This window comes from Sphingomonas sp. LR60, from assembly GCF_036855935.1.
In the GTDB taxonomy this organism is placed as follows: Bacteria; Pseudomonadota; Alphaproteobacteria; order Sphingomonadales; family Sphingomonadaceae; genus Sphingomonas.
Map to the genome: position 1 here is coordinate 2,501 of NZ_JASPFK010000001.1, position 230,686 is coordinate 233,186.

Annotated in this window: 202 protein-coding genes, 5 tRNA genes, 2 rRNA genes, 9 pseudogenes and 1 riboswitch (1 of these 219 only partly in view); of the genes and pseudogenes, 107 read left to right on the plus strand and 111 right to left on the minus strand. The window is 67.0% G+C overall.

All coding sequences use genetic code 11. The annotated features are described in order from the left end of the window. Positions 1-121 precede the first annotated feature (121 nt). The 3 genes from QP166_RS00020 to QP166_RS00030 all read left to right on the plus strand — a co-directional run bounded on the left by QP166_RS00020 (position 122) and on the right by QP166_RS00030 (position 3,280). A 23S ribosomal RNA gene (locus QP166_RS00020) occupies positions 122-2,913 on the plus strand. Positions 2,914-3,039: 126 nt separating this feature from the next. Next, a 5S ribosomal RNA gene (gene rrf, locus QP166_RS00025) occupies positions 3,040-3,154 on the plus strand. 49 nt (positions 3,155-3,203) lie between these two features. Then, positions 3,204-3,280 (plus strand) — tRNA-Met (locus QP166_RS00030). On the opposite strand, the gene QP166_RS00035 is transcribed toward QP166_RS00030, so the two are convergent. Continuing rightward, positions 3,237-4,208, minus strand: coding sequence for an alpha/beta fold hydrolase (locus QP166_RS00035; protein ID WP_333917209.1), 972 nt, complete (start codon positions 4,206-4,208; stop codon positions 3,237-3,239). The two genes, QP166_RS00030 and QP166_RS00035, sit on opposite strands and share 44 nt — an antisense overlap. A 158-nt stretch (positions 4,209-4,366) precedes the next feature. On the opposite strand from QP166_RS00035, the gene QP166_RS00040 reads away from it, so the two are divergent. After that, positions 4,367-5,326: an IS481 family transposase gene (locus tag QP166_RS00040; RefSeq protein ID WP_333914047.1), complete on the plus strand. Its 960-nt coding sequence runs from the start codon at positions 4,367-4,369 to the stop codon at positions 5,324-5,326. A gap of 22 nt (positions 5,327-5,348) precedes the next feature. After that, positions 5,349-6,338: a FecR family protein gene (locus tag QP166_RS00045; protein ID WP_333914048.1), complete on the plus strand. Its 990-nt coding sequence runs from the start codon at positions 5,349-5,351 to the stop codon at positions 6,336-6,338. Positions 6,339-6,525: 187 nt separating this feature from the next. Here QP166_RS00045 and QP166_RS00050 read toward each other — a convergent pair whose 3' ends face one another. The 4 genes from QP166_RS00050 to QP166_RS00065 all read right to left on the minus strand — a co-directional run bounded on the left by QP166_RS00050 (position 6,526) and on the right by QP166_RS00065 (position 13,206). Then, a complete protein-coding gene (locus QP166_RS00050; RefSeq protein ID WP_333914049.1) occupies positions 6,526-8,247 on the minus strand; it encodes a hypothetical protein in 1,722 nt (573 codons plus the stop codon). 29 nt (positions 8,248-8,276) lie between these two features. After that, positions 8,277-9,419: a PEPxxWA-CTERM sorting domain-containing protein gene (locus QP166_RS00055; RefSeq protein ID WP_333914050.1), complete on the minus strand. Its 1,143-nt coding sequence runs from the start codon at positions 9,417-9,419 to the stop codon at positions 8,277-8,279. Between the two features lie 99 nt (positions 9,420-9,518). Continuing rightward, a complete protein-coding gene (locus QP166_RS00060; protein WP_333914051.1) occupies positions 9,519-11,369 on the minus strand; it encodes a toll/interleukin-1 receptor domain-containing protein in 1,851 nt (616 codons plus the stop codon). Positions 11,370-11,598: 229 nt separating this feature from the next. Beyond that, a complete protein-coding gene (locus tag QP166_RS00065; RefSeq protein WP_443027171.1) occupies positions 11,599-13,206 on the minus strand; it encodes a DUF5597 domain-containing protein in 1,608 nt (535 codons plus the stop codon). Positions 13,207-13,308: 102 nt separating this feature from the next. Here QP166_RS00065 and QP166_RS00070 point away from each other — a divergent pair. Next, positions 13,309-15,653, plus strand: a pseudogene (locus QP166_RS00070) (glycoside hydrolase family 31 protein). Between the two features lie 67 nt (positions 15,654-15,720). Here QP166_RS00070 and QP166_RS00075 read toward each other — a convergent pair. The 3 genes from QP166_RS00075 to QP166_RS00085 all read right to left on the minus strand — a co-directional run bounded on the left by QP166_RS00075 (position 15,721) and on the right by QP166_RS00085 (position 20,898). Further along, positions 15,721-17,094 (minus strand): family 43 glycosylhydrolase, encoded by a 1,374-nt coding sequence (locus tag QP166_RS00075; RefSeq protein ID WP_333914052.1) that lies wholly within the window; start codon positions 17,092-17,094, stop codon positions 15,721-15,723. Further along, positions 17,082-18,542 (minus strand): glycoside hydrolase, encoded by a 1,461-nt coding sequence (locus tag QP166_RS00080; protein ID WP_333914053.1) that lies wholly within the window; start codon positions 18,540-18,542, stop codon positions 17,082-17,084. The genes QP166_RS00075 and QP166_RS00080 overlap by 13 nt, the downstream gene beginning before the upstream one ends. Positions 18,543-18,741: 199 nt before the next feature. Continuing rightward, positions 18,742-20,898, minus strand: a complete 2,157-nt coding sequence (locus QP166_RS00085) for a transglycosylase domain-containing protein (protein ID WP_333914054.1) — start codon at positions 20,896-20,898, stop codon at positions 18,742-18,744. A 69-nt stretch (positions 20,899-20,967) separates the two neighbouring features. On the opposite strand from QP166_RS00085, the gene QP166_RS00090 reads away from it, so the two are divergent. Together QP166_RS00090 and QP166_RS00095 are read left to right on the plus strand one after the other, a co-directional pair. Next, complete coding sequence (locus tag QP166_RS00090) at positions 20,968-21,567, plus strand: NADPH-dependent FMN reductase (RefSeq protein ID WP_333914055.1); 600 nt, start codon at positions 20,968-20,970, stop codon at positions 21,565-21,567. After that, positions 21,564-22,421 carry an HpcH/HpaI aldolase/citrate lyase family protein gene (locus QP166_RS00095; RefSeq protein WP_333914056.1) on the plus strand — a complete coding sequence of 286 codons (858 nt, stop codon included), beginning with the start codon at positions 21,564-21,566 and terminating at the stop codon, positions 22,419-22,421. Before QP166_RS00090 ends, QP166_RS00095 begins: the two co-directional genes overlap by 4 nt. Before the next feature lie 139 nt (positions 22,422-22,560). On the opposite strand, the gene QP166_RS00100 is transcribed toward QP166_RS00095, so the two are convergent. Continuing rightward, on the minus strand, positions 22,561-23,022 hold the full coding sequence (locus tag QP166_RS00100) for a hypothetical protein (RefSeq protein ID WP_333914057.1): 462 nt from the start codon (positions 23,020-23,022) through the stop codon (positions 22,561-22,563). A gap of 97 nt (positions 23,023-23,119) precedes the next feature. Between QP166_RS00100 and rpiB the strand changes: the two genes are divergently transcribed. From rpiB to QP166_RS00125, 5 genes are all read left to right on the plus strand, one after another. Next, on the plus strand, positions 23,120-23,554 hold the full coding sequence (rpiB, locus tag QP166_RS00105) for a ribose 5-phosphate isomerase B (RefSeq protein ID WP_333914058.1): 435 nt from the start codon (positions 23,120-23,122) through the stop codon (positions 23,552-23,554). Continuing rightward, positions 23,551-24,858 (plus strand): serine hydroxymethyltransferase, encoded by a 1,308-nt coding sequence (gene glyA, locus QP166_RS00110; protein WP_333914059.1) that lies wholly within the window; start codon positions 23,551-23,553, stop codon positions 24,856-24,858. The genes rpiB and glyA overlap by 4 nt, the downstream gene beginning before the upstream one ends. Before the next feature lie 12 nt (positions 24,859-24,870). Then, complete coding sequence (locus tag QP166_RS00115) at positions 24,871-25,062, plus strand: hypothetical protein (protein ID WP_333914060.1); 192 nt, start codon at positions 24,871-24,873, stop codon at positions 25,060-25,062. A 4-nt stretch (positions 25,063-25,066) separates the two neighbouring features. After that, on the plus strand, positions 25,067-25,531 hold the full coding sequence (nrdR, locus tag QP166_RS00120; RefSeq protein WP_443027233.1) for a transcriptional regulator NrdR: 465 nt from the start codon (positions 25,067-25,069) through the stop codon (positions 25,529-25,531). A gap of 73 nt (positions 25,532-25,604) precedes the next feature. Beyond that, positions 25,605-26,864: a TrmH family RNA methyltransferase gene (locus QP166_RS00125; protein WP_333914061.1), complete on the plus strand. Its 1,260-nt coding sequence runs from the start codon at positions 25,605-25,607 to the stop codon at positions 26,862-26,864. A 2-nt stretch (positions 26,865-26,866) separates the two neighbouring features. On the opposite strand, the gene QP166_RS00130 is transcribed toward QP166_RS00125, so the two are convergent. The 8 genes from QP166_RS00130 to gnd form a co-directional block, all read right to left on the minus strand. Beyond that, a complete protein-coding gene (locus QP166_RS00130) occupies positions 26,867-27,706 on the minus strand; it encodes a hypothetical protein (protein ID WP_333914062.1) in 840 nt (279 codons plus the stop codon). A 490-nt stretch (positions 27,707-28,196) separates the two neighbouring features. Further along, complete coding sequence (locus QP166_RS00135) at positions 28,197-29,519, minus strand: dicarboxylate/amino acid:cation symporter (RefSeq protein ID WP_333914063.1); 1,323 nt, start codon at positions 29,517-29,519, stop codon at positions 28,197-28,199. A 327-nt stretch (positions 29,520-29,846) separates the two neighbouring features. Next, positions 29,847-31,001, minus strand: a complete 1,155-nt coding sequence (locus tag QP166_RS00140) for a GDSL-type esterase/lipase family protein (RefSeq protein ID WP_333914064.1) — start codon at positions 30,999-31,001, stop codon at positions 29,847-29,849. Between the two features lies 1 nt (position 31,002). Further along, a complete protein-coding gene (locus QP166_RS00145; RefSeq protein WP_333914065.1) occupies positions 31,003-31,269 on the minus strand; it encodes a spike base protein, RCAP_Rcc01079 family in 267 nt (88 codons plus the stop codon). Positions 31,270-31,605: 336 nt separating this feature from the next. Continuing rightward, entirely contained in the window at positions 31,606-31,929 is a 324-nt protein-coding gene (locus tag QP166_RS00150; protein WP_333914066.1) for a hypothetical protein, read from the minus strand. A 3-nt stretch (positions 31,930-31,932) separates the two neighbouring features. After that, on the minus strand, positions 31,933-32,679 hold the full coding sequence (locus QP166_RS00155) for an HAD-IIB family hydrolase (RefSeq protein WP_333914067.1): 747 nt from the start codon (positions 32,677-32,679) through the stop codon (positions 31,933-31,935). Further along, positions 32,676-33,482, minus strand: coding sequence for an HAD family hydrolase (locus QP166_RS00160; protein ID WP_333914068.1), 807 nt, complete (start codon positions 33,480-33,482; stop codon positions 32,676-32,678). The genes QP166_RS00155 and QP166_RS00160 overlap by 4 nt, the downstream gene beginning before the upstream one ends. Next, on the minus strand, positions 33,482-34,462 hold the full coding sequence (gene gnd / locus QP166_RS00165; protein ID WP_333914069.1) for a phosphogluconate dehydrogenase (NAD(+)-dependent, decarboxylating): 981 nt from the start codon (positions 34,460-34,462) through the stop codon (positions 33,482-33,484). The genes QP166_RS00160 and gnd overlap by 1 nt, the downstream gene beginning before the upstream one ends. A gap of 98 nt (positions 34,463-34,560) precedes the next feature. Between gnd and wecB the strand changes: the two genes are divergently transcribed. Both wecB and QP166_RS00175 read left to right on the plus strand, forming a co-directional pair. After that, the gene (wecB, locus tag QP166_RS00170; RefSeq protein ID WP_333914070.1) at positions 34,561-35,490 is read left to right on the plus strand and encodes a non-hydrolyzing UDP-N-acetylglucosamine 2-epimerase; all 930 of its coding nucleotides are present in this window, start codon (positions 34,561-34,563) and stop codon (positions 35,488-35,490) included. Between the two features lie 193 nt (positions 35,491-35,683). Then, complete coding sequence (locus tag QP166_RS00175) at positions 35,684-36,463, plus strand: sulfite exporter TauE/SafE family protein (RefSeq protein WP_333914071.1); 780 nt, start codon at positions 35,684-35,686, stop codon at positions 36,461-36,463. A 118-nt stretch (positions 36,464-36,581) separates the two neighbouring features. Here the strand turns inward: QP166_RS00175 and QP166_RS00180 are convergent, their stop codons facing one another. The 4 genes from QP166_RS00180 to lgt all read right to left on the minus strand — a co-directional run bounded on the left by QP166_RS00180 (position 36,582) and on the right by lgt (position 40,529). Continuing rightward, the gene (locus QP166_RS00180) at positions 36,582-37,388 is read right to left on the minus strand and encodes a 3'(2'),5'-bisphosphate nucleotidase CysQ (protein ID WP_333914072.1); all 807 of its coding nucleotides are present in this window, start codon (positions 37,386-37,388) and stop codon (positions 36,582-36,584) included. Next, complete coding sequence (locus QP166_RS00185; RefSeq protein ID WP_333914073.1) at positions 37,381-38,727, minus strand: TldD/PmbA family protein; 1,347 nt, start codon at positions 38,725-38,727, stop codon at positions 37,381-37,383. Before QP166_RS00185 ends, QP166_RS00180 begins: the two co-directional genes overlap by 8 nt. 63 nt (positions 38,728-38,790) lie before the next feature. Continuing rightward, positions 38,791-39,699, minus strand: coding sequence for a 4-hydroxybenzoate octaprenyltransferase (ubiA, locus tag QP166_RS00190; RefSeq protein ID WP_333914074.1), 909 nt, complete (start codon positions 39,697-39,699; stop codon positions 38,791-38,793). Beyond that, on the minus strand, positions 39,696-40,529 hold the full coding sequence (gene lgt / locus QP166_RS00195; RefSeq protein WP_333914075.1) for a prolipoprotein diacylglyceryl transferase: 834 nt from the start codon (positions 40,527-40,529) through the stop codon (positions 39,696-39,698). The genes ubiA and lgt overlap by 4 nt, the downstream gene beginning before the upstream one ends. A gap of 149 nt (positions 40,530-40,678) precedes the next feature. Here lgt and QP166_RS00200 point away from each other — a divergent pair, with 149 nt between their 5' ends. The 4 genes from QP166_RS00200 to QP166_RS00215 all read left to right on the plus strand — a co-directional run bounded on the left by QP166_RS00200 (position 40,679) and on the right by QP166_RS00215 (position 43,407). Continuing rightward, positions 40,679-41,065, plus strand: coding sequence for a DUF2147 domain-containing protein (locus QP166_RS00200; RefSeq protein WP_333914076.1), 387 nt, complete (start codon positions 40,679-40,681; stop codon positions 41,063-41,065). Then, positions 41,062-41,226 (plus strand): hypothetical protein, encoded by a 165-nt coding sequence (locus tag QP166_RS00205; RefSeq protein ID WP_333914077.1) that lies wholly within the window; start codon positions 41,062-41,064, stop codon positions 41,224-41,226. Before QP166_RS00200 ends, QP166_RS00205 begins: the two co-directional genes overlap by 4 nt. Continuing rightward, entirely contained in the window at positions 41,226-41,966 is a 741-nt protein-coding gene (locus tag QP166_RS00210; RefSeq protein WP_333914078.1) for a 16S rRNA (uracil(1498)-N(3))-methyltransferase, read from the plus strand. The genes QP166_RS00205 and QP166_RS00210 overlap by 1 nt, the downstream gene beginning before the upstream one ends. Before the next feature lie 67 nt (positions 41,967-42,033). Then, positions 42,034-43,407, plus strand: coding sequence for a glutamate--cysteine ligase (locus QP166_RS00215; RefSeq protein ID WP_333914079.1), 1,374 nt, complete (start codon positions 42,034-42,036; stop codon positions 43,405-43,407). A gap of 31 nt (positions 43,408-43,438) precedes the next feature. On the opposite strand, the gene QP166_RS00220 is transcribed toward QP166_RS00215, so the two are convergent. The 3 genes and pseudogenes from QP166_RS00220 to QP166_RS00230 all read right to left on the minus strand — a co-directional run bounded on the left by QP166_RS00220 (position 43,439) and on the right by QP166_RS00230 (position 47,272). Continuing rightward, on the minus strand, positions 43,439-44,428 hold the full coding sequence (locus QP166_RS00220) for an arabinan endo-1,5-alpha-L-arabinosidase (protein ID WP_333914080.1): 990 nt from the start codon (positions 44,426-44,428) through the stop codon (positions 43,439-43,441). A 220-nt stretch (positions 44,429-44,648) separates the two neighbouring features. Continuing rightward, a pseudogene (locus QP166_RS00225) lies at positions 44,649-45,701 on the minus strand (glycoside hydrolase family 43 protein); the annotation flags it as partial. Further along, the gene (locus tag QP166_RS00230; RefSeq protein ID WP_333914081.1) at positions 45,701-47,272 is read right to left on the minus strand and encodes an alpha-N-arabinofuranosidase; all 1,572 of its coding nucleotides are present in this window, start codon (positions 47,270-47,272) and stop codon (positions 45,701-45,703) included. The pseudogene QP166_RS00225 and the gene QP166_RS00230, both read right to left, overlap by 1 nt. Positions 47,273-47,430: 158 nt before the next feature. Between QP166_RS00230 and QP166_RS00235 the strand changes: the two genes are divergently transcribed. Genes QP166_RS00235 through QP166_RS00250 form a run of 4 tightly spaced genes read left to right on the plus strand, consistent with a single transcriptional unit; the run spans position 47,431 to position 50,143 of the window. After that, the gene (locus QP166_RS00235) at positions 47,431-48,198 is read left to right on the plus strand and encodes a FadR/GntR family transcriptional regulator (protein ID WP_333914082.1); all 768 of its coding nucleotides are present in this window, start codon (positions 47,431-47,433) and stop codon (positions 48,196-48,198) included. A 58-nt stretch (positions 48,199-48,256) separates the two neighbouring features. Next, the gene (locus QP166_RS00240) at positions 48,257-48,805 is read left to right on the plus strand and encodes an EF-hand domain-containing protein (RefSeq protein WP_333914083.1); all 549 of its coding nucleotides are present in this window, start codon (positions 48,257-48,259) and stop codon (positions 48,803-48,805) included. Next, positions 48,802-49,935: a tRNA guanosine(34) transglycosylase Tgt gene (tgt, locus tag QP166_RS00245; RefSeq protein ID WP_333914084.1), complete on the plus strand. Its 1,134-nt coding sequence runs from the start codon at positions 48,802-48,804 to the stop codon at positions 49,933-49,935. The genes QP166_RS00240 and tgt overlap by 4 nt, the downstream gene beginning before the upstream one ends. A gap of 1 nt (position 49,936) precedes the next feature. Continuing rightward, positions 49,937-50,143: a hypothetical protein gene (locus QP166_RS00250; protein WP_333914085.1), complete on the plus strand. Its 207-nt coding sequence runs from the start codon at positions 49,937-49,939 to the stop codon at positions 50,141-50,143. Positions 50,144-50,656: 513 nt separating this feature from the next. Here QP166_RS00250 and katG read toward each other — a convergent pair. The 6 genes from katG to QP166_RS00280 all read right to left on the minus strand — a co-directional run bounded on the left by katG (position 50,657) and on the right by QP166_RS00280 (position 58,444). After that, positions 50,657-52,876 carry a catalase/peroxidase HPI gene (gene katG / locus QP166_RS00255; protein WP_333914086.1) on the minus strand — a complete coding sequence of 740 codons (2,220 nt, stop codon included), beginning with the start codon at positions 52,874-52,876 and terminating at the stop codon, positions 50,657-50,659. Positions 52,877-53,029: 153 nt separating this feature from the next. After that, complete coding sequence (locus QP166_RS00260) at positions 53,030-54,232, minus strand: glycosyltransferase family 4 protein (RefSeq protein WP_333914087.1); 1,203 nt, start codon at positions 54,230-54,232, stop codon at positions 53,030-53,032. Then, entirely contained in the window at positions 54,229-55,311 is a 1,083-nt protein-coding gene (locus QP166_RS00265; RefSeq protein ID WP_333914088.1) for a glycosyltransferase family 4 protein, read from the minus strand. The genes QP166_RS00260 and QP166_RS00265 overlap by 4 nt, the downstream gene beginning before the upstream one ends. After that, positions 55,311-56,501 carry a glycosyltransferase family 4 protein gene (locus QP166_RS00270; RefSeq protein ID WP_333914089.1) on the minus strand — a complete coding sequence of 397 codons (1,191 nt, stop codon included), beginning with the start codon at positions 56,499-56,501 and terminating at the stop codon, positions 55,311-55,313. The genes QP166_RS00265 and QP166_RS00270 overlap by 1 nt, the downstream gene beginning before the upstream one ends. A gap of 147 nt (positions 56,502-56,648) precedes the next feature. Next, positions 56,649-57,731 (minus strand): right-handed parallel beta-helix repeat-containing protein, encoded by a 1,083-nt coding sequence (locus QP166_RS00275; protein ID WP_333914090.1) that lies wholly within the window; start codon positions 57,729-57,731, stop codon positions 56,649-56,651. After that, entirely contained in the window at positions 57,728-58,444 is a 717-nt protein-coding gene (locus QP166_RS00280) for a hypothetical protein (RefSeq protein ID WP_333914091.1), read from the minus strand. Before QP166_RS00280 ends, QP166_RS00275 begins: the two co-directional genes overlap by 4 nt. Positions 58,445-58,637: 193 nt before the next feature. Here QP166_RS00280 and QP166_RS00285 point away from each other — a divergent pair, with 193 nt between their 5' ends. Both QP166_RS00285 and QP166_RS00290 read left to right on the plus strand, forming a co-directional pair. Beyond that, entirely contained in the window at positions 58,638-60,128 is a 1,491-nt protein-coding gene (locus QP166_RS00285; protein WP_333914092.1) for a DUF6418 domain-containing protein, read from the plus strand. Positions 60,129-60,199: 71 nt separating this feature from the next. After that, a complete protein-coding gene (locus QP166_RS00290) occupies positions 60,200-61,021 on the plus strand; it encodes an NAD(P)-dependent oxidoreductase (RefSeq protein WP_333914093.1) in 822 nt (273 codons plus the stop codon). Here the strand turns inward: QP166_RS00290 and QP166_RS00295 are convergent. The 5 genes from QP166_RS00295 to QP166_RS00315 are packed head-to-tail and all read right to left on the minus strand — an operon-like array spanning position 60,931 to position 65,495. Further along, positions 60,931-61,872 (minus strand): DMT family transporter, encoded by a 942-nt coding sequence (locus QP166_RS00295; protein WP_333914094.1) that lies wholly within the window; start codon positions 61,870-61,872, stop codon positions 60,931-60,933. The genes QP166_RS00290 and QP166_RS00295 overlap by 91 nt on opposite strands. Beyond that, complete coding sequence (locus QP166_RS00300) at positions 61,869-62,873, minus strand: threonine aldolase family protein (protein ID WP_333914095.1); 1,005 nt, start codon at positions 62,871-62,873, stop codon at positions 61,869-61,871. The genes QP166_RS00295 and QP166_RS00300 overlap by 4 nt, the downstream gene beginning before the upstream one ends. A 56-nt stretch (positions 62,874-62,929) precedes the next feature. Further along, positions 62,930-63,535 carry a hypothetical protein gene (locus QP166_RS00305; protein ID WP_333914096.1) on the minus strand — a complete coding sequence of 202 codons (606 nt, stop codon included), beginning with the start codon at positions 63,533-63,535 and terminating at the stop codon, positions 62,930-62,932. Next, positions 63,532-64,734, minus strand: coding sequence for a M48 family metallopeptidase (locus QP166_RS00310; protein WP_333914097.1), 1,203 nt, complete (start codon positions 64,732-64,734; stop codon positions 63,532-63,534). Before QP166_RS00310 ends, QP166_RS00305 begins: the two co-directional genes overlap by 4 nt. After that, positions 64,731-65,495, minus strand: a complete 765-nt coding sequence (locus QP166_RS00315) for a hypothetical protein (protein ID WP_443027172.1) — start codon at positions 65,493-65,495, stop codon at positions 64,731-64,733. The genes QP166_RS00310 and QP166_RS00315 overlap by 4 nt, the downstream gene beginning before the upstream one ends. 424 nt (positions 65,496-65,919) lie before the next feature. Beyond that, a riboswitch (cobalamin riboswitch) is annotated at positions 65,920-66,141 on the plus strand. A gap of 120 nt (positions 66,142-66,261) precedes the next feature. Here QP166_RS00315 and QP166_RS00320 point away from each other — a divergent pair. Together QP166_RS00320 and QP166_RS00325 are read left to right on the plus strand one after the other, a co-directional pair. Next, the gene (locus tag QP166_RS00320; protein ID WP_333914098.1) at positions 66,262-67,245 is read left to right on the plus strand and encodes a putative oxygenase MesX; all 984 of its coding nucleotides are present in this window, start codon (positions 66,262-66,264) and stop codon (positions 67,243-67,245) included. A gap of 32 nt (positions 67,246-67,277) precedes the next feature. Continuing rightward, positions 67,278-68,303, plus strand: coding sequence for a methionine synthase (locus tag QP166_RS00325; protein ID WP_333914099.1), 1,026 nt, complete (start codon positions 67,278-67,280; stop codon positions 68,301-68,303). Between the two features lie 300 nt (positions 68,304-68,603). On the opposite strand, the gene QP166_RS00330 is transcribed toward QP166_RS00325, so the two are convergent. The 4 genes from QP166_RS00330 to cpdR all read right to left on the minus strand — a co-directional run bounded on the left by QP166_RS00330 (position 68,604) and on the right by cpdR (position 71,589). Beyond that, a complete protein-coding gene (locus QP166_RS00330; RefSeq protein ID WP_333914100.1) occupies positions 68,604-69,731 on the minus strand; it encodes a hypothetical protein in 1,128 nt (375 codons plus the stop codon). 207 nt (positions 69,732-69,938) lie between these two features. Continuing rightward, positions 69,939-70,940: an integrase gene (locus tag QP166_RS00335; protein ID WP_333914101.1), complete on the minus strand. Its 1,002-nt coding sequence runs from the start codon at positions 70,938-70,940 to the stop codon at positions 69,939-69,941. 122 nt (positions 70,941-71,062) lie between these two features. Beyond that, positions 71,063-71,137, minus strand: a tRNA-Val gene (locus QP166_RS00340). Between the two features lie 74 nt (positions 71,138-71,211). Continuing rightward, on the minus strand, positions 71,212-71,589 hold the full coding sequence (gene cpdR / locus QP166_RS00345) for a cell cycle two-component system response regulator CpdR (protein ID WP_333914102.1): 378 nt from the start codon (positions 71,587-71,589) through the stop codon (positions 71,212-71,214). A 131-nt stretch (positions 71,590-71,720) separates the two neighbouring features. Between cpdR and QP166_RS00350 the strand changes: the two genes are divergently transcribed. Further along, the gene (locus tag QP166_RS00350) at positions 71,721-72,572 is read left to right on the plus strand and encodes an N-formylglutamate amidohydrolase (protein ID WP_333914103.1); all 852 of its coding nucleotides are present in this window, start codon (positions 71,721-71,723) and stop codon (positions 72,570-72,572) included. 288 nt (positions 72,573-72,860) lie between these two features. On the opposite strand, the gene QP166_RS00355 is transcribed toward QP166_RS00350, so the two are convergent. From QP166_RS00355 to QP166_RS00365, 3 genes are all read right to left on the minus strand, one after another. Then, positions 72,861-73,409 (minus strand): cytochrome b, encoded by a 549-nt coding sequence (locus QP166_RS00355; RefSeq protein ID WP_333914105.1) that lies wholly within the window; start codon positions 73,407-73,409, stop codon positions 72,861-72,863. 14 nt (positions 73,410-73,423) lie between these two features. Beyond that, positions 73,424-74,191 (minus strand): SapC family protein, encoded by a 768-nt coding sequence (locus QP166_RS00360; RefSeq protein WP_333914106.1) that lies wholly within the window; start codon positions 74,189-74,191, stop codon positions 73,424-73,426. Between the two features lie 80 nt (positions 74,192-74,271). Next, positions 74,272-75,735: an FAD-binding oxidoreductase gene (locus QP166_RS00365; RefSeq protein ID WP_333914107.1), complete on the minus strand. Its 1,464-nt coding sequence runs from the start codon at positions 75,733-75,735 to the stop codon at positions 74,272-74,274. A gap of 105 nt (positions 75,736-75,840) precedes the next feature. Here QP166_RS00365 and QP166_RS00370 point away from each other — a divergent pair, with 105 nt between their 5' ends. The 6 genes from QP166_RS00370 (at position 75,841) to QP166_RS00395 (ending at position 79,069) form a co-directional block, all read left to right on the plus strand. Continuing rightward, on the plus strand, positions 75,841-76,044 hold the full coding sequence (locus tag QP166_RS00370; RefSeq protein ID WP_333914108.1) for a hypothetical protein: 204 nt from the start codon (positions 75,841-75,843) through the stop codon (positions 76,042-76,044). After that, the gene (locus tag QP166_RS00375) at positions 76,041-76,289 is read left to right on the plus strand and encodes a hypothetical protein (protein ID WP_333914109.1); all 249 of its coding nucleotides are present in this window, start codon (positions 76,041-76,043) and stop codon (positions 76,287-76,289) included. The genes QP166_RS00370 and QP166_RS00375 overlap by 4 nt, the downstream gene beginning before the upstream one ends. A 112-nt stretch (positions 76,290-76,401) precedes the next feature. Continuing rightward, entirely contained in the window at positions 76,402-77,832 is a 1,431-nt protein-coding gene (locus QP166_RS00380) for a DEAD/DEAH box helicase (RefSeq protein ID WP_333917213.1), read from the plus strand. A 58-nt stretch (positions 77,833-77,890) separates the two neighbouring features. Further along, positions 77,891-77,964: transfer RNA gene (locus tag QP166_RS00385), tRNA-Gly, on the plus strand. A gap of 82 nt (positions 77,965-78,046) precedes the next feature. Then, positions 78,047-78,445 (plus strand): hypothetical protein, encoded by a 399-nt coding sequence (locus tag QP166_RS00390; RefSeq protein ID WP_333914110.1) that lies wholly within the window; start codon positions 78,047-78,049, stop codon positions 78,443-78,445. A 150-nt stretch (positions 78,446-78,595) separates the two neighbouring features. Continuing rightward, entirely contained in the window at positions 78,596-79,069 is a 474-nt protein-coding gene (locus QP166_RS00395; protein ID WP_333914111.1) for a hypothetical protein, read from the plus strand. Positions 79,070-79,079: 10 nt separating this feature from the next. Here the strand turns inward: QP166_RS00395 and QP166_RS00400 are convergent, their stop codons facing one another. Further along, complete coding sequence (locus QP166_RS00400; protein ID WP_333914112.1) at positions 79,080-79,481, minus strand: hypothetical protein; 402 nt, start codon at positions 79,479-79,481, stop codon at positions 79,080-79,082. Further along, on the minus strand, positions 79,478-80,155 hold the full coding sequence (locus tag QP166_RS00405) for a DUF2163 domain-containing protein (RefSeq protein ID WP_333914113.1): 678 nt from the start codon (positions 80,153-80,155) through the stop codon (positions 79,478-79,480). The genes QP166_RS00400 and QP166_RS00405 overlap by 4 nt, the downstream gene beginning before the upstream one ends. Positions 80,156-80,194: 39 nt before the next feature. Here QP166_RS00405 and QP166_RS00410 point away from each other — a divergent pair, with 39 nt between their 5' ends. The 3 genes from QP166_RS00410 to QP166_RS00420 all read left to right on the plus strand — a co-directional run bounded on the left by QP166_RS00410 (position 80,195) and on the right by QP166_RS00420 (position 82,379). Continuing rightward, entirely contained in the window at positions 80,195-80,620 is a 426-nt protein-coding gene (locus tag QP166_RS00410; RefSeq protein WP_333914114.1) for a hypothetical protein, read from the plus strand. Between the two features lie 2 nt (positions 80,621-80,622). After that, on the plus strand, positions 80,623-81,126 hold the full coding sequence (locus QP166_RS00415) for a DUF2793 domain-containing protein (RefSeq protein WP_333914115.1): 504 nt from the start codon (positions 80,623-80,625) through the stop codon (positions 81,124-81,126). Between the two features lie 128 nt (positions 81,127-81,254). Further along, entirely contained in the window at positions 81,255-82,379 is a 1,125-nt protein-coding gene (locus QP166_RS00420) for an OmpA family protein (protein WP_333914116.1), read from the plus strand. 120 nt (positions 82,380-82,499) lie between these two features. Here the strand turns inward: QP166_RS00420 and ygfZ are convergent, their stop codons facing one another. Then, positions 82,500-83,240 carry a CAF17-like 4Fe-4S cluster assembly/insertion protein YgfZ gene (gene ygfZ / locus QP166_RS00425; protein WP_333914117.1) on the minus strand — a complete coding sequence of 247 codons (741 nt, stop codon included), beginning with the start codon at positions 83,238-83,240 and terminating at the stop codon, positions 82,500-82,502. A gap of 54 nt (positions 83,241-83,294) precedes the next feature. Between ygfZ and QP166_RS00430 the strand changes: the two genes are divergently transcribed. Then, a complete protein-coding gene (locus QP166_RS00430; protein WP_333914118.1) occupies positions 83,295-84,629 on the plus strand; it encodes a dihydroorotase in 1,335 nt (444 codons plus the stop codon). A 21-nt stretch (positions 84,630-84,650) separates the two neighbouring features. Here the strand turns inward: QP166_RS00430 and QP166_RS00435 are convergent, their stop codons facing one another. Beyond that, positions 84,651-85,421, minus strand: coding sequence for a DUF1134 domain-containing protein (locus tag QP166_RS00435; protein WP_333914119.1), 771 nt, complete (start codon positions 85,419-85,421; stop codon positions 84,651-84,653). Positions 85,422-85,579: 158 nt separating this feature from the next. Between QP166_RS00435 and QP166_RS00440 the strand changes: the two genes are divergently transcribed. From QP166_RS00440 to QP166_RS00450, 3 genes are all read left to right on the plus strand, one after another. Further along, positions 85,580-85,669: transfer RNA gene (locus QP166_RS00440), tRNA-Ser, on the plus strand. Between the two features lie 43 nt (positions 85,670-85,712). Further along, entirely contained in the window at positions 85,713-86,261 is a 549-nt protein-coding gene (locus QP166_RS00445) for a hypothetical protein (RefSeq protein ID WP_333914120.1), read from the plus strand. Further along, positions 86,251-87,501, plus strand: a complete 1,251-nt coding sequence (locus QP166_RS00450; RefSeq protein ID WP_333914121.1) for a winged helix-turn-helix domain-containing protein — start codon at positions 86,251-86,253, stop codon at positions 87,499-87,501. The genes QP166_RS00445 and QP166_RS00450 overlap by 11 nt, the downstream gene beginning before the upstream one ends. Positions 87,502-87,503: 2 nt before the next feature. On the opposite strand, the gene QP166_RS00455 is transcribed toward QP166_RS00450, so the two are convergent. Both QP166_RS00455 and QP166_RS00460 read right to left on the minus strand, forming a co-directional pair. Beyond that, positions 87,504-88,556 (minus strand): serine hydrolase domain-containing protein, encoded by a 1,053-nt coding sequence (locus QP166_RS00455; protein WP_333914122.1) that lies wholly within the window; start codon positions 88,554-88,556, stop codon positions 87,504-87,506. Beyond that, a complete protein-coding gene (locus QP166_RS00460; protein ID WP_333914123.1) occupies positions 88,553-89,554 on the minus strand; it encodes an alpha/beta fold hydrolase in 1,002 nt (333 codons plus the stop codon). Before QP166_RS00460 ends, QP166_RS00455 begins: the two co-directional genes overlap by 4 nt. Positions 89,555-89,910: 356 nt before the next feature. On the opposite strand from QP166_RS00460, the gene QP166_RS00465 reads away from it, so the two are divergent. Next, positions 89,911-91,392 carry an MFS transporter gene (locus QP166_RS00465; RefSeq protein WP_333914124.1) on the plus strand — a complete coding sequence of 494 codons (1,482 nt, stop codon included), beginning with the start codon at positions 89,911-89,913 and terminating at the stop codon, positions 91,390-91,392. Positions 91,393-91,418: 26 nt separating this feature from the next. On the opposite strand, the gene QP166_RS00470 is transcribed toward QP166_RS00465, so the two are convergent. After that, positions 91,419-92,369, minus strand: a complete 951-nt coding sequence (locus QP166_RS00470) for a glycosidase (protein WP_333914125.1) — start codon at positions 92,367-92,369, stop codon at positions 91,419-91,421. After that, positions 92,366-93,132: pseudogene (locus QP166_RS00475) on the minus strand (SDR family oxidoreductase). Before QP166_RS00475 ends, QP166_RS00470 begins: the two are co-directional and overlap by 4 nt. 156 nt (positions 93,133-93,288) lie before the next feature. Here QP166_RS00475 and QP166_RS00480 point away from each other — a divergent pair. The 4 genes from QP166_RS00480 to QP166_RS00495 are packed head-to-tail and all read left to right on the plus strand — an operon-like array spanning position 93,289 to position 96,431. Continuing rightward, complete coding sequence (locus tag QP166_RS00480) at positions 93,289-94,026, plus strand: 3-keto-disaccharide hydrolase (RefSeq protein WP_333917214.1); 738 nt, start codon at positions 93,289-93,291, stop codon at positions 94,024-94,026. 43 nt (positions 94,027-94,069) lie between these two features. After that, positions 94,070-94,552, plus strand: a complete 483-nt coding sequence (locus QP166_RS00485; RefSeq protein ID WP_333917215.1) for an NAD(P)-binding protein — start codon at positions 94,070-94,072, stop codon at positions 94,550-94,552. Further along, positions 94,552-95,727: a GMC family oxidoreductase gene (locus QP166_RS00490; RefSeq protein ID WP_333914126.1), complete on the plus strand. Its 1,176-nt coding sequence runs from the start codon at positions 94,552-94,554 to the stop codon at positions 95,725-95,727. The genes QP166_RS00485 and QP166_RS00490 overlap by 1 nt, the downstream gene beginning before the upstream one ends. After that, positions 95,724-96,431, plus strand: coding sequence for a gluconate 2-dehydrogenase subunit 3 family protein (locus QP166_RS00495; RefSeq protein ID WP_333914127.1), 708 nt, complete (start codon positions 95,724-95,726; stop codon positions 96,429-96,431). The genes QP166_RS00490 and QP166_RS00495 overlap by 4 nt, the downstream gene beginning before the upstream one ends. A gap of 106 nt (positions 96,432-96,537) precedes the next feature. On the opposite strand, the gene QP166_RS00500 is transcribed toward QP166_RS00495, so the two are convergent. The 5 genes from QP166_RS00500 to QP166_RS00520 all read right to left on the minus strand — a co-directional run bounded on the left by QP166_RS00500 (position 96,538) and on the right by QP166_RS00520 (position 102,574). Continuing rightward, positions 96,538-97,446, minus strand: a complete 909-nt coding sequence (locus tag QP166_RS00500; RefSeq protein ID WP_333914128.1) for a dioxygenase family protein — start codon at positions 97,444-97,446, stop codon at positions 96,538-96,540. A gap of 148 nt (positions 97,447-97,594) precedes the next feature. Then, entirely contained in the window at positions 97,595-98,089 is a 495-nt protein-coding gene (locus QP166_RS00505; protein WP_333914129.1) for a sensor histidine kinase, read from the minus strand. After that, entirely contained in the window at positions 98,077-98,931 is an 855-nt protein-coding gene (locus QP166_RS00510) for a hypothetical protein (protein ID WP_333914130.1), read from the minus strand. Before QP166_RS00510 ends, QP166_RS00505 begins: the two co-directional genes overlap by 13 nt. Continuing rightward, the gene (locus QP166_RS00515; protein ID WP_333917216.1) at positions 98,915-99,685 is read right to left on the minus strand and encodes a response regulator transcription factor; all 771 of its coding nucleotides are present in this window, start codon (positions 99,683-99,685) and stop codon (positions 98,915-98,917) included. Before QP166_RS00515 ends, QP166_RS00510 begins: the two co-directional genes overlap by 17 nt. Before the next feature lie 90 nt (positions 99,686-99,775). Then, entirely contained in the window at positions 99,776-102,574 is a 2,799-nt protein-coding gene (locus tag QP166_RS00520) for a TonB-dependent receptor (protein WP_333914131.1), read from the minus strand. Between the two features lie 169 nt (positions 102,575-102,743). On the opposite strand from QP166_RS00520, the gene QP166_RS00525 reads away from it, so the two are divergent. The 5 genes from QP166_RS00525 (at position 102,744) to QP166_RS00545 (ending at position 107,266) form a co-directional block, all read left to right on the plus strand. Further along, positions 102,744-104,303, plus strand: a complete 1,560-nt coding sequence (locus QP166_RS00525) for a tryptophan halogenase family protein (RefSeq protein ID WP_333914132.1) — start codon at positions 102,744-102,746, stop codon at positions 104,301-104,303. Then, complete coding sequence (locus QP166_RS00530; RefSeq protein WP_333914133.1) at positions 104,230-104,709, plus strand: SapC family protein; 480 nt, start codon at positions 104,230-104,232, stop codon at positions 104,707-104,709. The genes QP166_RS00525 and QP166_RS00530 overlap by 74 nt, the downstream gene beginning before the upstream one ends. Continuing rightward, positions 104,634-105,005 (plus strand): SapC family protein, encoded by a 372-nt coding sequence (locus QP166_RS00535; RefSeq protein ID WP_443027234.1) that lies wholly within the window; start codon positions 104,634-104,636, stop codon positions 105,003-105,005. The genes QP166_RS00530 and QP166_RS00535 overlap by 76 nt, the downstream gene beginning before the upstream one ends. An 85-nt stretch (positions 105,006-105,090) precedes the next feature. Then, complete coding sequence (locus tag QP166_RS00540) at positions 105,091-106,602, plus strand: tryptophan halogenase family protein (RefSeq protein WP_333914134.1); 1,512 nt, start codon at positions 105,091-105,093, stop codon at positions 106,600-106,602. Continuing rightward, positions 106,580-107,266 carry a DUF6445 family protein gene (locus tag QP166_RS00545; protein ID WP_333914135.1) on the plus strand — a complete coding sequence of 229 codons (687 nt, stop codon included), beginning with the start codon at positions 106,580-106,582 and terminating at the stop codon, positions 107,264-107,266. Before QP166_RS00540 ends, QP166_RS00545 begins: the two co-directional genes overlap by 23 nt. A 150-nt stretch (positions 107,267-107,416) precedes the next feature. Here QP166_RS00545 and QP166_RS00550 read toward each other — a convergent pair whose 3' ends face one another. From QP166_RS00550 to QP166_RS00565, 4 genes are all read right to left on the minus strand, one after another. Further along, positions 107,417-109,438: a hypothetical protein gene (locus QP166_RS00550; protein ID WP_333914136.1), complete on the minus strand. Its 2,022-nt coding sequence runs from the start codon at positions 109,436-109,438 to the stop codon at positions 107,417-107,419. Between the two features lie 76 nt (positions 109,439-109,514). After that, complete coding sequence (locus QP166_RS00555; RefSeq protein ID WP_333914137.1) at positions 109,515-109,712, minus strand: hypothetical protein; 198 nt, start codon at positions 109,710-109,712, stop codon at positions 109,515-109,517. After that, positions 109,709-111,364 carry a TonB-dependent receptor domain-containing protein gene (locus QP166_RS00560; RefSeq protein WP_333917218.1) on the minus strand — a complete coding sequence of 552 codons (1,656 nt, stop codon included), beginning with the start codon at positions 111,362-111,364 and terminating at the stop codon, positions 109,709-109,711. The genes QP166_RS00555 and QP166_RS00560 overlap by 4 nt, the downstream gene beginning before the upstream one ends. 5 nt (positions 111,365-111,369) lie before the next feature. Beyond that, positions 111,370-112,083: a Plug domain-containing protein gene (locus tag QP166_RS00565; RefSeq protein WP_333914138.1), complete on the minus strand. Its 714-nt coding sequence runs from the start codon at positions 112,081-112,083 to the stop codon at positions 111,370-111,372. A gap of 793 nt (positions 112,084-112,876) precedes the next feature. On the opposite strand from QP166_RS00565, the gene QP166_RS00570 reads away from it, so the two are divergent. Next, positions 112,877-113,185, plus strand: coding sequence for a hypothetical protein (locus tag QP166_RS00570; RefSeq protein WP_333914139.1), 309 nt, complete (start codon positions 112,877-112,879; stop codon positions 113,183-113,185). A 24-nt stretch (positions 113,186-113,209) separates the two neighbouring features. Here QP166_RS00570 and QP166_RS00575 read toward each other — a convergent pair whose 3' ends face one another. From QP166_RS00575 to QP166_RS00585, 3 genes are read right to left on the minus strand one after another with little or no spacing between them, the layout of a single operon-like run. Continuing rightward, a complete protein-coding gene (locus tag QP166_RS00575; protein WP_333914140.1) occupies positions 113,210-113,860 on the minus strand; it encodes a hypothetical protein in 651 nt (216 codons plus the stop codon). Further along, positions 113,857-114,636: a metallophosphoesterase family protein gene (locus QP166_RS00580; protein WP_333914141.1), complete on the minus strand. Its 780-nt coding sequence runs from the start codon at positions 114,634-114,636 to the stop codon at positions 113,857-113,859. The genes QP166_RS00575 and QP166_RS00580 overlap by 4 nt, the downstream gene beginning before the upstream one ends. A gap of 34 nt (positions 114,637-114,670) precedes the next feature. Further along, positions 114,671-115,606 (minus strand): hypothetical protein, encoded by a 936-nt coding sequence (locus QP166_RS00585; RefSeq protein WP_333914142.1) that lies wholly within the window; start codon positions 115,604-115,606, stop codon positions 114,671-114,673. 188 nt (positions 115,607-115,794) lie between these two features. On the opposite strand from QP166_RS00585, the gene QP166_RS00590 reads away from it, so the two are divergent. From QP166_RS00590 to galE, 3 genes are all read left to right on the plus strand, one after another. Next, complete coding sequence (locus QP166_RS00590; protein ID WP_333914143.1) at positions 115,795-118,524, plus strand: glycosyl hydrolase; 2,730 nt, start codon at positions 115,795-115,797, stop codon at positions 118,522-118,524. Between the two features lie 285 nt (positions 118,525-118,809). Beyond that, entirely contained in the window at positions 118,810-119,811 is a 1,002-nt protein-coding gene (locus QP166_RS00595) for a glycosyltransferase family 2 protein (protein ID WP_333914144.1), read from the plus strand. Continuing rightward, positions 119,808-120,875, plus strand: a complete 1,068-nt coding sequence (gene galE / locus QP166_RS00600) for a UDP-glucose 4-epimerase GalE (protein ID WP_333914145.1) — start codon at positions 119,808-119,810, stop codon at positions 120,873-120,875. The genes QP166_RS00595 and galE overlap by 4 nt, the downstream gene beginning before the upstream one ends. On the opposite strand, the gene QP166_RS00605 is transcribed toward galE, so the two are convergent. Genes QP166_RS00605 through QP166_RS00625 form a run of 5 tightly spaced genes read right to left on the minus strand, consistent with a single transcriptional unit; the run spans position 120,802 to position 127,564 of the window. After that, positions 120,802-122,511, minus strand: a complete 1,710-nt coding sequence (locus tag QP166_RS00605) for an ABC transporter ATP-binding protein (protein WP_333914146.1) — start codon at positions 122,509-122,511, stop codon at positions 120,802-120,804. The two genes, galE and QP166_RS00605, sit on opposite strands and share 74 nt — an antisense overlap. Then, positions 122,495-123,463, minus strand: coding sequence for a glycosyltransferase family 2 protein (locus QP166_RS00610; RefSeq protein ID WP_333914147.1), 969 nt, complete (start codon positions 123,461-123,463; stop codon positions 122,495-122,497). Before QP166_RS00610 ends, QP166_RS00605 begins: the two co-directional genes overlap by 17 nt. Then, the gene (locus tag QP166_RS00615; RefSeq protein ID WP_333914148.1) at positions 123,460-124,152 is read right to left on the minus strand and encodes a polysaccharide deacetylase family protein; all 693 of its coding nucleotides are present in this window, start codon (positions 124,150-124,152) and stop codon (positions 123,460-123,462) included. Before QP166_RS00615 ends, QP166_RS00610 begins: the two co-directional genes overlap by 4 nt. Next, positions 124,115-126,415 (minus strand): glycosyltransferase, encoded by a 2,301-nt coding sequence (locus QP166_RS00620; protein ID WP_333914149.1) that lies wholly within the window; start codon positions 126,413-126,415, stop codon positions 124,115-124,117. Before QP166_RS00620 ends, QP166_RS00615 begins: the two co-directional genes overlap by 38 nt. Continuing rightward, the gene (locus tag QP166_RS00625; RefSeq protein WP_333914150.1) at positions 126,416-127,564 is read right to left on the minus strand and encodes a glycosyltransferase family 2 protein; all 1,149 of its coding nucleotides are present in this window, start codon (positions 127,562-127,564) and stop codon (positions 126,416-126,418) included. Positions 127,565-128,049: 485 nt separating this feature from the next. Here QP166_RS00625 and QP166_RS00630 point away from each other — a divergent pair, with 485 nt between their 5' ends. Continuing rightward, on the plus strand, positions 128,050-128,172 hold the full coding sequence (locus QP166_RS00630; protein WP_333914151.1) for a hypothetical protein: 123 nt from the start codon (positions 128,050-128,052) through the stop codon (positions 128,170-128,172). Between the two features lie 4 nt (positions 128,173-128,176). On the opposite strand, the gene QP166_RS00635 is transcribed toward QP166_RS00630, so the two are convergent. Further along, entirely contained in the window at positions 128,177-129,280 is a 1,104-nt protein-coding gene (locus QP166_RS00635) for a family 16 glycosylhydrolase (protein ID WP_333914152.1), read from the minus strand. Between the two features lie 225 nt (positions 129,281-129,505). Beyond that, positions 129,506-129,580: transfer RNA gene (locus QP166_RS00640), tRNA-Thr, on the minus strand. A gap of 88 nt (positions 129,581-129,668) precedes the next feature. Here QP166_RS00640 and QP166_RS00645 point away from each other — a divergent pair. After that, a complete protein-coding gene (locus QP166_RS00645; RefSeq protein WP_333914153.1) occupies positions 129,669-129,803 on the plus strand; it encodes a hypothetical protein in 135 nt (44 codons plus the stop codon). Here QP166_RS00645 and QP166_RS00650 read toward each other — a convergent pair whose 3' ends face one another. Further along, on the minus strand, positions 129,804-131,603 hold the full coding sequence (locus QP166_RS00650) for an aminopeptidase P family protein (protein WP_333917219.1): 1,800 nt from the start codon (positions 131,601-131,603) through the stop codon (positions 129,804-129,806). Positions 131,604-132,025: 422 nt separating this feature from the next. On the opposite strand from QP166_RS00650, the gene QP166_RS00655 reads away from it, so the two are divergent. The 8 genes from QP166_RS00655 (at position 132,026) to QP166_RS00690 (ending at position 137,801) form a co-directional block, all read left to right on the plus strand. Beyond that, a complete protein-coding gene (locus QP166_RS00655) occupies positions 132,026-132,595 on the plus strand; it encodes an HNH endonuclease (protein WP_333914154.1) in 570 nt (189 codons plus the stop codon). 16 nt (positions 132,596-132,611) lie between these two features. Further along, complete coding sequence (locus QP166_RS00660) at positions 132,612-133,040, plus strand: hypothetical protein (RefSeq protein WP_333914155.1); 429 nt, start codon at positions 132,612-132,614, stop codon at positions 133,038-133,040. Positions 133,041-133,112: 72 nt separating this feature from the next. Continuing rightward, on the plus strand, positions 133,113-135,785 hold the full coding sequence (gene ppc / locus QP166_RS00665) for a phosphoenolpyruvate carboxylase (protein ID WP_333914156.1): 2,673 nt from the start codon (positions 133,113-133,115) through the stop codon (positions 135,783-135,785). Between the two features lie 12 nt (positions 135,786-135,797). Then, the gene (locus tag QP166_RS00670) at positions 135,798-136,427 is read left to right on the plus strand and encodes a LysE family translocator (RefSeq protein WP_333914157.1); all 630 of its coding nucleotides are present in this window, start codon (positions 135,798-135,800) and stop codon (positions 136,425-136,427) included. A gap of 156 nt (positions 136,428-136,583) precedes the next feature. Then, the gene (locus QP166_RS00675) at positions 136,584-136,754 is read left to right on the plus strand and encodes a hypothetical protein (RefSeq protein ID WP_333914158.1); all 171 of its coding nucleotides are present in this window, start codon (positions 136,584-136,586) and stop codon (positions 136,752-136,754) included. Then, positions 136,751-137,011, plus strand: a complete 261-nt coding sequence (locus tag QP166_RS00680) for a hypothetical protein (RefSeq protein WP_333914159.1) — start codon at positions 136,751-136,753, stop codon at positions 137,009-137,011. Before QP166_RS00675 ends, QP166_RS00680 begins: the two co-directional genes overlap by 4 nt. Further along, positions 137,004-137,528, plus strand: coding sequence for a hypothetical protein (locus QP166_RS00685; protein WP_333914160.1), 525 nt, complete (start codon positions 137,004-137,006; stop codon positions 137,526-137,528). Before QP166_RS00680 ends, QP166_RS00685 begins: the two co-directional genes overlap by 8 nt. A gap of 45 nt (positions 137,529-137,573) precedes the next feature. Beyond that, on the plus strand, positions 137,574-137,801 hold the full coding sequence (locus QP166_RS00690; protein ID WP_333914161.1) for a hypothetical protein: 228 nt from the start codon (positions 137,574-137,576) through the stop codon (positions 137,799-137,801). A 190-nt stretch (positions 137,802-137,991) separates the two neighbouring features. Here the strand turns inward: QP166_RS00690 and pepN are convergent, their stop codons facing one another. Next, on the minus strand, positions 137,992-140,589 hold the full coding sequence (gene pepN / locus QP166_RS00695; RefSeq protein WP_333914162.1) for an aminopeptidase N: 2,598 nt from the start codon (positions 140,587-140,589) through the stop codon (positions 137,992-137,994). Between the two features lie 132 nt (positions 140,590-140,721). Here pepN and QP166_RS00700 point away from each other — a divergent pair, with 132 nt between their 5' ends. The 3 genes from QP166_RS00700 (at position 140,722) to QP166_RS00710 (ending at position 143,004) form a co-directional block, all read left to right on the plus strand. Then, positions 140,722-141,183 (plus strand): hypothetical protein, encoded by a 462-nt coding sequence (locus QP166_RS00700; RefSeq protein WP_333914163.1) that lies wholly within the window; start codon positions 140,722-140,724, stop codon positions 141,181-141,183. After that, positions 141,141-142,361, plus strand: coding sequence for a M28 family peptidase (locus tag QP166_RS00705; protein ID WP_333914164.1), 1,221 nt, complete (start codon positions 141,141-141,143; stop codon positions 142,359-142,361). Before QP166_RS00700 ends, QP166_RS00705 begins: the two co-directional genes overlap by 43 nt. 61 nt (positions 142,362-142,422) lie before the next feature. Next, the gene (locus tag QP166_RS00710) at positions 142,423-143,004 is read left to right on the plus strand and encodes a hypothetical protein (RefSeq protein ID WP_333914165.1); all 582 of its coding nucleotides are present in this window, start codon (positions 142,423-142,425) and stop codon (positions 143,002-143,004) included. A 369-nt stretch (positions 143,005-143,373) separates the two neighbouring features. On the opposite strand, the gene QP166_RS00715 is transcribed toward QP166_RS00710, so the two are convergent. Together QP166_RS00715 and QP166_RS00720 are read right to left on the minus strand one after the other, a co-directional pair. After that, positions 143,374-144,675, minus strand: a complete 1,302-nt coding sequence (locus QP166_RS00715; RefSeq protein WP_333914166.1) for a UDP-glucose dehydrogenase family protein — start codon at positions 144,673-144,675, stop codon at positions 143,374-143,376. A gap of 84 nt (positions 144,676-144,759) precedes the next feature. Beyond that, positions 144,760-145,146, minus strand: coding sequence for a hypothetical protein (locus tag QP166_RS00720; RefSeq protein WP_333914167.1), 387 nt, complete (start codon positions 145,144-145,146; stop codon positions 144,760-144,762). A gap of 97 nt (positions 145,147-145,243) precedes the next feature. On the opposite strand from QP166_RS00720, the gene QP166_RS00725 reads away from it, so the two are divergent. After that, complete coding sequence (locus tag QP166_RS00725) at positions 145,244-146,314, plus strand: polysaccharide pyruvyl transferase family protein (RefSeq protein ID WP_333914168.1); 1,071 nt, start codon at positions 145,244-145,246, stop codon at positions 146,312-146,314. Next, a complete protein-coding gene (locus tag QP166_RS00730; RefSeq protein WP_333914169.1) occupies positions 146,307-147,668 on the plus strand; it encodes a Coenzyme F420 hydrogenase/dehydrogenase, beta subunit C-terminal domain in 1,362 nt (453 codons plus the stop codon). Before QP166_RS00725 ends, QP166_RS00730 begins: the two co-directional genes overlap by 8 nt. A 163-nt stretch (positions 147,669-147,831) precedes the next feature. Here the strand turns inward: QP166_RS00730 and QP166_RS18890 are convergent. From QP166_RS18890 to QP166_RS00755, 6 genes and pseudogenes are all read right to left on the minus strand, one after another. Beyond that, positions 147,832-147,966: pseudogene (locus tag QP166_RS18890) on the minus strand (PEPxxWA-CTERM sorting domain-containing protein); the annotation flags it as partial. Positions 147,967-148,113: 147 nt separating this feature from the next. After that, a pseudogene (locus QP166_RS00735) lies at positions 148,114-149,310 on the minus strand (esterase-like activity of phytase family protein); the annotation flags it as partial. A gap of 154 nt (positions 149,311-149,464) precedes the next feature. Next, positions 149,465-150,277: an aldo/keto reductase gene (locus QP166_RS00740; RefSeq protein ID WP_333914171.1), complete on the minus strand. Its 813-nt coding sequence runs from the start codon at positions 150,275-150,277 to the stop codon at positions 149,465-149,467. A gap of 222 nt (positions 150,278-150,499) precedes the next feature. Continuing rightward, positions 150,500-152,623, minus strand: a complete 2,124-nt coding sequence (locus QP166_RS00745) for a GumC family protein (RefSeq protein ID WP_333914172.1) — start codon at positions 152,621-152,623, stop codon at positions 150,500-150,502. 32 nt (positions 152,624-152,655) lie between these two features. Then, positions 152,656-153,894, minus strand: coding sequence for an outer membrane beta-barrel protein (locus QP166_RS00750; RefSeq protein ID WP_333914173.1), 1,239 nt, complete (start codon positions 153,892-153,894; stop codon positions 152,656-152,658). A 76-nt stretch (positions 153,895-153,970) separates the two neighbouring features. Continuing rightward, positions 153,971-154,549 (minus strand): polysaccharide biosynthesis/export family protein, encoded by a 579-nt coding sequence (locus tag QP166_RS00755; protein ID WP_333914174.1) that lies wholly within the window; start codon positions 154,547-154,549, stop codon positions 153,971-153,973. Positions 154,550-154,907: 358 nt separating this feature from the next. Here QP166_RS00755 and QP166_RS00760 point away from each other — a divergent pair, with 358 nt between their 5' ends. Continuing rightward, positions 154,908-155,900 (plus strand): NAD-dependent epimerase/dehydratase family protein, encoded by a 993-nt coding sequence (locus QP166_RS00760; RefSeq protein ID WP_333914175.1) that lies wholly within the window; start codon positions 154,908-154,910, stop codon positions 155,898-155,900. Positions 155,901-156,050: 150 nt separating this feature from the next. On the opposite strand, the gene QP166_RS00765 is transcribed toward QP166_RS00760, so the two are convergent. Both QP166_RS00765 and QP166_RS00770 read right to left on the minus strand, forming a co-directional pair. Further along, positions 156,051-157,442 (minus strand): oligosaccharide flippase family protein, encoded by a 1,392-nt coding sequence (locus tag QP166_RS00765; RefSeq protein WP_333914176.1) that lies wholly within the window; start codon positions 157,440-157,442, stop codon positions 156,051-156,053. An 88-nt stretch (positions 157,443-157,530) separates the two neighbouring features. After that, the gene (locus tag QP166_RS00770; protein ID WP_333914177.1) at positions 157,531-158,481 is read right to left on the minus strand and encodes a DUF1996 domain-containing protein; all 951 of its coding nucleotides are present in this window, start codon (positions 158,479-158,481) and stop codon (positions 157,531-157,533) included. 804 nt (positions 158,482-159,285) lie between these two features. On the opposite strand from QP166_RS00770, the gene QP166_RS00775 reads away from it, so the two are divergent. Continuing rightward, positions 159,286-159,936 carry a hypothetical protein gene (locus tag QP166_RS00775; protein WP_333914178.1) on the plus strand — a complete coding sequence of 217 codons (651 nt, stop codon included), beginning with the start codon at positions 159,286-159,288 and terminating at the stop codon, positions 159,934-159,936. A 36-nt stretch (positions 159,937-159,972) separates the two neighbouring features. On the opposite strand, the gene QP166_RS00780 is transcribed toward QP166_RS00775, so the two are convergent. Together QP166_RS00780 and QP166_RS00785 are read right to left on the minus strand one after the other, a co-directional pair. Next, positions 159,973-160,665 carry a sugar transferase gene (locus QP166_RS00780; protein ID WP_333914179.1) on the minus strand — a complete coding sequence of 231 codons (693 nt, stop codon included), beginning with the start codon at positions 160,663-160,665 and terminating at the stop codon, positions 159,973-159,975. 600 nt (positions 160,666-161,265) lie between these two features. Continuing rightward, positions 161,266-161,736 (minus strand): PilZ domain-containing protein, encoded by a 471-nt coding sequence (locus QP166_RS00785; RefSeq protein WP_333914180.1) that lies wholly within the window; start codon positions 161,734-161,736, stop codon positions 161,266-161,268. Positions 161,737-161,899: 163 nt separating this feature from the next. Here QP166_RS00785 and QP166_RS00790 point away from each other — a divergent pair, with 163 nt between their 5' ends. Then, a complete protein-coding gene (locus tag QP166_RS00790) occupies positions 161,900-162,094 on the plus strand; it encodes a hypothetical protein (RefSeq protein ID WP_333914181.1) in 195 nt (64 codons plus the stop codon). Between the two features lie 40 nt (positions 162,095-162,134). On the opposite strand, the gene QP166_RS00795 is transcribed toward QP166_RS00790, so the two are convergent. The 5 genes and pseudogenes from QP166_RS00795 to QP166_RS00815 form a co-directional block, all read right to left on the minus strand. Then, the gene (locus QP166_RS00795) at positions 162,135-163,421 is read right to left on the minus strand and encodes a DUF1996 domain-containing protein (RefSeq protein WP_333914182.1); all 1,287 of its coding nucleotides are present in this window, start codon (positions 163,419-163,421) and stop codon (positions 162,135-162,137) included. A 143-nt stretch (positions 163,422-163,564) separates the two neighbouring features. Continuing rightward, a complete protein-coding gene (locus tag QP166_RS00800; RefSeq protein WP_333914183.1) occupies positions 163,565-164,230 on the minus strand; it encodes a hypothetical protein in 666 nt (221 codons plus the stop codon). A 4-nt stretch (positions 164,231-164,234) separates the two neighbouring features. Continuing rightward, positions 164,235-165,428 (minus strand): glycosyltransferase, encoded by a 1,194-nt coding sequence (locus QP166_RS00805; protein ID WP_333914184.1) that lies wholly within the window; start codon positions 165,426-165,428, stop codon positions 164,235-164,237. Beyond that, on the minus strand, positions 165,425-165,961 hold the full coding sequence (locus QP166_RS00810; RefSeq protein ID WP_333914185.1) for a glycosyltransferase: 537 nt from the start codon (positions 165,959-165,961) through the stop codon (positions 165,425-165,427). Before QP166_RS00810 ends, QP166_RS00805 begins: the two co-directional genes overlap by 4 nt. 130 nt (positions 165,962-166,091) lie before the next feature. Continuing rightward, positions 166,092-166,406, minus strand: a pseudogene (locus QP166_RS00815) (glycosyltransferase family 2 protein); the annotation flags it as partial. Positions 166,407-166,535: 129 nt separating this feature from the next. Here QP166_RS00815 and QP166_RS00820 point away from each other — a divergent pair. Continuing rightward, the gene (locus tag QP166_RS00820) at positions 166,536-167,642 is read left to right on the plus strand and encodes a glycosyltransferase family 4 protein (protein ID WP_333914186.1); all 1,107 of its coding nucleotides are present in this window, start codon (positions 166,536-166,538) and stop codon (positions 167,640-167,642) included. A 31-nt stretch (positions 167,643-167,673) separates the two neighbouring features. Here QP166_RS00820 and QP166_RS00825 read toward each other — a convergent pair whose 3' ends face one another. After that, positions 167,674-168,630 (minus strand): UDP-glucuronic acid decarboxylase family protein, encoded by a 957-nt coding sequence (locus QP166_RS00825; RefSeq protein ID WP_333914187.1) that lies wholly within the window; start codon positions 168,628-168,630, stop codon positions 167,674-167,676. 123 nt (positions 168,631-168,753) lie between these two features. Here QP166_RS00825 and QP166_RS00830 point away from each other — a divergent pair, with 123 nt between their 5' ends. After that, positions 168,754-169,728 (plus strand): acyltransferase family protein, encoded by a 975-nt coding sequence (locus tag QP166_RS00830; RefSeq protein WP_333914188.1) that lies wholly within the window; start codon positions 168,754-168,756, stop codon positions 169,726-169,728. Here QP166_RS00830 and QP166_RS00835 read toward each other — a convergent pair. Next, entirely contained in the window at positions 169,725-170,897 is a 1,173-nt protein-coding gene (locus QP166_RS00835; protein ID WP_333914189.1) for a glycosyltransferase family 2 protein, read from the minus strand. The genes QP166_RS00830 and QP166_RS00835 overlap by 4 nt on opposite strands. Positions 170,898-171,153: 256 nt before the next feature. Here QP166_RS00835 and xrtV point away from each other — a divergent pair, with 256 nt between their 5' ends. Beyond that, positions 171,154-172,080 (plus strand): exosortase V, encoded by a 927-nt coding sequence (gene xrtV / locus QP166_RS00840; RefSeq protein WP_333914190.1) that lies wholly within the window; start codon positions 171,154-171,156, stop codon positions 172,078-172,080. Beyond that, the gene (epsI, locus tag QP166_RS00845) at positions 172,067-172,768 is read left to right on the plus strand and encodes an exosortase-associated protein EpsI, V-type (protein ID WP_333914191.1); all 702 of its coding nucleotides are present in this window, start codon (positions 172,067-172,069) and stop codon (positions 172,766-172,768) included. Before xrtV ends, epsI begins: the two co-directional genes overlap by 14 nt. An 18-nt stretch (positions 172,769-172,786) precedes the next feature. On the opposite strand, the gene QP166_RS00850 is transcribed toward epsI, so the two are convergent. Next, the gene (locus QP166_RS00850) at positions 172,787-173,035 is read right to left on the minus strand and encodes an XrtV sorting system accessory protein (RefSeq protein WP_333914192.1); all 249 of its coding nucleotides are present in this window, start codon (positions 173,033-173,035) and stop codon (positions 172,787-172,789) included. A 93-nt stretch (positions 173,036-173,128) separates the two neighbouring features. On the opposite strand from QP166_RS00850, the gene QP166_RS00855 reads away from it, so the two are divergent. Both QP166_RS00855 and QP166_RS00860 read left to right on the plus strand, forming a co-directional pair. Next, positions 173,129-173,980 (plus strand): SurA N-terminal domain-containing protein, encoded by an 852-nt coding sequence (locus tag QP166_RS00855; protein ID WP_333914193.1) that lies wholly within the window; start codon positions 173,129-173,131, stop codon positions 173,978-173,980. Positions 173,981-174,085: 105 nt separating this feature from the next. Continuing rightward, complete coding sequence (locus QP166_RS00860) at positions 174,086-175,180, plus strand: DUF5694 domain-containing protein (RefSeq protein ID WP_333917220.1); 1,095 nt, start codon at positions 174,086-174,088, stop codon at positions 175,178-175,180. 36 nt (positions 175,181-175,216) lie between these two features. On the opposite strand, the gene QP166_RS00865 is transcribed toward QP166_RS00860, so the two are convergent. The 4 genes from QP166_RS00865 to QP166_RS00880 are packed head-to-tail and all read right to left on the minus strand — an operon-like array spanning position 175,217 to position 179,381. Beyond that, positions 175,217-176,017 carry a CpsD/CapB family tyrosine-protein kinase gene (locus QP166_RS00865; RefSeq protein ID WP_333914194.1) on the minus strand — a complete coding sequence of 267 codons (801 nt, stop codon included), beginning with the start codon at positions 176,015-176,017 and terminating at the stop codon, positions 175,217-175,219. Next, entirely contained in the window at positions 176,017-177,474 is a 1,458-nt protein-coding gene (locus QP166_RS00870; RefSeq protein WP_333914195.1) for a GumC family protein, read from the minus strand. The genes QP166_RS00865 and QP166_RS00870 overlap by 1 nt, the downstream gene beginning before the upstream one ends. Before the next feature lie 15 nt (positions 177,475-177,489). Then, positions 177,490-178,716 carry a hypothetical protein gene (locus QP166_RS00875; protein ID WP_333914196.1) on the minus strand — a complete coding sequence of 409 codons (1,227 nt, stop codon included), beginning with the start codon at positions 178,714-178,716 and terminating at the stop codon, positions 177,490-177,492. Further along, a complete protein-coding gene (locus tag QP166_RS00880; protein WP_333914197.1) occupies positions 178,716-179,381 on the minus strand; it encodes a polysaccharide biosynthesis/export family protein in 666 nt (221 codons plus the stop codon). The genes QP166_RS00875 and QP166_RS00880 overlap by 1 nt, the downstream gene beginning before the upstream one ends. Before the next feature lie 190 nt (positions 179,382-179,571). On the opposite strand from QP166_RS00880, the gene QP166_RS00885 reads away from it, so the two are divergent. The 12 genes from QP166_RS00885 (at position 179,572) to QP166_RS00940 (ending at position 191,378) form a co-directional block, all read left to right on the plus strand. Beyond that, positions 179,572-180,954, plus strand: a complete 1,383-nt coding sequence (locus QP166_RS00885; protein ID WP_333914198.1) for a tetratricopeptide repeat protein — start codon at positions 179,572-179,574, stop codon at positions 180,952-180,954. A 104-nt stretch (positions 180,955-181,058) separates the two neighbouring features. Beyond that, the gene (locus QP166_RS00890; protein ID WP_333914199.1) at positions 181,059-182,435 is read left to right on the plus strand and encodes an undecaprenyl-phosphate glucose phosphotransferase; all 1,377 of its coding nucleotides are present in this window, start codon (positions 181,059-181,061) and stop codon (positions 182,433-182,435) included. Beyond that, positions 182,425-183,204, plus strand: coding sequence for a WecB/TagA/CpsF family glycosyltransferase (locus QP166_RS00895; RefSeq protein WP_333914200.1), 780 nt, complete (start codon positions 182,425-182,427; stop codon positions 183,202-183,204). Before QP166_RS00890 ends, QP166_RS00895 begins: the two co-directional genes overlap by 11 nt. Next, the gene (locus QP166_RS00900; protein ID WP_333914201.1) at positions 183,201-183,758 is read left to right on the plus strand and encodes a hypothetical protein; all 558 of its coding nucleotides are present in this window, start codon (positions 183,201-183,203) and stop codon (positions 183,756-183,758) included. The genes QP166_RS00895 and QP166_RS00900 overlap by 4 nt, the downstream gene beginning before the upstream one ends. Positions 183,759-184,107: 349 nt before the next feature. Then, positions 184,108-184,644 carry an FxDxF family PEP-CTERM protein gene (locus QP166_RS00905; protein ID WP_333914202.1) on the plus strand — a complete coding sequence of 179 codons (537 nt, stop codon included), beginning with the start codon at positions 184,108-184,110 and terminating at the stop codon, positions 184,642-184,644. A 13-nt stretch (positions 184,645-184,657) separates the two neighbouring features. Next, the gene (locus tag QP166_RS00910; protein ID WP_333914203.1) at positions 184,658-185,218 is read left to right on the plus strand and encodes a hypothetical protein; all 561 of its coding nucleotides are present in this window, start codon (positions 184,658-184,660) and stop codon (positions 185,216-185,218) included. A 15-nt stretch (positions 185,219-185,233) separates the two neighbouring features. Beyond that, positions 185,234-186,004, plus strand: a complete 771-nt coding sequence (locus tag QP166_RS00915; protein ID WP_333914204.1) for a metallophosphoesterase — start codon at positions 185,234-185,236, stop codon at positions 186,002-186,004. 43 nt (positions 186,005-186,047) lie between these two features. Continuing rightward, the gene (locus QP166_RS00920) at positions 186,048-186,521 is read left to right on the plus strand and encodes a dihydrofolate reductase (protein ID WP_333914205.1); all 474 of its coding nucleotides are present in this window, start codon (positions 186,048-186,050) and stop codon (positions 186,519-186,521) included. 24 nt (positions 186,522-186,545) lie between these two features. Further along, positions 186,546-187,472: a bifunctional riboflavin kinase/FAD synthetase gene (locus QP166_RS00925; protein ID WP_333914207.1), complete on the plus strand. Its 927-nt coding sequence runs from the start codon at positions 186,546-186,548 to the stop codon at positions 187,470-187,472. 24 nt (positions 187,473-187,496) lie between these two features. After that, complete coding sequence (gene ileS / locus QP166_RS00930; RefSeq protein WP_333914208.1) at positions 187,497-190,385, plus strand: isoleucine--tRNA ligase; 2,889 nt, start codon at positions 187,497-187,499, stop codon at positions 190,383-190,385. Beyond that, positions 190,340-190,885, plus strand: coding sequence for a signal peptidase II (gene lspA / locus QP166_RS00935; protein WP_333914209.1), 546 nt, complete (start codon positions 190,340-190,342; stop codon positions 190,883-190,885). Before ileS ends, lspA begins: the two co-directional genes overlap by 46 nt. Further along, positions 190,878-191,378, plus strand: a complete 501-nt coding sequence (locus QP166_RS00940; protein ID WP_333914210.1) for a DUF3035 domain-containing protein — start codon at positions 190,878-190,880, stop codon at positions 191,376-191,378. Before lspA ends, QP166_RS00940 begins: the two co-directional genes overlap by 8 nt. Before the next feature lie 178 nt (positions 191,379-191,556). Here the strand turns inward: QP166_RS00940 and QP166_RS00945 are convergent, their stop codons facing one another. From QP166_RS00945 to QP166_RS00955, 3 genes and pseudogenes are all read right to left on the minus strand, one after another. Beyond that, on the minus strand, positions 191,557-192,843 hold the full coding sequence (locus QP166_RS00945) for a mechanosensitive ion channel family protein (RefSeq protein WP_333914211.1): 1,287 nt from the start codon (positions 192,841-192,843) through the stop codon (positions 191,557-191,559). Beyond that, positions 192,840-194,032: pseudogene (gene metC, locus QP166_RS00950) on the minus strand (cystathionine beta-lyase). Before metC ends, QP166_RS00945 begins: the two are co-directional and overlap by 4 nt. After that, positions 194,029-194,877 (minus strand): sulfurtransferase, encoded by an 849-nt coding sequence (locus QP166_RS00955; protein WP_333914212.1) that lies wholly within the window; start codon positions 194,875-194,877, stop codon positions 194,029-194,031. Before QP166_RS00955 ends, metC begins: the two are co-directional and overlap by 4 nt. 75 nt (positions 194,878-194,952) lie before the next feature. Here QP166_RS00955 and queF point away from each other — a divergent pair, with 75 nt between their 5' ends. The 3 genes from queF to QP166_RS00970 all read left to right on the plus strand — a co-directional run bounded on the left by queF (position 194,953) and on the right by QP166_RS00970 (position 199,124). After that, a complete protein-coding gene (gene queF / locus QP166_RS00960; protein ID WP_333914213.1) occupies positions 194,953-195,399 on the plus strand; it encodes a preQ(1) synthase in 447 nt (148 codons plus the stop codon). Between the two features lie 124 nt (positions 195,400-195,523). Next, complete coding sequence (locus QP166_RS00965; RefSeq protein ID WP_333914214.1) at positions 195,524-197,797, plus strand: glycosyltransferase family 4 protein; 2,274 nt, start codon at positions 195,524-195,526, stop codon at positions 197,795-197,797. A 46-nt stretch (positions 197,798-197,843) separates the two neighbouring features. Continuing rightward, positions 197,844-199,124: a glycoside hydrolase family 130 protein gene (locus QP166_RS00970; RefSeq protein WP_333914215.1), complete on the plus strand. Its 1,281-nt coding sequence runs from the start codon at positions 197,844-197,846 to the stop codon at positions 199,122-199,124. A gap of 211 nt (positions 199,125-199,335) precedes the next feature. Here QP166_RS00970 and topA read toward each other — a convergent pair whose 3' ends face one another. The 3 genes and pseudogenes from topA to plsY all read right to left on the minus strand — a co-directional run bounded on the left by topA (position 199,336) and on the right by plsY (position 203,946). Then, positions 199,336-201,903, minus strand: coding sequence for a type I DNA topoisomerase (topA, locus tag QP166_RS00975; protein WP_333914216.1), 2,568 nt, complete (start codon positions 201,901-201,903; stop codon positions 199,336-199,338). Between the two features lie 291 nt (positions 201,904-202,194). Further along, a pseudogene (gene dprA, locus QP166_RS00980) lies at positions 202,195-203,270 on the minus strand (DNA-processing protein DprA). Next, a complete protein-coding gene (gene plsY / locus QP166_RS00985) occupies positions 203,263-203,946 on the minus strand; it encodes a glycerol-3-phosphate 1-O-acyltransferase PlsY (RefSeq protein WP_333914217.1) in 684 nt (227 codons plus the stop codon). Before plsY ends, dprA begins: the two are co-directional and overlap by 8 nt. 57 nt (positions 203,947-204,003) lie before the next feature. Between plsY and murI the strand changes: the two genes are divergently transcribed. Beyond that, positions 204,004-204,789 (plus strand): glutamate racemase, encoded by a 786-nt coding sequence (gene murI, locus QP166_RS00990; protein ID WP_333914218.1) that lies wholly within the window; start codon positions 204,004-204,006, stop codon positions 204,787-204,789. Between the two features lie 104 nt (positions 204,790-204,893). Further along, on the plus strand, positions 204,894-206,138 hold the full coding sequence (hemA, locus tag QP166_RS00995) for a 5-aminolevulinate synthase (protein WP_333914219.1): 1,245 nt from the start codon (positions 204,894-204,896) through the stop codon (positions 206,136-206,138). A 17-nt stretch (positions 206,139-206,155) separates the two neighbouring features. On the opposite strand, the gene QP166_RS01000 is transcribed toward hemA, so the two are convergent. From QP166_RS01000 to QP166_RS01015, 4 genes are read right to left on the minus strand one after another with little or no spacing between them, the layout of a single operon-like run. Then, positions 206,156-207,100: a M48 family metallopeptidase gene (locus QP166_RS01000; RefSeq protein ID WP_333914220.1), complete on the minus strand. Its 945-nt coding sequence runs from the start codon at positions 207,098-207,100 to the stop codon at positions 206,156-206,158. Between the two features lie 5 nt (positions 207,101-207,105). Next, positions 207,106-207,969, minus strand: a complete 864-nt coding sequence (locus QP166_RS01005) for a sigma 54-interacting transcriptional regulator (RefSeq protein ID WP_333914221.1) — start codon at positions 207,967-207,969, stop codon at positions 207,106-207,108. Positions 207,970-207,986: 17 nt separating this feature from the next. Next, positions 207,987-208,436 (minus strand): response regulator, encoded by a 450-nt coding sequence (locus tag QP166_RS01010; RefSeq protein WP_333914222.1) that lies wholly within the window; start codon positions 208,434-208,436, stop codon positions 207,987-207,989. Next, the gene (locus tag QP166_RS01015; RefSeq protein WP_333914223.1) at positions 208,433-210,163 is read right to left on the minus strand and encodes a sensor histidine kinase; all 1,731 of its coding nucleotides are present in this window, start codon (positions 210,161-210,163) and stop codon (positions 208,433-208,435) included. Before QP166_RS01015 ends, QP166_RS01010 begins: the two co-directional genes overlap by 4 nt. Before the next feature lie 192 nt (positions 210,164-210,355). On the opposite strand from QP166_RS01015, the gene QP166_RS01020 reads away from it, so the two are divergent. From QP166_RS01020 to pal, 10 genes are all read left to right on the plus strand, one after another. Further along, a complete protein-coding gene (locus tag QP166_RS01020) occupies positions 210,356-211,888 on the plus strand; it encodes an alginate export family protein (RefSeq protein ID WP_333914224.1) in 1,533 nt (510 codons plus the stop codon). A gap of 16 nt (positions 211,889-211,904) precedes the next feature. Next, positions 211,905-213,191 (plus strand): MFS transporter, encoded by a 1,287-nt coding sequence (locus tag QP166_RS01025; protein ID WP_333914225.1) that lies wholly within the window; start codon positions 211,905-211,907, stop codon positions 213,189-213,191. 205 nt (positions 213,192-213,396) lie between these two features. Continuing rightward, a complete protein-coding gene (locus QP166_RS01030) occupies positions 213,397-215,433 on the plus strand; it encodes a M3 family metallopeptidase (protein ID WP_333914226.1) in 2,037 nt (678 codons plus the stop codon). Continuing rightward, positions 215,430-215,912 carry an asparaginase domain-containing protein gene (locus QP166_RS01035; RefSeq protein WP_333914227.1) on the plus strand — a complete coding sequence of 161 codons (483 nt, stop codon included), beginning with the start codon at positions 215,430-215,432 and terminating at the stop codon, positions 215,910-215,912. Before QP166_RS01030 ends, QP166_RS01035 begins: the two co-directional genes overlap by 4 nt. Then, positions 215,912-216,958 carry a PLP-dependent cysteine synthase family protein gene (locus QP166_RS01040; RefSeq protein WP_333914228.1) on the plus strand — a complete coding sequence of 349 codons (1,047 nt, stop codon included), beginning with the start codon at positions 215,912-215,914 and terminating at the stop codon, positions 216,956-216,958. Before QP166_RS01035 ends, QP166_RS01040 begins: the two co-directional genes overlap by 1 nt. 207 nt (positions 216,959-217,165) lie before the next feature. Then, on the plus strand, positions 217,166-217,627 hold the full coding sequence (locus QP166_RS01045) for a YbgC/FadM family acyl-CoA thioesterase (RefSeq protein ID WP_333914229.1): 462 nt from the start codon (positions 217,166-217,168) through the stop codon (positions 217,625-217,627). After that, positions 217,624-218,316 (plus strand): protein TolQ, encoded by a 693-nt coding sequence (gene tolQ, locus QP166_RS01050; RefSeq protein WP_333914230.1) that lies wholly within the window; start codon positions 217,624-217,626, stop codon positions 218,314-218,316. Before QP166_RS01045 ends, tolQ begins: the two co-directional genes overlap by 4 nt. 46 nt (positions 218,317-218,362) lie before the next feature. Continuing rightward, the gene (gene tolR, locus QP166_RS01055) at positions 218,363-218,746 is read left to right on the plus strand and encodes a protein TolR (protein WP_333914231.1); all 384 of its coding nucleotides are present in this window, start codon (positions 218,363-218,365) and stop codon (positions 218,744-218,746) included. A gap of 970 nt (positions 218,747-219,716) precedes the next feature. Continuing rightward, positions 219,717-221,096, plus strand: a complete 1,380-nt coding sequence (gene tolB / locus QP166_RS01060) for a Tol-Pal system beta propeller repeat protein TolB (RefSeq protein WP_333917221.1) — start codon at positions 219,717-219,719, stop codon at positions 221,094-221,096. A gap of 33 nt (positions 221,097-221,129) precedes the next feature. Continuing rightward, complete coding sequence (gene pal, locus QP166_RS01065) at positions 221,130-221,651, plus strand: peptidoglycan-associated lipoprotein Pal (protein ID WP_333914232.1); 522 nt, start codon at positions 221,130-221,132, stop codon at positions 221,649-221,651. Between the two features lie 179 nt (positions 221,652-221,830). Here the strand turns inward: pal and QP166_RS01070 are convergent, their stop codons facing one another. The 5 genes from QP166_RS01070 to QP166_RS01090 form a co-directional block, all read right to left on the minus strand. Beyond that, the gene (locus QP166_RS01070) at positions 221,831-223,540 is read right to left on the minus strand and encodes a long-chain-fatty-acid--CoA ligase (RefSeq protein ID WP_333914233.1); all 1,710 of its coding nucleotides are present in this window, start codon (positions 223,538-223,540) and stop codon (positions 221,831-221,833) included. Positions 223,541-223,579: 39 nt separating this feature from the next. Next, the gene (locus tag QP166_RS01075) at positions 223,580-223,807 is read right to left on the minus strand and encodes a hypothetical protein (protein ID WP_333914234.1); all 228 of its coding nucleotides are present in this window, start codon (positions 223,805-223,807) and stop codon (positions 223,580-223,582) included. Between the two features lie 82 nt (positions 223,808-223,889). Then, positions 223,890-225,458, minus strand: coding sequence for a GGDEF domain-containing protein (locus QP166_RS01080; RefSeq protein ID WP_333914235.1), 1,569 nt, complete (start codon positions 225,456-225,458; stop codon positions 223,890-223,892). A 297-nt stretch (positions 225,459-225,755) separates the two neighbouring features. After that, positions 225,756-228,077, minus strand: coding sequence for an ATP-dependent Clp protease ATP-binding subunit ClpA (gene clpA / locus QP166_RS01085; RefSeq protein WP_333914236.1), 2,322 nt, complete (start codon positions 228,075-228,077; stop codon positions 225,756-225,758). A 142-nt stretch (positions 228,078-228,219) separates the two neighbouring features. After that, a complete protein-coding gene (locus tag QP166_RS01090) occupies positions 228,220-228,417 on the minus strand; it encodes a DUF1192 domain-containing protein (protein ID WP_333914237.1) in 198 nt (65 codons plus the stop codon). A gap of 73 nt (positions 228,418-228,490) precedes the next feature. On the opposite strand from QP166_RS01090, the pseudogene QP166_RS01095 reads away from it, so the two are divergent. After that, positions 228,491-229,491: pseudogene (locus QP166_RS01095) on the plus strand (NAD(P)H-quinone oxidoreductase). Between the two features lie 145 nt (positions 229,492-229,636). Here the strand turns inward: QP166_RS01095 and QP166_RS01100 are convergent. Beyond that, on the minus strand, positions 229,637-230,686 hold the 3' portion of the coding sequence (locus tag QP166_RS01100) for an amidohydrolase family protein (protein WP_333914238.1). The gene runs 246 nt beyond the window's last position; the window shows 1,050 of its 1,296 coding nt (coding positions 247-1,296); its start codon lies off the right edge, out of view — the gene reads right to left on this strand; the stop codon is at positions 229,637-229,639.

Here is a 230,686-nt window from a genome sequence, read left to right on the forward strand (position 1 = left end):
TAATATCTGGCTGAGATTAATCACCCGCACCGATTGACCGTAGCGGCGCTATGCCGAGTGGTTGGGTGGGCCGTGCAAGCGGCTCAGCTGATCCAGCGCTGTTGTTGGTGGTGTGGGCTCTCAAGCGTGAGGTAAGGGCAATTCGTGGATGCCTTGGCGCATACAGGCGATGAAGGACGTGGCACGCTGCGATAAGCTGCGGTGAGGTGTGAGCAACCTTTGACCCGCAGATTTCCGAATGGGGAAACCCACTCATCCTGATTATCTGACTTTGGTCAGGTAATTGGGAATTTGAGTATCTCGATACTGAATACATAGGTTTCGAGAAGCGAACCCGGGGAACTGAAACATCTCAGTACCTGGAGGAAAAGACATCAACCGAGATTCCGTTAGTAGTGGCGAGCGAACGCGGACCAGGCCAGTGCCTTGATTTCAACTAGCAGAACGAACTGGAAAGTTCGGCCGTAGCGGGTGACAGCCCCGTATGCGAAAGTGATGATCAAGGACTCGAGTAAGGCGGGACACGTGTAATCCTGTCTGAACATGGGGGGACCACCCTCCAAGCCTAAATACTCGTATGCGACCGATAGCGAACTAGTACCGTGAGGGAAAGGTGAAAAGCACCCCGATGAGGGGAGTGAAACAGTACCTGAAACGGATTGCCTACAAGCAGTTGGAGGGTCCTTGAGGCCTGACAGCGTACCTCTTGCATAATGGGTCTGTGACTTAATGTTTCAAGCGAGCTTAAGCCGATAGGTGTAGGCGCAGCGAAAGCGAGTCTGAATAGGGCGACATAGTTTGAAGTATTAGACCCGAAACCCGGCGATCTATGCATGACCAGGATGAAGGTGTGGTAACACACACTGGAGGTCCGAACCGATTAACGTTGAAAAGTTACCGGATGAGTTGTGCTTAGGGGTGAAAGGCCAATCAAGCCGGGAAATAGCTGGTTCTCCGCGAAAACTATTGAGGTAGTGCCTCGGATGGACACCCTAGGGGGTAGAGCACTGGATGGATGCGGGGGTCGCGAGATCTACCAACTCTAACCAAACTCCGAATACCTAGGAGTGATATCCGGGAGACAGACGGCGGGTGCTAAGGTCCGTCGTCAAAAGGGAAACAGCCCTGACCTACAGCTAAGGTCCCCAAGTCACGTCTAAGTGGGAAAGCATGTGGGAATCCCAAAACAACCAGGAGGTTGGCTTAGAAGCAGCCATCCTTTAAAGAAAGCGTAACAGCTCACTGGTCTAGCTAAGGGTTCCTGCGGCGAAGATGTAACGGGGCTCAAGACGTGCACCGAAGCTTAGGGTGTGTCCCAGACTTGATCTGAGGATACGCGGTAGCGGAGCGTTCCGTAAGCCTGCGAAGCGATCTGGTAATGGGTCGTGGAGGTATCGGAAGTGCGAATGCAGACATGAGTAGCGATAAAGAGGGTGAGATGCCCTCTCGCCGAAAGACCAAGGGTTCCTGCGCAAGGCTAATCCGCGCAGGGTGAGCCGGCCCCTAAGACGAGCCCGAAGGGGGTAGTCGATGGGAACCACGTTAATATTCGTGGGCCTGGTGGTGTGTGACGGATGGCGTGTGTTGTCAGCTCTTAACGGATTGAGCTGGCTTCGAAGCTGTCCCGGGAAATAGCCCCACCGTATAGACCGTACCCGAAACCGACACAGGTGGTCAGGTAGAGTATACCAAGGCGCTTGAGAGAAGTGTCCTGAAGGAACTCGGCAAATTGCCTCCGTACCTTCGGAAGAAGGAGGCCCCATGTAGGCGCAAGCCATCATGGGGGGCACAGGCCAGGGGGTAGCGACTGTTTAGCAAAAACACAGGGCTCTGCTAAGTCGGCTTCAAGACGACGTATAGGGCCTGACGCCTGCCCGGTGCCTGAAGGTTAAGTGGAGGGGTGCAAGCTCTGAAATGAAGCCCAGGTAAACGGCGGCCGTAACTATAACGGTCCTAAGGTAGCGAAATTCCTTGTCGGGTAAGTTCCGACCTGCACGAATGGCGTAACGACTTCCCCACTGTCTCCAGGACATGCTCAGCGAAATTGAATTCTCCGTGAAGATGCGGAGTACCCGCGGTTAGACGGAAAGACCCCGTGCACCTTTACTGCAGCTTCAGAGTGGCAGTGGACAAGAACTGTGTAGCATAGGTGGGAGGCTTTGAAGCATTGGCGCCAGCCGGTGTGGAGCTACAGGTGAAATACCACCCTGTTGTTGTCTATTGTCTAACCTCGTACCGTGAAACCGGTACAGGGACCCTCTGTGGCGGGTAGTTTGACTGGGGCGGTCGCCTCCTAAAGAGTAACGGAGGCGCGCGAAGGTGGGCTCAGGCCGGTTGGAAACCGGCTGTTAGAGTGCAATGGCATAAGCCCGCCTGACTGCGAGACTGACAAGTCGAGCAGAGACGAAAGTCGGTCATAGTGATCCGGTGGTCCCTCGTGGAAGGGCCATCGCTCAACGGATAAAAGGTACGCCGGGGATAACAGGCTGATAACCCCCAAGAGCTCATATCGACGGGGTTGTTTGGCACCTCGATGTCGGCTCATCACATCCTGGGGCTGGAGCAGGTCCCAAGGGTTTGGCTGTTCGCCAATTAAAGTGGTACGTGAGCTGGGTTCAGAACGTCGCGAGACAGTTTGGTCCCTATCTGCCGTGGGCGTCGAAATTTGAGAGGAGTTGACCCTAGTACGAGAGGACCGGGTTGAACGTACCTCTGGTGTACCTGTCGTCGTGCCAACGGCGCAGCAGGGTAGCTATGTACGGACGGGATAACCGCTGAAAGCATCTAAGCGGGAAGCCTCCCTCGAGATAAGATTTCACAGGACGGTCGGAGACCACGACCTTGATAGATCGGATGTGGAAGCGCGGTAACGCGTGAAGCTAACCGATACTAATCGTCCTATTCGCGCTTGAGAGCACACACCCCCAACAACAGCGTTGGATGCGGGTGATGACATCCAGCCAGTAAATCAGTGCATCGATTTTGAACCAGATCCTCCCGGCCGCAAAACCGGGAAGAACTTATGTGCAGGCTCCATTGCCTGGTGGCCATAGCGTCGGTGAACCACCCGATCCCATCCCGAACTCGGCCGTGAAACCCCTCTGCGCCAATGGTACTATCGCTCAAGCGATGGAAGAGTAGGTCGCCGCCAGGCATTGCAGCTCGCACATAAAAAGAACCCATTCACTCTCCCTACACCTCGGCGCGGGGTGGAGCAGCCCGGTAGCTCGTCAGGCTCATAACCTGAAGGTCACAGGTTCAAATCCTGTCCCCGCAACCATCCATACCACAACAGCCCCGCCTCGATAGAGACGGGCCTGTTGTGCGTTTGGCGCGCACGCTTCCTCCGCGAACGCCAGCATCCGGTACAGGTCACCGTACAGCTGGATGGGGCGGCGCTTGCCACCACGCGCGCTGCCTGGCTGCACCACGATCTTCTCGATGAGCGGGCGGATGGTCTGCCGGGCGCTCGCACCGTCGGTGGAGGCGAGGTGCGTGTCGAGCTCGGCAATAGCGCGCGTGTACAGGCTCTCGTAGTTCGCCGGCAGGCGCACGACCGGCGACGCTGGCGTTGCAGCAATGATCTTCTCCAGTCGCCGTTCCTCGGCTTCCAGATCCTTTACCCGTGTCGTCAGTGCGCGGGGGGCCGTGGCAAGGTCATCGACAAGGCTATCGAACGTTGCCGTATCCGTGATGCCGGTCAATTCAGTGCACACCAGCTCAGGTGGCAACGCAGCAGGCTTTGCGGAGAGCTGAGCCAATAGCGCTGCGCGCGCCGCGGCACTGCGGCTGATCACCGGCAGACGCGATCGCAGGACGCGGAGCAGCTTCGCAGAGAGGCCAATCGTGGTGCGGAAGAAGGAACGCTCCCAACCCCGCCAAAAACCACCCGGATCAAGCGAGACGACGTTGCCGGCCTTCCCCCGGCGAGCCAGTTCCAGCACGATCCGGGCGCCCATCGAGCTGCCCACGACATCGATACCGACAAGATCGTTCGCCACGAGGTAGCGCTCGACGCTGCCGACCAACCCTTCGAACGTACCGCTGTCCTGCTCGGCCGCTGTTGCACCGTGGCCGGGGAGATCGATGGCGATCACCGATCGTTCTGCTGCCAGGTCGTCCAGGATCAACTGCCAAGCACGCCAGCTGCTACCCAAACCATGGATGAGCAGAAGCGGCTTGCCGACGCCGCGAGTGATGTGATGCATGAACCATGATCCCTTCAGGGATCTTCAACGTTCGAACGGCCGTAATGGCTCGCGCATGCAGGAACGCTGCCACGCACGCGTCGGCATGCTTGCTTTGCTAGGTGTTTGATCCCACGGTTTGATGGTGCGATCCTTTCGTTGGAATGGAAGGAAGCCGTATGGGACAGGTACGTCATGGGTGCGCCACGACCACGCACGCCGTCCGAGCAGCAATACAGCGATCGCAAGCTTCGCTCGCGACGCTGAGCCGGGAACTCGGGATCAACCCGAAGACGGTCGCGAAGTGGCGTAAGAGGGCGACGGTCGAGGACCTGAAGACCGGGCCGAAGGCCCCTCGTTCAACGACCCTGACTGAAGCCGAGGAGGCAATGGTTGTGGCGTTCCGGCGCCACACGTTGCTGCCGCTCGACGACTGCCTCTACGCTCTGCAGCCGTCGATCCCGCACCTGACCCGGTCAGCGCTGCACCGATGCCTACAGCGGCATGGCATCTCCCGCCTGCCGGACATCGAAGGCGACAAGCCGAAGCGGCAGCGCTTCAAGCGCTACCCGATCGGCTTCTTCCACATCGATATTGCCGAGGTGCAGACCGCCGAAGGCAAACTGTACCTTTTCGTCGGCATCGACCGCACCAGCAAGTTCGCGGTCACCCAACTGGTTGAGAAGGCTGACAGGCGGACAGCCTGGGAGTTCCTGGAACACCTGCTGAAAGCCGTGCCTTACCGCGTTCACACGATCCTCACCGATAATGGCATCCAGTTCGCCGAGCAGCCGCGTAATCGCAACACCGCCTGGTCGCGCCAGATGCGCTTCGACATGATCTGCGACGCAAATGGCATCGAGCACCGACTCACGAAACCGAACCATCCATGGACCAACGGTCAGGTCGAGCGAATGAACCGCACCATCAAAGAGGCGACCGTCAAACGCTTCCACTACGAAAGCCACGACCAGTTGCGCACGCACCTCGCCGACTTCATGGCCGCCTACAACTTCGCCCGCCGGCTCAAGACGCTCAGCGGTCTCACGCCCTACGAATACATCGCCAAGATCTGGACGTCAGAGCCAGACCGGTTCATCGTCGACCCGATCCACCAAATGCCAGGACTAAACACCTAACGGCGGTCAAGGTGCGTCGACCATGAGCCGCGCAGCACAGATCGAGGAAACCGCGGCACGCTGGGTCGCCCGCCGGGAAGGCGGCGACTGGTCGGCCGAGGATGAGGCCGAACTCGCCGCCTGGCTCGACGAGCAGCTGGCGCACAAGGCGGCCTTCTGGCGATTGCAGCACGGCTGGGCCGCCGCCGATCGCGTCGGCGCACTGGGCTTCCAGACCAGAGAACCGCGCATTCGCCGCATCAGGATTTGGCCTGCCCTCAGGACGATCGGTCCCCGCGCGGGCAGCGCCATCGCCGCATCATTGGCCGTGGCGATCGGCGTCGGCACCTATGCTTTGCGATCGCCCGACGAGCGCCTCGTGGCTGTCCCGCAGATCGCGGTTCAGACGCCGGTCGGCGTCCAGCGGACCATCGCGCTGCACGACGGCAGCCGGATCGAGCTGAACACCGCGACGGTCGTGCGAACCGCATCGGCCGGCGACGCGCGCGAGGTCTGGCTCGACAAGGGCGAGGCCTATTTCGACATCGCGCACCGGCCCGACCGTCCGTTCGTGGTCCATGCCGGGCCGCGCACCGTCACCGTGTTGGGCACGCGCTTCACCGTCCGTCGCGAGGGCGAGAAGTTGACCGTCGCCGTGCTGTCCGGCCGCGTCCGCGTCGAGGACGCGACTGCCGGCACCGACGCGCGCGCCGCCGTCATCGGCCAAGGCGACATCGCCTACGCACAATCGCACGGCACCTTGGTCGCCCTCGCCGCGCCCGCACGCGTCAGCGCGATGACCGGTTGGCGTGATGGCTTGCTGGTGTTCGACAACCAGCGGCTGGGCGATGCCGTCGCCGACTTCAATCGCTACACCGACCGCCCGATCCGCATCGCCGATTCCAAGGTGGCGGACATCCGCATCGGCGGCACGTTCCAGATCGGCAACAGCGCCGGCTTCCTGGATCTGCTTCACTCCGCCTACGGCTTGAATGTGCGACCGCAAGGCGATGAGATCGTCGTCCAACCGTAAACCGCCGCCCGATTCGGCCAGTTTTCAAGGCTTGGTAACGCGCGCAAATACGGCCAACGAAGGCGGTGTTGGTGAGAACTTCCTCGCCCACGTTGCCGATCACGAGGGAACCAAGGCGGTTCGCATCAAACTCGATCGATTGGTGGCCGCTTAGCGCTGACCCGAAGCCGAGCGCACCCAGATGAGTCTAGCCGGGGAGGCTCAGCGGTCGTGCCCGTATCGCTCGGCTCCACTGCGACACGTCGGCGGTCAGCAGTTCGGCAGTCCGTCGGATCAGCCGGCGCAGTGAGTCGAATTCCGGCACTTCATCCTGCGCGATCCGGCGCAACGCGATCAGATGCGTCGCCAGCGCGGCGTTGCGCTCCGCGGCACCAGCGAAATCGCCTTGCATGCGGATGCCGTACACCGCCGCGCCGATCGCAGGCAGCGATGCGCTGACGACTGTCACGCCAAGTGGCAGGGCATGTTCGACTCCTGGCTCATGCAGGAGGAACGTCCAGACCAGTTCGATGCCCAGCACGCAAACGCATACCAGGGCGGTAATCGTGAACAGCAGGCCACCGAACCGGTGCAGGCGATGTTCCAGCAGATGCATTCGCCCAGCTTCGCGTTCGACATAGCCGATCTGGTCGTCGAGCAGTGCGATAAGGCTCGCATGCGCCTCGACCAGGTAGCGAGCGTCGATCTTGCCCGAAGGTAAGGCGATCCGGCGCGCGATGTCGCGCCGCTGCCGCCCGGCGCCGGCGCCTTCCTCGGCGCGGACGCCGCGCAAGAAAAGATCGCCGAGCGGAGCGGACACCGCGAGGCAGCGAAGCTCTTCTGCCAGCGTCCGCGCCTCAAGCCAGCGCCCGTGCCAGCCAGCGCGCGAGCCCCAGCGTGTGATGATGAGGATAAGCGCGATCGAGGTGAATTCGCCTGCGGCAAGCAGCGGCTTTATCGCCGTCGGGACGACCAGTCCGAGCAACGCGAGCGTCACCGAGAAGGCGGCGAGCGCAAAGCTGCTGACGAAGGCGCTACGGAACAGCTGGGCGGCGAGACTTGCCTTGCAGTCGGCGGTGTCGAAGCGGGGCCAGAGCTGTTCGTCGATGCGGGTCTGCAACGTCTTGGCTGGGTGGGCGGCGACGATGCGGGTCGGCGGGCAGGGGCGCCGCAGGTCGGCGAAGCGGATCCGCCGCACACCCGTGACGGCCAGCAGCAGCGGATAGGCGATCGCCAGTAGCGGCGGCGCATCTCTGCTAACCCGCTGAGTTGTAGCATCTATTGGAACCGAAGAGAGCCGCGTCATGAGGCGTGGAAGGTCGGCGAGCGTCCCGCGCGCAACGGTATCCACGGCCTCCAGCCCCGACTCATGATCGTTCAGCCCGCTCCACAGCAACAGTGGCGCGCGCGAGCCGTCGGGGCGCAGGACGATCACCGGGACTGCCTGCGCGACCGCCTCTGCGACGATTTGCGCTGCGCCCCCGCGACCGCGTGGCGGACCGCCGTCCCAAATGGCGATCAGGATGTCGCTTTGCGTCAGCATCACGCGACCGGCGCGCTCGTAAGCGGCGGCTTCGCCGCCGGGCTCGTCGCGTTTCCCCGGCAATTCGAGGATGTTGGCGGAGAGATCCAGACGGCGGTGGAATTCCCGCGCGGCGGCTTCGTCGAAGTCCGTCGCATAGTCTTCCCGCGCGAACGGTAGGATCGTATCGAGCTGCCATCCTGTCGCGAGTGCGGCGTCGGCGGCGAGCATGTCGGCGCCCTCGGCGAGGCTGCCGACAAGACGGAAGCTATTGTTCGGCCCCGACTTTTCGAGCGCGCACATCAGCTCGGCAAGCTGTTCGCGCAGCTTTGCGAGGTCGACATCGATCAGTCGGTCGGGGCGATGACCGGTGATCCCGACCGCAACCGGAGCTATTTCGGAGGACATGCCGGTCAAGTCACTGACGTGCAATGCTTTCAAGCCGTAATCCGCCGACCGCCGCGCCGCCGCAACGCGCCGCCGATGACGCCGAAGCCGAGGATCATGGTCATCCATGTCGTGGGTTCGGGAACACCGGATGTGCCCGCGGTGTCGATCAGACTGGGAATATAGTTGCCGACATAGGTGATCGGGGCATTGGGCGGCGGCGTTTCGATGGTCCGATCGCTGCCCGAGGCCATGAACGCGAAGGGAATGAGGCTCGCCTCATAGTCGCGCGTGATCACCGCATGGACACCGCCATCGATCGTAGGATCGTTGGCGAACAGCATGCGGGCGGCGTTCTCGGTGCCACCACCCGTATTTCGTGGATCGCCGAAGATAACTTGCGCCGCATTGCAATTCAGGATGTCGACGCACGTGTTGAAGGACTTGACCGTATATGACGCGGTGTAATCCACGAAGAAGGTCTGGCCCGTGAAAATGCCTCCGAGCTCCACCCCCAGCGGCGTGGCGCTCCAGTCATAATATTGACCGGCACCACCGTTATCGCCCTTGCGGGTGTCAGTGAAGGGGTCGGTGACCCCGTCAGCCGTGACGCGCAAGCCGAACACGTCGGAATTGCCGGTCGCGGAATACAGCTCGGTCGGTCTACCGATGGTTCCGTCAGCCGAAACGTTGGTTCTGCTCACCGTGAAGTCGAACGATGCCGCCGTGTTCTCGTAGCTTCCGATGCCGACGAGTGCGAGATGTCCCGGCGTGATCAACGAGTCGAAGCGAAGACCTTCCAGATTTCCAGCGTCGTCGACTGAAACCTCGAAGCGGATGTTGGTGCTGGACGTGATCTGACACTGGCCGACGCAATAATCGTTGTGGAGAAAGTAGAAGCTGTCCTTCGTCACCTGACCCGTATAGTCCACGCCAAGTTGCGATGAAGGATCGGGGCGCCGGTCCGATTGCAGGATGCGCCCCTGGCTCCCACCCGTGGTGGAGGATGGTGGCTGACCATCAAAGGTATAAGAATACAAATTGGTGACGCTGACGCTGCGGATCGAAATGCCCGGGACGAAGTCGGCCGCGGACGCCGGAGTCGCAATAGCGGCTGCGAGCGCGGCGGCCGTTATCGAGCACAGGGATCGAGATACCAGCTTTTCCATAAAACCCCCCAGTTTTCCGATCATTAACCCTTTTTAATAACGGAGAAAAGCCCCAGTACCGGCTCATTTTCGTGGGTCATCTTCACCACGCCTGTATCGCGCAGCAGCTATTCGACGGCAGCTTCAGATGCCGGTTTGACACAGTCTTCGCAGTGTCCCGAGTGCCGGATCTGCTGAATTGAGGCGAAGGCGAAGCGCGAGTGCCGCGTGACAATCCTTCGAGGCATCGGCGGCCCGCCCAGCGGCAGTAAGTATTCTTGCGCGCAAGGTCAGAAGTTCGGCCTGATCGGGATCGTCGGGACCATATTCGCGATCATAAATGGGCTTTACGATCGCCACCCGATCAAGGGCCTTTTCAGGGTGATTGGCGGCGAGCTCGGCTTCCGCGGCGTAAAATTGTACGTCCGCGACTCGCGTGCTGTTGGCGCCGTAGACTTTGCTGTAGAGTTCGATTGCCCGCGCGAAGCTGCGAATGGCCGCGTCTGGCTCACCTGCTCTCGTGAGCACGCGTCCATCCAGGATGAGTGCCGTGCCGATAAGCGGATGAAGCGGATCGAGGATGCGCTGATAAATTGCCAGAGCTTCATCAATCCGCGTCTTTGCAGACGTCACTCGACCGGCTTCGAGATCCGCACGTGCCTGATTACGAATAGCATCGGCGGTGCGGACATGATTGCGGCCGTATTTTTCAAGATACAGGCGAGCCGCTCGCGAGAAGACGACTTCCGCCTGCCTGCCGTTTTCGGCTTGCAGCAGGTTTTCACCCTGATTCAGTAGCGCTCGAGCAGTATCGTCGCGATGATCGCCAGGAAGGGCGGCATATAATTGCGCGGCCTTGCCCAAACGCCCTGCGGCTTCCTGATAGCGTGCTTTAAGCGTCGCTACGCGTCCTCGGCTTTCAGTTGTTTCGGCATCGAGTTCCTCGGCGTTCGGCGACCTGCTGTCGTAACTCTTGCTTGCAGCGTCGATCGCCTGTGTGCTCGCGCCGGCATCACCCCGTTGTCGATAGATTCGAGCCATCATGAGCAGCGTCCGCGCGCGCTCCTCGCCCTTGGCCGGCAATCGCGCCAAGGCAAGGTTGAGGTCGCGCTCCGCCTCCTCAGCGACGCCGAGGTTCGTGTAGATCTCCCCGGTCGCGCGCAGCAAGCGCGCGCTGACGCCCGGTTCGTCGGCCAGCTCGTTGGCCGCACGGTGACTGGCGCGATCGAGGATGGTCAGCGCAGTGATCGTGCGGGGATTCTCCGTCGCCGGGTTGGCGATCTGGAAGGTGCCGATCAGGAAATCGAGGCTCTTGTCGGCGAGTTCGCGCTGGCGGACGGCGACGCGGCGCTGTCCCTCGGCGTAGATGGCGAGGCCGACCGTCACCGCCGCCACGACGAGCGATGCGGCGGTGATCCACATCAGCCGGCGTTGGCGGCGCGCGGCGTCGCGGCGGGCCAGCGCGTCGAGCGGCACCCCCGCAACACCGGCGATCAGCTTGAGCGCCGCCAGCCGCCGACCATCCTTGCCGGGCCGGATGTCGGCAGCGATCGGCTCGGCGGGGGTAGCGGACAGGTTCTGGTCGGCGCCGAGTTGAAAGCGCAACGCGGGCGGGAAGCATTCGCGCTCGTCGCCGGCATAGGGCTCGCCCGATACGATCAGGGCCAGCGTGCGATGTTCGCCGTGGAGCCGCTTGAAGCTGAGGATCTCTTCGTTGACCCAGCGCGACTGCGCCGCTTTGGGGCTGCACAGCACGATCTGGAAGCGCGAGGCGGCCAGCGCGGCGCGCAATTCCGTGCCGAGATCGCCGCTTGCCGCCAGTTCGTCCCGGTCACGGAACGAGGGCAGGAGTTTGCGCTGCACCGGCCCGAAGCTGCTTGCCGTGCCGACGAGCGCACGCGGCATCCGGAACGTTTCGAGACGACGATGCAGCCAGCGCGCGGCGGATGCGTCGGCGTGGCTGTAGCTGATGAAAGCGGCGTATCGTTCAGTCATGAGGCCGCACCGCCGGGGCAGAGCCTTGGCAAGCCATGACGACTCGTCACCTGCTGATCCCCCCGATCATCAGTGGCGGTTCAAGAGTGGCAGATTTGGATTAGACGTCAATATCCGGGGGATAGCGGGCGCTGGCGCAACGCTTTGGCGCGCCCAGCCATCACGATCTCAGCCGAGAAGGATGCGGGCGCGCCAGGTGCCGGTCCGGGATGACGAAAGCGCGTCGCCGTCAGCGATAGCGCCCCATCGTCACCTTCAACACCTGCGGCCGGTCGATCAGATTGATGCCATAGTCGGTCTGGTCGCCGTTCAGGACCCGTGACGTCACCCACCGCCCCTTTTCGAAGGCGCCTTCCTCGACCCGTAGCATCATCGCACCGGGGGCCTTGTCCGCCGCCTCGATCTGGACGCGGACATGGTCGCCGACGATCAGGAATTCGTCGGGGGAGAGTTGCGCCACGGCCATCCCGCCGATCGGCTCGTTCGCCCATGGGGCGGGATCGGCCTTGAGCCACGTCCAGTCGCGCATCCCGAACTGCCATTCGCCCCACGACGCCTTGATCGTCCATGCTCCCATCCGCGTCGACTGCGCGGTGTTGTCGTCGGGCTTGGCGACGCCCCACGTCGGGCGTTCGTAGGCGATCCGCGCCCAGTCGCGCATGATCGTCCCGAACATTCCATAGGCGAGCGCCAGCGGCGCCAGCGTCGCGTCGCTCAGATCGCGGGCGCCGAGCGGGAAATTGAAATAGCCGCTGTCATCCATTCCGAACGGCGCATAGCCGATCCCACCTCGACCGAGCGTGGCGTAGACATAGCGGTGGAAGTCGCGCGCGTTGCCGACCTCGGGCACCATCAAAGCGTTGTCGGGGCGCGCATATTTATCGAGATACGCGGTCGCGTTGGCGCTCTTGCGATCATAGATGTCGGGCGCGGCGAAATCGACGTGCGGGGCGGCGGCCTTCCAGATGTCGAGCACGTCCTGCTGCGGGCCACCGCTCGCCACGCCGTCCGGATCGGGAACGTTCGAGGGTCCAGCGAGCGCGGCATTGACGTACATCGGCAGCGGCTTGATCGCCTTGCCCGCCGCGGCGATCGCATCGACGTAGGAGGCGACGTACCATGTGTTGAAGGCGCGATCGGCCTGCGCGCCGAATACCTGCGTCCAGGTGCCGTTGCGGCCGACCCGCTTGGCGAGCGGCGCGGGAATCGCCTTGGCGAACAAGGCGTTCGCGGCGGCGGAATAATCGCGCGGGTTGCGGTAGCTGCCGGTTTCGTTTTCTGGCTGGACCATGATGACGGTGTGCTGAGGATCATGGTCGCGCAGATATTCCATGACCTTGACGAAGGCGGCGCGATCCGCCGCCAGCGTCGCCGCGCCATGCGCGCTGAGCACACCGTGATCGCTACCATCGCGCTTCTTCATTCGCGGGAAACGGCGATTGTCGAGCTTGACCCAATCGGGGGTGTAGCCGGGCGAAGTGTTCTTCCACGTCCCGAACCACAACAGCACGACGCGCTTGTCGTGCGCGCGCGCCTGATCGAGCAGTTGCTGGAGGAAGGAGAGGTCGAAGCGACCTTCCTGCGGCTCCACCTGTTGCCAGGCGATCGGCACCTCGACGGTGTTGGCGTGAATGCGATCGAGCACCGACCAGGTGGTCTTCAGTGCCTCCGCATAGTTGCTCGAATTGTTGACCTGCCCGCCGAGGATCGTGAACGGCGCGCCATCGACGATCAGCGCATGGCGACCGTTGCGGCTCTCCAATCGCGGAAGCTGCGCCGTCGCGGCGGTCGTGGTCGCGAGCATTAGCCCCGCGGTAAAGATGGTTCGTCCGATCATGTCCTCTCCCGTCACCTCGGTCGAGGCTGACTTGTGCGGCGGATCATCCTGCCGCAAAGGAATGGTAGCGCTACGAACGCTGAGCGCAACGGGGAGTGGGTGATGATCGAGCAGGCGGATCGGATCGGGACGACGCGCGCGTGGCGTGCCGCACTGTTGGGGGCCGCGGCGCTCACCGCCATTCCCGCGACCGCTGCGCCGCTCGCCACGCTCGATCGCAATGGCGCATTGGTCGCCGTCGAGCCCTACGCACCGAACATCGTGCGCGTGACGATCGCGCTGGATCGCGCGCTCGCCGATGCACCGCCGGGCGATGGCCCGAACGCCAGCGCCGACGCCGCCGGCTGGCAGCATCGCAGCGACGCGAGCGGCGACGTATTCGCCTCCTCCGCGATGACCGTCACCGTCAAGGCGCAGCCGTGGCCGGGCGCACCGTCGCAGATGCAGCGCTATTTCGCGCCATCGCTGCCGCCGGTGTCGATCAGCTTCGCGGACGGCGGCGGCCGCGCTTTGACCGAGATGAAGGGGTGGGAGCGTGCGCCGCACACCGTGACCGGCGAACAGACCTTCAAGGTCGGCGCGAGCTTCTCGGTCCAGCCGGACGAGCATTTTTATGGCCTTGGCCAGAACCAGGAGGGGACGCTCGACCTCAAGGGTCGAACGATCGATTGCCGGCACAATTACGACGCGCCGGCCGGCGAGACGGTGTGCGTACCGTTCATGGTGACGAACAAGGGCTATGGGATCGTCTGGGACAATCCCTCGGCGCTTACGGTGTCGGCGGGGCTCAACAACGCCACGCATTTCCAGTCGAACGTCGGCGAGCGCGTGTCGTTCTTCGTCATTTCCGGCGCGACCACCGACCAGCTCTATGCGGGTTATGCCAAGCTGACCGGCACCACGCCGCTGCCGCCCAAGGCGGCGTTCGGGCTGATCCAGTCCAAGGCGCGCTACGAGACGCAGAAGGAGCTGCTCGACGTTGCCGACGGCTATCGGCGGCGTGGCTATCCGCTCGACGTGATGGTGCTCGACTGGTTCTATTGGACGCGGATGGGGCAGCTCGACATTGATCGGAACTTCTTCCCCGATCCCAAGGGGATGAACGACGCGCTCAACGCCAAGGGAATGCGCTCGATCATCAGCGTGTGGCCGCGGTTCGAGAAGGAGTCGCGCTATTACGACATGCTGGCGGCGAAGGGATGGCTGCTCCACCACAAGGACGGCACGCCGGTCGACGGATTGGCGGTGCGCTCCGATCGTGCCGGGGCGCTGATCGATTCGACCAACCCGGAGGCGCGCGCGTGGTTCTGGGAGAAGCTGCGCGACAATATCGGGTCGCAGGGCTTCGACTGGTTCTGGCTCGACGAAACCGAGCCGGACCTCGTGCCCGATGGCTATCATTATTCGATCGGCACCGGCGACCGCTTTCACAACCTGTTCCCGCTGGTCCACACCGGGGTGTGGCGCAGGGGACCGCGCGCGATCGGCCGGATCTGCGCAACCTGATCCTGTCGCGCGCTGCCTATCTGGGCGTGCAGCGGACCGGTGCGCTGTTCTGGTCGTCGGACGTGCAGTCGACCTGGGAAGTGCTCAAGCGGCAGGTGCCGGCCGGTCTGGGCTTCACCGCCAGCGGCATGGCCTATTGGAGCAGCGATACCGGCGGGTGGCAGTGGCCGAACGGTCCGGCCGCGCAACGCCCGGTGCTGCTCGATCCCGCCGGGGCGACGGCGATGGGCGCGAGCTACACCGATTATCCCGAGCTGTTCGCGCGCTGGTTCGCGTATAACAGCTTCACCCCGACGTTGCGCATCCACGGCCAGCGCCCCGCGACCGCGATCTGGGAATATGGCGCGGCGGCCGAGCCGGTGCTCGCGAAGTTCCTGAAGCTGCGCTACGCCTTGATGCCGTACCTCTATTCGCTGGGCTACGGCACCTACAAGACCGGCGCGCCGTTCATGCGCGCGCTGTTCATGGATTTCCCGAACGATCCGAACGTGGTGACGATCGGCGACCAATATATGTTCGGTCCGGCGTTCCTCGTCGCGCCGGTGACCGATCAGGGGATGACCGAGCGCAAGGTGTATCTGCCGGCGGGGGCGGACTGGTATGATTACTGGACGAACCGGCGCTATCCCGGCGGGCAGACGATCACTGCCGCGGCACCGATCGATCAAATCCCGCTGTTCGTGCGGGCCGGATCGATCGTGCCGTTCGGCGCGGCGGTGCCGAGTACCGCGACCAACCAGCCGCTGGAGCAGATCCGCGTCTATCCGGGGCGCAGCACCAGCTTCACGCTGTATGACGACGATGGCACGACCAATGATTACCGCACCAAGGGCGGGCGTAGCGCGACGCTGACATGGGACGATGCCGCCGGACGGCTGAGTGCGTCGGGACGGTTGCCGACCGGGCAGGATGCGGCGCGATTGGTGCAGGTGGTGAAGTAAGGCGACGCCCCGGCCTCCGCCGGGGCGCGCCAGTGCGAGCGTCGCCACGCTCGCACTGGCGGAGACGTTAGCGGCGTTGCGCCTTTTCGCCGTCGATCGACCATTCCCAGAGCGCAGCGCCCGGCGTCGCGACGGTCAGCCGCAGGTAGCGTGCAACGGTGGGGTGACGGAGCATGAGCGGTGACCCCTGCTGCTCGGCGGGGGCGAGCAGCGGAGTCCAGCTCTTGCCGTCGCGCGATGCCTCGACGCCGTAGCTGTAGCTGCGGGTAGCGAACTCGGGGCGCACGCGGCTGCCCTGCACGCGCCGGACGCTGCCAAGATCGGCGACGATCGCGCCGGGCCCGCGCCACAGCGTCGCGTAATTGTCGTCACCGGCCTTTGCCGCCGCTCGATCACCGGCCGGCGTCCAGGACAGGCCGCGGTCGCGCGCGGCGGCGAAATCTGCCACCTGGCTGCCGTGCGTCGGACGGACCCGCGTCAGCGTACCGTCGGCGGCGATCGTCAGCGGATCGACCGCGACCTGCCGCAGCACCGAGTCACCCGGTTGAGGCCACGGCAGCGCCTGCCGGTGGTAGAGGATGTAGCTCCGTCCCTGCGAGCGGAACACCGCGTGGTGGCCGGGGCTGATGATGTCGCGCGCGGCGTCGGTCTGGAGAAGCGGACTGTTCGGCGCCTCGTGGAACGGCCCGAACGGCGTCGCACCGATCGCATAGCGGACCTTGTACGTGTCCTTGGTGGTGTTGCCGTCGCTATAGGTCAGCAAATAGCGGCCGTTCGCCTTCACCATGAACGGGCCCTCGAAGTAATTCTCGGGGGTCACGTCGCGCGGGGCATCGTCGAAGGTGACCATGTCGGGCTTCAGCTTGACGACGAAGCAATGGCCGTTGGTCCAGTTCAGCCCCGATCCCCAATAGAGATAGCCCTGACCATCGTCGTCGACGAACGCTTCCGCGTCGATCATGTGATAGGCGGGCGCAAAGTCGCGGGCGATCAGCGGCTTGCCGCCATTGGCGTCCCGCCACGGCCCGGCCGGGGAGGCGGCGCTGCCGACCCATACTTCGCTGCCGACCGACACGTACATATACCAGCGGCCATTCGCGGCGCGGACCACCGATGGCGCCCAGACCTTCGAGTTTCCCGAGGTCGGGCTGGTCGCCGCGGCCTTGGTCGGCCAGTTCGGGGTTGAGAAGCGCCAATCCCGGCCGTTCTCCGACGTCCACAATCCGAGACGATCGTCGCCCCACGGGTCGATCGTCGCGAAGATATACCAGCGGTTGCCGTCGCGCACGATCGAGGGATCGGCGAAATAGCCGGGCAGCAGCGGATTGCCCGCACCCGGTGTATCCCAGCGCGCGGGTTCGTCGGCGGCGAGCATCAGCGGCGCGGCGAGCAGTAGCAGCGCAGGCGCCCAGCGGCGGAGGTAGAGGTTCAGGCGGGACATGGCAGATCCTTCGCGCCGTCGCGGCGCAAAATGAGCGTGACGATCGCGCGCGCGGGGGCGAGCGTCCCGGCCACACAAGCGGCGCGGTGTGTCGCATCGGTGACCACCATCTGCGTCGTCCAGCCGGCGGGGACCGTCAGTTGGCGCGGCGTGATACCCGGATTGACGTGGACCAACGTCAGCCGCCGCCTGTCCGGCGACAGCGCGCCAATCGTGTCGAGGTCGTCGACGGGCACCAGCCGGTCACCCGGGCGGATGTAGCGGCTGAACTGCGCCATCGCCCAATATTTCTGCGTGACGTGGATCGCATGGGGCCCGGTCGCCGGGCCGCGCAGATCGGCCTTCACCAGCCCCCAGTTGCTTCCTTTCGCGCCGTCGACGGTGCTGAGCGTCTCGACCGCTTGCCAGAAGACCCAGGCGGCGGGTTCCAGCCGCTTGATGTCGAGCACGATATGCTCGCCCATTGCCAGCGGCGAGTCCATGCCCGTGAAATTCTCAGGGTCCTTGTCGAGTGGCGCGTCATTCTCGCTCATCCACAGCCGGATGCTGGCGGCACGCGCTGCATCGCGAACGCCAGTCTGGTGCATGGCACCATAGCTGTGAACGTTGACCTGGCCGATCCGGGCGCGCGTCGCGGCAGGGTAGGCTGCCCAATCGGCGAGGAAGAGCACCGAATTCGTCTCGTCAGGCGCGGCCACGACCGTCTTCAGACCGGCAGCCTTGAGCGCGGCGTCGGTCGCGTCGATCATCGCGGCCTGTCGCGTCGGGCTCCAATGTGCACCCTCCTGCTTGTTGGCGGCGAACCAGAAGTTCGTGTTGGGCTCGTTGACGGGCGAGAGCGTGCGGAAGGTGATGTGATGGCGCTTCTGCAACTCGAAGACGCTGCTCGCGAGATAGGTGGCGAACGGCTGCTCGAAGCCGGGACGCAGATTGTCGTCGGCCGCGTTTTCGGCTCCCGAGACGCGACCGGAGACGGTCATGAACCACGGAGGCGAATTGGAGAAAGCCTCGAAGATCGGCGTCTTCACGCGGTCGCGGATCGCGTCGAGCCACCAGCGCTGGCGCTGATCCTGCGACCAATCCCACATTGCCGGATCGTCGGCACGCCACCAGTCGCGTCCCTGCGCACCCGCCAGCTGCCGCCAGAAGCCCGGCACCGCACCACCAGGACGCAGATACGGCTTGGTGTCGGCGGGATTGCCGCCGCCGATATTGTAGCGCGCGATCGTCCAGCCAAGGCCGTCCTTGCCGTAGAAGAGGTCGGCCAGCCGTTCACGCTCCGCATCGGGCCAGCCGCCGGTGACATCGGCGAACCAGGCGAGCGCGGTGCCCCAGCCCTCGAAGGTGGTCGACGGTCGATCGACCGCCGGGTGCAACATCACGGTGACGGGGCGCTCCTGTGCGAAAACAGGAGCAGCGAGCGCGGCAAGCGGCATGGCGGCGGCCATCAACAATCGACGTGGAACAGCTCTTCTCCCGCTTTTTGTAGGACAATAAGCGCGAGGGTCGCTCGGTCAAGGCCGCCCCTTACCCGATCCGACTGGGTCAACCCGGACTCGAGCCGGGATCCCGCTTCTTCTCGCCTCGGGTGCCAAGAAGAAGCGGGTCCGGGCTCAAGTTAGGGGCGGCGACGAAGGAGAGGTGAGCTTAATATCGATAATCATCGTCTTCGTCGGGTCCGCCGTCGTCCCCGCGAGGCGGTCCGCGATCCTCGGGATACCGCTCGACCGGGACGCGCTGGCGCGGCTCGGGCGGCTGCGGCATTTCGATGCCCAGCTCGCGCAGCCGGTCGACCGCGTCCTCGATCGATGGTTGCGCGCCGTCGATCACGCGGCCGAAACGGTCGACCGCTTCCTCCATATTGTCGAGCGGCGCGCCCATCTCGTCGGCTTCGGGTGCGACGACGACCGGGATGTGCAGCGCCGACATCATGAATTGCCGCCAGATCTGTGCGGGAATACCGCCGCCATGCAGGCCCGGATTGGGCGAACTGTCATCCTTGCCGACCCACACCCCGACGACGAGATTGCCCGCGAAGCCGATGAACCAGCCGTCGCGCCCGCCTTGGCTGGTGCCGGTCTTGCCGAAGGCGTCGACGGGCAGGTTGGCGTCGCGCCCGGTGCCGCGGATCGACGAGCCGAGCAGCGAGCGCATCTCGTCACGGACCTTGCCCGGCATCTCGCTGTCGCGGCCGGCGATCTTCTCATACCAGCTTGCGTTGCGATTGCCCTCGACCCCGCGCGGCGTGACCGGATAGCGGCCGTTGGCGATCGCGGCATAGGCGCCGGTCAGCTCGAGCAACGACACTTCGGCGGTGCCGAGCCCGATCGTCGCCTCGTTGGGGATTGGCGTGGTGATGCCCAGGTCGCGTGCGGTCTTGATGACGTTGCGTACGCCGACCTCCTGCGTCAGCCGTGCGGCGACGACGTTCGAGGAGCGCGCAAAGGCGCGGCGCAGCGTGATCGGTCCGAGATAGCGGCCGTCGTCGTTGCGTGGTTTCCAGCCGGCGATCTCGACTGGCGAGTCATCGCGGACGTCGTCGGGGGTCAGCCCGGCGCGCAATGCGGCGAGATAGACGAACAGCTTGAAGGTCGAGCCCGGCTGGCGCTTGGCCTGTGCCGCGCGGTTGAAGGCACTGGTCTTGTAATCGCGGCCGCCGACCATCGCGACGACTTCGCCGTCGGGGCGCATCGCCACCACCGCCGCCTGCAGCCCGCGCAGGCTCGCCTGCCGCACGACGCGCTCGGCGGTCGATTGCAGCCCGCGATCGAGCGTCGTCTTGACGGTCGCCTCGGTGCCGGAATCGCCTGCGACCGCGCGCGCGGTAGGGAGGACCCAATCGGCGAAATAGGTGCCGGTCGGGAGCGTGTCGGCGCGTGCGGCGAGGACGCGCTGCGGCTGAACCGTCGCGGCTTCGGCTTTGGTGAGGAAGCCGGCGTCGACCATCGCGCCGACCACCACCGCCTGGCGTGCCCGCGCGCCCTTGAGGTTGCCGGTGGGGGCGAGGCGTGACGGCGCCTTGACCAGGCCGGCGAGCATCGCCGCCTGTCCGACGTTCAGCTTCTGCGGGGTGCGCCCGAAATAATGTTTCGACGCGGCGGTGATGCCGTAGACGTTGTCGCCGAAATAGACGTTCGACAAATAGCGCGAGAGAATCTCGTCCTTGCTGAGCCACGCCTCCAGCCAGAAGGCGATCATCGCCTCGCGCAGCTTGCGCGCGGCGGTACGGTCCGAGTCGAGGAAGGCGTTCTTCGCCAGCTGTTGCGTGATCGTCGAGCCGCCTTGCCGGACCCCGCCCGAGCCGAGGTTCGCCCAGGCGGCGCGCGCGATGCCGCGCGGGTCGATCCCCCAATGCGAGTAGAAGCGCCGGTCCTCGATCGCGAGGAATGCCTCACGGACATGCGGGGGTAACGTCTTGGCGTCGACCGGCGTGCCGATGATCGCGCCGCGGCGCGCGATCGGCGTGCCGTCGGCGGCGGTCAGCGTGATCGACGGCGGCGTCGGTGGCTTGAGCGAGCGCGACAGCGGCGCGGTGACGGCCAGCCAGATGACCGCAAGCACGAACAGCACGATCGACGCCGCAAGCCCGCGGACGATCCACTTGCCCCACGCGATCCGCCGGCGGCGCGGCGGCGGCAGGTCGCCGCCGTCGTCGAAGTGCGGCGCTCGATGAGCAGCGTCGGCGTCGCGGGCGTCCTCATGCCACGCACCGAACGACGGCAGCGGCTCCGGCGGAGCGCCGGGCGTATCGCCGCGTGCGTGGTTGTAGCGGACGCGGCCGGTGTCGTAGGGGTCGGGGCGCATGGCTGTTGGTGTCTTACGCTGATATAACAGTTGTCGCAAGCCTCGCCCGCGTGAACCAAGGATAGCCAAATGCAGGATGATGCGAAAGGCGCACCCGCGCCGCTGGTGGTGGGGATCGGCGGGACGATCGGCGGCGTGTCGTCGACCGAGCGCGCGTTGAAGATCGCGCTGGGCGAGGCCGCGGCGCAGGGTTTCCGCACGCAGATGTTCGGCGGTACCGACATGGCGCGGTTGCCGCTGTACGATCCGCGTGCGACGTCGCGCACACCGGAGGAGCAGGCGTTCGTCGAGGCGGTGCGGCAGGCGTCGGCGGTGATCATCTCCAGCCCCGGCTATCACGGCAGCATCTCGGGCGTGGTCAAGAACGCGCTCGATCTGCTGGAGGAAACCGCGCGCGACTCGCGACCATATCTCGCCGACATGCCGGTCGGGCTGATCGCGACGGCTTATGGCTGGCAGGCGACGGGGTCGACGATCGCGGCGCTGCGCTCGATCGTCCACGCGCTGCGCGGCTGGCCGACGCCGTTCGCCGCCGCGATCAACACGCAGGTGACGCGCTTCGACGACGAGGGCGGCGCGAGCGACCCGGCGGTGGTCGAGCAATTGCGGATGATCGGGCGTCAGGTCGCGCGGTTCGCGCCGCTGTCCGCGGGCGGTGCGGCGGCATGAACGACGCGGTGCGGCCGCGGCGCAGCGCGCTGTTCCTGCCCGCATCGAATGCGCGCGCCCTCGAGAAGGCGCGGACGCTACCGTGCGATGTGGTGATCCTCGATTTGGAGGACGCGGTCGCTCCCGCGCAGAAGGAAGCGGCGCGGGCGGCGGCGGTCGCGGCGGTGCGGGGTGGCGGGTTCGGCGCGCGCGAGCTGGTGGTGCGCACCAATGCGCCCGACACGACGTGGGGCGCGGACGATCTGGCGGCGCTCGCCCGGTCGGGCGTGGCGGCGGTGTTGCTGCCCAAGGTCGGTTCGCCCGAGACCTTGCGGGTGGCGCGCGGGATGGTCGGTGACGGCCCGGCGCTCTGGGCGATGATCGAATCGTGCGACGGCGTGCTGGCGCTGCGCGAGATCGTCGCGGCGGCGCCCGTAGTTGGGCTGGCGGCGCTGGTGGTCGGCCCCAACGATCTCGCGCGCGAGCTGCGCTGCCGCCCCGGTGTGGACCGCGCGCCCTTGTGGCCGATCCTCGGCCAAGTGGTGCTGGCGGCGCGGTCGGCGGGGCTGGTGGCGCTCGATGGCGTCATCAACACGCTCGACGATATCGACGCGATCGCGGCGGAATGCCGGCAGGGACGAGACTGGGGGTTCGACGGCAAGACGCTGATCCACCCCGCGCAGATCGCGCCCGCCAATGCGGCATTTGGACCGTCGGTGGCGGAGGTGGAAGCGGCGCGGGTGCTGGCTGAGGCTTTCACCGGCCGTGAGGTTGAAGGTGCGATCCGGATCGATGGCCGGATGGTCGAGCGGCTGCATCTGGAGGAGGCGCGCCGCACGCTGGCGCTGGCAGCGGCGATTGCGGAGCGGGGGTGAACGCGCTCGGCCCGCTACGTCATTGCGGCCTAGGCGGAAATCCAGACGCGCAAGTCCAGCGACGGAGGCGAAACGTCAGAGGTTCTGGATTCCCGCCTGCGCGGGAATGACGTTGGTGGAGCGCGCGCGGGGAGGACGATCAAGCCCGGCAATATCCCTCGCCGGGCTTTACGATCAGGCAGTCCTTCTTCCCCGCCAGCCATTTGAGCTCGGTCTGCTCGCCGTTGCCGAGCACCGCAGTCTCCGCGACGCCGTTGCGCAGGAAGCGCAGTCCTTCCGCCGTCACCGACCCCTCGAACGTCCCGCGATGGTCGAGGTCCCACTGTATGTCGAGCGTCACGCCGCCCTCCTCGCGCCGTGTGACGTTGAGGTACATCCCCTCGACCCCGATCCAGCGGCCTAAATAACGCTCCTCCAGTGCGGCGGTGGCGGCGGGTTCGACCGCATTGTCGCGCATCTGCCCGCCGCCAAGTTCGTCACGCGGGGCCGCAACCGGACCAACGCGCTCAGATGGGGTCGCGCTTGGCGCGGGATCGGGCGCCGGCTGCGCGCAGGCGGCGAGCGTGAGCGGGAAGGCGAGGAGGATCAGGCGCTTCGTCATTGTGCGTCAACCTGCGGCGGGGGTGCCGCGTTCCGGGTAGCTTTGGCGCGCGCGGATCGCTAGAGCGCGGCCATCCTTTCAGTGAGGGAGTCGATCCTTGCGTATCGCCATCGCCTGCGACCATGCCGCCGTCCCGCTCAAGGACGAATTGCGCGACTGGATGACGGGCGAGGGGCATGAGGTGATCGATCTCGGCACGCACGGCGACGCCAGCGTCGATTATCCTGCTTACGGCCGCAAGCTCGCCGATACGTTGGCGGCAGGCGAGGCGGAGCGCGGGATCGCGCTTTGCGGATCGGGGATCGGGATCATGATCGCGGTCAATCGCAACCCGGCGGTACGCTGCGCCCTCGTCAACGAGCCGCTCTCCGCCGAACTGGCGCGCAGCCACAATGACGCCAACGCGATCGCGATGGGCGCACGGCTGATCGGCAGCGAGATGGCGCGTGCCTGTGTACGTGCCTTTCTTTCCACGGATTTCCTCGGCGGGCGCCATGCCGCGCGCGTCGACATGCTCAAGGAGCCCGCATGAGCACCAACCCGACCTCGCTTTCCGACATCCAGCCGGATGGTTTCTTCACCCGCGGCCTGGCCGAGGCCGATGCGGCGGTGTTCGCCGGCATCGAGCACGAGCTGACCCGCGAGCAGACGCAGATCGAGCTGATCGCATCGGAAAATATCGTCAGTCGCGCCGTGCTGGAGGCGCAAGGCTCCGTCTTCACGAACAAATATGCCGAGGGTTATCCCGGCAAGCGCTATTATCAGGGCTGCCATCCGTCGGACGAGGTCGAGCAACTCGCGATCGACCGCGCCAAGCAGTTGTTCAACTGCGGCTTCGTCAACGTCCAGCCGCATTCGGGCGCGCAGGCGAACGGGGCGGTGATGCTGGCGTTGGTGAAGCCCGGCGACACGATCATGGGGCTCAGCCTTGATGCGGGCGGGCACCTGACGCACGGCGCGCGTGCCGCGATGAGTGGTAAATGGTTCAACGCGGTGCAATATGGTGTCGCGCCGGACACACATCTGATCGATTATGATGCGGTCGAAAAGCAGGCAGCCGAAACCCAGCCCAAGATCATCATCGCCGGCGGCTCAGCGTACCCGCGCCACATCGATTTCGCGCGCTTCCGTGCAATCGCGGACAAGGTCGGGGCGTATTTCATGGTCGACATGGCGCACTTCGCCGGGCTGGTCGCGGGCGGCGTCCATCCGACGCCGTTCGGCCATGCGCATGTCGTCACCACCACTACGCACAAGACGCTGCGCGGCCCGCGTGGCGGGATGGTGATGACCGATGACGAGGCGATCGCGAAGAAGATCAACTCGGCGGTGTTCCCGGGCCTGCAGGGCGGACCGCTGATGCACGTCGTCGCTGCCAAGGCGGTGGCGTTCGGCGAGGCGCTGCGGCCGGACTTCAAGAGCTATGCCGCCGCGGTCGTGGAGAATGCCAAGGTGCTGGCCGCGACGCTGAAGGAGCGTGGCGCGGACCTCGTGTCGGGCGGCACCGACACGCATCTCGCGCTGGTCGATCTCACCCCGCTTGGCATCACCGGCCGCGATGCGGACGAGGCGCTGGAGCGCGCCGGCATCACCTGCAACAAGAACGGCATCCCCAACGATCCGCTTCCGCCGGTCAAGACCAGCGGCATCCGCGTCGGCTCGCCCGCGGGCACGACGCGCGGGTTCGGCACCGCCGAGTTCCGCGAGATCGGCAACATGGTCGCCGACGTGCTCGATGGCCTGCGCGAGAAGGGCGAGGGCGGCGACGCCACGGTCGAGGCGAACGTGCGGGAACGTGTTCGCGCGCTGTGCGCTCGGTTCCCGATCTATCAATAAGGAGAATGATCGGTGGCTGATTTCGACAGCAAGGTGAACGAAGTGCGTGGCACGGTGAAGGACACGCCGGGGCTGGGCAAGAGCATGGCGAAGTGGAGCGCGCTGGGCGCGGTCGTCGCGATCCCGCTGCCGGTGGTCGGGCCGATCTTCGGCGCGATCGCGGGCGCGGCCTACGCCTATCACAAGGGCACCAAGAACAAGTGACGCGCTGAATGCGCTGCCCTTTTGTGGTCATGACGCCAGTCAGGTGAAGGATAGCCGCCCCACGGACGATGGGGCGGCGATCCGACGGCGGCGCCAGTGCGAGGGCTGCGCGGCGCGTTTCACCACCTTCGAGCGTATCCAGTTGCGCGAATTGACGGTGGTGAAAAGCGAACTCCGCCGCGAACCGTTCGACCGCGAGAAGTTGCTTCGCTCCATTTCGATCGCGGCGCGCAAGCGGCCGGTCGAGCCAGTGCGGCTGGAGAAGCTGGTCAGCGGAATCCAGCGGCAGCTGGAGACCAGCGGTGAGGCCGAGGTGTCGGCCAAGCGGATCGGCGAGATGGTGATGGACGGGCTCAAGGGGCTCGACTCGGTCGCCTATATCCGGTTCGCGAGCGTTTATCGCGACTTCAGCGAAGCGCGTGACTTCGAAGAATTCGCGGGGAGCGTGGAGGAAGCCGGGCGGGGGTGATTTTGCTTTGCTCCGTTCGTTTCGAGCAGCATCGAGCTTGCCGAGATGCGCCCGTCGAGAACATAGCGCTTCGATGAGCTTCTACGTTTACATCCTGCGCTGCGCCGATGGCAGTTATTACACTGGCCACACCGACGATCTCGAACGCAGGATCGCCCAGCATCAATCGGGAGCGATCCCAGGCTACACGCATGACCGTCGACCGGTGGATCTGATGTGGGTGCAGGACTTTCCAACGCGGATCGAGGCGCTAGAGCGTGAGCGGCAGGTGAAGGACTGGTCGCGCGCCAAGAAGGAGGCGCTGTTCGCAGGAGATTGGCAGGCGATAACTGCGGCGGCGCGTTCTCGACTGCGCGTCTCGGCTGCGCTCGACGCTGGCTCGAACCGAACGGAGGAAGGTGAGGGCGCGCCGACGTCTGACGCTGTTTCAATCTCTCCTCAGGACGAACGGATTGAGGGTGAGGGCGAGGGGGTTCTAGCTACGGCGTCTGACGCTGTTTCAGTCTCTTCTCAGGACGGAATGATCGAGGGCGAGAGTGATAGCACTCTAGCCACGGCGGCTGACGGCGATTCGACATCTCCTCACGACGAGCGTAGCGCGGATAGGCCCTCTGCCCTGCCCCCGGTCATCGTCCTCGTCCGCCCGCAATTGGGCGAGAATATCGGCAAGGCGGCGCGGGCGATGCTCAATTTCGGGCTAGTCGAGCTGCGGCTGGTCGCGCCTCGCGATGGCTGGCCCAATCCGCAGGCCGCCCCGGCGGCGTCGGGGGCGGATATCGTGCTGGAGCGCGCGGCGGTGTTCGAAACGGTCGCCGATGCGGTTGCCGATTGCACCTATGTCTATGCGACGACCGTGCGCAAGCGCGGCGTGACCAAGCCGGTTGTCACTCCGTCAGCGGCGGCGCAGGCGATCCACGCGGCGCCAGGGCGCTCGGCGATCCTGTTCGGGCCCGAGCGCGCCGGTCTGGAAACCGACGATGTCGCGGTGGCGCGGACGATCATCACCGTCCCGATCAACCCCGAGTTCGGCAGCCTCAACCTGGCGCAGGCGGTGATCCTCGTCGCGTATGAATGGTCGAAGGGGCAGGCGCTGGCGAGCCCACCGAGCGTCGATGCCGAGCCACCGGCGCCGCAGGTCGAACTGAACGGAATGATCGCGCAGCTCGACCTGCTGCTCGACGAGGGCGGCTATTATTTCCCGCCCGATCGCACGCCCACGACGCGGCGGATGCTGCGCACCTTGCTGACCAAGCCCGGCTGGTCGAGTCAAGAAGTGCGAACGGTGCGCGGCATCCTGTCGTCGCTGGTCCCGAAACGGCCACGCGGCGGCTGATGTCAGTCGATGCGCGGCGTGGGCGGGCGTCCGTCCGAATAGGACCTTACCGGATCGCGTAGCGAGAGGCCTGCGGCGACCGCGCGCTGGACGATGAGGCGAATCGATCCGTGCTTGGCGCTGTTGCTGTTGCTCGGCTGATCGCGCTGGCGGAGATAGTCGGGCGACACGAGCAAGCCGCCGGTGGTGCGTCGATAGGGGCCGCCCTCGACGCTGAGCGGTGCGACGCGGCGGCGTACCGTGGTGTCTGGGGTCGACAGCACTCGCGCAATTTGTGCGACGCGAACGCCATGACGTGGCAGCAGGATCGCAGGACCGCTGAAGCCGCCGAGCGCGCGATCGGCCTGGAGCGCCTGATAATTGCTGTGCAGCACGACCGAGAAGATCGCGAGGTCCAGCGATTCCGAGCAGAGCGTGCGATTGGCCTCGGCAAGCGCCAGATACAGGTCGATCGCGGCGCAGATCCCGTCGGTCAGCGGGAGCCGCGTCGACGTGGTCGCCGGCACCGCCCCGACGGAGAACAAGCCATGCGGCACGCCATCGGCGATCAGGCGGACGAAGCAGTCATGCGCATAGCGTAATTGCTGCCAATTGTCGTGGCGCGCCCAGAACGCTTCCGAGAGCGTGACGCCGCTGCGCGTGCGTTCGCACACCCGATCTTCCAGCAAGGCGCAAATGTGCCGTTGCACGGTTTCGAACGGGCGCCCCAGCGACATCGCGGCGGAATGAACCGAGATGGTGCCGCTATGCTCGGGCTGCGAAAGGCTGGTGCGTAGCAACAGGCAGAATACCATGAAACGGTCGATGTTGCCGCTGAAGTAACGGAGCCCTCGAATGCTCATGCTGCGGTGAAATTCGGCCAACAATGCAGCAAGTATCGATATATGGCTGAATTGTTGCGTCGACGGGCGAATGTTAGCTGGATTAACAACGTGTTGCAGCGCGGCCGCATAATTCGGCACGGTACCCATCCCCTCTCAGGCGCATTGTTGATGCGCCTATGCATGCCCGACGACGATAGCGATCCTTGCCGGAAAGCCATCGCCCTCACCATAGGCTTTTACAAGCAGGAAGAGGCAGTGCAACAACAGAAGATGAAATTCGTTGTAAGTTCTTCTCGATCGCCAATGCTTCAGCCAAACTCTTGATTCCATGGTCGAAGTTGACTGTGTGTCTCCGGATACAGCCGCTCGCCCTGGAAAGACCAAATAAGCCTGTCCTTTTATCTACAAAGCTAAATAGCGGAAAAATAGTGGAAAGTATACGTTAGATTGATTTATGCATGTTGCTTAATGCCGCCGGTCACCAACGACCGGCGGCAACCCGTCTGGCTTAGTCGATCAATTCCGGCGCCGCCGTAAGGGCAATCGGACGTCCGGCGAGTGCGGCGTCGAGCGCCGGCCGGTCGAGCTTGCCTTCCCAGCGTGCAACCACGATCGCGGCGACCGCATTGCCGACGAAGTTGGTCAGGCTGCGACATTCGCTCATGAAGCGATCGACGCCGAGGATCAGCGCCATGCCCGCGACGGGCACGGTCGGGACGATCGACAGCGTCGCCGCCAGCGTGATGAACCCCGCCCCGGTAACGCCCGCCGCGCCCTTTGACGAGAGCATCGCGACGCCGAGCAGCAGCAATTGCTGGCCGATCGTCAGGTCGACGTTGCACGCCTGCGCGATGAACAGCGCCGCGAGCGTCATGTAGATGTTGGTGCCGTCGAGGTTGAACGAATAGCCGGTCGGAACGACCAGCCCGACCACGCCGCGGTCGCACCCGGCGGCCTCGAGCTTGGTCAGCAATCCGGGCAGCGCCGGCTCCGACGAGGAGGTGCCGAGCACCAGCAGCAGCTCGCCCTTCAGATACCCGATCAGCCGCAGGATCGAGAAGCCGTGCAGCCGCGCGACGATGCCGAGGATCCCGAAGACGAACAGCGCCGAGGTCAGATAGAAGGTCGCGACCAGTCCGCCGAGGTTGACGAGGCTGCCGACGCCGTACTTGCCGACGGTAAAGGCGATCGCGCCGAATGCGCCGAGCGGGGCGACGCGCATCAGGATCGCGACGACGCGGAACACGACGATGTTGAGCCGCTCGATCATGTCGAGGATCGGCGCGGCGGGCTTGCCGACCAGGCTGATCGCGACACCGAACAGGATCGCGACCAGCAGCACCTGCAGGATGTTGCCCTGCGTGAGTGCGGAGACGAGCGTGTCGGGGATGATGTTGAGCAGGAAGCCGGTGAGCGTCGTGTCGTGCGCCTTGGCGGCGTAATCGGCGACCGCGCCGGTATCGAGCGTCGCGGGATTGATGTTCATCCCCGCGCCGGGTCGAACGACATTGGCGACGATCAACCCGACGATCAGCGCGAGCGTCGAGAAGAAGAGGAAGTATCCGAACGCCTTGCCGGCGACGCGACCGACCGCGCGCAGCTCGCTCAGTCCGGCGATCCCACTGACCAGCGTCAGGAAGATGACCGGCGCGATCACCATCTTGACCAATTTGATGAAGCCATCGCCGAGCGGCTTCAGTGCCGCGCCCATGTCGGGATAGAAATGCCCGACGATCGCGCCGACGACGATCGCGACCAGCACCTGGACGTAAAGATGGTGGTGAAGGCGGCGCGGGCCTTCGGCTTCAGGCGGAATGATGGTGCTGTGCATAACCTCTCCTCGCGTCCGCATCGAAGGACGTCTTGGCAGCGAGGCTATCGCGGATCGTGGCCGCAGCGAAGTGCTTGGCTGAAATCACTTAAGCAGCTGTAAGATAACGACTAATTCTAAGTAATGGATGGTCGCTGCCCGGAAGCGTGCGGATACCCGCCCGTCACCGCGCGCGCGCGTGCCGATATTCGCACGTCAGGATCGGCTGTCGGGCTCACGGGCCGCAACATCGGCGACGCCTGCGCGACGGCGGCACGCGGGCTGTAGCTGGTCGCAAGCATCCGAGGCCCCGCCGCAGCAGCGGCGAGGCCGTGTCAGGTGCGGGTGCTAGAGGATCGCCCGCGCGATCGCCGCTGCCTCCACGTCATAGGCCCATGATGTTTCATGGAGACTGTCGGCGAAGGCACCGCTCGACAGCGCGGCGGCGCGGCCGCCGAGCAGCGCCTCGTCGTCGATGAACAGGCAGCCGTTGTCGAACGCGAACGCGCGCAAGGCCGCACGCCACAGGCTGCGTGTCGCGTCGGCGCCTCCGGCCGGGGTGCTTCCGCCGACCGCCGGCCACGTTAGGATGACGCTGCCGATCGAGCGCACCTGCTGGACGATCGTGCGAATGTTCGCGAGCCACGTCGCCATCGGCACGGCCTGCGCGCAGTCGTTCGTACCGAAATTGATGATCGTCAGGTGGGGCGCATAGCTCGCCAGCGCCGTACCCGGCGAATAGCCGAGGGTCATGTCCGTGTAGAAGCCCGTCACCGTGCCGAAGACGCCGAAATTGGCGATCTCGATGCCCGGCCGCGAACTGTCCCATGCCACCAGGCCGGCGAGCTGCAGATTGCCGGTGGTGCCGCTGCGCACGATCACGATCGGCGCGGTATCGCGGGTCGCGAAGCTCACCTCCAGTCTCGCGAAGCCGCCGGTCGATCCCGAAGGGGTCAGCGTGACGCTCTCGCTGCCCTTGATAACCGTGAACGCCGGGCGGTCGCTGTCGTTACGGATGAAGACCGAGCAGCGATCGACGACGCCAGCGGACTGGAACTGCGCCGGGTTGGTGTTGCCGGTGCTCATCGTCGCGCCGCCCAGCGAATTGACGCCGCCACTCCAGCTCGAAAAGCCACTGCGGCGCGGATCGTAGGCGAGCAGATCGGCGATACTGGTCATCCCTGCGCAGCCGAAGAACGTGTCGGCGCGCACCGGCAAGCCACCCGCCGCCAGCAACGCCGCGACCCGCGCCGGGCGCGAGCGCGCGAAGGCACCGGCGGTGAAGTTGGTGCCGCTTCCCGCGCCGGCGCCGACCGTCTTGCTGTCGCCGACGAAGGCGATACGCGCGACGTCGGCCGATCCGGTGCGCACGCGCCCACGCGCCGCCGCCCAGCTTAGCAGCGCGGTGGCCGAGGCGGTCTCCACCGCCGGTACGGGTGCGCCGACGCGCGCGAGAGCGGCAGCGGTCACCGCGCCGCCGATTGATCCCGAAGTCCGCGTCATGTCAGGCCTCCGCGATCAGATTGGTGGCCGTGGTGCCGGTCGCGCGGACATATAAAGCGCGCACCGCGACATAGCTGGCGTCGGGGAGGTTGCGGTAGGTGACATCTTCAGTCCCCTCGACACCGCGAAGCACGATCGTGCCGCCGGTGCCGACATAGATGCCGCGCGGGACGCTGGGAAGCGGGGCGGTGTCATCGGGTTGGATGGCGTAGGGTGCGCTTGAGGGGGCGCTGGCGCTGTCGGCGTTGTTCTGGAACTTGTCGGGCATGTATCGTCCTCCATCGTCGAGAACGTTCCCTTTATGTTCGCGATGGTGATGTAGGACAGCCCCATTGTGGGCCGCTAACAGATTGGGGTGGCGGAGCGATGCTTGCGCGATGTGGCAGTGGCGGACCATGTCGTGCTCTAAAGCCACGTCGGCAATGGAGGTTGAGCGGTACAATGGCGCTGGCGCTGATGGCGTCCACAACTCAGCTGTTTCTTCTGTCATCCCGGATCAAGTCCGAGGCAACGAAAGAGGGTAGGTGCGGGTGAACGACGAACGTTCGCCAGCCAAAATCTAGATGGCGAACGTCCTAACGCGATTTCGATGGACGGGTTGGCGTCAGCGCCGCCGGACTGGACGCATCGGGCGAAGCCTCACCGCGAGGCAGATCACAGTCGGCCAGAACAAAGTGTTGATGACATCCGGAATCGTGTCCCACCACCGCCAGCTATGATAATGGAGCCGGTCGAGGACCTCGTTCGCCAACTCGGCCACCACCACCAACGATAGCGGGATGAACGTGCCGAGCGAGCGGCGCGTGACGATCCGCGCGATCATCAGCACCGCCATGCCGGCATGGATGTGCAGGACCGTGTCGGTGGTACCGGTGCCATCGCCGATCCAGTTGATGAAGCGGGCGTACAGCCCCGGTACGTCGATCACGGGTTACTTCTGGCAGGCGACGATCGCGGTGACGACGCTGATGGTTTCCTGCGGATCGCGGACCCGCACGCAATCGACCCCGGCCTCGTGCGCGGGATAGTCGTTGCCGCCCGGGAAGATCGCGTCGCCGATGAAGAGCATCTCGGACAACTCGAACCCGCTCTCCTTGGCGAGCTTGCGCAGGCCATAACCCTTGTCGACGCCTTCACGAGTAATGTCGATCGAGGTCGCGCCGCCCATGTTGATCGCGAGCCCCGGCAGCCGCTGGCGCAGATCGGCCTGGATCACCTTGCGCTTGGCGAAATCGGGATCCCAATGTTCCTTGGCCTCGATCGGTGCTTCCTGACCGAGCGCGGAGAAGGTGATCTGGCTGCCGCGATCCTCGATCCGCTCACCCCAAGTCTGTTCGGGGACGAAGCCGGTCGCCTCGAGCGATTCACCGAAGGCGGTGATGATCTTCTGCTTCTCGGCGTCGTCGAACAGCTCGGCATAGACCGTCTGCCACGCGCCATCCTTGTGGACGTACAGCTTGGTGCCGGTGGTCGGCATCAGCCACAGCCGCGAACGATCGGCGCGTTCGGGCAGGCGGCTGGCGACCTGCTTCTCGAACTGCGGCCAGTCGCCGCCCGAGATCACCGCGACATCGGCGACCGTCAGCAGATCGGCCAGCGTCTCGCCCATATCGTCCTTCAGCGGTTGCTTGCTGAGCGCGAGCGTGCCGTCGAGGTCGAAGGCGACGAGCTTCTTCATTCGGTATCTCCGGTGCGCAGAATAAGTGTGTCGATGGCGTGCGCTACGCCATCTTCATCGTTCGCGCGAGTGGTGGCGTGCGCCTTCGCCTTCACCGCGTCGGGCGCGTTGCCCATCGCGATCGACAGGCCGGCGCGCGCCAGCATCGGCAGGTCGTTGGCCTGATCGCCGATCGCCGCGGTGTCGGCGAGATCGACGTCCAGCGCCTTGGCGAGCGCGGCGATGCCGTCGCCCTTGTTCGCGGTAAGCGCCGTGACGTCGAGGTAATAGGTCTGCGACTGCGCGACGGTCGCGTCGGTGCCGTAGCGAGCATGGACGCGTTCGTAGAGCGCGTGGAGGGCTTGCTCCTCGTCGCTGACGAAGGTGATCTTGTCGGCATGATCGAGCAAATCGTCGAATGACGCGACGACCAAGGGCTCCTGCGCGCTGCTGCGCCGCTCGCTTTGCGTATGCGGACCGTCGCCGTTGCTGGCATACCATTGGTCCTCGGCGAAGACCCAGGTGTCGACGCCATCGGCCATGTCCATGACACCGCGTGCAATTTCCGGAGGAATGGTGACATGGCTGACGATCGTGCCGTCGCGACGGAACACGATCCCGCCGTTGAACGCCGCGACGTCGCCGTCCAGCCCAAGCGGTTTGAGCAGCGGACGGATCCCCGACATCGGGCGTGCGCTGATCACCGTGAAGCCGACCCCCGCCGCACGCAGCCGGTCGACGGCGGCGATCGTGGCGGCGGTGAGGTTCTTGTCCTTGTCGACCAATGTGCCGTCGAGATCCGACACGAGCAGGCGGATCGCCATTATTGCGGCATCTCGACATGGCCGCCGAAGCCGAAGCGCATCGCCGACAAGACCTTTTCGCCAAAGGTATGTTCGACGCGGCTGCGATAGCGTGCGAACAGCGCGGTGGTCAGGACGTTGGCAGGCACCGCCTCCTCCATCGCAGCCTCGATCGTCCATTGGCCCTCGCCCGAATCGGCGACGTTGCCGCTGAACTTCTCCAGCTTGCCATCGGCGGTGAGCGCGTCGGCGGTCAGGTCGAGCAGCCACGACGAGATCACGCTGCCGCGCCGCCACACTTCGGCGACGTCGGCGAGGTCGATGTCATAGCGTTGATCCTCGGGCAGTTTTTCCGACGCCTTGCCCTTCAGAATGTCGAAGCCCTCGGCATAGGCCTGCATCAGCCCGTACTCGATGCCGTTGTGGACCATCTTCACGAAATGGCCCGCACCGGCCGGGCCGGCGTGGATGTAGCCGTTCTCGGCGCGCGGGTCGGTGCCGTCCTTTCGGCCGACGGTGCGAGGAATGGTACCCATTCCGGGGGCGAGGGCAGCGAAAATTGGGTCAAGATCTTGGACGACGTCCTTCGGTCCGCCGATCATCATGCAATAGCCTCGTTCCAGCCCCCAGACGCCGCCCGACGTGCCGACATCGACATAGTGGATGCCCTTTTCGGCGAGCGCCTTCGCCCGACGAATATCGTCCTTGTAGAAGCTGTTACCGCCATCGATCACCACGTCGCCCGCGCTGCCGCCGGCGGCGATCTGGTCGACCATGCCGTCGGTGATTTCGCCGTGCGGGAGCATCACCCACCAGATCGCCGGACTGCCCGCCTTGGCACGCGCATCGTCGACCGAAGTCGCCGCAATCGCACCATGTTCGACAAGCTTTTCAACAGCTTGGGCATCGCGATCGAAGGCGACAACCTCGTGTCCAGCCTTCATCAGGCGGCGTGCCATGTTGCCGCCCATCCGGCCGAGGCCGATCATCACCAGTCGCATTGCAAACTCCCTTGATGGCCGCTTAATCACCCGACCATGCGTCAGGTTCCGCTGGCGCAACAACCCTTGGGAGCGTTCGCGCGTTGCATCGGCCCCGCTTGCTCATCGTCTTCGGGACACGTCCGGAAGCGATCAAGATGGCGCCGGTGATCGAAGGGCTGCGAAAATACCCCCGTCTCCACACGCGGGTGCTGGTGACGGGACAGCATCGCGAGCTGCTCGATCAGGCGCTGGGCACATTCGGGATCATCGCCGACGTAAAGCTGTCGCTGATGAACGTGGGAGCGACGCTCGACGCGGCGTTGGCGGCGATGCTGGCCGCGATCGGCACCGCGTTGGAGCGTGAGCGACCCGCGCGGGTGGTGGTGCACGGCGATACGCTGACGACGCTCGCCACCACGCTGGCGGCGTACCTGCGCGGGATCCCGGTCGCGCATGTCGAGGCGGGGCTGCGGAGCGGCGACCTGTCCGCGCCATGGCCGGAGGAGGGCAGCCGGCGCGTCGCGGGCGCGCTCGCCGACCTCCACTTCGCGCCGACCGAAGCGGCGGTGGCGGCGTTGCGGGCGGAGAACGTGCCGGCGGCGGCGATCCACCTGACCGGCAACACGGCCGCCGATGCGCTGCGGATCGTGCGCAAGCGGATCGCCGCCGAGCCGACGGTGGCGGACGCGGTCGCGCCGGTGCTGGCGCGGTTTGCGGGACGGCGGATCGTGACCGTCACGGTGCATCGACGCGAGAGCCACGGCAAGGCGCTGGCGGAAATCGCCGAGGCGCTGACGCAATTGGCCGGACGCGAGGATGTCGGCGTCGTCGTGCCGCTTCACCCCAATCCGGAGGTGGCGGGGCCGTTGGCGGCGCGGTTCTCGGGTTGTGAGCGGATCGCGCTGGTGCCGGCGCTCGCTTATCCGGCGTTCGTGCGGTTGATGGCGGCGAGCACGCTGGTCCTCACCAATTCGGGCGGGATTTGGCGATGCCGGGGCGTCCTTCTGCGGAAGAAGGCGGGCGGGTCGGTGCGCGCTGATGATTGACGTTGCGCTCTGTTTCGTTGGCTTTCCCGACTGGGCCCCGGCCTTCGCCGCGGTGACGGAGGGGGTGGCGCCAGGGCGGCGTGGGAGTTCAGGCATGTGACTGCGGTTCCAGCTTCGCAGCCCCAAGCTTTTCTGCGCTTGCCGCGGTGGGCGGCGCGTCGCAGGTAACGGCGATGAACGGGGGCAGACCGCTTTGGACCTACTGAGCACGCTGGCAGGATTTCTGGTCGGCACGATCGTCGGGCTGACCGGGGTCGGCGGCGGCTCGCTGATGTCGCCGCTGCTGATCCTGCTGTTCGGGGTCGCACCGACGACGGCGGTCGGGACCGATCTATGGTTCGCCGCGATCACCAAGATCGTCGGTGGAACGATGCATCACCGGCAGAACAACGCCGACTGGGCGATCGTCAAACGGCTGTGCTGGGGAAGCCTGCCCGCGGTAGCGCTCACCTTGTGGTGGCTGTCGAGCCATGGCCACAAGGCCGAGAGCAACGGGCTGATCGTACGCGTCCTGGGGGTGACATTGGTCATTTCCGCGCTGCTGACGCCGTTCCGGGCCAAGCTGGCGCGGCGCTTCGCACGCGCGGAGGGCGCGCGGACCGAGGCGATGCTGCGCTGGCAACCGCTGCTGACCGCGGCGGCGGGGGCGTTGCTGGGGACGCTCATCACGTTGACCTCGGTGGGCGCGGGCGCGCTGGGGGCAACGTTGCTGCTGATGCTCTACCCGTTCCGGTTGAACGCCAAGCGGCTGGTGGGGACGGATATCCTTCATGCGGTGCCGGTCGCGCTGATCGGCGGAATCGGTCATGCGGTGATCGGGAACATCAATCTGCCGCTGTTGGGGTCGCTGCTGCTCGGGTCGGTGCCGGGGGTGATCCTCGGCGCGAAGCTGACCGATCGCTTGCCGGAGCGGGTGGTGACGCCGGCGCTGGCGGTGGTGTTGCTGATCGTCGGGGTGCGGTTGTTGATGTAGGATGCTGGCTCGCCACCCTCCGTTGACCCGCTCCATCTAACTGCCCCGGCGTTCGCCGGGGTGGCGGCTGGGGGAGAAGCGGGATTCTGGATCACGTCCGGGATGACGGGAGGAGGCTTTAACCCAGCGCCGCCTTCACGCGGTCGGCGAGGCGGAGGATGGCGGCGTCGTGGATGCCGGCGGTGCTGACGAGCACGCCGTACGCGCGCGGATCGGGCTTGTTGAAGACCAAGGGCGCGCCGATCGCGTCGCTGACCGACGCGCCCGCGGCGCTTGCCACCAGCACCGCGGCGGCAATGTCCCATTCGTTGCCCCAGCGTAGCGTGGCGACCAGATCGGCGTGGTCGGCGGCGACCATCGCGACGCGCAAGGCGATCGAATTGGGCTTCTCGACCGCGGTCAGGTCGCGGTCGACCTTGGGGAGCGCATCGACGGGGACGCGCGCGCCGGGCAGGGTATCGCGTCCGCCGGCAGTGACGCGCGCGCCGTTGCGAGTCGCGTGGCCGGGCGCGGTGGCGCACCACACTTCCTCGCGCGCCGGTGCGTCGAGCACGCCGATCACCGGGCGGCCGTCCTCGACCAGGGCGATCGACACGCACCAGCCGGTGCGCCCGCGGATATAGTCGCGCGTGCCGTCGATCGGATCGACCACCCAGACGCGGCGGCACGCGAGCCGGTCGGCATTGTCGGCGGTTTCCTCCGACAGCCAGCCGGCATCGGGGAGCAAGGCGCCAAGCCGCGCGCGGAGCATCCGGTCGACGTCGAGATCGACCTCGCAGACCGGGCTGCCTTCCGATTTTTCCCAGCGGGCGAAGTCGGTGCGCCAACGCGCGAGCGCCATCTGCCCGGCGTCGCGCGCGACCGCGGTGACCGCCTCGACCAGGCCGGGATCGGGCGCGCGCGATGGGGTGGCCGGCTCAGCCACCGGCGACTGTCATCCCGTCGATCCGCAGCGTCGGAACGTTGACCCCCTGCCGGAAGACGAGGTCGTTGGCAGGGGTGAGCGCGCGGTACATGGCAAGCAGATTGCCCGCGATCGTGAAGCCCGCGACCGGCGCGACGATCTCGCCACCGCGGATCGCGAAGCCGGCCGCGCCGCGGCTGTAGTCGCCGGTGACGGGGTTGACGCCCTGACCGATCAGTTCGGTGACGTAGATGCCGTCCTCGATATCCTCGATCAGCGTCGCGACCGGCACCTTGCCGGCCTCCATATAGAGGTTGCTGGTCGACACGCCCGGTGCGCCGGCGATCCCGCGCGCGGCATGGCCGGTCGGCTCCAATCCCAACTGCCGGGCCGAGGCGCTGTCGAGCAGCCAGCTTTCGAGGATGCCGTTCTCGATGATCGCGAGCGGCGACACGGGCAGCCCCTCGCCGTCGAATGGGCGCGAGCGCAGGCCGTGCGGGCGGTGCGGATCGTCGCGGATCGTGACGCCCGGCGCGAAGACTTCGGTGCCGAGCGAGTCGAGCAGGAAGCTGGTGCGGCGGGTGATGGCGCCGCCGGTGATCGCGCCGCTCAGATGCCCGAGCAGGCTGGCGCCGACGCGCGGATCGAAGACGATCGGCATCGTGCCGCTGCGCGCCACGCCCGGATCGAGCCGCGCGACCGCCCGCTCGCCCGCGAGTTGGCCGATCGCCTCGGGCGTGTCGACGTGCGCAAGGTGGCGCGCGGCGTGGAAGGCATAGTCGCGCTGCATCGCGCTGCCCTCGCCCGCGATCACGCTGGCCGAGACGCTGAAGCCCGTGGTGGCATAGCTGCCCGCGAAGCCGTGGCTGGTGGCGAGCGCCCAGACGCTCTCCGAGGCCGAGGCGCCGCCGCCCTCGCTGTTGGTGACGCCTTCTACCGCGCGCGCGGCTTCTTCCGCGCGCTGCGCGGCGGTGCGGAGTTGCTCGGGGGTGCTGGCGTGGCGATCGGCGAGGTCGAGCGCGGGCGGCGCGCCGTGGAGCAATCGCTCCTGGGGGGCGAGCCCGGCCCAGCGGTCCTCGGGGGCTTCGCGCGCCATCGCCACCGCGCGTTCGACCAGTGCGTCCATCGCGGCGGTGGACAGGTCGGAGGTCGAAACGCTGGCCGAACGCTGCCCGACGAAGACGCGCAGGCCGAGATCCTCGCCCTCCGACCGACCGACATCCTCGAGCTTGCCGAGCCGTACCGACACCTCGGTCGAGGCGCTGGCGGCGAAGACCGCGTCGGCCGCGTCGGCTCCGGCGGCGGTGGCGCGGAGGACGATGTCGTGGGCGCGGTCCTGCGCTTGGGAAGGGGTGAGCATAAGGGGGACTTAGGGGCGAAAGGTTGCGGATGCCATATCGCGGGGGAAAACGCCGCGGCAGCGTTATTGGATGCGCGTGCCCACCACGACGCAGGCGAGAAACATCAGCAGCCCGGCGGTGCGATTGCTGCGGAAGCGATCGAGCGCGCCGCTGCCGTCATCGTCGCGCAATGTCGCGACCTGCCAGAACAGGTGGAGCGCGAGCGGCGCGAGCGCGGCGAGGATCAGCGGATCGGCGCGCACCTGCCACAATGCCGCCGCCCAGAGCGCGAGCGCGAGCGCATAGCAGGCGACGACCCCGGCGCGGACGTGGCGGCCGAGCGCGAGCGCGGAGGAGCGGATGCCGACCAGTGCATCGTCCTCGCGATCCTGCAGCGCGTAGATCGTGTCATAGCCGATGACCCAGAAGATCGTGCCGGCATAGAGCGTCAGGCCAGGCGGGGTGAGCGCCCCCCAAGTCTCGGTCCAGCCGACCAGCGCCGCCCAGGAGAAGACCAGCCCCAGCCACGCCTGCGGCCACCAGGTGATCCGCTTCATGAACGGGTAGGCGGCGACCGGCGCGATCGCGGCGAGCGAAACGAGCGCGGCGGGTACATGGAGCTGGAGCAGCACGACCAACCCGATCAGGCAGAGCGCGAGCAGGAACACCCACGCCGCCTTCGCCGAGACCGCGCCGCTGGCGAGCGGGCGCGAGCGGGTGCGCGCGACGCTGGCGTCGAGATCGCGGTCGACGATGTCGTTGTAGACGCACCCCGCGCCGCGCATCGCGATGCTGCCGACCAGCAGCCACAGCAGCAGCGGCCAGCGCTCGACCACGCCTCCGGCGAGCGCGACGCCCCATGCGCCGGGCCAGAACAGCAGCCACCAGCCGATCGGCCGATCGAAGCGCGCCAGCGACGCGAACAACCGCGCGCGGGGCGGCAGGAGCGAAAGGAGGCCGCGGTGCTGGGTGTCGGGAACGATGTCGGTCATGAGATCGCCGTTCGTGGCGGCTCGCGATGCGCCGATCCGGAGCGCGGAACGAGAAGGAAGATGCCGCCGATCAGGATCGGAATGCTCAGCGTCTGTCCCATCGTCAGCCCCCACCAGAGATGTTCAAGGCCATGATCGGGCTGGCGCACACGCTCCAGCATGAATCGACCGACCGCATACCAGACCAGCCCCGCGCCCGCGAGCCGGCCCGGCTGATGACGCAGGCCGGTTCGCCAGAAAAGGAACGACAGCAATACCATCGTGCCGATCCCTTCCCATCCTGCCTCGTACAACTGGCTTGGATGGCGCGGCACGTCATCTCCCGCGCCGGGAAAGATCATGCCCCATGGCAAAGTGGTGGGGCGGCCCCAAAGCTCGCCGTTGATGAAGTTGGCGATGCGGACGAGGATCATGCCGAAGGGCGTGGCACAGCCGACGTAATCGAGCAACGATAGCAACGGAACCCGCGTCCGCCGCGCGAACAGCGTCAATGCCACAAGCAGGCCGATCAGCCCGCCGTGAAATGACATACCGCCATGCCAAAGGCTTAACAGTTCGAGCGGATGCGCCCAAAGCTCCGGTTGGTAGAAGGTGGCGTACCCGAGCCTTCCGCCGCCGATGACACCAATCACCACGCAGGAAAGCAGATCGTCGACCTGCTCCAAGCGCAACGGCGCACCGTCCACCCGCAGCAATCGTCTCAGGTACCAGCGACCCAGTGCGAAGGTGGCGATGAAGGCGAGTGCGTACCAGCGGATCGGTAGCGGGCCGAGATGAAAGGCAATCGGCGAAAGGCCGAGGTCGCTCCAGCGGAGGGCAGGCGAGGTCATCACGAGCGGATAAACTATCGTGCGGATATCGTCGCCTAAGAGTTGGCAGTTTCGCCGATCCGGGTTGTTCGTTGAGTGCGATCAGCCGGTTCATTCCGGCGCAACGCGTCACTAGATAGAGGCTTCGGTTTTCCACGAGGTTTGCGCGTATGTTGACCCTTCTCGCCTTGCTCGCCGCCGCTGCCACCGATCCGCTCGCGGGGACGTGGCGCAATGCCGGCGATAGCGTCCGGATCCGCGTTGCGCCGTGCCGTGGCGAGCCGGGGATGTGCGGCACGGTGGTGTCGGCGAGCGACAAGGCCAAGGACGATGCCGCGGCGGGCGGGACCGATCGACTGGTCGGCACGCCCTTGTTCCGTGGCTTCGAGCGCGATGGCGACGGGACGTGGGCGGGGACGGTGTTCGTGCCCGACATCGGACGTGAGGTCGACGGGACGTTGCAGCTCGACGGGCGCAACACGTTGGTCGCGCAGGGCTGCCTGTTCGCGGGCTTCGGGTGCAAGGAGCAGCGCTGGACACGCGTTTCGGCGAAGTGATCCATCTGTCGGTCGCGATCGGCCGGTTTTTCGAGGCGCTGTTCTATGCCATCCTGCGCGTCGCCGGGGTGGTGACGGGCGTGGTGCTGGTCGTCGCGCTGGTGGGGGCGTTGCTGTTCCTGATCGCGCGCCTGCTGATCGGACGGGGAAGGAAGAAATGATGGGGGCGGTGCCCGCCTGGCCGCCGCGCTCGACGCCGCGGCTGTTCGTCGAAACGGCGCTTGCGCCCGGGCCGCTGACGCTGGCGGGGCCGCAGGCGCATTATCTGATCTCGGTGATGCGGACCAAGCCGGGCGATCCGGTCAAATTGTTCGACGATGCCAGCGGCGAATGGCTGGCGGTGGCGAGCGCGATCGGCAAGCGCGACCTGACGCTCGACGTCCAGGAGCGGCTGCGCGCGCGCGAGGCGGTGCCGGACCTGTGGCTGGTCGCCGCGCCGCTGAAGAAGGGGCGCGTCGACTGGATGGCGGAGAAGGCGTGCGAGCTGGGGGTCGCGCGGCTGGTGCCGGTGGTGACGCGGCGGACGGTGGTCGACAAGCCCAACACCGAGCGGTTGCGCGCGCATATGGTCGAGGCCGCGGAGCAGTGCGGGCGCACCGCGGTTCCGGACGTGGCGGAGATGGTGAAGCTGCCGGCGCTGCTGCGCGACTGGCCGAGCGAGCGGGCGCTGTTCTTCGCGGACGAACTGGGCGGCGAACCGGCGGCGGCGGCGATGCGCGCGCGGCGCGGGCCGGCGGCGATCCTGATCGGGCCGGAGGGCGGGTTCGACGACGAGGAACGCGCCGCGATCCGCGCGCATCCGGCGACGGTGGGCATCGCGCTGGGGCCGCGGATCCTGCGCGCGGATACCGCGGCGGCGGCGGCGGTCGCGGTGTGGATGGCGGTGGCGGGCGATTGGTGACGAGGCTTTACCCATCGCAAGCCGATCCACCCTAGCGCGGTGATAAATCGCGGCGTAAGGCGCGGCCATGACGACCAGGACGGTTTCGGAAACGCGCGCGAGCGCCATCCAATCGCGCGACGAATTGATCGCGCGCTTCGCCAGTGGCGAGAAGCCGGCGGAGCGCTGGCGGATCGGCACCGAGCACGAGAAATTCGTCTATGCCACCAGCGATCATCACGCGCCGTCCTATGACGAGGCCGGCGGTATCCGCGCGTTGCTGGGCGAGCTGGAACAGCATGGCTGGCGGCCGATCGAGGAAGGCGGCAACGTCATCGCGCTGAGCGGTGCGGACGGTTCGGTCAGCCTCGAGCCCGCCGGGCAGTTCGAACTGTCGGGCGCGCCGCTGGAGAACCTGCACCAGACCTGCGCCGAGACCGGGCGGCACCTGGCACAGGTGAAAGCGGCGGGCGAGAAGCTGGGGATCGGGTTCCTCGGGATGGGCATGTGGCCCGACAAGACGCGCGCCGAGCTGCCGATCATGCCCAAGGGCCGCTACGCCATCATGCTGCGCCACATGCCGCGCGTCGGCACGATGGGGCTGGACATGATGCTGCGCACCTGCACGATCCAGGTGAACCTGGATTATGCCAGCGAAGCCGACATGGTGAAGAAGTTCCGCGTCGGGCTGGCGCTGCAACCGCTCGCCACCGCGCTGTTCGCGAGTTCGCCGTTCACGGAAGGAAAGCCAAACGGCTTCCTTAGCTATCGCAGCCACATCTGGTCGGACACCGACCCGGCGCGGACCGGGATGCTGCCGTTCGTGTTCGAGGACGGGTTCGGGTACGAGCGGTACGCCGACTATATGCTCGATGTGCCGATGTACTTCGTCTACCGGGACGGGCGCTACATCGACGCGGCGGGCTTGAGCTTCCGTGACTTCCTGCGCGGCGAGCTTTCGGTGCTGCCCGGCGAGAAACCGACGATCACCGATTGGGACGACCATCTGTCGACCGCCTTCCCCGAGGTGCGGCTAAAGACCTTCCTCGAGATGCGCGGCGCGGATGGCGGGCCGTGGAACCGCATCTGCGCGCTGCCGGCGTTCTGGGTCGGGTTACTGTACGACGGTGCGGCGCTGGACGCGGCCTGGGATTTGGTCAAGCACTGGACGCTCGATGAGCGGCAGGCGCTGCGCGACGCGGTGCCGAAGCTGGGCCTGTCGGCGCCGATCCCCGGCGGCGGGCAGTTGCGCGACATTGCGGGCGCGGTGCTCGACATCGCGCATGGCGGGTTGAAGGCGCGCGCGCGGGTCAGCGCGGCGGGCGAGGACGAGACCGGGTTCCTGGAGCCGCTGCGCGAGATCGTGCGCGCCGGGAAGGTGCCGGCGGAGCGGTTGCTCGACCTGTACCATGGCGCATGGGGCGGGGATCTGTCGCGCGTTTACGGCGAGGCGAGTTTCTGAGCTTTTCACCCCTCCCTTGAAGGGGAGGGGCTTATTGCGCGTGCGGCCAGCCCTCGGCATCCCAAATCAGCCGCTGAATGCGGAGCGTCGGGGTGCCGTTCCGTTGCGTGTCATAGGCGTGGTAGACGATGCGGTCGCCGTCCCGGCCTTGCAGGATCGCATTGTGGCCGCGGCCGACATAACGGTTGCCGGTGCCCTGACCCGAGGCGAGTACCGGGGTGCCGCCGCCCTTGAGCATCGGCGTGCCGGCGCGATCGAGGTACGGGCCGGTCGGCGCGGTCGCGCGGCCGACGACGGTGTTGTAGCTGCTCTTCGCGCCGCGACAGCAGAAGTCGAACGAGGCGAACAGGTAATAATAACGGCCGTGGCGGATGACGAACGGCGCCTCGATCGCGCCCGGCGAGGGGCGCGCGGCGAGGCTGTGCATCGGCGTGGCCGGAAGGCGCAGCCCGGTCGACGCATCCAGTTCGATCAACTTGATCCCGCTCCAGAAGCTGCCGAACGCCAGCCACTGCCGGCCGTCGGCGTCGGTGAAGGCGGCGGGGTCGATCGCGTTGAAGTCGCCGCCGGCGCTGGACTCGACGACCGGTCCCTTGTCGACCCAATGGGCGGCGGGCGCGCCGGGATCGAGCCGACGCGCGGTGGAGATGCCGATCGCGGAGCGGTTCTTCCCGAAGGTCGATAGCGAGTAATAGAGGCGGTATTCGCCGCCGGTCTTCGAGATATCGGGCGCCCACATGCCGGCAGTGCCGGGGACGTGCTTGCCGGCCCACGCCGGGAGTGCGGGGAAGGATGCGCCGCGCAGTGTCCAATGGTGGAGATCGGTCGAGGTGCGGAGCGGGATCAGCCCGTCGCGGCTGCGCACATGGCCGGTGACGAAGAGGTAGTAGGTGCCGTTATCCGCGATGATCGCCGGATCGTGGACGGGGGTGAGGTTGCCGGTCAGCGCGGGCGGCGCGGTTGCGGCTGGGGCGGTGGCGAGCAGGAGAGCCGCGCTGGTGCTGCGGAGGAAGGTGCGCATGGTGAGGCTCCTGCCGGGGTGCAGACATGATCTGCAATACTCATACAATTAGGCGAAGCGCAGTGTGGGTGAGGGGGTCAAGCGAGCCAAATGGCTCGCGCGCTCGCGTTCGCAAGCGCCCACCCTCACCCAGCTCCGACTAAGCCTTCGCTTCGCAAAGACTAAGTCTGCGCATCCCTCTCCCCTCAAGGGGAGAGGGAAGGGATGGCTAAGCCCCGCGCGGTAGCGGGCCGTTGGCGACCGGCGGATCGAATTGCGGAACGCCCGCCGCATCGTAGCGGATCGGCTGGACGCGGGTGTGGCGGTTGGGATCGAACAGCGGGTCGCCGACGATCTTCTCGTAATCGCGCGCATGGAAGACCAGCATGTCGCGCCCGCGCTCATCGACGGTGAAGCTGTTGTGGCCGGGGCCGAAGATCTTGTGCTCGCGCGAGGTCTTCATCACCGGCTGTGGCGATTTGGTCCACACCGCGGGGTCCATGATGTCGGCATCGTCGCGTGCGGTGAGCATCCCCAGACAGTAACGCGCGTCGGTGGCGCTCGCCGAATAGGTCATGAACAAGCGACCGTTGCGCGCCAGCAGCGCGGGGGCCTCGGCGACCTTATAGCCCTGAATCTCCCACGGCAGCTCGGGGATCGTCAGCCGCGCGGGCTTTGCCGCGAAGGTCAGCGGCGTTGCGAGCGGGGCGAGATAGAGGTTGGAATTGGTGTCTATCCCCTCCTCGCGCTGCGCCCATGCCAGATAGCGCTGGCCGCGATGGACGAAGCTGGTCGAATCGAGGTTGAAGCTGTCCCACGGCGTTTGGAGCTGCCCGAGCACCGTCCACTTGCCGGTCATCGGGTCGGCGCCGTCGCAGACCACCGCATGGGTGCGGATGCGGAACACGTCCGCGCCGCCGCCGCTGGGGCCGGCGGCGAAATACATGATCCACTTGCCCCCAATCAGGTGCAGCTCGGGCGCCCAGAGGAAGCCGGAGAGCGGGCCGGTCTTTTCGTGCCGCCACAGCACCTTTTCGGTCGCGGTCGTCAGGCCCGCGATCGTCTTCGAGCGGCGCAGCACCAGCCGGTCGTATTCGGGCACCGAGCCGGTCATGTAATACCAGCTGTCGGTGTGGCGGAACACCTGCGCGTCGGCGCGCTGCCGGACCAGCGGGTTGACGATGGTGCCGGCGCCCACGCCGACGCGGGTGCGGGCCAGCGCGGGGGCGGCGGCAAGCGCCGCGCCCCCGGCCACGAACAGGCGGCGTGACAGCCGCGCCTGATCGTTGTTCATCAGTTCAGGTCCAGCATCACCACCGACTTGGCCGGCAGCGTGACGGTGAGCTGTCCGCCGGTCAGTTGCGCGCCGTTGAAGGCGACCGGAACGACGGTGTTGGGCTGTTCGAAGGTGTTGAGCGAATTCACCTTCGGCCCGGTCAGGATCATGCCGCCGACGCGCGACGCATTGATCCCGGTCAGCGTGGTGGTGACGGTGATCGTGCGGTTCGGATCGGCGTTGGCGAGCGCGACGTGCGCCACGCCGGCCTTGTCGCGGACCGCCGAGGCGCTGACCGCCGGGATCGTCCACTGGTCCTTGTTGTACCACGGCGACTTGATGTCGATCGGCAGCACCGTGCCGTCCATGTACGGCTTGTACATCTTGAAGACGTGATAGGTCGGCGTCAGCACCATCTTGTTGCCGTCGGTCAGGATCATTGCCTGGAGGACGTTCACCATCTGCGCGATCGCGGTCATCTTCACGCGGTCGGCATGCTTGGCGAAGATGTTGAGGTTGATCGCGGCGACCAATGCGTCACGAAGCGAGTTCTGCTGGCGCAGGAAGCCCGGATGCGTGCCCGGATCCTGATCGTACCAGGTGCCCCATTCGTCGACCGCCAGATACACTTTCTTCTGCGGATCGTATTTGTCCATGATCGCGCTGTGCTTGGTGACCAGCTCTTCCATCTTCCACGTCTTGGCGAGCGTTTCCGCCCAGCCGAGTTCGTCGAAGTCGATCGCGGAGCCCTTCTTCTCCCAGACGCCGGGCACGGTGTAATAATGGAGCGAGAGCCCGTTGAGCATCCCGCCCGTCTCGCGCATCATCACCTCGGTCCAGTTATAGTCGTCGCCGTTCGCGCCCGAGGCGATCCTGTCGATCTTGGTGCCGGCCGGCGCCTTGATGAAGGTGGCGTAGCGACGCGTGACGTCGGCGGCATATTCCGGCTTCATGTTGCCGCCGCAGCCCCACAATTCGTTACCGATGCCGAAATAGGGCAGCTTCCACGGTTGCTTGCGGCCGTTCTCCGCCCGCTCGTCCGCGAGCGAGCCGGCGGGCGAGGTGATGTATTCGACCCACTCGGCCATTTCCTGCGGCGTGCCGTTGCCGACGTTGCCCGAGATATAGGCGTCGGCGCCGATCTGCTCGGTCACGTCCATGAATTCGTGCGTGCCGACGGTGTTGGGCTCGGTGACGCCGCCCCAATGGGTGTTGATCTTGACCGGGCGCTTGTTCTTCGGCCCGATCCCTTCGCGCCAGTGATATTCGTCGGCGAAGCAGCCGCCCGGCCAGCGGATGACGGGCGTGCCGAGATCGCGCAGCGCACCGACCACATCGTTGCGGAAGCCGCGCGTGTTCGGGATCTTGCGATCGTTGCCGACCCACAGGCCGCCGTAGATGCCGTTGCCGAGATGTTCGGCGAACTGGGTGAAGATCCGCTTGTCGTAGACCGGGCCCGGCGCGTCGCCGCGCACCGCGAGCGTCGCCGACTCCGCCGTGACCGCGGGAGCGTCCTGCGCGGTGGCCGGGGCGAGCGAAGCGCAGCCGATGGCCAGCGCTCCGGCATAAGCGAACAAACGTGCCTTCATCCTATCCTCCCGAAAGAAGCGAGACGGGGGCATTGCCCGCCCCGCTGTTTTTCCTCATTACTCGGACATTAGGTTTGGGTATCGAGCATTGCAACGACCATTTGCCGGGCGGCGCGCGCTTGCCACGGTGCAATAAAGCAGGTCACAAAGGAGCGGTGATGGCGGATCGGGAGAGCGGCGTGCCGCAGGAGGAGGGCGATGCCAAGGAGGCAGCGCGCGCATCGGTGCGGGGCACCGGACGGCGGCTGCACGGCGCGATCGCGCACAAACTGGGCACCGCGATCGTCTCGGGCGAGTATCAGCCGGGCGATACCTTGTCGGGCGAGGTCGCGTTCTCCGAGGCGCTCGACGTGTCGCGCAGCGCCTATCGCGAGGCGATGCAGGTGCTTGCGGCCAAGGGGCTGGTCGAGAGCCGACCCAAGGCGGGGACGCGCGTGCTGCCGCGCGAGCGCTGGAACCTGCTCGACCCCGACGTGCTCGCCTGGGCGTTCGCTGGGGCACCCGACGTGCAATTCGTCCGCGCCTTGTTCGAGCTGCGCGCGATCGTCGAGCCCGCGGCGGCGGGGCTGGCGGCGCAGCGGCGCGACCGCAACGACCTGAAGGCGATGAAGGACGCGTTGGCGGCGATGCGGCGGCATACGCTCGCGACCGAGGCGGGGCGTGCGGCCGACAAGGACTTCCACAATGCGGTGCTGCGCGCGACGCGCAACGACGCGCTGATGGTGCTGAGCGCGAGCATCGGTGCGGCGATCCACTGGACGACGCAGTTCAAGCAACGTGCGCGGGCGCTGCCGCGCAACCCGATCCCCGACCATGTCCGCGTGCACGACATGATCGCGGCCGGGGATGTGACCGGCGCGACCGCGGCGATGCGGACCCTGGTCGACCTCGCGCTGGAGGATACCAAGTCCGCGATGGAGGGCTGACCGCCGGGTCGGCCCAACGGCGCTGGCGATCCGCGCGGACTTCTGCCACGGAGCGGGGATGATTCCGTTTGCGTTGCTCCTGCTCGCCGCGGCCCCGGTACAAGATACGCCGCAGCAAGGCGACATCACCGTCCGCGCGCCACTGCCCGCCACCCCGCAGACCCCGGCGACGATGGTGGTCGAGCCGGTGGCGATGATGATCGCCGCCTGCGACCGCGACGGCGATGCCAAGGTCGAGCGCTACGAGCTGGAGGAATGCGTCACCGCCTCGCTGGCGGCGTTCGATCCGAACAAGACCGGCAAGCTGCGCTATATCGCGTTCGGGGACTGGGCGTTGCGCTACCTGGGCGACCGCGCCGCGTTGCCGAGCCCGTATGAGGTCGACCGCGACAATGACGGCGAGGTGACGCTGGCCGAATTGCAGGACCATTTCTCGCGGCTGTTCGCGCGCTACGATCAGGACGGCGATCATGCGATCAGCCGGGCCGAGCTGCTGACCTATCGCACGATGCCGGTCGACGCGCGCGGGCCGACCGCGGGGCGGCGGCCCGAGAAGAAGGACGACGCCCCCGACGCCGACAAGAAGCGGCGCGGAGGACGGCGATGACGCGCTTCGCCTTCGCGGTCGCCGCGACCGATGGCGCGGCGCGCACCGGCACGATCACGATGCAGCGCGGCGTGATCCGCACACCGGCGTTCATGCCGGTCGGCACCGCCGCGACCGTCAAGGCGATGAAGCCCGCCGACGTCGAGCGCGCGGGCGCGGACATCATCCTGGGCAATACCTATCACCTGATGCTGCGTCCCGGCGCGGAGCGGGTCGCGCGGCTGGGCGGGCTGCATCGCTTCATGGGCTGGAACAAACCGATCTTGACCGACTCGGGTGGGTATCAGGTGATGAGCCTGTCGGCGCTGACCAAACGGTCCGAGGAAGGCGTGGCGTTCGCGTCGCACCTCGACGGGACGCGGCACATGATCAGCCCGGAGCGCTCGATCGAGATCCAGCGCCTGTTGGGCAGCAACATCGTGATGGCGTTCGACGAACTGGTGCCGACCACCTCGACGCGCGAGGTACAGGCGGCGGCGATGGAACGCTCGATGCGCTGGGCGAAGCGCAGCCGCGACGCCTTCGACAGCGGCGGCGACCATGCCGCGAACAACGCGATCTTCGGTATCCAGCAGGGTGCGCTCGACGAAGGATTGCGCAAGGCGAGCGCCGACGCGCTGATCGACATAGCGTTCGACGGCTATGCGATCGGCGGGCTGGCGGTGGGCGAGGGGCAGGAGGCGATGTTCGGCTGCCTCGACTTCGCTACCGGACAATTGCCGGCCGAACGCCCGCGTTACCTGATGGGGGTCGGCAAGCCGACCGATATCGTCGGCGCGGTCGAGCGCGGGGTCGATATGTTCGACTGCGTGATGCCGACACGGTCCGGGCGGACCGGTCAGGCGTTCACGCGGACCGGGCCGATCAACATCCGCAACGCGCGGTTCGCCGAGGATCAGGGGCCGCTCGACGCGGAATGCGCGTGCGCGGTGTGCACGACGTGGACGCGCGCCTATGTCCACCATCTGGTGCGGGCGGGCGAGATGCTGGGCGCGATGTTGATGACCGAACACAACATCGCCTTTTACGAAGCATTGATGGCCGATCTGCGCGCCGCGATCGTTGACGGACGATTGGCGGCGTTCGCCAATGACTTCCGTGCGCGCTATGACGCGCCAAAAGGAGAGTGACGTGAGCGACGAGCAACCCAACGAAATCCTGGAAGCCGCCGCGGCCGCCAAGGCGCATCAGGAAGCCGGCGCGTCGAGTGCCGCCGCGCACCAGCGCAAGGGGCGTTGGCAGCCGGGGAAGACGTGGCTGGGCGTCGGGATCGGTTCGGCGGCGGTGGCCGCGGCGGTGCTGTTCGCGAACTCGCGTAAGGATGAGGGGAAGAAGTAACGTTGCTGGCGCGGGGGAGAGGTTGGGGCACGCCCCTTCGACCGGCTCAGGGCGAACGGTGGTGAGGGTCGATCCTCGCGCCACAAGCCCCACCTAGGCTAAAGCCGGGGCCGCTTTGAGGGACGCTGGTGACGTGCGTCTCGCTTCGTTTCTTCGACCTTCCCAACTGGGCCCCGGCCTTCGCCGGGGTGACGACTGAGAATTTATCGTTGCGCTCAGCGGCCTTCGCCGGGGTGGGCGATAGAAGACGTCATTGCGAGCGCAGCGAAGCAATCCAGGGCGTCCTGATCCGGCCCTGGATTGCTTCGCTGCGCTCGCAATGACGATTTAGAATGCGCCGTGCTCGGCGAGTTCGGCCGCCGGCGTGGGGGGCACGCCGGCGGCCCCGACTGTCGCAGCCACGGGGCGACCCGAAGGGCTGTTCGGCCGGTACAAGGAGGAAGGGACCGAGACGCAGCCAAACGGCCACATTCCGGTCCCTCCCAATTCTTCAATGGCTTGCTAGCCGATCAATCAGTGCGTGACCAGATCAAAACGGTCCGCATCCATCACCTTGGTCCACGCCTTGACGAAGTCGGCGACGAACTTGTCCTTCGCATCGTCGCAGGCATAGATCTCTGACAGTGCGCGCAGTTGCGAGTTGGAGCCGAACACCAGATCGGTGCGCGACGCGGTCCACTTCTGCTCGTGCGTGGTGCGATCGGTGCCGACGAATTCCTCGTCGCTTTCGTCGCTGACCTGCTTCCATGCGGTGTTCATGTCGAGCAGGTTCACGAAGAAGTCGTTGGTCAACTGACCGACGCGCTTGGTGAACACGCCGTGCTCGCTGCCCTGCGCGTTCGCACCGAGCACGCGCAGCCCGCCGACCAGCACCGCCATTTCCGGCGCGGTGAGGCCGAGCAACTGCGCACGATCGACCAGCAGCTCCTCGGTGGGCACGTTGAACTTGACCTGGAGATAGTTGCGGAAGCCGTCCGCCTTGGGCTCGAGCACGTCGAAGCTCTCGGCGTCGGTCTGCTCCTCGAGCGCATCGGCACGGCCCGGCGTGAACGGCACGGTCACGTCATGCCCGGCGTCCTTCGCCGCCTTCTCGACCGCGGCGGTGCCGCCGAGCACGATCAGGTCGGCGATCGACACCTGCTTGCCGCCGGTCGCCGCGCCGTCGAAGTCGGCCTTCACCTGTTCGATCACGCCGAGCACGCGCGCGAGGTTCTGGGGATCGTTGACCTCCCAGTCGCGCTGCGGCGCGAAGCGGATGCGCGCGCCGTTCGCACCGCCGCGCTTGTCCGATCCGCGATAGGTCGAGGCCGAGGCCCAGGCCGTCTTGACCAGATCCTGCACCGATAACCGATCGAGCAGCGTGGCCTTGAGCGACGCGACGTCGGCAGCGTCGATCAGCGGGTGATCGACGGCCGGGATCGGGTCCTGCCAGATCAGGTCTTCCTGCGGCACCTCGCTGCCGAGGTAACGGAGCTTCGGCCCCATGTCGCGGTGGGTCAGCTTGAACCACGCGCGCGCCCACGCGTCCGCGAAATAAGCGGGGTCGGCGCGGAATTTCTCCATGACCGCGCGGTACTTCGGATCGACCTTCAGCGCCATGTCGGCAGAGGTCATCATCGTCGGCACCTTCTTGCCCGGCGTGTGCGCGGCGGGGGCGAGCGTGTCCTCGGGATTGCCGACCGGCTGGAACTGGTGCGCGCCGGCCGGGCTCTTCGTCAGCTCGTACTCATGATCGAGCAGCATGTCGAAGTAGGTCATGTCCCAAGTCGTCGGCGTCGGCGTCCACGCACCCTCGATCCCCGAGGTGATCGTGTGATCGCCCATGCCGCTTTCATGGGTCGACGCCCAGCCGAGCCCCTGCGACGCGATGTCCGCACCCTCCGGCTCCCGGCCGACCAGCTTGGGGTCACCCGCGCCGTGCGCCTTGCCGAAGGTGTGACCACCGGCGGTGAGCGCGGCGGTTTCCTCGTCGTTCATGCCCATGCGCGCGAACGTCTCGCGCATGTCGCGCGCCGAGCCCATCGGGTTCGGGCAGCCGCCCGGGCCTTCCGGGTTCACGTAGATCAGGCCGTGCTGGATCGCGGCGAGCGGGCTTTCGAGCGCCAGGCCGGCTTCTTCGTCGATACGGGTCTGGCCGAGCCATTCCTCCTCGGTGCCCCAATAGACGTCCTTCTCGGGCTCGAACACGTCCTTACGTCCGCCACCGAAGCCGAAGGTCGGGCCGCCCATCGACTCGATCGCGACGTTGCCGGCGAGGATGAACAGATCGGCCCAGCTCAGCGCGCGGCCGTACTTCTGCTTGATCGGCCAGAGCAAGCGACGCGCCTTGTCGAGATTGCCGTTGTCCGGCCACGAATTAAGCGGGGCGAAGCGCTGCTGCCCCGCCGACGAGCCGCCGCGGCCGTCGCCGGTGCGGTAGGTGCCCGCCGAGTGCCACGCCATGCGGATGAAGAACGGACCGTAATGCCCGTAATCGGCCGGCCACCAAGGCTGGCTGTCGGTCATCAGCGCGGTCAGGTCGGCCTTCACCGCCTTCAGGTCGAGCTTCAGGAATTCTGCAGCATAGTCGAAGTCGTCGCCGAACGGATTGCCGCTCTTGCCCTGCTGGTGAAGGATGTCGATCGAGAGCGATTCCGGCCACCAATCCCTCGCCGTATGCCCGAGCAGCTTGCGCATTGCGGCAGGCTGCTTCTTGGGATCGTTGATCGAGCTACCTTCGGTGATGGCGTCCATGTCTCGTCTCCTCTCGCGACCGCTGTACGGGTCTGCCGCTGCCCGAACGCACGGGCGCGCATCACCATTCCGGCAATCTGTGACAACGTTACTAGAGGAGCGAGGTTGATCGGGAAAATGCGAAAACCTTGATGGTATGATCGAGTTTGTCGATCAGGGGCGGGCCGCGGCGATCGCGTCGGCGTAAGCGGCGCGATATTCGGTGACGATCCGGTCCTCCCCGAAACGGCCGAGCGCGTTCGGGTCGCTGAGCCCGCCCGCGCGCCATCTTGCGGCGTCGGCGAGCGCGGTTTCCATCGCCGTGGCGAGGGCGTCGATATCGGTCGGCTGGTAGGTGATCGCATGGGCGGCGAGGTCGGCAATCTCGGGGATGCCGCCCGCCTCGGCACAGATCGCCGACAGGCCGTAGGACAGCGCCTCGATCAGCGTGCGCGGCAGTGGCTCGGGCCAGACCGAGGCGATCAGCACGGTGTCGATCGCACGGTAGAAGTCGCCGGCCGGCAAGAAGCCGAGCCATTCGATGCGGGGATCGGGATAGCGCGCCTTCAATGCGGCGACATAATCGGGAGCGCCGACCCCGGCGATGCGCAGCCGCCAGCCGTCGCGCCAGACGCGGGTGGCCGCTTCCAGCACCACATCGATGCCTTTCTCGGCCTCGATGCGGCCGATGAAGCCGAACACGAACGGCGCGTCCGGCGGTCTCGGGTCGCGCGGCTGCTCGTCGAGCGGGACGATGTTGAAGATGCGCCGCGCGGGAACGTCGGGGAAATAGCCTTCGGCGTGATGTCGGCGGATGACGTAATCGCTGTTCGACACCAGCTGATCGACCGTGGCGGACAACAGTTTGGCGGGCGCGGTGAGCAGGCGGCATTCGCGGCAGCGCGTCGTGCAGGTCGCGCCGTTCCTGAACAAGGCCGAGCGCGTGCACATCGCGCCGTAATCGCGCAGCGTCTGGACGAGCGGCAGCTTCCGCCGCTTGATCGCGCGCCAGATCGCGGGGCCGAAGCCGGTGATGACGTTGCAATGGACGACGTCGGGGCGGACCGCGTCGAGCAGCGTGCCGAGACGGTGCGCGGCGGCGCGGTTCCAGCGGTTGCGGGCGTGCCAGTGCAGGCGCTTCAGCTTCGGCCGCGCGGGTGCGTCCGGGTCGTAGGGCCAGTAGATGTTGTCGATCGGCAGGCGATGGACGGTGACGCCGTTCCGCATCTCGATGATCGGAGCGGCGATGTCGTCGAGCGTTGCGACCGTCACCTCGTCGCCGGCGCGGACCAGCGCCTCGGCGAGCAGCGCCACCGACTTTTCCGCGCCGCCGATCCGGTGCGGCGGGTAGAGGGTGTTGACGATCAGGACCTTCATCGCGCCGCCGCCGTCACACAGGCATCGGCGAGGATCTGCGCCGACCCGCGCCATGAAAAGAGGGCGACGCGGCGCCTGCCCTTGGCGACCCGGTTGCGGCGGAGCGCGCCGTCGTGGTCGTCGAGAAACCGCTGCATCAGTCGCGCGAGCGTGGCGTCGTCGTGCCAGTCGAAATAATCGGCGGCGTCGCCGCAGACTTCCACGACGGCCCGAGCGGTGCTGGCAAGGACCGGGCAGCCGTTGGCGAATGCCTCGAGCGGGGGGATGCCGAAGCCTTCGTAGATGCTGGGGAAGATCAGTGCGTGCGCGGCTTGCATCAGCGCGGCGACCTCGGCGTCGTCGAGCCGGCCGGGGAGTAGAAGGTCCGGTCCCGGGTCGGGCAGCCCCGCCGAGCCGAACACCGCTGGGTCGATCCGCCCGACCGCGACCAGCTTCGCACGGCCGGGCCCTAGCCGCGCAAGCGCCCGGAGCGCGACCGCGAGGTTCTTGTTGCGGGTGAGATTGCCGAGCGTGAGGAAATAGCCGCCCTTGGTCAGCCCGAGCCGTGCGACCACGCCGGTGTCGGGGGCGATCGAAAGATGCTCGGCGCCATTGGGGGCGACGACGATATCGGTCGCGGCGACCGGCAGCACGTCGGCGAGTTCGCGGCGCGAGAAGTCGGAGACGGTCGCCACCATTGCGCGGCGTGCCAGCAGCCGGTCGAGCCCGCGATGCGCGAGGACGTAGGGCGTGCTGAAATGTTCGGGATGACGCTGGACCGCCGCGTCGTGGATCACCACGACCTGTCGGCGCAGCGCGACCGGACCGGTCATCGCGAGGCACAGCGCGACGCCGGCGCTGGCGGCGCGGGCGTAATCGACCTGGTCCCAATAGTGACCCGCGCGCGTGCCGATCGTGCGCGTCTCGATATGCCGCAGCGGCAATTTGCGTGCGCCGGGTGGCGCGAGCAGAACGTAGCGGGCGGGGAGCGCACCCTCGCCGGCCAGCGCGTCGAGGGCGGTGACGATCTCCTGCGCGTACCGCTGCACCCCGCTGACCGGCTGGGTGAGGAAGCGACCGTTGATGAAGACCGGCGGCATCAGCGCGCGTCGCGCAATCGCCGGTATAGCATCTCGGTCTGGTAGATCATCCGCATCCCGTTCATTTCGCGGCTGCGCCCCGCGGTGGCCGCGGCCATGGCGGCGCGCGCCTTGCGGTCGGTGCCGATCAGGATCGCGGCTTCGGCCAGGCGATCGATCACCGTGGCATCGTTGGGCACGATCAGGCCGCAGCGGCTGCCGCCGATCACGTCGCGCGCGCCCGCGACGTCGGTCGTGACGATCGGCACATACGCGGCGAGGCTTTCGAGCAGCACGTAGGACAGCCCCTCGTAGCGGCTGGTCATCATCACCGCGTCGAAGGCGGGCATCAGCTCCTGCGCCTTGGCGGTACGCCTCCAGATGAAGCGGTCCGCGAAGCCGGAGGCGGCGAGGTCGCGCGCGACCGCGTCTGCGTGTTCGCCGTCGCCGACGAGCACCGCGCGCAAGTCGGGCACCTGCGGCATCGCGCGGCGCATCGCCGCGACGAAGCGTTCGGGCGCCTTTTGGTAGGAGAGCCGGCCGACGAAGCCGATCACCGGCGCGTCGTCGGGCAGGCCGAGCGCCGCACGGGCCTGTGCGCGCGCCACGGCGGGAATGTCGATGACGCCGTTGCGGATCAGGTGGCAGCGGCCCGTGGCGATCCGAAGCTTGCGCGCGAACGCCAGCTCCCCGCTCGACACCGCGATCAGCGCGTCGGTGCGCGCCGCACCCAGCACGATTTCCGCGCCGTTGAACGCCAGCCGTGCGGGGAGCGACGCGCTGCGGTCGAGACCGCGGAAGGCATGTGGCGTGTAGACGCGCTTCGCCGGGCCGACATCGGCGAGGCGGACCAGCGCGCCGGCCTTCGAACTGTGGCCGTGGACGATGTCGAACGGACCCGCGCGACGCAGCGTGGCCGCGAGCGCGCGGGCGGCGGCCACATCGTGCAGTCCGGGTGCGCGACGCATCGCCAGTGGCTCGCTGGTGATCGGCAGCGCCGCGATCTCGGCAAGATGCCGCGGTTCGGCGCGACGGGGCGAGTAAATCAGGTGAACGTCGTGCCCGCGCATGTGCAGTGTTTTTGCCAAATCAAGCACATGCCGCCCCGCGCCACCGCCTACTGCCTCGATAACGAGGCAAATCCTTAAGTCAGAATGGATTGATAGTGAGTCTTCGTAATCGGCAAGCCTAACAAAAGGCGAATCAAGCACGGCTTCTCACTTTTCAGAGCAAGTAGTTGAACACGACGCTATTTCTTTGAGAACTATTATCAAGCCGATAGATGTTGGTGATAAATGGTGTGTGCTTTCTAGGCACAGGAGGTCATTGTACGCAAGCGCCCGGCGCCGGGGCGTTGTCTAGCGGTCTACGTCAGCGGTAACCCGCGCGGTGGTGGAGGCTTCGATCCACAGGCCGCTCGCTGCGGACAGCAGGGCGGGTGCGCTTGGCGGGTCGGCGCGACCCGTCAGCTTTTGCATCATCACCGGCGGCTGGCCGAAGCGCGTGCAACGATTGTGGCGCAGCGTGACGTCGGTGGCGTTGGATATGGCGATACAGCCCTGCCCGACACCGTCGATCTGGTTGTCGCGGATCAGCAGTCCGGCGTTGAGCGGTTCTGCGGCGAGCGGTGGCGGGGCACGGGGCACGGCACTGTCCAACTCGCCGAATACGGTGATCGCCGCCCAGACGCGGTCCGGGCGCGTGTCCTGCCCGGTGTCGGCGATGCGATTGTCGGCGACGACGACGTTGTAGACTCCGGTGCCTTCCTTCCAGGCGGCGCTGGTGAGCAGCCGGATCGCATTGAAGCGCAGGCCGGTGAAAAGATTGTCCTGAACGAGCCCGTTCGGTGCCTGCGCCAGCACTCCGTGGCAGAGGCAGTCGGTGATGCGGTTGCCCACGATCGCATAGCGCGCGGATAGCAGGTCCAGATTACGCGCGTAGCGGACGGTACCCGCCGGCACCGGCGCGGCGAAGATGGCGCGTATCCGCCCGGCGGGATCGCGTGGGCTCCGCGCTGCGACCGTCGCCGTGCCGAGCAAGCGCAGCCCGGCGTCGAACAAGGCGAGCCGCGTGCCCGACGAAACGCGAGACGCGACCCCCGAGAGCGTCATGCTGCGCCGGTCGGGATCGAGGCGGGCGTCGAGGATCGGCGTGGCGATGTTGATCGCGTCGTCACCCATGCCGGTGAAATCGCTGTTCTCGATGAGCAGGTCGCCACCGGCCGCGGTGACGTGGACGCCGTCATAGGCGATCGCGCTGCCACCCGTGCCGCCGAGCGTCGCTGCGACGATCGCGAGCCCGCGGTCCATGAACTCGACCGTGATCCCGGTTCCCGCGGAATCGCGCACCGTGACATGATCGAGCGTGATGTCGTGCGATACCGGGGTATCGCCGGGATCGCCGATGCGGATCGCGCCGCCGCGGTACCAGCTGAGCTTCACCTGTACCGGGTGCCGGGCGCGAAGTCGGACAGACCGCCGGGCAACGCGCCCCCCGTGCCGAGTGGTCGACCCTGCTTTCCGAGCAGCCGTCGCGCGCCCGCGAGGCCGCGTGCCGACACCTGATAGATCGGCGTGCCGGGCGCGGGAGCGGGGCCGGTGAAGTGGAGCCGTCCGCCCGAAACGCGCGCCGCGACGACCGGTGGCTGCGCATAGCCAAGCGACAGGCCCCGCAGCATTACGCGCGCCGCGTTCGAGATCAGGATACCGTCACCCCAGCGTGCAAACACGAGCTTCGCGCCCGGCCCGTCGATCAGCACGTCGCTGAGCCCGTCGAGCAGCAGCCCCGGCGGGCCACCGGCAATCGGCCAAGTGTCGGGCGCGAGCCGCAGCGTTCCGCCGCCGGCGGCGCGCAGCCGCGCCAGCGCCGTGGCGATCGCAGGGCCATTGTCGCCGCGGACGGGATCGAGCGCGATCACCGGGCGGCCGTCGAGATGCGGCGCGAGCACCGCCACGGTCACCGGGCGGCCATCCGCCCCGATCCAGCTTCGCCGCAATCCGTTGCCGCTGACGGGCGATTGCCGCGCGTCGGTGGCGAGGGCTGCCCAGTCGGTGGACGTGCCTTGCGACGGGGTGGTCGCCGGGCAGGTCGCGAGCAGCGCGGCGAGTGCAGCACGCGCGGATGACGCGAGGACATGGGGCAGCGGCGTCTCCATGGCGGCGGCACGATCTGCATAGAGCAAGAGGCGGGCGCGCGTGGCGGCACACTGCCCCGGATTGGCGATCTGTGGCGTGGATCCTGCACATTTCGCGATGCGGTCGCGTGCGCGCCAGCCTCGTGGCGTTGCGCAGATGGTGGCGCGGATCTTATCGAAAGCGCGCAGCAGGCCACCACGCAAGGACCCGGATATGGCGCTCGTAGGCGGAAAGCGGTTGCCGTCCGCGCGACGCGGGCACCGGTCGCGTGGACGCTTCGTTCCATATGGCCCGCGCGCCCGCGCGTTCGGCGGGATGTTCGCGATCCATTTCGTGCTCGGCGCGCTGGTCGCGTTCGGGGCGGCGACCGCGCCATCGGCGGCGTGGGCGTATCTGGCGCTGGCACTGTTCGGGTCGCTGTCCTTCGGGCTGTTGCGGACCGCGCCTGCGACGTTCCTGCTGTTCGTGCCGCTGATCGCGCTGCGGCTGACCGAGTTCATTTCCGGCGCGGCGATCGAGGGTGGGGCCTATATGGTCGAGACCGAGATCACCGGGCACGCGACAGGGGCGTTCGCCCGGTTGCTGCTGATCTACCTGCTGTTCTTCCTGACCGCGACGATCGTGGTCGAGGCGTCGTGGCCGCGGCTGAAGATGCTGATCCGCGACGCGCCGCATCGCTGGCAGCCGCACGGACGCGTCATCTGGATCGGGCTGCTGATCGTGATGAGTGCGGCGACCGCCTATCTGATGCCGCTGGGGGTCAACAACGGTTTCCCGCTGCTCGATCACCTCGATCGCTTCGCCTATCTGCGCACAGTCGATTCGCCGATCTATTCGGCGTGGATGACCAATCGCCCGGTGCTGGTGCCGTTCATCGGCGTGCTGTGCTGCGTGCCCCGTTACCGGCTGCACGGTGCGTCGGTGCTCGTCTGGCTGCTGGCGCTGTCGGTGCTGTTCGGCGAGAAGTTCACCTCGCTGGTGATGATCGTCAGCATCTTCTCGATCCCCGTTGGGCTGGCGCATATCGCCAACGACCGGGCGATCCCGATCCGGGCGATCGGCGCCATCGCGGTGGCGATCGTCGTCGTCACGCTGCCGGCGGTGCTGATCGCTTATGGCGCGCTGACCGATCTCGACGCGGCGGTGCGGAAATACGGGCAGCGCGCCGCGCTGCAGGGGCAGCTCTGGTATGTCGCGGACGACCGGTATCTGACCAATATGCGGTTCGACGATCGCGCGATCGGGGCGGATGTCGCATCGTGGATGACGCCCGGCGCGCAGAAGGCCGAAGACGCCGGAACGCGGTTCGGCCTCTATTACGTCATGCAGCGCTTCACGCCGTCGCGGCTGCTCGGCCGGGCGATGGACGGTGGCAACGGCTTCGTCTTCTCGCTCTATCCCTATCTGTTGATGACGATGGGGATCGTCGGATTGCTGGCCGTTTCGTCGCTGCTCGCGGCGTTTCACGCGTTGGTGATGCGGATGGTCGCGCAGTCGATCGCGGAGGGCAATTGGATCGCGTCGATCCTGTTCGGGCGCGCGATGGGGTCGCTATATGGCGGCTATACGACCGGGTTCCTGTGGAATTTCTTCGGCATCAAGAATCTGGCGACGATCGCGGTCGCGTTGTTCCTGATCTGGGACGGGCGGCGGCGTGGCAGTCGGGTGCGCCGGATGATGCAGGCGCTGGGGTCACGGAGTTGATGTTCGGCGCACCCGTGGACGGTCCGGGGGCGTTTGCCCAAGACAAAGGGTGGTTTCGGGAAGGATCGTCGGTGCGGTTGTTCGTCTTCGGATTAGGCTATGCGGCGCGTGCGGTGGCGGCGGCGGCGGGTGCGCCGTTGCTGGCGACGACGCGCGACGGGCGCGACGGAACGATCCGCTTCGACGACGAGGCCGCGGTGCGGGCGGGGCTGGCGGCGAGCACGCATGTGCTGTCGTCGGTGCCGCCCGACGAGGCAGGCGATCCGGTGCTAGACCGCTATGAGGAGGCGCTGGCCGGGCGGTGGCTGGGTTATCTCTCGTCGACCGGGGTCTATGGCGACGTCGGCGGGGCGTGGGTGGATGAAAATGCCGCCGCCGATTGCGGACGACGGCCGTTACGCAATCGTGCGGATGCGGCGTGGATGGCGCTGGGCGCGCGGGTCTTCCGGCTGCCGGGCATCTATGGGCCGGGCCGCTCGCCGTTGACGCGGGTGGCGAGCGGCGCGGCGCATCGGACCGGCGTCGCGGGGCAGGTGTTCAGCCGCGTGCATGTCGCGGATCTGGCACGCGGTGTCGTCGCCGGGTTCGATGCGCCGGCGGGGGCATACAACCTCGCCGACGACCTGCCGGCGGCGCAGGACGATGTAGTCGCCTATGCCGCGCGATTGCTGGGGATCGCGCCGCCGCCGATCGTGCCGCTGGAGCAGCTTTCGCTGGCTGCGCGCGGCTTCCATGCCGAGAATCGCCGCGTGGCGAATGGCAAGGCGAAGCGCGTGCTGAACTGGCAGCCGCAGTTTCCCGATTATCGCGCCGGCCTGCGCGCGCTGAGCGCCACCACCAGCCCGACCGCGGCGAGCCCTGCGCCGGCCGCCGCCAGCAGCGTCCAGCGATAACCCTCGAAGACGGTCGACAGCAGCATCGCGATCACCGGCACGATCACGCCGTTATAAGCGGCCTTGGCGGGGCCGATCGTACGGATGATGCGGAAGTATAACGTAAAGGCGAGCGCCGAGGCGATGATGCCGAGGTATAGCACGCCCGCGATATAGCCGGGGCGGAGGTCGAACACCGGTGCGCCGGTGGTGATCCACGCCCAGCCTGCGTCGATCGTCGCACCGGTCAGCATCGCGGTGGCGAGCGTCGGGATCATCGGATAGCGCGTCGCGGTCTTCGTCGCCTGCATGACATTGGCGGTCGACGCCGACAGGATCGCGCACAGCGTGAAGGCGATGCCGATCAGCGACTCGGTCGGGCCGCCGGGATCGCCGCGCGCTTCCTTGATGAACAGCAGCGCCACCCCGCTCATCGCGATTGCCGAGCCGATCAGCAATTGCCGCCCGAGCCGCTGACCGAGGAAAATGCGCGCGAACAGCGCGTTGGGGACGAGCAGCAGCGCGAAGATCACTGCGACCAGCCCGGAGGTGATATGCTCCTCCGCGCGGTAGACGAAGTTGAAGTTGAGCACGAACTGGAACACGCCGAGCAGGCCGGCGAAGCGCCAGAAGCCCGGCTGACCGAACAGCGCGCGCGTGCCGGGCGCACGCTGCCACGCCGCGACCGCCGCCAGCGTGACGCCGGCGACGAGGAAGCGATAGCTGACCGACCAGCTCGCGGGCACCGCGACCGCGCCGCCGTGAAGCTGGTCGCGGATCACGATCCAGGTCGAGCCCCAGATCAACACGACCAGCGCGAACGGCACCAGCACCGTGGCGCGCGTGCTGTTGGAGGGATCGGCGGGGCTCATCCGAGCGCGGCGATCGCGTCGGCGAGCGGGCGAATGTCCTCGGCGCGTTGGTTCCAGCTCACCACCAGCCGCGCCTCGCCGACGCCCCAATCGTAGAAGTCGAACCCGGCGGCGCGGAGCGCGGCGGCTTCGTCGGCAGTGACGCGCAGGAACACCTCGTTCGCTTCGACCGGGTGGAGCAGCCGAGCGCCCGCCGCCTGGGCGAGCAAGGCGGCACCGGCGTTGGCGCCGCGTGCACAGTCGAGCCACACGTCGTCGTCGAGCATCGCGAGCAGTTGCGCGGCGAGATAGCGCCCCTTCGACAGCAGATGCCCCGCGCGCTTGCGGCGATAGAGCGTAGCCTCGGCGAGATCGTGGTCGAAGAAGACGAGCGCCTCGGCGTTCATCCCGCCGTTCTTCACGAACCCGAAGCTGAGCGCATCCGCGCCGCCGCGCCACGTCAGGTCGGCAGGCGAGGCGCCGGTCGACACCACCGCATTGGCGAAGCGCGCGCCGTCGATGTGGAAGCCGAGCTTGCGCTCATTCGCGAGGGTGCCGAGCGCCGCGACCTCCGCGGGCGTGTAGACGCGGCCATATTCGGTGGCGTTGGTGATCGACAAGGCGTGCGGACGCTGTTGGTGGACGTCGTAGCGCTGGCGATCGAGCACCGCCGCGGCGCTGGCGGGGGTCAGCTTCGCGCCGTCGCCCTCGGCCAGCAACAGCTTGGCGCCGTGCGTGTAGAATTCGGGCGCGCCGCATTCGTCGTTCTGGATGTGCGCCTCGCGGTGGCAGACGACCGAGCCGTGCGGCGGGCACAAAGCGGCGAGCGCGAGGCAATTGGCGGCGGTGCCGCTCGGCACCCACAGCACGCGCACCGCGGTCTCGAACAACGCCGAGAAGCGTTCGTCGAGCGCCTTCGACCAGCGATCGCCGTCATAGGCGGTGTCGAGCGTGTCGGCCGCGGCGATCGCGCGCAGCACGGCGGGATGGACGGGGGCGGCATTGTCGGAAAAGAAGCGCATGGCGCTGCCTTCGGGCAGCGACGCGGGCGGGTCAACATCCCATGAAGGCCGTCCGATCAGCGCAAGGTCGCGCTTTCGACGAGGGCGCGATAGGCCGGGGCGACCTGATCGAAATAGTGCAGCCGCGGCGCGTCGAGGGTCGCCATGTAGAGCAGGCCCTTCACGAGCGCGGCATGTGCCTCCCCACGACGCGGCAGCTCGTCGCCATCGACATATTCATAGGCGAAGCGGATGCCGTCGGTGCCGAGGAAGCGTTCGGGCCGGGCGTCGAGCAGCGTGAAGCTGGCGATCGCGCGGTCGGTGCGATAGGTCGCCTCCAGAAGCTCCGGCACCTCGGCAAGCAGCATTTCGCGGGTGAGTTTCGGCAGCGGCTTGCCCTTCTTGTCGTGCTCGCGCAGCAGCGGCTCGCCCGGCGCGATCCCGCCGTAGAAGGTGACCTGGTCGAGCTGTTCGCCGTCGAGCGTCCATGCCTCGGCCTTCTTGCCGGGCTTGCCCGACAATTGGTTCCAATCGCGGTTCGGGGTGACGGTGAGCGGCGATGCGGCGACCGCGACCGCCTTGCCCTGTTCGCGATAGCCGTGCGCGATCGCCGGCACGCTGCCCAGCAGCGCTGCGGTGGCCACCAGCGCGAGTGTGGCGTTCCTGATCGTCGTCATGGTCATTGGCCGGGTCCTGCGGTGGCAATCAGCATCCCGATCATCGCGGCATCGGGAGCGGTGGGTTCGAGCTGGAGGTAGCGGCGGAGCGCCTCGATGCCTTCGGTGCGCCGTCCGGTCTTGAGCAGTGACAGGCCCAGCCCGCGCTGCGCCCCCGGCAACGTCGCGTCGAGCGCGATGGCGTTGGCGTAGAATTCGGCCGCGGACACCAGATCGCGCGGATAGCCGCGCGCACGGTACAGGTCGCCGCGCGCCACCCACAGCGACGCGGTCGCGCCATGCTCGCCGAGCATCCCGATCAGATAGTCGCTGGCGCCAAAGTTGTTGAGCTTGATCTGATCGTCGAGGAATTGCGGCAGCCACGGCGCGAGCGCCGCAGCATAGCGCGCCGCGCCATCGTCGCGCCCCACGCCGTCGGGGATGGCGAGCGCGGCCATCGTTTCGGCGCGCTCGGCATCGCAGGGGTGCGAGGCGAGGTACGGCACGCGATCGAAGCGCGGGTGCGCTTGCCCGCGCGCGGCGGCGGCACGCTCCGCCTCGGTCATGACGTTCCGCCATGCCATCGCCGCCGACTGCGGGCGCAGCGTACTGCCGTTCAGATAGCCGATGCCGTGCAGATCGGCGTCGCGTTCCTGATCGCGGCTGAAGCGCGCAAGCCGGCCGTAGACCGAAATCTGCATCGTCTGGAAGTTATAGGCACCTTGCGCATAGGGCAGCATCCCGGCGAGCACCGCGCCCCAGCTGAGGATATCGGTGCCGCTTCGGCGCGCCTTGAAGGCGGCGAGCGAATGGCGTTGTTCGAAATGGCCGAATTCATGGCCCAGTACCGCACCGAGCTCGGCCTCGCTGCGGACGCGGAGCAACAGCCCGCTGAAGACGCGCATCGTGCCATTGGGCGCCATGCTCGCGTTGAAGAGCGGGGTGCGCAGGATGTAGATGCGCGCCGCCTTGCACCGCGCCGCGCCGACGGTCGCGCAGAGCACGCCGCGGACATAAGCGTTGAGCGCTTCGTCGCGGATCAGGATTGGTGAACTGGCGAGGACGCGTTCGTCCTCGTCCATCTCCTTCCACAGGCCGATCTCGTCGACCCCCTGCGGCTGATAGGCGGCGGTATAGGGCGGGGGCAGCGGAGCGGGCGCCGTCGTCGACGCCAGCGCGGGCGTGGTGGCCAGTGCCGCCAATAGCGCAGCGAGACGGCGGATCACTTCGCCAGCCCGGCCGGTGGCGGCGTGGCGGCGGTACTGCCCGGGAAATCCTCGAGCAATTGTCCGATGCGCTTGTGCGCGCCCTCGGTGGTGCGGACGTCGCCGCCCATCGCCATGTCGGCGTTGAGCCACACGATGTCGCCGGTCTTCAGATCGACCAGCCCCGCATAGCCGGCATGTTCGCCGGACTTGACCGCGATCCCGGGACCGAGCGCGGCGAAGACCTGCAGGATCTTGCGGCCGGTCGAACCATAGGCGTCCTTGTCGTAGATGAAGAGCCCATAGTCCGCGTCCCTGGCACCGGGCAGTCGGGCCACGCCGCTGCCCATCGACCAATCGAACACCCCGGCCTTGTTCTCCCGCTTCTTGGTGGGCAGCCGATTGCCGCGGAAGAACTGGTATTCGATGACCGCGCGGGACAGCGCGCCGAACAGCGCCTGATATTCCTCGACCAGCCGGGCTTCTTCGCCGAACGCTGCGGGCGCGGGCTGCACGATGTTGCCGAGGGCGGCCTGTCGTGCGGCGAGCGCGGTTTCGAGATTGGCGCGCGCGCGATCGGTCCAGTCGCCGTTCGGTTCGAAGATGCCGCCAGTCGACTGCGCGCCGACCCGCACCGTCGGGCGGAAGACGAGGATCGTCTTCCCGCTGTTCGCCGGGAGCGTGAAGCCCGCCTTCACCGCGGTATGTTCCTGCGCAGCGGCGGGTTGATGACAAAGCGCGGCCATGCCGATGGCCGCCGCGATCACGCGAGCCCGTTTCATTATCCAGCTATTCCCCCGTCCGCCCCCGCGGACTCGCAATTGCTATCGCGCGGGTAAGTGGGCGGCAAGCAACCAGATTTGCTAGTGACCCAATTTGGCGAAGGTCGCGATATGCGCGACCTTCCAAGCCGGCGGCGATCCGGAAAAACCGGATCTATCCGGTGCGGCACGAGGTGAAGCCTCGGAGCAAGATCGGGCGACGAGGGCGTGACGACGCGGACATCGCTTCGGGCCGTCATTGCGAGCGGAGCGAGGTAATCCACAGCGTCCTGGCTGTGGTCCTGGATTGCTTCGCTGCGCTCGCAATGACGATGCTGGGTAGATGTGACGTCATCACAATCTGACGAACATGCTGCCGTGCAACAAAGGCTTAAAGACATAAAGATATCTTTATGTCTATCTTGACGCGCGATCTGCTTTGGTGTTCAACCGCTGTGTCGAGGTTCCTCGTTCCAGGCATGGCGACGAGGCTAAGACGGGAAGCCGGTGCTGTCCTTCGGGGCAAATTCCGGCGCTGCCCCCGCAACTGTAAGCGGCGAGCGGCGGCTCCATTTCGTGTCACTGGATGCTCGCGAGGCGTCCGGGAAGGCCGGAGCCACCGCGTTGACCCGTGAGCCAGGAGACCTGCCTGCGACGCGATAACGTTCCTCGGACGGGGTTCCTCCGGTGGATCGCGCTCGACGCGTGGCGCGTGGCGTAAGCCGTTCGCGCCGGTCCTCGCCTGGCGCGCTCTTCCAAGACCCCTGCCCGCAACAGCAGGTGTGTCATGACGAGCAACGCATTCAGCTTCACGATCAGCAGCATCCCGTTCGACGAGGACTATCGTCCCGCCGACGACACGCGCATCACCACCAACTTCGCCAATCTGGCGCGTGGCGAAAGTCGGCGCGAGAATCTGCGCAGAACGCTGGCGATGATCGACCGCCGCTTCAACGCGCTGATGCACTGGGACAATCCGGCGGGGGATCGCTACGCGCTGACGCTCGGGATCGTCTCGGCGGCGTTGCAGATCGGCGATGACGCGCGTGACCACGCCTTTCCGCTGATCGAGATCCTGCACACCATCGTCACCGACCGGCGCAGCGGCGTCCGCACCAATGGCATGGTCGGCAACAATTTCTCCTCCTACCTCCGCGACTATGATTTCAGCGTCGTAATGCCCGCGCATGTCGAGCGGAACGGCGACGGCGTGCCCGAGCAATTCGGCGATCTGCACGGCAATCTGTTCAAGCATTTCCTCCGATCGGAGGCCTACCGCGCACGGTTCGGCAAGCCGCCGGTGATCTGCCTGAGCGTCTCCAGCCGGGAGATCTATCACCGCACCGCGAACACGCACCCGATCCTCGGGGTCGAATATCGCAACGACACCTGCTCTGCGACGGACAGCTATTTCGCGAAGATGGGGATGAAGGCGCGGTACTTCATGCCGCCGCACAGCGTCGCGCCGCTGGCCTTCTATCATGTCGGCGATCTGGTCGCGGATTATACCGCGCTCGAACTCGCCAGCACGATCAGCACGATGGAAAGCTTCCAGAAGATCTATCGTCCCGAGATCTACAACGCCAATTCGGTCGCCGCCGAACATTACCAGCCGAGCCTGTCGTACCAGGACTATTCGCTGACCCGCATCGTCTACGATCGCGAGGAGCGCAGCCGGCTGGCGGTCGAACAGGGGCGGTTCGCCGAAGAACATCTCATCAAGCCGCACGGCGCAGCGCTGGCGCGCTGGTCCGCGACCTGCGGGCTTTGATCCGTACCGACGATAAAAGGGATCGCATCACCATGACATTGTTGCCGACGACGACTGCGGGCAGCCTGCCCAAACCCTCATGGCTGGCGCAGCCAGAAACCTTGTGGTCGCCATGGCGGCTGGACGGAGAGGACCTGCGCACCGGCAAGCAGGACGCGTTGCGGCTGGCGCTCGACGATCAGCGGCGGGCCGGGATCGATATCGTCGGCGACGGCGAGCAGACGCGCCAGCATTTCGTCACCACCTTTATCGAGCATCTGAGCGGAGTGGATTTCGAGAAACGCGCCACCGTCCGCATCCGCGACCGCTACGATGCCAGCGTCCCGACGGTGGTCGGCGCGGTCGCACGGCCGGCGCCGGTGTTCGTGGAGGATGCGCGGTTCCTGCGCACGCAGACCGACCGCCCGATCAAATGGACGCTGCCCGGGCCGATGACGATGATCGATACGCTCTACGACGACCATTATCGCAGCCGCGAAAAGCTGGCATGGGCGTTCGCCTGTATCCTGAACGAGGAGGCACGCGCGCTGGAAGCGGTCGGCGTCGAAATCGTTCAGTTCGACGAACCGGCGTTCAACGTCTTCTTCGACGAGGCCAACGACTGGGGGATCGCGACGCTGGAACGTGCCGCCCAAGGGCTGAAGGCCGAGACGGCGGTGCACATCTGTTACGGCTATGGCATCAAGGCGAATACCGAGTGGAAGAAGACGCTCGGTTCGGAATGGCGGCAGTATGAGGAGACCTTTCCCAAGCTGCAAAGGTCGACGATCGATATCATCTCGCTGGAGTGCCAGAATTCGCGCGTGCCGATGGAGTTGATTGAGCTGGTCCGCGGCAAGAAGGTGATGGTCGGCGCGATCGACGTCGCGACCGATGTGATCGAGACGCCCGAGGAGGTCGCGGCGACCTTGCGACAGGCGCTGCGCTTCGTGGAGGCCGACAAGCTGCTGCCGGCGACCAATTGCGGCATGGCGCCGCTGTCGCGCGCGGTGGGACGGGGCAAGCTGGAAGCGCTGGCGGAAGGGGCGGCGATCGTCCGCGCCGAACTGGGCGGCTGAGGCGGGGATGTAAAAAAGCCCCGGAGGTCCGAGGACTTCCGAGGCTTTTTAAGTGGTGGGCGTGGCAAGGATTGAACTTGCGACCCCTGCGATGTCAACACGAGTAAGCTAGAACTCGCGCTGACGCACACCTCGAAAAGCCAGTCAAATCAGCATATTAGCCGACGCCGACTATTGGCTTAGGAGCGAAGCTCCCGCAGAACAAGCCATTCCTGAGCTTGCGCTGTGACAAATCTGTGATAGCACGATGGGACCAGCCTCCGGGCCTAAAGCGCAGGATCGTTGAAACGATCCGCGATCTCACCGCTTCGCCTCACTCCTCTTTTTGTTTAACTGACCGGCCGCCTCATAGCAGTACGCCACGCATTGATCTTTGACCGCTCGATCGAGCCAGCAGTCGGCTTCTGCTAGTACCCGTCCAAGATGAAGCATTCTGCCTGCCGCCCTGGGAGCCTCCGTGGGGCGGGTCACCTCAACCGACGAGGCTGCTACTTCGCGAATTGGGCCGAGAAGCGGGTCGAGCTTTGCTCCCGGTAGACGGGTAAGATCAGCTAAATAGCCTATCAGATCATCAAGCTTACCAGCCTTCATCAAAAGGTTCTTCAGTAGGAAAGTTGAGTTAGTAAAATGCCGCTGAAAAAGATAGGCCTGCTTGGTATCGTCCCGATAAGTTGCCTGAAATCCCAAAGCGTGAAGGCGTATAGACTCGTATAGGCGCGATAAGGCTTTCTCTGGCTCAGACCAGACACTACCGCTCGCCAGATTATACAGGGTAACTGCCCGGCGAGACATGAACTCGAGACGCACCGCGTCATCATATTCTCGTGTTTTGCTCACAAGTTCATTTATCAACGCGGTGTGGTAATCTGCGCCATCAAGTCGTTGCTCCGCTACAAACCAATCCCTGACGTACTTTAGCTCGGGTCCATGTCGCATTTTAAAGCTATTCTGGAAATACTCCCTTGCATCTGCCATGTTCGGTGGCGAGAGATGAAGCGCAACGTAGCCACAGGCTGCCATAAAGCGAGGATCTTCGCTTATAACGCTGTCGCTTTTAGCCTGCTGAAGCGACGTCCATGTCGTTCGTAAGGCACTTTCATCCCCCTTCTTGGCGGCTTCGACGGCCCGTTCAACCTGCCGAACAATCGCGCTAAGTTCCGCGGAGTCGGCGTAAACGTTTGTAACAAACTTTTGTACGCGAGCTTTCAGCGAATCATGGCGATCAAGCTCCTTCGCGGCATCAAGAACGAAGGCTCGTGTCAGATCGTTCAATCGATAGAGCGGCTTGTCGCCAGCTCGCTCTACTTGAATGAACATTTCCTGCACCTCCGCAAGAGCATCAGGTACAATCGCAGCGTTATCGTACATCAGTGAAACGAGATCGTCGTAGGTTATTTTGGCTTTGTAGAGAGCGAGAATCGCAAGCAACTCTCGACCGTGAGATGAAGGCTTGATGGAGTCCCACTCTCGCCGAAAAACATATCGTCTAACATCGTCGCCGCCCCGCTCTTAAACAAAGCCAAAGCTCGTTCATAATTATCGGTATGGCGACGAAGGGCGATCACTGATTCGATGACTAGGCCGAGCCAGCGGGGTTTAATGGGGTGCTTGATATCAAGCACCCCGCGGCCGGGATCATGACGGTGTCCATTCCAGCCCCTTCAGTTTGCTGGCGAGGGCTAGGGGGCGAAGGTGAGTGTAGCGAAATAGCATGCGCGGATCGCGATGCCCCGAGATTAGCGCCACTTCTGGCATGCTAAGACCCAGCTCAAAGAAGCGTGAAACTGCCTCATGGCGCAAATCGTGAAAATGCAGGTTTGGCAAGCTCGCCCTTTTCACAGCTCGTTGCCACGCCAGTTTTAGCGCGTTGGCGGTGATATCGAACACCGCGCCTACGATTGACCAGCGAGCGACGAGGATTTCCACCGCTCCGTCGCTCAAGGGGATTGATCGAGGATGGCCAGTCTTCGTGTGGGGTATGTGGATGATGCGGCGCGTAAGATCGACATGCTCCCAGCGCATGCTGACGATCTCACCCCGACGCATCCCAGTCTGGATCGCGAACTGCACGATCGGTTTTAGCAATGGGTTCCTGCAGGCGGAAACGGCTTCCATTAGCCTGTGGTACTCGCCCGGTTCGAGGCGACGGCTGCGGGCGTTGTTCAGCCTTGGCTGCCTAACATCTTTGACCGGGTTCGATGGTAACCGGTAACCCCACTCCTTTTGGCCGACATCAAGAGCATGCTGAATCAACCCCAGCTCTCTCCGCACCGTGCCAGGCTTCACCTGTTGAAGCCGTCGATCGCGGTATGAAGCCACATCGGCAGACGATAAGTTAGCCAAGCTTATGCTGCCGATCTGATCGCCTTGGAGCTTCGTGAGGCGCTGTCGCTCGCTCGCGGCGCTGAGCTTGGTGCAGGTCACCTCGTCCAGGTAGCGATCGATGAGCATCGACAGAGTTATGTGTTCCAGTTGGCGTCGCGCCGTCGGAGCCTCGTTGCGTTCGACCCGCGCCTCCTCGCTTATAGCCCAAGCTTTGGCGTCGGCCTTTGTCGCGAATGTACGGCTTTGTGCAGGATGACCCTTCCTGCGAATCTGGACAGACCAGCGCTGCCCTCGCTTTGTGATCGTCGCCACTTTCAACCTCGTGCTTCAAAATTGCTTCACGAGCGACGGCCAAGGCTGATTTGAAGGCGGGTCTCACCGACTGGAGAGACAAAAAATGCCAGCTTCCCCAAGGGGATGCTGGCATTTTTAGATGGTGGGCGTGGCAAGGATTGAACTTGCGACCCCTGCGATGTCAACACAGTGCTCTACCACTGAGCTACACGCCCTCCGTAGGGGTGCGCCTGTAACGGGTGGGTTGGAGGGGCGCAAGCGGCTTTTTACGCTTTTGTTGCCGTGATCGTCAGATCAGCTCGTTCGCAGTGCCGGTGTCGAAGAGCCGGTCGACCTCCATCACGAGGTCGCGCAGGTGGAACGGCTTCGACAGCACGCGCGCCTGCGGCATCGCGTTGCCGGCCTTCAGCGTCACCGCCGCGAAGCCGGTGATGAACATCACGCGCATCCCCGGCGCCAGCTCCTGCGCCTTTTGCGCAAGCTCGATCCCGTCCATTTCCGGCATCACGATATCGGTGAGCAACAGATCAAACCGCTCGCTTTCGAGCAGCGGCAGCGCGGCGGTGCCGCGATCGACCGACGTGACGTGATACCCCGAACGCTCCAGCGCGCGCCCGAGATACTCGCGCATCACCGCGTCGTCTTCGGCGAGAAGAATCCGTATCATCGCAACCACAACTCCCGTTCGGCGCTTTATATGCGCCGGGGACGTTGATTTTTCCACCATCGGACATGGTGAACGCCTGCTCCACGACGACACGTTGCAGCGGCGCGGCAGCTTCCATAGGGTAGCGCGGAATGACGCGTTCCTTCCGCATGTTCGGCGAGATGCTACCCGAAAGCCCGGTGGTGCTGTCGGTGCCGCATGCGGGTCGCGACTATCCGCCGACGCTAAGAATGGCGCTGCGCGCACCATTGGCGAGTCTGGCCGCATTGGAGGATCGCTACGTCGACGCGATCGCGCTGGCGGCGCGCGGTGCGGAGACGTTGCTGCTCCAGACGCGGCCGCGCGCATGGATCGACCTGAACCGCGCCGAGCACGAACGCGACCCGTTGATCGACGAGGGTGCCTGTCGGGCGGCGTCGGGGTCGGCCAAGGTGCGCGCGGGGATCGGGCTGGTGCCGCGGCGCACCGCGGCGGCGGGCGAATTGTGGCGGTGCCGGCTGAGCGCGACCGAGGTGGAGGCGCGGATCGCCGCCGACCATCGGCCGTATCACGAGACGCTGTCGCAAGTGCTGGCGGCGGCGCGCGCGCGGTTCGGCTGCGCGGTGTTGCTCGACGTCCATTCGATGCCGCCGATCGCGGGCGGCCGGGCGCGGGTGGTGATCGGCGATCGGTTCGGGCGGGCGGCGGGCGCGCGATTCGTCTCGCGGGTCGAGGAAGCGCTCGGGCGCGAGGGGCTGCACCATATGCTCAACACGCCCTATGCGGGCGGGCATATTCTGGAGCGCCATGCCGCGCCGCAGATCGGCATCCATGCGATCCAGTTGGAGATCGACCGCGCGCTGTATCTCGACCGGCGGCTTGATCAGCCGGGGGCGGGCGCGGCGGCGACGACGCGGATGTTGCGCGCCGTGATCGACGCGCTGACCGAGCAGGCATTGAGCGACGGTGCGATGGCGCCACCGATCGCCGACGCCGCCGAATAGACTCCGCAACAAAAAAACCACCGGATGCACGCACCCGGTGGCCTAGGTTCAGGGAGGAGACACGCCGAAGCGTGTCATACGGGCCCGCGAAAGGGGGACACGAGCGCCGTACATGCTTAACTTAGGGCGTCCGCTTTTGGTTGCAAGAGCCTGGCTATAAAAGGTTGAAAGCGTGCGGCGAATTGCTGGTCGGTGGCGGTTTCCGGCTCACCAGCGGCGGCGAAGCCGGGACGGCGGTACGCGATATCGGGCAGGCATGGGCCTCCGCCTGCGCACCAGCGACGTTATTCAGCGCGCGCCGTGGGGCAACATGCGGAGCAGGACCGAGTCGCGCAGGATCAGGTGATGGCGCAGCGCCGCAGCGATGTGGAGCACCACCAGCACGAGCATCGTCCAGCCGAGGATCTCATGCACTTCATGGCCGGCACTCGCGCCGCTGGCATCGACGGGCAGATACGGAAGGTCGGTAATGCCGAACCAGCTCAGCGGGCGGCGTCCCTCGGGACCCGACACCATCGCCCATCCGGAAAGCGGCATCAGCAACAACAGCGCATAGAGCGCCCAATGCGTCGCATGAGCGACCCCGCGCTCCCACGCCGGCGTTAAGGCCGGCAGCGGCGGCGGGCGGTGCAGTAGCCGCCACGCGACCCGCAGGACGGTGAGCGCCAGGACGGTGATGCCGATCGCCTTGTGCCCCGGCATCCACGCCCTGAGCGCCGGCACCGCATCATGTCCGATGCCGACGATCAGGTTGACGATCACGAGCAGGGCGATCGTCCAGTGGAAGGCGATGGCCACCGCGGAGTAACGCTCGTTCGCTGGAATCCGGGTGGCCATCGTTGGTCCTTCGATCAGGCGTTGAGTTGCGGCTGCGGCATCTTGCCGAGCTTGACCTGGCGCGCGAAGATGTCGCGCATCAGCGCCAGCGAGAAGAGGTGCGCGTAGAGCAGCGGGAGCATCCCCGACTGCGAGATCTTGCGCAACTGATCGCCACGCAGCTCCGACAGCTTCTTCTCGTCGATCATCTGGAAACCGCGATAGACGAACGGCTGATCGATGCCGTCCTGCTGGATGGTGACTTCACCTTCCATCAAGAGGTCCAGTTCCTTGATTTCCTTCATGAACTGACCGGTGCGCGCAGCGGCCTGCTCGAAGTTCTCGTTGAACTGGAGAATGTTCTTCGTCAGCTCCGACGGCTGGCCATCGGTGAAGAGCGCATCGCCTTCCTCGAACGCGCCGATCGTCGGCGACGACGGGTCGAAGCACAGCGACAGCTCGTCGGTGTCCGGGCGCAGACGCGCCAGCATGTACGGATAGCGGCGGATGTAGGCAGGGACGTAGATCGTCTCGTCGATCAGCCGGCCTTCCGCCGAAACGAACACGTTCACGCCCTCGTTCAGGCCCATCAGCGCGATCGGAATGGCATCCTCACCCGAGGAGAAGACGATCGGCATGTCCCGCTGGATCAACGGAAATTCCTCGACCGTGACCGGAATCGCGTGCTGGTCGACCAGGAACGTCGCGGTGTCGGACGGCTTCACCTTGTAATTGGCGTGAACCTCGCTCGAAAGCGGTTCGAGGCCGTTGTAGAAAAGCGGAAGTTGCGGCGCGCTGGCCATGAGTGTCTCCAGAACGGACGGTATCGTGTGTACTTGCGCAAGGGGACGTCACGTCCTGCCGCCCCCGGACGACGTAGGTGCTATTGAATGGGCGCGCCCGGCGCAAGCGTGACGAGCTTGCCGGGATTGAGGAGTTCGTCCGGATCGAAGGCGCGTTTGATCGCGCGCAACGCCGCCAGCCGTGCGGGCGGACCGAGCCGTTCCAGCTCGTGACGCTTCATCTGGCCGATGCCATGTTCGGCCGAGATCGACCCGCCCGCCGCGACGACTAGGTCGTGGACGAACGCCGATACCACAGGAACCTGTTCGGTATACCAAAGGCTTGGATCGGTGCCCGGCGCAGCGCGAACGTGGAAGTGGACGTTGCCGTCGCCGAGGTGCCCGAACCCCGAGGCGTGCGTGCCGGGGAAGCGCGCGTCGCATGCTGCGGCGGCCTCGACCATGAAGCGCGGCATCGCCTCGACCGGCACCGAAATATCGTGCTGCGCGGCGGGCCCGGTGGCGCGTTCGGCGTCCGAGATCGATTCGCGGATCCGCCAGAACGCCTCGGCCTGCACCTCGCTGGCCGCGAGGGTCGCATCGGCGGCGAGGCCATAGGCGAGCGCGGCGGCGAGGACATGCTCGACCAGTGCGGCGGGATCGCCGTCGGGGGTGTCGGCGGTGACCTCGAGCAGGACGTGCCACGGATGCGCGCCGGTCAGCGGGGCGCGGGTGCCGGGAATATGGGCGAGGACCGCGGCGAGCGATTCGGCGGGGAGCAGCTCGAAACTTTCCAGCGCCGGGGTAGTGCGCTGGAACCGGCGCAACAGCGTCAGCGCCGCCGCGGGCGAGGCGAGGCCGACCCACGCCACGCAACGCGCCGCAACCGCGGGCACCAGCCGCAACGTCGCGGCGGTGACGATGCCGAGCGTGCCCTCGGCGCCGATCAGGAGCTGGTCGATATCGTAGCCGCGATTGTCTTTCTTGAGCGCGGACAGGCCATCGTACAGCGAGCCGTCGGGCAGCACCGCCTCGACCCCGGCGACCAGTGCGCGCATCGTGCCGAAGCGCAGCACCTGCGTGCCGCCGGCATTGGTCGACACCAATCCGCCGATCGTCGCGACGCCTTTGGCGCCGAGCGACAGCGGGAAGCGCCGGCCATGCTCCAGCGCGGCGGCGTGGAGGTCGGACAGGATCACGCCGGCCTCGGCGATCGCGAGGCCAGCCTCGGCATCCAGGGTGCGGAGGCGGTCGAGGCGGCGCAGCGACAGGATCGCGGCGCGGCCATCGTCGGGCGGGGTGGCGCCGCCGACCATCGAGCTGTTGCCGCCCTGCGGCACCAACGGCACCCGCTCCGCTCGCGCGGCGGCGACGATCGCCTGCACCTCCGCGACCGAGCCGGGGGCGAGCAGCAACGTGGCCTTGCCATGGAAGCGTTGCCGCCAGTCGACGAGCAGCGGCGCGATCACCTCGGGGTCGGTGACGATCGTGCGCGGCGCGACGTGCGGGGCGAGCCGCGCGGCGAGGCGGTGGAGCGCGGCGGAGGGGTAAGAAGCGTCGGTCATGCGATTTCTCTTGGCTGCCGTGCGATGTGCGTTCAATTCATCACGCGTTCAACCGTCGATGGTCAGTGCTGCTGCCCCAAGATGACCTTGCGTAATCCGTCCGTTTTGCTGCTCGTGTCGGCGGCGCCCTTCGTGCTGTCGGCGAGTCCGCCGCAGCTGGACGGCGTCGAATATGCGCAGCTCACGATTCACGAGCGCCTGATCATCCGCGTGCCGCGCGTGTCGTCCGCCCCGATGCGCGGTCGCGCCGGGATCGCGCCGCCGCAGGTGCGCTGGGACGAGAAAAAGGGCCGGAATGTGTGGCGATGAATGCGCTTACCGGGGCGGCGGTCGATCGCGAGGGCGAGGTCGATCTGGTCGTGGGCGGTGCACGAAGGATCCGCGCCAAGCTGGACGACGACTGTCCGACGCTTGATTTCTATCGCGGATTCTATCTGAAGCCGACCGCGGACGGGCAATTGTGCGCGCGTCGCGACGGCATCCGCTCCCGATCGGGCGCCTATTGCGCGGTCACCCGCTTTCGCGCGCTGGTGCCGCGCAAGGTCAATAAATAGCCCGCTGCGGGACGGTCAGGGCGCAAATTCCTTGACTTTGGGCGGCGGATCGGGAAGCGCGGAGAGCGATGGGAACCGCCACGCCGCGCCACCCGACAGCCCGGACATCCGCATGAGCTTTGCCGACCTCGGCCTTTCTGACGAACTCCTCCGCGCCGTCGGCGACACCGGCTATACCGAGCCGACGCCGATCCAGGCGAGCGCGATCCCGCCGGTGTTGATGATGCGCGACATCATCGGCATCGCACAAACCGGCACCGGCAAGACCGCCAGCTTCGTGCTGCCGATGATCGACATCCTGGCGCACGGGCGCAGCCGCGCGCGGATGCCGCGCAGCCTGATCCTGGAGCCGACGCGCGAACTGGCCGCGCAGGTCGCCGAGAATTTCGAGACCTATGGCAAGTATCACAAGCTGAGCATGGCGCTGCTGATCGGCGGCGTGCAGATGGGCGACCAGGTCAAGGCGCTGGAAAAGGGCGTCGACGTGCTGATCGCCACCCCCGGGCGGTTGATGGACCTGTTCGGGCGCGGCAAGATCCTGCTGACCGGCTGTTCGATGCTGGTGATCGACGAGGCCGACCGGATGCTCGACATGGGGTTCATCCCCGATATCGAGGAAATCTGCACCAAGCTGCCCGCGCAGCGCCAGACCTTGCTGTTCAGCGCGACGATGCCCGTGCCGATCAAGAAGCTGGCCGACCGGTTCCTCAACAATCCCAAGACGATCGAGGTCGCACGCCCGGCGTCGACCAACATCAACATCACCCAGTGGGTGGTGCCGGTGAAGGGGCCGTCGTTCGAGAAGCGCAAGGCGCTGCGCTCGTTGCTGGGGCAGGAGGAGGTGCGCACAGCGATCGTCTTCTGCAATCGCAAGACGACGGTGCGCGAGCTGAACAAGAGCCTGCGCGAACACGGTTTCTCCAGCGGCGAGATCCATGGCGACATGGACCAGCCGGCGCGCGTCGCCGAGCTGGAGCGCTTCAAGAAGGGCGACGTCAACATCCTGGTCGCCAGCGACGTCGCGGCACGCGGGCTGGACGTGAAGGGCGTGAGCCACGTCTTCAACTATGACGCGCCGTGGCATCCCGACGATTACGTCCACCGCATCGGACGCACCGGGCGCGGCGGGGCGACGGGCATCGCGTACACCTTCGTCGGGCCGGACGACGTCGAGAATATCGAGAATATCGAGAAGCTGACCGGGCAGAAGATCGCGCGGGTCGCCGATTTGCCCGAGGCGACGGCGCCGGTGGAGGCGACCCCGCGGCGCGAACGCGGGCGACGGCGCGAGCGGGTGGCGGACGCAGCGCCCCGCACCGAGCTGCGCGCCGAGGTGCCGCAGGTCGAGGCACGTGAAGAGACAGTCCGCGAAGAGGCACCGCGACGCGAGCGGACGCGGCGCGATCGCGACGAGCGTCCGCGCGACGAACGTTCGCGTGGGGCGCGCGAGCGCGACCGTGCGCCGGCGGTGACCGAGGCAGTTGACGATGGCGGCTGGAACGGACCGGTGCCGGACTTCCTGAACGTCGGGCTGCGCTACTGATGAGTACCGCTCGTCGGGTTGACCGGCGGCGGTGGTTCGTGGCAGTGACGGCGACGTCGCGGGTATAGTACAATGGTAGTACAGCAGCCTTCCAAGCTGAATACACGGGTTCGATTCCCGTTACCCGCTCCACTTTCCTACATCCTCGTTGACGTCGGTGTATGACCGGACCGTGCTGCGCGCGGTGTCGGCACGCGTGTAGGGGAGTGGAGCGATGGACAAGGAGCGCAGTGAGGATCTGCTAGCGTTGCTGCAGATCGAGGCGCAGCATCGTCAGCGGATCGATAGCATCTGGACCCAGTACAAGGATGCGATGCTGGTGATCCACGCGCTGATCTTCGCGGTCCTGGGCGGGTTGATCGCTGGCCCGGAACTCGATGGGGTGCAACGCAGGATCGTTGTGGTGGCGACCGTCATCACCGAATTTTTCATTCTGCTTCTCTCCCGCATGGACGTCGAGAAATCGGCGGCGGAGGTGCAGTCCGACTTTGCCGCCGATTTCCGGGCCGTGACCGGGTTCGATCCTCCGCGGCCATTGTACAGCCGCGCGTTGAAGATGCGGAAGGTGCCGCGACGATTGGATGGCGATACGCTGCTCCCACCACGGGGATGAACGAAGGCGCTTGACAGCGTCACGCTGTTTGTGTACAAAAGAAGAACATCGAGATGGTGTGAACGGGCCGGGCGGCTCGGGGTCGTAGGCCCCGGTCGCGCCGGCCCGTTTGCGTTTCGATGCGGGTGGCAGCGGGGCGGGAGGGCGCAGATGGTTAAGGAAGCGGGAGCCGAGGGCACGTCGGTGGCCGGCGCAGCGATCACGGGGGTGGGCGGGCCGTCGCAGCGCTGGTCGCGCGAGGATCGCCTGACGTTCTTCGACCATTTCGCGATCAGCGGCGATGTCGCGAAGGCGGCGGCGGCGGCGGGGAAGACGGCGCGATCTGCCTATGCGCTGCGCCGCCGGAGCACGAGCTTCGGCGAGCAGTGGCGGCTCGCTCTGGACGACGCCTATGAGCGGATGGAGGCCGCGCTGGTGCGGCAGGTGCTGGGCGACACCGACACGAAGCTGGACGTGTCGGCCGCGCTGCTGCTGCTGGGGCGTCGCCCACCGGCGGTGATCGACGTGGCGACGACGCCGCGCAAGGTTGCCGATCGCAACAGCCCGCGAGCGAAGGCGGAGCGCGAATTGTTGCAGCGGTTGCAGGCGATGTCGAAGCGATCGCGTGCGAAGGCCGCGGAGTGAGCGGCGCGGATCATGGCGGTATCCGCGGGATACGATGGCTGCTGGAACTTGGCGCGGCCGAGCAACAGCAGGTGCTGTCGACGCTGAGCCCCGAGGCGATGCTGGAACTGAAACAGCATTGGCCGTTGTGGGCGCATGAGGGACAATTGCCGCCGCCGGGCGACTGGCGCGTGTGGTTGATGCAGGCCGGGCGCGGGTTCGGGAAGACGCGGGCCGGCTCCACACCGGTCGGCAGGCGTCCGCGCGCCACCGCATAGTCGCGCGGCACCGTCACCGCGGCGCCCGCACGCCACAGCGCGACCGCGACCAGTCCGACGCAATCGAGCCCCAGGGCCGGATCGCGCCCCTGCACGCGAAACCGCACCCCCACCAGTTGCTGCGCGGCGGCGAGCACCCGCTCGCCCGCCGTCATCCCCCGGGGTAGCGCGTCAGCAGGTCGACGCCCGCCAAATGCGGCTCGCCACGAAAGTTCGCGACATTCCCGAACCGCATGCCGCAGGTCGCCAGCCGACGGTCGCACCCTTCGACCACCTCGACCAGCACCCCCGCCGCGACCGCAAACACCGGCGCGGCGCGCAGCGTCAGCACCGTCCCCGCCGAGCGCTCGATTGCACTCGCCAGTCCGGCGTTCGCGCCGCCGAACCAGCGCAGCACGCCCTCGCCATAGGCATTGTCGACCGGTTCGACCGCATCCAGGGTCACGTCCGTCCCCGCGCACGCCACGACGCGCGCGAACCGCCGCCGCGCCGCCATCGCCACCCGGCACCGCGCATCGCCCAGCGTCGCGCGACACGCCGGCGAGGTGACCTCGCTCACCGGCCGCTCCAGCTGCGCCTGCACGCCGCGCAATTCGGCGGTGAAGCCCTGTTCGGCCAGCTCGACCTCGCCGATCCGCCCCTCGCCCAACGGCACCGCCGCCGCGGCGGGATCGCTCCAGTCGATCGCGACGATCACCACCCGCGCGCCGTCCCAGCGTCCCGCGAGCAGGTCGTCGCGCCGGAACGCGCCGGTGCCCAGCGCACCGCTCACCTCCATCGTATCCGCGTCCAGCCCCTCGCCGCGCACGATCGCGGACGGCAGCCGCACGCGGCGGGTGCGGGGTTCGCGCTGATCGAGCGCGGGTGCGTGGCGACGATCGCGCTGCCGCGGGCACGGGTCGGCGATACGATCAGAATGCTCGCGAGTGGAGTCGGCGATCCGCAACCGGTGGCGGTTTCGGCGGTGACGAGCGGCCGCTCGCTCGCGCCGCCCGCGCCGGTGCGGCTGCGTGCCACGCGGCGCGGGGATGGTGGGCTCGATGTCCGCTGGGTGCGGCGTAGTCGGCTAGGCTGGCGATGGGGCGACGATGGCGATGCGCCATTGGGCGAGGAGCGCGAACGCTATCGCGTGACGATCGGCGACGGCACCGGCGCGCTGGTGATCGAGAGCGATGCGGCAACGCTGACGGTGCCCGCCGCGACGCTGCCCTCGCTCGCCAGGCATGTGGCGGTGTGTCAGCTCGGCACGTTCGCCGCCTCGGCCACGACCATCAGCCTGATCGAAGGAGAGTGACGATGACCGATGAGGATAGCGCGCGGCTCGGATTGCCGCTGCTCCCAGCGGGGCAGGCGCAGAAGGAAGTGTGGCACAATGAAGCGCTCGCGCTGCTCGACCTCGCCGTGCAGGCGACCGTCGAGGAAATCGACCGCAACGCGCCGCCTTCGGCGCCGGAACCGGGACAATGCTGGATCGTCGGCTCGGCTCCCTCGGGGGCATGGAGCGGACATGCAGGAGCGATCGCAGGGTGGACAGCGGGAGGCTGGCGGTTCGTCGCGCCACGTAAAGGATTGAGCGCACGACACCTTTCGAGCGGGCAGGCCGCCATCTGCGATGGGTTCGGATGGAAGCTCGGCGAAGTGCGCGCGGCGCAGGTCTTGGTGGACGGCGTGCAGATTATCGGTGCGCGAGGTGCGGCGATTACCGTGCCGACCGGTGGTTCCACGATTGATGCGGAACTTCGTGCCTGTGTCGAAACGATCTTGATTATGCTGCGAAAACATGGGCTTATCTCTAGTTGACGGCCTTTGGTGCCCCGGGCTCGGTGTGGCAATTGCGCAACAGGGGGCGGATTTGTCAGCTTGTTCGGAAACCAACCTTTCGATAGGGGTTTGGCTGTCCGTAGTGACACCATGGAAAGGGGATTATGATGCGTAAGCTAGCCATGATCATGGCGCTTGCCTCCACCGCCCTCGCCACGCCCGCGCTCGCGCGCGACAAGGCGTGGTATGTAGGGGTTGAAGGCGGCGCGATGATCGTTGAGGACATCGACTGGAGCGTCGTTGGTACCGCAGCGAGCCGCAGTGGCACCGCCACTGTCGACCACGATTACGGTTGGGATGTCGACGGCGTCGTCGGTTACGATTTCGGTGCGTTCCGCCTCGAAACCGAAGCCGGTTATCGTCGCGCGAGCATCGACAGCCTCCGCACCACCGCGGGCGTTCCGACCAGCGGCGCGACCCAGGCGAACCCGGGCACCTATGATGGCGTCGGCGGCCGTACCTCGGCGCTGAGCTTCATGGTCAACGGCTTGCTCGACTTCGGTGAAGACGATGGCCTGCAGGGCTTCGTCGGCGGCGGTGCGGGTGTTGCCCGCGTCCAGGCCCGCATGTCGGCGCCGAACGCCTATCGCTTCCTCGATGACTCGGACACCGTCTTCGCCTGGCAGGCGCTGGCCGGTATCCGCGCACCGCTGAGCGAGAACGTCGACGTTTCGCTGAAGTATCGCTTCTTCAACGCCGACAACGTCAACCTGTTCGACGCGCGCGGCAGCTCGTACGACGGTCGTTTCCGTTCGCACAGCCTGCTGGGTGGCGTGACGTACAACTTCGGCGCACCGGAAGAAGCGGCACCGCCGCCTCCGCCGCCGCCGCCGCCGCCTCCTCCGCCCCCGCCGCCGCCGCCTCCGCCGCCGGAAGTGGTCTGCTCGCCGGGTCCGTTCATCGTGTTCTTCGAGTGGAACAAGTCGGACGTCACCCCGGAAGCAGCGTCGATCCTCGACAACGCGGTTACCCAGTACCAGAGCTGCAACAACGCGCAGGTTATGCTGGCTGGTTACACCGACACCTCGGGTTCGGCGAAGTACAACGTGGGCCTTTCGCAGCGTCGTGCAGACGGCGTGAAGGCGTACCTCGCGTCGAAGGGTATTCCCGACGGCGTGATGACGACCGAAGCGTTCGGCGAGACCAAGCTGCGCGTCGAGACTGCCGATGGCGTCCGCGAAGTGCAGAACCGTCGCGTCGAGATCACCTACGGTCCGGGTTCGGGCCAGTAAGGTCGATCACTTCGGTGACCGAAAAGAGGGAGGTCGGCGCAAGCCGGCCTCCTTTTTGTTTGAGGGTGGTGGGTCGTGCTCATCCTTGTCGGACCCTCGGCTTTGTCTCGGAATACGGACTTAGCTCGGAGTCTTCCCGTCGTTGCCGCCGATCGTCTCGGCGAGCCAGCGGGGCACACGCGCCTCGCCCAACGCGTCGACCCGACGTAGAGTCACCATCGAATCCAGGTCCGGATAGAGCGAACGCTTGCGCGCGTCGCTTTCGTCGATCGGAGCCACGACAAGCCGGCGGCGGACCTTGTCGCGGTGGTGCATCCGTGCGGTATTCTCCTGGCCGACGTAGCAGCCCTTGGTGAAGCTGACGCCGCGTAGCTCGCGCGCGTTCGCCTCCAGCCACAGCGTTTCGCCCGATCCGAGGTCTGCGACGCCCTCGGCCACCCCGAGCGACAGACGATGAGCATCCCAGCCGGTTGCGGTCGCCGAGGGTGGGGCGATCCAGCGCGTGCCGAGCGCCGCCAGCCGCGGGTCGGAAGGTCGGTCCGACGCGTCGGGCGCCCAATGGACCGCCAGCGTATCTTCGGGCGCGATCGTGATCGCACGCCGCAGCCGATACATCGTGAGCCGGCGTGCGATCGCCTCGCGCTGGTCGCGCTCGACGTCGAGCAGGATGTCGTCGCCATCCGCCCAGACGATCATGTCGAACAGCGCCTTGCCCTGCGGGGTCAGCAATCCCGCCCAGACCGGGAGCGCTCCCGCGACATCGTTGGTCAGCAGGCCCTGAAGGAAGCCGCGCACATCCTCGCCGGACAGCCGCAGCAGTGCGCGGTCGGCCAGCATCGTCGCCGGGGTGGTATCGTCCATGGCACCAAGGTAGGGAGAGCGGCGACCCCGCGAAAGAGCCGGAAAGGGCTGACAATGGCGACTTACGATCTCCTGCTGACCGGTGGCACGGTGCACACGCCGGGCGGACCCGTCGCCGCCGACGTCGGTGTGCGTGAAGGTCGGATCGTCGCGATCGGCGCGCGCGGCGATGCGGAACGCACGATCGACTGCACCGGGCTCGACATCCTGCCGGGCGTCATCGACACGCAGGTGCATTTCCGCGAGCCGGGGCTGGTCCACAAGGAAGACCTCGCCACCGGCAGCGAGGCTGCGGTGATGGGCGGCGTGGTCGCGGTGTTCGAGATGCCGAACACCAAGCCCAATACTGATTCGGCCGAGGCGATCGAGGACAAGCTGACCCGCGCGAAGCGGCGGATGTGGTGCGACCATGCCTTCTACGTCGGCGCGACCAACCACAATGCGCGCGATCTGGTCGAGCTGGAGCGACTGCCGGGCACCGCGGGGGTCAAGATCTTCATGGGCGCATCGACCGGCGATTTGCTGGTCAGCGAGGACGCGCGGCTCGCCGAGGTGCTGGCGAGCGGGCATCGTCGCGTCGCGATCCACGCCGAGGACGAGGACCGGATGAACGCGCGCGCCGGCGAGCGGGTCGAGGGTGATCCTTCATCGCATCCGGTGTGGCGCGACGACGAGAGCGCGCTGCTCGCGACGACGCGCATCCTGCGGCTGGCGCGCGCGGCGCGGCGGCGGATCCACGTGCTGCACGTGACGACGCCGGCCGAACTGGAATTGCTCGGGCAGAACAAGGATATCGCGACCTGCGAGGTCACGCCGCAGCATCTGACGCTGGCGGGTGAAGACGCCTATCCGCGCATCGGCACGCTGGCGCAGATGAACCCGCCGATCCGTTCCGGCGCACATCGTGACGGGCTGTGGTACTGGCTCAACCAGGGCGTTCCCGACGTGATCGGATCGGATCACGCGCCGCACACGCTGGAAGAGAAGAACAAGCCCTATCCGGCGAGCCCGAGCGGGATGCCGGGGGTGCAGACGCTGCTCCCGCTGCTGCTCGACCATGCCGCGAACGGGCGGCTGACGCTGCAGCGCGTGATCGAGTTGACCAGCGCGGGCGCGCAGCGGATCTTCGGGCTGACCGGCAAGGGGCGGATCGCGGCGGGGTACGACGCCGACTTCACGATCGTCGACCTCAAGAAGCGTTGGACGATCGAGGAGCGCTGGCTGCGCTCGCGCGCGGGCTGGTCGCCGTTTACGGGGATGGAGCTGACCGGCAAGCCGATCGGGACGATCGTGCGCGGGCAGGTGGCGATGTGGGAGGATCAGCTCGGCGACGTGCCGCAGGGCGCGCCGATGCGGTTCGAGACGACGGGATTTCCGGGCGGGCGCTGACGCCCGCCGCTCAGGTGCGCGTCAGAAGGGCAGCCACTTCGACGTCTCGGTGAACTTCATGTATCCGACGTTGACTCCGGCGCGCCAACCCACGCCGAGCCGCACCGGGATCAGCACGACATTGCCCTTGCGGAGGTAGGTCGCGGCGAACCCGCCGACGAAATACAGTCGCCCTTCCGCGCCGGGGAAGCGCGTGAACAATTCGTGCGAATCGTACAGGTTGTAGACGAGCACGAACACCTTGTTCGCGTCGCCGCCGACGTCGAAGCCGACCGACGGCCCGGTCCAATAGACCGGCCGCTGTCCCTCGACCTTATGCGTCATGATCCCCGAGCCATAGCGAACGCCGAGGATGAACGCCCCCGACGCCTCGCGTCCGGCGATATAGGCGTTGGGTTCACCCTGATCCTTGAGGATCTTCTCGATGATCTGCCCGAACCCCTCGGCCCCCTTGCCGAACACGCCCTCACCCGCGCCGATCAGATCGTCACGCTTGTAGGTCGAGGCGGCAGTGGTGGCGGCGTCCGCACGGACCTCTGCCCCGGTCGTAGGTGCCGAGGTTTGCGGCAGCGGCGCCGGGTCGGTTTCCTGTACCGGCGCGGCGGGAAGCGGGCGCGCCGGGGCGGGGGCGGTCGGGGTCCGCACGTTGCGCGGGGGTGCGGTGGAAACATCGCCATCGATCGCGGCATTCGGGTCGATCGTGCGCACCTGTGCCGCGGCGCCGAGCGGCGCGCCGATGAGGGAGGCGATCAGCATCGCTACCCCGATGCTGCGTTGTGCGATCCGCTTCATGCCTGCCCCCTCGATCATCGCGCGGTTATAGGCGTTTAGGTGCTGTCCCCGCAATGAACGGCACGACGACCGGAGTCGCAGGCGCGATGTGCGGAAATCGTCCACACCCAGTTGATCGCCGCGATCCCTCTCGCTATAGCCGCGCCTCACGCCGACCCGGAGACGTGGGTGAGTGGCTGAAACCAACGCTTTGCTAAAGCGTCGTACGGGAAACCGTACCGAGGGTTCGAATCCCTCCGTCTCCGCCAATCTTCTGCTACAGTTAAGGTTTCGCCGCCGGCGGGTGCGCGCATGAGTGTGCCGCGCGAGGTGACGGGGCTTGGTCGCGCGCATCCGATGGCCCGAAGCATATCGGCCATCACCGCGTATTCGCGGGTTGCTCGCGATCTGATCGTTCGGCCGGACCGCGCAGTTCAACTCATGAATGGCAGAGGCGATGACATTCGCCTTGGTCATGGGCAGGCATTCGCGCAGAAGAGGGGCCGCATGAGCTTATATCTTCGCCTGCGCCGCTTCGTGGATCGTGACCTGAGCCGCCGGTCTGTTTATGGCCGGTCGACGACATTCTCTCCCCTTGGCGTCATTGTTCCACTCGCTCCATGCGCATTCCTGGACAAACCATATGGCTTCGCAGAGCTGGTCATTGCGGCTGTTTCGGCAGCCGTGGCCGTCATATGGATCGCGTTCTTGCTATGGAGAGCTTCGCGTCTACTTCGCGCGGTGGGGGCGCGGGGAGATCGCGACTTCGATCGTCACTCCAAGTACATACTCGGTCCTGAGTATCGGTCGACGGAAAGCTACACCGCAGCGCGCTTGAGAAAGCGCAGGAATGGCAACTAACCACATCGGCCTGCCTCCCGAAGCGTTCCTCTCAAACCCAGGTTCGCCGGATCGTCGAAGCCGGGCCGAGAGCATTTCGCTGCGCGACGCAAAGCGGATCGTCCTGGCGGCGCAAGGCTTTGGTCGAACCCGGCCGGAGCGAGTTTCCGCCCGCCACCTGCGCAGCACCGTCGACAGGCTCAATCTCTTCCAGATCGACAGCGTCAACGTGCTCGCGCGTGCGCACTACCTGCCTGCGTTCTCCCGCCTTGGCGGCTATGACCGTACCTTGCTGGAGGGGGATGCATGGGGCGCTGGGCGGCAACGGCGGCTGTTCGAATATTGGGCGCATGAGGCGTCGTTGCTGCCGCTCGACCTTCACCCGTTGTTGCGCTGGCGAATGGCGCGCGCCGAACGTGGCGAAGTGGGGTATCAGGCGCTGCGCCGGTTCTCCGTCGAGCGCCGGGCCGAGGCGGACGCAGTGCTCGAGCGCATCACCGCCGAAGGGCCGCTGGCGGCTGCCGATCTCGAGAATGGATCGAGCAGGAGCGGCTGGTGGGAGTGGAGCCACGTCAAGCATGCGCTCGAATGGCTGTTCTGGTCCGGGCGGATCACGACGGCGACCCGGCGAGGCAGCTTCGCCCGCGTCTATGACCTGACCGATCGCGTCATCCCGCCAGCGGTACGCGCATTGCCCACGCCCTCGGCCGAGGCGGCGCAGCGCGCGTTGATCGAGCGCAGCGCGCGTGCACTGGGCATCGCGACCGCCAGCGATCTGCGCGACTACTTCCGGTTGACGCCTGCCGAAGCGGATCACGCCATCGCCGATCTGGCGGAGGATGGCGTGCTGGTGCCGGTGCGGGTCGACGGCTGGAGCCAGAAGGCATGGATGCACCGCGACGCAGCCTTGCCCCGCCGGGTACGCGGCGCGGCGTTGCTGGCGCCGTTCGATCCATTGATCTGGGAGCGAGCCCGCACAGAACGCATGTTCGGCTTCCGCTACCGCATCGAAATCTATGTCCCGCAGGAGCGGCGCACCCACGGCTATTACGTGCTGCCCTTCCTGCTGGACGAAGCACTGGTCGCACGGGTCGACCTGAAAGCCGATCGGCAGGCGGGACTGCTGCTCGCACACCACATCACGCTGGAGCCGGCAGCGCCCGCCGATACGTTGGATCGGCTACGGATCGAGCTGGATAGGATGGCGGCCTGGCTTGGCCTGGGGGCGGTTCGGATCGGCGTCGTGGTGAGTGAAGCGTAAGGTTACCTCGCTCCACCCCGCTCGGCCGCGGGAACGATGCCGTCATCGAGCAACTTGCGGAGCGCAGCTATATGGCCAGTGTCTCGCGCGCCGCCGGAATCGGAAGTCATGACGACCGTCAGCTTCAGGTCCGGCACGATGAACAGCATCTGCCCGCCATAGCCCCAGGCGAAGCGCAGCGGATGCCCGCGGCTGGTTCCGACGAACCAGCCATAGCCATATTGCCCGCCGCTCCACGGCGATACCGTCCGCGAGGTCCAGCTCTCCTCGATCCAGCGCGCGGGCACGATCCGCCGCCCGTCGATCACGCCGCCCCGGCGATAGAGTTCGCCGAACCGCGCCAGGCTGCGCGGCGACATGAGCATGTCGTTGCCGCCGAAGTAGATACCTTGCGGATCACGCGACCATGGCCGGATCGCGATGCCGAGCGGGCTCGCCAGCCAGTCGCGCATCAGTTCATGGGTGTCGCGTCCGGATGCGCGGGTCAGCATCGCCGACAGCAGATGCGTGTTGCCGGTCGAATAGTGCATCGCGCCGCCCGGTTCGTCGACGAACGGGCAGGCAAGGGCGAAGCGGACCCAGTTGCGGCTGGAGACCCAGCGCCCGTAATTCTCGCCCGACGTCCGTTCCAGTCCCGCGCGCATGGTCAGCAGGTCGGAAACGGTCAGGCGGGCGAGGCGCGGATCGGCGTTCGGAGGAGCGTCGCTGTCGAGTACCGACAGGACACGCTGGTCGACTCCGGTCAGCACGCCCTTGGCGATCGCGATGCCGACCAGCGCGGATAGCACCGACTTGGATGCGGACTTGATGTTGACGGGGCTGTCGAGCGGCGGGCCGCCGTTGAAGCGCTGCTCCGCCAGCACCTCTCCATCGCGCAGGATCAGCAGCGAGCGGATCCGCGGAAGGCGCCGGGCTTGCGCCATTGTGTCGGCGAGGACGGCGCCGTTCAGGCCACGCGTCTCAACGGGGCGGGACGGGGCCGATTGCGGCGGCGCGGGGGCCGCATCGCAACTGCTGGTCAGCAGCAACGCCAGAGCGATGGCCGCCCGCCTCACGGCGTCATCGCGGAGCGGAGGGCGCGCAGGAAGGTGGCGGGCGCCTCGACCTGTGGCGAATGGCCGAGATCGTCGAGACGTATCAGGCGGACGCCGGGGATGCGCTTCACCGCGTCCTCGGCCGCTTGCGGGACCGTCCGGACCTGCGCACGCCGGTCTTCCGGCGCGCTGCTCGCGCGAAAGGCGGTGAGGTCCCGCTGGCCGATGATGAGCGTTGTGGGCATGGTCAGCCGCGGTAGTTCGGCGGCGACCGGTTGGGTCTGGATCATGTCCGACAGGCGCGCCTGTGCGTCTCGCACCGCATCCCCGTCGGCGCTGGCATATTGCCCGGCCAGCATCGCGACCCATCGGTCATAAGCGGGGCGCCACTCGCCATGGTAATAGTTGCGGAGCTGATAGGCCTTGATCGAGGCGGCGTCGGTCTTCGCTTCCTCCGCGCGCAGCTTGCCGAGGTCGGTGTAGGGCACGCCCTCGCTCAGCGTGTCGTTCAGGCCAAGCGGATTGACCAGCACCAGTCGCGCGACGCGCTCCGGATAGAGCAGCGCAAAGCGGGTAGCGAGGATACCGCCTGTCGAATGGCCGACCAGCACGACCTTGCCGGTGCCTGCCCGATCCAGAAGCGCGGCGGTCAGCGCGGCCATGGCATGGAAGCTATATTGATAGCCGCGCGGCTTGGACGACTTGCAGAAGCCGATCTGGTCGGGTGCGATGACGCGGTATCCGGCCGCCGCCAGCCCGCGCGCGGTGTCGCCCCAGGTCGCGGCGCAGAAGTTCTTGCCGTGCAGAAGAACGACGGTCGTGCCGTTCGGCGTAGCGGTCGCTGGCCAGTCGAGATAGGCCATCCGGACCGGATGGCCTTGCGACATGGTCTCGAACCGGTGCACCGGGGCCGGATAGTCGAACTTCTCCAGATCGGCGCCAAGCGGCACGGTTTGCGCGACTGCGGTGCTGGAAAGCAGCGCCGAGCAGGCGATGGCGGCGAGGAAGTGGTGGAGCATCAAAGGGTAACACGGTCGGCTGCGTCGATATCCCAGGCGGCGGTATCGTCTCGTCATTTGGGGCGCAGCGCATACTGTCGGTTGGAGCCCCTTCTCCGATCAGGTGTGCGAACGACATGAAGGCTTGTTCTTCGACAATGCGTGTCGCCGTCGCGCCGCACTTGAATCAAGCTGGTTTCAAGCAAGTGCGGCCATGTGCCATTGCATGGGGCCGATTGGATGGTAGCCAGCCGACAGTCGCGGCGATCGACGAGGATCGTGCGCATCGATCGCGCCGAAGGGCGCACGCGACGTTCTGCCGGGACTATGACGACGATTGGAAACGCATGCGGTGGAGACGACGTAATCTGGCCTCGATGAGCGCGGATGTCGGCGATGGGCTGGCACCAGCGGTCGAGGCGGTTGCCAGCCGCAACACCGAAGCGACGACGGCGGTGTCGGGTGTCACGCGGCCGGGTGGGTATCGCGTGATCGCGCTCGTCGTCGCCTCCGCGTTGTTCATGCAGCAGCTCGACGGGACGGTGCTGACGATCGCCTTGCCGACGATGGCGCGCGATCTCGGCGCGCCGGCCGCCAGCCTCAGCGTTGCGCTCACCAGCTATCTGCTCGCGCTGGCGCTCTTCATCCCGGCAAGCGGTACGCTCGCGGATCGGTTCGGATCGCGAACGATCTTTTGCGCGGCGATCGGCGTGTTCCTGCTCGGCTCGATCGCCTGTGCGCAGGCCGGATCGTTGCCCGTGCTGGTCGCCGCGCGCTTCCTGCAGGGAATCGGCGGCGCGATGATGGTGCCGGTCGGGCGGCTCGTCCTGCTGCGCAGCGTCGCGAAGGAGGACATGGTGCAGGCGCTGTCGTGGCTGGTGATGCCGGCGCTGATCGGGCCGATCCTCGGGCCGCCGCTCGGCGGATTCATCGTCACATGGCTGGACTGGCGCTGGATCTTCTACCTCAACATCCCGATCGGCGTCGCGGGCGCGATCGGCGCGCTGGTGCTGGTGCCCGAGGTGCGCGGCGACGCCCGCGCGCGCTTCGACGTCCCCGGCTTCCTGCTGTCGGGGTTGTCGCTCGGCTGCCTGTTGTTCGGGTTCGAACTGGCGAGCCGTCCGGGCACGGGCAAGGTCGCACTCGTGCTGTTGGCAGCGGGCGTCATCCTCGGGCTCGGTTATGTCCGCCACGCGCGAACCGCGGCCGATCCGATCCTCGACCCGACGCTGATGCGTGTGCCGACCTTCAAGCTGTCGGTGCTGGGTGGCTCGCTGACGCGCATCACGCAGGGGGCGCAGCCGTTCCTGTTGCCGCTGATGTTCCAGCTCGGCTTCGGGCTGTCGGCCGCCAAGACCGGGTCGCTCACGATGGCGGGCGCAGTGGGTGCGCTGGCGATGAAGGCGCTCGCGCCGCGTGTACTGCGTCGGTGGGGATTCCGCCGCAGCCTGATCGTCTCAGGACTGGCGAGCAGCGCGGGCTATGCGACCTGTGCGTTGTTTCGTCCCGAATGGCCGACTGCCGCGATCGTCGCGGTGCTGGGCATATCGGGGTTCTTCACCTCGTTCCAGTTCACCGGCTTCAACGCGATCGCCTATGCCGATGTCGACAAGACGCGGATGAGCGCGGCGACCAGCTTCTACGCCACCTTCCAGCAGCTGACGCTCTCGCTCGGCATCTGCACAGCGGCGACGGTGCTGGAGGTCGGCAGCATGCTAAATGGTACGGAACAGCCGACGCTGGCGACCTTCTCGATCGCCTTCGTGGTCGTCGCGACGATCTCCGCGTCCGCGATCGTCTTCAATCGGCGGTTCGCGCCAGACGCTGGGGCCGAGATGAGCGGACACCGCGAACGATAGTGGGTTCGGTGCGAAATTGCCGGGCTTCAGCTTCGGCGGATCAGCGCGCGTGCCAGGCGGCGGTCTTCGAGCGAATAGTAAAGCCAGATCGCGCCATCCGCGACGACGACCGAGGCGGCGAAGGCGATGTCGGTGGCCGTGCGGTCGTCGACCGGCGGCGGCGTGATCAGCGGCTGGATGCCGCGCGCGACGACCTTCGTATATTCGCTGTCGAACGCGATCCAGCCGATCCGCCAACGCGCGTCGCGGGTCGCACCGTTGTAGAACATCACCGGCGTGGCGGGGTCGTCGGTCAGCAGCGGGCCGGTGGAGAGATGCCAGTCGTCCCAGCTTTCCTCACGCGGCATGAACGGGGTCGGCTGCTCCTGCCATGGACCGGCCGGACCGGCACCGATCGCCAAGCCGATCCGCGATGCCTCGTCGGCGGCATATTCATAGAACAACCGCCAGCGGCCATCGGCGGTGCGGTCGATCGTCGCTTCCTTGGTGTTGCCCTCCGACTTGGTCGAGTCGAGCGCGACGCCGCTCTTGGTGAGGCGGTCGATCGACGGACCGGTCGCGTAGGACAATTCGCTATGCGCGTGGTCGGCGCGAACGCCTGAGAAATACACGATGTAGCCGTCATCGCCGCGGATCACGGTCGGGTCTTCGACACCGCCCGCGTCATTGTCGTCGGGTCCGGGCATCAGCGAGCGCGTGGGAAGCATCGTGAAGTGCACGCCATCGTCGCTCCATCCGCCCCAGATCTGGCCGGTGTCGGTGAGCGGGGCGTCGGCCTTCACGACCGCGCGGACCATGATCCCCCAGCGACCGTCCGGCTCGCGCCAGATGTAGGGGCTCATCAGATCGCGGGACATCAGCTCGTGAGGGCCGTCGAGCGACACCGTTTCGATCCGCTTGACGTTGAAGTCGAGCGCGACATCGGCGTTCGCAACGGCGTCCTTGCGGTGCGGGTCGCTGATCGCGTCGTCAGTCATGCGCCGAGCGCCTGCATCAGCGACAGGCCCCCGTCAATTACGATCCGTGCACCGGTGATGTAGCGCGCCTGGTCGGAGGCGAGGAAGACCGCGAGATCCGCCACCTCTTCCGGCTTGCCGGCGCGGCCGAGCGGGATGTTCTTCTCCAATGTCTGGCGATAGGTGTCGTCCTGCTGCGCGCGCGCGTTCATCGGCGTCAGGATCATCCCCGGCTCGATCGCATTGACGCGGATGCGGTTGGGCGCTTCCTCGATCGCCAGCGTCTCTACGAGATTGGAAAGCCCGCCTTTCGCGGCACAATAATCCGCACCCCGGCGCGCACCGCATAGGCATGGATCGAGGAGATGTGGATGATCGCGGCATCGCTGGTGGCGGTCCCGCGCCCGGTCAGGAAGCGGCGCGAGGTGAGGAACGCGCCGGTCAGGTCGGTGTCGAGCAGACGTCGCCATTGATCGAGCGCCATCGCGCGCACCGTGACCCCGCTCATGTTAAGTCCCGCCGAGTTGACGAGCACATCGGCCGGTCCCCACTCGGATTCCACCGTGGCGAAGGCGGCTGCGACCGACGCTTCGTCGTCGACATGGGCCTGTATGGTCAGCGCCTTACCGCCGCCTGCGCGGACGGCGGCGGCCGTGGCTTCGGCAGCGTCGCCATCTGCATAGTAGAGGATCGCGACGCGGTCGCCGAGCTTGCCGAACGCCGCTGCGCACGCCGCGCCGATTCCCGATTCCGCTCCCGTTACGATGATCGTTCGCTCGGCCACGTGCTGCGCCTTCTCTCAATGGACGCAGCGCCTAACGCGCATCAGCGCAAAACGTCCCCCGGCAAGGCGCGGACCTTTCTTGTAAACAAAAACGAATTCTTTAAGCCTCTCTGACGACGGCGGCTTCGGCCGAACGACGATGGTGGGAGAGTGAAGATGCGTTGGGCACTGAGCATCGCGGCGGCGCTGGTGATGACGACCTCGAGCGTTGCTTTGGCCAAGGACAACAGCCTGACCGCCGCCGAGCGCGCGCAAGGCTGGAAGCTGCTGTTTAACGGGCGGGATCTGTCGGGCTGGGGCGCATTCGGCGGCGGCCCGGCGCCCTCGACCTGGACGGTGCGCGACGGGACGCTGCTGCTGACAAAGGCCGACGGCAAGATGAGCGGAACCGACCTCGTCACCGCCGATCCGTATGGCGCGTTCGAGCTGACGCTCGACTGGAAGGTGCAGAAGGGCGGGAACAGCGGGGTGCTGTACCTGGCGCGCAACGTCGAGGGCGCGCCGCTGCTCTACGAGACCGGGCTGGAGATGCAGGTGCTTGACGATGCCGGACATTCCGACGGCAAGATCCCCACGCACCGTGCCGGATCGCTGTACGACATGACGGTGCCGCCGGCCGGGATCGCCAAGCCGGCGGGAAGCTGGAACCATGCGCGGCTGCTCGTCCAGAACGGCCATATCCGTCAGTGGCTTAACGGCACGCCGACCGCCGACGTCTCTTATGGCGACGACGCGTGGCGAAAGCGGGTGTCGGGATCGAAGTTTGCGAAGATGCCGCACTTCGGCACCTTCGACAGCGGGGTGATCGGGCTGCAGGATCACGGCGAGCCGGTGGCGTTCCGCAACATCAAGCTGCGCCGGATCGGCGCCTCGGCGACCGGAGCCGGCCGGTGACCGCAGCAGCGGCAAGGTTGCCGAAAGCCCCGTCGATGTCGTCATCGTCGGCTCCGGAGCGGCAGGCGGAATGGCGGCGTATACGCTAACCAAGGCCGGCGTCCGCTGCCTGATCCTGGAGGCCGGGCGCGATTACGATCCGCAGGCCGAGGTCAACATGTTCGCGCCCGAGAGCGACGCGCCGCTGCGGGGGACCGGAACCCCCGACAAGCCGTTCGGCTATTTCGACGCGACCGTCGATGGCGGCTGGCAGATCGAGGGCGAGCCGTACACGATGACCGAGGGCAGCGACTTCCGCTGGTGGCGCCCCCGGATGCTGGGCGGGCGCACCAACCATTGGGGACGGCACGTCCCACGGTTCGGCGCCTATGACTTCAAGCCGTTTTCGCGCGACGGGCTCGGGGTCGACTGGCCGATCGGCTATGACGATGTCGCGCCCTTCTACGACCGGGTCGAGCGGATGATCGGCGTCAACGGCGGGCCGATCGGGTTGGAGAACCACCCGGACTCGCCCCCGGCTGCCTGATGCCGCCGCCCAAGCCGCGCGTGCCGGAAATGCTCATCACCGCCGCGGCGGAGAGCCTCGGCATCCCGGTCCGCGCTGCGCATACCGCGGTGCTGACGCGCGACATGCCCGACAAGGTCGCACCGCGCAGCGCCTGCTTCAACGCGACGCCGTGCACGCGCGGTTGCACGATCGGCGCGATGTTCCAGACCACCACCTCGCTGCTGCCGATGGCCAAGGCGACCGGCAAGTTGCGCGTCGTCACCGACGCGATGGTGTCGCGGGTCGTGATGGGCGGCCGCGGCCGCGCGGCGGGGGTCGAATATATCGATCGCAAGACCGGGCAGCGCCACCAGGTGAAGGCGCGCGCGGTGGTGCTGGCGGCGGGGACCGGCGAGACGACGCGGCTGCTGCTCAACTCGGCCGAACAGGGGCGCGGGCTCGCCAATTCGTCGGGCCAGCTGGGGCGCAACCTGACCGATTCGACCGGTGCGTCGTTCCGCGCCTTCATCCCCGGCCTTGCCGGCCGTCCACGCTACAATGAGGACGGGATCGGTGGGCAGCACATCTACATCCCGTTCTGGCAGTACGAGCAGCAGAAGCGCGGCGAGCTGGACTTCGCACGCGGCTATCACTTCGAGATCGGCGGACGGTTCGGCGTTCCGGCCGAGGCAGCGCTGCCGCGCGTCTGGGGCAAGGACCTCAAGCAGGCGGTGCGCAACGCGTCTGGCGCGACGATCGGCCTGACGCTACGCGGCGAGATGATCCCCAACAAGGACACGTTCTGCGAGATCGATCCGACCGTGAAGGACCGGTTCGGTATCCCCGTGCTGCGTTTCGCGTTCCGCTGGTCCAAGCATGAGGTCAATCAGGTCGCGCATGGCCGCCGCGCCGCGCATTCGGTGTTCAAGCGGCTGAACGGCACGATCCTCGACCCCGACCTGCCGCCCGAGCAGATCATGACCGCGGGCGGGGAGATCATCCACGAACTCGGCACCGCGCGGATGGGGGCCGATCCGAAGTCGTCGGTGGTCGATAGCTATGGTCAGACCTGGGACGTCGACAATGTCGTGCTGATGGACGGCGCGACCTTCGCATCGGGACCGCACAAGAACCCGACGCTCACCATCCTCGCCCTGGCGCTGCGCGCGTCGGAGCGGCTTGCCACCCGTCTGTCGTCAGGAGCGCTGGCATGACCTTCACCCGCCGTACGACGCTGCAATGGCTCGCCACCGCCACCGCGCTGTCGCTCGCCAACCGCGGCGCCGTCGCCGCCACGGTGCCGCAGGCAAGCGGTGCGCCGCCGCCGTTCAAGGTGGTCGACTGGCCGGCGAGCGTCGCGCCGATGCCGGCGACCAAGGGATATGGCCGCGATCCCGATCTGACCGCGCCCAAGGTGCCGTGGCCGCTGACGCTGACCAAGCCGCAGCGCGCGACCGTCGACATGCTGGGCGACATGATCCTGCCCGCCGATGGCGCTTCGCCGGCGGCCGGTACGCTCGGCGTCGGCGCGTTCATCGACGAATGGATCAGCGCGCCCTATCCGCAGCAGCAGGCGGATCGCGCGAAGGTGATGGCGGGTCTCACGTGGCTCGATGCGCAGAGCCGCGTGCTGCATGGCGGTGCGTTCACGGCGGGGACGGCGGCACAGCGCGCGACCTTGCTCGACGCGCTGACGGCCGAGACGCCGAGCGCGGCAATGGCGCAACCGGTCGCGTTCATGGACCGGCTGCGCAACCTGTTCGTGCTGGGCTTCTACAGCCTGCCCGAGGGCAAGGCGGACATGGGCTATATCGGCGACCAGCCGACCGAAGGACCGTATCCGGGGCCGACACCGGAGGCGCAGGCGCATTTCGCGGCGCTGCTGGCGTCGTTGAAGCTGTCAGCGGTCAAGGTTTGACGCCAACTTGCCCCTTCCCGTCGAGGGATGGGGCGGCGGTGTCTCACCGAGGGCCGACCTCGCGGACAGGCCCCACCCCAACCCCTCCCTGAAGGGGAGGGGCTTGTCACAACGTTACCGCGCGACGCCGATCACTGCCGTCGCGGTGAGGCCGGTCGATGGGCTTCCGGTGATCGTCGGCGTCATCTGCGCCAGCTGAGCGCTGGTGTTGTCGCCGAAGACATTGTCGCTCGACAAGGCGACACGCGCGAAGTTCGACTGGCTCGCGGGATAGATGCTCGTGTCGGCATAGACGGTGCTGCACGTGCCGGCGGGCATCGCGAACTGGCTGGTGAGGATCGCATAGCGCCCACCGAGCGTTCGACAGGGTCGAGAATATCTCGAAATGCATATGCGGCCAGCGGCCGTCATAACAGCCGGGAAAGATCGTGGTGAAGGTGACCTGTCCATTGGCGTCGGTGACCTGCACGCCACGCAGATAGCTTTCGCCCGCCGCGCTGCCGTACAGCGAGTAATTGCCGGTACGGTCACAATGCCACAGATACACCGCATAACCGGCGAGCGGCGCACAGGTGGCGTTCACGTTCACGACGGTGATCGTGAACGTCATCGCGATCCCGGTCGCCACGGTAGTGGTCGTCAGGAAGCTGGCGCGGAGATCGGAGCGGACGATACCGCTGCTGGTCAGCACGTTGCTGGTCGATCCCGACGAGCTGTTGGTGCCGTCCGCGGGATAGGGGCCGCCGGTTTCCTGCGGATCGGCGATGCAGGTGCCGGTCGCGGTGGTGCTGGTCGGCGTGGGGGTGGGCGTCGGTGTCGGGGTCGGTGTTGCGGTAGTGGTGATGGTCGTCGCGGTGTCGATGCTGGCGGCGTCGCTGCCGCCACAACCGGTGAGGAACGCGACCGTGCCGGCCCCCGCGAACCATTTGAGCGCGCGGCGTCGCGCCATCAGCGCGTCGATCCGTTGCAGGTCTTCGGCCAGGCTGTGGCCGTGCGAATGGTCGTGATCGGTCATGGTAGAATGGCTCCCGCTTTGCTGCGGAGCCGTTTGCCGGCGCTTGTTCACGTCGATGTGTCGGGGCGCTGCAACCTTATTGCAGTGTGTTGCAGCGGCGGGGTTTCGGCAGACGTCGCGGTTTTCTGCGTCGCGGGCGACGTGGGAGTTACGCCGACAGCGGGAGCACCACGCGTGCCTGCGCGCCGGTCGGGCCATTGCCGAGCGTTACCGCGCCACCGTGCGCGGTGGCGATCGTGCGGACGATCGCGAGCCCCAGCCCGGTTCCACCGGTCATGCGGTTGCGCGAGGGATCGCCGCGCACAAACGGCTGGAACAGGTGCTCGGCGAGCGCCGGATCGATGCCCGGCCCGATATCGTCGATCGTGACCGTGACCCGCCCGTCGTCGACGGTCCAGCCGACTGTCGCGCGCTCGCCATAGCGCATCGCATTCTCGACCAGATTGGCGAACAGCCGGCGCAACGCCCCGCTGTCGCCGCGGACGATCGCGCGCGGACCGCCGGACGATTCGACCGCGGCGCCGGTGTCCTTGAGATCGTAGACGAGACTGTCGATCAGGCTGGCGAGATCGAGCCGCACCATCATCGTGGCAGCGGCATCGTCGCGGGCGAAGACGAGCGTCGCGCCGATCATCGCGCGCATCTCCTCGATGTCGGCAGCGGCCCTGGCGCGCGCCGCGTCGGGTAGCGCTTCGACGCGGAAGGCGAGGCGGGCGAGCGGCGTGCCGAGGTCGTGGGCGATGCCGGCGAGCATCGCGGTGCGCGCCTCGGCATGGCTGGCAAGCCGCCCGTGCATCGTCGACACCGCGCGCGCGAGGTCGCGGATCTCACGCGATCCGCCGGGAAGGTGGGGAGCGGGGCACCGGTGCCGGCGCGATCCGCCGCCGCGGCGAGCAGGCGCAGCGGGCGGGTGATCGCGCGCGCCAGCCACCAGCCGGGGATCGACAGCAGCAGGATCGCCGCGAGCAACGCCAGCAAGGTGCGGACATGCCAGCGCGTCAGCCACGGCCGTTGCTGGCTGCGGACCACCCACCAGCCGCCGTCCTGCCGCCAACCGAACGTCCAGTCGCCCGAGAACGCCTCGCCCTCACTGCGTCCCGGCTGGGTGAAGGCGCGCACATCGGTGGCAGGGACGCGCAGCATGGCGGCGAGCCGGGCGGCGGCCTCGACATTGGGGCGTTCGTCGGGGCGGGGGCCGGGTGGCGTGGCGAGCCGGTCGCGGTGCAACGGCACCGGCCTGTGACGGAAGCCGCCGGGTGGCAGAGCGCGATCGCCGCTCCCCGGCGGAAGGCCGCCGAAGCCGAACGGCGGCCGTTCGCCCTTCAGCGCGCGTGCGATCCCGGTGAGACTGCGCGGCGGCTCGAACGGCGGCGGCCCCGAGAAGGTGACCGTGAACGAGATGACGGCGGTGACCAGCACCGACACCACCACCAGCAAGAAGATCGGCCGGGCAAGCGGCCGGCTCCGCTCAGCGCTGCGCGACATCGGCCGCAAACATATAGCCTTCGTTGCGGACGGTGCGGATCAGTTCGTCGCCGCCGCGCCCGTCGCTGCGCGCCAGCTTGCGCCGCAGCCGGCTGACCTGCACATCGATCGCGCGGTCGAAATGCTCGGCGGTCGGTCCGCGGGCGTGGTCGAGGAGGAAGTCGCGCGTCAGCACGCGGCGCGGATGGTCGACGAAGGTCATCAGCAGCCGGAACTCGCCGTCCGACAGGTTGATGACCACCTCTTCGGGATCGAGCAATTGCCGCCCGATCGGGTCGAGCCGCCAGCCCTGGAAATGCTGCCATGGGCGCACCACCGCGCTCTGGCGGATGCCTGGCTCTGGCGCGGTTCCAGCGGCGCGGCGCAGGACCGATCGGATGCGGGCGAGCAATTCGCGCGGGCTGGCCGGCTTGGCGATATAATCGTCGGCGCCCATCTCCAGCCCGACGATCCGGTCGACCTCCTCGCCGATCACCGACATGATGATGACCGCGGGCGGCCCCGAGCGATCGAGCCCGCGCAACAGCGTCAGCCCGTCCTCGCCGGGCATCATGACGTCGAGCACCAGCAGGGCATATTCGTTCGCCGCCATCGCGCGACGCATCGCCGCGCCATCCTGGGCGACGTCGACGGTATAGCCGTGGCGGGTGAGGAACTCGGCGGTCAGCTCGCGGATGTCGGGATCGTCGTCGACGATCAACAGGCGCGCGCTGCGGTCCGTCACGTCACCGGCGTCGAGGCAGGAGAGAAGCATGAGCCGCACATCGCCCGCCGACGTATCGTGCGCGTTTCATGGTTGCAACAAAACGGGGCGGCGACAGAAATCGCCGCCCCGCCCCAGGGATCAGAACGAGAAGCGGACGCCCGCGTCGTAGCGGGGGCCGAAGTTCTGGTACGTCAACAGCTGGTTGTCGAAGCGGCCGGTGGTGAAATACTTCGCGTTGAACAGGTTGGTGCCTTCGACGAACACCTGCACGGCCGGCGTGACATTGACCGCGACGCTGCCGTCGAACTGGCCGTAATCGCGCACGAAGATCGGCTCATTGCCCGAACCGCCCGCCAGCTGGCGCAGGAAGCGCTCGCGACGGTTGTAGGCGATACGCGCCGAGATGCCGTACTTTTCGTAGAAGACGGTGCCGTTCTGCGAATTGCCGATCCCTTCCGCCGCGAACGCCTGGTCGGTCTGGTTGACGTCGAAATCGCGGTTGGTGCTGACGAAGGTCGCGTTGGCCTGCACGCCGAAGCCGCTCAGGACGCCGGGCAACCAGTCGAAGGTATGCACCAGGTTGAGTTCGAGGCCCTTGATCTTCAGCGACTGCGCGTTGCGCGGACGCCGCACGCTGAACTCGCCGAAGAACTGCCCGCCGACCTGCGAGATCAGGCCGCCGGCCGGCAGCCGGACACCCTGCGCGTTGCCCGCGTTCAGGATCGGAAGTTGTTCGATCGCGAAGCTCTGGACGATGAAGTCGCTGATCTTCTTGTAGAAGACCGCCGCCGACAACGTCGTCGTGCGGGTGGGATACCATTCGACCGAGAGGTCGGCGTTGTTGGCGCGATACGGCTTCAGCTCGGTGTTGCCGCCGCTGGCGCTGAGGGTCGCCGGGCGCAGCGTCTCCGTGTTGAAGGTCGGCGCCAGATCGCCGATCGCGGGGCGCGTCAGCGTCTGATACGCGGCCACGCGTGCCTGCAGCTTCGGCGTCAGGTTCAGGCGGACGTTCGCGTTGGGCAGGAAGTTGCTGTACGACGACTGGCGCGACACCGCGAGGCCGGACGTGCTGTCGAACACACCGACATAGATGGTCGGATCGGTCGGCGGATTGCCGCCGGTCGGGGTCAGATCGACGAGCTGCCGCTGCTGCCCGAAGGAGCTGAGTTCGGTATATTCGTAGCGCGCGCCGACGTTGACGAACAACGGCATGTTGCCGATGGTCGACTCGAAATCCATGTCGGCATAGCTGGCATAGACCGTTTCCTTGACGCGTGCCGACGGCTGCGGGCTGACGGCATAGCCGTTGGCCCGTGCATAACGCGCCGCCGTCGTGCCGGGCGCCAGCTTCTGCGCCGCGTCGAGCGCCGAAGTGGCGGCCGCGCTGGTCAGGAAGTTGAGATAGGCGCGCGGATCGAAGGTCAGGAAGGTGAGCGGCACCGACCCGCTCTTCGCGCCGAGCGAGTTCATCGTGTACGACGACAGCAGCGACGGATCGGCGAGCGTCGGATAACCGCAATAGATGCAGCCGACGTCGTCCGCCGACGTGATCGGAACGTTGTTCTTGTCACGCGTGGTGCGCGCCAGGCCGAAGCGGAACGCCTTGAGGACGCCGTCCACCGGCTTGAATTCGTTGTTCCAGCGGTACTCGGTCACCTTCTCGGTGATGTCGTTGCCGTTGACGCCGGCGATGTGGGTGCGACCCAAAGCCGGGTTGCTCAGCACGCCCGCGCCATAGCCGGAGGTCGAGCCGATCCCGCCGTCTTCCGCCTGCTGGAAGCTGTAGGACGAGGGCGAGCCGATCACTGCGAAATAGGACTTGCCGCCGCCGGCGTTCTTCGCGCGCGACCAGGTGGCGTCGAGCGTCATCTTGAACTGGTCGCTCGGCTTCCACTCCACGTTGCCGCCGGCTTCCCACGTCGTCGTCTCGCGGACCGCGCCCGACGAGATGAAGTCGGCATTGCCGTTGGTGGTCAGCGAGGTGATCGTGCGGTTCGAGTCGATCGTTGCCGCGGTGTAGCTCGACGGCTCGAACCAGCTGCCCAGCGCGCGCGTCGTCGAGTCACTCTTGAACTTGTTGTACAGGCCGTCGACCGTGAAGGTCAGCGTGTCGCTGGCCTCATATTGCGCGACCAGGGTCGCGCCGAGACGGGTGCGGACGTCGCGCGCGTTGCCGACGTCCTGGTTACGCGGCGCGTAGACGTTGGTGAACAGCGGGTTGCTGTTCGGGCCGACCGTCGTGTTGGGCAGGTAGCCACCGTTGCTGACCGAATCGACCGAGGCGATACGCTTCTGGTACGAGATCGAGCCGAGCAGGCCGAGGCGGCCGTCGGCGAACGTGTCGCTCAACAGGCCGAACAGCTGCGGCGTGAACTTCTCGCTGTTCTTCTCGTACAGCGCCTTGGCGGTGAAGATGCCCTTGAAGCCCTTCAGGTCGAGCGGGCGCGGCGTTTGAATGTTGATGGTCGCGCCGATCCCGCCGCTCTGCAACGGCGCCTGCGCGCTCTTGTAGACCTGTGCACCGCTGATCAGCTCGGCCGGGATGAGGTCGAACGAGAAGGAGCGGTTGAAATTGTCCGAGGCGAAGCTGCGGCCGTTGAACAGCACGGTGTTGAACTGCGGGCCCAGGCCGCGGACGGTGACCGACTGACCTTCGCCGTTGTTGCGGTCGATCGCGACGCCGGGAATGCGTTGCAGCGACTCGGCGACGTTGGCGTCCGGGAACTTGCCGAGGTCTTCGGAGGAGATGGCGTCGAGGATGCCGGAGGAGTCACGCTTCTGGGCAGCCGAAGAGGCGATGCTGGCGCGGATACCGGTGACGACGATGTCGTCGGCGGCGGGGTCGCCCGACGTCGCGATGCCGGTGCCCTGCGGAGGTACGCTTTCCTGCGCCAATGCCGGGGTGGCGACGATCAGCGCACCGATGGCACAACCCATACCTGCCGTGATATGCCGCAAGCCACGCACATGCTGGTGCCGTAACGTCATCCTCATCCTCCCATGCCCCGCCTTGAATCTGCGGGTTCGTGTTGAACTCTAGTAATATTATCAGACACCGGCAATATAGATGTTAAACGTTTACACGCTTGACGGCGGGGAGAGGGAAATGGGCAACACTGCCGATGGCGCAGACCATCCGGTGCGGCGGATCGTCGTTGTCGGGGGCGGCTCGGCGGGATGGATCTCGGCCTGTCGAGTGGCCGCGGCGACGCGTCGGAGCGGCAGCGACGTGACCGTGACGCTGGTGGAGTCAGCGCATGTGCCGACCGTCGGGGTCGGCGAGGGCACCTGGCCGACGATGCGCAACACGCTCGCCAAGATCGGCCTGTCGGAAACCGCCTTCGTGCGTGGCTGCGATGCCGCATTCAAACAGGGTGCGCGTTTCGTCGGCTGGGCGGACGGCGGCGCGGGCGACGCTTACTATCATCCGCTCAACCCGCCGGCGGGCGCGACCGAGGTCGATCTCGCTCCGTATTGGCAGCAGCAGCCGGGCGGCGCGGACTTCGCCGAATGGGCCGACTTCCAGGCGACGCTGTGCGACGCGGGGCGCGCGCCCAAGGCAATCACCATGCCCGAATATGCCGGGCAGGCGAATTACGCCTACCACCTCGACGCCGGCAAGTTCGCCACCCTGTTGCACGATCATGCCACCGCCGCGCTCGGGGTCACGCATGTCGTCGGCGACATCGTGCGCGCCGAGATGGCGGCCAATGGCGACATTGCGGGCGTGGTACTGGCGGATGGAAGGACGATCGCGGGTGACCTGTTCGTCGACTGTTCGGGCTTCGCCGCGCTGCTGATCGGTGGCGTCTACGACGTGCCCTTCCGCTCGTGCCGCGACGTGATGTTCGCCGATCGAGCGGTGGCGATGCAGGTGCCGTATGACGATCCCGACGACCCCGTTACCTGCCATACGATCGCCACCGCGCAGTCCGCGGGCTGGATCTGGGACATCGGGCTGTGGACGCGTCGCGGGATCGGCCATGTCTATAGCAGCGCGCACCAGAGCGACGATGCCGCGGAGGCGGCGTTGCGCCGCTACATCGGGCCGGCGGCGGAGAAACTGTCGGCACGGGTGCTGCGCATCGACGCCGGGCATCGCGAACGCTTCTGGCAGAACAATTGCGTTGCCGTCGGGCTGTCGGCGGGGTTCGTCGAGCCGCTGGAGGCGTCGGCGCTGATGCTGATCGAGGCGTCGATGGACGCGATCGCCGACCGGTTGCCGCGCACGCGCAGCGCGATCGACATCGCCGCACGTCAGTTCAACGCCGCCTTCACGCATCATTGGGCGCGGATCGTCGAGTTCCTCAAGCTGCATTATGCGATCACGCGGCGCACCGACAGCGCGTTCTGGCGCGACCATGCCGATCCGGCGACCTGGCCCGACGGGCTTGCGGAGCGGCTGGCGCTCTGGCGCGACCATTCGCCCGCACCGCAGGATTTCGACCATGCGCGTGAGGTGTTCGGCTGGCCGAGCTATCAATATGTGCTGCACGGCATGAACTATCCGACCCGCTATTCGCACGCCGGTGCGGCCCCCGAGGCGGCACTCGTGCAACGCTGGATCACGCGCAACGAGCGGATGCGCGCCGATGCGATGCAGCGACTGCCGAAGCATCGCGACCTGCTGCGCGCGGTGCGCGAACACGGGATGCAGGCGATATGACGCGGTTGCGTGCGCTCGACCCCCGCGCCACGGCGCGCTGCGTCTCGATCGGACGCGCGGCGCGGCGCAGCGGCGGCTGGTGCCGGTCGGTCGCGGCGAGATCGCGGCGCTGGCGGCGGACATGCCGCTGCTGTTCGCCAAGGACGCGCAGACCGGGGCGTTCGAGCTGGTCGCGCTGGTCGGGCTGATCGAGCCCGCCAACCTTTTCGTCTCGGTGGCCGGGTATCACGCCACGAGCCAGCCGCGTGCCGCCGGGCTTACCGCGCTGCGGCTCGATGCGGCGGGCGCGGGGGGCTGGCGGTCGATGAGGCCGACGGGTCGCTGGGCGACATCGGAGAGCCGCTGTTCGCAGACGATGGTGTCGGGCCGTGGCGCGAGGCGCTGGAGACGACGCTCGCCGATGTGACCGCGGGGCGGGCGCTGGCGGAAAGCTATGCGCGCCGTGGGCTGCTGCGGCCCTTGTCGGTGACGCTGTCGATGGCCGACGGGCAGGATCATGCGCTGGACGGCCTATACGCGATCGCGGAGGAAGCGCTGGCCGCGCTGGCGGACGCCGAGGTGGTGGCGATGCACCGCGCCGATGAGCTTGCGCCCGCCGCGGTGGTGACCGCGTCGCTCGCGCAGACGGAGCGGTTGCGACAATTGCATAACGCGCGCTTCGCGCAGCAGATCGCGGCGATCCGGCTGGCGATCGGCGACTGAGCGGCTGGCGTGCGCGGATCGCGACCTCCAGCGCGGGCCAGATGCGAAGTCCCGATGCCGCTGCTCTTGTGGTAGAGCGACGGCGATGACGCAGGGCGATCCGAGCACAGCGCCGCGGCGCGTTCGACATGTCGTGATCCTGGGCGGCGGCACGGCCGGCTGGATGACCGCCGCCGGGCTGAATGCGGCGTTCGGCGACACGGTGTCGATCCGCCTGCTCGAGTCCGATGCGATCGGGACGGTGGGGGTCGGTGAGGCGACGATCCCGACGATCCACTGGTTCAACCAGTTGATCGGGCTGGACGAAGCGGCGTTCGTTGCCGCGACGCAGGCAAGCTACAAATTGGGGATCGAGTTCGTCGACTGGGCGCGGCCCGGGTCGCGCTATTTCCATCCGTTCGGGCGGTTCGGTGTCGATCTCGGGCCAGTGCCGTTTCATCAGCACTGGCTGCGCGCGCGCGCCGATGGGCTGGAGGCGCCCTTGTCGGCCTATTCGCTCGCGGCGCAACTCGCGGCGGCGGGGCGGTTCGCCAAGCCCGTCGACGATCCGCGCTCGATCCTTTCGACGCTCGGCTATGCCTATCATTTCGACGCGTCGTTGTACGCGCGGCATCTGCGGACGATCGCGGAAGCGCGCGGGGTGGTGCGGTACGAAGGCGTCGCGCGCGACGTCGAGCGCGACCCGACGAGCGGCTTCGTGACCGCGATCACCACCGACCGTGGAGAGCGGCTGGAGGGGGAGCTGTTCGTCGATTGCTCGGGCTTTCGCGCGCTCCTGATCGGCGGCGCGATGGGCGCGGCGTTCGAGGATTGGTCGCACTGGCTGCCGTGCGACCGGGCGGTGGCGGTGCCGTGCGCGCGCGTGGCGGCGACGACGCCGTTCACACGCTCGACGGTGCGTGCCGCAGGGTGGCAATGGCGGATCCCGCTCCAGCATCGCACTGGCAATGGCTATGTCTACGCCGGCGCGCATCTGAGCGACGACGGGGCGGCGGCGACGTTGCTCGACAATCTCGATGGCGAGGCGCTCGGCGATCCGCGCTTCCTGCGCTTTACCGCGGGGTTCCGGCGCGAGGCGTGGCGCGGCAACGTGGTCGGCATCGGGCTGGCCGCGGGGTTTCTGGAGCCGCTGGAATCCACCAGCATCCACTTGATCCAAAGCGGGATCGCCAAGCTGATCACGCTGTTTCCCGATGCGGATTGCGATCCGGCGCTGGCCCGGCGGTTCAACACGCTGTTCGGTCGCGACATGGATGGGATCCGCGACTTCCTGATCCTGCATTACCATGCCACCGCCGGGCACGATGCGCCGCTGTGGCGCGCCGCGCGGGCGATGCCGCTGCCCGAGACGCTGGTCGAGAAAGAAGCGCAATATCGGCGCAGCGGCCGGTTGATGCTCGACGCGGACGAGCTGTTCCGCGAGGCGAGCTGGCTTGCCGAGCTGGAGGGGCAGGGGGTGCACGCGACCACATATGCCCCGCTGGCCGGCACGCTGGACGCCACGACGAACCGCCGCCAGCTCGATCAGATCGCGGGCGTGATCGCGCGCGCGGTGCCGACGCTGCCGCTCCACGATGCCGTGCTGGCTGCGCGATGACGCGCCGCGTCAGCGTGCGTCGCGTTGGATCGGAGGGGAGCCGGTCGCGATCATCGACGGCTTCGCCGACGATCCGGGCGCGTGGCGTAGCGTCGCGGCGCAACAGGCGTTCGCACCCGCCGGTCGGCACTATCCGGGCATCGCCGCCGCCGTGCCCGACGATTACCTGCGGCAGCACGGCGCGTTGATCGCGCGGGTCGCGCGCGAGGTGTTCGGTGCCACGCGCCTGTCGGTGCTGGAGGCGCGGTTTTCGATCGTGAACACCGCGCCGGCCGCGCTGACCATCGAGCAGCGGCTGCCGCATGTCGACGCGTTCGAGGCGGGGCGGCTCGCGTTGATCCACTATCTGGTTCCCGCCGGCACCGACGGAACCGCCTTCTACCGACATCGCACGACCGGATTCGAGACGGTCGGCACGACCCGCCGCGAGGGGTATTTCACCGCGCTGCGCCGCGAGATCGCCGACGCCCCGCCGCCGGGGGCGTATGTCGCTGGCGATACCCCGTTGTTCGAGCAGCTCGCCAGCCTTCCCGGCAGCTATAATCGCGCCTTGCTCTATCGCAGCCGGCTGCTCCACTCCGGGGCGATCCCGCCGGGGGCGGTGTTGCCGTCCGATCCGGTGACCGGGCGGCTGACGGTCACCGGCTTCTTCGCGGCGGAATAGAGATCGTCGCGGCAACGTGATCCGTCAACGCCGACCCAGATGGGGGACGCTAACGATGTGCGTCGCGCTTCATCTCCCCAGCCTTCGCACCTGGGCCCCGGTCTTCGCCGGGGTACAGATAGCGGTGCATAAACCCGGCTGGATCAAACCCTAATGGTCCTTCGGCGGCTGGACCGCGAGGTAGACGGTGCTCCACAATTGCGCGGCGTTCGATTCGTCGACGTCGGACTTGCCGGCGCCGAACGCGACGATGCGGTAGCCGTTGTCGCGATACGCCCATGACCAGAGTTCCGAGCCGCGGATCGCCTTGCCCGCGCCGATCGCGCGCCACAGCGCCGCCTGCGCCGTCCGCAGCCGCGCGCGCGTCGATGCCGGCAGGTCGCTGCGCGCCAGTTGCCGCGCCAGTCCAGCGGCCAGCAGCGCCTGCTGCCACGACCAGACCACCGTGCCGTGATAGGCAGCGGGGGTGAAGCGCGCCTGCACCGCGGCATCGGCGTAAGCCGGATTGGCGACGAGCAGCCCGATGTCGGTCATCAACCCGGCCGGGAACGGGCGCATGATCGCGCCGACATAGGTGTCGAGGTCGCCGGCATCCGGGCGCCCGAACAGCAAGGCGAACCCTTCGTCGGAATTGACGATCTTCACCGGCGTGCCGCCTCGGTCGAGCGACAGCGCGTGGAAGACGACCGGCGCGCGCCCGATCGCCGCCAGCGCCGGGGCAGCGGGGACGCCCAGCGTCGCGGCATAGCGGCGCACGTCGTCGATCGCGGTGGCGGCGGGAATGGCGACGCGGAACAGCGGCGGCGCGCGGGTCTGCCACACCTGTGCGATCGTGCCGGCCGTGCCGAACGCCCGCCGGTCTGCGGCGGTCAGATACGGATCGAGCAGGCCGGCCCGTAGCAGGCGATCGGCGGCGGCGACCGCGGCCGGGACCAGCGCGGCGTTGACGTCATAGGCGTAGATGCCGCGACCGAGCCCTTCCTCGCTGTCGCGCCACTCGCCGGTCATCCGCCCGGGCTTGATCGCGACGAGATTGCGGGGTGACGGCGCATCCGCGAACGGCCTGGCTTGCGCGAGCACGAACCGCAGGTTGCGGACCAGCGCCGCGCCGGTCGCTTCGCGCTGTCCCGGAACGCGCTCGCTGGCGATCGGTGTCGCGAGATAGGCGGCAGCGCGCGAGGCACCAGCGCCGAGCAGGTAATCGGCGGCGACCGGCGCGAGCATATAGTCGTCGTCGACCATGCCATAGTCCAGCTCGGCGGCGTCGCCGTCGCGCCCGGCCTTGCGATTGGCGACGATCGCATATTCGCCGATCCCTTCCTCATGCGCCACCTCGCCCTCGGGCGAGAGGCGCGCGATGACGGCGTTGAGACCGGACTCGATCGCGACCGACCGTAGCGCCGGCATCAGTAGCCGCACCGACATCAGCGTGTCGCGCCCGAAATAGGTATCGAAGCGCCACGAGCCGGCGAGGAACTTCTCGCGGTAGCTGAGGAAGGCGAGCGCCTGTCGCGCGGCGGGATCCGCGGCGGCGCGATCGTTGAGCAATTGCCCGACCGGGATCGGGGTCAGCGGCCGTTCGCCGGTCAGCGCCGTGATCGCGAGCCGGATGCGACCGGTGCGATCCGCGACGATCGCGCCGCGGTCGATCCGCCCGGCGAGGACGCGCAACGACAATTCGTAACCGGGCGCTCCGTCGAGGCGCGGGCGTCGCCACGTCATTGTATCGCCGCTGACGATCGGATCGGTCGCTACCTCGCGGGGGAATGTGCCGACCGCCTGATAGTCGCGCAGGAAGCGGATGTTCGACAGCACCGCCGGTTGTGGTTCGAGCCGCGGCGCGGTGACGCTCGCGATTGCGGTGACGCCGTGGAACGTTCCGCGCGTCAGCGGCTGCGGCGGTTGATCGAGCCGCCACGTCACCGAGGGGGCCGTCTTCCCGAACCACAAGCCGACGCCGCTGTTGCCAGCGGGGAAGCCGATCAGAATGCGCGGCTGCGTGCCGTTGCGCAGCAGCAGGTGCGCGGCGACCGGCCCCTCACGCACGAAGGCGTTGAGGTTCTCGCCTTCGGTTAGTTGATAGGCGAGTTCCGGTCGCTTGCTCGCCGGGCCTGCCGCGCCGACCAGAAGCGCCGATGCCACGATCATTGCCGTACGCGCGTGCATGTTCATCCTGTCTCTCCGTCACGCAAAAGGGGCGGACGGGCATCGCCGCGCCCGTCGCCCCTCGACACCCGGTTAGCGGCGGTCAGAACCGGACCGTCAACGATCCCCCATAGGTCGTGCCGGGGATCCCGCGGGCGTAGAAATAGCCGTTGGTGATCGCCTGCGTCTGGCCCTGCCGCGGATTGCCCTCGGTCAGGCCGATGACGTTGAAGATGTTGTCGGCGTTGAAATTGGCCTGGATATGGTCGTTGACGTTCACGGTGATGCCCGCGCTGGTCACGCCATAGCTGGGCAGCGCGACGCCGTTGCCCGCATCGGCGAAGATGCGGCCGACATATTTGTAGCGACCGTAGATCTCGCCGAGCCCGTTGGGCAGCTTGATCGCCGGGGTGACTGTGAACAGCCGCGCGGGGTGCGCTCTGGACGGTTGCCCTCGTAGCCCGCGCCCTGGCTGACGCCGTCGAGCTGGAGGTCGAGCAGCTTGGGCTGCTGCAACACACCCTGCAGATCGACCGAGAACCAGGTGATCGGCCGGATCGCGAGATCCAGCTCGATCCCGCGCGTGCGCAGGTCGGCGTTGATGTTCTGCTGCTGCGACGGGTTCTCGGGATTGGCGAAATTGTAGTTCTGGTTGCGGAAGTTGGTCTGGAAGACCGTCGCCGAACCGCTGATGATGTTGCCGCGTTGATAGCGGATGCCCGCCTCGTACAGCTCGATCGTCGTGATCGGATCGATGTTGTTGGTCTGGAAGCCGTCGGCGTAGCGCGCATAGACCGCGAAGTTCGGAGTGAATTGATAGTTTGCGCCGACCGAATAGGCCGCCTTCGACTGCGTACGCCGCCCGAAACGGTCGGTCCGGCTGGGGTTGGCGGGCGCATAGAGGCCGTTGAACGACGAGCCGACGTCACGCACGACCCCGGCCACGCCCGGCTGCACCGCCTGGTTGACGGCGAGCGATTGCCCGTCGAGCGCGGTCGCGGTGTCGCTTTCCCAGCGAATGCCGCCGTCGATACGCAGGTCGCCGATCGCCAGCTCATCGTTGAGGTAGAGCGAGAAGGCCGAATCCTTGCGCTTGCGGATCCCCGCGCCCCAATCGCCATAAGAGACGAGGCCGTTGTCCGTCAGCGTACCGATCACGCCATTGGCACTATCGAGCGCGACGATGTCATAGATGTCGCTGTTGCTGCGAACGTCGTTGACGACGCTGGCGGTCGCCGACTGGTCCTGATTGCGCGTGACGTCGTAGTACATCGCACCGACGGTCAGCGAGTTCTTGAACCCGCCGCCCTCATAGTCCCAGGTGCCACCGGCGTTGATGCCGTAATCCTTGCCGTCGACGCGGTCGTGGTTCAGCGTCGTGCGTTGCAGGAAGCCGTTGCCGTTGAGCGCGTTCAGCGCGGCGGTCTGGTTGGAGCCCAGCACCGCGCCCGTACGCAGGTTGCGGATGCCGAAGCGCGCCGCGGTCGGGAAGGCCGCACTGCCGAGCGTCAGCAGGCCGTTGATCGGTGAATTGCTGCCCGGCGTGAGATAATTGACCGCGCTGGTCAGCCCGGCGTTGCCTGTCCCCGATCCGGGGAACAGGCCGTTGAAGTCGTACGAATATTTGATGTAGCGGCTGTGCAGGAATAGGCGCAGGCTGTCGCTGACCGGCGCCTCCATGTCGATGCGCGCCTCGGCGTTCTTCGAGGTGATGCCATCCTCGTACCGGAACGGGCGGAAGCCGCTGGGATGGGCGAAGGTCGATACCGGCACCTGGATGTTGCGGAACGCGTCGCCGCCGACGTTGCCGAACTGCGTGTCGAGGCTCGGTATGCCGCCGGGCTTGCCGTTCGAATAAAGATACGGCTGGTCGGCATAATAAGCGTTTTCGAGATTGCCGTATTTGGCCGACAGACGAATGTAACCGCCTGCCTCCGGACGATATTCCAGCATCCCCTTCACACGCCCGCCCTTATAGTCGAACGGATTGTCGCGGATGCCGGGGCTCGACTGATAATAGCCGCCGACGCTGAAGGCGAGCTTGTCGGTGAGCGGGCGGACAGATAGAGGTCGCCGCGCTTCATGCCGTAATTATAATAGGTCGCCCGGCCGATCGCCTCGATCCGATCGAAGTTCGGCGTCTTGGACACGAAGTTGATCGTCGCACCGGCGCCGTTGACGGTCAGCACGCCCGACGAACCGCCCTTTACCGCCTCAAGGCGGTCGATGGTCAGGTCTTGGTCGAAGAAGAAGTCCGCACCGCCACCGCCGTAGAGGATCGGCATGCCGTCTTCCTGCAACTGTACGAAGCGCTGACCGCCGCCCTGCAAGCCGCGCACCGAGTAATTGTTCGAGACCGCACCGGCGGTGCCTTCGACGAAGATGCCGGGCACGAGTTCGAGCATTTCGGCGGTCGAACGCGGCGCCTTGCGATCGATCAGGTCGCGCGAGGCGAGCGTGATGTCGGCCGATGCGGTGATCAGCGGACGGTTGCGGGTGGTCTGACCGGTGACGATGATGTCGGGGCCGGGTTCGTCGGCGGTGACGCCATTGCCTTGCTGCGGATCGCTTTGCTGCTGCTCCGGTGTGGTGGCGGTCTGCGCATAGGCGGGCAGCGACAGGGTTGCACAGCCAGCCAACAGCAAAGCGCGGAGCGCGCGGCGATCAGACATAATACTCTCCCCAATCACGTCGGCCGTTGCAAGGACGACTGGGGGCGCTTGATAAAGGTAATGTGCATCAAGGCCAATGGCGACGGCGGCATCATTGGCCTACTTGGGAAGGAGAGTGATAAATTGGCAACTGCCGTTGTGGTCCAAAAGAAAGGCCGGAATGACGCTCGAAAGGTATGCCAATGAATTCAAAGCTGTTTACTGGTTACTGCTGCACTTGCGAAGTGAAACGGGTGTGCTGATCGTAACGACCCGTGGCCTCCGGCCGGGGCTGGCGCGGCTAACACTCCACACTCGTGCCTCGCGCTGCGCTTTTTCTGCCGAGCCGCGCCGTGCGGGTGTTTTCGGAAGTGCATACAAGAGTTTGCGCTTATGCGGTCGAGGCGGGGTGGCACCCGGCGGGGCGATCGGCTCCCCATGAACAAAGCGCCTGCGCCCGACGTTTCGGTGCCGTCCCAATGGAGGGACGATATTCGAGTGAAAGGATGTCGCTGGTCAGGTCGTACGTTGAAGGAACACCGTCCGAGGTACGCCGATCGATGATGTCGGCGGATGATCCGTGGCGGCGCACCCAGACGGACGATGCGCGTAGGGCAGGCCGAGAGGTGGTGGGGCAGTCGGTGATCAGCAGTGCCGCCGGGCGCGGCGCTCCTGCGGGCAACCACTCTGCTCTTGACTCGGCGCCGGCAGCGCACGACCCAAGCGGCGGCTGAGCGCTCGCACAGGAAAGTCGCCGATGGGCTTGTTACGAATATTCTGTCTGATTTCGGTGGCCGTAGCAATAATCGTCGGCGTGTCGGCGTATATCAACGACTTGCCGATCGTCGCGCTTGTCCCGATGTGCTTCGGCGTGCTGGCCATGATCGTCGTCCTGCCGTTTCCGGCGCTGGAGCGTGTCAGGCGAAGCCGGGTGAAGGTGGCCTGCATCTTCTATACTGCGGCGACAGCGCTTTCGTGTGTGATCGCCAACGTCATGCAGCTGACCGTCGCCAATTTGCTGCTGACGATCGTACCCTTGAGCGGGGTCATCCTGTCGATCTGGGCGCTCAAGACGTGGAACCGGCGGAGAAAGGTCGGCTTTTCCGATTATTACGATAGTTGAGCGGGCGACTGTGCCGGTTCGGGACTACCACTCGCGCCGCAAGGCACGGATCGCCGCCACGCTTTCGCGCCTCGCCTGCGCCGCCTGACGGTCCGGTCCGACGTCTTCGCGTGTTGTCGGTGCGGCGATGGTGTCGGCACGCGCCGATTGCACCGGCGGAGCGATGTTCTGCGCAAGGTCGACCGGCTGGCTGATGTCAGGTTCTCTCTGCGCTTTCACAACGGCCGGCGGTGTGATCGTCTCGACGGACGCGACTTTTCGCGGTTGCGATCGAGCCTTGTGATATTTGCCGGTGCGGCTCGCATAAGCAGTGGCCCGGCGCGGCCTCGGGAGCGCTTCACGCGCGACCTCAGGCTCCGCGGTGGCGACGGCGGTCATGGTTTCGGAGGAAGCCGGCGCTGCTTCTTGCGCCGCAATCGCCGGCGCAGGCGCAGGCGCGGCTTCGACCATTGCGGGGGTGCGCGGCTGGTACATCAGAAAGGCGGTGGTCCCCAGCATCGCGAGGAATAACGACACGCCGATCGTCGCCGATGCCGCCGGTGATCTGAGTGCCTTCGCCAAGCCGGCGCGTCGACGACCGGACGAGAAGGCGTCGATGCCGTCGGGCCCGCGCAATATCGCCGCCAGATCGGCGTTCAGCCGTTCATCGTCGAAGGCGCGGAGACGAGCCATCATCGTTCGCCCGGGAAGATCGTCGTCGGCAGCGGCATGGCATCCTCGTGTTCGGCTGTATCCATAAACCAGACATCGCCGTTCTCGATCCCTACCGCGGTCAACCGGCCGGTGCGAAAGGCGCCGGTGTCGATGCCGATGCGGTTCGAGCGCACCTCCGGACCGGCTTCGCTGATCGAATGTCCGTGCACCACCGTCATGCCATGATCGATATCGGACGCGAGGAAATCGTCGGTGATCCACAGCAGGTCGGCGGGTTGCTGGTGCGCGAGCGCGACATCGGGGCGAATGCCGGCGTGGACGAAGAGGAAATCGTCGTGGCGATGATGGAGCGGCAATTGGTCGAGCCACGCCAGCACGTCCGGGCCGACGATCTGGGCGGCAAGGCGCAGGTCGGACCGGGTCGCGTCGGCGGTGACGGCGGCGGGATCGACACCCCAGCCGAGCAGCGTCTCGCGCCCGCCGAATTCCAGCCACGCGCGATAAGTTTTTAAATCGCCGTCCAGCGCCTGTACCATCATCTCTTCGTGATTGCCCTTCAGGACCATGAAGCGGTCGCTTGCGGCGGTGAGCTTCATGCACCCGTGCACCATGCCGGCGCCATCGGGTCCGCGATCGATGATATCGCCCAGCAGGATGATCTTGGTCGGGACCGCCGCCCTGCATTCCTGATCGCGGCCGATGCGCGCGATCAGTTCGCCGAACAGATCGAGGCGGCCATGGACGTCGCCGATGGCGTAGATCCGCTCGCGCGCCTCTTCATGGTGGTCGGGTTGCATGGCCGTCAGTCGCTCTTGCCGGTTCCGGCGTACACTACATGCCGGAACGCGGGCCGAGCCCGATCGACAGTGACGCTCCGCCCGAGATTGCCGCCGCCCCGCGCGACAGCCCGGTGGTGACGAAGCCGGTCAGGCGCAGCGGCGTTCCCGCGAGCCGTTGCGACGCGCCCGCGAACAGCTCGTGCGCCGCGGAGACCTGACGCGTGGCGGCGCTCGAATAATGATAGGAGGCGACGAGGAATGCCTCGCGTCCCAGGGCGACCGACGCGCCTGTCGAGGCGGCCGGGCCATTGCGCAGCACATAGGCGTTCGTGTCGCCCAGGAAGCGGTACGTGAACGAGGCGAAGGGCGTCACAGTGCCGAGCGGCAAGGAGACGTCGGCGCCTACGGCATAATCGTTTGCGCCGCTGGACAGGCCGCTGCTGCGGCTCGCGGTGTTGATCTTCGCGCGCCCGGACAGCTCGACTTCCACCGGCGAACCCGCGGGTGCGATCGTATAGGCCGCCCCGAGCGTCAGGTCGCCGAACCCGTCGACCGTCCGCTTCGTCGCGGACGTATTGGCCGCGACCAGCACCGGCGTGGCGTCGATGCCGGTGACGATCGTCGATCGGCTGCGAATCTGCATCCACGGCAACGAGGCGGAAAGCGTCAGGTTGTTGAAGTGCGCCCGCGCGCTGACCGCGGAACTCCAGATGGTCGTGGTGGAGTTGGTGCCGAACTTGCCAGCGCCGTACAGCGTGCCCAGCGACAGATCGAGGCGCGTATCGTCGCCGCTGAGCCGCTCCATCGCTTGCGGGACGCTGCTCGCCGATACGGTCGCCGTCGCGCTCGAGGGAGAGATCGCCGGGCCGCCGTCGAAACTGGCGCGTTGCAGCGAGGGGCGATCGTCGGATGCGCGATCCTGCGCGAACGCCGGAAGCGCGAAGAGGCTGGTCAGTGCGACTGCCCCGCATAACGTCGTGTTCCTCATGCCACCTCCTCGTTGCTACGGCAGCATGACCATCGCGACAGCCTGCGTGCCTCGTGCAGCAGGATACACCTAAACGTCCGTTTTCGCTTGGGTATCCGTCTGCGACGTTGCCGGGTCGGGGTGGCAAAATTCAAGGGATTTCAACGATTGCGCCCTAGCCGCGGTGATCCTGTTTTTGAGGATCCTCCATGCTGCGTGCCGACATCATCGACCACCCCGAGAAGATCGGCATCGGTACCTACCCTATCTATGGTCTCGACGCGATGATCGGCGGTGTCGATGCGTTGCATGCCGCCTGGTTCTACACCTGGGCCGCGTTCCTGCCGCGCGAGGCGGTGTCGGGCTGGTCGATTGGGGCAGCCGCGGCGCTGGCGGGTGATGGTGGCGACCGGGAACTGCGGCTGGACGGCGGCGCCGACGGCTGGGCGATACAGGACATCGGGATCGCGGGCGACCAATCGCTGACGCTGCGCTTCGCCGCGACGGGGGCGAGCGGCAGCGGCGGGATCGTCCTCGACTATCTCGACGCCAGCGGGCGGGTCGTCGGCGGGTCGTACGTGCCGATCGACAGCGCAGGCGGCAGCTTCACCCTCGACGCGATCACCCCGGCTGGCACGACCAGCGCCAGGTTGATCGCTTATGCCGACGCGGGTGGCGGCTTTGCGCTCGACGACGTCTCGGTCCGTGTCGGTGCCGTAGAATTGCTCAAGAACGGCGATTTCGATCGGCAGGCGCCGACGACGGCGACGACCGCGGACTTCGTGCCGATGGTCTGGGGCGCCGCGGATATGATGCGGCTCGCCGAGGTTGCCGCGACCGCTTCGCCCGTGCTGCTGACGTTCAACGAGCCCGACGATCGGCATCAGGCCAATATGTCGGTCGAGCAGGCGCTGAAATTCTGGCCGGCGCTGATGGAGACCGGCAAGCGGCTCGGCTCGCCTGCGACCACGATCAACGGTGCGCTGGGCGAGAAGAGCTGGCTCGGGCGGTTCATGGCCGGGGCGGAAGACGCCGGCTACCGCGTCGACTTCGTCGCGGTGCATTATTATTCGGCGGACCCGAGCGTGACGGCGTTTCGCACCTTCCTGGAAAACGTCCATGCCGCTTATGGCAAGCCGGTGTGGGTGACCGAATGGTCGCTGGCGGACTGGACCAACGAGGGGCGTTTCAGCGCCGAGCAGCAACAGGCGTTCTTTGTCGCGGCGACCCGAATGATGGACGATCTGTCGTTCGTCGAGCGCCAGTCGTGGTTCGCGGCCTATGAAGGGCTGGACCAATGGGATCTCAACACCGGCCTGCTCAATGCCGACGGATCGCTGACCGCATTGGGCGAACAGTTCGTCGGCCTTGCCGCCGCAGCGCCAGCTGCGGCGATCCCGCAGACATTGATCGGCACCGCCGCGAACGACTCGCTGACCGGAGGCGACGGTGACGACTGGCTGGATGGCGGCGCGGGCAACAATAGGCTGATCGGCGGCCTCGGCGACGACGTCTATGTCGTCGACCAGAGCGGCGATGTGGTGATCGAGCTTCCGGGTGAAGGCCATGACACGATCCGTACGTCGCTGCGGCAATTCAGCCTCGCGGCGCGCGGCGAAGCGGTCGAGGACCTGATCTACACCGGCGCCGGCAGCTTCATCGGGACGGGCAATGCGCTCGACAACACGATCACGGGCGGCGCAGGCGCGGACATTCTCGATGGCGGGGCGGGTAACGACGTGTTGCGCGGCGGTGCCGGCAACGACGTCTATTATGTCGACAGCACCGCCGATCAGGTGATCGAGAACGAGGACGAGGGTGCCGACAAGGTGATTTCGACCGTCAGCTTCGCGCTGGATGCGCATATCGAGAAGCTGACGCTCGTGACGGCGGCGGGCTTCGTGCGCGGCGACGGCAACGCGCTTTCCAACATTATCACCGGGAGCGCCACGGCAGCCAACGAGTTGCACGGCGGCGGTGGCAACGATCGGCTCGACGGCGGATCGCTGGCCGACTGGCTGTATGGCGACGCGGGCAACGATGATCTGCGCGGCGGCGATGGCGACGACATGCTGTTCGGCGGCGACGGTAACGACAAATTGTACGGCGATGACGGCATGGACCTGCTGTTCGGCGAGGACAGTGCCGATCTCCTTTATGGCGGGGCGGGTGACGATCGGCTCGACGGCGGGAAGGGTAGCGACAAGCTGTATGGCGGCGAGGGCAACGACCTGCTCGATGGCGGCGATGACAATGATCTGCTCGACGGCGGCGCGGGCTCAGACGTGATGATCGGCGGCGCGGGCAACGACACCTATATCGTCGACGACAGCCGCGATCAGGTCGTCGAATTTGCAGGCGGCGGAACGGACACCGTCAAGGCATCGGGCAGCTTCACGCTTGCCGACGAGGTCGAGAACCTGCTGTTCGACAGTGCGACAGGCGTCATCGGCATCGGAAACGCGCTTGCCAACCGGATCGTCGGATCGGACGGCGGTGACCAGCTCTTCGGGATGGCGGGCAACGACACGATCTACGGCGGAGCCGGTGACGACACGCTCGACGGGGGCGAGGGTGCGGACGTGTTGTCGGGCGGGCTGGGCGCGAACACGCTGATCGGCGGCGCCGGCGCGGACAAGTTCGTCTTCGCGAGCCTCGCCGAAACGATCGGCGACCGGATCGTCGACTTCAGCCATGCGGAGCGTGATCGTATCGACCTGTCGCAGATCGACGCGATCGCCGGCACCGCCAGGAACGATGCGTTCCGTTTCATCGGCAGCGCTGAGTTCGGCCATATCGCGGGTGAACTCCGCGCCGCGGCGCTGGGCGATGGCTGGATCGTGCAGGGTGACGTCGACGGAGATGGCACCGCCGACCTGACGATCGCACTTGTCACCATCGGTTCGGCGGCGCTGGTCGGGTCGGACTTCATACTCTGAACCCCGCGCTTTGACTGAAAATGGGACACTTCGCGCCGCCGATCTCTTCGAAACGAAGAGACTCGGTTCAGCTAACATGCTCTAAATCTGTCATAATTCAGGGGCTGGCGGATGTGGGCTAACGCGCTTGCATTGGCCGCCGAGGTCCATCGGCGTGTCAATCCCGACACACTTGCGGCGCCGACTTCGCGCGATGGACGGATGCAGATCGCCGACGCGAACAGCGCGGCTGCGTCGATTGGGGGAGGCGCGAACATTGATGATATCCGACACGGAGCGCCGGGGGTGAAGGCGCACGAAAACGAGCTGGTGTCGGTGATTGTCCCGGCGTTCAACGCCGCACGTTATCTGGACGAGACGTTGCGCAGCATTCGCGCACAAAGCCATGAGGCGCTCGAGATCATCGTCGTCGACGACGGTTCGAGCGATGCGACGGCCGACATCGCCGCAGCACATGCACATGAGGATGCGCGCGTGAGGGTCGTCACCCAGCCCAACGGCGGGGTCGCGCGTGCGCGCAACACCGGCCTCTCGCACGCGCGCGGGCGCTATGTCGCGCCGATCGATGCGGACGATCTGTGGTCGCGCGACAAGATCGAGTGGCAGCTCGACGTTGCGCTGGCGGGCGCGGCGCCGGCGGCGCTGGTCTATAGCTGGTACGTCACCATCGACGAGAACGATGGCGTGCGACACTGGCGGCGGAACCTGCCCGAGGGCGACAATCTCGTCCGGCACATGTGCTACAACAATCTGGTCGGCAGCGGCAGCGCGCCGCTGATGCTGCGCGAGGCGGTGCTCGATCTCGGGGGCTATGACGCCACGCTCCGCGACCGCGCAGCGCAGGGGTGCGAAGACTATAAGCTCTATTTCGGGCTGATCGAGCGCCACCCGGCGCGGCTCGTGCCGGCCTATCTTACCGCCTATCGGGTCTACGGCGGCAATATGTCGTCCGATATCGAACAGATGCTGCGGTCGCGCGCCATCGTTGCGGACGAGATCGCGCAGCGGCGACCGGACCTGCGTAATGCGCTCGAACGCGGCCACGTCAGGATGTTGCGGCTGTTGCTGGAACGCCAGCTCAAGAGCGGCGACCGTGCCGGCGGGGTCGCGACGGTGCGTGCGATGATGACGCTGGGCGCAAGCGCCACGGCGAAGCAGGCAGCGCTTCTCGCCGGTCGGGCGGTGCGCCGGCTGGTCGCGCCGCGACGGATCGCGGATGGAGCGGCTGCGTGGATTTTCGACCCGGTACAGGGCGCGCGGCGACGTCGACGAGGAGAAGGCAGATGAGCGATAATCGACGCGGCACGGTGCTCGTCACCGGTGGCGCGGGCTATGTCGGCTCGCATTGCTGCAAAAGCTTCGCCGCGGCGGGCTGGCGTGTCGTCGTGCTCGACGATCTCTCGCGCGGGTTTGCCGAGGCGGTGAAATGGGGGCCGCTGGTCCGCGCACGCATCGACGACCGTCGTGCCGTGGAGGCGGCCTTGCGCGAATACCAACCCGATCTGGTCGCGCACTTCGCCGCGTTCGCCTACGTCGGGGAGTCGGTCGAGCGGCCCGAACTCTATTATGACAACAACAGCGCCGGTACGCTGGCACTGCTGGAGGCGATGCGTGCGACCGATGTGCGCCGGCTGCTGTTCTCCAGCACCTGCGCCACCTACGGCCATCCCACTTACCTCCCGATCGACGAGGGCCATCCGCAGCGGCCGATCAATCCCTATGGCTGGTCGAAGTTCATCATCGAGCGGATGCTGGAGGATTATGCCGTCGCGCATGGTTTCACCTCCACCGCGCTGCGTTACTTCAACGCCGCCGGGTGCGATCCCGCGGGCGAGATCGGTGAGAACCACGATCCCGAAACCCATGTCATCCCGCTTGCGCTCGACGCCGCGCTGGGGCGCGGGCCGGCCTTCCGGGTCAACGGCTTCGATTTCGACACGCGCGACGGCAGCGCGATCCGCGACTATATCCACGTCACCGACCTCGCCGACGCGCATGTCCGCGCCGCGGCGCGGCTGCTCGATACGGCGGGCGCGGACATCATCAATCTCGGCACCGGAACCGGCACGTCGGTCCTCGAACTGGTCGCCGCGGTGGAACGCGCGACCGGCACGCCGATGCAGGTCGAGCGGGGCCACGACGGCCGGGCGATCCGGCGGTGCTTGTCGCGTCGGCGACGCGCGCGCGGGGAGTGCTGGGCTGGCAGCCGGCGCATTCGGACATCGACACGATCGTCCGCACCGCCCTTGCCTGGCGGGAGCCGCGGACCGGGCGACCCTAACCGATCGCCGGGGGCGGACCGAGCCGAACGACGTGATCGGCGGGCGGCAGGCCGGCGGCGCGGTGCGTGATCAGCACGATGATGCGATCGGCGAAGCGGGCGCGCAGTCGATCGTAGACGTCGCGCTCCAGCCGGTCCTCGAGCGCGTTGGTCGCCTCGTCCAGGACGAGCACGTCGGGGTCGCGCAGCAGCGCGCGCGCCAGCCCCATGCGCTGACGCTGCCCGCCCGACATGTTGAGCCCGCGATCGCCGACTTCGGTGTCAAAGCCCTGCGGCAAGGAATCGATGAAGCTGTCCAGACCGGCGAGCGTCACCGCCTCCCGCATCGCCGCCTCGTTGGCGTCGGCGCGCCCGACGCGAAGATTGTCCGCGATCGAGCCGCCGATCAGGTCGGCGTCCTGCCCGGCGAGCGCGACGCGCGCCAGCCAATCGGCGCGCGCGATCTCGTCGAGCGGCACGTCGTCGACCAGGATGCGCCCGGTGTCGGGCCGATAAAGCCGCAGCAGCAGGCCGATTAGGGTCGTCTTGCCGACGCCGCTCGGGCCGGTGATCGCGGTCACGCCACCGACCGGCAGCTCGAAGCTGAGGTCGCGCATCACGGGCGCATCCGTTTCGCCATAAGCGAACGTCACCCGATCGAACCGGATCGCACGACGCACGCTGGTGAGCGTTCGCTCCCCGTCGGGCGGCACGCCGCGGTCGCGCAGCGCCAGCAGCCGGGCGACCTGTTGCAGCGACGCGCGATGCCCGATCAGCGCCATGCGATTACTTTCGAGTTCGCGGACGTGCGGCTGCATCCGGTACAGCAGCAGCACCGCGGTCATGGTCGCCGGGATCGTCACGCCCAGCGGGCCCGATACCAGCACCAGCCCGGTCAGCAGGGCGAGATAACTGATCTCGGTGATCGGCGACAGCAGCGCCTGCAGCCGGTCGATCGCCACGAACCCGTCGCGGGCGTGCTGCGACGTCGCGCGGAACCGGCGCTTTTCGTCGTTCTCGGCGCCGAAGGCGCGCAGCGTGCGCATCCCCTGCAACCCTGAGAGGATGCGATCGGTGAGTGCGATATTGTCGGCGACCGCGCGCTCGCCCATTGCGGCGGCCCGCCGGCCGAGACGCTCCACCACGGCGAAGATCGCTACCGACCCGGCGACCGCGATAAGCGCGATGCTGGGAGAGATCGCCGCGACGAACGCGCCGAAGATCACGATCGAGCAGATGTTGGTGCCGACGCGCGAGAGCGCATAGATCGCATCGGCGATCGCCCAGCTATCGGCGGACAGGACCGTCATCCACTCGCCCATGTCGCGTTCGCGCACCCAGCCATATGGCAGGTCGAACAGCTCCGCATGAAGGTGTCCACGGACATCGTCGCTAAGCGAATGGCGCAGCCACGAACTGATGAAGGCATAGATGACGTTGGTGATCGAGCGGGCGGTGATCAGCAGTAGCACCAGCCCGGCGAGCAGCGCCGCGCGCCCGTCGACCAGCGCGTACGCCTGTTGGTAGATCCGGCCGAGCGTGCCCGTCATCGGCACCGACGAGAAGCCGGTGTTCCCCAGCAATGCGTTGAGCAGGAGCACGATCAGGCTCAGCCCAAGGCTTTCGGCGACCGATCCGACAACACCCAGCAGCACCAGCACCGGCACATAGGGGCGATAGCGTGCGAGGATCGGCTCCAGGCGCCGGCGATCAAACTTCCAGCGCATCGCCGACCTCGATATCCTCGAACCGCGTCTGCGGTCGTCGCTCGCCGCGCGAAAGCAGGCGGCGCGCGACGATCTTCGGGACGCGCACTGCGGTGCGCAGCGCCGCCAGCCGATCCTGCCGGTACAGTTCGTCATACATCGCACCCGCCTCTGCGGCCTTGCCGTAGCGCAGCGCGCGCTCCAGCAGCCAGTCCAACAGGTAGATCCGCCCGCGTGCGAAGGTGCGTCGATGCTGCGGGTGGCGCAGCGCATTCGGTTCCATCACCAGATCGTACGAGCGCAACATGCGGCGCCCGTCGCTCGACATATTGGCGGGGGACCAGCGATAGCCCAGCAGCGTTTGCGGGACGAGCGCGAAGCGCGACCGCTCGGCAAGCGCGAAATACAGTTTGAGATCCTCGCACCCCTGCGCATCATTGTCGCGCAGCATCGGGTCGTAGCCGCCGCACGCCAAGACGTCGGCACGTCGCATCAGCGGGGCACTGCCATTGCCGATGAGATTGCCGAGGCACATCCGCTCCAGCACGTCGCCTTCGTCGCGCGGATGGCTTCCCCAATGGATGATGCGATCGTCGTCGTCGATCACCGCGAACCAGCAATAGACCAGCCCGACGTTATCGCCGCCGGCGCGCAGCGCGGCGACCTGCAACTCGATCTTGCGGGGGTGCCAGAGGTCGTCGGCGTCGACGGGCGCGACCAGCGCACCGCGTGCCTGGTCGATCCCGGAATTGCGCGCGCGCGCCACGCCGCCGTTCGGCTGCACCGACAGTCGTATGCGGTCATCCTCCGCGACGTGGCGCAGGACGCGCGCAGCGGTATCGTCGCTCGACCCATCGTCGACGACGATGATCTCGAGGTCGCGCCACGTCTGCGCGCGCACGCTGTCCAGCGTGCGGTCGATCGTCGTGGCCGCGTTATAGGCCGGGATGATGACGCTGACCGTGTCGCTCATGCGAGCCCCACCGCCTCGGCGAATTGCGCGATCGTCATGTCGCCATGAATCTCTATGCGGGGAAGCCGGAGCGAATGGTCGTCAAGCGACGCCATCCCGTTCTCCGTGGTGAAGCCGAGATGATAGCCGGCGGCATCGAAGAGGCGCACCGCGCGCTCGTCGCTGCCGCCATAAGGCGGGGCCAGCGCGCGCACCTCTCCACTCAGCCGCCGCGCGATCGTCTCACGCGATGCGACCGCCTCGTTGAGCAGTTCGCGCGTCGTGAGCGAGTCGACGTGGCGGTGCGAGGCGAGGTGGCTGTGCACGCCGAGCCCCTGCGCGTGCAGTGTGGCGAGGCCGCTCCAATCAAGCAGTAGTTGGGGTTCTCCCAGCCGTCGATCCCAGTCCGATTGCGCACCGACGCGGTCGGTGACGACGAAGACGTCAGCGATCATCGCATTGCGGTACAGGATCGGCCACGCTGTCTCGACAAGGTCGCGAAAGCCGTCGTCGAAGGTGATGACCACCGGGCGGCCGGGCACCGCTTCACCGCGCGCGTGATACCATCCGAGTGCCTCGACACTGAGCGCGTAGCAGCCGTGGCGGCGGAGCAGGCGCAACTGCTCCTCGAACGCGTCGGGGGCGACGCGCCAACGCGCCAGCGCCCCCGCATCACCGGCGGCGACGCTGTGATACATCAGTACCGGCACCGCGCGGGTCGCCTGCGTGCGGCACAGTTCCTCGGCGCGCGCCTCGATCCCGCCCCAGCGGATCGTGCGATGTACATCGGGGTGGAAGCGCGGCGTCGATCCACTCGACCGCTGGCGCCGATGTCGCCGGGGTATCGTCGCGCCGCCACAGGTCGATGCGGTAGAGATCGGAGCGCAGCGAGCGCTCGAGCACCAATCCGCCCGCCTCGCCAAAGGCCGCGGCGATCCGGTCCGCGCCAAAGGCGAAGCCCCAGTCGAACCCGGTCGATGCGGGATCGTCCTGCACCGCCAGCGAGTGCGCGGAGAGCAGATGCCCGCCGGGACGCAGCGTGTCGCGCAGCGCCTTCGCGGCACGAAGAAGGCTGTCCGCGTCCTGCACGTAATAGAGGACTTCGGAGCAGACGGTCAGATCGAACCCACCGGGCAGCGGACCCTGAAGGTCGAGCTGGCGATAGCTGACGTTGGTGTGAGCGCCGCACCGCTGCGCGGCGCGATCCAGCGCGACCTGTGCGATATCCGCAGCGACCAGCCGGCCGACATGCGGTGCCAGCAGCGCGGAGAAATGACCTTCGGCGCAACCCACTTCGAGCGCCTGTTCGACGTTCAGGTCGGCGATCAGCGCCAGGGTCTGCTCGTACTTGCGACGTTCGTAGGTGTCGTCATAGCTCCATGGATCGTCGCTGGCGGTGAAGAAACTTTCCCAATAGTCGCGCGAATAATCGCCCGCAGGAAGGTGTCGCTGCGCGATCTCCGGCGCCGGGCACGGCGGCACCGCGGCGCAGCGCTCCGTGGCGTCGCGGATGACATCGGCCTCGACCGCGCTCGCGCGCGGGCCATGCACGACGTCCGGGTGGCCGGTCAGCCATGCCTCGGTCGTGAGCGCGCGCCACGCTGCGCGTCCTTCGTGGCGACGCGAGACGCGCTTGACCACGCCGGGGAGCCGCCGTGCCAGAATGCGTGCGGAGGTGCCGCGTCGCTGCATCCAGCGCACGCGTGGTGCGAGATCGTCCCAGCCGCAGGTCGCGAGCACATGCTGCGCAACATCGCGTGCGCTGAGTCCGCCGAGCAGCGGCAGCTCGTGCGTGAACAGCGGGGCACCTGCGCTGTCGACGCGGAGATGGAGCAGGTCGGCGCTGCCCGGCTCGATCTTGTCCAATGCGGCCACGTCGTATCGCACGCCGCAGACGGTGGTGAGGAACAGCGGCCGGTCGAGCGGGTCGTTGCGCACCATGTCGCGCTCAAGCACGTAGGCGATACGGCGTGCGACCCCGGCGCGGCTTGCGTGGCGCTCGATCGCAGCCAGCAGCGGGGCCAGCGCGGGCGCCGCGCCCTCCCACAGACGGCCGAGCGCATCGGAGCTTTCGCCGCCGATCGCGAGCGCATCCCGCAGCGTGGCGACGACGTCGGTCTCGGCGTCTGCGAAATCGGTGGAGGGTAGCATCGCGACGAGCGGCGCCACCGGCTGTCCCGCCGTTGCTGCGGCAGTCGCGGCCCAGATGACGAAATGCCCCGCCGCGATGGCGACGTCATAGGCCGACCCGTCCTGGTGTGCAGGCGTCGCCGCGACGCGATCGTCGCTCGTCCGCGCGCGCGCCAATACGACGAGGGCATCCGCGGTGAGGCGTGTGAAGTCGCGTGACAAGGAGCGCGGCTGCATCCGGTAAAAAGCGAGCGGCGTCGCGACCCCGACGAAGCGCGCACCGGTGCGCGCGATACGGAGCCACAGGTCCCAATCCTCGCACGTGACCAGCCCGGGATCGAACCCGCCGACCGCACGGACGAGGGCGCGTGGCACGAGTACCGAATGGATCGCCACTTTGTTGGCGTGCGCGAACGCCTCGAACGGCGCGTCGGCGATCCCCTCTTCGAACACCGGCGCGAGCGCGGATCCGGTACTGCCGATCCGCTGATAGCCGCAGTAAGCGACCTCTGCGTCGTGCGCGTCGAGCGCGTTGGTGAGTAGTGCGAGATGCTCCGGCGCAATCGTGTCGTCGGCGTCGAGGAACAGCAGCAGCTCGCCGCCGGCGCTATCGATGCCGTGATTGCGTGCCGAGGACACGCCCTGATTGTGCTGCGAGATCAGTTGAATGCGCGTGTCGCCGGCCGCGATCCGGCTGGCCGACGCGATCGTATGGTCGGTCGATCCGTCGTCGACGACGAGGACTTCCCAGTCGGCGAAGCTTTGCGCCATGACGCTCGCGAGCGTCGCCGCGATCGTATCGGCGGCGTTGAACGCTGGCAGGATGACGGAGACCCGCGGCATCTATTTGGACGGGCGGGGGGCGCGCAGGTAGAAGAAGATGCCCGCGATCGCGCCGCCGACCTGTTGCGCCAGCATCCGGTCGCGCGCGCTAGAGCCTTTCAGCACGCGGCGCGCCGCAAGCCGCGCGTAATAAGCGGGCATACTGATGAAGGCGCGGCGCAGGTTGCCACGATCACCGGTCCGCTCGTGCTGCACCATCAACGCCGCGGTATGGCCGCGCATGTAATGGTAGATCTGGCTCTTCAATCCGTCGAGCGACAGGCGATGGTGGTGCCACACCACCGCCGCGGGTTCGTAGCGACAGGTGAACCCCGCCGCCAGGACGCGATACCAATATTCCGAATCGCCCGAACAGCCGGCCGCGCCGACGTCGAGCCGCTCGTCGAACAGCCCGATCCGACCGAAGATCTCGCGCCGGAACGCCATGTTCGCCCCGGCGCCGACGTCCCATGCCGGACAGCCGTGCGAACGGCTGGCACGATAGAATGCTTGGTCGAAATCAATCCGTGCGAAGCCTCGACCGAACCCCCATTCCGTCTCGAACAGCCATTGCGCCTCGGTGTCGAGCCGCGCGGGCAGCACGAGCCCGGTCACCGCCATCACGTCGGCGCGATCGAACGCCGCGACCGTCCGCTCCAGCCAGCGCGGATGCAGTTCGGTGTCATCGTCGGTATAGGCGACGATCTCTCCCGTGGCCGCGAGCGCGCCGGTGTTGCGTGCGAAATCCAGTCCGGGGCGATCCTCGCGCACATAGGTCACGCCGGCCGCCAGCGCCGCCTGCCGCGTCCGGTCGTCGCGTGAGGCATTGTCGACCACCACCACCTGACCGGGCGGCATGGTCTGTTGGGGCAGGCTGGCGAGGCAGCGTGCAAGCTCGTCGGGGCGGTCGCGCGTACAGATGACCACGCTGGTCGATCGCGGCGCCACGGCCGCTTGCGGTGCCGCCTCGGGCGCGGTTGCAATCGCTTCCGCCAGCAGCGCATCGCGTCGGTCCGTGGCCGGGAGCCAGACCGTCGCGACCGGCACGTCGCCGCGCCATAGACAGAGCAGGACCGGCGCGTCGTCGGGCAGCCCGGTCGCGGTGGCAGGGCCCGTCGCGATGTCGTGATCGATGACATGGGCGAACGGTGGCGCAGTCCGCTCGGTCAAGTCGGTTGGCCTCGTGCCATTCACGTTGCGGCCTCCTCGTGCAGCAGGCAGGTTTCAGAACCCGGCGTAGGAAATTAGCACGATCTTCCCGGCGCTTGGTCGAAGGAGCGCTGTGTGCATCCACGCTATTGGCTAGTACGATGCGACAGCGAGCGAACGCAATCCGCTAGTGCCCGGCCGGGTGGCTGGCGCTGATCCGGTGCGAATGCCTTCGCGCTTTCCGTCAAACCGGACGGCATTTGCGTGGCTCTTCCCGAGGGGAAGGCCGTGGCGCGGGGTAGGCAGGATTATTGCGCAGGCGGTGTGGAGGAACGGCTTAGATGCGGCGTTTCCGGGCCACCTTGCCCCAATATTGGACAGCCACGGAGTGGCCACGCAAAATGCTGCGAAATCAGCATGGTAAACGCTGTTCTACGAAAAACCCCTTCATCTACCCAGGAGCGATGAAGGTGACATACTGCCAGGATTGGCCAAAAAGTTCCTGTGTGAACGCGACGAACATCAGGTGCCGACCGAGGGGGTATGTCGAGTTGCAGGGCGTCCGATATCTCGTTCGCCGGATCGAGCGCATCGCGCAGGAGGCGCTCGCCTTCGTCAGCCCGGACTGACGTCCTACCCGCGCGGTTTCCATGCGGTGACATGGTCGATCCAGAGCGCTTGCGGATAGTCGACGACCCCGGTCTTCGGCGTGGCAGTGGCGAGGTTGACCAGATAATAGAAGGGCGTGGTGAAGTAATCGGCGGTGGTCACCAGCCGGTCGATCTCCTTGCCGTCCATGTAAATCACGATCGCGGGCTTGCCGTCGATCTTCGCGATGCCGCGCAGGTCGATGCCATAGGTATGCCAGTCGCCGTTGCCGATTTCGTCCGACAGGCTGTAGCCGTTGTTGCCGGTCGACCTGCCGCCGGACCAGCGATGGGTGGCGTGGTGGTGGCCGCGCTTGTTGCCGAGGCTGTAATATTCGATGCCGTCGACTTCGAGGTGCCCGCGGTTCTTGGGATCGTCCGGGCTGAGCAGCCAGAAGCCTGCCCAGGTTCCATAAGCGACGGGCATCTTCATCCGCGCTTCCCAATAACAGCCGGCGCAGGTGTAGCCGGCCTGATTGGGCTGGATGGCGACGCCGTTATAGGCCTGCCCGGGACTGACCGACTGGATCAGCCCGCTGTGTGCGCCGGCCGCGTCCTTATAGGCCTTCAGCACCAGATTGCCGTTGTAGAATTTATAGGCGGCGCCACCGGCGGCATCGAAGCTCGCGAGGCCGAAACTCTCGCGGCCCTTCGCGTAAAGCATTGGCCCGACGAGGCTAGTTGTCCCGTCGAAGGTCTGGCAATGATCGACGGCGGCGTTGAGCAGGCTGAGCGGACGTCCCTTGTAGCGCTCATCCCAGCCATTGATCCCGCCGCTTTTGACGGTGATTTCGGGAAGCGCGGCGGTGTTGGCCTGCGCGTAGGTGCTGGCGCAGGGCGAAGGCGGGCTGGCGACGGTCGTCGCGGCGAGCGTGAGGTTGCTGGCAAGCAGGCTGGTGCTGCTCTTCGGTGCGGCAACGGATGACGCCGTCGACGGCTGGGTCAAGGTTTTTGCATTGTTCGTCAGCGGGCTGGCGACGACGGTCACCGGCGTGACGGTCGTGACGGGAGCATCGCCCGACCGGCTCGCGGCGAAGGCGGCCAGACTGGTGAGCATCAGCGAGGAAAGCGCAGCATGACGATAGTTCATGCCCCGGCTTCTCGCACCGGGCGCTTAGCCGCGGATTAATAGACAAGGTTCGTGCCGGTTAACCCGATTGATTTCTCAGGCGAATTGCCGAGGGCGGGCTGCGAGGCGCGAAAATGCGTGCGTGCAGGAACATGCAACGCCCGTCCCCGAGCATCCTGGGTCGCATATGACGTTGAAAAGCTGGAGCGATCGTCAGCCCCGAGGGGCGAGATCGTCAGAAGAAAATGGTGCTGCCGGTGAGGATTGAACTCACGACCTCAGCCTTACCAAGGATGCGCTCTACCACTGAGCTACGGCAGCACTTCCCACGTTGTCCGCGGGAGCGGGCCTAAGAGCCGAGACGGACGTCGTTGTCAAGGTCGATCGGTGCCGTTAGCGGATATTTCCGATGAGCGATCAGGACGAACGTGCCGCGCGGCTCGCCGCGCAACTCCGGGCCAATCTGCGGCGGCGCAAGGAGCAGGCGCGGGGGCAGGCTGAGCCGCTTCCGGACGCGAACGACATGGAAAAGGAGCGGCCCTGATCACGCCGGGAGCGGTGAACAGCGCGATTCGACCCACTTGCGATCCGCTTCGTCGAGCAACGGGGACAGTTCGCGCGCCACAATAGCATGGTAATCGTCGACCCAGTGCCGCTCCGACGCCGATAATAGCCACGTGTCGATCAGGTCGGGATCGAGCGGTGCCAGAGTCAGCGTCTCGAACGCCAGCATCTCCGCCTCGCCACCCGCGACCGTGCGCGGCACGACCAGCAGCAGGTTCTCGATCCGGATGCCATAGGCGCCGGCCTTGTAATAGCCGGGCTCGTTGGAAAGGATCATGCCGGGGCGCAGCGGCTCGGACGGGCCGGCGCCGGGGTAGCTCGGCTTGGCGATCCGCGCCGGCCCTTCATGGACCGACAGGAAGCTGCCGACGCCGTGGCCGGTGCCATGCGCATAATCGAGCCCGGCCTGCCACAAGGGGCCGCGCGCGAGCCCGTCGAGCTGCGCGCCCGTCGTGCCGTGCGGGAAGACCGCGGTGGCGAGCGCGATATGCCCCTTGAGGACGCGCGTGTAGCGATCGCGCATCTCCGGCGTCGGGGTGCCGATCGGCACGACGCGGGTCAGGTCGGTAGTGCCGTCGTCATACTGGCCGCCGGAATCGACCAGGTAGAGCTGGCCGGGCTCGATCGCGCGGTTCGATTCCTCGGTGACGTGATAATGCGGGAGCGCGCCGTTCGGGCCGGTGGCGCTGATCGTGTCGAACGACAGGTCGCGCAGGACGCCGCCCTGTTCGCGGAAGTGCAGCAATTGCGCGGCGGCGGACAATTCGGTCTGCCCACCGCGCGGGGCGGCATCCGCGATCCAGCGCAGGAAGCGCGTCACCGCCGCGCCGTCGCGCAGCGAGGCGGCGCGGTGGCCGGCGACCTCGACCGGGTTCTTGCAGGCCCGCGGCACGACGGTCGGGTCGCGCCGCGCCAGCGTCGTCCCGCCGCTCGCCTCGACCGCGTCGAAGATCGCCGCGACGGTCAATGCCGGATCGATCGCAACCGTCTTGCCGGTGAAGTGCCGGAGGGCACCGGCGAAATCCTTGCGGTCGTGCAGCCGCACCGCATTGCCGAGATGCTCGCGCACCGCCGCGCCGACCTTCTCGGGCGCCACGAACAGATCGGCGGTGCCGTCGGCGTGGACGATCGCAAAGGAGAGCGCGACGGGCGTGTGATCGACGTCGCCGCCGCGGACGTTGAACAGCCATGCGATCGAATCGAGCGCGGCGACGACGAACGCGTCGGCGCGCTCCTCGCCCAGCCAGTCGGCGACCGCGGCGCGCTTCGTGGCGGAGGAGACGCCCGCCAGCGCCTCAGGCTGGACGATGAGCGGTGCCGGCGAAGGGGCGGGGCGGTCGTGCCAGACCGCGTCGATCGGATTGGCGTCGACCGCGACCAGCGTCACGTCCCGGGTTTCGAGCGCGCCGCGCCATTCGTCGATCGCGCCGCGCGGGTGGAGCCATGGGTCGTAGCCGATCCGCGCGCCGGCGGGGGCGTGGTCGGCGAGCCAGCCGGCGATGCTTTCCTCGGGGACGCCGACATACGCCCAGTCGGCGGGGTCGACCTGTTCGCGGACCTGGATCGTGTAGCGCCCGTCGGTGAAGATCGCGGCGCGATCCGCCAGCACCACCGCGCTGCCCGCCGAGCCGCCGAAGCCGGTCAGCCATGCGAGGCGCTGCGCATAGCTGCCGACATATTCGCTCATATGCTCGTCGGTCAGCGGGACGATGAAGCCGTCGAGGGCAGCGGCGGAAAGCTGCGCGCGGAGCGCGGCGAGGCGGTCGGTGTGGGACGTCATGCGGGAACAGGTGGCATAGCCTTGGGGTGTAGTCACGCCTGCGGCTCCTTTCGGTCGTTCCCGCGGGTCCTTTCGGTCACTCCCGCGGGTCCTTTCGGTCACTCCCGCGGGTCCTTTCGGTCATTCCCGCGGCTCCTTTCCGTCATTCCTGCGGCTCCTTTCCGTCATTCCCGCGGGTCCCTTCCGTCATTCCCGCGAAGGCGGGAATCCAGACGCGCAGGTTTTCGCAAGAGGCGAAACGTCAGAGGTTCTGGATTCCCGCCTTCGCGGGAATGACGGTGGGGGGACATGGAAGGGGAAGGAAGCGCGAACGGTAGATCCTGCTGACTCTTGAAGCGGCCGGCGCGTGCTGTCATCATGGCGTCACGCCGGGGAGCGAAAGCACGCGGCACGACCTAGCGAGGTAAGGGGGACGTTCTGACGTGTTCCATCCCGACCTGATGCGGCACCCGGACTCCTGTCCGACCCTGGTGCTCAATGCCGATTACACGCCGCTCTCTTATTATCCGCTCAGCATCTGGCCGTGGCAGACCGCGGTGAAGGCGGTGTTTCTCGAGCGCGTCGATATCGTCGCGCATTACGAGCGCGAGGTGCGCAGCCCCAACCTGACGATGCGCTTGCCGTCGGTGATCGCGCTGCGACAGTTCGTGAAGCCGTCGCAATTCCCGGCCTTCACGCGCTTCAACCTGTTCCTGCGCGATACCTTCGCCTGCCAATATTGCGGCAGCCACGTCCGCGACCTGACGTTCGATCACGTCGTGCCGCGTGCGCAGGGCGGGCGGACGACGTGGGAAAACGTCGTCACCGCCTGCGCGCCGTGCAACCTGAAGAAGGGCGGGCGGACGCCGAAACAGGCGGCGATGCCGCTGCCGATCGAGCCGATCCGCCCGACGAGCTGGCAGTTGCAGGAACATGGGCGTCGCTTTCCGCCGAATTATCTGCATGAGACGTGGCACGACTGGCTCTACTGGGATGTTGAGCTGGACGCTTGAGGGAGTTTCGACGGACATGCGGGTGATGGTGGTGGTTGCGGGCGCGCTTGCGCTTGCCGCATGTTCGAAGCCCAAGGAGCCCTCTCCCGAGGAACAGGCGGCGCTGTCCAATTACGTCCCGCCGTTCGTCATGTCGCGGCTCGACTTCGGCGGCGTGGTGGAGCGGCGGTTCCGCCGGCTCGACGTCAACAACGACGACAAGCTGACGCGGAACGAAGTTTCCAAGCGGCTGCTGCCGCGCTTCGACGAAATCGACCTCAACAAGGATGGCGCGATCTCGAACGAGGAATGGAGCGCGTGGATGATGAAGCGGTTCGACGCGCAGGACATCAACCACGACGGCACCGTGACCAGCGACGAGCGGGAGCGCGCGCGTGAGATGAAGGAACTCGACCTGCCGACCCCGGCGGAAGAGCCCGCGAACACGACCGCACCGCGCAACTAAATATCGCCGATCAGGGTGGCCGGGCAGCAAACAATCGTTGACCCGGCCCGTGCGGCAGCGCAGCAAGCCTTCATGAGCACGCTGCCACCGATCACGAACAATCCCGATGTCCGCTATCTCGGCCGTGTGCTGGGCGATGTGATCCGCGCTTACGGCGGGGAGACATTGTACGAGCGGACCGAGGCGATCCGTTCCGCCTCGGTTGAGCGGCATCGCGGCAACCAGCAGGCGTCGGCGGATGCCGAGCTGGGCGCGCTCGACCTGGACGAGACGCTCGACTTCGTGCGCGGCTTCATGCTGTTCTCGATGCTCGCCAATCTTGCCGAGGACCGGCAGGGGATCGCCGCGGAAGAGGGCGCGGACGTCGCGGCGGCGCTGGCGCGGCTGAAGGATGCCGGGGTCGGCGTGGATCGCGTCCGTGCCTTGCTCGAAGAGGCGCTGGTCGCGCCGGTGCTGACCGCGCACCCGACCGAGGTGCGGCGCAAGAGCATGATCGACCACCGCAACCGCATCGCGCAATTGATGGCGCTGCGCGATCGTGGGGTGGAGACGACTCCGGACGGCGATCTGGTCGACGAGGCGATCGTACGACAGGTGGCGCTGTTGTGGCAGACGCGCGTGCTGCGACGCGAGCGGCTGTACGTGGTCGACGAGGTCGAGACCGCGCTGAGTTACCTGCGCGACGTGTTCCTGCCGGTGCTGCCGGCGCTCTACCAGCGCTGGGACCGGGCGCTGGGCGGACGGGTGCCGTCGTTCCTGCGGCCTGGAAGCTGGATCGGCGGCGACCGCGACGGCAATCCGTTCGTCACCGCCGATTCGCTGCGCACCGCGTTCGCCAAGGCGGCGCAGGCGGTGCTGGGCTTCTATCTCGAACAGCTTCACGCAATGGGTGCGGAACTGTCGATCTCGGCGCATCACGCGACGGTCGATGCGGGCGTGCGGGCGCTGGCGGATGCGAGCGGCGATACCTCAGAGACGCGCAGCGACGAGCCGTATCGGCGCGCACTGTCTGGCATCTATGCGCGCACCGCCGCGACCTATGCGAAGCTGACCGGGCAGCCCGCGCCGCGGCCGGGGCCGCTGAAGGGCGAGCCCTATCCCGATCCCAAGGCGTTGCGCGCCGATCTGATCGCGATCGCCCGGCCGTTGTCGGCGGGCGGCGACGGACTTTTGGGCAGTGGCGGGGCGATCGGGCGGTTGATCCGCGCGGTCGACGTGTTCGGCTTCCACCTCGCGACGCTCGACTTGCGGCAGAACAGCGCGGTGCATGAGCGCGTCGTCGCGGAAATGCTCAAGGTGGCGGGGGTGTGCGCCGATTATGCCGCGCTGGACGAGGACGCGCGCGTCATGCTGCTGCGGCAGGAACTGGCGACGCCGCGCCCGCTGACGACGCGCTTCGCGGAATATTCGGAGGAGACCGCGGGCGAGCTGGCGATCGTGCGGGCCGCCGCCGACGCGCATGCGACCTACGGTGCGGGGGCGATCCGGCAATATATCGTGTCGATGACCAAGTCGGTGTCCGACCTGCTCGAAGTGCATTTGTTGCTCAAGGAGGTCGGCCTGTATCGTCCCGGTCCGCCGGCGAGCGCGGCGGTGATGGCGGTGCCGCTGTTCGAGACGATCGAGGATCTCGAGGCCGCGCCGGCGATCATGAGCGAGTGGTTCGCGATCCCCGAGGTGCGCGCGATCGCGACAGCGCGCGGGCATCAGGAAGTGATGATCGGCTATTCGGACAGCAACAAGGACGGCGGGTATCTGACCTCGACCTGGCAATTGTCGAAGGCGTCGACCGCGTTGAAGCCGGTGTTCGACAAGGTCGGGGTGGGGATGCAGCTGTTCCACGGGCGCGGCGGCGCGGTCGGGCGCGGCGGCGGCAGCAGCTTCGCGGCGATCCGCGCGCAGCCGCCGGGGACGGTGCAGGGGCGCATCCGCATCACCGAACAGGGCGAGGTGATCGCGGGCAAATACGGCACGCGCGAGAGTGCGGCGACCAATCTTGAGGCGATGGCGTCGGCGACGCTGATCGCCAGCCTCGAGCCCGAGGCGCTGTCGAACGGCGACAACGAGACGTTCGCCGGCGCGATGGACCGGCTGTCGGGCGATGCGTTCCGGGCGTATCGCGGGCTGGTATACGAGACCGAGGGGTTCCGCACCTTCTTCCGCCAGATGACGCCGATCGCCGAGATCGCCGGGCTCAAGATCGGCAGCCGCCCGGCGAGCCGCAAGCAATCCGACGCGATCGAGGATCTGCGCGCGATTCCGTGGGTGTTCAGCTGGGCGCAGGCGCGGGTGATGCTGCCGGGCTGGTACGGCGTCGGGCAGGCGATCGCGGCGTTCGAGGATCGCGCGTTGCTGCGCGACATGGCGCAGGGCTGGCCGCTGTTCGCCGCGACGCTGGCGAACATGGAGATGGTGCTCGCCAAGTCCGACATGGGGCTGGCCGAGCGCTACGCCGGGCTGGTCGAGGACAAGGCGCTGCGCGATCATGTGTTCGGGCGTATCCGCGACGGCTGGCAGCAGACGCATGACGGGTTGCTCGACGTGACCGGGCAGGCGCATCTGCTCGAGAAGCATCCGGCGCTCGACGCGTCGATTCGGCTGCGGCTTCCGTATATCGAGCCGCTCAACCTCTTGCAGATCGAGCTGATGAAGCGGCACCGTGCCGGCGAGGGCGACGAGCGCGTGCGGCAGGGCATCCTGCTGTCGATCAACGCGATCGCGACGGCGTTGCGCAACTCGGGGTAAGGCGAGGTCGACATGGACTGGCACGCGTGGCTGGTGTTCGCTGGTGCATCGGTGGTGATGGCGATCATCCCGGGGCCGGGGGTCGCGAGCATCGTCGGCTTCGCGTTCAGTTCGGGACGGCGCACCGCGCTCGCCTCGGTGGCGGGGATGGCGGTCGGCAATATGATTGCGATGACGGTGTCGCTGGCGGGCGCGGGGGCGGTGCTGGCGTCGTCGGCGCTGGCGTTCACGATCCTCAAGTGGATCGGCGCGGCCTATCTGATCGCGATCGGGACGCTGGCGATCGTGCGCAGCGGTGCGGCGGCGGGGGCGGACGACGTACCGCGACGCGCGGTGAGCCCGCGCGCGGCGTTCGCGACCAATGTCGCGGTCGGCACCTTCCATCCCAAGACGATCATGTTCTTCGTCGCCTTCGCCGCGCAGTTCATCCGCGCCGACGCGCCGTTCGTGCCGCAGGCGGCGGTGCTGATCGCGACCTTCACGGTGATCGCGGGGGTGAGCGACAGCCTGTACGCGCTGGCGGGATCGCGGGCGTCGGGGTGGCTGCAGCATCCGCGCGCCCGCGTGTGGACGCAGCGGGCGGGCGGCGGCGCGGTGCTCGGCGCCGGGCTGGCGATGGCGGCGATGCGCGCGCCGCGGTGAACGGTGGCGGTCGGCGACGATCCGGACCTCACGTGACGAGGGCCGATTAGGTTAAGCTGCCGATCCGTGTTAAGCTTCGGCATCGTCGGTAGATTGCCCACAAGCACCGACGGCTGAGAGACGCCGCGCTCCCGCTTGTCACTCGGGAGCCAGCGCATGGACCTCAATTATCTTTTCCATCGGCATCAAGTGTCGATGATGATGGCCGCCGCCGCGCGCGGCAGCGAGGCGCGCATGGCGCATGTGCAGCTTGCCGGGCGCTATGCGACAAAGATCGCCCGTGCGCAGACGCAAATGGGTGCCGACCGGACCTTCGTCGCAGCATGAGTGACGAACAGCCGCGCGCGACGCGCACGTTCCGCGCCGCACGCGTCCGCTACGATCCCGATCGCGCCGAGCGGCAGAGCCGCGTGACGCGGCTGGCGATCGAGCGGATGGGCGCGTCGGCGGCGCTGCCGTTCCTCAACGCCGATCACGAGGGGCTGGGCGCGACCCCGCTCCATCTGGCCGGCGACAGCGCGGAGGCGTGCGCGCGCGTCGAGGCGGTGATCCTCGCGATCGATCACGGCGCGGAGCTTGCGTGATGCCACGCTGGCGCCGGTGGCTGCGCGATTGGGCACGCCGCCGCCGGACGCGCCGCGCGTGGCGGTGAGGACGGCGGCGCGCGATCAGGCGGCGGTGACGCTGGCGCGCGCGACCGCCTTCCTGCGCACGCAGATCGACCGCTCGTGGCTCGACCAATGCTGGGACGATAACGATCGGCTGGTGCGCTCACGCGTGATCGGCAATTGGATCGGCGAACTCGACCGCTTGCTGCACGTCCTGCTGGATGCCGCAGCGGATCACGCCGGGCGGCCGGTACGATCGGGGCAGCGCAACACCGGAAGCAAGCTGGTGACGTTCTGCGCCGAAGCGTCCTGGGGCGTCGAGCGGCTGGACGGAATGGCGCGCGCACGCGCGACGTTCCGTTACACGCAGGGCGCGGCGCGGCGTGCCGACGTGCGCGGCGGCAGCCACATGACGGTCGGCTGGTCGGGGCCGGGGGGACGCTGCGCCGCTTTACGCTGGGCGAGCGGATACACCTTGGCAGTCAGGCGTTGATCGAGGTCTGCGACCTGTACGACGAATTGGCGGCGCAGGTCGTACGTGTACCGCCTGAGCAAACCGAAGGGGCCGGTCATCAAGGAATATGAACGCTTCGAAGCGATCGCCGCGCAACATCGTCGCGATGCGCAGGAAACCACGCTGGACAACGTTCGCGAACGTTGCCGGCGGTCGGAAGACGCCTGGATGAAGATGGCCGCACAGTCGCGGCGCACCGAGCAGCGGCGCGTGGAGCGCGATGCGAAGGTGGAGTTGGTGGCGGTCGTTTAACGATCGAGCCAATCGGTCAAGAAGACGTTCGGCGATCTATTTTCGTCATTGCGAGCGTAGCGAGGCAATCGAGGGTTGGATCAGGACGCCCTGGCTTGCTTCGCTACGCTCGCAATGACGGTTTAGAGGGGCTGCCGCCGGGGTACATGTCAGCGTTGATGGCACTTTGAGCCCGCGATGACCGCGGGCGTTACCCTTCCAGGCTCTTCGACGCCTGTTCGAACAGGTCCTTGCTGATCCCCGGCGTGGCGACGATCCGTTCCAGCTCTGCCCGCATCGCGCCCGAGCGCACCGGATCGAAGCGCCGCCAGCGGCCGAGCGGCGGGAGCAGCCGCGCCGAGGTCTGCGGATTGAGCTTGTCGAGCGCGAGCAACTGGTCGGTCAGCCAGCGATAGCCCGCGCCGCCCGCGGCATGGAAGGCGCGCTGATTGACCGCGAAGGCGCCGACCAGGGCACGGGCGCGATTGGGATTGGCGAGCGTGAAGTCGGGATGCTGCGCGAGTTCGGCGACCAGCGCGAAGGTGTCGTCGCGCGACGACAATGCCTGCGTCTGAAACCATTTGTCGAGCACCAGCGCATTGTCGGCATAGCGCGTGTAGAAATGGTCGAGCGCCCGTTCGCGTTCGGGCGATTGGCCGTTCACCAGCACCGCCAGCGCGCCCTGCCGGTCGGTCATGTTGTCGGCCGCCTCGAACTGTTCCCAGGCCAGCGTCGGCGCATCGTTCGCGCCGGACGCGGCGAGGTAGCCGAGCGCGACGCTGCGCAGGCGGCGGATGCCCTTGTCCTCGGGCGTATAGGCATAGGGACGGCGTAGCGCGGGGTCGCAGGCGGCGCGCCAGCGCGCCTCCAGTTCGCGGCCGACCGCGGCGCGCAGATCCTCACGCGCGCGGAAGATCGCTTCGGGATCGACGATGCTCAACTGGTCGCCGATGAAGTTCTCCGACGGCAGCAGCACCGCCTCGGCAACGAAGGCACGGTCGAGCGTCGGGTCGTCGAGCGTGTCGGCCACGGCAGCGACGACTGCATGCGAGTCCGCTTCGCCTTCGACCGTGGCGGCGATCAGCGTGTCGAGCATCAATTGCTGCATCGCCTCGTAGCGCGCGAAAGCGTCGTCGTCGTGGCGCGCGAGGAAGGCGAGGTCGGCGGCGCTGCGGTCGCTCTCGACGATCACCGGCGCAGAGAAGCCGCGGTTGAGCGAGACGACCGGGCGTTCGGTGACGGTTTCGAAGGTCACGCTGGCGCTGGTGTCGGAGAGGATCACCAATTGCTCGTCGCCGAGCGGCTGGCCGGTGTCGCCGCCGAATAGCCGGATGCGCAGCGGGAGTACCTGCGGGTGCTTGACCGGCTGGCCGGGGGTTTCGGGCACCTTTTGCGCGAGGTTGAGCGTCGCGCGGCCGCTGCCGGGTTCGTGGACCAGCGAGGCGGAGACGCGCGGGGTGCCGGCCTGGCTGTACCACAGTCGGAATTGGGTCAGGTCGATGTCGCCGCCCTCTTCCATACAGGCGACGAAATCCTCGCAGGTTGCGGCGGTGCCGTCGAAGCGTTCGAAATAGAGATCGGTGGCGGCGCGGAAGCGTTGCGGCCCCAGCATCGTCGCCATCATGCGGATCAGCTCCGCCCCCTTGTTGTAGATGGTGGCGGTGTAGAAGTTGCTGATCTCGATATAGCTTTCCGGGCGGACCGGATGCGCGAGCGGGCCGGCATCCTCCGGGAACTGCGCGGCGCGCAGGCCGCGCACGTCCTCGATCCGCTTGACCGCGGCCGAACCCTGATCGGCGGAGAAACCCTGGTCGCGATAGACGGTGAAGCCTTCCTTGAGGCTCAACTGGAACCAGTCGCGGCAGGTGATGCGGTTGCCCGACCAGTTATGGAAATATTCGTGCGCGACCACCGCGGCGATCGCATCGTAATCGTAATCGGTGGCGGTATCGGGATCGGCGAGGATGTAGCGGCTGTTGAAGATGTTCAGCCCCTTGTTCTCCATCGCGCCGAAGTTGAAATCGTCGACCGCGACGATGTTGAAGACGTCGAGGTCGTATTCGCGGCCATAGAAGCGCTCGTCCCACGACATCGACAGTTTCAGCGCGTCGAGCGCATGGTCGGTCTTGGGCAGATCGGCGGTGCGAACCCAGATGCCGAGCTGTACCTCGCGCCCCGAACGCGTGGTGAAGGTGCCACGATTGACCGCGAGGTCGCCCGCGACCAGCGCGAAGAGGTACGATGGCTTGGGCCACGGATCGTGCCATTCCGCCCAATGCGTACCGTCGGCATTGTCGCCCTGCGCGACCGGATCGCCGTTGGCGAGCAGCACCGGGAAGCGTGCCTTGTCGGCGGTCATCGTGACGCGATAGGTCGCGAGCACGTCGGGGCGATCCGGGAACCAGGTGATGCGGCGGAAACCCTCCGCCTCGCATTGCGTGCAGAGGTTGCCGCCCGAGGCATAGAGCCCCATCAATTGCGTGTTGCGGTCGGGCGCGATCTCGACTTCGGTCTCGACGACGTGCATGTCGCCGGAGAGCGGGACGACGAGCTGCTCGCCTTCGATCCGCCAGTCGTTGATCGCTTGCCCGTCGACCGTCACCGACAGCGGCACCTGCCCGGCGCCATCGAGCCGTAGCGGCGTGTCATGCGCGCCGTTGCGGGTGACGTTCAGGCGCGCGCGGACGCGGGTCGCCACCGGGTCGAGCGCGAAGTCGAGCGCGACCTGCGGCACCAGCCAGGTGGGCGGGGTGTAATCGCTGCGGCGCGTGGCGGCGGGCGTGACGGGTGTGGTGCGGGCATCGGCCATGCCGCGGACTATGACGAAAAGGCGGCGATGGTTCCATCCGAAAGCCGCGCGCCGAAAGCCGCGCGATCGTCTCGACGGCAACCATCTCCGCCCGTAAGGTCGGCCATCCTTCCTCTTCCACCGGTCGTGCCCATGTTTCGTTCGTTCGCTTTGCTCCCGTTGCTCGCGCTTTCCGCTACCGCCCTTGCCCAGACGACTCCTGTCGAGCGCAACGCCGCGCTCAACGCCCCGCTGCCCGCCGACCAGGCGGCGATGAAGGCGCATGTGATGTTCCTGGCATCGGACGCGATGAAGGGGCGCGACGTCGGTTCGCCCGAGTTCGATATCGCCGCGCAATATGTCGCCGCGCAATTCTATGCTGCGGGGCTGAAGCCGAAGGGCGACGACGGCGGCTATCTGCAGAAGGTGCCGCTGACCGGGTATAAGATCGCGGGCGAGGGAGTGCATCGTGGACCGCGGCGGGCGGGGCCGGCACCCCGCTGGCGTTCGGCAAGGACTTCACCCCGGCGGCCAATCCGGCGGCGAAGGCGACCACGATCGCCGCGCCGGTGGTGTTCGTCGGCTATGGGCTGGAGGCGCCGCAATATGGGCTGAACGATTATGCGGCCGTCGATGTGCACGGCAAGATCGTCGCCTATGTCGGCGGCGCGCCGGCAGGGCTGCCGAGCGAGGTATCGGCGACCTTCGGCAGCGCGGCGGCGCGGCAGAGCGCGGCGGCGAAGCATGGCGCGGTTGGCGTGATCGCGATCGCCGATCTGCGCAAGACCGGGCGCGGCGCGCCGTCGTTCGCTTCCGTGACCAAGGGTTATGCGGCCGAGCGGATCACCTGGGCGAACCCGGACGGCACCGGCAGCGCTACGGGCGTGCCGCTGCTCGGCACGCTCTCCCCGGCGGGCGCGGCGAAGGTGTTCGGGCGCGTCTGGCCTGCACTCGCCAAGGGTGCAGCGCGCAAGACGCTGAAGGTGCGGCCGGCGACCGCGGCGGGGACGCTGTCGATCGCGAGTGCCACCACCTTCCGCCCGATCGCGAGCAGCAACGTCCTGGGGATGATCCCCGGCAGCGATCCGGTGCTGGGCAAGGAGACGGTGGTGCTGTCCGCGCATCTCGATCACGTCGGGGTCGGCAAGGCGGTGAACGGCGACACGATCTACAACGGCGCGCTCGACGACGGCATCGGGATCGCGAGCCTGATCGAGGCGGCCAAGCGCTTCAAGACCGCGACGCCGCCGAAGCGCAGCATCCTGTTCCTTGCGGTCACCGCCGAGGAAAAAGGGCTGGTCGGCAGCGACTATTTCGCGAACCATCCGACCGTGCCGATCGGCGATATCGTCGCCGACGTGAACCTCGACATGCCGATCCTGACCTATAAGTTCGAGGATATGGTGGCGTTCGGCGGCGACCGATCGACGCTGGGCCCGATCATCGCGCGCGCGGTGGCGGGGATCGGCGTCGGCCTGTCGCCCGATCCGATGCCCGAACAGGCGATCTTCGTCCGCTCCGACCATTATCGCTTCGTGCAGAAGGGCGTGCCTTCGGTGTTCCTATGGCCGGGGCAGAAGGGGCCGGGCAAGGTGGCGGTCGAGACGTTCATGGACAATTGCTATCACAAGCCATGCGACGACCTGACGCAGCCGATTCTGTGGGATCAGGGAGTGCGCTTCGTCGACGCCAACTATCGGATCGCGCGCGAGATCGCCGATGCGCCGCAGCGGCCGGTGTGGAACAAGGGCGATTACTTCGGCCTGCTGTTCGACGGCCGAATGGCGCGCTGAAGCAACGACTTGCCAAGCGGGGTGCGACGACCGATGAAGGGCGCTGACCTGGGGAGTGACCGTGACCGACGCGCGTGACATCATCCGCCGCACGACGATCGAGCTGGGGCCGCTGCGCATCACGCGCGAATATCGCTGCGCGCCGCCGGGGCCGCATTACCCGTTCTACGAGCCGGCGCGGGCGCGCTCGGGCGGCGGCTGGCGCGCGGCCGGCGTACTGGGTGTCATGCTGGCGGTGAGCGCGGGCGGGCTGTCGATGGCGGCGACCCGTGCGGCGCCGATCCGTCCTGTGAATTACTCGGTGAGCGTGCCGGTGCCGGAGCGCGCGATCGCGCCTCCGGCAGTGGCCGTGGCGCGCACGGTACGGCCGGTCGCGCCCGTCGCGGTGCCGTTGGCGAAGGCCGTCGTGGCGGACGAATTGCCGCAGGATAGTGGCAGCCGGGCGGCGGCGGTCGCGGCGGCGCTGCGCAGCGGCGAGGTGCAGGAATGGTATGAATCGACCGGGCAGGTGCACGGCTTCGTCGTCGCGGGCGAGGCGGAGGCGGATGGCGGGCGGACGTGCCGCGCGCTGTCGGTGCTGACGCGCGCGCCGGACGGTGCGGATCGGGTCGACCAGCGGCGGGAATGTCTGCCGGCGGGGTAAGGGTATGATTTATCGACGCTGACGTGTAGCCTAGCTGGTTGGGGGACGCTGCTGATGTGCGTCGCGCTACCTCTCCCGGGCCTTCCCACCTGGGCCCCGGCCTTCGCCGGGGTACGGTGACGGATGGTTCAGGCCAGCTGGATCAAACTCTAGCGCCGCGGTTCGTCACTCGTGCGGCGTGGCGTGTCTGCGACTTCGTCACCCCGGATGTGTTCCAGGGGCCACCGATCCGCCAATCCAACGGGTTAAGCGTTCGCGGGACGGTGGATGCCGGAACAGGTCCGGCGTGACGGGTGACTCTTGGGGAGGTCTCGCTTTCGCCGGGATGGCGGTACGGGAAGCGGGGCTAAGGAGCCCCGCTTCCTTCGATCAGCGGCCGATGCTGGTGTAGTGGAAGCCGGCGGCCTGCACTTCGGCGGGGGTGTAGATGTTGCGGAGGTCGATCAGGATCGGCTCCTTGAGCAGCGACTTGACGCGCCGCAGGTCGAGCGCGCGGAACTCGTCCCATTCGGTGACGATCGCCAGCGCATCGGCGCCCTCGATCGCCTGATACGGGCCGTCGCAATATTCGACGTTGTCGAGCACGAGCTTGGCCTGCTCGGTGCCTTCCGGATCGAACGCCTTCACCTTCGCGCCGCCGTCCTGCAGCGCTTGGATCACCGCGATCGCGGGCGAGTCGCGCATGTCGTCGGTGTTCGGCTTGAAGGTCAGCCCGAGCACCGCGATCGTCTTGCCGCGAACGTCGTCGCCCATCGCGTGGATGATCTTGCGGCCCATCGCGCGCTTGCGGTTGTCGTTGACCGCGACGACCGCCTCGACGATCCGCTGCGGCGCGTCATAATCCTGGCTGGTCTTGAGCAGCGCGAGCGTGTCCTTGGGGAAGCACGACCCGCCATAGCCCGGGCCGGCGTGCAGGAACTTCGAGCCGATACGATTGTCGAGCCCGATCCCGCGGCTGACGTCCTTCACGTCGGCGCCGACCTTTTCGCAAAGGTCCGCGATTTCGTTGATGAAGGTGATCTTGGTCGCGAGGAACGCATTGCCGGCGTATTTGATCAGCTCGGCGGTGCGACGCGCGGTGACGAGGATCGGTGCGGCGTTGAGATACAGCGGACGATAGACCTGGCGCATGACCTCGGTCGCGCGGTCGTCGCCCGAGCCGATCACGATGCGATCGGGACGCTTGAAGTCGTCGATCGCCGCGCCTTCGCGGAGGAATTCCGGGTTCGAGACGACGCCGAACTCGGCGTTCGGCGCAGCCTCGCGGATGATCCGCTCGACCTCGTCACCGGTGCCGACCGGCACGGTCGACTTGGTGACGATCACCGAATAGCCGGTCAGCGCCTCGCCGATTTCCTTGGCGGCGGCGTAGACGTAGGACAGATCGGCATGGCCATCGCCACGACGCGTCGGCGTGCCAACGCCGATGAATACCGCGTCCGCCCCCGCGACCGCTTCCTTGATGTCGGTCGTGAACTTCAGACGTCCCGCCGCGACGTTGCGGGCGACGAGATCCTCGAGCCCCGGCTCATAGATCGGCATCTTGCCGGCCAGCAGCCGGTCGATCTTGCCCTTGTCCTTGTCGACGCAAATCACGTCATGGCCGAAGTCGGCAAAGCAAGTGCCTGAAACCAGGCCAACATAGCCCGAACCGATCATGGTAATGCGCAAGACGGTCGCTCCCTTGAATCAACCGCCCCCGGCGGCATCGCAAGCCTAGTCCGCTAGCGACTCAACTGGCCGTCTGGCAAGCATTCAGGTGATTGCAATTGGGACATGTCTCTTTGCAGGAAGCGGAATCGCGCCAGATCGCGCCATGATCGCGACCGACGTTCGCCAGCGCCGTCGCCGCCACGCGAGCACTGCGGTGGTCGCGACCGGCCACAGCAATGTCAGCGCGAAATCCGAGACGGTATCGGACCACGTCCAGTCCGGGCTGGCATTCAGCCAGTCCATGACTTCGTTGCCCAATTCGGCGGCGAGCACGACCTGCAGCGCGATCATCCCGGCGCGCCGCTGGCGCACCGCCATCAGAACCGCAAGATAGATCGCCATCCCGACATGGACGTGCAGCAGGCTGGCCGAGCCGCCCCAGGCGACGACGTCATCGATCAGCGATTTGTAGAGGTGCACGATCTGCATCGCGAACGATTGACACGGATAAGTTTAAGAAAGCGTCTTCTGCCGGTGGCCCGTCAGAACCCCGGAACCGTGGCGCTTGCCGAAGATTGTCGGGGTAATGAATGAATTGCCCGCGCAGGTCGGCGTACTGACCTTTCACAATTGCATCAATTACGGATCCTATTGGCAGGCGCGATGCCTGGTCGAGGGGCTGCGCGCGATGGGCCATGACGCGCGGCTGCTCGATCATCACAGCGATGCGGTGGTGCAAGCGGAATGGCGGTGCGCGTTGCAGCCGACGCTGCCCGAGCGGACTGCGGCAAGCGATCTGGGGGCGTACAAGGCCAAGGCGCGACGGTTCGTCACCGCGATCGAGCACCTCCCGCGCTCGGCGGCGTTTGCGATCGACAATCCGGCGGCGGTCGGTGCGCTCGACGCGGTGGTAATCGGCAGCGACGAGGTGTGGAATTTCCGCCATCCCTGGTACGCCTCGACCCCTTTGTTCTTCGGCGAGGGGCTGAACGCGCCGCGGCTGGTTTCCTATGCCGCGAGTTTCGGCAACCACGATGCCGCCGACGGGATCGGGAACGAATGGGCGGACCGGCTGCGGCGCTTCACCGCGATCTCGGTGCGCGATGCGAATGCGCAGGCACTGGTCGGCGGCGCGCTGGACGAGACCCCGCCGTTGGTGCTCGATCCGGTGCTGCAATTCGGGGACCGGGTGCCGCGTGGTGCACCCGAGGGTGCGCGCTACGCTCTGGTCTATGGTCATGGCTTTCCCGACTGGCTGGCCGACGCGATGCGGCGATGGGCGCAGCGGCACGATGTGCGGCTGCACAGCATCGGCTATCGCAACGACTGGGCGGACACGCAGGAGATCGACGCCGGACCCGAGGCGTTCGCCGAGCGGGTGGCGGGGGCGAGCGCGCTGGTCACCAACTTCTTCCACGGTTGCGTCTTCGCATTGGTGCACGGGACGCCGTTCGTGACCGCGCCGTCGCCGTACCGGTTCAACAAGGTGCGCGATCTGGCGGCGGCGCTCGATGCACAGCGGCATATCGTCGCGCCCGAGACCGGCGAGGCGGAATATGACCTGCTGCTCGGCGCACCGCATGACGCGCGGATCGGCGAGCGGATCGCGGCGCTGCGTGCGCAATCGACCGCTTTCCTCGGCGCAGCGCTTGGTTGAGGCGCTGCGCCCGGACGATATCGTCGGCGCAGGGCTGTGCATCGGCTGCGGCGGGTGCGCGGCGGCGATGCGGATGGACCGCGACGGGCTGTGGAAGCCCGAGGCGGGAACACCGGGCGGCGCGGACTTTGCGGCGCAATGCCCGTTCTCACCGGCAGCGGCGAACGAGGACGTACTGGCCGCCGAGCGCTTCCCCGTCGCACCGGCGCGCAGCGATCTGCTCGGGCGGTTCGAATCGACCTGGGTCGGGCATGTCGCTGAGCAGGCGTTTCGCACGAACGGCAGCTCGGGCGGGATGGTGAGCTGGGTCGCGGCGGAATTGCTGCGGACCGGTGCGGTCGATGCGGTCGCGCATGTCGCGCCGGTCGCCGATCCGCAGGCGGACGGCCGGTTCTTCTCCTATCGGCTGTCGCGCGAGGCCGGCGAGATCGCGGGCGGGGCGAAGTCGCGTTACTATCCGGTCGAGCTGTCGGCGGTGATCGCGGCGATCCGCGCGACGCCGGGGCGCTATGCGGTGGTGGCGGTGCCGTGCTTCATCAAGGCGCTGAACCTGTTGCGGCGCACCGATCCGGTGATCGGCGAGCGCGTGACCCATCTGCTGGGGCTGTTCTGTGGGCATCAGAAGAGCGCGCGGCTGGTCGACAGCTTCGCGTGGCAGCTGGGCACGCCGATCGCGCGAGTGCGCGCGGTCGATTACCGGATCAAGGACGCCACGCGGCCGGCCAATTGGTATCGCGCGCACCTGACGCTCGACGACGGCAGCGCGCGGGCCGAGGATTGGTGGCATCTGGCGGATGGTGACTGGGGCGCGGGATTCTTCCAGAATCCGGCGTGCGACTGGTGCGACGATGTCGTCGCCGAAACCGCCGATGTCGCGTTCGGCGATGCGTGGGTGGAGCCCTATTCGTCGGACGGGCGCGGGACCAATGTGGTAATCGCGCGCTCGCCCGAGATCCATGCGATGATCGCGGGCGCGGTGGCGGAGGGGCGGCTGGCGCTGACCCCGGTCGATGCGGCGTTCGTCGAGCAGACGCAGGCGGCGGGGTTCCGGCATCGCCGCGAAGGACTGGCATATCGGTTGACGTGGCGGCGCGGGGAGAAGCTGCGCCCGGTCAAGCGCGTTGCGCCGTCTGCGGCGGGGCTGCCGCTGCGACGGCGGCTGGTGTATCGGATGCGCTATATGATCGCGCGCGACAGCCACCGGCTGGCGCGGGTCGCGCTGCGGACCGGCAAGCCGGGGATCTACACGACCTGGGCGCGCAAGGTGCTGTCAGTGTACCGTGCGCTGGCATGGTCGCACGGAAGGCTGGGCGTGTGGGTCGACCGGGTGCTGCCGGACCGGCGGGTGCGATAGCAGGGGTTTGCTGGGGCGCGCGAACACGCCACCCTCGGCTGATCAGATCGTGATGACGGCACATCGACCCGGCTTCGTCATTGCGAACGCAGCGAAGCACTCCAGGGCCAGGACCAGGACGCCCTGGTTTGCTTCGCTGCGCGCGCAATGACGGTTCGAGCGATTACACCAGCGAGCGTGCTGCCGGTTTGCGGCGGCGGCGCATCGTGGCGCCGACGACGCCGAAGCCGGCGAGCATCATCGCCCAAGTCTGCGGCTCGGGAACGGCGCCGGTCAGCTTCGCATATTCGTCGGCGGTGACCTTGAAGCTGTAGATCATGCTCGGGATCAACGTCCTGCCCTTGGGACAGGCGGCACCGAGCGTGACCTGCGTGCTGCCGCCCTTGCCGGTGCAGACGTCGAACTGCTCGCCGCTGCCCGATTGGGTGACCGAATAATCGTTGTCGGTGATGATGATCAGCGAATAGCTGCCGTCCGCCAGCCGTGGCCCGAACGAGAAACCTTCGATCTTTTCGGGGACGGTGTAGCCGGCTGCCTTCAGCGCGGCGGCGATGTCGAGGAACGGCGTCGCGCTCTTGGTCACGGGCGTGACGCCGGCGGGCAGATCGTTGGTGTCCGCGAGGCTGATATCCTTGACGTCGGTCGCGTTGCTCAGGTCGATCTCGTAAATGCGCTTGTCCGCGACCTGTTTCTTGCCGGTGGGATCGTCGACGCCGACGCCGCGATTGTCGCGCTCCAGCACCAGCAATTTGTTGTCGCCGATCGCCTGCAACGACGAGACGCCGATCGAGCGGCCCTGCTTGTCGGCGTCGAACTGGTTCTTGGTCAGTCCGGCGTTCAGCTCGTCGACTGAGGCGAGTTGATAGACATATTGCTTGGTCTGCTTGCCCGAGGCGATGTCGAACTCGACGATGCGGGTGTTGCGGCTGTAGGTGCCATCGGCCGAACCATCGGTGGCGCGGCCTTCGTTGACGAGCGGGTCCTGGAGGATCGCATAGGCGGTCTTGCCGTCCTTGCTGATCGTCAGCCCCTCGAAGCCACGATTGTCCTGCCGGCCGTTGACGATCGATCCCGCGCCGCCGACATAGTCGACGCCGCCGTTCGCATCGTGGGGGACGAGGTTCGACAGCGTCTCGAACGCGCGGACGAACTGGCCGTCGGCACGGAATTCGAGGACCGACGGGCCATATTCGTCGGAGACGAGGAAGTTGCCGTTGGGCAGCCGCGCCAGCCCCTCCGGATCGAACGAGCGGCCGAGATCGGCGACGCTGCCGTTGAGCAGCGAGGGATTGAGGCCGTTATAATTGGTCGCACCGTCGTGGTAGAGGACCGTGTTGGTGAGCGTGAAGCCGTTGATCTTGCCACCGGTGTCGATGTCGAGCGTAAAGCCTTGCAGCCGGGGCGTGTAGGACAGCACGCCGCCGCCGGGGCCGCGATCGGTGGTACCCCAGAAGGTGCCGGTGCTTGCGTCGTAGCTGAGGTCCGATCCGAACCCGCCGAGGCGATTGTCGCCGGTGTTGGGCAGGCCGGACAGGTCGGCAGTGTTGGCGATCGAATAGGCCGAAATCAGCGTGACCGCACCCGCGGGCAGCGGGGACAGCGTGACGGCGGCGGCAGCGGCAAGCAAAGCGTGAGGGCGCATTGGGTTGATCTCCTGTTAACCGTGCGCCTGCGAGATCGTTGTTACGTCGCCGTGACGATCGTGCGACGTTCTTGCGTCAGGCGGCGCCCGCGTACCGGAATGGTGCAAGTGGGGTGTCCCGTGCGGTGATCGCCCGGTGGCGGGGCATCGAGAATCATCGCGCCGCGCCGCGCGCGATCGCGGCGAGGGCGCGCAGATGCTCGGGCTTGCCGGTGCCGACGATCGTGCAATCGACGCTGGGATGCGCGAGGGCGCGCGCCACCGCCTGCGCCGGGATCAGGCCGAGCTGCCGCGTCACCACCTCGCGCGCGAGCACCAGATGCCCGCGCTTGCGGATCGTATCGGCGCGCGTACCGAGCGCAGTCAGCACGGTCCACGGCAGTTCGAGCACGTCATAGCCGGGCTGGTCGAGCGCGGCGTCGAGCGTCGCGAGATCGTCGCACGACACACCGATCCGCAGCGCCTTGCCGCCGGCCCGTGCCGCGACCAGCGCCAGCGCCAGTTCGGCATCGGCGGCGATGTGCGCGGGTGGGCTGTGGAGCAGGAACGCCTCGACGCGGTCGGTCCGCAACCGCTTGAGCGACGCGTCCAAGCTGGCGACCACGGCGCGCGGGCGCCAGTCGGCGTGCATCGCCCGGCTGCGGTGCGCGGTGACGACGTTGCCGGGGTCGCCGCGCCGCGCGAGGATCGCGCGGACCAGCGGCTTGGCGGTACGCAGCAGCCGATATCTGGTCGAGAAGGTCTGCCCGCCCTTGGTGACGATGAACGCGGCGTCGCGCCGGCCGGCGATCGCGCGACCGATGATCCGCTCGCTGTCACCCTGGCCATAGATGCTGGCGGTATCGAGGACGGTGACGCCGAGATCGAGCGCGGTGCGGACCAGCCGCTCGCTGTCGGCGGCGGGGGCGGGGTTGGCGAACGAACCGAACTTGCTGCCGCCCAGCCCGAGGCGCGCGACGGCGGTCATCGAGGCGCGATCCGGTAGGTGCGCGCCCGGCTGCGCTTCACGGACAGCGCTGTCGCTACGATCACTTCCGGCCCGCTCCGCCACAGGCGCGGCCGCGCTGACACAGCAGCAGATAGGACGTGAAAAGCGCGGCGTTCACCAACACCTCCGGAAAAGGTGCCCGAAGGTAGCGGAGGATATATTCGTTCGCCAGCCGTTGCGTCCGGACGCAACGGGGTCGGATCATGCCTTCGCGTAATAGTCCTTCATGTAATCGGCGTAGTAGGACGGATCGCCGAACTCGGCGTGCGCCTGCGCCCTGAGGTCAACCATCGTCAGCGCGACCCCGGTGACGTCCACGCCGACCGAGGCGATCTGATGCAAGGCGGCGCGTGCGGCGCGGGCCGGGGTGGCACGCCAGCGGACCAGCAGTGCCAGCGCATCGAAGTGCCGGGCGAGCAGGCGGGTATCGGCGACCGCGAGCACCGGTGCGGTGTCGACCACGATATGGTCGTATCGACGGCGCAGCTCGGCGAGCAAGGCGGCGAATTCAGCGGTTTCGAGCAAGTGCGGCGCGGCGCCGGCCGTCGCGGCGAGCGGCAGCACGTCGAGCCCGGTCGCTTCCTCCCGTACGATTGCGTCGTCGAGCGTAGCGGTGCCGGCGAGCACCTCGCCGAGCCCGACGTGCGCCTGCGGGGCGAGCGCGATCGATGCCGAGCGGCGGCGCAGGTCGGTGTCGAGCAGCAAGGTGCGCGAACCCCCGGTGGCGAGCACGCGCGCGATCGAGGTCGCGGTCGTCGTCTTGCCTTCCCGGGGCAGCGCCGACGTGATGCCGAGGATCTTGCCGCCCCGCGCCGACGATGCGCAGAAGCTGAGGCTGGTCGCGATGTTGCGATAGGCCTCGGCATAAGCGGACAGCGGATGGAGCAGCAGCGCCTCTGCCGCATCCCCGGTGCGTGGCTGGTCGATGGCGCTGGCCGGGGTCGGCACGCTGTTGAAGTAATCGACGCCCAGCATCGCTTCGATATCGTCGACCGTGTCGAGCCCCTGCACCCAGCGTTCGCGGACATAGGCGATCGCCAGACCGATCGCGACGCCGAGCACCGCCCCCATGAACAGCAACAGCGGGACGTTCGGCGAACTGGGCGTCAGCGGCAGCGAAGCGGGTGCGGCGATCCGGCTATCGGGACGGACGATCGACCGCTGTGCATTCTGCTGCGTGCTGGTGTTGAGCAATTGCTGATAGGCGTCGCGCGCATTTTGCGCGGCGCGTTGCAGTTCGGCGAGGTCGACCGAGGCACGGACGTCGTTCGCCTGTCGCGCCTGCGCGGCGGCGAGGCTCGCCTCCAGCGAGGCGGTCGTCGAACCCGCGGCCTGCGCGGCGGCGCCGGCCGAGCGCGACAGGTCGCGCCGCTCGCGCGCCACTTGCGCGTCGATCGCGTCAAGTTCCTGGCGGGCGTCGGCCAGCGCCGGATAGCGCTCGCCATAGCGCGTTTCGAGCGCGGCGACCCGCGCCGCAACCTGCGCGCGCTGTTGGCGAAGCGACGACAGCGTCGCCGTGCTGTACGGGCTGCTCGTGCCGCCCCCGCCACCGACGATCGTCGCGCCGCTGGCGGCGCTGCGCGCGCGTGCCGCCGCCTCCTCGGCGCGCGCCGAGGCGAGCGCGCTGCGGATCGCGGCGATCTCCTGCTCGGCGGTGGCGGAATCGGGCAGCTCGAGCAGGTTGTTGCGGACGCGGAAGGCGGCGACGGTGGCATCGGCCTGCTCCACCTTGCGGCGCAGTGCGTCGAGCTGTCCGGCAAGGCGCGCGTCGACGTCACTGAACTCGGACAGCCTGGCTTGCAAATTCTCGGCCATGAACGCCTGCGCGAAGGCGTTGGCGACCTGCATCGCCTTGAGCGGATTGCGGTCGGTATAGCCGACCTCGAACAACGAGGTGGTGCCGATCCGCGCGGCGTCGAGATTGGTGAGCAGCGCGCCCGCAATCGCTTGCTTCCCGGTTGCGGACCCGGTCACCAACGCCTTGGCGGCGGCGCGCAACTCGGGATCGCGGTCGAGCCTTAGCTGATCGACAACGCGGGTCGCGACCGCCAGCGACTTCATCGTCTGAACCTGCGCGTCGATCTTTGCGTCGCGCGCCAGATCCGACAATTGCGGCTGCGGCGCACCGGCGACCACACTCGGCGGCGTATATTCAAGCTGCGCGATGGCGGTGTAGCGGCGCGGCACGATCTTGCCGATCCCGGCAGCGACCGCCACCATCGCGACGATGCAGCCGAGCATGATCGGCAGGTGGCGCTTCAGGCGCGAGAAGAGGCCCGCCAGATCCTGGCGTTCGTCGATCCGCATGGTCGTCACATCCGCCATCATCTGCCCCTTTTGTGTACCCGTGCCGCGGACTAGCGCCGCAACGTCACGCTCAGTCCGGCGCGGACCTCGCTGAAGCGTTGCCCGCTCTGCGCACCACGGCTGGCGCGGGCGGAGATGTCGATCGACGGCGTCAGCATCACCGAGCGGTTGAGCGTGTACAGGGCGCTCGCGCCGGCATGGCGCAACGTGTCGCCACGATCGATGCGCGCGAAATCGTCGTTCTCGACATCAGCGCGCGCGATCAGGATCAGGTTGCGCAGCAATTCGTGGTCGACCTCGGCCGCCCATCGCAGCGCGACATAGCCCGGCGACCCGGCGACAATCGCATCGCGCACGTCGCGGCGCAGCGAAAGACTGATCGTGGTCAGCGCGGTGACGAGATAATCGGCCTGCGCGTCGATCGCGAGCCCGGTGAGGTTCGTGACGCCGATGGTGCGGTAATGCCGCGTGAGCCAGCCGAGGCCCAGCCGCGTGCGGATGAGCGGCGTGAGGTCGAACGCCGCACCACCGATTACGCGCAGTTCGCCACCGCTGCGGTCGAAATCGACCCTGGCCAGCCTATAGTCGTGACGGGAATAGCTTCCCTGCACGAACAGCGCGGTGACCGGCGAGACACGATCGTCGGCGCGTGCGGTCAGCCGGGTGGAAGTGCGGTCCAGATAGTCCTGATCGATCCGCGTCCCGTCGCGTGCGCGGGTGTCGCCGTAATTCAGTCGCGTGACGTTGACGTCGCCCGTCAGTTGCAGGCGGTTCACCGCATAGCTGCCGCGCAGCGAAGCGACCTGGCGGTCGAGCGGGACCGAGGCGGCGGCGAAGCGGGGGAAGTCGCCCGACAATTGGGTGATGTAGATACGGTCGGCATTCACCGCCGCGCGCAGGGTCGACGTGCCGATGATGTCGATCCGGCTCTCGACGCCGATATCGTAGCCGTTCTCGTTCTTGATCGAATAATCGAGATAGCGCCGGAACGTGCCGCGCAGATGGCCGAGCAGTTGATGCCGCGACCAGTCGCTGCGCAAGTCGAGCCGCGGCGCGACGGTCTTATAGCCATCGGAAAGGGCGGCGTCGGTCGCACCGAAGACGTTGCTGGTCGCGTTCGCGGCGAGATCGACTTGCGGGAAGACGAGGAACGCGCCGGCACGGACGCCCGCGACGGCCAGTTCGGGATGCGGGCGCTGCATGACCGTGACCCGGTCGGTCAACGGCAGATCGAAGGCGAAGCCGGTATCGAGCAATGAGCGGGCGGTTTGCGCGTGCGCGGCCGGCATAACCGCGACGAGCGTCGAGGCCGCCGCCAGTAGTCGCGCAACGCGGGTGCGCGACGTACGCGCGCCACCGCCGCGGTCAGAAGAAGCGTTCGGCAAAGCGGATCGTGTCGCCGGGGCGCACGGCCAGGTCCGGCGTCGCCTCCACCCTGATTTCGCCGCCGCTCTCGGGGCGGATGAACACGTATTTCTTCTGTGCGCGATAGGTGTAGCCGCCCGCCAGCGCGACCGCACCGTCGAGCGTCAGGCCGGTCTGATACGAATATTGCCCAGGCTTGTTGACCTCGCCGAGGATATAGAAGGGCCGATAGCTGACGATCGCGCCAGTCACGCTCGGATTGCGAAGGAAGCCGTCGGCGAGCCGGTCGCGGATCAGCGCGCTGATCGCGGCGATCGTCCTTCCCTGCGCCTTGATCGTGCCCGCCAGTGGCACCTCGATCGTGCCGTCGGGATTGATCGGATAGGTGCGGGTGAGATCGGGCTCGCCATAGACCGCGATCGCGATCTGGTCACCGACGCCCAGTTGGTAGGTGGCGTCGACCGGTGTCGCCCGCTCGCGCCCGAGTGAAGAGGCGGATTGTAGTGGCAGGTGTGCGCCGCGATCGGCGCAAGCTGTCAAAAGCGCCAGAGCCGACAGCAGGATTGCCAGCCTATTCATCGTGATAGTTCACCGGGGCCTCTGCCGGATGCAAAGTGTCGAATTCCACTTTTCGAAGTCTAAACGTCGTGTGCCATTTTGCAGGAAGAACATGACGCAATATGGCGATCGTTGCGGAGCGAGCAGCAAGTGCGGACGCAAGATCGGCTGCAGGCGCAGCGTGGGGCTGGATAGATGCGGCGTCGTCGCGCGCTGCCGAGCCTGTTCCCCGGTCTGGCGCAGGAAACGCTATGTGGTGTGGCAACCCGCGGAATCGGTGCGGAACTAGGGCGGGACGCGTTGCCGTTTGCCGTCCGCACCTTTAGGAGGCGGTGCAGCATGAATGCGCCGACCCCGGCGCGAACCGAGGGATGACAGCATGAGCGGCCGCACCGATCCGATCCTGGTCACCGGCACCGCCGGCTTCATCGGCCACGCCGTCGCGCATCGCCTGCTCGATCGCGGCGAACGTGTGATCGGCGTCGATATCGTCAACGATTATTACGACCCGACGCTCAAGGAAGCGCGGCTCGCGACCTTCCAGGGACGCAACACCTTCGCCTTCCATCGCGCCGACATCGCCGATGCCGCGGCGATGGCGAAGATCGTCAACGACGAGGGCGTGCGCCGCGTCGTCCACCTCGCCGCGCAGGCGGGGGTGCGCTACAGCCTCGAAAATCCATTCGCCTATGAGCGGTCGAACCTCGCCGGGCATCTGTCGATCATGGAGGCGTGCCGCCATGCCGAGGAGTTCGAACACCTCGTCTACGCCAGTTCCAGCTCGGTCTATGGCGACAAGCCGATGGGTGGCGAGGGGTTCACCGAGGACGAGGCGGCGGTCGATCCGGTCTCGCTCTACGCCGCGACTAAGCGCGCGTGCGAGCTGATGAGCCAATCCTATGCCAAGTTGTACGGCTTTCCGCAGACCGGCTTGCGCTTCTTCACCGTCTATGGCCCGTGGGGTCGACCGGACATGGCCTATTTCTCGTTCACGCAGAAGATCATGCGTGGCGACGCGATCGAGGTCTACGGCGAAGGCAAGATGGCGCGCGACTTCACCTATATCGACGATATCGTCGACGGGATCGTCGGGGCGCTCGACCATCCGCCCGAGGCGGGCGGGCACCGCGTGCTCAACATTGGTGACAGCCATCCGGTCGGGCTGATGGAGATGATCGAGGCGCTGGAAGACGCGATCGGGCAGAAGGCCGAGAAGGTGATGCGCCCGATGCAGCCCGGCGACGTGACCGCGACCTATGCCGACGTCTCGAAGCTCCACGCGCTGACCGGCTATCAGCCCAAGGTAATGCTGCGCGAGGGATTGCAGCGGTTCGCGGAATGGTATCGCGGCTATTACGGGCCGAACGCCTGAGGGGCTTGCGCCAAGCCGGTACCATTCCGGCTTCGGCGTGTCGTCGCGGGTAAGATTCAGCGACATCGGATCGTTCTCCTGCGAACGCAGGAGCCCGTGGTGATCCGGGCTGGAACGCAAGTGGAAACCCGTGACGACGGAGCCGGGTTATTACCGGTACATCGTGATCCGGAACAGCTCGCCGGGTGCGCCGGTGAGGCCGATCTGGAACGTGACCCAGCGGATCGCGAAGGCGAGCGCGATCAGCGCGGCGGTGGCGAGCACGTCCTGCCGGATGAACGTCACCTTCAGGCGCGCCTGTCCGATCGCCAGGCAGGCGTAGCGCATCACCTCCGCCAGCACGGTCGCTCCCGCCGCGGCAGCGATGCCGTAGCGCGTCAGCCCGAGCGGCAGGAAGACGACCAGTCCGAGCAGCTTCGCACTGCTGCCGAACGCGCTGTAATGCGGCTTGCCGAGCCCGAGCATCAGATTTTCGTTGAGCGTGCTCAGGATCATCAGCCACGCCGCCAGCCCCACCCACGGGATCAGCTGCGCCGCGTCATGGTAGCGCGGATCGTAGATGCGGATCACGAAGTCGCAGGTCGCGATGAACCCGGCGATCGCGACCAGCGCAACGACCTGAAACTGCAGGCGACGATGCGCGAGCTTGCGCTGGAGTTCGGCCCCGCGGGCGGTCGTGGCGGCGACACTGGGGAAGACGACTTCCGCACCGAGCTTGACGCTGAACTGCGCGAAGACGTCGGACAGCGAGCGAGCGATGCCGTAGATGCCGAGCGCAGCGAAGCTGACGTATCTGGCGAGGATCAGTCGGTCGAAATTGAGCGCGAGGAAATACACGACCGAGGAGACGAAGACCCATTTCCCGAAGCCGATGATCTCCCGCGCATAGGTGCGGTCGATCATCAGCCGGTGCTTGATCCCGGGCATGATGAAATAGGAGCAGACGGTGGGCGAGACCGACGCGAGGATGCTGCCGGTGAGCAGCCCCCAGATATTCGGCGAGACCCAGGCCGAGACGATCAGCGCGATCGAGGCGATCGAGGCGAAGGTGACCTCGTACTTCGCAGTCCGGTCGAGCGCGAGTTGCTTGATCGCAAGCGGCAGGCCGATCGAGGTGCAGCCGGTCAGCACGAAGAAGATCGTCATGTACGGCAACAGCTGATGCAGCGTCGGGTCACCGTAGAAATGCCCGATCACCGGTAGCAGCAGGAAGGTGACGATCCCCAGCCCGAAACCGCGCAGCACCTGCAACGTCCAGGCGGTGTTGTAGAAGCGCGGGTCGTTGGCGTTCGGGCTGCTGACGACGTTCTGCGCGATGCCGATGTCGGTGAACAGCTCCAGCCCGACGCGCAGCGAGGTGAGCAGGATCATGATCCCGAACAATTCGGGCGCCAGGATGCGCGTCAGCACCAGGTTGGTGGCGAAGCGCACCACCTGCACGATCATATAGCCTGAAGTCGCCCAACCGAGCCGCCGCAACAGCGCCTCCGGCACATGGACGCGCGCCAGCAATCTAGCGCTCAGCGTTGAAGTATCGGCCATGGACCCGTGGATATCCGTCGTAAGCAGTGTCGATAGGCGGAGGGACATGGCGCGGAGTGCGTCACGACCACAAAGCTGGTGGGCGCGATCAGCGCGCGGCGGTTGCCTTGCCGCTCGCGGTCGCGCCCGCGGCGGGGCGCGGCGGGATCGGGACGAGTCGGCGCGGCGTGGTCCAGACGAAGGGCGCCGCTTCCTTCATTTGTCGCCCGTCACCCAGATTGCCGCTGTGGCAGGATTTCAGCATGTCGATGCAATGCTCGGTCCATTCCGCCATCACGTCGTCATCCCATGCGCCGAACCAATCGGCGTGGAAGGTCGAGCCCGCGGGCATTCGCGCCATACCCGGCATTTCGTCAGAGGACAGATACCAGCTGTCGGCGCGCTCCGGGCCGACCGTGTACCACGCGCCCATCGTGAACGACGGAATGACATAGGGGTGGCTTGCCGGGCACCTTAGATATCCCCACGAGCCATAGCTCGGGTTTGCGGTGTGATCGCGATGGTTCGGGCTGTCGAGTCGCTTGCCGTCCCAGCAGCCCGGCGCCGAAATCGAGGCGCCGAGCCGATTGCCCGCCGGACAATTGGCCGCAGCCTCGGTGATCGTCGCATAATGCCCGGGTGTGGCGGACGGACCGTCGCAATTGAAATAGCTCCCGCCGGTCGGCGTCTTGCCGGTCAGCATGTCGTAGCCGAAGATGAAGCGCAGCCCGCGTGGCAGCGGGACGCATTCCTTGCCCTGCCGCCGGCAGTCCGCGCTGTCCTTCGGCAAGCGCTTGTAATAAACCGAAACATAGTCCGGCCGCACGACATGGCCGCGCCCATCGAGCATCGCCGGCATCCAGTAAGCGGAGCGATTGAGGATGTTGACGCACGTGCTGTTGCCAGAGGTGCGCAGGCTGCGATAGGTGCTGCTGGCGTTCGCCGCGGTATTGCCGAACCATTGGTGAAGGTGACTTCTGCCCGGCTGGTTCGGGTAGACGATCGGATCGTCGTAGCTGATCTGTCCCGGCTCACACATGAAGCGGAACGCGCCAACCACGTCGGGCGCGGCGGTCGGCGGGAGTTCCCCTTGCCGCCGGTCGGGACGATCAGCGTCGCCGGCCGCACCGTTGACGGGATCGACGCGGGCACTTCGAGCACGTCGTCGCTGAGCCGTGGGCGGACCTGATCGCCATGCATGCTGCCGACGTTGTGCGACTCATGCCCTTTGCCCGTGGCGGACGCTTCCTCCGGCCCGCGCAGTTCATAGGCCATCTCGTCGGCGCGCAGCATCGTGCGCTGCGCCGGAGTCGCGGCGGCGCAGCCGAGCAACGACACGGCGATGATCAGGCGGCGGTACACAATCGGTCTCCAGCAGGCCGGAGCCTTATAGAGGACGCGCGGCACCGCGACAAACGCCAACACCCGCATGCTCAACCGTATAGCCCGATCGGTCCGCGACCGTTGGTCGACCACATGGCCCAGTTCGGGACGACATCGGGCAGGCCGGCGTCGGCGACGCAGTCGGCAAAAGTCAGGACACGGGGACCGCGACGACCGGGGTCGTAGACGCACCGCAGCCGCCTACATTCGCCGTTGGCGCACTCCGCGAGTGTCCAAGCGGCGGCGGGGAGAAGATGTGTACGAAGCCGCGTCATCACGCCCGTCCGCCCGAGTCAGAACCGCTTCCGTCGTTGCAACGGACAGACAGCAGCTAGGCCGATCGCTTGAAGACCAAGTTAATGCCGGCCGGTGGTGGAGCGACGTTGGCATAGCGTTACGGGACGATCGCCGCGCCGGGTAACTTGGCTTACCGGTTATTAACCGACACCGCTTAACATGGCCCATCGACGGACGATCGAGGATGAGCGGCATCATGGAAGCGACGAGCAGGCGGGCGACGATCGAGGACGACGTGTCCGCGGCACTGCGCCGCGCGATCGGTTTTGCCGGGCTGTTCGGACTGACCGCCGTCGCAGCGATCGCCTGCACCGCGCGGACGCCGCAGCCCGTCGCCGGGAGCGCGACCGACCGGCTGATGGCGCAGGAAGCGCTGTGGCAGACGGAGTTGAGCGGGGCGCCCGCCATCGCTTACCCGCCGGCCCTGCTGGCGCGGCGCGGCAATCACGAGGTCGCCGCGGCGCTGACAGCGGCGCAACAGCAGCTTACCACGGATCGTGCCGCGGCAGCCGCGCGACGCAACGTCGTCTTGCAGCGGATCAGCGAGCTTCGCGCCGATCGCGACCTTCACGAGTCGCAACGCACGGTGCTGTCGCTGAAAATCGATCAGGTCTATGCCAAGGCACAGCAGCGTGGGACGGTGGACGATACGCCGGCATTGCAGCGTGATTTGATGCCGCTGAAGATCCAGGTGGCCAAGGTCGATGGAGACGCCGCGCGGGCGAGCCGCGAGTTGCAGGTGTTGAACGACCGGATGCTGGCCTTGGCAACTGCCGAACATCGCCGCGCCGAACAGCATCTGACGGCGGTTCGCGAACAGCTGCGGGGTGGATGATCCTTGCCGCGGCCCCAGCGCCGCGGGGAGGGTAGATCAGTAAGAACCGCGCTGGAACAGCACGCTGGGCACGGTGAAGGCGATGATCTTGACGTTCATCGCGCATGACCGCGCGCGGCTGTAGGTCACGTCATAGGCGACGCGCCGACGATAGGACACGTCGTTGCGACCGCCGACCTGCCACAGACCGGTGATGCCCGGCCGCACCGCGCAATAATGCTCGAAATAGCGACCATATCGGCTGATCTCGCCGACGACGATCGGACGAGGGCCGACGAGGCTCATGTCGCCACGGACCACGTTCCAGAGCTGCGGCAGCTCGTCGAGGCTGGTCTTGCGCAGAAAGCGCCCGATGCCGATCACGCGCGGATCGTCGCGCAACTTGTGATCGCGCTCCCATTCGTCACGCGCTTCCGGGCTGGTTTCGAGCAGGTGGCGGAGACGTGCGTCGGCATCCACGACCATGCTGCGGAACTTCAAACACGGGAATGACCGGCCGCCACGCCCAATTCGCTGATGCGCGAAGATGATGGGACCTGGATCGAGTATGTAGATCACCGCAGCGACGATCGCCATCAACGGCGCGAGGATGATCAACGCCGTAATGGCAAGCGTTACGTCGAGGACCCGGCTGGCCATGTCGTCCAGTCGCTGCCAATTCGCGGAGCCATTGATTTCGTTGATCACGCCGGCCCGGTCCGGCGCAACCATCACGGTCGCTTCATGCACGGCTTCGCTCCCTGACGTTACGCTGCAACGCAACAAGTAAATGAAAATGAAGGAAATGAAAACAGGTAGAAAATCACGTGTCCTTCATCCCACCCCGTCGGTCTGCCGATCCGTCGTGGCAATCGGTAAATTGATGTTTACCAACTCAGTTCCGGCCAAGCGGTGAGCCGTGGCATTGGAGAGGCAGAGCGTTCATTAACCATGGAACGCTTCCTTGCACTAATTTGACGTGGCGGGGCGAACGGCGATGGCGACACCGCTTCGAGCGCTCAAATAGCGGCGATCGTGCGGCCAAAGGCACGCCACATCTTGATTATTCTGCTTGGGATGCGCGCTGCAGCTGCGAGCAAATGCGTTGCTTTGTCTCGATATGGGGCAATGGTGCTGCCGGAGTCGCGTTGGCGCAGAGGCAGACCGGCGAATTCTCGAGTTGAACGCGGCGCTCAGACGGGTTGGCTCGGCAGAATGGCTCTATGCCGATCAGCGGCCGGATCGATCACGATCCGCCGGAACGTGGCGCACTCACATCGGTCGTTCCGGCTCGGTGACTGATGCCACCTGCCACGGGTCGCGGCGTCCGAACGCCGCCGACCACCCTCCTCAGAACAAGCTGGCGAGCGCCTTCGCGATCCCGGCCCAGAGCAGTGCCGAACCGCCGACGATCACGCCGAGCCGTACGGCACCCGGATAGCGCATGATCTGCGGCTCGGGCAGCGGATGGGTGACCGGGGCGCTGGTGGTCAGCTGAATGACGGTACCACCGCGGAAGGTCTGCATGACCTCGGCCCGGCCGAGCGCCTCGATGAACTCGCAGCCGTAACCGCCCGTCACCTGCCGTACGACCCGCGCACTGGCGCGACCGCGACCGGGCAGGCCGATCGTCACGAGGCTGCCGAGTTCAAGCCGCGAGTCGGTGGCGACGCTGAAGCCGGTTTCGGACAGGTCGCGCACATAGACGTCGGTCGCCTCTTCACGCGCGTCGCGCAACGTCGAGGGTTGGTTGATCGGCTGCCGCTCTGCCGAGCGGCGATCGTCCGAATCGCTGGGTAGCAATATTGCCGGTATGAGCATCGCCGCGCCTTTCACTGAGCATCAGGGGTTAGTCGTCGCAGAGCTACCAGCGGGTTAATGCGCCATCGAATTTGCGCCCGCGGAAACAACTTTGATCGAATACGTTCATCGCCATGCAAGATTTCTGTGCCGTTCCGGGACGGAGGCGTAGGGAACAGACCAAGTGGAGGGGAAATTGCTGTTCAACTCAAGGGAACGATTTGCCGCCAGCGGCGTGCCACTGGTCTTCGACCGCTTCGGAATGATCGGTCCGTTCGTGGCCGATGTGCTTGATCCGCTTTCCGCCGCACGCGGCATTTCGATCGGCATGATGCTGGCGACATTGCTTTGGACGCCGATCGCCGCATTCCTGATCTGACCTGAGCCACGGCGATGCGGGAAGGCGGCGCCAGACATGCTCAGTTCTTGATCGCGATGACGTGCGGCTTGGCAGTCCAGGAAAAGCCGCTGAACATCTTGAGCTGCTTGCCGTTGCCGAGGTCGCCGCCATTGCAGCTCAGCAGCTTGTTGATGCAGTTTCCGGTCCACATCCGCATCACCGAGTCGTCCCAGGCGCCGAACCAGTCGGCATGGAGCGTGCTGCCCGGGCGCATCAACGGCATCCCCGGCATCTCGTCCGATGCCAGATGCCACGACGACTTGCCGCCATCCCACGTCCCCGACGTGTCGAGATCGGAGTCGACCGTGTACCATGCGCCGAGCGTGAACCCCGGAATGACATAGGGGTGCGTCGCCGGGCATTTCAGGTAACCCCAGTCGCCATAGCCGGCGTTCGCGATGTGCGAGCGGTGATCGGCGCTGTCGAGGTTCTTGCCGTCCCAGCAATTGGGCGCGTTGATGATCGCGCCAAGCTGATTGCCGACCGGGCAATTCTTTGCGGCCTCGACGATGTCGTTGTAATGGCCCGAGGTGGCGGTCGGTCCCTGGCAGTTGAAATAGCCCGCGCCGAACTTGGTCGACATGCTCGCCATGTCGAAGCCGAAGAGGAAGCGCATCCCGCGCGGCAGGTCGACGCACGCCTTGCCCATGCGCTGACACTCCGGATCGTTTTCCGGCAAGCGCTTGTAATAGATGCTGATGAAGTCCGGCCGGACCACGCCGCCCTTGCCGTTGAGCATCGCCGGGATCCAATAGGCGCTGCGGTTCAGCGGACTGTTGCAGGTGCTCTCGCCCGTGGTGCGCAGGCTCTCGTAGGTCGAGTTGGCGTTGGCGAGCGTGTTGCCGAAGAACTGGTGTAGGTGCGAGCGGCCGGGCTGGCCGGGGAAAACGACAGGGTCGTCGCGCAGCTCGTGGCTGGGGGCGCAGATGAAGCGGAACGCGCCCACCGTGTCGGGCTTGCCGGTCGCCGCGATCTCGCCCGTGCCCCAGGACGGCACCAGCTCCGAATTGACGTCGAAGTTGCTCGGGATCTCGGGATAGCTTTCGGCGACCGACAGGCTGCCCGGTGTCACCGCGACCGGCGATGCGCTGGCGGCGGGCGTCGGCGTCGGAGTGGGCGAGGGCGTGGGCGTGGCGGTGGGGACGACCGTGACCGGTGCCGTGGCGCTGGGTGCGGCCGTGCTGCCGCCGCCGCCGCTGCCGCCGCCGCAAGACGCCAGCGCGAGCGCGCCGGCGAGTTGCGCGAGGGATCGGCCGGTGCGACGCGTCAGCGTGCCCGTTGCCGCATGACGCAGCAGCGACTTCATCGGAAAGCTCCATGCCCGGGGTGGCCGGATCACGTCCGGTCGGGATGGCTCTTTTTACGCTGCGGTGGTTAGGGCGGGGTGAAGTGGCGTGGTTACGCGTCGGTAAACATTTCCGACTTTCCGTGCGCGTGCTACCGAAAGGATCAGTTCGCCGCGCTGCCGTTACGCCGGGCCAGCAAGCGCTTGAAGCGGCGGGCGAATTGCGCGGCCTGACGAAGAACCGGCCAGCGATCGAAGAAGCGCAACTCGGCGATATCGGTGCGCGACGGGCGTTGGTCCGCGATCGGCGGCACCGCAAAATGCGTGACGATCGCCGGGTGCGCGCGACGATACCAGACATAGGCGCCGTCGATCGGCGGATGGTCGTCGAGCGCGAGCAGCCCGCGCAGATAGGTGGCGAGCGCGGGGACGATCTCGGCGCGGAACCCCATGCAATGCGCGCCGATGATGTCGCTGTTCTGCAGGTCGTTCGGCTTCGCGGCGTAATGGCCGCCGTAGAAGATCTGCCAGTCGGCAGGGAGCGCGGTGTCGTGCGCGCCGGCGGTGAAATCGACGTCGTCCTCGAGGATCAGCACGCTCGCCCCCTGCGCGGCGGCTTCCTCCAGGATCGAGAGATGACTGTGATAGACGCCGCGTGCACCGATCGACGTGAAGGTGCCCGCGTCCTCGAAGCGGCAGGCGCCGAAAAAAGCGACGCGCGGATCGTTGTCCGCGCCGATCCGCCGCAATTCGCCGAGCATCTGCGCGCGCCGGTCGGTGCGGTGCTTCAGGTTGATGACGCGGACTTGATCGAAATGGTCGAACAGCATCGTCTCAATCCTTGCCGAAGCGGTGTGCGAGCGGAAGCACCGCGGTGGCGATATCGAACTCGCGTTCCACCTTGGCGCGGGCGGCGGTCGCCAGCCGGTCGCCGAGATCGGGTTCGTCGCGAAGACGCGCGATCGCGCGGCGGAGATCGGCCCAGTCGCCGGGGCGGAACAGCAGACCTTCGACCCCGTCCTCAATCAGCTCAGGAACACCCGCAACGCGGCTGCCGATCACCGGAACGCCGATCGCCATCGCTTCCATGAGCACGATCGGCAGACCTTCCATGAAGCTGGGCAGGACGAGCAGATCGGCGCGCGCGATCGCGGCAAGCGTCGCGGCTTCGTCGAGGCGGCCGGCGAAGCGGACCCGGTCGACCATGCCGTGCGCGGCGACCGCCGCTTCGATCTCGGCGAGCATCGGGCCGTCGCCGACGAGCGTCAGCGTCACATCGAGCGGTGCGATCGCCTCGAGCAGCCCGAGATGACCCTTTTCGGGCGACAGCCGCGCGACGCAGACGATCTCGCGGCGTGGGCCGGTGCGCGGTGGCGCCGAGGGTAGCTTGGGAAGATCGAGCCCACAGCGCACGGTCGCGAACTTGTGCCAATGCGCGGGCGCGGTGACCCGCATCGCCTGCGCGCGCCCGAACCACGAGACGCACGCCGCAAAATCCGCCGCTTCCAGCTTCGCACCGAGCGTCAACCCGGAGGGATAATCGGTTTCAGAGATGCCGTGCAGCGTCAGGCTCCACGGCAGACCCGCAAAGCGCGCGGCCAGCATCCCGACCGTCGCGCCGGCATTGGCGAAATGATTGTGGACATATGCGATGCCGTCCTCGCGCAGCATCTTCGCGAGTACGACGGCCTCGGCGAAGTGGAACAGCGACCAGAGCATCGCCTTCGCACCCGGTGCCCGGTGACGCAGCGCGAGCCGCAGCAGCGAGAACCACGCGGCCGGACGCGTCGTGAGCGCGCGGAGGTGCGCGCCGAGCAGCGTCGGCATCCGCATCGGCAGCACGAAGCGCGTGGTGTCGAACGACGCCTTGTCCTCGGGCGCCTTCAATTCGGCGGGCGAGGGGCGGCGGATGCTGTAGGTGCGGATGTCGACGCCGTGGCGGCGCAGGCTATCGACCTCGCGGCGGATGAACGTGTGCGACGAGGCCGGATACTGGCTCACCACATAGGCGATGCGCGGGTCGGTCATTTGTAGGTGATCGCCGAGGTGAGGTGACGGGCGCGCCGGTAGCGGATGACGCCCTGAAGCTCAGGGAATTTGGCGAGCATCGTGAAGAAGGCGTGCGGCCAGGCCATGCCGCGCGGCTGCCCGCCGCGCAGCGCGATCCGTGCCACCTGCGCGGCGAAGGCCGCGACGGGCAGCAGCAGGAACGCGGGGTGGGCGAGCAGCGCCAGTGCGACGCCGACGAACGGGATGATCCCCGCCCACAGCTGCGCGCGCTTCACCTCGGTGCGGTAGAGCGGGTGCGGCAGCGCGGCGGTCGCGTCGCCGGCCTGCGCATAGCCGAACCCGGTGCGCACCGCGCGCCACCACCATTGCTTGAAGCGCAGCATCGCCGCATCGTGCCGCGTCATCTCGGCATCGATCCGCCACACGCGCCAGCCAGCGGCCCGCAACCGCGCGCAAAGCTCTGGCTCCTCGCCGGCGGTGAGCGTGTCGGTGAACCCGCCGAGCGCGCGAACCGCATCGGCGCGCATCAGCGAGATCGCCGCCGCACGCACCCGCTTCGCCGATGGGCGTGTCCCATTCCATGTCGCACAGGCGATTGTAGACCGACGCCTCGGGGAAGCGCTCGCGTCGGCGTCCGCACACCACCGCGACATCGGGATGCGTATCGAGAAAGGCCGTGGCGGTCGCCAGCCACGCGCCGTCCAGCTCGCAATCACCGTCGACGAATTGCACCAGCTCGACATCGGGAAGCGCCGCCAAGCCGGCGTTACGCGCACGCGCTGCGGTGAAGGGCAGGGTGAGGTCGAGATCGACCACGGTCGCCCCCATCGCGCGGGCGCGGTCCGCGCTGCCATCGGTCGAGGCCGAATCGACGTAGGCGACCGCCGCGCCGCTGCCGTCGAGCGCGCGGAGGCAGCGGATCAGCCGTTCGCCTTCGTTGCGGCCGATCGCGACGATACCGATCCGCGTCGGTGTGGTGGGGGAAGAAAAGGTCATGCCGTCGCAGCGGTCGTCCAGTGAGCGTTGCGAATCAAGCCGGATTGATCCACCGCCCGTGCCTCTAGCATTGCAGCGGTTAAATTCGAGCGACCAAGAAGGCTGTGCGTGCGGGATAAGGACATGACGATGCGGATTCTCTTTGCCCTGCCCGGTTTCCACCGCTTCGAGCGCGGCGCCGAGGTCGCGTTGCTGTCGCTGGCCGCGGAGTTGGGGCGCGCGGGCGAAGACGTGACGGTGATCGGTTCGGGTGAAGCGCGCGCGGGCACACCCTATCGCTTCCTCCATGCCGGGTCGGTACGCCGCGAGCGGCTGGAGAAGTTGCCGCGTGTCCCGGCGCTGCGCAGCGATACCGGCTGGGAAGAGGCGACGTTCGCGCCCGGATTGCTGCGCGCCTACCGTCCCGCGGATCATGATGTGACCGTCACCTGTTCGTTCCCGTTCACCAATTGGGTGCTGCGGCGACCGGTGATCGGCGGCCGCCGCCCGTCGCATGTGTTCGTCACCCAGAACGGCGACTGGCCGGCAATCTCGAACGATTCGGAGTTCCGCACCTTCGGCTGCGAGGGACTGGTGTGCACCAACCCCGATTACCTGGAGCGCAATCGCGATCGCTGGCGCTGCGCGCTGATCCCGAACGGGATCGACGCGACGCGCTTCACGCCGGGGGCGGCGGAGCGTGCGCGACTGGGCTTGCCCGAGCAGGGGCCGATCGTGCTGATGGTCAGCGCGCTGATCCCGTCGAAGCGCGTCGAAGACGGGGTGCGCGCGGTGAGCCACATGCCCGGCGCACAGCTCGTCGTTGCGGGCGACGGACCGGAGCGCGAGGCGGTGGACCGGCTGGCGGCCGACTTGCTGCCGGGACGGTTCCGGCGACTGACCGTAGCGGCGACCGAGATGCCGGCGCTCTATCGTTCGGCCGACGTGTTCCTGCACCTGTCGAAGGAAGAATCGTTCGGCAACGTCTATATCGAGGCGCTGGGGTGCGGTGCGCCGGTCGTCGGGCATGATTCGGCGCGGTTGCGCTGGATCGTCGGCGACGATGCGGTGTTGCTCGACACCTCCGACCCGGTAGCGGTAGCGCGCGCGCTGGAACAGGCGATCGCGTCACGCGAGACGCTGGTGCCGCGCGGGGTAGCGCGCGCCGGCAACTTCGCGTGGCCGCGAGTCGCGGCGCAATATCGGGAGTTTCTGGCCGAGGTCGTGGCGGCACAGACCCCGTCACCGCGAGCGTAGCGTCGCTATGCTCGCGGTGACGGGATGAGGGTCAGTTCACGAAGTCGCGGAAATATTCGATCGTCCGCTCCAGCCCCTCGCGGAGCTGCACCTTGGGCTCCCAGCCGAGCTTGTCGCGCGCGACGGTGATGTTGGGCTGACGCTGCATCGGATCGTCCTGCGGCAGCGGGCGATAGTCGAGCGTCGAGCGCGAGCCGGTCATTTCGATGACCAGCTCGGCCAGCTCGCGGATCGTGAATTCGTTGGGATTGCCGATGTTGACCGGGCCGGTGACGTCCGGTGCGGTGTCCATCAGCCGCAGGAACCCCTCGACCAGATCGTCGCGGTAGCAGAAGCTGCGCGTCTGCGATCCGTCACCGTACATCGTGATCGGCTCGTCCTTGAGCGCCTGCATGATGAAGTTCGAGACGACGCGGCCATCGGCCGGGTGCATCCGCGGGCCGTAGGTGTTGAAGATGCGCGCGACCTTCACCTCGACGCCGAGTTGGCGGTGATAGTCGAAGAACAACGTCTCGGCGCAGCGCTTGCCTTCGTCATAGCAGGAGCGGATGCCGATCGGGTTGACGTTGCCCCAATAATCCTCAGTCTGCGGGTGGACGTGCGGATCGCCGTAGACTTCGCTGGTCGATGCCTGGAAGATCTTGCACTTCAGCCGCTTCGCCAGCCCGAGCATGTTGATCGCGCCGATCACGCTGGTCTTGGTCGTCTGCACGGGATCGTGCTGGTAATGGATCGGCGAGGCCGGGCAGGCGAGATTGTAGATCTCGTCGACCTCGACATACAGCGGGAAGCACACGTCGTGGCGCATGAATTCGAAGCTTGGATTGGCGTGCAGATGCTCGATGTTGCGCTTGGCGCCGGTGAACAGATTGTCCACGCACACCACCTCGTCGCCGCGCTCCAGCAGCCGGTCGATCAGGTGCGATCCCAGAAAGCCTGCGCCACCGGTGACCAGAATACGCTTACGTGATTGATAATTCCGCGCCATCCGGCACCAATCCCCTGCTTGTCGCCTGTCCGCGAGCGCCGGGCGGCGTCGCGCGCAAACCGTTAGGCTATGGCTACTAAGGAGGCGTTACGCCTTGCGCAAACATTGTTATGGAAGTTGGGTATGCAGCGGATTCCGATCCTCGACGGCTGGCGCGCGCTCAGCATCCTGATGGTGCTGGCCGGGCACCTGCTGCCGCTCGGCCCGCATCGCTGGAGCATGATCGCCGCGGTGGCGGGGGCCGGGATGGCGCTGTTCTTCACGCTGTCGGGATTCCTGATCACGCAGTTCATGCTGCATCGGCTCGATGTGCGGGCCTTTCTGATCCGGCGCCTGTTCCGGATCGTGCCACTGGCGTGGCTGGCAATGCTGATCCTGACGATCGCGACGCGCGCTGACGTGCAGACGATGCTCGCCAATCTGCTGTTCGTCGCCAATCTGCCGCCGGTGCGGCTGATGCACGGCGGCGAGCATCTGTGGAGCCTGTGCGTCGAGGTGCAATTCTATCTGACGGTGGCGGTGATCGTCGCGCTGGCGGGGGCGCGTGGGCTGTGGGTGCTGCCGGTGCTGTGCGTCGCGGTGACGCTGGGGCGCGTCGCGGACGGCGCGCTGATGAGCAACTACACCTGGCAGCGGATCGACGAGATCCTCGCCGGGGCGACGCTGGCGCTGCTCCATGCGCGTCTGGTCGCGGCACCGGTGCGGCGCGCGCTGCCGATGTGGCTGCCATTGGTGCTATTGGTGCTGACAGTCGCGGCGGCGAACGAGCGGACCGGCGCGCTCAACTACCTTCGTCCGTACCTCGCGGCGGCGGCGGTGGGGACGTCGATCGTTGCGGCGCCGGGCTGGATGCGCGCACTGTTCGCCTCGCGGCCGGCGCGCTACATCGCCGAGGTGTCCTATGCGGTGTACGTGTTCCATGGGATGCTGTCGGCGACGTGGCTGGGCAGTGGGGACACGCTGGTGAAATATGCCAAGCGCCCGCTGCTTTTCGCCGCGACCTTCGCCGCAGCGCACCTGTCGACCTTCAGGTTCGAGCATCCGATGATCGCACTTGGCAAGCGCCTCGAACGGCGGCGCGTGCCCGCGGCGCTTTAACGGCCGGCGCGCAGCCAGTCGGTCGGGCGCTTTCGCACGAGCCCGAGGTAGAGCGGGATCTTCCACAAGATGTAGAGCGGCAGCCGCACCGCCGCCGCACCGGACAGGAATGGGCGACCGACGCGCGCCCATGCCGCCACCAGGGCAGCGAGCGCGAGCAGCAGCAACGTGCCGAGCAACAGCGCCGGCCACGCCGCCGCCCCGACAAGGGTCAGCAGGCCGAGTGCGACCAGCCCGACCACGTCGAGCAGCAGCAGCAGCGTGAGCGGCGGTACCGCGAGGCTCAGCCCCGCCCAGATCGCGCGGGGATTGGCGGTACGCAGCCCAGCGGCGATCGCGGGCAGCGCATGGCGGCGCGACGTGGCGATGAAGCCGCCCTCCCAACGCGTCCGCTGCTTGAGCGTGCCTTCGGCGCTGCTCGCGGCGCTCCATACCGTCGCGCCGGCGGCGAAGCGCGGCGGCGTGCCGCGCCGTGCGAGGTCGAGCCCGAGCGCGAGATCCTCGACGATATCGTCGGTCGCCAGCGGTGCGTCGCGAAAGACTGGCCACGGAAAGGCCATGCCGGTGCCGGTCAGATTGACGCGGCCGGACAGCCGCTGGAGCCCGCGTTGCCGGACGAGGTTCTTGATCGCGAAGGCGAAGTTCGACACCTGCACCATCGGCGCGGCGTCGCGCTCGGGCTGCATGAGATAGCTTGCCTGCGCCGGGGTCCGCTGCGCGGCGGCGGCCAACGCGGTCAACGACTCGCGATCGATCGTGCAATCGGCATCGAGCACGATCGCGACCGCGCACGGGTTCGCCTGCGCGGCGAGATGATCGCGGGCATGGGCGAGCGCGAAACCCTTGCCGCGGTGGACGGGATCGTCGCGGCGCAACATCTCGGCGCCGGCCTGCTCGGCGAGGGCGGCCGTATCGTCGGTGCAATTGTCTGCGACCACCAGCACGCGGAACCCATCGGGCAACTCGGCGGCGAGCAACGTCAGCGTGCGGGTGATGACCGCCGCCTCGTCGTTCGCGGGCATGACGATCACGACCGGAGCGGTGCCGGCGGTGACCGCGGCGCCGCGCATCGTACGCAGCCCGGCAAGCACCTCCACCGCGAAGGTCGCGGTCAGCACCACGAGCGGCGCGGCGAGCGCCACCGCCACGATCGTCCCAATCACCTCCATAGCCCTATCCCCGATGCCCGTACCAAGCCGCTGTCGACCGCGTGTAGGCGGTCGCGCCGCCGACCGCCATGCCACGGCAACAGTTTACCGGACCTTGAGAAAGATGCCGCCATAGCCCTCGTCCCGCGACGGGAAGTGCGCCTTTGGTCGCATCGTCGCGTGTGTTGCGGCGGAGAAGTGGAGTGTCTACAAGGTCCAAGCCGGATGGGGCGCCGGTGCCAACCAGGATTGTGCCCGCGCGTCGGAAACAGATAAGTTGAATAACGAAGCCGTCGGAACATGGGAGAGCGCAGACCACAAGCCGTCGCGACGCCGCGCCGTACCGTTGCGCTGGCCGAAGCTGTCGGCGGCGGCGTGGCTGCTGATCGCCGGGATCATTGCGCTGGGTATCCCGACGATGCTCACCGTCGCGCGCGTCAGCTGGTCGACCGAGCAGGGCGGGCACGGTCCGCTGGTGCTGGCGACCGGAATGTGGCTGATGTGGCGCGAGGTGCCGGGGGCGATGCGGTTGCGCGCGCCGGGCAATGCGTTGCTGGGCGGCGCGTTCGTCGCGTTGTGCCTGTTCGCCTATCTGCTCGCGCACATCACCGGCATCATTGAGGTCGAGGGCTTCGCCTTCTACGGCGCGCTGCTGGGGGCAGGCTATCTGATCTTCGGCGGCCGGGTGCTGCGCGAACTGTGGTTCCCGCTCCTTTACCTCGGCTTCGTCTTCCCTCCGCCGGACCAATTGGTTGCGGTCATCACGCAGCCGATCAAGATCGCGATCTCCGAACAGGCGGTGAACCTGCTCTACGCGCTCGGCTATCCGATCGGCAGCTCGGGCGTGTCGATCCAGATCGCGCAATACGACCTGCTGGTCGCCGCGGCCTGCGCCGGGCTCAATTCGATCATTAGCCTGACCGCAATCTGTCTGTTTTACATCTACGTCCGACATCACGCCAATTGGCGCTACAGCGCGTTGTTGATGCTGACGATCATCCCGATCGCGGTGTTCGCCAACTTCGTTCGCGTCATCCTGCTGATCCTCATCACCTATTATTTCGGCGACGCCGCGGCGCAGGGCTTTGCGCACGACTTTGCGGGGTTGGTGATGTTCCTGATCTCAGTGCTGACGATCTTCGCGCTGGACGGGCTGGCCGCGCCGCTGCGCCGCGCCCTGGGGAATGGCCATGACGACAACTGAGCACGCCGCCGACCGGCCTTCGATCAGCCGCCGGCAGGCGCTGCTGGGCGGTGCGTTCCTGTTGACCGCGGGCGCTGCGGTGGCGCGCGTGCCGCGGCACCACATCGACCTGCTCGGGGACCGCAAGATCGACAAGCTGATCCCCACCCAGATCGGCGCGTGGGAATTCTATTCGAAGAGCGGGCTGGTGGTGCCCCCCGCCGATCAGCTCAAGGATGCGCTGTATTCGCAGCTGATGACGCGCGTCTATGTCGCGCCGAATGCGTTGCCGATCATGCTGTTGATCGCGCAGAGCGGCGGGCAGACCGGCGTATTGCAGGTCCATCGTCCGGAATATTGCTATCCGGCGGGCGGCTTCACGCTGTCGCATCGCAGCGTATTGCCGGTCGCGTTGCCGGGCAGCCGGCTGGAGACGACGTCGATCACGGCGAACGCCGACGATCGCACCGAACAGCTGCTTTACTGGACCCGTGTCGGTGAGGATATGCCGCTGACCTGGGCGCGGCAGCGCTGGTCGGTGGCGCGCGCCAATCTGAAGGGCGATGTGCCCGATGCGGTGCTGGTGCGCGTCTCGGCGCTGACGCCGGATCGCGAGGCGGGGATGGCAGCGCTGACGAGCTTCGTGCAGGCGATGTTCGCCTCCGTACCAGCCGACGTGCGCCGCTTCCTCGATATCGACGCGCGCTGATCCGCGCGCGTCGCGCCGTCAGGAACGGCGCGGCAGCTCGATCGGCTTGAGGACAAGCACGATAAAGGCGAGATTGGCGACGATCAGCAGGCTGGCCAACAGGTCATGCCCTTCGTTGCCGAGATAGTTTGCGAGCGCACACATTGCCGCGCCGGCGAGATAGGCGAGCATCGAATCCTGATGATCGTCGGCCATCGAACGCTGCAGGAATAGCACGACGAGGCCGGCAAAGATGGCCAGTGTGACCCAATCGTAGACCGTTTCCATGTAAGGTTCCCAATTACCGCCGTGAGGCACTACAGGATTTGTTCAGCGGGTGCTAGTAACGCCGCAATGTCAAAGTCTCTCAGGGGGAATCCTATGTTTAAGCGTGGTGCATTGCTGGCCGTGACCGCCCTCTCGCTCGTGACCACCGCCTGCGATCGCAAGGCGACCGGGCAGAGCGTCGCGGTGGTGAACGGCGAAGAGATTTCGGCGGGCGAGTTGAACGGCGAGCTGCAGATGGCGAACGTGCCGCCCAGCGCCGACCAGAAGCTGGCCCGCCAGCAATTGCTGCAAGGGCTGATCGACCGTCGCCTGCTCGCACAAGCCGCGCGCAAGAACGGGGTCGACAAGTCGCCGGAATTCCTGAGCCGCCAGCGCCGTCTCAACGACGAGCTGCTGATCTCGATGAACGCCGAGCGGCAGGCCGGCAGCCAGAAGCTGCCCGACCAGGCGGCGGTCGATGCCTTCATCGCGCAGAACCCGTATCAGTTCGGGCAGCGTCAGATCCTGGCGTTGCAGCAGATCGCGATCGATGCGCCGTCCGATCCCAAGGCATTGGCGCCGCTGGCGGATGCACATTCGCTCGACGCGGTCGCGGCGACGCTGACGCGGCTGAAGATCCCGTTCACGCGCACCAGCGGTCGTCTCGACACGGCCAGCGTGCCGCCCGAGGCGCTCAAGCGCATCTTCGCGCTGCCCGCGACGGAGCCGTTCGTGCTTCCGGCCAACGGCAAGCTGTATGCCAACATCATCGTCGGGCGCGAGCCGGTGCAGATGTCGCAGGACGACATGCGCAAGGCGGCGATGGCGGCGCTGCGCCAGCAGAATGCGCGCAACGGCTTGTCGGATCAGGTGAAGCAGCTTCGCTCGACCGCGAAGATCGAATACCAGCCGGGCTATGCGCCGGTCGCGAACGGGACGCCGGCGGCGGGCGCTGCCGCAAAGTAAGCTGTACCGCGGGGTCGGTTACCAAACCGGCCCCGTTCGCATCCGCGGCTTGCGGCGCAGAGTGTTGTCTGCATAATACACTCCGGATGACAGCCGGGGGTGACGATGCAATTTCTTGGACGATTGATGCGCGGCATGGTGGCGCTGGCCGTGGGCAGCCTGCCGCTCGCCGCCGCGGCACAGGATTACGTGCCCAGCTTTCGCCCCGACCGGCTCAAGGGGCCACCGCCCGGGCCGCTCAATCAGGTGCTGGTGCTGGGTAGCCCGCACCTTTCCTCCTACAAGAGCCTGTCCCGCGAAGCATTGACGCCGCTGCTCGACCGGCTCGCGCGATGGCAGCCGCAGGCGATCGCGACCGAAAACATGTCGGGATTGCTCTGCGATTCGATGCGCCGCTTTCCGTCGCGCTATGCCGAAAGCGTCCAAGTTTATTGCTTCAACCCTATGGCGGCGGGGAAGGCGCTCGGCCTCGACGTGCCCGCGGCCAATGTCGCCGTGGAGCAGATGCTTGCGACGTGGCCCGCCGCGCCGAGCGCGGCGCAGCGGCGGCGGCTGGCGGCATTGTTCCTGGCAGCGGGCGAACCAGGGTCGGCGCTGGTGCAATGGCTGCGGCTGCCCGAGGCGGAGCGCCGGATCGGCGATGGTCTAGACGCGGCGATGCTGGCCGTGATCGAGCGGCATTGGCGTCAACCCGGAGAGACCGAATGGCTGGCGGCAGCATTGGCGGCGCGGCTGGGGCTTGAGCGACTATACAGCGTCGACGACCATAGCGCCGACAGCCCCACCCCGCCCGACCAGGAGAAGGCCTATGGCGAAGCGATCACCCGGGCGTGGGACAATCCCGCCGGCCGCGAGCGACGGGCGTTCACTGCACCGCTGGAGGCGGGTATCATGCAGCCAGGTGGCATCATGGCCTTGTACCGCGCCTTGAATTCGCCGCGCGCGCAGGATCTCGCCTATCACAGCGATTTCGGCGCGACCTTCGTCGAGCCGTCGGCGCAGCGCTTCGGGCGTGGCTATCTGGGTTATTGGGAGACGCGCAACCTGCGAATGGTCGCCAATATCCGCGACATCCTGGGGCTACAGCCGGGCAAGCGCTTGCTGGCGATCGTGGGTGCCTCGCACAAGGGCTATTATGAGGCCTATCTCAACCAGATGCACGACGTGCGGCTGGTGGATGCCGAAAAGGTATTGAGGTGAACGGGGCGGGTGCCGGACCGGCACCCGCCATCCGGCTTACTTGCTGTAATAGTCGCTATAGCCCGCGCCATAGCCGTAGCCGTAATTGTCGGTCAGCAATCCGCCATCGAAGCGGTTGAGCACGACACCCGCGCACGGTGCCTGATCGAGGACATGCAGCGCGTCCTGGATCTGCTTGCGCGTGGTCCGCCCTTCCTCGACGATCAGGATGTAGGCGTCGAGCTTGGTCGTCACGATCGTCGCGTCATCGTTGGCGAACACCGGCGGCAGATCGCACAGGAAGATGCTGTGCGTCGGGCGCGCGCGCATCGCGGCGACCATCGCGTCCATCCGCGGCGACGACAGCAACTCGGCGGATCGCGCCGGGGCGTTGTCGGTCGGCAGGATCACCAAGCGCTCGCCCTCCGGATGCAGCGCTAGTTCGTCAAGCGACGCCACCGTTCCTTCGAAGAAGTCACGCATCCCGCGCTCGACGGTCAACCCGAAGTTGGTCGCGACCGAGCCGCGACGCAGATCGAGGTCGACCAGGGTCGTGTCGATCCCCGGCGTACGCGACAGCGCGGCCGACAGGTTGGTCGCGATGAACGACTTGCCGACCGCGGGTGTCGCCGAGACGATCCCGAACAGCCGCCAGCCCTTGTTTCGATGCAGCTTCAGAAGCCGCGAGCGAAGCAGGTTGAACGGACGCGAGCGCACGTCGCGGCTGTCGAAGCCATAGATGCCGCGCTGCTTCGCTTCGGTGACCGACCAGGCGAACTGGCGAGCCTCCTGGAGCGTCGGGAGCGGGGCGGCGGGACGCAGGTCGCTGGCGACCTTGTTCAATGCGGTATCGGTCATCACAGCGCACCCTGCGGCTCGGTCGCCGCCTGACGTCGCCGACGCAAGGCCGGCAGGCGGAAGAAGCGGCGGCGCGGCTTCTCACCGAGCGGCCGGTCGGGGACGAAGGTCGGCACCAGCGCGAGCGGCTCGAGGCCGAGGCTCTGGATCTGGCCGACGCCACGGATCGGGCGCAGCATGAACTCGAGCGCCAGCGCCAGCACGATGCCCAGCCCCAGCCCGCCGGCGATCCCGCCGCCGATCAGCAACAGCCGATTGGGCGATACCGGCTTGTCGGGCGCGGAGGGCGGATCGACGACCGACAGGCGTTCACCCTTCTGCTCCTGCGCCATCCGCGCCGAATTCTGCGCGCGCAGCACATTGCCGGAGACGTCGCGGAGTTGGTCGCGCAGCGTCGCGGCACGGGCTTCGAGCTGCGACACCTGTTCCTGCAACACCGGCGCACGCGATTGCGCGGCCATCCCTGCGGCAGCGCGCGATTCGTCGGAGGCGCGATATTGCTGGAGCTGCGCGATCTGGGCGTTGTTCGCCTGGATCTGGCTCTGGACCAACGCATTGTCCGAGCTGTTGCCCTGCGAGGCGGCGATGTCCTTGGCCTGTTGCAGCCGCGACTTGGCGCGGATCACGTCCGGGTGCGTCTCGGCGAACACCGCGCGCGCCGCGACCAGTGCCGATTCAGCCTGCTGGACGAGCGGATCCTTGCCGCCGCTGCGCTGGACCTGCGCCATCAGCTGGCGGTTCTCGCTCTGCAACTGCGCGATCTGCGCGCTGTAGGTGCCGGTGTTGGCGGGCATCACCATGCCGTTGGTCGCCAGCGCCGTGCCGTTACGCGCCTTGATCGACGTGATCTGGCTCTCGATCCCGTTGATCTCGGAGGTCAGCTTGCTGGCCTGATCCTGGAGGAAATCGACGGTATTGTTGGCCTGCGCCGCCATGGTGGTGGCGTCGATCTCAAGGAAGCGGCTGACGAAGCTTTGCATCACCGCCTGCGCCTTGGCAGGGTCGGCATAATCATAGCTCATCGTGAAGGCGATCGTGTTGGTGCCGCCCGGCTGGGCGCCGCCGCCGATGTCACCGCTGACCGCGTCGAGCTTGGTCGCTTCCTGCATCTTCGTCACGATCGACGACAGCGGCTTCGAGCGGCGCTCCTTTTCGTACAGGTTGTTCTGCTCGATCAGCTGGATCAGGTCGCCGCGGCTGAGCACCTGCTCACGGATCTTGGCGATCCGCTGGTCGATGATCGTGTTGATCGGCGACGTCACGAGCGCCGACGGCAGCTCCTGCGATTCGACGAGCAAAGTTGCGCTCGACCGATAGATGCGCGGCAACACGAATGCGGTCACGATCCCCGCGACTGAGAGCAGCACGAACGGCACGATCACGAGCCATTTGCGCTCCCACAGGATCTCGCGGGATGTAATTGATGAAGCCCCCGCCAGCGGCGGCCTGATCTTCATTGTCTACGCTGTCACTCACCGGATATCGCCCAGTCTGGTTCGCAGGAAAAGCCGGAAGGTCACGTCGGAGGGGCTGCCAAAGCCGCGGCCATTGGCCTGGCGATACCCTACCGACGCGCCGGCGAAGACGCGGCGCGTAAAGCTGCGCTCATAGCTGGTCTGCGCGCTGAAGAAGTCCGTGTTCGGCGCCTGCAGGGTGGTGTTCGAAGTGGTGTTCAGTCGCGAATAATCGACCGACGCCCGCACCAGGTCGAATTCGCGCAGCTGGTACGAATAGTCGAGCGCCGCGCCGTAACGCAGCGAAACGTCGCCCAACCCGGTCGGCTGTGCATCGCTGTAAGCGCGTAGGCACTGGACCGAGCGGCCGGCATTGCGGCACGCGTTCAAGGTGCCCGAGAAGCCGGTGGTGTTGAAGGTCCCGCGCGGCGTGGTCGAGGAGACGAAGACGACGCCTGCGCCACCCGACAGGTTGATCCGCGGATTGAGCTGGTAATTGAGCGTCAATTGCGGCGAATAGGTGTGCCCCGAATAGCTCGGGTTGTCATAGTCGATCCACGACCCCGATCCTTGCGCACCGAGGCTGAGCCGTTCCGACAAGGCGCGGCTATAGCCGACCGTGCCCGCAGTGGTGCGCGACGACAGCAGCGGGCCGGCGTCGTTCCCGTCGCCATAGCTGATGCGGGTGATGCTCGCCCGTGCATTGAGCGTGTCGCGGGAGCTGAGGCGATAGTCGCCGCCCATCGAGGCGGAGATCGTCGTCTGGCGCTGGTTCAGCCCGATCAAAGTGATGTCGGGCGTGCCGAGAACCGGACCCGGCGTGAGCGTCGGATCGACGACGCCGACGACGCCCAACCCGTTCTGGCCGATGATCGAGCTGTCGAAGGACACGTCCGCGCGCATATTGAGCCGCGCGCTCATCGCGCGACGCGCGAGCGCGGTGAAGCCATAAGCCTCTGCGGAGCTGTAGCGCGTCAGATAGTCGCTGCGGCGATAGCGCGCGACAATCGAGGCCTCGCTGCGCTCGTCGACGAAGCTGACTTGCGGGGTTACCGACAGTTCGGTCGATGCCGCGCCGCCACCGCCGCCGCGGATCAGGAACGGATTGGTTGAATAGGCACCGCCCGCCGACACGTCGACCGCAACGCGCATCTCCTGCGCGCTGACGGGAGCCAGCGGCAAAGCGACCGCCGTGGTGACGAGCAGCAGCGCGGCGGACCTGCGCGCTACACTATTCATCGGCATCACGGGACGATGACCGTATCGCCGCCGCGCACCAGCGGCAGCGTCTCGTTGCTGACGTCGCTCACCTGCCCCTTCAGGACATCGTTCAGCCGGACGCGGATCGCCTGCACCCCGGTCGGCGTCTTGCGCAGGATCACGACGTTGCCGAGCTGCGCGAACTCACCCGGACCACCGGCGAGGCTGAGCGCCTCCAGTACGTTGACGTACCGGCCGGGATTGAACGACCCGGGGCTGCGCACCTTGCCGAGCACCGAGAATTGCAGGCCGGCCGGCGTCTTCACCGAGACGGTCACCTGCGGCACCGCGGTGCGGTACTGCGATTCCAGCCCCTTGGTGATCCGCGCCTCGATCTCGCTCGGCAATGCGTTGAGCGCATCGACCTTGCCGACCAGCGGGAAGGAGAAGGTGCCGTCGGGCAGCACACGCTCGGTCCGTTGCAGCCGCTCTTCGCCCCAGACGAAGATCTCGAGTTCGTCGCCCGGATTGATGCGATACGGCACCAAGGCGCCCAAAGCGGGCGCGCCGCGCGCCGAGGCGGCGGCGGATTGTTGCGCCATGGCCGGCGTCGCGTGCAGCAGCAACAATCCGATGCCGCAGAAAAGCTTGGTCTTCATGTCATTCCCCCATGCCGACGTGCCGGCACCCGCGACGTTGCCCAGCACCATGGCCGCTTCCATCGTTTGCCAGCCCGTCCCTTATCGGGTAAAGCGCTGATCGTCAGGTGCCTTACAGCATAATCCTTACGAAGTACGTACGAGATTGTTGGGGGCAAGCGGCATTCTTGTACGGGGGGCAATTGTGAAGCGTACCCCGACTCGGCGGGCAGTAAGGCGGCGTGCCATCGCCGCTTCGACGATGGCGTTGGCGCTGTTGTCCGGCTGTGGTTCGCGCGAGGAACGTGCGGGCAAATTCGCGTCCGTCTATGAAGCCGCAATGGCCAACAACGATCCCGTTATGGCACGGCTGGCGATGCAGCAGGCGGTCGGCTTCGACGACTCGAACCCCGACTATTGGCAGCAACTGGGTCAGGTCGAGTTGATGCTCGGCGATTATTCGGGCGCGTACAACGCCTATCTGCGCGCCAACGAACTGGATCACAATCGCCCGGTGGTGTTGCAGGCGCTGGCCGATCTGGCGGTGATCGGCGGCCATATCGAGGATGCGCAGCGCTATGCCAAGCAGGTGTTGCTGCTTCGCCCTGATGATCCTGCGCCGCAGACCACGCTCGGCTTCGTCGCGCTACGCAATCGCGATTACGAGGCGGCGCTGAAACATGCCGACGCGGTGCTGGCGTCGCGCATCGACGATTCGAATGCGACGATCCTCAAGGCGCGTGCGCTGGCCGGGCTGAACAAGTCCGATGCCGCGCTGACGTTGCTGAGCGATTTCGTCACCGGCCATCCCAGCGACGCCACCGCGCTCGACGCGCTGGGCGATATGTCCGGCCGGTTCGGCAACCTAGCGGGGCAGAAGGAAGCGCAGAGCCGCGAAATAACGCTCAGGCCGAAGGACATGGGGTTGCGCGTCGCCTATGCGCGCACCTTGTACCGGCTCGGCGAGCGGGCGGCGGCGCACGATCTCACCTATCCAATTGCGAGCAGCGGCGAACATCAAGGTCGGTTGATCGACATCCTCGGCCTGTGGCTGCAATACGAGCCGCGCGACGCCGCGATCGCGCAGGTGCGCCAGCTCGCGGCGCAGGCCTCGACCGCCGACAAGATGCGCTACGCCTATTTCCTGATGCTGGCCGGGCAGGCGCGCGATGCGGAGGCGCTGGTCGCGCCGTTGGTGTCGCTGCCCGTGACCGCTGCCAACGCGGCGCCACTCGCGCTGCTGGCGCAAACGCAGGCGATGCAGGGGCGCGACGACGAAGCGCTGACGCTGCTGAATGCGGTGCTGACGTTCGATGACGGCAACATCCTGGCCTTGCGTGCGCGCACCGATCTGTACCTGCGTACCGGGCGCGGGCGGCAGGCGGTGTTCGATGCGCAGCGACTTGTGGCCAGCAAGCCGCGGTCGGCGGACGATCGCGTACGGCTGGCGCGCGCTTATGCGCTGGCGGGGCAGCCGCAACTGGCGGAAAACACCTATCGCGCCGGTATCCAGGCGATCGGTGCCGATCCGCTGCTGTTCGGGGGGCTGCGCGAATTTCTCGTGAAGGCGGGGCGTTCGGACGAACTTGCCGACCTTCAGCAGCAATTTGTTGAGCAAAAGCGTGTAGCGCGTGCGCAATGGTAGCGCGGGGCGATAACGACCCGACGGAATCGGGACGGCAACAGGTGGCAGGATCGCGAACGGTTCAGGGACGGCGCTTCACGTCGAACGTTATCCCGTCGATGGTGATGACCGTCGACCTTCTGTGCTTGATCGTCAGCGCACCCGTCGCGGTGATACTCTACACCACGATCTTCCAGCAGACGGTGGTGCCGGGCGTGCACACCGCGGCCGCTTTCATCGCGGGGATCGCCTTCTTCCTGATCCGCCAGTCGCGGGGCGTCTACGGTCAATCGATCGTCCTGCTCCAGTCCGGCGACACCGCGGTGGCGGTCGATTATTTGATGTCGGCGCTGCTCAGCAGTGCGATCGTCTGGCAGTTCGGGCTGGTCGACGAATTCTCGCGCGGGCTGACGCTCACCTATGTCGGGGCGGTGACCGGGCTGTTGTTCGTCAGTCGGTTCGTGCTGCGCGCGGCGCTGCGACGGCTGGCCGATAGCGGCCGCATCCGCCAGCGCGTCGTCCTCTATGGTGCCGACAAGGATACGCTGACGCGCACCTGTCGGATGCTCGATCTGCAGGCGCTGCCGCAACTGCTGCTGGTCGGGGTCGCCGACGATTATACCCGCGCCGCGGACCCGCAGGCGGTGGACGACCTGCCGTTCATTGGCGGCTTTCCCGAATTGCTCGCGATGGCGCGCGACGGTGAGGTCGATCAGGTGCTGATCGCCCTGTCCGACATGACGCGCGAGCGTGTCGAAGTGATCATCGAAAAGCTGAGCGAGGTGGCGGTCGACGTCTCGTTGATCCCGCGCGAGGCGATCGCGCTGGCGCCCGACTATCGCGTCAACTTCGTCGGGCAGATCCCGGTGCTGACGCTCTGGCAGCGCCAGATGCGCGACGGCAATACGATCGTGAAGGATCTCGAGGATTTCGTGGTCGCGACGGTGGCGATCGTCCTGCTGGCGCCGCTGCTGGTGGTGACCGCCGCGGCGATCAAGCTGACCAGCCGCGGCCCCGTGATCTTCAAGCAGCCGCGCTTCGGGTTCAACAACCGCGAGATCCTCGTGTGGAAGTTCCGGTCGATGTATGTCGACCGGCAGGACGTGAGCGGCGCGGCGCGCACCACCAAGGGCGATCCGCGCGTCACGCCGGTCGGGCGCCTGATCCGCAAGCTGAGCATCGACGAATTGCCGCAGCTGTGGAACGTGATGCGCGGCGAGATGTCGATCGTCGGCCCGCGTCCGCACGCCACGCATATGAAGGTCGGCGACCATTATTACTTCGACGCGGTGCGCGGCTATGCGGCGCGGCATCGCGTGAAGCCGGGCATCACGGGGCTGGCCCAGGTGCGCGGGCTGCGGGGTGAGATCCAGACGATCGAGCGGGCCAAGCGACGCGTCGAGCTGGACCGCTATTACATCGACAATTGGTCGCTGATGCTCGACCTGCGCATCATGGTCGAGACGGTCGTGAACCTGGCGTTCGATAAAAATGCCTATTGAGCCCGCCGCCGCGCCGCGCCGCACCTTCATCGGCATCGACTTTGATCCGCTCGACACCGATGCGGCGGTGACATGGCTACGGCAAATCACGGCGGCGACACCCTTCCGCTACGTCGTCACCCCCAATGTCGACCATATCGTCAGACTGGAGGCGCTTGGCGAGCAGGACCCGGTCGGGGGTGAGCTGTGGCGAGCCTATCGCGCTGCGGCGCTGGTGCTGTGCGACAGTCGGGTGCTGGCGCGACTCGCGCGTTTCTATGGCATCGAGCTACCGCTCGCGCCGGGCAGCGACCTGACCGTCCGGCTGTTCGCGGACGTGGCGCAGCCGGGCGACCGGATCGCGATCATCGGGGGAGACGAGCCGTTGCTGACGGCGTTGCGTGCGCGCTTTCCGACGCTCGGCATTGTGCAGCATATCCCGCCGATGGGGATGCTCGGCAATTCCGCCGCGCTGGCCGCTGCGGTGGCGTTCGGTCGCGAGGCAGCGGCGCGGTTCGTGTTGATCGCGGTCGGATCGCCGCAACAGGAGTTGCTCGCGGCACGGATCGCCGAGGCGGGTGGTGCCCATGGCTGCGGCCTTTGCATCGGCGCGTCGCTCGATTTCATCGTCGGGCGCCAACGCCGCGCACCGCGCGTGGTGCAACGGCTCGGGCTGGAATGGGCGCATCGGCTGGCGTCGCAGCCGGGCCGCTTGTGGCGGCGCTATCTGGTCGACGGTCCGCGCATTTTCCGGCTGGCACACCGCTGGCAGCGCGGCCGGGGGCGTTGAACGAGCGCTGGACGCCGCGGATCGGCGATCCGAGCGTGATCGGCTGGGTTACGGTCGCGCTTTACCTGATCGCGGCAGGCGCGTGTGCGATGGCGGCGCGTCGCGCCATGCACGATGCGCGTGGTGGTCTGCGCTTCTGGGCGATCGTCGCTGTGATGATGCTGGCGCTGGGCATCAACAAGCAGCTTGACCTGCAATCGCTGTTTACTCAGCTACTTCGCGACGATGCGCTCCAGCATGGCTGGTTTGCAGAGCGTCGCACTCTTCAGCTTGCGTTCATCATTGGACTGGCGATGGCCTCGCCAATCATCGCCTTCTTCATCGTGCGACGCTTTCCCATGCTGCGGCGCAATATGCGGGCCGCTGTGGTTGGTGTTTGCTCGATCTATACTTACGTTCTTATTCGCGCCGCCTCGTTTCATCATGTCGATCGGTTCATCAACGCGACAATACTTGGCGTGAAGTGGAACTGGGTTCTCGAGATCGGCGGCATCATGATCGTGCTTCTCGCCGCGTTGCGCGCGCGAGTCGCATCTTGCGGCACCTCCGCCTAAAAGCTTGGAACTGGCGTCGATCGTACGCCGAGCGTCCCGCTTTTTCCTCGACGCAAGCTGCTCTGTACGTCCCGAAACTGGACTATGACCGGAATGTTGCACCGCATCCAAAGTGGGTCACGCGGCGTATATAAGCTCGTAACGCTCGATGCCGCCTTCCTGCAGTGCAAAAACAGCACAGCCCAAGGAAAGCGGTATGTCGATAAAAAGACGATGGTTTTCGGTTCGTTAAGGTGCGATACATCGAATCATCGGGTGGCCGGGTGGCAACGGTTCATCTCCGCCGGGATCGGCGGGTCGCGTGAGTGGTACGGACGGACGTCAACAGGGTGTAAGGGGAGTTTCCAGCATGAAGAAGATTTTCGCGGCCGCAGTTGTAGCGGCGACGGTTGCAGTTTCTGCACCGGCAATGGCAGCAACGAACATCCCGCTGACCAACAACAATGGTCTCTACGTGGGAGCGTTCGCGTCGGAATCGAAGACGGGCGAATTTACCGACGTCTACAAGTTCACGGTGCCGTCGGCGGGTTTCGTTGGCGCGAGCCTGATCACGCTCGCCTTCAACCTGCCGGGCATGGATCCGATGGTGAACTTCGTGCTGACCAAGGTGACGCTGAATGGTGTCGACCTGACGCTGACCCCGACCAGCACGAACAACTATCAGGCTGAGTCGCTGTCGCCGATCCCGTCGAAGAACAACCCGCAGTCGCTGATCGTCAAGGGCACCGTGACAGGCGGCAGCGCGACCTACGGCGGCAACGTCGCATTCCGTGCGAGCGCCGCGGTTCCCGAGCCGGGCACCTGGGCGCTGATGATCCTGGGCTTCGGCATCGTCGGTTACGCGATGCGTCGTCGTCCGGCGGTCCGTTTCGCGCAGGCGATCTGATCACGGCATCGTGATGGCGCTGACGCGCCGTCACGGTGACGATCTGAAAAGCGGCGGCGTACCTTCAGGGGTGCGTCGCCGTTTTTTATTGAGCATTGGCGATGACGGTGGACGCTGCGGCGGAGCGGGGCCGATGCACATCGCAGTCGACCGGGACGGTAGGGTACGGTTAGGATGGCGATGCTATCATCCTCTCGTGACCGGAACCGCTGCCCTGACGCTTCGCCTGATTCGCTGCCTCGCGATTTTCCGCTCGGTGCGCGCCGAGTTGGCCGCGTCGGGCGCGGACGCGTTGATCGACTATCGCTCAATCGGCGACACGGCCGAGAGCGCCGCCGCGCGGTTCGGGCCGCCCAATTCCGGGTTGGATCAGTTCGAGGCGGACGGGAACCACCGGCTCAAGCGCAGCCACGATGAGGGCGCGGAGATCCGGCTGCCGATGCTGCGCTTCAACGAGGGCGGGCGGCGCGTTCGGGCCGGGCGCTATACGGTGCCTTTGCCGTTGCCGACGCGGTTCGGTCACGCGCATGGCGCGCCGGTGCTCGACGCCATCGACACGATGCTGTTCGGCTGAGCTGCTCGCACCATGATGGGGAGATTGCGCCAACTGCTCGGATGGCCGCCGCCGCGCCGCGCCGCGATCCCCACGGGGATGCGCGTCTATGCGATCGGCGACGTGCACGGCCGCGCCGACTTGCTGGAGCCGCTGCTCGGGTGGATCGCGGAGGATCATCAACGCCGCGGCGGTGAAGCGGCGCTGCACATCGTGATGATCGGCGACGTGATCGACCGCGGGCCGGCATCGGCGAAGGTCATCGAGTTGCTGATCGCCGAGGATCGCAGCGGCGCACAGCGCCATTTCCTGTGCGGCAATCATGAAGAGATGCTGCTCGCGATCCTGGATGGCGAGAGCGAAGGCGTCGTGCGCTGGCTCGACCATGGCGGGGCGGAGACGCTGGAGAGCTATGGCGTCGATCCGACGCGCTTCTGGGACGATCCCGAGGCGCTGCCGCGTGTGTTGCGCTCCGCGATCCCGTCACGCCACATCGCCTTCCTGCGCGCGATGCTCGCGCAGGTGCGGATCGGCGACTATCTGTTCGTCCATGCCGGTATCCGCCCCGGAGTCGCGATCGAGGAGCAGACCGCGCGCGACCTGCGGTGGATCCGCAAGGATTTCCTGAACAGCGCGGCCGATCATGGACCGATGGTGGTGCACGGGCACACGATCGTCCCGAAGGTGGAGTATCGCTTCAATCGCATTGCGATCGACACGGGGGCGTATCGCACCGGCCGGCTGACCGCGCTGGGGCTGGAGGGTGAGGCGCGCTGGACGCTGACCAGCCGACTCGATCAGGCGTGATGCGCGCTTTTCTCGCCGACCGTTCGCGCCTAGCGCGGCGCGCATGATCATCTTCATTCTCGCGCGCGCCGATAATGGCGTCATCGGTGTCGATGGCCGGCTGCCGTGGCGGTTGCCGGAGGATCTCAAGCGATTCAAGGCGCTGACGATGGGCACGCCGATGGTGATGGGGCGCAAGACCTTCGAGAGCTTCCCCGCGCCACTGCCCGGCCGGCGGCACATCGTCCTGACGCGCGACCGGAACTGGTCCGCCGCCGGGGCGGAGGTGGCGCATGACGTCGAGGCGGCGCTGGCGCTCGCGGGAGCGGGCGCGGGCGACATCAGCGTCGTCGGGGGCGCGGAAATCTACGCGCTGCTGCTCGACCGCGCCGACCGGATCGAACTGACCGAGGTTCATTGCTCGCCCGACGGCGATGCGATGGTGCCGGCGTTCACCGGTTGGCGCGAGGTGACGCGAGTGGCGCATCCGGCGGAAGGCGAGCGGCCGGGCTATGATTTCGTAACGCTGGCACGGTGACGGTGCAGGCGCTAAGGGCGGCCGATGCAGCGGCTTGACGGCGGCTCGGCGGTGCCTGCCGCTCTGGCAGGGGCGATCGTCGCGCTGGGCAATTTCGACGGTTTTCACCTTGGGCATCAGGCGGTTGTCGCGCGTGCGGTCGATCGTGCGCGTGCTGAGGGACGGCCGGCGCTGGTCGCCACCTTCGATCCGCACCCGGTCCGTCACTTCCGGCCCGACGCCGAGCCGTTCCGGCTGACGACGCTCGACCAGCGTGCGCGGTTGTTCGCGGCGGCGGGGGCGGACGGCATGGTGGTGTTCCATTTCGACGCCGCGCTCGCCGCGCTGCCCGCCGATGTGTTCATCGCCGAGCGGCTGATCGGGGCGTTGCAGGTCGGCGGCGTGGTGACGGGGGAGGATTTCACCTTCGGCCATGCAAAGAGCGGGAATATCGCGACGTTGCGCGCGGCGGGCGAGCGGGCGGGTTTCTCGGTCGATACCGTGGGTGCGGTGCTGCTGGAGGGCGAGCCGGTATCGTCGACGCGTATCCGCGCGGCGCTTCGCGGCGGCGATCCGCTTGGTGCGGCACGACTTTTGACGCGACCGTTCGCGGTCGAGGGCATTGTCCAGCATGGCGACAAGCTGGGGCGGACTATCGGTTATCCGACCGCGAACCTCGATATGGGGCCATATTTGCGCCCGGCGTACGGCATTTATGCGGTGCGCGGGCGGCTGGCGGACGGGCGGGTGCTGAACGGTGCGGCGAACCTGGGCATAAGACCCACGTTCGATCCGCCCAAGGAGCTGCTCGAGCCGTATTTCTTCGACTTTTCGGGCGACCTGTACGGACAGGTGCTCGAAGTCGAACTGATCGAGTGGCTGCGCGCCGAGGCCAAGTTCGACAGCCTCGACGCGTTGGTCGCGCAGATGGACCTGGACTGCGCCCGCGCGCGCGAGTTGCTGGCGGACTGACCCGCCGTTAAGGCTGACACACACATGGCCGAAGCATCCGACACAACGCGCGATTGGCGCGATACCGTATTCCTGCCGCAGACCGGCTTCCCGATGAAGGCGGGGCTGGCGCAGAAGGAGCCCGCGATCCTCGACCGCTGGAAGCGGATCGGGCTGTACCAGCAGCTGCGCCAGCAGCGGCTGGGGCGCGAGCGGTTCATCCTCCACGATGGGCCGCCCTATGCCAATGGCGACATCCACATGGGCCACGCCATGAACAAGGTGCTGAAGGACGTGATCGTCCGCAGCCGCTCGTTGATGGGCTATGACGCGCCGTACGTGCCGGGCTGGGACTGCCACGGGCTGCCGATTGAGTGGAAGGTCGAGGAAGCCTATCGCGCCAAGAAGCTCGACAAGGATCAGGTGCCGGTCGCGCAATTCCGCGCCGAGTGCCGCGCCTATGCCGACAAATGGGTATCGGTGCAGCGCGACGAATTCGAGCGGCTGGGCGTGATGGGGGATTGGGACGACCCCTATCTGACCATGAAGTTCGAGGCCGAGGCGACGATCGCGGGCGAGCTGCTGAAGTTCGCGGAGAGCGGCCAGCTGTATCGCGGCGCTAAGCCGGTGATGTGGAGCCCGGTCGAAAAGACCGCGCTGGCCGAGGCCGAGGTCGAATATGAGGACGTGGTCTCGACACAGATCGACGTCGGGTTCGAGGTGATCGACTGCCCCGAATATCCGGGGCTGGCCGGCACGCTGGCGGTGATCTGGACGACGACGCCGTGGACGATCCCGGTCAACCAGGCGCTCGCCTATGGCTCGGCGATCGATTATCTGCAGTTCGAGCACGACGGGCGGCGCTATCTGGTCGCCGAGCCGCTGATGCCTGCCTTCACCAAGCGCACCGGCATTCCGATGGGCAAGATCGTGGCGCTCATCAAGGGGCCGGTGCTGGAGGGTGCGACCGCGCGCCACCCGATGCACCATCTGGGCGGCTTCTTCGCGACGCCGCGGCCGTTCCTCGAGGGCGACTTCGTCACCACCGATGCCGGCACCGGCCTCGTCCATATGGCGCCGGATCATGGCGAGGACGACTTCCTGCTGTGCAAGGCGAACGGGATCGATCCGGTGTTCGCGGTCGATGGTGCGGGCATGTACCGCGCCGACTGGGCGTGGCTCGGCGGGCAGGGCAGCGTCATCAACAAGAAGTTCGTCAGCGCCGAAGGGCCGATCTGTTCGGATCTGCGCGCGGCGGGCGGGTTGCTGTCGGCGAGCGACGATTTTGCGCACAGCTATCCGCATTCGTGGCGGTCGAAGGCGAAGGTGATCTTCCGCGCGACCCCGCAATGGTTCATCCCGATGGATGGCCGATCCACTCCCCCCACCCCTTCAGGGGAGGGGCCGGGGGCGGGGTCGATGGGGAAAGAGCCCGCTCCACAACCACCCCACCCCAACCCCTCCCCTCAAGGGGCGGGGCTTGGAGGCAACGCCGCCAGCCTCCGTGAGCTCGCGCTCGATGCCATTTCGCGCACGCAATGGGTTCCGGCCCGCGCCGAGAATCGCATCCGCTCGATGGTCGAGGGCCGTCCTGATTGGGTGATCAGCCGGCAGCGTGCGTGGGGCGTGCCGATCGCGCTCTACGTGCATCGCCAGAGCGGGCAATATCTCAACGACCCGGCGGTCAATGCACGGATCATCGCCGCCTTCCGCGCGAGTGGTGCGGACGCGTGGTTCACTGCCGACCATCAGGCGCTGCTCGGCGAGGGTTACGACGTCGCCGATTACGAGCCGGTCAACGACATCCTCGACGTCTGGTTCGACTCGGGCTCGACGCACGCGTTCGTCGTCGAGGCGCGCTATGGCGAGGGCACGCGCGCGAACCTGTATGTCGAAGGCTCGGATCAGCATCGCGGCTGGTTTCAGTCGTCGCTGCTGGAGAGCTGCGGCACGCGCGGGCGGGCGCCGTATGACGCGGTGCTGACGCACGGCTTCGCGCTCGATGGGCAGGGACGGAAGATGTCCAAGTCGCTCGGCAATGTCGTCGATCCGCTCAAGGTGATCGGCGAATCGGGCGCGGACATCCTGCGGCTGTGGGCGGTGTCGACCGACTATTTCGACGATGTGCGGATCGGCAAGGAGGTGCTCGCCACGTCCTCGGACGCGTATCGCAAGCTGCGCAACACCTTCCGTTACCTGCTCGGCGCGCTCGATGGCTTCACCGACGACGAGCGGGTGCCGGTCGCCGAGATGCCGGAGCTGGAGCGCTACATGCTCCACCTGCTCCATGCGCTCGATCGCGAATTGAAGGAGGCGGCGACTTCCTATGAGTTCAACCGCTACGTCCGGCGTCTGACCGACTTCTGCAACGAGGACCTGTCGGCGTTCTTCTTCGACGTGCGCAAGGACTCGCTCTATTGCGATGCGCCGGGCGACGTGAAGCGGCGCGCGTATCGCACGATGCTGGACGTGCTGTTCCATGCCCTGGTGCGCTATGCCGCGCCGGTGCTGGTCTTCACCGCCGAGGAAGTGTGGCAGGCACGTTTCCCGGCCGATGACAGCTCGGTGCATTTCCTCGAATGGCCGACGCTGCCCGACGAAACGGGCGAGGATGTCGCGCAACGCTGGCTTGAGGTGCGTCGTCTGCGTGAGCGGGTTACCGAGGCGATTGAGCCGTTGCGGCGCGAGAAGACAATCCGGTCGAGCCTGGAGGCGGAGGTGACCGTGCCCGAGCTGCCGCTGACGCCCGAGGCGCTGGCGGAGCTGTTCATCGTCGCCAAGGTGAGCGAGGCGGGGACCGTCGATGTGGCGCGCACCGATTATCACAAGTGCGGACGCTGCTGGCGGCATCTGCCCGAGGTGACGAGCGATGGTGAGCTGTGCGCGCGATGTGCCGAGGTGACGGGCGCCGATGTGACGGGAACGGCAGCGTGATCCCGCGCGCGGGATTGCTGCTGGCCGCGGTGGTGTTTGCGGTCGACCAGTTCGTCAAATGGCTGGTCACCGGGCCGCTACGGATCGATTTTCTCGGCGCGTATCGTACGTTGCTGCCGATCTTCGACCTGCGCTTCACCAAGAACGAGGGCGTGTCGCTCGGCATGTTACGCGCCGAGACCGACACGACGCGCTGGCTGCTGGTCGCCTTCACCGCCGCGATCGCGATCGCGGTGGCGGTGTGGATGTTCCGCGAGCGCAAGCGTGCCGATCAGCTCGCGCTCGGGCTGGTGCTGGGCGGGGCGCTCGGCAATATCCTCGATCGGGTGCGGCTGGGCTATGTGGTCGATTTTGCGGATCTGCACTTCGGCGAATGGCGGCCGTTCCTGGTATTCAACGTCGCCGATGCCGCGATCACGATCGGTGTGCTGATTCTGCTGGTGCGCGCGCTCCTGATCCGCGAGAAGCGCGACGATGTTTCGGAGAATGTCCATGCGTAAGTCTGTGGTGGTGGTGGCCGGGATGGCGGCGCTGGGGCTGCTCGCCGGCTGCGGCAAGCGCGGTTACGACCGCGCCCGCCCCGACGAATTCGCGGTGGCGCGCCAGGCGCCGCTGATCATCCCGCCCGATTTCGCGCTAGTCCCGCCGCAGCCGGGCGCCGCGCGCACGCAGGGGAACAATCCGCAGGCGCAGGCGATCGAGGCGCTGTTCGGCGGCCCGGCGGCGCGCAGCGCGGGCGAGGCGGGCGTGGTCGAGCAGGCGGGCGGCGCTAGCGCGTCGACACCGGGCATCCGCTCGGGCGTCGGCGATCCGGCGACCAACGTGATCGACAAGGGCCAGACGACCAGCGACATCGTCGCCGCGCCGCAGGGTGACGGGCAGGACGCGCGCGCGGCGGTCGGTGGGGCGGCTGCGGCTGCTCCGGCGCAGCCGGCGGGGGCGCAGACGACCCCGGCGCAGAGGGCTCCAGCGCAGCCGACGCCGCAGCAGTAAGCTCGGTGTCGCCCCTGCGAAGGCAGGGGCCTATGACTGTTTCGTCCTATCGGGCCATCTGACACAGGCGCGCGTGCCGTGTGTCAGATGGCTTTCGTGCATTCTACAGACATGGGTCCCTGCCTGCGCAGGAACGACGGTTCTCGTACTGTCGGTGTGGGGAAGAAGCGCGTCCGGATCAGGTCCGGGGCGTCGGTTCGGCGGGCGTTTCGCCGGGCCAGCTTCGCACGTAGATGTCGCGCTGCGCGAACGGCATGCCGATCCCGGCGTCGCGGAACATCGTCCACAAGCGATTGAGCACGTCCGACCGCACGTTGCCGACCCCGCTCTCGGGATCGCTGATCCACGCGAGGATCTCATGTTCCGCGCCATCGGTGCCGAAGCCGGTCAGCCAGACGTTGGGCTTGGGCGAGTCGAGCACGCGCGGCGATTCGCGTGCGGCGCGCAGCATCAGCGCCTGCGCGACCTGCAGGTCGCAATCATAAGGGACGCGCACCGGGATGCGGACGCGGACGTTGCGGTCGGAATAGGACCAGTTCTCGACCTCGCGGGTCATCAGATCCTCGTTCGGGATCAGATGCTCCTTGCCGTCGCGCGTCACCACCGACACCGCGCGGACGCCGATCTTGTTGACCCAGCCGAAGCTGGTGCCGACCGCGATCACGTCACCGGGCTTGATCGAGCGGTCGAGCAGCAGGATGATGCCGGCGATCAGATTGCCGATCGTCTTCTGCATCCCGAAGCCGACCGCGAGCCCGAACGCGCCCGAGAAGACCGCGAAGGCGGTGAGGTCGATGCCGAGCAGGTCGATCCCGAACAGGAAGGCGAAGACCACGACGGCGATCCCGGCGATCTTCTGCGCGAGCACCTTCTGGGTCGGGTCCAGCGCGCGGGCGTGCGCGATCGTGTGCGCGGTCAGGCGGTTGGCGACGCGCACCGCCGCCATCAGCGCGACGACGATGACCAGCACCTCGATCAACGACAGCAACGACAGGCGGCGGCTGCCGACCTTTACCCCGATCGCATCGAGCGTGGTGGTGATCGGCTCCAGACCGCCGACGGCATGGCTGAAGATCGCGGTGAACACGACCAGTTCGACGACATAGGCGGCCCAGCGCGGGATACCGACGCCGCGCATCAACTGGTGCGCGGTCAGCATTCCCGCCGCCGCCATCGCGAAGCCGATCGCCGCCGCCGCCAGCGGACCCCATGGCCAGACGGCGTAGATCAACGCGAGCAGCACCACCGCGCTGCCGTGGCGGATGATCGTCGCGATGCGCGGGCTCAGCCCCTCGACATGCGCGCCGACGCGCGCGCGCCACCACGCGGCGGTGCGCGCGCCGACGATCCGCTGTGCCATGACGCCCAGCGCCAGCGCCGCGATCACCAGCGCTCCGGCCGCCGCCAGCTCGATCAGGTCGGCCTGCGCCGGTACCATCTCGAGCAGGGCGCCGACATTGGTCACGCCTGCGCCGCGCGCCACGCGGCCAGCCCGCGGTCGAGGTCGGCGATCAGGTCGTCGGGGTCTTCGAGCCCGATCTGCAACCGCACCAGCGGCCCGGCGAAGTCGGGGGTGGTGGCGGTGCGGTGGCGCTGCGGGTCGATCGGGACCGCGAGGCTTTCGAACCCGCCCCAGCTGTAGCCGATTCCGAACAGGTCGAGCGTGTCGATCAGGGCGGTACGGGCGGTGTCGCCGCCGCCCGCCAGCGCGAAGGCGAACAACCCCGCCGCGCCCTTGAAGTCGCGCCGCCACAGGTCGTGGCCGGGACAGGTGGGTAGTGCTGGGTGCAGGACGCGCGCGACTTCGGGGCGTGCCGCCAGCCATTCGGCGATGCGCAGTGCGCTGGTTTCGTGGCGCTCCAGCCGCACCCCCATCGTGCGCAGGCCGCGTGCGGCGAGATAGGCGTCGTCGGCGCTGATCACCTGCCCAAGCTGGAAGCTGGTGTCGCGCAACGCGGCGAAGTGTCCCGGTGCAGCGGTGACCGAGCCCATCATGACGTCGGAATGGCCGCCGATATATTTGGTGCAGGCGAGGATCGAATAATCGACGCCCAACCCGATGACCGGGAACAGCAGGGAGTCGCCCATGTGTTGTCGATCACGGTCGCGACGCCGCGCGCCCTTGCGGCGGCAACGATCGCGGGGACGTCCTGCACCTCGAAGGTCAGGCTGCCGGGGCTTTCCATGAAGATCACGCGCGTGCGCTCGCTGATCAGGTCGGCGATGCCGGCGCCGATCAGCGGATCGTAATAGCGCGTCGCCACCCCCATCCGGGCGAGCAACTTGTCGGCGAGCGCGCGGGTCGGGTCATAGGCGCTGTCGACCAGCAGCAATTCGTCGCCGGGCGACAGGAGCGTGAGCAGGCACGCCGACACCGCGGCGACGCCCGAGGGATAGAGGAACGTCCCCTCGGCGCCCGGCTCCAGCTCGGTCAGCGCGTCGGCGAGGCTCCATTGCGTCGGCGTGCCGCGGCGGCCGTAGAACAGCCGGTGGTGCGTGTCGCGCGCACCGGTCGCACGCAGGTGCGCGACATCGTCGTAGAGGATCGTCGACGCGCGCCATACGGGCGTGTTGACCACCCCGGCGGTCCATTCCTTGCGTCGGCCGCCGGTGACCAGCCGCGTTGCCGGCCGGATATCGTCGCGTGCGCTCATGCGTCCCCCGTCGCCTTGGGCGTCGCGGGATCGCCGCCCCACTCGGTCCAGCTACCGTCATAGACCGCCGCGTCGCGTCCGAGCAGATGCGCACCGAACGCAAGCACGCTGGCGGTGATCCCCGAGCCGCAGGTCATCGCCAACGGGCGGTCGAGATCGACCCCGGCGGCGGTGAAGGCCGCCGCGAGCGCATCGCCCTGCTTCCACGTCCCGTCGACGTCAAAGAGCTGCGGATAGGGCAGGTTGCGCGAGCCGGGGATGTGGCCGGGCGCGACGCCGGGGCGGGGATCGGCCTCCGCCCCGGTGAAGCGCGCCGCCGAACGCGCGTCGACGATCTGTGTGGTGCCGCCCGACTGGAGCGCGCGCATCGCGGCGAGATCGAGCAGGCCGATGCCCGAACGGGGCACATCGACCGTCGTGGGCGTGACCGGCGCTGCCCCTTGCTCCAGCGGACGACCTTCCGCCTTCCACTTCGCCAGCCCACCGTCCAAGAGCGCGACATCGGTGAAGCCGAACGCACGCAGCATCACCCACGCGCGTGCGGCGGTGCGGTGCGGCGCATCGTCGTAGAGCACGATCCGGTCGTCGCTGCGCAGCCCGAGCCGCCCGGCCAGCTTCGCGAAATGTGCGGTGCCGGGCATCGTCGAGGGCAAAGGTGCGTCCGGTTCGGCGAAGGCGGCAAGGTCCATGAAGGTCGCGCCCGGAATATGCCCGGCGGCGAACTCGGCGGCGGCGTCACGCGGCGCTTCGCCGGGCAGGCCGACGTGATAGCTGGCATCGAGGATGCGAAGGCCCGGCGTGTCCGCGTGCGCGGCAAGCCATTCGGTGGAGACGAGAGCGGTCATGGCCTTCTCCATAGCGCCAGCGCGACGGCTTGGAACAGGTCGCAATTGCCCACGCCACGTCTTATGTGCGCGCGCATGACCCCCATGCATCTTGGCCAGACCAGCACATTGCCCGCTTCGCCCGACGAAGCGGTGCTCGATTACGTTCCAAATCCGCGTCCGGCGCAAACCTATCTGGTGCGCTTCACGCAGCCCGAATTCACCTCGCTGTGCCCGGTGACCGGACAGCCGGACTTCGCGCACCTGGTGATCGACTATGCGCCCGCCGAGACGATCGTCGAATCCAAGTCGCTGAAGCTATTCCTCGGCTCGTTCCGGAACCATGCCGCCTTCCACGAGGATTGCACGGTCGGGATCGGTGAACGGCTGTTCCGCGAGATGCGGCCGCAATGGCTGCGGATCGGTGGCTATTGGTATCCGCGTGGTGGAATGCCGATCGACGTCTTCTGGCAATCCGGGGCGGCGCCGGCGGATTTGTGGCTGCCCGATCAGGGTGTTGCCCCATATCGCGGGCGAGGGTGACTGATCGCGATCAACCCGTTCGCGAATGCTGCGCTGCGGAAATTTGGCAACCTTTCGTCGGACAGATGGTTCACTTTACGAACACGCGCGCAACGGGCGCCGTAATCATCGCAAAGGCAAGGGGATGAAGCAGTCGACCGGGGCGCTGAACGTCGGGCACATTGCGCTGATCGGTAACTTCCTGCCACGAAAGTGCGGGATCGCGACCTTCACCACCGATACCTACCAGGCGCTGCGCAGCCGTTTTCCGGACATGCAGGTCGACGTCTACGCGATGGACGACCACCCCGGTCGCTACGATTATCCCGCGGCGGTGGTCGGCACGATCCCGCAGCACGACCGAGACGCTTATGTCTCTACGGCGCGGGCGATCGAGACCAGCGGTGCGCAGGTGCTGTGGCTCCAGCATGAATATGGCATCTTCGGCGGCGAGGCGGGTGGCCACATCCTCGCGTTGCTCGACCGTGTATCGCTGCCGCTGATCGTCACGCTGCATACCGTTCTCGAAAAGCCGAGCGCTGCCGAGCGGACGGTGCTCGAAGGGCTGCTGCGCCGCGCCGCCAAGGTGATCGTGATGGCCGAGCGCGGGCGCGAGATCCTCGAGCGCGTCTATGGCGCGAATCCGAAGCAGATCGCGACGATCCCGCACGGCGTCCCTGACCGCCCATTCGCCGAACCGGATTCGTTCAAGGCACGGTTCGGCTGGGACGGTCGTCGCGTGATCCTGACCTTCGGCCTTCTGGCGCCGGGCAAGGGGATCGAGACGATCATCGAGGCGATGCCGTCGGTCGTCGAACGTCACCCGGAGGCGATGTATGTCGTGCTCGGCGCGACGCACCCCAATCTCGTCGCGCACGAGGGCGAGAAATATCGTGATTCGCTCAAGGCGCGTGCCGAGGAACTGGGTGTCGGCGCGAACGTCGCCTTCATCGATGCGTTCGTCGACCACGACGACCTGATCGATTACCTGCAAGCGGCGGATATCTACGCCACGCCCTATCTTAACCCCGCACAGATCACGAGCGGTACGCTCAGCTATGCGGTCGGCGTCGGCAAGGCGGTGGTTTCGACCCCGTATGTCCATGCCACCGAAATCCTTGCCGATGGACACGGCGTTCTGGTCGATTTCCGCGACCCGGCCGCGTTCGCACGCGAGATCAACGACCTGCTCGGCAGCGCGCGCAATCTCGCGCGGCTGTCGGCCCGGGCTTATGCGCGGGGCCGGACGATGATCTGGCCGCGCGTGGTGGAGAAGGCAATGGACGAACTGATCGCCAGTCTGTCGACGCGGACGCAACGGCTTCCGCACCCCGGCAAGGCCGACAAACAGGTGTTGGCTCCCGATATCTCCGCCGTCGAGCGGATGAGCGACGCCACGGGGATGCTCCAGCATTCGATCTTCTCGGTGCCCGATCGCCGGCACGGTTATTGTATCGATGACAATGCGCGCGCGCTGATGCTGATGAGCGCGATCGAGGACCTCGACGCCGAGACCCGCGACAAATGGATGACGATCTATGCGTCGTTCGTGCAGTTCGCCTGGAACCCCGACGCGCGGCGTTTCCGTAACTTCATGAACTTCGACCGGACATGGTGCGAGGACGTCGGGTCCGAGGACTCGAACGGTCGTGCGCTCTGGGCGCTGGGCGTGACGGCGCGTGATGCGCACGAGCCCAAGCACCGCGATTGGGCGACCGCGATGTTCGACAATACCGCCAGCCTCGCACTCGACCTTGGCAGCCCGCGCGCGCAAGCCTTTGCGATGCTCGGTGCGGCGGCGATGCTGGAGGCGTCGCCACGGCATGACATGGCATTGCAGATCCTGCGCCGTTTCCCAGACGAGCATCTCGCATTGCTCGACGCGGCACGGCGGCCGGAATGGTGCTGGTTCGAGATCGTGCTTGCCTATGACAATGCGCGGTTGCCCGAGGCGATGCTACGCGCCGGTCTGGCGCTCAACCGCGCCGATCTGATCGCGTGCGGGCTCGATACGCTCGACTGGATCGTCGCGCGCCAGACTGCGCCGGAGGGGCATTTCCGCGCGGTCGGCTCGGAAAGCTTCGGGCGCATCTATGAGGAGCCGTTGCCGTTCGACCAGCAGCCGCTCGAGGCGCAGGCGACGATCGATGCCTGCGCGGCGGCCTTCGATGCGACCGGCGATGCGCGCTGGTATGCGGAAGCGAAGCGCGCTTACGACTGGTATCTTGGCGTCAACGATCTCGACCTGCCGCTGGCGACGCATCGCGATGGTGGCTGTTTCGACGGGCTGATGCCGACCGGGCTCAACCGCAATCAGGGCGCCGAGTCGATCCTTGCGTTACAAATGGCGTCCTGTGCGATTTCGGGGCTTTCAAAGCGCGTTGGAAAAGTGGCAGGGACGGTGCGCGTCTCCGCCTGATGGCGGCGACGTTCGCGTTCGACGTCCCTAAAGACGAGGCTGGTCCTTGGAGCTGTTCAACCACCGGCTGCGTCTGCATGCCGATCCGTCGCGCGTCGTGGTGCGCCCCTTTCACATCGGCTGGATCGCCAATGCCAACGGCGTCAGCCGCTCGCAGCGGCTGATCAGCGAGGTCATGGACATGTCGCCGCAAGAGGCGCGTGACCAGCTCGACCTGGTGCTGAAGGATTTCGAGGCGCGCCACTGGCAGACGCGACGCGTGTTCATGACCCGCTACGACGAGATCGCGGCGGCGCACGATCTCGACGGCAGCCGCATCTCGGACGAGAAGCGGCAGCTGATCGGCGCGTATTTCTGTCACGAATACAGCTATGCCGCCGCCGCGCTGATGAACCCCAGCGCGGTGTCGCATCCCGATCAGTCGGGGATGGAGGACGGTGCGCAGCGGATCGTCATGTCGCTGCGTGCGGTGGGAGAGGGGCATATCTCCTCGGTCGCGTTCCGTGAGGGGATCATCACCAGCAACAACGAGTTGAAGCTGGCCCCGGAGCCGCCGTTCGCCACCGCGACCGACGCGACCGGCACCGACGAGGAAGCGCCACCCAGCGGGCCGGTGACCGTCCATCGCCACCGTGACAGCACGCTGTCGGGCACGGTGATCTTCCCGATCACCGATGCGCAGTCCAAGGGGTTGGAAGACCTGCGGCTCGTGCACTTCACGCACGATGACGGGACGCAGGAATGGTTAGGCACCTATACCGCTTATAATGGCGCGACGATCCAGTCCGAGCTGTTGCGGACGCGCGATTTCCGCGCATTCGACCTGATCCCGATGACCGGCAGCGCGGCGCGCAACAAGGGCATCGCGCTGTTCCCGCGCAAGGTGGGCGGCGAGTATCTGTCGATCGGTCGGCAGGATGGCGAGAACCTGTATCTGCTGCGCACCAGTGACCTGACGCATTGGGACGACGGCGAGTTGATCCTCAAGCCGGTGTTTCCATGGGAGTTCGTCCAGATCGGCAATTGCGGGCCGCCGATCGAGATCGACGAGGGCTGGCTGTTGCTGACGCACGGCGTGGGTGCGATGCGGAAGTATTCGATCGGCGCGGCGTTGCTCGACAAGGAGAATCCGGCGCGGATCATTGGACGGACGCGCTCGCCGATCCTGGCAGCGGCGGATCAGGATCGCGAAGGCTATGTGCCGAACGTGGTCTATACGTGCGGTGCGATGAAGCACGGCGACAAGCTGTTCATGCCGTACGGGATCGCCGACAGCTCGGTCGGGTTCGCGTTCGTGTCGATCAAGGAATTGCTGGAAAAGATGTGACCGGTCGTTGCCGCGGCTACGCCCGCGGCGGTGCGCGTAGCGCAACGACCGGTCCGGCCGGCGGGGCGGCGGAGCCGATCCCGTCCGACGTCATGCCGGCGGCTTTGCCGCCGGCGGCCTCTTCGGCCGTCATTGCGAGCGCAGCCAAGCAATCCAGGGCCGGACCACGACGCCCTGGATTGCTTCGCTTCGCTCGCAATGACGGCTTATGTCATTCCTCCGCGGCGGCTTTCTTGGCTGGCGCTTTCTTGGCTGGCGCTTTCTTCGCGGCCGGCTTCTTCGCCGCGGCCTTCTTCGCTGGCGCCTTCTTCTTCGTCTTGCCCGCCGGCGCGGCTGCCGCGCGGTCGTCGATCAGTTGCGCGGCTTCCTCCAGCGTGAGCTGGTCCGGCGCGATCGTCTTCGGGAGCGTCGCATTGGTCGTGCCGTCAGTGACATAGGGGCCGTAGCGGCCTTCCATCAGCTTGATTTCGGCCTCGGTCCGCGGGTGAGGCCCGAGCACCTTGAGCGGGGCGCGCGCCGCACCGCGGGCGGGGCGACCGCCGCCTGCCGCGGCCTCGGCCAGCTTGACCACCGCGGCGTTCATGCCGGTCTCGAACACCTCGGATGTTGACGAAAGTCGCGCATATTTGCCGTCGTGCACGAGGTACGGCCCATAGCGGCCGATGCTCGCGTTGATGGGCAGACCCGTCTCCGGATGTTGTCCGATGGTGCGCGGAAGGTTGAGCAAACGCAGCGCCATCTCGAGGTCGAGCTCGCCGATGTCCTTGGGGATCGAGGCGCGCTTCGCTTCCTTGCCTTCGCCGAGCTGGATGTACGGGCCGAACCGCCCGCTCTTGCGCTCGACGGGCAGTCCGGTCTCGGGATCCTGGCCGAGAGTCTCCGGCCCGGTTTCCTCCGCCGCCGCGTCGCCGCCCTGCGCGAAGCGGCGCGTGAACTTGCAGTCGGGGTAATTGCTGCACGCGATGAACGCGCCGAACTTGCCGCCGCGCAGCGCGAGTTGCCCGGCATGGCATGCCGGACAGAGGCGCGGATCGCTGCCGTCCGCCTTTTCGGGGAACAGGTATGGTGCAAGGAACTGGTCGAGCGCGGCGGTGACCTCGCTCGGCTTCTGCTCCATCACCTCGGCGGTGCGCGGCTTGAAGTCGCGCCAGAACGCTTCCAGCACCGCCTGCCATTGCGCGCGGCCGCCGGACACGTCGTCCAGCTCCTCTTCCAACTCCGCAGTGAAGTCGAAGCCGACATATTTCTCGAAGAAGCGTTCGAGGAACGCCGTCACCAGCCGCCCGCTCTCCTCCGCGAAGAAGCGGTTCTTCTCGACGCGCACATAGGCGCGGTCCTTGAGCGTCTTGATGATCGAGGCATAGGTCGACGGGCGACCGATCCCCAATTCTTCCATGCGCTTGACCAGCGACGCCTCGGAGAAGCGCGGCGGCGGCTGGGTGAAATGCTGCTCGGCGAGCACGTCCTTCTTCGCAGGGGCATCGCCCTCGCGCATCCGCGGGAGGCGCTTGGCGTCCTCGTCCTGCGAATCGTCCTGCCCCTCCTCGTAGAGCGCGAGATAGCCGGGGAAGAGCACGACCTGCCCGGTGGCGCGCAGCACGTTGCGCCCGGTGCCGTCGGCCAGCTCGATCGTGGTACGCTCCATCCGCGCCGAAGCCATCTGCGACGCGAGCGCACGCTTCCAGACAAGGTCGTACAGCCGGGCGTGGTCGACCGAACCGACGCGGTCCTTCGTGAAATCGGTCGGGCGGATCGCCTCGTGCGCTTCCTGTGCGTTCTTGGCCTTTGTCTGATACTGGCGCGGCTTGTCGGGAATGTAGCCGCCGTCATAGCGATCGACGATCGCGGCGCGCGCGGCGGAGATGGCGCTGCCGTCCATCTGCACGCCATCGGTCCGCATATAGGTGATCGCGCCGTCCTCGTAGAGCTGCTGCGCGATCCGCATCGTGTGATCGGCGGAGAAGCCGAGCTTGCGCGCCGCCTCTTGCTGGAGCGTCGAGGTGGTGAAGGGCGGCGGCGGGTTGCGTGTCGCCGGCTTGGTCTCAACCGACTGGACCGAGAAGTTGCCGGCCTCGACATCGGCCTTGGCCTTGAGCGCGTCACCCTCGCTGCCGATCGAGAGGCGGTCGAGCTTCTTGCCCTGCCATTGCACCAGCCGCGCGGCGAACGGCGTGCCGTCCTGCTCGAACTCCGCGATGACCGACCAATATTCCTGCGCGCGGAACGCCTCGATCTCGCGCTCGCGATCGACGATCAGCCGCAACGCCACCGACTGGACGCGCCCCGCCGATTTCGCGCCGGGCAGCTTGCGCCACAGCACCGGCGACAGCGTGAAGCCGACCAGATAATCGAGCGCGCGGCGGGCGCGATAGGCGTCGATCAGGTCGGTATCGAGCGCACGCGGCGCCTGCATCGCCTGCGTCACCGCTTGTTTGGTGATCGCGTTGAAGGTGACGCGCTGGACGTCCTTGGGCAGTGCCTTGCGCTTGGCGAGCACCTCCTGGACGTGCCAAGAAATCGCCTCTCCCTCGCGATCGGGGTCGGTGGCGAGGATCAGGCGGTCGGCGGTCTTGGCGAGATCGGCGATCGCCTTGAGCTGCTTGGCCTTGTCGGCGTAGTTTTCCCACTCCATCGCGAACCCCTCGTCGGGGTTCACCGACCCGTCGCGCGGCGGCAGGTCGCGGACGTGGCCGTAGCTGGCGAGGACGCGATAGTCCGAGCCGAGATACTTCTCGATGGTTTTGGCCTTGGCGGGCGATTCGACGATGACGAGCTGCATTGTTGCCTAACTAGGGAGCCTCACACGTACGTGCGAGGGTGAAGGGGAGCGGCGGGGGGCGTCAAGGGTGTGTGAGAAGCGGCCTGGTTTCGTCGGCCCGGATCACGTCGCGAGCTTTGCAGGATTCTCAAGGTCGCTTCGATCACATCGTCACCCCGGACCTGCTCCGGGGTCCCCCCATGCCGCAAGATCAACTAGTTGCATGTTCGCGGACGGGTGGATGCCGGAACGTGTCCGGCATGACGGTCATAGCGTGACAGGGGTTTCGACCAGGTTCGGAGCGACAGGCAGTCATGACAGGCTCGCCCGTCCACCCGCGTGACGCTCGAGCCGTCCGGCGAGTTCGAGTTCCAGCAGGACCATCTGCACGACCGCGGGGGCGCAGCCGGATTGGCGGACCAGTTCGTCGACCGCCACCGGAACCGGGCCGAGCAACGAGGCGACCCGCGCGCGCTCGGCGTCGCTGGCGTCCTCCGGCGGTGGCGCCCCCATGTCGGCGCGTGCGCGCGGACCGCGGCGCGGGCGTCGATCGGGCGTAGTTGTTCGAGGACGTCGGCGGCGTTCTGGATCAAGGTCGCGCCCTCGCGTATCAGCGCGTTGCAGCCTTGCGCACGGGGATCGGAGGGATGGCCGGGCACCGCCATCACCTCGCGCCCCTGCTCGCCCGCCAGCCGCGCGGTGATGAGCGAGCCCGATTTCGGCGCGGCCTCCACCACCACCGTGCCGAGCGCTAGCCCGGCAATGATACGGTTCCGGTGCGGGAAGTGGCGCGCGCGGGGCTCGGTGCCGGGCGGCATCTCGGCGACCAGCAGCGCGTGAGTGGCGATCCGCTCCTGAAGCGCTTCGTTTTCGGGCGGATAGATGATGTCGATCCCGCCCGCGATCACCGCGATCGTCGCGGCGCCCGCGCCGTCATGGGCGGCGGTGTCGATCCCGCGCGCAAGCCCGGAGACGACACTGGCGCCCTCCGCGGCCAGTTCCTGCGCCAGCCCGCGAGCGAAGCGGCACGCCGCCGCCGAGGCGTTGCGCGCACCGACCAACGCCACCGGCGTGCGCCGCACCAGCGAGAGGTCGCCGCGCACCGTCAGCACCGCGGGAGCATTGTCGATCTCGGCGAGCAGCGCGGGGTAGTCCGGATCGCCGAGGAACAGCAGCCGCGCGCCGAGCCGGTCGACCAACTGCCGCTCCCGCTCGACCGCGGCGATCGACGGCGGGGCCGGGATGCGTCCGCCGCCACGGCGCGCGAGATCGGGCAAGGCGTCGAGCGCCGCCGCCGCGGTGCCGAACCGCGCCAGCAATTGTCGGTAACTGACCGGCCCGATCGACGGCGTGCGGATCAACCGCAGCCGTGCAATCGTGTCATCCACCGGTGTCTCCGGCCACTTCGCCGTCCGCGGGCGTGCTCTTCGAACCGCCGACGCGCGGCTCGGTCCCGTCGACCAGCCGCGCGATGTTGGCACGGTGCTTCCACAGCACGATCGCCGCCAGCGCCATCAGCAGCGGCACCAGATCGAAGTCGCCGAGGATCGCGGCGGTCACCGGCGTGCTGATCGCCGCCGCCATCCCCGCCAGCGACGAGATGCGCGTGATTGCGAGCAGCCCGAGCCAGAGGATCGCGAACACCAGCCCGAGCGGCCAGCCGAGGCCGAGCGCGACCCCCATCAACGTCGCGACGCCCTTGCCGCCGCGGAACCGCAGCCACACCGGATAGCAATGCCCGATCAGCGCACCCGCCGCGGCAAGCGGTTGCTCGCCGGGCCACAGCCATGCGACCAGCAGCACCGCGCCGAGCCCCTTGGCGAGATCGAGCAGCAATGTCGCCGCCGCCAGTCCCTTGCGCCCGGTGCGGAGCACGTTGGTGGCGCCGATATTGCCCGAGCCGATCTGGCGCAGGTCGCCAGCGCCCGTCATCCGCGTCAGTATGACGCCGAACGGGATCGAGCCGAGCACATAGCCGATCAGCAAGGCCGCCACGGGCGCTATCCAGATGATCTCGGTCGGCAGTGTTCGATCCCCCTCGAGCGCGATCTTTAGCCGAAACATTTCGGGTACGCCACCGGCAGCGTTGCCCTGCGCGGTCGATCAAGACTAGACGGCGATGTGACCGATAACGCACCGATCCTGTTCTTCGACTCCGGCGTCGGCGGCCTGTCGGTGGTGGCGCCGACGCGCGTGCTGCTGCCGCAAGCGCCGATCGTCTACGCCGCCGATTCGGCCGGCTTCCCGTACGGCACGCGCAGCGAAGCGGAGATCGCCGCGCGGGTGCCGGCGCTGCTGGGGCGGCTGGTCGAGCGCTATCGGCCGCGGCTGGTGGTGATCGCGTGCAATACCGCATCGACGATCGCGCTGGCGGCGGTGCGCGCCGCTCTCGATGTCGCGGTGGTCGGCACCGTGCCCGCGATCAAGCCGGCGGCGGCGATGAGCCGGTCGCGGGTGATCGGGGTGCTCGGCACCGCGGCGACGGTGCGCCAGCCGTATGTCGACGACCTGACGGCACGGTTCGCGAGCGATTGCACGGTCTTGCGTTATGGCTCGGCGGCGCTGGTCGAGATCGCGGAGGCGAAGCTGGCGGGGGCTGCGCCCGACCCGGCGGCGCTGGCGCGCGAGCTGGACGGGCTTTTCGCGCAGCCCGGCGGGGCGAAGATCGACGTGATCGTCAATGCCTGCACCCATTTCCCATTGCTGGAGCCGGAGATGGCGGCGCTGGTGCCGGCAGGCGTGCGCTTCGTCGATGGCGGCCCGGGGATCGCGCGGCGGATCGTGCATCTCACCGACGGGCAGACGTGGCCGGCGCGGGCGGAGGATGTGCTGGTGTTCACGCGGCTCGGCGAGGCCGAGCGGCGGCTGGCCACCGCGCTGGATTTCGCGCGCGTCGAGGCGTTGTAGACGGGGAGGCGGTGGGGGTAGGGCAATTTGTCCACCCTTTTCGATCATAGAGAGTGCGGTTCTGCGCTGGCCATCGCCGGTCTGAGGGAGTAATCGCGGGCACCATGAAGACGGAGAGCATCGAAGCGCGCGGCGTCGATTATTCGCGCGTATTCACTCAGGCGATCGACCGGCTTCATGCCGAAGGTCGATATCGCGTGTTCATCGACATCCTGCGCAACAAGGGCATGTTCCCCAATGCGCGATGCTTCGCCGGGCATAACGGGCCGAAGCCGATCACCGTCTGGTGCTCCAACGACTATCTCGCGATGGGCCAGCATCCCAAGGTGATCGCGGCCATGGAGGAGGCGCTGCACGACGTCGGCGCGGGCTCGGGCGGCACGCGCAACATCGGCGGCAACACGCATTATCACGTTGACCTCGAAACCGAGCTGGCCGATCTGCACGGCAAGCAGGCGGCGTTGCTGTTCACCTCCGGCTATGTTTCGAACGAGGCGACGCTGTCGACGCTCGCCAAGGTGCTGCCGGGCTGCATCATCTATTCGGACGAGCTGAACCACGCGTCGATGATCGCGGGGATCCGCAATTCCGGGTGCGAGAAGCGCGTGTTCCGGCACAACGACCTCGCACATCTCGAGGAATTGCTGGCCGCCGACGATTCGGCCGCGCCAAAGCTGATCGCGTTCGAGAGCGTCTATTCGATGGAAGGCGACATCGCCCCGATCGCGGCGATCTGCGACCTGGCGGACAAGTATAATGCGCTGACCTATCTCGACGAGGTCCATGCGGTCGGCATGTACGGCCCGCGCGGCGGCGGCATCTCGGAGCGCGACGGGGTCGCTCACCGGCTGACGATCATCGAAGGGACGTTGGGCAAGGCGTTCGGGGTGATGGGCGGGTATATCGCGGCGGATCGTACGATCGTCGACGTGATCCGCTCCTATGCGCCGGGGTTCATCTTCACGACCTCGTTGTCGCCGGTGCTGGTCGCGGGCGTGCTGGCGAGCGTGCGGCACCTCAAGCAATCGAGCGCCGAGCGCGACGGCCAGCAGGCGGCGGCGGCGACGCTGAAGGCGATGCTGCGCGATGCAGGGTTGCCGGTGATGGCAGGCGAGACGCATATCGTGCCGGTGATGGTCGGCGACCCGGTGAAGGCCAAGAAGATCAGCGACATCCTGCTCGCCGAATATGGCGTGTACGTGCAGCCGATCAATTATCCGACCGTGCCGCGCGGGGCCGAGCGGCTGCGCTTCACGCCGGGACCCGCGCATAGCGAGGCGATGATGCGCGAGCTGGTTGGGGCACTGGTCGAGATCTGGGACCGGCTGGAGTTGCGCGCGGCGGCGTGAGCGTTGGCGGCGACGGGCTAGTTCAAGCCCTCATCCCGCCTTGCCAGCAGCGGTGGAAAATACGGTGTCGGCGCATCTGCCGGCATCGTCGCCAGTTCCCGCTCGATCGCCGCTGCGCGGTCCTTTGCCGAGGGGTGGGTGCGGCTGTGGAACATGCCGCCGTCGATCTTGCTGCCATATTCGCGCCAGAAGCGGACCGCGAGTTGCGGGTCCCAGCCGGCGTTGCGGAGCAGGTAGGCGCCGAGCAGGTCGGCTTCGGTTTCGGTCTGGCGGAACAGCCGCGCGTTGCGGCCGAATTCGGAGAGCAGCCCCCATTTGACCCCCGCCGCCTCCAGCCGGACACGGTGGCGCAGGATCGCATGCGCCAGTTCGTGCGCGACGACGACCGCGATCTGGTCGTCGCCGAAGCGCTCGAACAATGCGCCGCCGACCTGCACGACATGGCCGTCTGAGGAGGCGCCGAGCTTGGCACCGGTCAGCACCTCGAACTCGACGCGGCAGCCGGCGCGCGGCTGGACCGTGACCGCGTGCGCCGCACCGTCGCGGCGCAACGTCAGCGCGATCGGGGCGGCGATCGGCAGCGCCGCGATCCGCGCCTGTGCGGCGTCGCGAGTCGCGCTGGTCAGCGCGTCGCCGGTGGTCGCCGGCGGAAGCGGCTGCGCGTCGATCGCGGTGATGCCGTCGTTGGCGAGCACCCCGGCCTGCGCGGCGGGTGCGCCCGGTACGATCAACTCGACCGCGACTGGCGCGGCAAAGGCGCTCCGCAAGTCAGCCGGATATTGATCGGCGGCGTGGAGCGTCGCGCCGATCACCGGCTGTTGCTCGCGACACAAAGGCGCATTGGCGGTGGTCAGCCGCCACGCGATCGCGGCGAGCCGCTGGTCTACTTCGAGCAGACTCGGCGCGGCGGCGGCGGGCAGCGCGACGAGCGCCAGCAGAATGGCCAGGAAACGGGACAACATACGCATTACTCGGGCTGACGGGCGGTCGGGCGAAAGGCGGCCGGCTCGATGCCGTGGCGCTGCATCCGGTCGTACAGGCTGCGGCGCGGCAACTGCAACTCCGCCGCCGCGGCACCGACATCGCCGCGCACGCGCTCCAGCGTGGCGCGGATCGCCGCCGCTTCGAAACGGTCGACGCGCTCCGACAAGGGAAGCTGGTCGGCGGGTTGTGCTGCATCACCATCGATCCCGAGCACGACCCGCGCGGCGAAGTTGCGCAACTCGCGAACATTGCCCGCCCAATCGTCGCTGACCAGCCGCGCCTCGACCGCGGCGTCGATCATCGGCCGCTCGCGCCCGAAACGCTCGGCCGCTTCGCCGAGGAAGTAGGCGAACAGCAACGGCACGTCGGCGCGACGCTCGCGCAACGGCGGAATGCGCAGGCGCACGGTTTCCAGCCGGTAGAGAAGGTCGGCGCGGAAGCGACCCTGCGTGACGGCGGCGGACAGATCGGTCTTAGCCGCGGCGACGACGCGCAGGTTGACGACGCGCGGCGCGGCACCCGGCTGCGGCAATTCGCGCTCCTCGACGACGCGCAGCAACTTGCCCTGCAACGCCGGCGACATGCTGTCGATCTCGTCGAGGAACAGCGTCCCGCGATCGGCGTCGGCGATCCGCCCGGCCTGCGTGCGATTGCCGAACAGCGCCTCGTCGGCGATGGCATCGGGCAGCGCCGCGCAATCGACCGCCACGAACTGCCGCGAGCGACGGTGGCTCCAGCGGTGGAGCAGCAGCGCGACCAGTTCCTTGCCGGTGCCGGTCTCGCCCTCGATCAGCACGTCGACGTCGACATCGGCCAATTGCCGGATCGTCTCGCGCAGCCGCACCATCGCCGGCGTCTCGCCGATCAGCGGATAGTGCGTTTCGGCATCGGCAGCAGCGACACGCAGCCGGCGGTTTTCAGCACCAGCCGCCGCACGTCGAGCGCGCGGCGGACGCTGGCGATCAGATGGTCGGCGGCGAACGGCTTGGCGATGAAGTCCCACGCGCCCTTCTTGAGCGCGGCGACCGCGGTGGCGATATCGCCGTGCCCGGTCATCAGGATGACGGGCAATTCGGGGTCGCGAGCCGCGACCGCCTCGGCGAGCGCGTGGCCGTCCATGCGCGGCATCCGAATGTCGCTGACGACGACACCGGGGAAATCGGCGCCGAGCTGAGTCAACGCGGCGCGCGCATCGGCGAACGGTTCGACGTCGATCCCGGCAATCGCGAAACTGTCGGCCAGCGCGGTCCGCAGCCCGTCGTCATCGTCGATCAGCAGCACGCGTAGCGCGCCGGTCGGGGAGGGCTCGCTCATGCGCGCTTCACCGACGCCATGAACGCCGCCCCGCCCAACGGCGACGCGACGATCCGCAACGCGCCGTCGAACTGCGCCATGATGTCGCGCGCGATGCCCAGCCCGAGGCCGAGCCCGTCGGGCTTGCCGGTGACGAAGGGGCTGAACACCTCCTCGCCAAGCGCCGGGTCGATCCCGCTGCCGTTATCGGCCACGATCAGGTCCACGCATTTCTCCCGTTCCTCCACCCGCACGGCAATGCGCGGATCGTCGCGCCCGGCCACCGCATCGACCGCATTGTTGAGCAGGTTGACGAGCACCTGCTCCAGCCGGACCCGCCCGGCGATCACCGACGGCTGGTCGCGGGCGGGCCAGTCGACCGCGACGTTCGCGCCGCGCAGCCGGTCGCCGACCAGCAGCAAGGTGCCGTCGAGCACCTCGTCGAGCGCGACCGGCTCGATCCGCCCGCTGCCGCGGCGCGCGAAGCGGCGCATCTCCTGCGTGATCGAGCCGATCCGGGCGGTCAGCGCCACGGCACTTTCCAGCGTCGCGCGGACGCGATCGTTTCGTCCGGCGGCGAGATGGTGTTGCGCGTTCTCGGCGAGCGTGCGGATCGTCGCCACCGGCTGATTGATTTCATGCGCCAGCCCCGCGGTGATCGATCCCAGCGACGCGAGGCGATTGGCCTGCGCCAGTTCCTCGCGTGCGGCGCGGAAGCGCTGGTCGGCGTCGGCGCGCCGTTCCATCTCGGCGCTCAATTCGGCGGTGCGTTCGCTGACGGCGGCCTGCAATTGCGCGCGTACCCGCGCCGCGCGCGCCAGCCGGGTCGTCCGCCACACCAGCAACCCGGTCAGCAACAACAGCACGAGCGCGAAGGTGGCGGTCGCGAGGCGGGCCAGCGCCGCGGCGTCGCGCAGCGCGCGCGCGATCGGGACGACGCGGACGAGCTGCCAGCCGGGCACGTCCAGCGCGGTGGCGACCGTCAATTGCCTTGGATCGGCACCGGGGCGCAGATGCGTCGGCGGCAGCGGTTCGTCACCGAACTGCCCGCTGGCGCGGATCGCGGCGCGGGTGGCGGGTGAAAGCGGCCGGAGCGTGCGCAGCACCTCGCGCGGGTCGGTGGTCGCGAGCACGATGCCATCGCGGTTGACCAGCAACGTCGTGCCGGGATCGTTACGCCAGACGCGCGTCACCGCGTCGAACTCGACCTTGACCACCACCGCACCGGCCGCACGGCCCGCAGCGTCGATGCGGCGACTGAGGAACAGTCCTGGCCGCCCGCTGACGTTGCCCAGCGCGAAATACTCGGCGCTGCCGTCGCGCATCGCCAGCCGGTAATAAGGGCGGAAGCGATAGACGTGGCCGACGAAGCTGTCGGGCGAGGCGGCGTTCGAGGCCGCCACCGTCATCCCGCGCGCATCGATCACATAAATCACCGCGGCGCCGGTGCGCTGCGCGAGCGGGGCGAGCTTTCGATCGAGCCGCCGGGCCGCGCCGGCACCGTTCCCGCCGGCGAGCGCGTCACGCAAGTCGCTGTATTCGCTGAGGACGATCGGGAGCAGTCGATATTTGTCTAGTTCGCTGTCGAGCAGCCGCGCCTGCTGACGCGCGGTCGCGAGCGCCGCCGCATGCGCATCGGACCGCGCGCGGCCGGCGCTCCACGACGAGACGGCGAAATAGAAGAGCGTCGTCGACGCGATGAGCGCCGCCGCCACGACCAGCCGCAAGGAAAGACGCGCGGGCGACATGCGTGCAGGATATTGCAACGGCGGTGGTGAAGTCACGCGGGTTCTCGCGAGCGCGGCCCTGATCTACCGCAAGGTTGCCAAAAAGTTACGAGTGTTTTCATGTTTTTAGCATACCGCGCCGCTGATTTTTGCGATCGTGCCTGTGCACGTCATGCTGTGCACAAGCCGAGGAACACGGCGAGAGAGGACCGAATGTACAGCATTTCCAATGGCGCACAGGCGAAGGTGACGCGTGGGGCAGCCATTCGCGGGCTCCTGATCGGCGCGTCGGCGCTGGTCGCGACCCCTGCACTCGCCGATCCCGCCGCCGCTCCGCAGATCACCGGGACGAAGGAAGCGCCCGCGACCCCGTCCGTGGTCGGCTATCCGGCGTTCGGCAACGGCGAGGGCACCGTCTCGGGCAAGTACAACGTCTCGCGTTGGGCCGAGGACTGGAGGTCGATGCGCGATCCGGCGAAACGCGACGATCCGCTCGATCGCCTGAAGTTCCTGCCGCTGACACCGCAGGGCGACGTCTATCTGACGCTCTCGGGTGAGTTCCGCTTCCGTGTTCAGGAAACCACCAACCCCGATCTGCGCGATCGTCCGGCGCAGCGGCAGGACCGCAACCGCGTCTATGTCGGCGCCGACCTGCATCTGGGCGAGCATGTCCGCTTCTACGGCGAGCTGGCCCATGCCGGGGTCAGCGGCGTGAACATCGGAACGCCCGCGGGGAACATCACCAACAAGCTGATGCTGCAGCAGGGTTTCGGTGAAGTCATGGGCCGGATCGGCGGTGCCGAGGTCGGCGTGCGTGGCGGGCGGCAGGAGTTTTCGGATGGGCCGAACCTGCTGACCTCGGTCCGCGACGACCCGACGCTGCACTTCGTGCTCGATGGCGTGCGCGGCTATGTGCGGGGCAAGCGGGTCCGCGCCGACGTGTTCGACCTCCGCTACGTCAATTACGGGCGCGAGGGGTTGAGCGACGACCGAACCGACGGAACGCGGCGGTTCAGCGGCGTGACGTTCGGCTATGCGATCCCCTCCGACTTCCTTGGCACGTCCAAGCTGTTCTTCGACCCGTTCGTCTGGCGGCTGCGCACCCGAGGTGCGGTATGGGGACCGCAGACCGCGCGTGAGGAGCGGATGTTCTACGGCCTGCACCTTTATGGCGACGTAGACCGGGCGACAATCGACTGGACGATCAATCACCAGGGCGGCGACTTCAACGATCGCAAGATCGACGCCTGGCAGGCGTTCCTCGCCCAGACGTGGCGGGTCGGCAAGTCGGCGAGCGCGCCCCGTGTCGGCGTCCATGTCGATTACGGCAGCGGCGGCGGCGGGGCGAGCGGGCAGGGTGATCTGCGTACCGCCAGCGGGCTGTACGGCAACAACATCTATTACAGCTACCAGCTGTTCCTGACCCCGACCAATCTGATCGCGATCTCGCCCAACGTCACGGTGCAGCCGGTCAAGAACCTGCGCGTCACCGGCGAATATACGATGGCCTATCGCCCGAACGAGAACGAGGCGGTGTATCGCGCCTCGGGTGCGGCGTTCGCCAACACGCAGAACGTCGACGGCAAGCATATCGCCGACCTGATCCGGTTGCAGGCGGTGTGGGCACTGACCCCGCGTATCTCGCTGACCGGGCGATACGAGCATATGATGGTCAAGGATGCGCTGGCCAATGCCGGCTACAAGGACTCGGACTTCCTTGCGGGCTGGGTCAGCTTCCGGTTCTAAAAATAGGAGAGGCACGATGGCGGGAACGCCGGATACTGACAATCGACTGAAATCCATTATCGGAGGATCGACCGGCAATCTGGTCGAATGGTTCGATTGGTACGTCTATTCGGCGTTCACGCTCTATTTCGCGCCGCACTTCTTCCCGTCGGGCGACCAGACCGCGCAATTGCTGAGCGCGGCGGCGGTGTTCGCGGTCGGCTTCGTCATGCGCCCGATCGGCGCGTGGATCATGGGCATCTATGCCGACCGCAAGGGGCGCAAGGCCGGGCTGACGCTGTCGGTGACGCTGATGTGCGCGGGCTCGCTGATCATCGCCTGTACGCCGGGTTATGAGACGATCGGGCTTGCCGCGCCCGCGCTGCTGGTGCTCGCGCGGTTGATGCAGGGGTTGTCGGTCGGCGGCGAATATGGCGCGAGCGCGACCTATCTGTCGGAGATGGCGGGGAAGGAGCGGCGCGGTTTCTACTCGGCGTTCCAATATGTCACGCTGATCTCGGGGCAGCTGCTGGCGATCATGGTGCTGTTGATCCTCCAATCCGTGATGCCGCGGACCGAGCTGGAATCATGGGGCTGGCGGATTCCGTTCGTGGTCGGCGCCTTCCTGGCGGTCGTCGTCTTCTACCTGCGCCGTGGACTGGCCGAGACGCAGAGCTTCAAGAATGCCCACGCGAGTGATGCGCCCAAATCGGGGTTCATCGCGTTGTTGAAGAATCATCCGCGTGAGACCGCGCTGGTGATGCTGCTGACCGCCGGGGGTACGCTCGCCTTCTACGCTTACTCGATCTACATGCAGAAGTTCCTGGTCAACACCTCGGGCTTCTCCAAGGAAGTCGCGACGCAGATCAACGCCGTCACGCTGTTCGTCTTCATGCTGCTCCAGCCGCTCGCGGGCGGGCTGTCGGACCGGATCGGGCGCAAGCCGCTGATGGTCGCGTTCGGGGTCGCGGGGGTGTTGTTCACCTATCCGATCTTCTCTGCGCTGGAAGCGACGCGCAGCCCGCTGACCGCCGGGTTGCTGGTGATGGCGTCGCTGATCATCGTCACCGGCTATACGTCGATCAATGCGGTGGTGAAGGCGGAGCTGTTCCCCGCGCACATCCGCGCGCTGGGCGTCGCGCTGCCTTACGCGCTGGCGAACACGTTGTTCGGCGGGACCGCCGAATATGTCGCGCTCAGCTTCAAGAGCCATGGGTGGGAGCAGGGCTTCTACTGGTATGTCACGGTGATGATCGGGATCTCGCTGCTCGTGTATCTGCGGATGCGCGATACCGGACGGAACAGCCTGATCAGCGAGGATTGATCGTCAATCTCCGTTCGTGCCGAGGAGGCATCGAGCGACGTCGAGAGGCCGTCTCGAAGTACGGTTGTCGCGCGTGCCCTTCGAGACGGGGCGTCGACAGGCTCAGCCCCTCCTCAGGGCGAACGGGGGTAGAGAAGGCGGTTGTGGGTAACGGCCGGCGGGCGGGTGGTTCCCCTCGCCGCACCGGATCGCTACATCCGCGCGCATGACCGATACGCTGCTCGACCCGCTCGTCCTCCCCGACTTCGCCGCGCTGACCCCGGAGGCGATCGCCCCGGCGCTCGACGCCGCCATCGCGCGCCATGCCGAGGCGGTCGAGATCGTCACGCGCGACCGTCCGACAAGCTTCGAACAGGCGTGGCTGCCGCTGGAACGTGCCGAGGCGGGGATCGATGCCTTGTGGTCGGCAGTGCCGCACCTGCGCGGGGTCGCGGACACGCCCGAGTTGCGCGCCGCCCACGCCGCCGGGCAGGAGAAGCTGGTCCAGCATTTCATGGCGGTGGCGCAAAACCGCGACCTGTACGACGTGCTGACCGCATTGGAGACGTCGCCCGATTTCGCCGCGCTGCCGCAGGCCGATCGCGTTGCGGTCGAACATGCGATCCGTGACTTCCGGCTCGCGGGTGTCGCGCTCGACGATGCGGAGCGTGAGCGGTTCGCGGCGGTCTCGGTCGAGCTGTCGGCGCTGTCGACCGAGTTCGGCAGCGCAGTGCTGGATGCCACCGACGCCTGGACCTGCCACATCACCGACGAGGTACGACTCGCGGGCATCTCCGCGCCCGACCGGGCGATGTTCGCCGCCGCAGCGCAGGCCAAGGGGCTGGACGGCTGGCTGGTCACGCTCCAGCAGCCGAGCGTCAATGCGGTGCTGACCTTCGCCGAGGATCGCGACCTGCGTGCCGACGTGTACCGCGCTTATGGCACGCGCGCCTCGGATCAGGGACCGAACGTGGGCACGCACGACAATGGCCCGCGGATCGCGCGGATCCTCGCGCTGCGGCGCGAGGCGGCGGCGCTGCTCGGCTTCACCGATCCGGTCGCGCTGTCGCTGGAAACCAAGATGGCGCCGAACGCGGGCGAGGTGCTCGCCTTCCTGCGCGACCTCGGCCAACGCGCGAAGCCGGCGGCGCAGCGCGACCTGGATGCGTTGCGCGCCTTTGCGGCGGACGAGCTGGGGATTGCCGACCTTCAGCCATGGGATGCCGGATTTGCCGCCAACCGTTTGCGGCTGGCCCAATACGCGGTCGATGAGCAGGAGGTGCGTGGCTATTTCCCGGTCGAGCGCGTCACCGCCGGCTGGCAGGCGTTGCTCGGGCAGCTGTTCGGGTTGCGGCTCACGCGGCGCGACGACGTGCCGCTCTATCACCCCGATGCGCATTACTATGACGTCGCCGACGACAGCGGCGAGGTGTTCGCGGGCCTGTATCTCGACCTCCACGCCCGTCCCGGGAAGCGCGGTGGCGCGTGGATGGCGCAGGCCCGGCCGCGGCTGCGCGACGGCAACACGACGCGCGTGCCGGTCGCCTATCTGGTCTGCAATTTCGCACCGAAGGGTGAGGGGCAGCCGTCGCTGCTGAGCCATAGCGATGTCGTGACGTTGCTCCACGAAACCGGGCATTGCCTCCACCATCTGTTCACGCGCGTCGACCGGCCGTCGATCGCCGGGACGAGCGGGTTCGAGTGGGATGCGGTCGAGCTTCCCAGCCAGTTGATGGAGGATTTCGCCTGGGATCGTGCGGTGCTGACCGCGATGTCCGGCCATTATGAGAGCGGCGCGCCGCTGCCGCCCGAATTGTTCGACCGGATGGTCGCGGCGCGACGCTTTCAATCGGGGATGTTCATCGTCCGCCAGCTGGAGTTCGCGCTGTTCGACCTGCTGCTCCACCTCGGCACGATGGGCAGCGATCCGATGGAGGTGATCGAGGCGGTGCGTGACGAAGTGTCGGTGCTGCGCCCGCCCGCATGGCATCGCTTCCCGCACGCGTTCAGCCATATCTTCGCGGGCGGCTATGCCTCTGGCTATTACAGCTATCTGTGGGCGGAGGTGCTGGCGGCCGACGGGTTCGGCAGGTTTGCGGAGAACGGGCTGGTCGATCGCGCGACGGGTACGGCGCTGCGCGAGGAAGTGTTGTCGCGCGGCGCGACGCGCCCGGCGGCGGAGAGCTTCCGCGCCTTCCGCGGGCGTGACGCCGATCCGGTCGCGATGCTGGTCCGGCACGGGTTGCTGGAGGATGCGCAGTGAGCGTGTTGATCCTCACCACCGGCGGGACGATCGACAAGCTCTATTTCGACGCGCTCAGCGAATATCAGATCGGCGACAGCGTGGTCGACCGGTTGCTCAAGACCGCGCGCGTCGCGCTGCCGTTTCGGGTGCAGGAGTTGCTGCGCAAGGACAGCCTGGAACTGACCGACGACGATCGCGCGCAGATCGCGCAGGCGGTGGCGGATGCGCCCGAGCGGCGGATCGTCATCACGCATGGCACCGATACGATGACCGACACCGCGAAGGTGCTGGCGGGCAGGACGGACAAGACGATCGTGCTGGTCGGTGCGCTCGCCCCGGCGCGGTTCGCGGAGAGCGACGCCAGCTTCAACCTGGGCATGGCGTTCGCCACCGCGCAGGTGGCCGCGCCGGGGGTGTGGATCGCGATGAACGGCACGATCTTCGACGGGACGAAGGTGCGCAAGGATCGCTCGATCAACAGCTTCGTGGCGGCATGATGCGCGCCTGGCTGGCGGAGGCGATCCGGCGGATCGAGGCGGATTACAACCGCAGCGCCGACACGCACCTGATCCAGGTCGACCTGCCGCATCATGACGGCATCCAGCTGTACCTGAAGGACGAAAGCAGCCACCCGACCGGCAGCCTGAAGCACCGGCTGGCGCGTTCGCTGTTTCTCTATGCGCTCTGCAACGAATGGATCGGGCCGGATACGTGCGTGATCGAGGCGTCGTCGGGGTCGACCGCGGTCAGCGAAGCGTATTTTGCGAAGATGCTCGGGCTGCGCTTTATTGCTGTTGTGCCAGCGGCGACTGCCGCGCCCAAGCTGGATGCGATCCGCTTCCATGGCGGCGAGATCCATGCGGTCGACGATCCGCGCACCGTCTATGACGTCGCAAACGCCCTCGCGGCGGAGACGGGCGGGCACTACCTCGACCAGTTCACCTATGCCGAGCGTGCGACCGACTGGCGCGGCAACAACAATATCGCCGAGAGCATCTTCGCGCAGATGGCCGAGGAAGAACATCCGGTGCCGTCGTGGATCGTGTGCGGGGCGGGGACCGGCGGTACCTCGGCGACGATCGGGCGCTTCATCCGTTATCGTCGCCACGCGACGCGGCTGTGCGTCGCCGATCCGGTGCACTCGATCTTCCATCGCCATTATGCCGATCGCGCGGCGGTGGCGCTGCCCGAGGGTTGCGCGTCGCGGATCGAAGGGATCGGGCGGCCGCGCGTCGAGCCGAGTTTCGTGCCGGGCGTGATCGACCGGATGATCGCGGTCGAGGACGGTGACAGCATCGGGGCGATGCGGGCTCTGGGGCAGGTGCTGGGGCGGCGCGTCGGCGGGTCGACCGGGACCAACCTGTGGGCGTGCGCGCAGCTGATCGGCGAGATGGCGGCGCGGGGCGAGCGCGGGAGCATCGTGACGCTGCTGTGCGACGGTGGCGATCGTTATGGGTGCACCTATCACGACGAGCGCTGGCTGGCGGAGAGCGGGTTGGCGTGGCAGCGGGCCGAGGCAGAGATTGGGGCGTTGCTGACGTAACGTTCGTAATGACGGCGCCCTTCGTCATTCCCGCGCAGGCGGGAATCCAGAACCTCTGACGTTTCGGCCCTTGCGAGAACCTGCGCGTCTGGATCCCCGCCTTCGCGGGGATGACGATGGCGGCGAAGGCTCGCCCAGGCCCGACCCACATCAACAGTGGGCCATTACCGCTTCCCCGCGCCCGCCCCATCGGTTAACAGCCCTGCCATGACGGCGGTGGATCAACCCGCGCAGGGACGTTTCGAGGGGAGCAGCCACCTCTTCGCACTGCGCGTCTATTTCGAGGATACCGACCTGTCGGGCGTGGTCTATCACGCCAATTACCTGCGCTATCTGGAGCGTGCGCGGTCGGACATGCTGCGCACCGGCGGAATCGATCAGCGCGGGACCTTCGAAAGCGGCGGCGGTGCCTATGCGATCACCGATCTGGCGATCAAATATCGCGCGCCGGCACGGCTCGACGATGCGCTGCTGATCGAGAGCCGCGTGACCAGGATCGGCGCGGCGAGCGTCGTCATTCATCAGAGAGTCAGGCGCGGAGCGGAAATGCTGGCGGACGCCACGGTGACCGCGGCGCTGGTCGGCCCCGACGGGCGCCCGCGTCGTCAACCCGCCGCCTGGGTCGACACATTCCGGCGCCTCGCGTCATTGGGGGAAGAGACACCGTGAATCCGATTTTGCAGACCGAGGCGGCCACGCTGTCGCCGATCGCGCTGTTCATGGAAGCCGATTGGGTGGTCAAGGCCGTGATGCTGGGGCTGTTGCTCGCCAGCATCTGGACCTGGGCGATCATCATCGGCTTCTCGCTGAAGCTGGGCCGCACACGCCAGCGTACCGAGGCGTTCGAGCGCGATTTCTGGAAGGCCGAGGATATCGACGCCTTCTACAAGTCGCAGACGCACACCGATCTGCCCTCCGCACGTGTCCTCAATGCGGGCGTCACGGAATGGCGGCGCTCGACCCACGGTCAGAAGATCGACCGCGAGGGCACCCGTGAGCGGCTTGCCACGGTGATGGGCTCGGCGGTGGCGCGTGAGATCGACCAGCTTTCGGACCGGCTCAACGTGCTGGCGACGGTGGGGTCGGTCGCGCCGTTCGTCGGGCTGTTCGGCACCGTCTGGGGGATCATGCGCAGCTTCACCGCGATCGCCAGCCAGCAGAACACCAGCCTGTCGGTCGTGGCACCCGGTATCGCCGAAGCGCTGTTCGCGACCGCGATCGGCCTGTTCGCGGCGATCCCGGCGGTCATCGCCTACAATCGCTTCAGCCATGCGATTAACCGCATCGAGGCGCGGCTGAACCGCTTCGCCGACGGCTTCCACGCCACGCTGTCGCGGCAGCTCGACGGCGAACGCTGATGGCGATGAACCTGCCTTCCGCGCGGGGAAAGGCCGCCGCGCGCCGATGGCCGATATCAATGTCACGCCGCTGGTCGACGTGATGCTGGTGCTGCTCATCATCTTCATGGTGACGGCGCCGCTGTTGACGCAGGGCGTGCCGGTGAACCTGCCCGACAGCCGCGCCAAGCCGCTGGATCAGGAGCAGCAGCCGACCGAAATCTCGCTCGACGAACAGGGCCGGATCTTCATCGCCAAGGAAGAGGTCGCGCTCGACGCGCTGCCGGCGCGGCTCGCCACGATCGCGGAGAGCGCGAAGGGCAACGAGCCGCCGCAGGTGTTCCTGCGCGCCGATCGCGGGCTGGATTACGGCCGCGTGATGCGCGTGATGGGCGAGCTGAACCGTGCGGGGCTGAACCGCGTCGCACTGGTGACGGTCGGCGAGGAATAAGTGGAGCGCGGTGAGAAGATCGGGCTGGGGCTGGCCGTTGCGGGACACGTCCTGCTGTTCGGCGTGCTGTCGGTCGGGTTCCTCGCCACGCCGAATCCGGTCAAGCTGAAGCAGAACCCGGTCGAGGTCAGCCTCGTCAAGGATGTCGCGCTGGAGGCGGCGGCGCCGCAGCAGACCGAGGCGCCGTCGCAGGCGGTCGCTCCGGACGTCGGCGAGCCCGAGGAAGCGCCGCCCCCCGCCGAGGCGCCGCCGCAGCCCGTTCCCGCTCCGGTCCCCGAACCGGCGCCGCAGCCCGAGCCCAAGCCGGTCGCGAAGCCCGCGCCGCCCAAGCCGGCGCCGCCGAAGCCTGCTCCAAAGCCCGCGCCGGCGCCGAAGCCGGTCCCCAAGCCACAGCCGAAGCCCAAGCCCGTACCGCCCGCGGCGGAGAAGGCGGCGGCCAAGCCCACGCCGAAGAAGCAGGAGAGCGCCGCGGCGTCGAGCAAGTCCTCGGCCGCGCCCGCCGCGTCCAAGGGCAAGGGCAAGACCGAGACCGCCAAGGGTGAGAAGCCGCGCGGCAGCCGGCTGGGCAGCGACTTCCTCAAGGGGCTGACCGCCGAGAAGAGCGACGCCAAGCCCAATGACGCGCCGCCGTCCGCCGCGCGCGTCGACGGCAAGGCGCTGGCGGCGATCCAGCAGGCGATCGCGCGGCAGATCCAGCCGTGCGCCGACCGTCAGGTCGATCCCGGCCCCGGTGCGAACCAGATCGTCACGACGCTCAACCTGCGGCTCAACCGCGACGGTTCGTTGTCCGCGACGCCGACCGTGGTAAGACAAAGCGGCGTCGACGACGACAATCGCCGTTACGCGCGGCGCGTCGTCGACCTGGGGGTTGCGGCATTCAAGGGCTGTTCGCCGTTGAAACTGCCCGCGGAATATTATTCCACCGCCAACGGGGGTGGAGCAACATCAACTATAATTGGAAACTGCGGTGATGCGACTCCGGCTGCTCCTCCTCGCCACGCTCGTCTCCACTCCTGCGCTCGCGCAGCAGGTGCCGCCTCCGGCGACACCGCTTGGCGCCAGCGCGGCACCGGCCGGGCAGACCCCGCCGCCGCTGGAGGTCGACGTCACCGGCGGTATCTCCGCACCGATGCCGATCGCGATCCCGCCGATGCCGACGCAGGCGGTGGTGCAGACCGCGGCTGGTTCGACCGACCAGCTCGGGCGGCAATTGGCGGAGATCGTCAGCAACGATTTGCGCAACTCCGGGCTGTTCACTCCAATGGCGCCCGGCCGGATGCGCGCGATTTCCTTCCCCGAGGTGACGGCGCCGGCCTTCGATTACTGGGGCGGGTCAGGCGCGCAGGCGCTGGTGCAGGGCTATATCCGCGCCAATGGCGACGGCACGCTGACGGTCGGCTGCTATCTGTACGACGTGTCGGCTCAGACGCAGCTGACGCGGCAAGGGTTCGTGGTGCCGCCGTCCGACTGGCGGCGGGCGGGGCATAAATGCGCCGACATGGTCTACACCCGCCTGACCGGCGAGGGCGCGTATTTCGACAGCCGCGTCGTCTATGTCAGCGAAACCGGGCCGAAGGCGAACCGCATCAAGCGGCTGGCGATCATGGACCAGGACGGCGCGAACAGCCGCTTCCTCACCACCGGCTCGTCGATCGTGCTGACCCCGCGCTTCGCGCCGAACCAGCAGTCGATCGTCTACATGAGCTATGTCGGCAAGACCCCGGCGATCTATGTCTACGACCTCGGTTCGGGGCGGCAGCGGCTGGTGGTGCAGAATGTCGCGACCACCTTCGCGCCGCGCTTCTCGCCCGACGGCCGGTATATCCTGTTCTCGATGGCGCAGGCCGGCAACACCGATCTGTACCGCGTCTCCGCCTCGGGCGGCACGCCGCAACGGCTGACCACGTCGCCGGGGATCGACACCGGTGGCAGCTATTCGCCCGACGGATCGAAGATCGTGTTCGAAAGCGATCGATCGGGCGGGCAGCAGCTGTACGTGATGAACGCCGACGGATCGAACCAGCAGCGGATCAGCTTCGGCGGCGGGCGCTACGCCACGCCGGTGTGGAGCCCGCGCGGTGACCTGATCGCGTTCACCAAGATCCAGGGCGCGTTCCGGATCGGCATCATGAGCCCGAGCGGGCAAGGCGAGAAGCTGCTGACCAACAGCTGGCAGGACGAAGGTCCCTCTTGGAGCCCGAACGGCCGTGTGCTGATGTTCTTCCGCCAAGGGCGTGGCAATGCCGGCAAGGCCGACCTGTGGTCGGTCGACCTCACAGGGGTCAACGAACGCCGCGTCCCGACCCCGCTCGACGGATCGGACCCCGCCTGGGGCCCGTTGCGTCCGTAATTTGCACGATCTCGACCATAGAGGAGACACCCGATGGCCCGTCTGACCACCACCCTGCTGATGGCGACCGCGCTGGTCGCGACCGCCGCCTGTTCCAAGAAGCGTCCCGAGGTGCTGCCGCCTGCGCCGGGCGCCGCGCCGACGCAGGGCACGCCGACCGGCCCGGTCGATCCCAACGGCGGCGTCACCCCCGGCTCGGCGGCCGATTTCAAGCGCTCGACGCAGGGCGACACCGTGCTGTTCGGGCTCGATCAATATGACATCGATGGGACCGCGCGCGGCATCCTCGACTCACAGGCCGAGTGGCTGCAGCGCTATCCCAACGTGACGATCACGATCGAAGGCCATGCCGACGAGCGCGGCACCCGCGAATATAATCTCGCGCTGGGCGATCGTCGCGCCAATGCCGCGAAGAACTATCTGGCGGCGCGCGGGATCGCGCCGTCGCGGATCACCACGATCAGCTATGGCAAGGAACGCCCGGTCGCGCTGGGTTCGGACGAGCAGAGCTGGGCACAGAACCGCCGTGCGGTGACGGTGGTCGTCGGGGGGTAAATACCCGGGTTCGAGGAAGAACCAGAGGCGCTGTCGCGTGTGCGGACGCGCCTCTCCCTCTCCCCTCGGGGAGAGGGTCGGGGTGAGGGGTTGAGGTCTCGCAGAGAGGTCGGTCTCGGTGAGACCTCGCCCCTCACCCAACCCTCTCCCCAAGGGTGAGAGGGCTTTAGCGCAGTACCTTAAGCCGCCGTGATCGGCGGGTTCTCCATTTCGGCCTTGATCTCGGCGATCAGGTCCTTGCGGCTCAGTTTGCCGATCATCGTCTTCGGCATGGTCGCGCGGACCACGACGCGGTCGACGCGCTCGTGCTTGCCGAGTTGCGGGTTTAGCCATGCCGCGAGCGCCGCGCCTTCCGCCTCCATATCCTCGTTGAGCGTGACATAGGCGCGCGGCACCTCGCCGCGGTACGGATCGGGCAGCCCGATCACCAGCGCCTCGCGCACCGCCGGGTGATGGTAGAGGATCGCCTCAATCTGGCTCGGGAAGACCTTGAACCCGCCGACCGAGATCATGTCCTTCAGCCGGTCGACGATCGCGATGAAGCCGTCGTCGTCGATCGTCCCGACATCGCCGGTGCGCAGCCATTTGCGCCCCTCCGCATCGATCGCGAAGGTCGTCTCGTCGGCATCGGGGCGGTTCCAATAGCCTGCCATGATCTGCGGCCCTAGCGCGACGATCTCGCCGGGCTGACCCTCTGGCGCGGGGCGCGTCGCATTCTCCTTGTCGACCAGCCGCAGCCGCGTCGCGGGAAGCGGCTGCCCGATCGTGCCGGCCTTTTGCCCGCCCTCATAGGGGTTGGTGGTCAGCACGCCGGTGCTCTCCGACAGGCCATAGCCTTCGATCAGCGTCGAATGCGTCGCCGCTTCCCAGCGCGTCTTCAGCTCGGCATTGAGCGGCGCGCCGCCGGAGATGCAGACGCGCAGCGAGGCGAAATCGGTCTTCGCCAAGCTGGGATGGTCGAGCAGCGCCTGGTACATGGTCGGAACGCCGGGCAAGGAGGTCGGCTTGGTGCGTGTGATCGTCGCCAGCGCCTGTCCGGCGTCGAAGCGCGGCAACAGCACCATCTCGCCACCGGTGACGATCGTGCGATTCATGACGCAGGTATTGGCGAAGACGTGGAACAGCGGCAGCACGCCGAGGATGCGGTCGCCGGCCTCCGGGTGCGGATCGAGCTGCGCGACCTGCCGCGCATTGGCGCTGACGTTGGCGTGGGTGAGCATCGCGCCCTTCGGCACGCCGGTGGTGCCGCCGGTGTACTGGATCAACGCGACATCGCGCTCGGCGTCGATCGCGGGCGGCGGCAGCGCGCCGTCGTTGGCGATCAGCTTCGAGAAGGCGATGACGCGGGGACCGGCGGGGCGCGGGATGGTCTCGGCGCGCTTGAACAGGCGATAGGCGATCGACTTGGCAGGGGGCAAAACGCCCGCGACCGATCCGACCACCAGCCGTTCGAGCCCGCTTTTCTCCAGTACCTTCAGCGCGGTAGGCAATAACGCGCTGGCCGAGATCGTGAACAGCACGCGCGTGCCCGAATCCTCGACCTGATGGCACAGTTCCTCGACCGAATAGAGCGGCGAGAAATTGACCACGGTCGCGCCGAGCCGCAGCGCGCCGTGATAGGCGGCGAGGTAATGCGGGACGTTGGGAAGGAACAGGCCGACCCGGTCGCCCTTGCCATAGCCGAGCGCTGCGAGGCCGGTAGCGACGCGCCGCACGCCATCCGCGAGTTCGGCATAGCTATAATGGCGGCCGAGGAAATCGATCGCGCGACGATCGGCATGGCGGGCCGCGGAAGCGTCGAACAACGCCGGCATCGACAGCGGCGGGTAATCGGAATCCCAGGACACGGGATGGCGATAGGCGGTGCGCCAGGCATGCTCTCCAGTCATTGACACGACTGTAAGCAACAAACCGAGGCGCGCAAGCGGTCAGCGTTGCAAGAGCGTCCCGATCAGGGTGGCGGCCTGTCCAACCCCCGCAATCGCCAGCGCGACGGGCGGTGCGAAGTCGGCATCGACCTGCGCGGTCAGCCGGTCGTCGACGGAGATCGAGAGTGTCCCGATCACCGGGGTGCGATGACCGGCGCAGACCAGCATCAGCGCACCCAAGGCGATGACAGCGGCGCGACGGCGACGATAATCGGGTGGTTGCGGCATGATGGCGTCCCTCTCCAAAAACCGATGCGGTCATAGCACAAGGGCAGGGTAACGCGACAGCGGCGGCGGTCGAGCGCGGGCGCTATGCCGCTTCCGCCCAGCGCAGCCGGTCGCGGCCGGCGCGCTTGGCGGCGAACAGCGCGTCGTCGGCGCGGCCATAGAGCAACTTCCAGTCGGCCTCGTCGGCGATCGCACCGCATTCGCTCCCCAGCGAGGCGGTGACCGCGAGATCAAACGGCATCGTTGCGGAGCGGATCTGCGTCAGGATCGTCTCGGGCATGGTGGTCGCCGAGGCAGGGGCAAGCACCGCAAATTCCTCGCCGCCGATTCGGGCGAGCAAGGCGTCGACGGGTACCGATTGGCGCAGCGCATCGGCAAAGACGCGCAGTACCTGATCGCCGCCGTCATGGCCGAGCGTTTCGTTGACGCGCTTGAAATGATCGATGTCGACCAGCACCAGGATGTGCGCATCGGGGCGGCCGATCGCCTCGCGCAGGAAGCTACGACGATTCATCAGCCCCGTCAGCGGATCGCTGTCGGCGAGCAACCGCGCCAGCATCTCCTGCTCGCGCGCCTGGTCGCAATCCTCGGTCAGTTGCTTGATCCGCCATGCGATCGCGAGTGCGCTGAAGCTCGCCTCCAACACCATCGCGATCAACGTCGAATTGTCGATCCACAAGCTCCACGCGATCAACCCGAGCGCCTGTAGCACGCGCGCGGTGGCAGTGAGCAGCGGCACGCCCCATGCGATCGCGAACGCGCGGGAATAGCGATCGTCGGCGTGCCAGCCCCGCCACAGCAGCGGCAGGGTGAGCAACAGCGTCGCAAGGAACGTGAACGTCATCGTCCGGTCGAGCCACCGAGCGTAGAGCGGCATCAGCAGCGTATAGGCCAGCGCGGCGGCCAGCAGGGTGCTGGTTGCGATGTCGATCGCCGGGCGCAGCCAGCCGCGCGTCACCTGTGGCGCGAAGAAGCGCCGCGCGAACATCATCGCGCTCGACAAGGTCGTGGCTAGCAGCAGCATGTTGAGCCGCAAGCGCAGATTGTTGTCGAGCCCGGTAAGTTGCCCGAGCAGCCCCGAACTGCTGACGGCATAGGCGATCAGCGACAGGACCATCACGCAATACGGCAGGTGGAAGCGTTGCCGCAGCGCCGCGCCAAGCGCGATGTTGAAGATCAGCAGCGCCACCGCGAGCCCGACGAAGCCGGCGTAAAAGGCGGTCATTTGCAAGGTGTAGCGCTGCGACACGTCGGGGGAGATCAGTTGCGGCTGCAGCACCAGCCCGCGCAGGTTCGCCGCGCCGCGGACATGCCACAGGATCTGGACCGGGCGTGCGGAAGCGGGCGGGATCGGGATTTCGAACGCGGCGCCGAGTCGCAGGTGCCGCCATGCGCTCGCGCTGTCGAAGCCGATCGAGCGGATCGTGCCGTCGGCATAGCGGATGTGAAGCGTGGCGCTGTCCTGCCACAGGCTGCCGGAGCGGATCGCAACGCCGGGTTCGAGCAGCGGCAGCGTTTGCGAGCGCACCCAGTAATCGCCCGAGGGGGCGCGGCGCTGCGACCCCGTACAATCGAACCCGCCGGTCGTGCCGAACAGCAGAGACGCACGATCGCCGATCGATACCGGTCGGTAGCAGGTGCGCAGCGGCATCTCGGTGCTCGCCGACGCAGCAGACGGAAGCGCAAGCGAAAGGAGGATGGGGGTCCAAGCCGCCAAAATCCGCAAGATGATCCCCTCCGACATGCGGCAAGGCTAAAAAAGTAGGTAACAGAAGGTTAACGCGAAAGGTGAAGAGGTAAAAATTTCCCGCGCGGCCGCTGGTCGCGAGAACTAGCCGTTGCGGAAATTAACGAGCGAACGCCGTCACATCGGACGGGAAGGTGGGTCGTGAAGCCGCTTTCAAAGGTTAACGGGCCGGGGCTGTGACACCCCGGCCCGTCAGCGTGCTCAGTCGGCTGCCGCCGGAGCGGCCTTGCCCTTCTTCCCCGATTTCTTGGGCGCCGCGGGTTCGATCGCGAAGGTCAGCGCATTGTCCTTGAGGTTGACCGTCACCTCGCCGCCATGGACCAGCTTGCCGAACAGCAATTCCTCGGCGAGCGGCTGCTTGATCTTTTCCTGGATCAGGCGGCCCATCGGACGGGCACCATAGAGCTTGTCATAGCCCTTTTCGGTCAGCCACTTCTTCGACTCATCGCTCAGCTTGATATGCACGTCGCGGTCGGCGAGCTGCAATTCGAGCTGGAGGATGAACTTGTCGACGACGCGCGCCACCACTTCGGTCGGCAGATAACCGAACGGCACGATCGCATCGAGCCGGTTGCGGAACTCCGGCGTGAACATCTTCTGCACCGCCTGCTCGTCCTCGCCCTCGCGGGTGAGATTTCCGAAGCCGACCGTCTCGCGCGCCATGTCCGACGCGCCGGCATTGGTCGTCATGATGAGGATGACGTTGCGGAAATCGACGGTCTTGCCGTGCTGGTCGGTCAGACGGCCATTGTCCATGACCTGCAACAGGATGTTGAACAGGTCCGGATGCGCCTTCTCGATCTCGTCGAGCAGCAGCACGCAATGCGGGTTCTGGTCGACCGCGTCGGTCAACAGGCCGCCCTGGTCGAAGCCGACATAGCCGGGAGGCGCACCGATCAGCCGGCTGACCGAGTGGCGCTCCATATATTCGCTCATGTCGAAACGCTGGAGCGGGATGCCGAGGATCGTCGAAAGCTGCTTGGCAACCTCGGTTTTGCCGACGCCCGTCGGGCCGGTGAACAGATAATTGCCGATCGGCTTCTCCGGCTCGCGCAGGCCCGCCCGCGCCAGCTTGATCGCCGACGACAGTTTCTCGATCGCGACGTTCTGCCCGAAGACGACACGCTTCAGATCGGTCTCGAGCGTCTCGAGTTGCTTCTTGTCGTCGGTCGACACGCTCTTCGGCGGGATCCGCGCCATCGTCGCGATCACCTGTTCGATCTCCTTGGCGGTGATCGTCTTCTTGCGCTTGTTCGGTGCCACCAGCATCTGCATCGCGCCGACCTCGTCGATCACGTCGATCGCCTTGTCGGGCAGCTTGCGGTCGTTGATGTAGCGCGCCGACAGTTCCACCGCCGACTTGATCGCCTCGGGCGTGTACTTGACCGAGTGATGCTCCTCGAACGCCGACCGCAGCCCGGCGAGGATCTTGATCGTATCCTCGATCGTCGGCTCGTTCACGTCGATCTTCTGGAAGCGCCGCAGCAGCGCGCGGTCCTTCTCGAAGTGGTTGCGGAATTCCTTGTAGGTGGTCGAGCCGATGCAGCGGATCGTGCCGCCCGACAGCGCGGGCTTGAGGAGGTTCGACGCATCCATCGCGCCGCCGCTGGTCGCGCCAGCGCCGATCACGGTGTGGATTTCGTCGATGAACAGCACCGCGTCGGGCAGCTTCTCCAGTTCGTTGACGACTGCCTTCAGCCGCTCTTCGAAGTCGCCGCGATAACGGGTGCCGGCCAGCAGCGCGCCCATATCGAGCGAATAGATGACCGCAGGCTTCAGCACGTCGGGGACGTCGCCCTCGACGATCTTGCGCGCCAGGCCCTCGGCGATCGCAGTCTTGCCGACGCCGGGATCGCCGACATAGAGCGGGTTGTTCTTCGAGCGGCGGCAGAGGATCTGGACGGTGCGATCAACCTCGGCCGAGCGCCCGATCAGCGGATCGACCTTGCCGATCTTGGCCTTCTCGTTGAGGTCGACGGTGAACTGCTTGAGCGCGCTCTCGCCCTTCTTGCCCGGCGCCTCCGCCTTTTCCTTCTTCTCTTCCTCGGGTGCGCCCTTGGCGCTGGTCGCCTCGGGGGTCGCCGCGCCCTTGCCGACGCCATGGCTGATGAAGCTCACCGCATCCAGCCGGCTCATGTCCTGCTGCTGGAGGAAATAGACCGCATAGCTCTCGCGTTCGGAGAACAAGGCGACCAGCACGTTGGCGCCGGTCACCTCGTCGCGGCCAGACGACTGGACGTGGAGAATCGCGCGCTGCACGACGCGCTGAAACCCGCTGGTGGGCGAGGGATCGGTCGCGGCATCGACCTTGAGCGCGCCCAATTCGGTGTCGAGATAATGCGCGACGGTGGTCTTCAACTCGCCCAGGTCGACGCCGCACGAGGACATGACCTGTCCGGCATGTTCGTCGTCGATCAACGCAAGCAACAGATGTTCGAGCGTCGCATATTCGTGGCGGCGCGACGAGGCGGCCTCGAGTGCCTTGTGCAGCGTGGTCTCGAGAGCGCTGGCAAATGACGGCATCAGGTTACTCCTTGCAGGCCGCGTGAAGCCACGCGACCCCTTGCCACGAATGTCGTGACGAACAGGCCCCGCATCAAGCGGTTCCGTTCATCACCCTTGCGACCGCGCATCCGGCACCTGTCGTTCGCCCGATGCGCCGACCTTATCTCTTGAATATCGCGTCGGCACTTGCACGATGGTTAACGGCGCCTTCGATCTTTTTACGCGTGCGGGCGACTTCGCCCTCCAGTGCCTTTACCCGCGCATCAAGCTCCGCGACCGACAGGCGATCGAGATCTTCACGCAGCAACGCGGTCATCGGATCGTCGGGGCGGGCGCCAAGGATGTCGTCGAGGTCCACGGGCAGCATCGTTGACGCTGGGGAACACGGAGTCAATATGACCGCCGACCGTAAAGCAGGGTTCCGCAACACGATGACCGATGTCCCCGATACGATGCTGGCGATCGACCCTGCCGAGGCCGGCGGCCCCGAGGTGCTGGTGCCCGTGGTGCGCACCGTTCCGGTGCCGCGCGACGGCGATGTGCTGGTGCGAGTCGCCGCGGCGGGGGTAAATCGCCCCGACGTGATGCAGCGGCAGGGCTATACCCTCCGCCGCCCGGCGCGCCCTCGGCGCTGGGGCTCGAGATCGCGGGCGAGGTGGTCGCGGTCGGCGAGGGGGTCGATCCCGAGATGCTGGGGCAACGCGTCTGTGCGCTGATTGCGGGCGGCGGCTATGCCGAATACGCGATCGCTCCCGCAGCGCAATGCCTGCCCGTCCCCGACGCGCTGACGCTGGAGGAGGCGGCGGCAATCCCGGAGACCTTGTTCACGGTCTGGACGAACCTGTTCGAGCGCGCCTTCGCGGTCGAGGGCGACACGGTGCTGGTCCATGGCGGGACGGGCGGGATCGGGACGATGGCGATCACGCTGGGCAATCTGTTCGGGCTGGAGGTGATCGTCACCGTCGGCTCGCCCGAGAAGCAGGCGGCGGCGCTACGGCTCGGCGCCGATCATGCCATCGATTACAAGGCGGAGGATTTCGTCGCGCGGGTCAAGGAGATCACCGGTGGGCGCGGCTGCGCGGCAGTGCTCGACATGGTCGGCGGCGACTATGTCCCGCGAAACCTGCAGTGCCTGGCCGAGGACGGACGCCATGTTTCGATCGCGGTCCAGCGCGGTGCGTCGGCAACGGTGCCGTTGTTCGAGATCATGAAGCGTCGGCTGACGCTGACCGGGTCCACGCTGCGCGCGCGCGATGCGGGGTTCAAGGCGCTGGTGACGGAAGAAATCGCACGGACCGTCTGGCCGTTCGCGGCGGCGGGGAAGCTGAAGCCGGTGATGGATCGCAGCTTCCCCTTCGCGCAGGCGGCGGATGCGCACCGGCGGATGGACGAGGGCAGCCATGTCGGGAAGATCGTGCTGACGATGGGGTGAGGGGGTTCTTCTCGACCGTCATTCCCGCGCAGGCGGGAATCCAGAACCTCCGACGTGCCGGCACTTGCGAGGACCTGCGCGTCTGGATTCCCGCCTGCGCGGGGATGACGGAAGTAGGTGGCGGGGCGTGGTGCCCCGCCGCCACTCACCGCCGCTCGTACGCCTTGGGCAGCGCGCCCTCGGTCGGCGTCAGATAGCGGTCGCGCAACTCGGTCTGGCGCGAGCGCATCGGCTGCGACACGCCATCGATCCACGTTGCCACCGGAACCGACGACAGTTCCAGCGGATCGCCGTCCCAGATCACCACGTCCGCACGTCGCCCGGCACGAAGCGAGCCGATCTCGCCGCCCATGCCGATCGCCTCGGCCGGGCCGCTGGTGATCGAGGCGAACGCCTTCCCCCAATCGAGCCCGGTCGCGCCGGGAATGCGGGCGATCGCGACGAGATTGCCCGCGAACTGCCGCAGGACATGGTCGCCCCCGGATGCACCGGTCGATGCCAGCGCCACCGACACCCCGGCGGCGCGCATCCGCCCGACGTTCGACTCGGTCGCTGCCAGATTCTCGAATTGCGCAGGCAGATCGGCAAGCGCCGCCGCGATCACCGGCACCTTTGCCGCCGCGATCTCCTTTGCGACCAGCCAGCCCTCGGTCACGCCGACCAGCACCAGCCTGAGCTTCGGATAGTCGCGCGGCAGTGCCAGCACGTTGCGGATGTCCGCGGCGCGCTCGACATGGACCAGCAGTGGCACCTGCCCGTCGAGCACGCGCAGCAGCGCCTCGGCATCGGCGCGCGTCACCAGCGCGTCGCGCGAGCGGCCGTCGAAGGCGGCGGGGTTGCGGCGGAAGTCCTGCGCCTGCGCGAAGGCATCGCGGAGCAGCGCATAGGCCGCCGGACGACTGCCCCCCGCCAGCCGCCCGCCGCCCTCGCCCAATTCGACGAACTGGAAGGCGCGCGGCCGCGTGACCGCATCCGGATCGGCGCCCAGGTCGATGATCGCGCCCTGGCCGGCGAAGATCGAGCCTTCCGCACTTGGCGTGACGATCGCGCGGGTCACGCCGCCCAGCCGCTCGTTGGCGACCTTCACCGCCGCCGGATTGACCCCCAGCGACACGTCGATCGCGGCCTTGAACGGCGAGTTGCGCGCGCCGGTATCGTTGCTTTCCTGCACGCCATCGGCATCGACCAGCGAGAT

Coding starts and splice junctions, on each gene's coding strand:
- QP166_RS00235 (WP_333914082.1), top strand. CDS start 47,431: ATGGCGGATCGGGAGAGCGGCGTGCCGCAGGAGGAGGGCGATGCCAAG.
- QP166_RS00380 (WP_333917213.1), top strand. CDS start 76,402: ATGAGCTTTGCCGACCTCGGCCTTTCTGACGAACTCCTCCGCGCCGTC.
- QP166_RS00590 (WP_333914143.1), top strand. CDS start 115,795: ATGCTGCGTGCCGACATCATCGACCACCCCGAGAAGATCGGCATCGGT.
- QP166_RS00450 (WP_333914121.1), top strand. CDS start 86,251: ATGGCAACTAACCACATCGGCCTGCCTCCCGAAGCGTTCCTCTCAAAC.
- QP166_RS00260 (WP_333914087.1), bottom strand. CDS start 54,232: ATGAAGGTCCTGATCGTCAACACCCTCTACCCGCCGCACCGGATCGGC.
- QP166_RS00915 (WP_333914204.1), top strand. CDS start 185,234: ATGGGGAGATTGCGCCAACTGCTCGGATGGCCGCCGCCGCGCCGCGCC.
- QP166_RS00560 (WP_333917218.1), bottom strand. CDS start 111,364: ATGCTGGAATATCGTCCGGAGGCAGGCGGTTACATTCGTCTGTCGGCC.
- QP166_RS00465 (WP_333914124.1), top strand. CDS start 89,911: ATGAGCGCGGATGTCGGCGATGGGCTGGCACCAGCGGTCGAGGCGGTT.
- QP166_RS00910 (WP_333914203.1), top strand. CDS start 184,658: ATGGCGCTGACGCGCCGTCACGGTGACGATCTGAAAAGCGGCGGCGTA.
- QP166_RS00550 (WP_333914136.1), bottom strand. CDS start 109,438: ATGAACATGCACGCGCGTACGGCAATGATCGTGGCATCGGCGCTTCTG.
- ubiA (WP_333914074.1), bottom strand. CDS start 39,699: ATGACCGACATCGTTCCCGACACCCAGCACCGCGGCCTCCTTTCGCTC.
- QP166_RS00575 (WP_333914140.1), bottom strand. CDS start 113,860: ATGATGGCTCGTCTCCGCGCCTTCGACGATGAACGGCTGAACGCCGAT.
- QP166_RS00670 (WP_333914157.1), top strand. CDS start 135,798: ATGGACTGGCACGCGTGGCTGGTGTTCGCTGGTGCATCGGTGGTGATG.
- QP166_RS00700 (WP_333914163.1), top strand. CDS start 140,722: ATGTTTCGTTCGTTCGCTTTGCTCCCGTTGCTCGCGCTTTCCGCTACC.
- QP166_RS00185 (WP_333914073.1), bottom strand. CDS start 38,727: ATGCTCACCCCTTCCCAAGCGCAGGACCGCGCCCACGACATCGTCCTC.
- cpdR (WP_333914102.1), bottom strand. CDS start 71,589: ATGATACGGATTCTTCTCGCCGAAGACGACGCGGTGATGCGCGAGTAT.
- QP166_RS00265 (WP_333914088.1), bottom strand. CDS start 55,311: ATGCCGCCGGTCTTCATCAACGGTCGCTTCCTCACCCAGCCGGTCAGC.
- galE (WP_333914145.1), top strand. CDS start 119,808: ATGAGCGATAATCGACGCGGCACGGTGCTCGTCACCGGTGGCGCGGGC.
- lspA (WP_333914209.1), top strand. CDS start 190,340: ATGTGCCGAGGTGACGGGCGCCGATGTGACGGGAACGGCAGCGTGATC.
- QP166_RS00065 (WP_443027171.1), bottom strand. CDS start 13,206: ATGATCGGACGAACCATCTTTACCGCGGGGCTAATGCTCGCGACCACG.
- QP166_RS00365 (WP_333914107.1), bottom strand. CDS start 75,735: ATGACCGACGCTTCTTACCCCTCCGCCGCGCTCCACCGCCTCGCCGCG.
- QP166_RS00415 (WP_333914115.1), top strand. CDS start 80,623: ATGACCGATGAGGATAGCGCGCGGCTCGGATTGCCGCTGCTCCCAGCG.
- QP166_RS00305 (WP_333914096.1), bottom strand. CDS start 63,535: ATGACCATGACGACGATCAGGAACGCCACACTCGCGCTGGTGGCCACC.
- glyA (WP_333914059.1), top strand. CDS start 23,551: ATGAGCACCAACCCGACCTCGCTTTCCGACATCCAGCCGGATGGTTTC.
- QP166_RS01030 (WP_333914226.1), top strand. CDS start 213,397: ATGACCGATACGCTGCTCGACCCGCTCGTCCTCCCCGACTTCGCCGCG.
- tolR (WP_333914231.1), top strand. CDS start 218,363: ATGGCCGATATCAATGTCACGCCGCTGGTCGACGTGATGCTGGTGCTG.
- QP166_RS00050 (WP_333914049.1), bottom strand. CDS start 8,247: ATGTCCTCCGAAATAGCTCCGGTTGCGGTCGGGATCACCGGTCATCGC.
- QP166_RS00750 (WP_333914173.1), bottom strand. CDS start 153,894: ATGCCGGCCGCGCACGCGCAAACCGCCCGCTCATTGCTCGATACCGGC.
- QP166_RS01010 (WP_333914222.1), bottom strand. CDS start 208,436: ATGAGCGAGCCCTCCCCGACCGGCGCGCTACGCGTGCTGCTGATCGAC.
- QP166_RS00300 (WP_333914095.1), bottom strand. CDS start 62,873: ATGCGCTTCTTTTCCGACAATGCCGCCCCCGTCCATCCCGCCGTGCTG.
- QP166_RS00660 (WP_333914155.1), top strand. CDS start 132,612: ATGCGGGTGATGGTGGTGGTTGCGGGCGCGCTTGCGCTTGCCGCATGT.
- QP166_RS00760 (WP_333914175.1), top strand. CDS start 154,908: ATGAGCGGCCGCACCGATCCGATCCTGGTCACCGGCACCGCCGGCTTC.
- QP166_RS00495 (WP_333914127.1), top strand. CDS start 95,724: ATGACCTTCACCCGCCGTACGACGCTGCAATGGCTCGCCACCGCCACC.
- QP166_RS00215 (WP_333914079.1), top strand. CDS start 42,034: ATGACGACCAGGACGGTTTCGGAAACGCGCGCGAGCGCCATCCAATCG.
- epsI (WP_333914191.1), top strand. CDS start 172,067: ATGACGACAACTGAGCACGCCGCCGACCGGCCTTCGATCAGCCGCCGG.
- ileS (WP_333914208.1), top strand. CDS start 187,497: ATGGCCGAAGCATCCGACACAACGCGCGATTGGCGCGATACCGTATTC.
- QP166_RS00920 (WP_333914205.1), top strand. CDS start 186,048: ATGATCATCTTCATTCTCGCGCGCGCCGATAATGGCGTCATCGGTGTC.
- QP166_RS00395 (WP_333914111.1), top strand. CDS start 78,596: ATGGTTAAGGAAGCGGGAGCCGAGGGCACGTCGGTGGCCGGCGCAGCG.
- QP166_RS00745 (WP_333914172.1), bottom strand. CDS start 152,623: ATGGCGGATGTGACGACCATGCGGATCGACGAACGCCAGGATCTGGCG.
- QP166_RS00375 (WP_333914109.1), top strand. CDS start 76,041: ATGAATGCGCTTACCGGGGCGGCGGTCGATCGCGAGGGCGAGGTCGAT.
- QP166_RS00530 (WP_333914133.1), top strand. CDS start 104,230: ATGCGATGCAGCGACTGCCGAAGCATCGCGACCTGCTGCGCGCGGTGC.
- QP166_RS00650 (WP_333917219.1), bottom strand. CDS start 131,603: ATGACGTCCCACACCGACCGCCTCGCCGCGCTCCGCGCGCAGCTTTCC.
- QP166_RS00080 (WP_333914053.1), bottom strand. CDS start 18,542: ATGGCCGCCGCCATGCCGCTTGCCGCGCTCGCTGCTCCTGTTTTCGCA.
- tgt (WP_333914084.1), top strand. CDS start 48,802: ATGACGCGCTTCGCCTTCGCGGTCGCCGCGACCGATGGCGCGGCGCGC.
- QP166_RS00085 (WP_333914054.1), bottom strand. CDS start 20,898: ATGCGCCCCGACCCCTACGACACCGGCCGCGTCCGCTACAACCACGCA.
- QP166_RS00875 (WP_333914196.1), bottom strand. CDS start 178,716: ATGCCGATGAATAGTGTAGCGCGCAGGTCCGCCGCGCTGCTGCTCGTC.
- QP166_RS00610 (WP_333914147.1), bottom strand. CDS start 123,463: ATGAGCGACACGGTCAGCGTCATCATCCCGGCCTATAACGCGGCCACG.
- QP166_RS00830 (WP_333914188.1), top strand. CDS start 168,754: ATGCAGCGGATTCCGATCCTCGACGGCTGGCGCGCGCTCAGCATCCTG.
- QP166_RS00045 (WP_333914048.1), top strand. CDS start 5,349: ATGAGCCGCGCAGCACAGATCGAGGAAACCGCGGCACGCTGGGTCGCC.
- QP166_RS00885 (WP_333914198.1), top strand. CDS start 179,572: ATGGCGTTGGCGCTGTTGTCCGGCTGTGGTTCGCGCGAGGAACGTGCG.
- QP166_RS00620 (WP_333914149.1), bottom strand. CDS start 126,415: ATGCCGCGGGTCTCCGTCATCCTGCCAGCGTTCAACGCCGCCGATACG.
- QP166_RS00805 (WP_333914184.1), bottom strand. CDS start 165,428: ATGACCGACCCGCGCATCGCCTATGTGGTGAGCCAGTATCCGGCCTCG.
- QP166_RS00480 (WP_333917214.1), top strand. CDS start 93,289: ATGCGTTGGGCACTGAGCATCGCGGCGGCGCTGGTGATGACGACCTCG.
- QP166_RS01080 (WP_333914235.1), bottom strand. CDS start 225,458: ATGCCGCTGCGCACCTGCTACCGACCGGTATCGATCGGCGATCGTGCG.
- QP166_RS00740 (WP_333914171.1), bottom strand. CDS start 150,277: ATGACCGCCGTCGCGCGCCTCGGGCTGGGCGGCAGCAAGTTCGGTTCG.
- QP166_RS01075 (WP_333914234.1), bottom strand. CDS start 223,807: ATGCCGCAACCACCCGATTATCGTCGCCGTCGCGCCGCTGTCATCGCC.
- QP166_RS00125 (WP_333914061.1), top strand. CDS start 25,605: ATGAGCTTCTACGTTTACATCCTGCGCTGCGCCGATGGCAGTTATTAC.
- clpA (WP_333914236.1), bottom strand. CDS start 228,077: ATGCCGTCATTTGCCAGCGCTCTCGAGACCACGCTGCACAAGGCACTC.
- QP166_RS00855 (WP_333914193.1), top strand. CDS start 173,129: ATGTTTAAGCGTGGTGCATTGCTGGCCGTGACCGCCCTCTCGCTCGTG.
- QP166_RS00565 (WP_333914138.1), bottom strand. CDS start 112,083: ATGTCTGATCGCCGCGCGCTCCGCGCTTTGCTGTTGGCTGGCTGTGCA.
- QP166_RS00725 (WP_333914168.1), top strand. CDS start 145,244: ATGAATGAATTGCCCGCGCAGGTCGGCGTACTGACCTTTCACAATTGC.
- QP166_RS00965 (WP_333914214.1), top strand. CDS start 195,524: ATGAAGCAGTCGACCGGGGCGCTGAACGTCGGGCACATTGCGCTGATC.
- QP166_RS00510 (WP_333914130.1), bottom strand. CDS start 98,931: ATGTCGCGCAGCGCTGAGCGGAGCCGGCCGCTTGCCCGGCCGATCTTC.
- QP166_RS00400 (WP_333914112.1), bottom strand. CDS start 79,481: ATGACGGCGGGCGAGCGGGTGCTCGCCGCCGCGCAGCAACTGGTGGGG.
- QP166_RS00515 (WP_333917216.1), bottom strand. CDS start 99,685: ATGCTTCTCTCCTGCCTCGACGCCGGTGACGTGACGGACCGCAGCGCG.
- QP166_RS00325 (WP_333914099.1), top strand. CDS start 67,278: ATGACATTGTTGCCGACGACGACTGCGGGCAGCCTGCCCAAACCCTCA.
- QP166_RS00360 (WP_333914106.1), bottom strand. CDS start 74,191: ATGGCCAGCGCGCCGCAACTTCCGCTTTTCTACAACGGCCTCGAACCG.
- QP166_RS00060 (WP_333914051.1), bottom strand. CDS start 11,369: ATGACTGAACGATACGCCGCTTTCATCAGCTACAGCCACGCCGACGCA.
- QP166_RS00460 (WP_333914123.1), bottom strand. CDS start 89,554: ATGCTCCACCACTTCCTCGCCGCCATCGCCTGCTCGGCGCTGCTTTCC.
- QP166_RS00860 (WP_333917220.1), top strand. CDS start 174,086: ATGCAATTTCTTGGACGATTGATGCGCGGCATGGTGGCGCTGGCCGTG.
- QP166_RS00500 (WP_333914128.1), bottom strand. CDS start 97,446: ATGACCGATCACGACCATTCGCACGGCCACAGCCTGGCCGAAGACCTG.
- QP166_RS00525 (WP_333914132.1), top strand. CDS start 102,744: ATGGGCAACACTGCCGATGGCGCAGACCATCCGGTGCGGCGGATCGTC.
- queF (WP_333914213.1), top strand. CDS start 194,953: ATGACCCCCATGCATCTTGGCCAGACCAGCACATTGCCCGCTTCGCCC.
- QP166_RS00765 (WP_333914176.1), bottom strand. CDS start 157,442: ATGGCCGATACTTCAACGCTGAGCGCTAGATTGCTGGCGCGCGTCCAT.
- QP166_RS00505 (WP_333914129.1), bottom strand. CDS start 98,089: ATGCGCGCGATGATCGGCGCGACGCTCGTCTTCGCCCGCGACGATGCC.
- QP166_RS00890 (WP_333914199.1), top strand. CDS start 181,059: ATGACCGTCGACCTTCTGTGCTTGATCGTCAGCGCACCCGTCGCGGTG.
- QP166_RS00155 (WP_333914067.1), bottom strand. CDS start 32,679: ATGAAGAAGCTCGTCGCCTTCGACCTCGACGGCACGCTCGCGCTCAGC.
- QP166_RS00285 (WP_333914092.1), top strand. CDS start 58,638: ATGGCGCTCGTAGGCGGAAAGCGGTTGCCGTCCGCGCGACGCGGGCAC.
- QP166_RS00160 (WP_333914068.1), bottom strand. CDS start 33,482: ATGGCGATCCGCCTGCTCGTGTCGGATCTCGACGGCACATTGGTCGAC.
- QP166_RS00430 (WP_333914118.1), top strand. CDS start 83,295: ATGGCGACTTACGATCTCCTGCTGACCGGTGGCACGGTGCACACGCCG.
- QP166_RS00200 (WP_333914076.1), top strand. CDS start 40,679: ATGTTGACCCTTCTCGCCTTGCTCGCCGCCGCTGCCACCGATCCGCTC.
- ygfZ (WP_333914117.1), bottom strand. CDS start 83,240: ATGGACGATACCACCCCGGCGACGATGCTGGCCGACCGCGCACTGCTG.
- topA (WP_333914216.1), bottom strand. CDS start 201,903: ATGCAGCTCGTCATCGTCGAATCGCCCGCCAAGGCCAAAACCATCGAG.
- QP166_RS00280 (WP_333914091.1), bottom strand. CDS start 58,444: ATGGAGACGCCGCTGCCCCATGTCCTCGCGTCATCCGCGCGTGCTGCA.
- QP166_RS00905 (WP_333914202.1), top strand. CDS start 184,108: ATGAAGAAGATTTTCGCGGCCGCAGTTGTAGCGGCGACGGTTGCAGTT.
- QP166_RS01015 (WP_333914223.1), bottom strand. CDS start 210,163: ATGTCGCCCGCGCGTCTTTCCTTGCGGCTGGTCGTGGCGGCGGCGCTC.
- QP166_RS00295 (WP_333914094.1), bottom strand. CDS start 61,872: ATGAGCCCCGCCGATCCCTCCAACAGCACGCGCGCCACGGTGCTGGTG.
- ppc (WP_333914156.1), top strand. CDS start 133,113: ATGAGCACGCTGCCACCGATCACGAACAATCCCGATGTCCGCTATCTC.
- QP166_RS00585 (WP_333914142.1), bottom strand. CDS start 115,606: ATGAGGAACACGACGTTATGCGGGGCAGTCGCACTGACCAGCCTCTTC.
- QP166_RS00850 (WP_333914192.1), bottom strand. CDS start 173,035: ATGGAAACGGTCTACGATTGGGTCACACTGGCCATCTTTGCCGGCCTC.
- QP166_RS00230 (WP_333914081.1), bottom strand. CDS start 47,272: ATGAAGGCACGTTTGTTCGCTTATGCCGGAGCGCTGGCCATCGGCTGC.
- QP166_RS00210 (WP_333914078.1), top strand. CDS start 41,226: ATGGGGGCGGTGCCCGCCTGGCCGCCGCGCTCGACGCCGCGGCTGTTC.
- QP166_RS00680 (WP_333914159.1), top strand. CDS start 136,751: ATGAGTGACGAACAGCCGCGCGCGACGCGCACGTTCCGCGCCGCACGC.
- QP166_RS00540 (WP_333914134.1), top strand. CDS start 105,091: ATGACGCAGGGCGATCCGAGCACAGCGCCGCGGCGCGTTCGACATGTC.
- plsY (WP_333914217.1), bottom strand. CDS start 203,946: ATGTTTCGGCTAAAGATCGCGCTCGAGGGGGATCGAACACTGCCGACC.
- gnd (WP_333914069.1), bottom strand. CDS start 34,462: ATGCGACTGGTGATGATCGGCCTCGGCCGGATGGGCGGCAACATGGCA.
- QP166_RS00140 (WP_333914064.1), bottom strand. CDS start 31,001: ATGACGCGGACTTCGGGATCAATCGGCGGCGCGGTGACCGCTGCCGCT.
- QP166_RS00420 (WP_333914116.1), top strand. CDS start 81,255: ATGCGTAAGCTAGCCATGATCATGGCGCTTGCCTCCACCGCCCTCGCC.
- QP166_RS00355 (WP_333914105.1), bottom strand. CDS start 73,409: ATGGCCACCCGGATTCCAGCGAACGAGCGTTACTCCGCGGTGGCCATC.
- QP166_RS00320 (WP_333914098.1), top strand. CDS start 66,262: ATGACGAGCAACGCATTCAGCTTCACGATCAGCAGCATCCCGTTCGAC.
- tolB (WP_333917221.1), top strand. CDS start 219,717: ATGCGACTCCGGCTGCTCCTCCTCGCCACGCTCGTCTCCACTCCTGCG.
- QP166_RS00435 (WP_333914119.1), bottom strand. CDS start 85,421: ATGAAGCGGATCGCACAACGCAGCATCGGGGTAGCGATGCTGATCGCC.
- QP166_RS00720 (WP_333914167.1), bottom strand. CDS start 145,146: ATGCAGATCGTGCACCTCTACAAATCGCTGATCGATGACGTCGTCGCC.
- QP166_RS00035 (WP_333917209.1), bottom strand. CDS start 4,208: ATGCATCACATCACTCGCGGCGTCGGCAAGCCGCTTCTGCTCATCCAT.
- QP166_RS00470 (WP_333914125.1), bottom strand. CDS start 92,369: ATGACTGACGACGCGATCAGCGACCCGCACCGCAAGGACGCCGTTGCG.
- QP166_RS00580 (WP_333914141.1), bottom strand. CDS start 114,636: ATGCAACCCGACCACCATGAAGAGGCGCGCGAGCGGATCTACGCCATC.
- QP166_RS01000 (WP_333914220.1), bottom strand. CDS start 207,100: ATGTTGTCCCGTTTCCTGGCCATTCTGCTGGCGCTCGTCGCGCTGCCC.
- QP166_RS00055 (WP_333914050.1), bottom strand. CDS start 9,419: ATGATCGGAAAACTGGGGGGTTTTATGGAAAAGCTGGTATCTCGATCC.
- QP166_RS00240 (WP_333914083.1), top strand. CDS start 48,257: ATGATTCCGTTTGCGTTGCTCCTGCTCGCCGCGGCCCCGGTACAAGAT.
- QP166_RS00130 (WP_333914062.1), bottom strand. CDS start 27,706: ATGAGCATTCGAGGGCTCCGTTACTTCAGCGGCAACATCGACCGTTTC.
- hemA (WP_333914219.1), top strand. CDS start 204,894: ATGAAGACGGAGAGCATCGAAGCGCGCGGCGTCGATTATTCGCGCGTA.
- QP166_RS01070 (WP_333914233.1), bottom strand. CDS start 223,540: ATGACTGGAGAGCATGCCTGGCGCACCGCCTATCGCCATCCCGTGTCC.
- pepN (WP_333914162.1), bottom strand. CDS start 140,589: ATGGCCGATGCCCGCACCACACCCGTCACGCCCGCCGCCACGCGCCGC.
- lgt (WP_333914075.1), bottom strand. CDS start 40,529: ATGACCTCGCCTGCCCTCCGCTGGAGCGACCTCGGCCTTTCGCCGATT.
- QP166_RS00075 (WP_333914052.1), bottom strand. CDS start 17,094: ATGTCCCGCCTGAACCTCTACCTCCGCCGCTGGGCGCCTGCGCTGCTA.
- QP166_RS00095 (WP_333914056.1), top strand. CDS start 21,564: ATGAACGACGCGGTGCGGCCGCGGCGCAGCGCGCTGTTCCTGCCCGCA.
- QP166_RS00350 (WP_333914103.1), top strand. CDS start 71,721: ATGACGCGTTCCTTCCGCATGTTCGGCGAGATGCTACCCGAAAGCCCG.
- QP166_RS00955 (WP_333914212.1), bottom strand. CDS start 194,877: ATGACCGCTCTCGTCTCCACCGAATGGCTTGCCGCGCACGCGGACACG.
- QP166_RS00145 (WP_333914065.1), bottom strand. CDS start 31,269: ATGCCCGACAAGTTCCAGAACAACGCCGACAGCGCCAGCGCCCCCTCA.
- QP166_RS00635 (WP_333914152.1), bottom strand. CDS start 129,280: ATGAACTATCGTCATGCTGCGCTTTCCTCGCTGATGCTCACCAGTCTG.
- QP166_RS00390 (WP_333914110.1), top strand. CDS start 78,047: ATGGACAAGGAGCGCAGTGAGGATCTGCTAGCGTTGCTGCAGATCGAG.
- QP166_RS00520 (WP_333914131.1), bottom strand. CDS start 102,574: ATGGGTTGTGCCATCGGTGCGCTGATCGTCGCCACCCCGGCATTGGCG.
- QP166_RS00895 (WP_333914200.1), top strand. CDS start 182,425: ATGCCTATTGAGCCCGCCGCCGCGCCGCGCCGCACCTTCATCGGCATC.
- QP166_RS00925 (WP_333914207.1), top strand. CDS start 186,546: ATGCAGCGGCTTGACGGCGGCTCGGCGGTGCCTGCCGCTCTGGCAGGG.
- pal (WP_333914232.1), top strand. CDS start 221,130: ATGGCCCGTCTGACCACCACCCTGCTGATGGCGACCGCGCTGGTCGCG.
- QP166_RS01040 (WP_333914228.1), top strand. CDS start 215,912: ATGCGCGCCTGGCTGGCGGAGGCGATCCGGCGGATCGAGGCGGATTAC.
- QP166_RS00605 (WP_333914146.1), bottom strand. CDS start 122,511: ATGCGCTGGAAGTTTGATCGCCGGCGCCTGGAGCCGATCCTCGCACGC.
- QP166_RS00040 (WP_333914047.1), top strand. CDS start 4,367: ATGGGACAGGTACGTCATGGGTGCGCCACGACCACGCACGCCGTCCGA.
- QP166_RS01020 (WP_333914224.1), top strand. CDS start 210,356: ATGTACAGCATTTCCAATGGCGCACAGGCGAAGGTGACGCGTGGGGCA.
- QP166_RS00675 (WP_333914158.1), top strand. CDS start 136,584: ATGGACCTCAATTATCTTTTCCATCGGCATCAAGTGTCGATGATGATG.
- QP166_RS00825 (WP_333914187.1), bottom strand. CDS start 168,630: ATGGCGCGGAATTATCAATCACGTAAGCGTATTCTGGTCACCGGTGGC.
- QP166_RS00785 (WP_333914180.1), bottom strand. CDS start 161,736: ATGCTCATACCGGCAATATTGCTACCCAGCGATTCGGACGATCGCCGC.
- QP166_RS01025 (WP_333914225.1), top strand. CDS start 211,905: ATGGCGGGAACGCCGGATACTGACAATCGACTGAAATCCATTATCGGA.
- QP166_RS00645 (WP_333914153.1), top strand. CDS start 129,669: ATGAGCGATCAGGACGAACGTGCCGCGCGGCTCGCCGCGCAACTCCGG.
- QP166_RS00755 (WP_333914174.1), bottom strand. CDS start 154,549: ATGAATAGGCTGGCAATCCTGCTGTCGGCTCTGGCGCTTTTGACAGCT.
- QP166_RS00100 (WP_333914057.1), bottom strand. CDS start 23,022: ATGACGAAGCGCCTGATCCTCCTCGCCTTCCCGCTCACGCTCGCCGCC.
- QP166_RS00545 (WP_333914135.1), top strand. CDS start 106,580: ATGCCGTGCTGGCTGCGCGATGACGCGCCGCGTCAGCGTGCGTCGCGT.
- QP166_RS01045 (WP_333914229.1), top strand. CDS start 217,166: ATGACGGCGGTGGATCAACCCGCGCAGGGACGTTTCGAGGGGAGCAGC.
- QP166_RS00775 (WP_333914178.1), top strand. CDS start 159,286: ATGAGCGGCATCATGGAAGCGACGAGCAGGCGGGCGACGATCGAGGAC.
- QP166_RS00445 (WP_333914120.1), top strand. CDS start 85,713: ATGAGTGTGCCGCGCGAGGTGACGGGGCTTGGTCGCGCGCATCCGATG.
- katG (WP_333914086.1), bottom strand. CDS start 52,876: ATGGACGCCATCACCGAAGGTAGCTCGATCAACGATCCCAAGAAGCAG.
- QP166_RS01005 (WP_333914221.1), bottom strand. CDS start 207,969: ATGGTGCGGCTGCGCGAGACGATCCGGCAATTGGCCGATGTCGACGTC.
- QP166_RS00940 (WP_333914210.1), top strand. CDS start 190,878: ATGCGTAAGTCTGTGGTGGTGGTGGCCGGGATGGCGGCGCTGGGGCTG.
- QP166_RS00220 (WP_333914080.1), bottom strand. CDS start 44,428: ATGCGCACCTTCCTCCGCAGCACCAGCGCGGCTCTCCTGCTCGCCACC.
- QP166_RS00820 (WP_333914186.1), top strand. CDS start 166,536: ATGCGGATTCTCTTTGCCCTGCCCGGTTTCCACCGCTTCGAGCGCGGC.
- QP166_RS00835 (WP_333914189.1), bottom strand. CDS start 170,897: ATGGAGGTGATTGGGACGATCGTGGCGGTGGCGCTCGCCGCGCCGCTC.
- QP166_RS00090 (WP_333914055.1), top strand. CDS start 20,968: ATGCAGGATGATGCGAAAGGCGCACCCGCGCCGCTGGTGGTGGGGATC.
- QP166_RS00800 (WP_333914183.1), bottom strand. CDS start 164,230: ATGCTGTTCGACCATTTCGATCAAGTCCGCGTCATCAACCTGAAGCAC.
- QP166_RS00880 (WP_333914197.1), bottom strand. CDS start 179,381: ATGGTGCTGGGCAACGTCGCGGGTGCCGGCACGTCGGCATGGGGGAAT.
- QP166_RS00315 (WP_443027172.1), bottom strand. CDS start 65,495: ATGAAACGGGCTCGCGTGATCGCGGCGGCCATCGGCATGGCCGCGCTT.
- QP166_RS00865 (WP_333914194.1), bottom strand. CDS start 176,017: ATGACCGATACCGCATTGAACAAGGTCGCCAGCGACCTGCGTCCCGCC.
- QP166_RS00490 (WP_333914126.1), top strand. CDS start 94,552: ATGCCGCCGCCCAAGCCGCGCGTGCCGGAAATGCTCATCACCGCCGCG.
- QP166_RS00870 (WP_333914195.1), bottom strand. CDS start 177,474: ATGAAGATCAGGCCGCCGCTGGCGGGGGCTTCATCAATTACATCCCGC.
- QP166_RS00795 (WP_333914182.1), bottom strand. CDS start 163,421: ATGAAGTCGCTGCTGCGTCATGCGGCAACGGGCACGCTGACGCGTCGC.
- QP166_RS00135 (WP_333914063.1), bottom strand. CDS start 29,519: ATGCACAGCACCATCATTCCGCCTGAAGCCGAAGGCCCGCGCCGCCTT.